At 63.7% G+C, this 230686-nt stretch carries 200 protein-coding genes, 1 pseudogene and 1 riboswitch (2 of these 202 running past the window's edge); of the genes and pseudogenes, 122 read left to right on the forward strand and 79 right to left on the reverse strand.

The window, feature by feature from the left end:
- A protein-coding gene (gene yrfG, locus E4T66_RS14555) for a GMP/IMP nucleotidase (protein WP_136849789.1) crosses the window boundary here: on the forward strand, nucleotides 1-686 show its 3' portion. Its footprint begins 7 nt before the window's first position; only the last 686 of its 693 coding nucleotides appear in the window; its start codon lies beyond the left edge, outside the window; its stop codon occupies nucleotides 684-686.
- Here the strand turns inward: yrfG and pbpG are convergent.
- Together pbpG and E4T66_RS14565 are read right to left on the reverse strand one after the other, a co-directional pair.
- Nucleotides 683-1888, reverse strand: a complete 1206-nt coding sequence (pbpG, locus tag E4T66_RS14560; RefSeq protein ID WP_136849790.1) for a D-alanyl-D-alanine endopeptidase — start codon at nucleotides 1886-1888, stop codon at nucleotides 683-685. The genes yrfG and pbpG overlap by 4 nt on opposite strands.
- 98 nt (nucleotides 1889-1986) lie before the next feature.
- A complete protein-coding gene (locus E4T66_RS14565; protein WP_136849791.1) occupies nucleotides 1987-3261 on the reverse strand; it encodes a DEAD/DEAH box helicase in 1275 nt (424 codons plus the stop codon).
- Nucleotides 3262-3516: 255 nt separating this feature from the next.
- On the opposite strand from E4T66_RS14565, the gene trxA reads away from it, so the two are divergent.
- Both trxA and rho read left to right on the forward strand, forming a co-directional pair.
- The gene (gene trxA / locus E4T66_RS14570; protein ID WP_136849792.1) at nucleotides 3517-3858 is read left to right on the forward strand and encodes a thioredoxin TrxA; all 342 of its coding nucleotides are present in this window, start codon (nucleotides 3517-3519) and stop codon (nucleotides 3856-3858) included.
- A gap of 322 nt (nucleotides 3859-4180) precedes the next feature.
- Entirely contained in the window at nucleotides 4181-5440 is a 1260-nt protein-coding gene (gene rho / locus E4T66_RS14575; protein ID WP_136850021.1) for a transcription termination factor Rho, read from the forward strand.
- A 123-nt stretch (nucleotides 5441-5563) separates the two neighbouring features.
- Here rho and E4T66_RS14580 read toward each other — a convergent pair whose 3' ends face one another.
- From E4T66_RS14580 to E4T66_RS14595, 4 genes are all read right to left on the reverse strand, one after another.
- Entirely contained in the window at nucleotides 5564-7051 is a 1488-nt protein-coding gene (locus E4T66_RS14580) for a hypothetical protein (protein ID WP_136849793.1), read from the reverse strand.
- A complete protein-coding gene (locus E4T66_RS14585; RefSeq protein ID WP_136849794.1) occupies nucleotides 7014-7430 on the reverse strand; it encodes a cupredoxin domain-containing protein in 417 nt (138 codons plus the stop codon). Before E4T66_RS14585 ends, E4T66_RS14580 begins: the two co-directional genes overlap by 38 nt.
- Nucleotides 7427-9640: a peptidase M19 gene (locus E4T66_RS14590; protein WP_136849795.1), complete on the reverse strand. Its 2214-nt coding sequence runs from the start codon at nucleotides 9638-9640 to the stop codon at nucleotides 7427-7429. Before E4T66_RS14590 ends, E4T66_RS14585 begins: the two co-directional genes overlap by 4 nt.
- A 243-nt stretch (nucleotides 9641-9883) precedes the next feature.
- A complete protein-coding gene (locus E4T66_RS14595) occupies nucleotides 9884-10825 on the reverse strand; it encodes a diguanylate cyclase (RefSeq protein WP_169577642.1) in 942 nt (313 codons plus the stop codon).
- Between the two features lie 224 nt (nucleotides 10826-11049).
- On the opposite strand from E4T66_RS14595, the gene E4T66_RS14600 reads away from it, so the two are divergent.
- Entirely contained in the window at nucleotides 11050-11577 is a 528-nt protein-coding gene (locus E4T66_RS14600) for a DUF1579 domain-containing protein (protein WP_136849797.1), read from the forward strand.
- A gap of 25 nt (nucleotides 11578-11602) precedes the next feature.
- On the opposite strand, the gene E4T66_RS14605 is transcribed toward E4T66_RS14600, so the two are convergent.
- The 4 genes from E4T66_RS14605 to E4T66_RS14620 form a co-directional block, all read right to left on the reverse strand.
- Nucleotides 11603-12526 (reverse strand): metal-dependent hydrolase, encoded by a 924-nt coding sequence (locus E4T66_RS14605; RefSeq protein WP_136849798.1) that lies wholly within the window; start codon nucleotides 12524-12526, stop codon nucleotides 11603-11605.
- Between the two features lie 34 nt (nucleotides 12527-12560).
- Nucleotides 12561-14300, reverse strand: a complete 1740-nt coding sequence (locus E4T66_RS14610) for an SDR family oxidoreductase (RefSeq protein WP_136849799.1) — start codon at nucleotides 14298-14300, stop codon at nucleotides 12561-12563.
- Entirely contained in the window at nucleotides 14297-15193 is an 897-nt protein-coding gene (locus E4T66_RS14615; RefSeq protein WP_136849800.1) for a M24 family metallopeptidase, read from the reverse strand. Before E4T66_RS14615 ends, E4T66_RS14610 begins: the two co-directional genes overlap by 4 nt.
- Nucleotides 15194-15340: 147 nt before the next feature.
- The gene (locus tag E4T66_RS14620) at nucleotides 15341-16144 is read right to left on the reverse strand and encodes a dienelactone hydrolase family protein (RefSeq protein WP_136849801.1); all 804 of its coding nucleotides are present in this window, start codon (nucleotides 16142-16144) and stop codon (nucleotides 15341-15343) included.
- Between the two features lie 93 nt (nucleotides 16145-16237).
- Between E4T66_RS14620 and E4T66_RS14625 the strand changes: the two genes are divergently transcribed.
- From E4T66_RS14625 to E4T66_RS14635, 3 genes are all read left to right on the forward strand, one after another.
- Nucleotides 16238-17224, forward strand: a complete 987-nt coding sequence (locus tag E4T66_RS14625) for a GGDEF domain-containing protein (RefSeq protein WP_136849802.1) — start codon at nucleotides 16238-16240, stop codon at nucleotides 17222-17224.
- A 245-nt stretch (nucleotides 17225-17469) separates the two neighbouring features.
- Nucleotides 17470-18549 (forward strand): bifunctional DNA-binding transcriptional regulator/O6-methylguanine-DNA methyltransferase Ada, encoded by a 1080-nt coding sequence (gene ada / locus E4T66_RS14630; RefSeq protein WP_136849803.1) that lies wholly within the window; start codon nucleotides 17470-17472, stop codon nucleotides 18547-18549.
- Nucleotides 18546-19343 carry a DNA-3-methyladenine glycosylase 2 gene (locus tag E4T66_RS14635; RefSeq protein ID WP_169577636.1) on the forward strand — a complete coding sequence of 266 codons (798 nt, stop codon included), beginning with the start codon at nucleotides 18546-18548 and terminating at the stop codon, nucleotides 19341-19343. Before ada ends, E4T66_RS14635 begins: the two co-directional genes overlap by 4 nt.
- Nucleotides 19344-19373: 30 nt before the next feature.
- On the opposite strand, the gene E4T66_RS14640 is transcribed toward E4T66_RS14635, so the two are convergent.
- Entirely contained in the window at nucleotides 19374-19793 is a 420-nt protein-coding gene (locus E4T66_RS14640) for an SgcJ/EcaC family oxidoreductase (protein WP_136849805.1), read from the reverse strand.
- A 363-nt stretch (nucleotides 19794-20156) separates the two neighbouring features.
- On the opposite strand from E4T66_RS14640, the gene E4T66_RS14645 reads away from it, so the two are divergent.
- Nucleotides 20157-20507 carry a hypothetical protein gene (locus E4T66_RS14645; protein ID WP_136849806.1) on the forward strand — a complete coding sequence of 117 codons (351 nt, stop codon included), beginning with the start codon at nucleotides 20157-20159 and terminating at the stop codon, nucleotides 20505-20507.
- A 79-nt stretch (nucleotides 20508-20586) separates the two neighbouring features.
- Complete coding sequence (locus E4T66_RS14650) at nucleotides 20587-21054, forward strand: c-type cytochrome (protein WP_136849807.1); 468 nt, start codon at nucleotides 20587-20589, stop codon at nucleotides 21052-21054.
- Between the two features lie 82 nt (nucleotides 21055-21136).
- Here E4T66_RS14650 and E4T66_RS14655 read toward each other — a convergent pair whose 3' ends face one another.
- The 3 genes from E4T66_RS14655 to E4T66_RS14665 all read right to left on the reverse strand — a co-directional run bounded on the left by E4T66_RS14655 (nucleotide 21137) and on the right by E4T66_RS14665 (nucleotide 23633).
- Complete coding sequence (locus E4T66_RS14655; protein WP_136849808.1) at nucleotides 21137-21841, reverse strand: hypothetical protein; 705 nt, start codon at nucleotides 21839-21841, stop codon at nucleotides 21137-21139.
- Between the two features lie 156 nt (nucleotides 21842-21997).
- Nucleotides 21998-22840: a class I SAM-dependent methyltransferase gene (locus E4T66_RS14660; RefSeq protein ID WP_169577643.1), complete on the reverse strand. Its 843-nt coding sequence runs from the start codon at nucleotides 22838-22840 to the stop codon at nucleotides 21998-22000.
- A gap of 7 nt (nucleotides 22841-22847) precedes the next feature.
- Nucleotides 22848-23633: a glucose 1-dehydrogenase gene (locus E4T66_RS14665; protein ID WP_136849810.1), complete on the reverse strand. Its 786-nt coding sequence runs from the start codon at nucleotides 23631-23633 to the stop codon at nucleotides 22848-22850.
- Nucleotides 23634-23877: 244 nt separating this feature from the next.
- Between E4T66_RS14665 and E4T66_RS14670 the strand changes: the two genes are divergently transcribed.
- Both E4T66_RS14670 and E4T66_RS14675 read left to right on the forward strand, forming a co-directional pair.
- Entirely contained in the window at nucleotides 23878-26211 is a 2334-nt protein-coding gene (locus E4T66_RS14670) for a TonB-dependent receptor (protein ID WP_136849811.1), read from the forward strand.
- A 177-nt stretch (nucleotides 26212-26388) separates the two neighbouring features.
- Nucleotides 26389-29673, forward strand: coding sequence for a M36 family metallopeptidase (locus E4T66_RS14675; protein ID WP_136849812.1), 3285 nt, complete (start codon nucleotides 26389-26391; stop codon nucleotides 29671-29673).
- 41 nt (nucleotides 29674-29714) lie between these two features.
- Here the strand turns inward: E4T66_RS14675 and E4T66_RS14680 are convergent, their stop codons facing one another.
- Nucleotides 29715-30440, reverse strand: a complete 726-nt coding sequence (locus E4T66_RS14680; RefSeq protein WP_136849813.1) for a cytochrome b/b6 domain-containing protein — start codon at nucleotides 30438-30440, stop codon at nucleotides 29715-29717.
- Nucleotides 30441-30655: 215 nt separating this feature from the next.
- Between E4T66_RS14680 and E4T66_RS14685 the strand changes: the two genes are divergently transcribed.
- The 6 genes from E4T66_RS14685 (at nucleotide 30656) to E4T66_RS14710 (ending at nucleotide 35096) form a co-directional block, all read left to right on the forward strand.
- Nucleotides 30656-31132 (forward strand): nuclear transport factor 2 family protein, encoded by a 477-nt coding sequence (locus E4T66_RS14685; RefSeq protein ID WP_169577644.1) that lies wholly within the window; start codon nucleotides 30656-30658, stop codon nucleotides 31130-31132.
- Between the two features lie 92 nt (nucleotides 31133-31224).
- Nucleotides 31225-31695, forward strand: coding sequence for an RrF2 family transcriptional regulator (locus E4T66_RS14690; RefSeq protein WP_136849815.1), 471 nt, complete (start codon nucleotides 31225-31227; stop codon nucleotides 31693-31695).
- Nucleotides 31696-31797: 102 nt separating this feature from the next.
- Nucleotides 31798-33321 carry a copper-containing nitrite reductase gene (gene nirK / locus E4T66_RS14695; protein ID WP_136849816.1) on the forward strand — a complete coding sequence of 508 codons (1524 nt, stop codon included), beginning with the start codon at nucleotides 31798-31800 and terminating at the stop codon, nucleotides 33319-33321.
- Nucleotides 33322-33325: 4 nt separating this feature from the next.
- Complete coding sequence (locus E4T66_RS14700) at nucleotides 33326-34111, forward strand: formylglycine-generating enzyme family protein (RefSeq protein ID WP_136849817.1); 786 nt, start codon at nucleotides 33326-33328, stop codon at nucleotides 34109-34111.
- The gene (locus E4T66_RS14705) at nucleotides 34108-34704 is read left to right on the forward strand and encodes an SCO family protein (protein WP_136849818.1); all 597 of its coding nucleotides are present in this window, start codon (nucleotides 34108-34110) and stop codon (nucleotides 34702-34704) included. Before E4T66_RS14700 ends, E4T66_RS14705 begins: the two co-directional genes overlap by 4 nt.
- Nucleotides 34701-35096, forward strand: coding sequence for a SirB2 family protein (locus E4T66_RS14710; protein WP_211242943.1), 396 nt, complete (start codon nucleotides 34701-34703; stop codon nucleotides 35094-35096). Before E4T66_RS14705 ends, E4T66_RS14710 begins: the two co-directional genes overlap by 4 nt.
- A gap of 7 nt (nucleotides 35097-35103) precedes the next feature.
- Here the strand turns inward: E4T66_RS14710 and E4T66_RS14715 are convergent, their stop codons facing one another.
- Entirely contained in the window at nucleotides 35104-36522 is a 1419-nt protein-coding gene (locus E4T66_RS14715) for a DNA recombination protein RmuC (protein WP_136849819.1), read from the reverse strand.
- 174 nt (nucleotides 36523-36696) lie between these two features.
- Between E4T66_RS14715 and E4T66_RS14720 the strand changes: the two genes are divergently transcribed.
- Nucleotides 36697-40836 carry a PAS domain S-box protein gene (locus tag E4T66_RS14720; RefSeq protein WP_136849820.1) on the forward strand — a complete coding sequence of 1380 codons (4140 nt, stop codon included), beginning with the start codon at nucleotides 36697-36699 and terminating at the stop codon, nucleotides 40834-40836.
- A gap of 79 nt (nucleotides 40837-40915) precedes the next feature.
- Here E4T66_RS14720 and E4T66_RS14725 read toward each other — a convergent pair whose 3' ends face one another.
- The 4 genes from E4T66_RS14725 to E4T66_RS14740 are packed head-to-tail and all read right to left on the reverse strand — an operon-like array spanning nucleotide 40916 to nucleotide 45941.
- Nucleotides 40916-41782 (reverse strand): SDR family NAD(P)-dependent oxidoreductase, encoded by an 867-nt coding sequence (locus tag E4T66_RS14725; RefSeq protein ID WP_136849821.1) that lies wholly within the window; start codon nucleotides 41780-41782, stop codon nucleotides 40916-40918.
- Nucleotides 41783-41814: 32 nt separating this feature from the next.
- Complete coding sequence (locus tag E4T66_RS14730) at nucleotides 41815-43371, reverse strand: FadD3 family acyl-CoA ligase (RefSeq protein WP_136849822.1); 1557 nt, start codon at nucleotides 43369-43371, stop codon at nucleotides 41815-41817.
- Between the two features lie 39 nt (nucleotides 43372-43410).
- A complete protein-coding gene (locus tag E4T66_RS14735; protein WP_136849823.1) occupies nucleotides 43411-44181 on the reverse strand; it encodes an SDR family oxidoreductase in 771 nt (256 codons plus the stop codon).
- Between the two features lie 50 nt (nucleotides 44182-44231).
- Nucleotides 44232-45941 (reverse strand): FAD-binding protein, encoded by a 1710-nt coding sequence (locus E4T66_RS14740; RefSeq protein ID WP_136849824.1) that lies wholly within the window; start codon nucleotides 45939-45941, stop codon nucleotides 44232-44234.
- Between the two features lie 564 nt (nucleotides 45942-46505).
- On the opposite strand from E4T66_RS14740, the gene E4T66_RS14745 reads away from it, so the two are divergent.
- The 15 genes from E4T66_RS14745 to E4T66_RS14815 all read left to right on the forward strand — a co-directional run bounded on the left by E4T66_RS14745 (nucleotide 46506) and on the right by E4T66_RS14815 (nucleotide 60374).
- On the forward strand, nucleotides 46506-47759 hold the full coding sequence (locus E4T66_RS14745) for a cytochrome P450 (RefSeq protein WP_136849825.1): 1254 nt from the start codon (nucleotides 46506-46508) through the stop codon (nucleotides 47757-47759).
- Between the two features lie 130 nt (nucleotides 47760-47889).
- On the forward strand, nucleotides 47890-48210 hold the full coding sequence (locus tag E4T66_RS14750) for a 2Fe-2S iron-sulfur cluster-binding protein (RefSeq protein ID WP_136849826.1): 321 nt from the start codon (nucleotides 47890-47892) through the stop codon (nucleotides 48208-48210).
- A gap of 201 nt (nucleotides 48211-48411) precedes the next feature.
- Nucleotides 48412-49302, forward strand: a complete 891-nt coding sequence (locus E4T66_RS14755; RefSeq protein WP_136849827.1) for a VOC family protein — start codon at nucleotides 48412-48414, stop codon at nucleotides 49300-49302.
- A gap of 28 nt (nucleotides 49303-49330) precedes the next feature.
- The gene (locus tag E4T66_RS14760; RefSeq protein ID WP_136850023.1) at nucleotides 49331-50227 is read left to right on the forward strand and encodes a CoA transferase subunit A; all 897 of its coding nucleotides are present in this window, start codon (nucleotides 49331-49333) and stop codon (nucleotides 50225-50227) included.
- Nucleotides 50227-51027: a CoA-transferase subunit beta gene (locus E4T66_RS14765; RefSeq protein WP_136849828.1), complete on the forward strand. Its 801-nt coding sequence runs from the start codon at nucleotides 50227-50229 to the stop codon at nucleotides 51025-51027. The genes E4T66_RS14760 and E4T66_RS14765 overlap by 1 nt, the downstream gene beginning before the upstream one ends.
- Complete coding sequence (locus E4T66_RS14770) at nucleotides 51024-51470, forward strand: Zn-ribbon domain-containing OB-fold protein (protein WP_136849829.1); 447 nt, start codon at nucleotides 51024-51026, stop codon at nucleotides 51468-51470. Before E4T66_RS14765 ends, E4T66_RS14770 begins: the two co-directional genes overlap by 4 nt.
- Entirely contained in the window at nucleotides 51467-52654 is a 1188-nt protein-coding gene (locus E4T66_RS14775) for a lipid-transfer protein (protein WP_136849830.1), read from the forward strand. The genes E4T66_RS14770 and E4T66_RS14775 overlap by 4 nt, the downstream gene beginning before the upstream one ends.
- Nucleotides 52655-52662: 8 nt before the next feature.
- Nucleotides 52663-53529, forward strand: a complete 867-nt coding sequence (locus E4T66_RS14780; RefSeq protein WP_211242946.1) for an enoyl-CoA hydratase — start codon at nucleotides 52663-52665, stop codon at nucleotides 53527-53529.
- Complete coding sequence (locus E4T66_RS14785) at nucleotides 53526-54605, forward strand: NAD(P)H-dependent flavin oxidoreductase (protein ID WP_136849832.1); 1080 nt, start codon at nucleotides 53526-53528, stop codon at nucleotides 54603-54605. The genes E4T66_RS14780 and E4T66_RS14785 overlap by 4 nt, the downstream gene beginning before the upstream one ends.
- Before the next feature lie 10 nt (nucleotides 54606-54615).
- Nucleotides 54616-55401: an enoyl-CoA hydratase family protein gene (locus E4T66_RS14790; RefSeq protein WP_136849833.1), complete on the forward strand. Its 786-nt coding sequence runs from the start codon at nucleotides 54616-54618 to the stop codon at nucleotides 55399-55401.
- Between the two features lie 6 nt (nucleotides 55402-55407).
- Nucleotides 55408-56574, forward strand: coding sequence for an acyl-CoA dehydrogenase (locus E4T66_RS14795; RefSeq protein WP_136849834.1), 1167 nt, complete (start codon nucleotides 55408-55410; stop codon nucleotides 56572-56574).
- Nucleotides 56575-56720: 146 nt separating this feature from the next.
- Complete coding sequence (locus tag E4T66_RS14800) at nucleotides 56721-57779, forward strand: acyl-CoA dehydrogenase family protein (protein ID WP_136849835.1); 1059 nt, start codon at nucleotides 56721-56723, stop codon at nucleotides 57777-57779.
- A 14-nt stretch (nucleotides 57780-57793) separates the two neighbouring features.
- On the forward strand, nucleotides 57794-58942 hold the full coding sequence (locus E4T66_RS14805) for an acetyl-CoA C-acetyltransferase (RefSeq protein WP_136849836.1): 1149 nt from the start codon (nucleotides 57794-57796) through the stop codon (nucleotides 58940-58942).
- A 62-nt stretch (nucleotides 58943-59004) separates the two neighbouring features.
- Nucleotides 59005-59886 (forward strand): SDR family oxidoreductase, encoded by an 882-nt coding sequence (locus E4T66_RS14810; RefSeq protein ID WP_136849837.1) that lies wholly within the window; start codon nucleotides 59005-59007, stop codon nucleotides 59884-59886.
- Between the two features lie 50 nt (nucleotides 59887-59936).
- Nucleotides 59937-60374: an acyl-CoA thioesterase gene (locus E4T66_RS14815; protein WP_136849838.1), complete on the forward strand. Its 438-nt coding sequence runs from the start codon at nucleotides 59937-59939 to the stop codon at nucleotides 60372-60374.
- Nucleotides 60375-60412: 38 nt separating this feature from the next.
- Here the strand turns inward: E4T66_RS14815 and E4T66_RS14820 are convergent, their stop codons facing one another.
- Entirely contained in the window at nucleotides 60413-61297 is an 885-nt protein-coding gene (locus E4T66_RS14820; protein ID WP_169577645.1) for a metal-dependent hydrolase, read from the reverse strand.
- Between the two features lie 113 nt (nucleotides 61298-61410).
- Here E4T66_RS14820 and E4T66_RS14825 point away from each other — a divergent pair, with 113 nt between their 5' ends.
- From E4T66_RS14825 to E4T66_RS14875, 11 genes are all read left to right on the forward strand, one after another.
- Nucleotides 61411-62541, forward strand: a complete 1131-nt coding sequence (locus E4T66_RS14825; RefSeq protein ID WP_136849840.1) for an acyl-CoA dehydrogenase family protein — start codon at nucleotides 61411-61413, stop codon at nucleotides 62539-62541.
- A 6-nt stretch (nucleotides 62542-62547) separates the two neighbouring features.
- A complete protein-coding gene (locus tag E4T66_RS14830; protein ID WP_136849841.1) occupies nucleotides 62548-63744 on the forward strand; it encodes an acyl-CoA dehydrogenase family protein in 1197 nt (398 codons plus the stop codon).
- Between the two features lie 10 nt (nucleotides 63745-63754).
- The gene (locus tag E4T66_RS14835) at nucleotides 63755-64546 is read left to right on the forward strand and encodes an SDR family oxidoreductase (protein WP_136849842.1); all 792 of its coding nucleotides are present in this window, start codon (nucleotides 63755-63757) and stop codon (nucleotides 64544-64546) included.
- Between the two features lie 93 nt (nucleotides 64547-64639).
- The gene (locus E4T66_RS14840) at nucleotides 64640-65095 is read left to right on the forward strand and encodes a MaoC family dehydratase (protein WP_136849843.1); all 456 of its coding nucleotides are present in this window, start codon (nucleotides 64640-64642) and stop codon (nucleotides 65093-65095) included.
- 182 nt (nucleotides 65096-65277) lie between these two features.
- Nucleotides 65278-66483 (forward strand): acetyl-CoA C-acyltransferase, encoded by a 1206-nt coding sequence (locus E4T66_RS14845; RefSeq protein WP_136849844.1) that lies wholly within the window; start codon nucleotides 65278-65280, stop codon nucleotides 66481-66483.
- Between the two features lie 129 nt (nucleotides 66484-66612).
- On the forward strand, nucleotides 66613-67743 hold the full coding sequence (locus tag E4T66_RS14850) for a WD40/YVTN/BNR-like repeat-containing protein (protein WP_136849845.1): 1131 nt from the start codon (nucleotides 66613-66615) through the stop codon (nucleotides 67741-67743).
- The gene (locus E4T66_RS14855) at nucleotides 67740-70325 is read left to right on the forward strand and encodes an efflux RND transporter permease subunit (RefSeq protein WP_136849846.1); all 2586 of its coding nucleotides are present in this window, start codon (nucleotides 67740-67742) and stop codon (nucleotides 70323-70325) included. Before E4T66_RS14850 ends, E4T66_RS14855 begins: the two co-directional genes overlap by 4 nt.
- Before the next feature lie 139 nt (nucleotides 70326-70464).
- Nucleotides 70465-72552: a cytochrome D1 domain-containing protein gene (locus E4T66_RS14860; RefSeq protein WP_136849847.1), complete on the forward strand. Its 2088-nt coding sequence runs from the start codon at nucleotides 70465-70467 to the stop codon at nucleotides 72550-72552.
- A 160-nt stretch (nucleotides 72553-72712) separates the two neighbouring features.
- Nucleotides 72713-74740, forward strand: coding sequence for a TonB-dependent receptor domain-containing protein (locus E4T66_RS14865; protein ID WP_169577646.1), 2028 nt, complete (start codon nucleotides 72713-72715; stop codon nucleotides 74738-74740).
- A 223-nt stretch (nucleotides 74741-74963) separates the two neighbouring features.
- Nucleotides 74964-76064, forward strand: a complete 1101-nt coding sequence (locus tag E4T66_RS14870) for an amidohydrolase family protein (RefSeq protein WP_136849849.1) — start codon at nucleotides 74964-74966, stop codon at nucleotides 76062-76064.
- 105 nt (nucleotides 76065-76169) lie between these two features.
- Nucleotides 76170-78725: a CaiB/BaiF CoA transferase family protein gene (locus E4T66_RS14875; protein WP_136849850.1), complete on the forward strand. Its 2556-nt coding sequence runs from the start codon at nucleotides 76170-76172 to the stop codon at nucleotides 78723-78725.
- Nucleotides 78726-79046: 321 nt separating this feature from the next.
- Here the strand turns inward: E4T66_RS14875 and E4T66_RS14880 are convergent, their stop codons facing one another.
- Complete coding sequence (locus E4T66_RS14880; RefSeq protein ID WP_136849851.1) at nucleotides 79047-79670, reverse strand: glutathione S-transferase; 624 nt, start codon at nucleotides 79668-79670, stop codon at nucleotides 79047-79049.
- A 57-nt stretch (nucleotides 79671-79727) separates the two neighbouring features.
- On the opposite strand from E4T66_RS14880, the gene E4T66_RS14885 reads away from it, so the two are divergent.
- The 10 genes from E4T66_RS14885 to E4T66_RS14930 all read left to right on the forward strand — a co-directional run bounded on the left by E4T66_RS14885 (nucleotide 79728) and on the right by E4T66_RS14930 (nucleotide 86510).
- Nucleotides 79728-80075, forward strand: a complete 348-nt coding sequence (locus E4T66_RS14885; RefSeq protein WP_211242947.1) for a DUF1905 domain-containing protein — start codon at nucleotides 79728-79730, stop codon at nucleotides 80073-80075.
- Nucleotides 80076-80407: 332 nt separating this feature from the next.
- The gene (locus E4T66_RS14890) at nucleotides 80408-81367 is read left to right on the forward strand and encodes an oxidoreductase (RefSeq protein ID WP_211242948.1); all 960 of its coding nucleotides are present in this window, start codon (nucleotides 80408-80410) and stop codon (nucleotides 81365-81367) included.
- 112 nt (nucleotides 81368-81479) lie between these two features.
- Nucleotides 81480-81911: a DUF6326 family protein gene (locus E4T66_RS14895; RefSeq protein WP_136849852.1), complete on the forward strand. Its 432-nt coding sequence runs from the start codon at nucleotides 81480-81482 to the stop codon at nucleotides 81909-81911.
- 35 nt (nucleotides 81912-81946) lie between these two features.
- On the forward strand, nucleotides 81947-82375 hold the full coding sequence (locus E4T66_RS14900; RefSeq protein ID WP_136849853.1) for an SDR family NAD(P)-dependent oxidoreductase: 429 nt from the start codon (nucleotides 81947-81949) through the stop codon (nucleotides 82373-82375).
- Nucleotides 82376-82534: 159 nt separating this feature from the next.
- The gene (locus E4T66_RS14905; RefSeq protein WP_136849854.1) at nucleotides 82535-82999 is read left to right on the forward strand and encodes a hypothetical protein; all 465 of its coding nucleotides are present in this window, start codon (nucleotides 82535-82537) and stop codon (nucleotides 82997-82999) included.
- Nucleotides 83000-83149: 150 nt separating this feature from the next.
- On the forward strand, nucleotides 83150-84115 hold the full coding sequence (locus E4T66_RS14910) for a hypothetical protein (RefSeq protein WP_136849855.1): 966 nt from the start codon (nucleotides 83150-83152) through the stop codon (nucleotides 84113-84115).
- Nucleotides 84116-84275: 160 nt separating this feature from the next.
- Nucleotides 84276-84869: a hypothetical protein gene (locus E4T66_RS14915; RefSeq protein WP_136849856.1), complete on the forward strand. Its 594-nt coding sequence runs from the start codon at nucleotides 84276-84278 to the stop codon at nucleotides 84867-84869.
- Between the two features lie 121 nt (nucleotides 84870-84990).
- Nucleotides 84991-85293 carry a zinc ribbon domain-containing protein gene (locus E4T66_RS14920; protein ID WP_136849857.1) on the forward strand — a complete coding sequence of 101 codons (303 nt, stop codon included), beginning with the start codon at nucleotides 84991-84993 and terminating at the stop codon, nucleotides 85291-85293.
- A gap of 172 nt (nucleotides 85294-85465) precedes the next feature.
- Nucleotides 85466-85927 (forward strand): hypothetical protein, encoded by a 462-nt coding sequence (locus E4T66_RS14925; protein WP_136849858.1) that lies wholly within the window; start codon nucleotides 85466-85468, stop codon nucleotides 85925-85927.
- A gap of 31 nt (nucleotides 85928-85958) precedes the next feature.
- Entirely contained in the window at nucleotides 85959-86510 is a 552-nt protein-coding gene (locus tag E4T66_RS14930; RefSeq protein WP_136849859.1) for a YdeI/OmpD-associated family protein, read from the forward strand.
- Between the two features lie 142 nt (nucleotides 86511-86652).
- Here E4T66_RS14930 and E4T66_RS14935 read toward each other — a convergent pair whose 3' ends face one another.
- Nucleotides 86653-87117 (reverse strand): helix-turn-helix domain-containing protein, encoded by a 465-nt coding sequence (locus E4T66_RS14935; RefSeq protein WP_136849860.1) that lies wholly within the window; start codon nucleotides 87115-87117, stop codon nucleotides 86653-86655.
- A gap of 75 nt (nucleotides 87118-87192) precedes the next feature.
- Here E4T66_RS14935 and E4T66_RS14940 point away from each other — a divergent pair, with 75 nt between their 5' ends.
- Both E4T66_RS14940 and E4T66_RS14945 read left to right on the forward strand, forming a co-directional pair.
- The gene (locus tag E4T66_RS14940; RefSeq protein ID WP_136849861.1) at nucleotides 87193-87693 is read left to right on the forward strand and encodes a DUF2938 domain-containing protein; all 501 of its coding nucleotides are present in this window, start codon (nucleotides 87193-87195) and stop codon (nucleotides 87691-87693) included.
- 68 nt (nucleotides 87694-87761) lie between these two features.
- Complete coding sequence (locus E4T66_RS14945) at nucleotides 87762-87986, forward strand: DUF2798 domain-containing protein (protein ID WP_169577647.1); 225 nt, start codon at nucleotides 87762-87764, stop codon at nucleotides 87984-87986.
- Between the two features lie 10 nt (nucleotides 87987-87996).
- Here E4T66_RS14945 and E4T66_RS14950 read toward each other — a convergent pair whose 3' ends face one another.
- Nucleotides 87997-88212: a hypothetical protein gene (locus tag E4T66_RS14950; RefSeq protein WP_136849862.1), complete on the reverse strand. Its 216-nt coding sequence runs from the start codon at nucleotides 88210-88212 to the stop codon at nucleotides 87997-87999.
- A 197-nt stretch (nucleotides 88213-88409) separates the two neighbouring features.
- Here E4T66_RS14950 and E4T66_RS14955 point away from each other — a divergent pair, with 197 nt between their 5' ends.
- A complete protein-coding gene (locus E4T66_RS14955) occupies nucleotides 88410-88952 on the forward strand; it encodes a DUF1697 domain-containing protein (RefSeq protein ID WP_136849863.1) in 543 nt (180 codons plus the stop codon).
- Between the two features lie 86 nt (nucleotides 88953-89038).
- Here the strand turns inward: E4T66_RS14955 and E4T66_RS14960 are convergent, their stop codons facing one another.
- On the reverse strand, nucleotides 89039-89875 hold the full coding sequence (locus tag E4T66_RS14960; protein ID WP_136849864.1) for an AraC family transcriptional regulator: 837 nt from the start codon (nucleotides 89873-89875) through the stop codon (nucleotides 89039-89041).
- A gap of 105 nt (nucleotides 89876-89980) precedes the next feature.
- On the opposite strand from E4T66_RS14960, the gene E4T66_RS14965 reads away from it, so the two are divergent.
- The gene (locus E4T66_RS14965) at nucleotides 89981-90526 is read left to right on the forward strand and encodes a carboxymuconolactone decarboxylase family protein (protein WP_136849865.1); all 546 of its coding nucleotides are present in this window, start codon (nucleotides 89981-89983) and stop codon (nucleotides 90524-90526) included.
- 37 nt (nucleotides 90527-90563) lie between these two features.
- Nucleotides 90564-91052, forward strand: a complete 489-nt coding sequence (locus tag E4T66_RS14970) for a YHS domain-containing (seleno)protein (protein ID WP_211242949.1) — start codon at nucleotides 90564-90566, stop codon at nucleotides 91050-91052.
- Between the two features lie 115 nt (nucleotides 91053-91167).
- Here the strand turns inward: E4T66_RS14970 and E4T66_RS14975 are convergent, their stop codons facing one another.
- Complete coding sequence (locus E4T66_RS14975; RefSeq protein WP_136849866.1) at nucleotides 91168-91875, reverse strand: winged helix-turn-helix transcriptional regulator; 708 nt, start codon at nucleotides 91873-91875, stop codon at nucleotides 91168-91170.
- Nucleotides 91876-92031: 156 nt separating this feature from the next.
- Here E4T66_RS14975 and E4T66_RS14980 point away from each other — a divergent pair, with 156 nt between their 5' ends.
- Nucleotides 92032-92418 carry a cupin domain-containing protein gene (locus tag E4T66_RS14980; protein ID WP_136849867.1) on the forward strand — a complete coding sequence of 129 codons (387 nt, stop codon included), beginning with the start codon at nucleotides 92032-92034 and terminating at the stop codon, nucleotides 92416-92418.
- Nucleotides 92419-92574: 156 nt separating this feature from the next.
- Here the strand turns inward: E4T66_RS14980 and E4T66_RS14985 are convergent, their stop codons facing one another.
- Genes E4T66_RS14985 through E4T66_RS15000 form a run of 4 tightly spaced genes read right to left on the reverse strand, consistent with a single transcriptional unit; the run spans nucleotide 92575 to nucleotide 96266 of the window.
- Nucleotides 92575-93306 (reverse strand): ABC transporter ATP-binding protein, encoded by a 732-nt coding sequence (locus tag E4T66_RS14985; RefSeq protein ID WP_136849868.1) that lies wholly within the window; start codon nucleotides 93304-93306, stop codon nucleotides 92575-92577.
- A 1-nt stretch (nucleotide 93307) separates the two neighbouring features.
- Complete coding sequence (locus E4T66_RS14990; protein WP_136849869.1) at nucleotides 93308-94513, reverse strand: ABC transporter permease; 1206 nt, start codon at nucleotides 94511-94513, stop codon at nucleotides 93308-93310.
- Entirely contained in the window at nucleotides 94510-95661 is a 1152-nt protein-coding gene (locus E4T66_RS14995) for an efflux RND transporter periplasmic adaptor subunit (RefSeq protein WP_136849870.1), read from the reverse strand. Before E4T66_RS14995 ends, E4T66_RS14990 begins: the two co-directional genes overlap by 4 nt.
- Nucleotides 95658-96266 (reverse strand): TetR/AcrR family transcriptional regulator, encoded by a 609-nt coding sequence (locus tag E4T66_RS15000; protein WP_136849871.1) that lies wholly within the window; start codon nucleotides 96264-96266, stop codon nucleotides 95658-95660. The genes E4T66_RS14995 and E4T66_RS15000 overlap by 4 nt, the downstream gene beginning before the upstream one ends.
- Nucleotides 96267-96552: 286 nt before the next feature.
- Between E4T66_RS15000 and E4T66_RS15005 the strand changes: the two genes are divergently transcribed.
- The gene (locus tag E4T66_RS15005; RefSeq protein WP_136849872.1) at nucleotides 96553-97839 is read left to right on the forward strand and encodes an O-acetylhomoserine aminocarboxypropyltransferase/cysteine synthase family protein; all 1287 of its coding nucleotides are present in this window, start codon (nucleotides 96553-96555) and stop codon (nucleotides 97837-97839) included.
- Here the strand turns inward: E4T66_RS15005 and E4T66_RS21600 are convergent.
- Nucleotides 97818-98081: a hypothetical protein gene (locus tag E4T66_RS21600; RefSeq protein ID WP_211242950.1), complete on the reverse strand. Its 264-nt coding sequence runs from the start codon at nucleotides 98079-98081 to the stop codon at nucleotides 97818-97820. The two genes, E4T66_RS15005 and E4T66_RS21600, sit on opposite strands and share 22 nt — an antisense overlap.
- Here E4T66_RS21600 and E4T66_RS15010 point away from each other — a divergent pair.
- The 3 genes from E4T66_RS15010 to E4T66_RS15020 all read left to right on the forward strand — a co-directional run bounded on the left by E4T66_RS15010 (nucleotide 98076) and on the right by E4T66_RS15020 (nucleotide 103842).
- A complete protein-coding gene (locus E4T66_RS15010) occupies nucleotides 98076-98855 on the forward strand; it encodes a hypothetical protein (protein WP_136849873.1) in 780 nt (259 codons plus the stop codon). The two genes, E4T66_RS21600 and E4T66_RS15010, sit on opposite strands and share 6 nt — an antisense overlap.
- Complete coding sequence (locus E4T66_RS15015) at nucleotides 98852-101413, forward strand: hypothetical protein (RefSeq protein ID WP_136849874.1); 2562 nt, start codon at nucleotides 98852-98854, stop codon at nucleotides 101411-101413. The genes E4T66_RS15010 and E4T66_RS15015 overlap by 4 nt, the downstream gene beginning before the upstream one ends.
- Nucleotides 101414-101574: 161 nt before the next feature.
- The gene (locus E4T66_RS15020) at nucleotides 101575-103842 is read left to right on the forward strand and encodes a DUF6351 family protein (RefSeq protein ID WP_211242951.1); all 2268 of its coding nucleotides are present in this window, start codon (nucleotides 101575-101577) and stop codon (nucleotides 103840-103842) included.
- 65 nt (nucleotides 103843-103907) lie between these two features.
- Here E4T66_RS15020 and E4T66_RS15025 read toward each other — a convergent pair whose 3' ends face one another.
- Both E4T66_RS15025 and E4T66_RS15030 read right to left on the reverse strand, forming a co-directional pair.
- Nucleotides 103908-104315: a DUF6010 family protein gene (locus tag E4T66_RS15025; RefSeq protein ID WP_136849875.1), complete on the reverse strand. Its 408-nt coding sequence runs from the start codon at nucleotides 104313-104315 to the stop codon at nucleotides 103908-103910.
- A gap of 49 nt (nucleotides 104316-104364) precedes the next feature.
- Nucleotides 104365-105054 carry a VIT1/CCC1 transporter family protein gene (locus E4T66_RS15030; RefSeq protein ID WP_136849876.1) on the reverse strand — a complete coding sequence of 230 codons (690 nt, stop codon included), beginning with the start codon at nucleotides 105052-105054 and terminating at the stop codon, nucleotides 104365-104367.
- A 240-nt stretch (nucleotides 105055-105294) separates the two neighbouring features.
- On the opposite strand from E4T66_RS15030, the gene E4T66_RS15035 reads away from it, so the two are divergent.
- From E4T66_RS15035 to E4T66_RS15045, 3 genes are all read left to right on the forward strand, one after another.
- Complete coding sequence (locus E4T66_RS15035) at nucleotides 105295-105591, forward strand: CsbD family protein (RefSeq protein ID WP_136849877.1); 297 nt, start codon at nucleotides 105295-105297, stop codon at nucleotides 105589-105591.
- Nucleotides 105592-105904: 313 nt separating this feature from the next.
- Nucleotides 105905-107548, forward strand: coding sequence for a bifunctional aminoglycoside phosphotransferase/ATP-binding protein (locus E4T66_RS15040; protein WP_136849878.1), 1644 nt, complete (start codon nucleotides 105905-105907; stop codon nucleotides 107546-107548).
- 8 nt (nucleotides 107549-107556) lie between these two features.
- Nucleotides 107557-108900, forward strand: coding sequence for a patatin-like phospholipase family protein (locus tag E4T66_RS15045; protein ID WP_136849879.1), 1344 nt, complete (start codon nucleotides 107557-107559; stop codon nucleotides 108898-108900).
- A 19-nt stretch (nucleotides 108901-108919) separates the two neighbouring features.
- Here E4T66_RS15045 and E4T66_RS15050 read toward each other — a convergent pair whose 3' ends face one another.
- From E4T66_RS15050 to E4T66_RS15075, 6 genes are all read right to left on the reverse strand, one after another.
- Complete coding sequence (locus E4T66_RS15050; RefSeq protein ID WP_169577648.1) at nucleotides 108920-109423, reverse strand: DUF2147 domain-containing protein; 504 nt, start codon at nucleotides 109421-109423, stop codon at nucleotides 108920-108922.
- Between the two features lie 139 nt (nucleotides 109424-109562).
- Nucleotides 109563-110468 (reverse strand): SDR family NAD(P)-dependent oxidoreductase, encoded by a 906-nt coding sequence (locus tag E4T66_RS15055; RefSeq protein ID WP_136849881.1) that lies wholly within the window; start codon nucleotides 110466-110468, stop codon nucleotides 109563-109565.
- Nucleotides 110469-110541: 73 nt separating this feature from the next.
- Nucleotides 110542-111912, reverse strand: a complete 1371-nt coding sequence (locus E4T66_RS15060; RefSeq protein ID WP_136849882.1) for a cytochrome P450 — start codon at nucleotides 111910-111912, stop codon at nucleotides 110542-110544.
- A gap of 30 nt (nucleotides 111913-111942) precedes the next feature.
- Entirely contained in the window at nucleotides 111943-112353 is a 411-nt protein-coding gene (locus tag E4T66_RS15065; RefSeq protein ID WP_136849883.1) for a c-type cytochrome, read from the reverse strand.
- On the reverse strand, nucleotides 112350-113891 hold the full coding sequence (locus E4T66_RS15070) for an FAD-dependent oxidoreductase (RefSeq protein WP_169577649.1): 1542 nt from the start codon (nucleotides 113889-113891) through the stop codon (nucleotides 112350-112352). The genes E4T66_RS15065 and E4T66_RS15070 overlap by 4 nt, the downstream gene beginning before the upstream one ends.
- 33 nt (nucleotides 113892-113924) lie before the next feature.
- Nucleotides 113925-114086: a rubredoxin gene (locus E4T66_RS15075; RefSeq protein ID WP_136849885.1), complete on the reverse strand. Its 162-nt coding sequence runs from the start codon at nucleotides 114084-114086 to the stop codon at nucleotides 113925-113927.
- A gap of 352 nt (nucleotides 114087-114438) precedes the next feature.
- Here E4T66_RS15075 and E4T66_RS15080 point away from each other — a divergent pair, with 352 nt between their 5' ends.
- On the forward strand, nucleotides 114439-115812 hold the full coding sequence (locus tag E4T66_RS15080) for a DUF1329 domain-containing protein (RefSeq protein WP_248679727.1): 1374 nt from the start codon (nucleotides 114439-114441) through the stop codon (nucleotides 115810-115812).
- 21 nt (nucleotides 115813-115833) lie between these two features.
- Here E4T66_RS15080 and E4T66_RS15085 read toward each other — a convergent pair whose 3' ends face one another.
- The 3 genes from E4T66_RS15085 to E4T66_RS15095 form a co-directional block, all read right to left on the reverse strand.
- Nucleotides 115834-117948 carry a TonB-dependent receptor family protein gene (locus E4T66_RS15085; protein ID WP_136849886.1) on the reverse strand — a complete coding sequence of 705 codons (2115 nt, stop codon included), beginning with the start codon at nucleotides 117946-117948 and terminating at the stop codon, nucleotides 115834-115836.
- Nucleotides 117949-118070: 122 nt separating this feature from the next.
- On the reverse strand, nucleotides 118071-118310 hold the full coding sequence (locus E4T66_RS15090; protein ID WP_136849887.1) for a thioredoxin family protein: 240 nt from the start codon (nucleotides 118308-118310) through the stop codon (nucleotides 118071-118073).
- A gap of 33 nt (nucleotides 118311-118343) precedes the next feature.
- The gene (locus E4T66_RS15095; protein ID WP_136849888.1) at nucleotides 118344-119381 is read right to left on the reverse strand and encodes a permease; all 1038 of its coding nucleotides are present in this window, start codon (nucleotides 119379-119381) and stop codon (nucleotides 118344-118346) included.
- A 228-nt stretch (nucleotides 119382-119609) separates the two neighbouring features.
- On the opposite strand from E4T66_RS15095, the gene E4T66_RS15100 reads away from it, so the two are divergent.
- Nucleotides 119610-120194, forward strand: coding sequence for a uracil-DNA glycosylase family protein (locus E4T66_RS15100; protein ID WP_136849889.1), 585 nt, complete (start codon nucleotides 119610-119612; stop codon nucleotides 120192-120194).
- Nucleotides 120195-120198: 4 nt separating this feature from the next.
- Here E4T66_RS15100 and E4T66_RS15105 read toward each other — a convergent pair whose 3' ends face one another.
- From E4T66_RS15105 to E4T66_RS15160, 12 genes are all read right to left on the reverse strand, one after another.
- Complete coding sequence (locus E4T66_RS15105) at nucleotides 120199-121050, reverse strand: VOC family protein (protein WP_136849890.1); 852 nt, start codon at nucleotides 121048-121050, stop codon at nucleotides 120199-120201.
- A gap of 4 nt (nucleotides 121051-121054) precedes the next feature.
- A complete protein-coding gene (gene arsH / locus E4T66_RS15110; protein WP_136849891.1) occupies nucleotides 121055-121792 on the reverse strand; it encodes an arsenical resistance protein ArsH in 738 nt (245 codons plus the stop codon).
- Nucleotides 121789-122820 (reverse strand): ACR3 family arsenite efflux transporter, encoded by a 1032-nt coding sequence (gene arsB, locus E4T66_RS15115; protein ID WP_136849892.1) that lies wholly within the window; start codon nucleotides 122818-122820, stop codon nucleotides 121789-121791. Before arsB ends, arsH begins: the two co-directional genes overlap by 4 nt.
- A 58-nt stretch (nucleotides 122821-122878) precedes the next feature.
- Nucleotides 122879-123376 (reverse strand): arsenate reductase ArsC, encoded by a 498-nt coding sequence (locus tag E4T66_RS15120; RefSeq protein WP_136849893.1) that lies wholly within the window; start codon nucleotides 123374-123376, stop codon nucleotides 122879-122881.
- A gap of 1 nt (nucleotide 123377) precedes the next feature.
- On the reverse strand, nucleotides 123378-123710 hold the full coding sequence (locus E4T66_RS15125) for an ArsR/SmtB family transcription factor (protein ID WP_136849894.1): 333 nt from the start codon (nucleotides 123708-123710) through the stop codon (nucleotides 123378-123380).
- Between the two features lie 73 nt (nucleotides 123711-123783).
- Nucleotides 123784-124758 (reverse strand): quinone oxidoreductase family protein, encoded by a 975-nt coding sequence (locus tag E4T66_RS15130; protein ID WP_136849895.1) that lies wholly within the window; start codon nucleotides 124756-124758, stop codon nucleotides 123784-123786.
- A gap of 103 nt (nucleotides 124759-124861) precedes the next feature.
- The gene (locus E4T66_RS15135; RefSeq protein WP_136849896.1) at nucleotides 124862-125416 is read right to left on the reverse strand and encodes a NapC/NirT family cytochrome c; all 555 of its coding nucleotides are present in this window, start codon (nucleotides 125414-125416) and stop codon (nucleotides 124862-124864) included.
- A gap of 74 nt (nucleotides 125417-125490) precedes the next feature.
- Nucleotides 125491-126114, reverse strand: a complete 624-nt coding sequence (locus E4T66_RS15140) for a c-type cytochrome (protein WP_169577650.1) — start codon at nucleotides 126112-126114, stop codon at nucleotides 125491-125493.
- Between the two features lie 94 nt (nucleotides 126115-126208).
- The gene (locus tag E4T66_RS15145; RefSeq protein ID WP_136849898.1) at nucleotides 126209-128344 is read right to left on the reverse strand and encodes an MtrB/PioB family decaheme-associated outer membrane protein; all 2136 of its coding nucleotides are present in this window, start codon (nucleotides 128342-128344) and stop codon (nucleotides 126209-126211) included.
- 5 nt (nucleotides 128345-128349) lie between these two features.
- Nucleotides 128350-129327 carry a DmsE family decaheme c-type cytochrome gene (locus E4T66_RS15150; protein WP_136849899.1) on the reverse strand — a complete coding sequence of 326 codons (978 nt, stop codon included), beginning with the start codon at nucleotides 129325-129327 and terminating at the stop codon, nucleotides 128350-128352.
- On the reverse strand, nucleotides 129324-131498 hold the full coding sequence (locus E4T66_RS15155) for an OmcA/MtrC family decaheme c-type cytochrome (protein ID WP_136849900.1): 2175 nt from the start codon (nucleotides 131496-131498) through the stop codon (nucleotides 129324-129326). Before E4T66_RS15155 ends, E4T66_RS15150 begins: the two co-directional genes overlap by 4 nt.
- 305 nt (nucleotides 131499-131803) lie before the next feature.
- Nucleotides 131804-134251: a penicillin acylase family protein gene (locus E4T66_RS15160; protein ID WP_136849901.1), complete on the reverse strand. Its 2448-nt coding sequence runs from the start codon at nucleotides 134249-134251 to the stop codon at nucleotides 131804-131806.
- A gap of 233 nt (nucleotides 134252-134484) precedes the next feature.
- Here E4T66_RS15160 and E4T66_RS15165 point away from each other — a divergent pair, with 233 nt between their 5' ends.
- From E4T66_RS15165 to ubiA, 17 genes are all read left to right on the forward strand, one after another.
- A complete protein-coding gene (locus E4T66_RS15165) occupies nucleotides 134485-134931 on the forward strand; it encodes a Zn-ribbon domain-containing OB-fold protein (RefSeq protein ID WP_136849902.1) in 447 nt (148 codons plus the stop codon).
- A 10-nt stretch (nucleotides 134932-134941) separates the two neighbouring features.
- Nucleotides 134942-136108, forward strand: a complete 1167-nt coding sequence (locus E4T66_RS15170) for a thiolase C-terminal domain-containing protein (RefSeq protein WP_136849903.1) — start codon at nucleotides 134942-134944, stop codon at nucleotides 136106-136108.
- A 30-nt stretch (nucleotides 136109-136138) separates the two neighbouring features.
- Nucleotides 136139-137107: an alpha/beta hydrolase gene (locus E4T66_RS15175; protein WP_136849904.1), complete on the forward strand. Its 969-nt coding sequence runs from the start codon at nucleotides 136139-136141 to the stop codon at nucleotides 137105-137107.
- Between the two features lie 57 nt (nucleotides 137108-137164).
- A complete protein-coding gene (locus E4T66_RS15180) occupies nucleotides 137165-137887 on the forward strand; it encodes a crotonase/enoyl-CoA hydratase family protein (RefSeq protein ID WP_136849905.1) in 723 nt (240 codons plus the stop codon).
- 131 nt (nucleotides 137888-138018) lie between these two features.
- Entirely contained in the window at nucleotides 138019-138336 is a 318-nt protein-coding gene (locus E4T66_RS15185) for a hypothetical protein (protein WP_136849906.1), read from the forward strand.
- A 63-nt stretch (nucleotides 138337-138399) separates the two neighbouring features.
- Nucleotides 138400-139902 carry a class I adenylate-forming enzyme family protein gene (locus tag E4T66_RS15190; protein ID WP_136849907.1) on the forward strand — a complete coding sequence of 501 codons (1503 nt, stop codon included), beginning with the start codon at nucleotides 138400-138402 and terminating at the stop codon, nucleotides 139900-139902.
- A 66-nt stretch (nucleotides 139903-139968) separates the two neighbouring features.
- Entirely contained in the window at nucleotides 139969-140433 is a 465-nt protein-coding gene (locus E4T66_RS15195; RefSeq protein ID WP_136849908.1) for an SRPBCC domain-containing protein, read from the forward strand.
- Complete coding sequence (locus E4T66_RS15200) at nucleotides 140430-141833, forward strand: CoA transferase (protein ID WP_136849909.1); 1404 nt, start codon at nucleotides 140430-140432, stop codon at nucleotides 141831-141833. Before E4T66_RS15195 ends, E4T66_RS15200 begins: the two co-directional genes overlap by 4 nt.
- Nucleotides 141827-143257: an amidohydrolase family protein gene (locus E4T66_RS15205; RefSeq protein ID WP_136849910.1), complete on the forward strand. Its 1431-nt coding sequence runs from the start codon at nucleotides 141827-141829 to the stop codon at nucleotides 143255-143257. The genes E4T66_RS15200 and E4T66_RS15205 overlap by 7 nt, the downstream gene beginning before the upstream one ends.
- 73 nt (nucleotides 143258-143330) lie before the next feature.
- Complete coding sequence (locus E4T66_RS15210; protein WP_136849911.1) at nucleotides 143331-144197, forward strand: YicC/YloC family endoribonuclease; 867 nt, start codon at nucleotides 143331-143333, stop codon at nucleotides 144195-144197.
- Between the two features lie 581 nt (nucleotides 144198-144778).
- The gene (locus E4T66_RS15215; RefSeq protein WP_136849912.1) at nucleotides 144779-148018 is read left to right on the forward strand and encodes a PAS domain S-box protein; all 3240 of its coding nucleotides are present in this window, start codon (nucleotides 144779-144781) and stop codon (nucleotides 148016-148018) included.
- Nucleotides 148019-148308: 290 nt separating this feature from the next.
- Nucleotides 148309-148947: a guanylate kinase gene (gmk, locus tag E4T66_RS15220; protein WP_136849913.1), complete on the forward strand. Its 639-nt coding sequence runs from the start codon at nucleotides 148309-148311 to the stop codon at nucleotides 148945-148947.
- A gap of 53 nt (nucleotides 148948-149000) precedes the next feature.
- Entirely contained in the window at nucleotides 149001-149264 is a 264-nt protein-coding gene (gene rpoZ / locus E4T66_RS15225) for a DNA-directed RNA polymerase subunit omega (protein WP_136849914.1), read from the forward strand.
- A 109-nt stretch (nucleotides 149265-149373) separates the two neighbouring features.
- Entirely contained in the window at nucleotides 149374-151542 is a 2169-nt protein-coding gene (locus E4T66_RS15230; protein ID WP_136849915.1) for a RelA/SpoT family protein, read from the forward strand.
- 35 nt (nucleotides 151543-151577) lie between these two features.
- Nucleotides 151578-151961, forward strand: a complete 384-nt coding sequence (locus E4T66_RS15235) for a RidA family protein (protein WP_136849916.1) — start codon at nucleotides 151578-151580, stop codon at nucleotides 151959-151961.
- On the forward strand, nucleotides 151954-154062 hold the full coding sequence (recG, locus tag E4T66_RS15240) for an ATP-dependent DNA helicase RecG (RefSeq protein ID WP_136849917.1): 2109 nt from the start codon (nucleotides 151954-151956) through the stop codon (nucleotides 154060-154062). Before E4T66_RS15235 ends, recG begins: the two co-directional genes overlap by 8 nt.
- A 48-nt stretch (nucleotides 154063-154110) precedes the next feature.
- A complete protein-coding gene (gene ubiA / locus E4T66_RS15245; protein ID WP_248679729.1) occupies nucleotides 154111-155004 on the forward strand; it encodes a 4-hydroxybenzoate octaprenyltransferase in 894 nt (297 codons plus the stop codon).
- An 8-nt stretch (nucleotides 155005-155012) separates the two neighbouring features.
- Here ubiA and E4T66_RS15250 read toward each other — a convergent pair whose 3' ends face one another.
- Both E4T66_RS15250 and E4T66_RS15255 read right to left on the reverse strand, forming a co-directional pair.
- On the reverse strand, nucleotides 155013-156251 hold the full coding sequence (locus tag E4T66_RS15250; protein ID WP_136849918.1) for a DUF819 family protein: 1239 nt from the start codon (nucleotides 156249-156251) through the stop codon (nucleotides 155013-155015).
- Nucleotides 156252-156345: 94 nt separating this feature from the next.
- Entirely contained in the window at nucleotides 156346-157050 is a 705-nt protein-coding gene (locus E4T66_RS15255) for a ComF family protein (RefSeq protein ID WP_136849919.1), read from the reverse strand.
- 178 nt (nucleotides 157051-157228) lie between these two features.
- Here E4T66_RS15255 and bioB point away from each other — a divergent pair, with 178 nt between their 5' ends.
- The 3 genes from bioB to bioD are packed head-to-tail and all read left to right on the forward strand — an operon-like array spanning nucleotide 157229 to nucleotide 160190.
- Nucleotides 157229-158272: a biotin synthase BioB gene (gene bioB, locus E4T66_RS15260; RefSeq protein ID WP_136849920.1), complete on the forward strand. Its 1044-nt coding sequence runs from the start codon at nucleotides 157229-157231 to the stop codon at nucleotides 158270-158272.
- A gap of 11 nt (nucleotides 158273-158283) precedes the next feature.
- On the forward strand, nucleotides 158284-159510 hold the full coding sequence (gene bioF, locus E4T66_RS15265; protein ID WP_136849921.1) for an 8-amino-7-oxononanoate synthase: 1227 nt from the start codon (nucleotides 158284-158286) through the stop codon (nucleotides 159508-159510).
- Nucleotides 159511-159512: 2 nt separating this feature from the next.
- A complete protein-coding gene (gene bioD / locus E4T66_RS15270; RefSeq protein ID WP_136849922.1) occupies nucleotides 159513-160190 on the forward strand; it encodes a dethiobiotin synthase in 678 nt (225 codons plus the stop codon).
- A gap of 329 nt (nucleotides 160191-160519) precedes the next feature.
- On the opposite strand, the gene msrA is transcribed toward bioD, so the two are convergent.
- Nucleotides 160520-161134 (reverse strand): peptide-methionine (S)-S-oxide reductase MsrA, encoded by a 615-nt coding sequence (msrA, locus tag E4T66_RS15275; protein ID WP_136849923.1) that lies wholly within the window; start codon nucleotides 161132-161134, stop codon nucleotides 160520-160522.
- A 21-nt stretch (nucleotides 161135-161155) separates the two neighbouring features.
- The gene (gene msrB, locus E4T66_RS15280) at nucleotides 161156-161692 is read right to left on the reverse strand and encodes a peptide-methionine (R)-S-oxide reductase MsrB (RefSeq protein ID WP_211242953.1); all 537 of its coding nucleotides are present in this window, start codon (nucleotides 161690-161692) and stop codon (nucleotides 161156-161158) included.
- Nucleotides 161693-161849: 157 nt separating this feature from the next.
- Here msrB and E4T66_RS15285 point away from each other — a divergent pair, with 157 nt between their 5' ends.
- The 5 genes from E4T66_RS15285 (at nucleotide 161850) to E4T66_RS15305 (ending at nucleotide 166894) form a co-directional block, all read left to right on the forward strand.
- Complete coding sequence (locus E4T66_RS15285) at nucleotides 161850-162410, forward strand: DUF2244 domain-containing protein (protein WP_136849924.1); 561 nt, start codon at nucleotides 161850-161852, stop codon at nucleotides 162408-162410.
- A 3-nt stretch (nucleotides 162411-162413) separates the two neighbouring features.
- Complete coding sequence (coxB, locus tag E4T66_RS15290; RefSeq protein ID WP_136850032.1) at nucleotides 162414-163652, forward strand: cytochrome c oxidase subunit II; 1239 nt, start codon at nucleotides 162414-162416, stop codon at nucleotides 163650-163652.
- A 28-nt stretch (nucleotides 163653-163680) separates the two neighbouring features.
- Nucleotides 163681-165321 (forward strand): cytochrome c oxidase subunit I, encoded by a 1641-nt coding sequence (gene ctaD, locus E4T66_RS15295; protein WP_136849925.1) that lies wholly within the window; start codon nucleotides 163681-163683, stop codon nucleotides 165319-165321.
- A gap of 163 nt (nucleotides 165322-165484) precedes the next feature.
- Nucleotides 165485-166006 carry a cytochrome c oxidase assembly protein gene (locus tag E4T66_RS15300; protein ID WP_248679731.1) on the forward strand — a complete coding sequence of 174 codons (522 nt, stop codon included), beginning with the start codon at nucleotides 165485-165487 and terminating at the stop codon, nucleotides 166004-166006.
- Between the two features lie 9 nt (nucleotides 166007-166015).
- Nucleotides 166016-166894: a cytochrome c oxidase subunit 3 gene (locus E4T66_RS15305; protein ID WP_136849927.1), complete on the forward strand. Its 879-nt coding sequence runs from the start codon at nucleotides 166016-166018 to the stop codon at nucleotides 166892-166894.
- Between the two features lie 146 nt (nucleotides 166895-167040).
- On the opposite strand, the gene E4T66_RS15310 is transcribed toward E4T66_RS15305, so the two are convergent.
- Complete coding sequence (locus E4T66_RS15310) at nucleotides 167041-167277, reverse strand: DUF2909 domain-containing protein (protein ID WP_136849928.1); 237 nt, start codon at nucleotides 167275-167277, stop codon at nucleotides 167041-167043.
- 97 nt (nucleotides 167278-167374) lie between these two features.
- On the opposite strand from E4T66_RS15310, the gene E4T66_RS15315 reads away from it, so the two are divergent.
- The 4 genes from E4T66_RS15315 (at nucleotide 167375) to cyoE (ending at nucleotide 170784) form a co-directional block, all read left to right on the forward strand.
- Nucleotides 167375-168088, forward strand: coding sequence for an SURF1 family protein (locus E4T66_RS15315; protein ID WP_136849929.1), 714 nt, complete (start codon nucleotides 167375-167377; stop codon nucleotides 168086-168088).
- Entirely contained in the window at nucleotides 168085-168675 is a 591-nt protein-coding gene (locus tag E4T66_RS15320; RefSeq protein WP_136849930.1) for an SCO family protein, read from the forward strand. The genes E4T66_RS15315 and E4T66_RS15320 overlap by 4 nt, the downstream gene beginning before the upstream one ends.
- A gap of 113 nt (nucleotides 168676-168788) precedes the next feature.
- Nucleotides 168789-169880: a COX15/CtaA family protein gene (locus E4T66_RS15325; RefSeq protein WP_136849931.1), complete on the forward strand. Its 1092-nt coding sequence runs from the start codon at nucleotides 168789-168791 to the stop codon at nucleotides 169878-169880.
- Nucleotides 169873-170784, forward strand: a complete 912-nt coding sequence (gene cyoE / locus E4T66_RS15330; RefSeq protein WP_136849932.1) for a heme o synthase — start codon at nucleotides 169873-169875, stop codon at nucleotides 170782-170784. The genes E4T66_RS15325 and cyoE overlap by 8 nt, the downstream gene beginning before the upstream one ends.
- Before the next feature lie 76 nt (nucleotides 170785-170860).
- Here the strand turns inward: cyoE and rpoH are convergent, their stop codons facing one another.
- From rpoH to metK, 13 genes and pseudogenes are all read right to left on the reverse strand, one after another.
- The gene (rpoH, locus tag E4T66_RS15335; protein ID WP_441347703.1) at nucleotides 170861-171739 is read right to left on the reverse strand and encodes an RNA polymerase sigma factor RpoH; all 879 of its coding nucleotides are present in this window, start codon (nucleotides 171737-171739) and stop codon (nucleotides 170861-170863) included.
- Between the two features lie 95 nt (nucleotides 171740-171834).
- On the reverse strand, nucleotides 171835-172764 hold the full coding sequence (gene ftsX / locus E4T66_RS15340) for a permease-like cell division protein FtsX (RefSeq protein WP_248679745.1): 930 nt from the start codon (nucleotides 172762-172764) through the stop codon (nucleotides 171835-171837).
- A 7-nt stretch (nucleotides 172765-172771) separates the two neighbouring features.
- The gene (ftsE, locus tag E4T66_RS15345) at nucleotides 172772-173479 is read right to left on the reverse strand and encodes a cell division ATP-binding protein FtsE (RefSeq protein ID WP_441347704.1); all 708 of its coding nucleotides are present in this window, start codon (nucleotides 173477-173479) and stop codon (nucleotides 172772-172774) included.
- A 101-nt stretch (nucleotides 173480-173580) separates the two neighbouring features.
- Nucleotides 173581-174537 (reverse strand): signal recognition particle-docking protein FtsY, encoded by a 957-nt coding sequence (ftsY, locus tag E4T66_RS15350; protein WP_136849936.1) that lies wholly within the window; start codon nucleotides 174535-174537, stop codon nucleotides 173581-173583.
- Nucleotides 174538-174559: 22 nt separating this feature from the next.
- Nucleotides 174560-176539: a VTT domain-containing protein gene (locus E4T66_RS15355; protein ID WP_136849937.1), complete on the reverse strand. Its 1980-nt coding sequence runs from the start codon at nucleotides 176537-176539 to the stop codon at nucleotides 174560-174562.
- Nucleotides 176536-177822, reverse strand: coding sequence for a glutamate-1-semialdehyde 2,1-aminomutase (gene hemL / locus E4T66_RS15360; protein ID WP_136849938.1), 1287 nt, complete (start codon nucleotides 177820-177822; stop codon nucleotides 176536-176538). The genes E4T66_RS15355 and hemL overlap by 4 nt, the downstream gene beginning before the upstream one ends.
- 98 nt (nucleotides 177823-177920) lie before the next feature.
- Entirely contained in the window at nucleotides 177921-178571 is a 651-nt protein-coding gene (gene thiE, locus E4T66_RS15365) for a thiamine phosphate synthase (protein ID WP_136849939.1), read from the reverse strand.
- A gap of 28 nt (nucleotides 178572-178599) precedes the next feature.
- The gene (gene thiD, locus E4T66_RS15370) at nucleotides 178600-179391 is read right to left on the reverse strand and encodes a bifunctional hydroxymethylpyrimidine kinase/phosphomethylpyrimidine kinase (protein WP_136849940.1); all 792 of its coding nucleotides are present in this window, start codon (nucleotides 179389-179391) and stop codon (nucleotides 178600-178602) included.
- A gap of 814 nt (nucleotides 179392-180205) precedes the next feature.
- Nucleotides 180206-180847, reverse strand: a pseudogene (mtgA, locus tag E4T66_RS15375) (monofunctional biosynthetic peptidoglycan transglycosylase); the annotation flags it as partial.
- A 114-nt stretch (nucleotides 180848-180961) separates the two neighbouring features.
- Nucleotides 180962-181549 carry a hypothetical protein gene (locus E4T66_RS15380; RefSeq protein WP_136849941.1) on the reverse strand — a complete coding sequence of 196 codons (588 nt, stop codon included), beginning with the start codon at nucleotides 181547-181549 and terminating at the stop codon, nucleotides 180962-180964.
- A 56-nt stretch (nucleotides 181550-181605) separates the two neighbouring features.
- Entirely contained in the window at nucleotides 181606-182475 is an 870-nt protein-coding gene (gene metF / locus E4T66_RS15385; protein WP_136849942.1) for a methylenetetrahydrofolate reductase [NAD(P)H], read from the reverse strand.
- 47 nt (nucleotides 182476-182522) lie between these two features.
- The gene (gene ahcY / locus E4T66_RS15390) at nucleotides 182523-183956 is read right to left on the reverse strand and encodes an adenosylhomocysteinase (protein ID WP_136849943.1); all 1434 of its coding nucleotides are present in this window, start codon (nucleotides 183954-183956) and stop codon (nucleotides 182523-182525) included.
- A gap of 22 nt (nucleotides 183957-183978) precedes the next feature.
- A riboswitch (S-adenosyl-L-homocysteine riboswitch) is annotated at nucleotides 183979-184058 on the reverse strand.
- 109 nt (nucleotides 184059-184167) lie between these two features.
- On the reverse strand, nucleotides 184168-185370 hold the full coding sequence (gene metK, locus E4T66_RS15395) for a methionine adenosyltransferase (protein WP_136849944.1): 1203 nt from the start codon (nucleotides 185368-185370) through the stop codon (nucleotides 184168-184170).
- A 337-nt stretch (nucleotides 185371-185707) separates the two neighbouring features.
- Here metK and E4T66_RS15400 point away from each other — a divergent pair, with 337 nt between their 5' ends.
- From E4T66_RS15400 to E4T66_RS15430, 7 genes are all read left to right on the forward strand, one after another.
- Nucleotides 185708-186727 (forward strand): OmpA family protein, encoded by a 1020-nt coding sequence (locus E4T66_RS15400; RefSeq protein WP_169577652.1) that lies wholly within the window; start codon nucleotides 185708-185710, stop codon nucleotides 186725-186727.
- 302 nt (nucleotides 186728-187029) lie between these two features.
- Complete coding sequence (locus tag E4T66_RS15405) at nucleotides 187030-188421, forward strand: TolC family protein (RefSeq protein ID WP_211242954.1); 1392 nt, start codon at nucleotides 187030-187032, stop codon at nucleotides 188419-188421.
- A gap of 6 nt (nucleotides 188422-188427) precedes the next feature.
- Complete coding sequence (locus tag E4T66_RS15410) at nucleotides 188428-190632, forward strand: ATP-binding cassette domain-containing protein (protein ID WP_136849947.1); 2205 nt, start codon at nucleotides 188428-188430, stop codon at nucleotides 190630-190632.
- Nucleotides 190632-191810, forward strand: coding sequence for an HlyD family efflux transporter periplasmic adaptor subunit (locus tag E4T66_RS15415; protein ID WP_136849948.1), 1179 nt, complete (start codon nucleotides 190632-190634; stop codon nucleotides 191808-191810). The genes E4T66_RS15410 and E4T66_RS15415 overlap by 1 nt, the downstream gene beginning before the upstream one ends.
- Before the next feature lie 285 nt (nucleotides 191811-192095).
- Nucleotides 192096-195068 (forward strand): cadherin repeat domain-containing protein, encoded by a 2973-nt coding sequence (locus E4T66_RS15420; RefSeq protein ID WP_136849949.1) that lies wholly within the window; start codon nucleotides 192096-192098, stop codon nucleotides 195066-195068.
- 132 nt (nucleotides 195069-195200) lie between these two features.
- On the forward strand, nucleotides 195201-196367 hold the full coding sequence (locus tag E4T66_RS15425) for a TIGR03032 family protein (protein WP_136849950.1): 1167 nt from the start codon (nucleotides 195201-195203) through the stop codon (nucleotides 196365-196367).
- Between the two features lie 128 nt (nucleotides 196368-196495).
- A complete protein-coding gene (locus E4T66_RS15430) occupies nucleotides 196496-197500 on the forward strand; it encodes a trypsin-like peptidase domain-containing protein (protein WP_136849951.1) in 1005 nt (334 codons plus the stop codon).
- A gap of 223 nt (nucleotides 197501-197723) precedes the next feature.
- Here E4T66_RS15430 and E4T66_RS21605 read toward each other — a convergent pair whose 3' ends face one another.
- Together E4T66_RS21605 and E4T66_RS21610 are read right to left on the reverse strand one after the other, a co-directional pair.
- A complete protein-coding gene (locus tag E4T66_RS21605) occupies nucleotides 197724-200060 on the reverse strand; it encodes a S8 family serine peptidase (RefSeq protein ID WP_211242955.1) in 2337 nt (778 codons plus the stop codon).
- Nucleotides 200061-200347: 287 nt separating this feature from the next.
- On the reverse strand, nucleotides 200348-202687 hold the full coding sequence (locus E4T66_RS21610; protein WP_211242956.1) for a calcium-binding protein: 2340 nt from the start codon (nucleotides 202685-202687) through the stop codon (nucleotides 200348-200350).
- A 277-nt stretch (nucleotides 202688-202964) separates the two neighbouring features.
- On the opposite strand from E4T66_RS21610, the gene tkt reads away from it, so the two are divergent.
- The 8 genes from tkt (at nucleotide 202965) to E4T66_RS15500 (ending at nucleotide 210817) form a co-directional block, all read left to right on the forward strand.
- On the forward strand, nucleotides 202965-204962 hold the full coding sequence (gene tkt / locus E4T66_RS15465) for a transketolase (protein ID WP_136849956.1): 1998 nt from the start codon (nucleotides 202965-202967) through the stop codon (nucleotides 204960-204962).
- Between the two features lie 89 nt (nucleotides 204963-205051).
- Nucleotides 205052-206056 (forward strand): type I glyceraldehyde-3-phosphate dehydrogenase, encoded by a 1005-nt coding sequence (gene gap, locus E4T66_RS15470; RefSeq protein WP_136849957.1) that lies wholly within the window; start codon nucleotides 205052-205054, stop codon nucleotides 206054-206056.
- Nucleotides 206057-206131: 75 nt separating this feature from the next.
- Entirely contained in the window at nucleotides 206132-207307 is a 1176-nt protein-coding gene (locus E4T66_RS15475; RefSeq protein ID WP_136849958.1) for a phosphoglycerate kinase, read from the forward strand.
- Between the two features lie 161 nt (nucleotides 207308-207468).
- Nucleotides 207469-207924, forward strand: a complete 456-nt coding sequence (locus E4T66_RS15480) for a hypothetical protein (protein ID WP_136850035.1) — start codon at nucleotides 207469-207471, stop codon at nucleotides 207922-207924.
- Between the two features lie 84 nt (nucleotides 207925-208008).
- A complete protein-coding gene (locus E4T66_RS15485) occupies nucleotides 208009-208605 on the forward strand; it encodes a LemA family protein (RefSeq protein WP_136849959.1) in 597 nt (198 codons plus the stop codon).
- Nucleotides 208606-208607: 2 nt separating this feature from the next.
- The gene (locus tag E4T66_RS15490) at nucleotides 208608-209444 is read left to right on the forward strand and encodes a TPM domain-containing protein (protein ID WP_248679737.1); all 837 of its coding nucleotides are present in this window, start codon (nucleotides 208608-208610) and stop codon (nucleotides 209442-209444) included.
- 1 nt (nucleotide 209445) lies between these two features.
- Entirely contained in the window at nucleotides 209446-209940 is a 495-nt protein-coding gene (locus tag E4T66_RS15495) for a TPM domain-containing protein (protein ID WP_136849960.1), read from the forward strand.
- Between the two features lie 34 nt (nucleotides 209941-209974).
- The gene (locus tag E4T66_RS15500) at nucleotides 209975-210817 is read left to right on the forward strand and encodes an AAA family ATPase (RefSeq protein ID WP_211242973.1); all 843 of its coding nucleotides are present in this window, start codon (nucleotides 209975-209977) and stop codon (nucleotides 210815-210817) included.
- A gap of 40 nt (nucleotides 210818-210857) precedes the next feature.
- On the opposite strand, the gene E4T66_RS15505 is transcribed toward E4T66_RS15500, so the two are convergent.
- From E4T66_RS15505 to acs (E4T66_RS15515), 3 genes are all read right to left on the reverse strand, one after another.
- Nucleotides 210858-211529, reverse strand: a complete 672-nt coding sequence (locus tag E4T66_RS15505) for a hypothetical protein (protein WP_136849961.1) — start codon at nucleotides 211527-211529, stop codon at nucleotides 210858-210860.
- Nucleotides 211530-211678: 149 nt separating this feature from the next.
- A complete protein-coding gene (locus E4T66_RS15510; protein WP_136849962.1) occupies nucleotides 211679-212428 on the reverse strand; it encodes an FHA domain-containing protein in 750 nt (249 codons plus the stop codon).
- 117 nt (nucleotides 212429-212545) lie between these two features.
- Nucleotides 212546-214510 carry an acetate--CoA ligase gene (gene acs, locus E4T66_RS15515; protein WP_136849963.1) on the reverse strand — a complete coding sequence of 655 codons (1965 nt, stop codon included), beginning with the start codon at nucleotides 214508-214510 and terminating at the stop codon, nucleotides 212546-212548.
- Nucleotides 214511-214773: 263 nt separating this feature from the next.
- Here acs (E4T66_RS15515) and E4T66_RS15520 point away from each other — a divergent pair, with 263 nt between their 5' ends.
- A complete protein-coding gene (locus E4T66_RS15520) occupies nucleotides 214774-216207 on the forward strand; it encodes a zinc metalloprotease (RefSeq protein WP_136849964.1) in 1434 nt (477 codons plus the stop codon).
- Between the two features lie 248 nt (nucleotides 216208-216455).
- Here E4T66_RS15520 and E4T66_RS15525 read toward each other — a convergent pair whose 3' ends face one another.
- On the reverse strand, nucleotides 216456-217673 hold the full coding sequence (locus E4T66_RS15525) for a DcaP family trimeric outer membrane transporter (protein ID WP_248679741.1): 1218 nt from the start codon (nucleotides 217671-217673) through the stop codon (nucleotides 216456-216458).
- Nucleotides 217674-217885: 212 nt separating this feature from the next.
- Here E4T66_RS15525 and acs (E4T66_RS15530) point away from each other — a divergent pair, with 212 nt between their 5' ends.
- Nucleotides 217886-219847: an acetate--CoA ligase gene (acs, locus tag E4T66_RS15530; RefSeq protein ID WP_136849965.1), complete on the forward strand. Its 1962-nt coding sequence runs from the start codon at nucleotides 217886-217888 to the stop codon at nucleotides 219845-219847.
- Nucleotides 219848-219924: 77 nt separating this feature from the next.
- Nucleotides 219925-220626 carry a response regulator gene (locus E4T66_RS15535; protein ID WP_136849966.1) on the forward strand — a complete coding sequence of 234 codons (702 nt, stop codon included), beginning with the start codon at nucleotides 219925-219927 and terminating at the stop codon, nucleotides 220624-220626.
- A 90-nt stretch (nucleotides 220627-220716) separates the two neighbouring features.
- Here E4T66_RS15535 and E4T66_RS15540 read toward each other — a convergent pair whose 3' ends face one another.
- On the reverse strand, nucleotides 220717-224226 hold the full coding sequence (locus E4T66_RS15540) for a PAS domain-containing hybrid sensor histidine kinase/response regulator (RefSeq protein WP_211242957.1): 3510 nt from the start codon (nucleotides 224224-224226) through the stop codon (nucleotides 220717-220719).
- 163 nt (nucleotides 224227-224389) lie between these two features.
- Between E4T66_RS15540 and E4T66_RS15545 the strand changes: the two genes are divergently transcribed.
- The 6 genes from E4T66_RS15545 to E4T66_RS15570 form a co-directional block, all read left to right on the forward strand.
- The gene (locus E4T66_RS15545; RefSeq protein WP_136849967.1) at nucleotides 224390-225853 is read left to right on the forward strand and encodes a 3'-5' exonuclease; all 1464 of its coding nucleotides are present in this window, start codon (nucleotides 224390-224392) and stop codon (nucleotides 225851-225853) included.
- Between the two features lie 14 nt (nucleotides 225854-225867).
- Nucleotides 225868-226938, forward strand: a complete 1071-nt coding sequence (locus E4T66_RS15550) for a DUF294 nucleotidyltransferase-like domain-containing protein (RefSeq protein ID WP_136849968.1) — start codon at nucleotides 225868-225870, stop codon at nucleotides 226936-226938.
- Between the two features lie 155 nt (nucleotides 226939-227093).
- Nucleotides 227094-227360, forward strand: coding sequence for a DUF4212 domain-containing protein (locus tag E4T66_RS15555; RefSeq protein WP_136849969.1), 267 nt, complete (start codon nucleotides 227094-227096; stop codon nucleotides 227358-227360).
- A gap of 11 nt (nucleotides 227361-227371) precedes the next feature.
- A complete protein-coding gene (locus tag E4T66_RS15560; RefSeq protein ID WP_136849970.1) occupies nucleotides 227372-229060 on the forward strand; it encodes a sodium:solute symporter family protein in 1689 nt (562 codons plus the stop codon).
- Nucleotides 229061-229294: 234 nt separating this feature from the next.
- Entirely contained in the window at nucleotides 229295-230116 is an 822-nt protein-coding gene (locus E4T66_RS15565) for a 23S rRNA (adenine(2030)-N(6))-methyltransferase RlmJ (protein WP_169577654.1), read from the forward strand.
- A gap of 93 nt (nucleotides 230117-230209) precedes the next feature.
- Nucleotides 230210-230686, forward strand: partial view of an NUDIX hydrolase gene (locus E4T66_RS15570; RefSeq protein WP_136849972.1) — the 5' portion only. The gene runs 48 nt beyond the window's last position; the window shows 477 of its 525 coding nt (coding positions 1-477); its start codon is at nucleotides 230210-230212; its stop codon lies beyond the right edge, outside the window.

Here is a 230686-nt window from a genome sequence, read left to right on the forward strand (position 1 = left end):
CGAAAGTGAACTGGGACGCGGTCGATTGGGTGCTGCTGGATATGGACGGCACCATTCTCGATCTGTCGTTCGACAACTATTTCTGGTCGGAGCTGGTTCCGCTGCGCTACGCGGAGAAAAACGGGCTGACGCTGAAACACGCACGTGAGGTGCTGGCGCCGAAGTTCTTGGCAGTGAGACATACCCTGCCGTGGTACTGCACCGACTACTGGAGCGAAGTCACTGGCCTCGACATGGCCTCGCTCAAGCACGAAATTCGCGAGCGTATCGGCCCGGTGCCGGGTGCCGAGGCATTCATGCAGGCGGTGCTGGCCTCGGGCCGCAAGCTTTGGCTGGCGACCAATGCGCATCAGGACAGCTGGCGGCTGAAACTGGAGTACACCGGATTCGGGCGCTACTTCGAGCGCGTGATCTGCTCGCATGACATCGGCTTTCCCAAGGAGGATCTGCGCTTCTGGGAGCTCGCGCGTGACGCGCACGGCTTTGTCCCGGAGCGCTGCCTGTTCGTCGACGATTCGCAGCCGGTGCTGTCCAGCGCACAGGCGTTTGGAATCGGTCACGTGGTCGGCATTCGCAAGCCCGACAGTCATCTGCCCGCGCGGCCGATTGAGGCCCTGCCGTCGGTCGAAACCATTGATCGATTGACGCCAGGCCTCAGGCCCGGTGTCACTGCGTCCAGCGGTTAGGACGTCGCGGAAACGCCGGAATCCGCCGTATCGGTCGCCTTGGCCTTGGCGTGGGCGGTCGGATGAGTGCGCTCGATCCAGCTGCGAATGCGCTTGGCGTCGGCAAACCGGGTGCTGGAGCCGTAGGAATCCAGCAGCACCATGATCACTGGGCGGCCGTCGATCTGCGACTGCATCACCAGACAGCGGCCCGCTTCGTTGGTATAGCCGGTTTTCTGCAGGCCGATGCGCCAGTCATTGCGCGCTCGCACGAGTCGGTTGCTGTTGACGTAGTGCAGTTTGCGCTTGCCGGGTTTGACTGTCTGCTCCACCTGCGTGGAAAACTTGCGGATCGTCGGCTTGGCATACGCCGCCTTGATCAGCCTGACCAGATCCTGTGCGGTCGAGACGTTCTGTTCGCTGAGGCCGCTGGAGTCGATGAAGTGGGTATCGGTCATGCCCAGCTTCGACGCCTTGGCGTTCATCGTGGCGACAAACGCAGGCGTGCCTCCCGGAAACGTCCGCGCCAGTGCGGCTGCAGCACGGTTCTCCGACGACATTAATGCAAGCAGTAGCAGTTGTTCACGGGTGAATTTGTCGCCCGACACCAGTCGCGAATAGGTGTGCTTGAGCGAGTCATAGTCATCACGGGAAATCGTGATGACTTCATCCATGGGCAGCCCGGCCTCAAGTACGACCAGCGCTGTCATCAGTTTGGTCAGCGAAGCGATGGGCTGCTGTTTCTCGGCGTGACGTGCCGCGAGAATCTGACTGTTGTTCTGGTCAACCACAAGGACGACGCTGGATTTGAGCGACAGCCCTCGCGGCAGCTTCTGTGCTGGCGTCTGTGGCTTCGGTTTCGTCGTTGCTTCCGGCTTGGCATCCGGAGCCGGCTCGATCACCGTGGCCGCAGGGGTAATGGAGATCGCGGGTTCAGCGCTGGCCACCACGACGGCAGGCTGCGTCGCGGGCACGTCGGTGATGAACGCAGCAGCAGGCAGTGTCGGTGCTGCTTCTTTTGGCGCCGTAGCAGTCTGTTGCACGGCGGGCAAGGATTCGCTGACCTGGGCGGAGTCGTCTGTGCCGTCATAAGCCCAGACCAGCAACGCAGTCGTCAGTCCGACGGCTCCGGCCAACAGCGGCACGTGACCATAGCGCCGCGAACGACGACTGGAAAAGTCGTAGTCGATGCCTGTCAGAAGCTGCCGAGAATGCTGACCCATGGTTTAAGAAATCCCCGTAAGGCCATGAATATAGCAGCACTCCTGGATTTGATCAGCCCCTGATTGCAGTTTCGGTATCGGGTCCGGGCGTGGCGCGATCAGCGCCGTCCGCCGCGACCGCCGCCTCCACCCCCGCGGCGTGGGCGACCGCTGGGCGGACCGCTGCGACGACGTGGCGCGCGCGGCACGGGAATGTAGTCGGTCGCAATCAGGTCGTGGCCGCCCGGCATTGGCGGAATGCGTGCGCCGATATAGGCCTCGATTTCCGGCAGCGAATAGACCCAGGACTCGCAGCACAGCGAGATGGCATCACCGGTGGCGCCGGCGCGCGCAGTGCGGCCGATGCGATGGACGTAGTCTTCCGCGTCTTGCGGCAGGTCGTAATTGATGACCAGATCGACGCCCGGAATATGCAGGCCGCGCGCGGCGACATCGGTCGCCACCAGCACCGGTAGCTTGCCGCTCTTGAAATCCTCCAGCAGGCGCAGGCGCGTGCCCTGGGATACGTCTCCCGACAGCACACTGGCCTCAAAGCCGTTGGCGCGCAGGCCAAGCTCGACGTTCTCGGCTTCGCGCTTGGTATTGATGAAGACCAGGGCGCGTGCCGACTGCTGTTTGCGCAGCAGGCCGACCAGCATCGGCATTTTCTCGTCGTTGGCGACGTGGATGATCGCCTGGCGTACACGGTCGGCGGTGACCTGTTCCGGTTCGATCTCGATCTTCTGCGGGCTGTTCATATGCTCGTAGGCGAGCTCCAGCACGCGATGCGATAACGTGGCCGAGAACAGATAGTTCTTTCGCTGCGCCGGTGGCGGCATCTTGCGGATCAGGTAGCGAATGTCGGCAATGAAGCCGAGGTCGAACATGCGGTCCGCCTCGTCCAGGACCAGAACCTCGATCTGCTTGAGGGAATAGGTGCCTTGCTTGAAATAATCGATCAGGCGCCCCGGCGTGCCGATCAGGATGTCGACCCCCGCCTCGATACTGCTGCGCTGCAGCTCGTAACCGGCGCCGCCGTAGCACACGGTCATGCGCAGACCGGTGGTGGCGCCGATCGACATCGCATCCTTGTGAATCTGCACGGCCAGCTCGCGTGTTGGCGCAAGAATGAAGGCGCGCGGCTGCTTGTCGTCGTCGTCCGGCTTGCGCGGAACGGTCAGCAGATGCTGCATCGTCGCAAGCAGGAACGCGGCGGACTTGCCGGTGCCAGTCTGCGCCTGACCCGCCAGATCCTCTCCGGCCAGGGCGCGCGGCAGCGCGGCAGCCTGGATCGGGGTGCAGTGATCAAAGCCAAGCTGCTGCAGTCCCGTCATCAGTGAGGGATGCAGGCCGAGGTCGGAAAAACGGAGTTCTGATAGATGGTCTGGGCGCATGAAAGGGGGTTTTCGGCAGATTGGCGGACCGGGTACTCTTGCAAGCAGCGTAAGGATCGGCTCAAATAAGCCATCTACAGCTACACGGCGAATTTGGTTCTGGCGCCGCTGTCCCAGCCCGCTGTATTCCCCGATTCCGAAAAATCATAACGTTCTGACGTTTTTTTTGCGCGGATTGAGCGCAATCTTGCCGCCCCCATGTCTGGATGGGCGGGGTTATCCCGCAGCCATCAACCCGTTATCCCGAGGTATCCAATGAGCGAAAACATCTCCGCCGTCACCGACGCCAGCTTCGACCAGGACGTCAAGACCGCCAGCCAGTCCCAGCCGGTGCTGGTCGATTTCTGGGCAGAATGGTGCGGCCCCTGCCGCATGATTGCGCCGATTCTGGAGCAGGTTGCTTCTGAAAATGCCGGCAAGCTCAAGGTCGTCAAGATCAATGTCGACGAAAACCCGCAGACGCCGGCGGCGTATGGCGTGCGCGGCATTCCGACGCTGATCCTGTTCAAGGACGGCCAGCCGGCAGCGACCCAGGTCGGCGCCGTGCACAAGGCGCAGCTGGCTGCGTTTGTCACTCCTCACCTGAACGTCGCTTGAGCTTATGAAACATCGTCGGCGCTTTCATCCGGGTAAGAACCGCAGTGGTGGCAATGCCAGCGGCGGCAACGGCAGCGGAAACAGTAATGGCAACGGAAACCAGAACGGCGGTTTTCCGGATGATCTGGCGCTAGAAGAAGACATGGCCGAGGCCGAGGCCGAGGCATTGGCCTTGGCCGAAGGCCGGCCGGTGCCGGCGCCGCCGCGCCGCCGCCGCGCTGCTGCAGTCACGGTCGAGGGGGCCGACGGCGAGACCGTCGTGGTCGAGGGCGAAGAGCCCGCGCCGGACGTCATCCTGCCGCCCGCGCAGCCGCCCAAGATCATTCGCGTGCCGGATCTGAAGAAGCGCAGCGCTGCCGAGCTGCTGTTGCTGGCCGAAGAGCAGGGCCTGGAAAACATCGCGCGCACCAAGAAGCATGACCTGGTGTTCTCGCTGCTGCGCGCCGCCGCGCGCCGCGGTGATCACATCTATACCGAAGGCGTGCTCGAAATCATGTCTGACGGATATGGCTTTCTGCGCGGTGCAGACAGCTCGTATTCGGCGGGTCCTGATGACGTCTACATTTCGCCGTCGCAAATCCGGCGCTTCAGCCTGCGCACCGGCGACACCATCGCTGGACGCGTGCGGTCGCCGAAGGAAAACGAGCGCTATTTCGCGCTGCTCAAGGTCGACACGATCAACTTTGAGCCGCCGGAAGTGTCCAAGCGCAAGGTCAGCTTCGAGAACCTGACGCCGCTGTTCGCCGATGAACAGTTCAAGATGGAGCGTGGCAACGGCACCACCGAGGACATCACCGCGCGCATCATCGATCTGGTCGCGCCGTTCGGTAAGGGCCAGCGCGGTTTGATCGTGTCGCCGCCGAAAGCCGGCAAGACCATCCTGATGCAGAACGTCGCGCAGTCGCTGGCGGCCAACTATCCGGACGTCTATCTGATCGTGCTGCTGATCGACGAGCGTCCGGAGGAAGTCACCGACATGACCCGCACCGTGCGCGGTGAAGTCGTGGCGTCGACCTTCGACGAGCCGGCGACGCGGCACGTACAGGTTGCCGAGATGGTGATCGAGAAGGCCAAGCGCCTGGTCGAGCACAAGCGCGACGTCGTGATTCTGCTGGACTCGATCACGCGTCTGGCGCGTGCCTACAACACCGTGGCGCCGTCATCGGGCAAGGTGCTGACCGGCGGTGTCGATGCCAACGCGCTGCAGAAGCCGAAGCGCTTTTTCGGCGCTGCGCGCAACATCGAAGAGGGCGGTTCGCTGACGATCATCGCCACCGCGCTGGTCGAGACCGGCTCGAAGATGGACGAGGTCATCTACGAAGAATTCAAGGGCACCGGCAACATGGAACTGCACCTTGAGCGCCGTATCGCCGAGAAGCGCGTGTTCCCCGCGATCAACATCAATCGTTCCGGCACGCGCAAGGAAGAGCTCATGCTCGACGCCGCCGATCTGCAGAAGATCTGGATTCTGCGCAAGGCGCTGCACGACATGGACGATATCGCCGCGATGGAGCTGCTGTTCGATCGCATGAAGCAGACCAAGACCAATGCCGCGTTCTTCGATTCGATGAAACGCAACTAGTCTGCAACGCGCTTCATTTTTGGACTGCAATGTCCCGGACCTCGCAAGGGCCCGGGACATTTTTTTGCCCGGCTCGGGCGCGACGAGCCCGAACTGAATCTGACCGGCAGGATTGCTTTTGGACTAGCCGCGGCCGCTCTGGATCGGCTGCGCCAGGATCCACAACCCGGCGGTCGTGAACGCGACCATCAGCAGCAGCATTGGCAGCTGACTCAGCAGCGCCCGGCGCGGCGTCGGAAAGGTGCGCAGCGCTTCGACGTGGGCCAGCCAGACGCTGACGATGTGCCCGAACAGGATCAGTCCGACCTGGGTGTGCCAGACAGTTCCCAGATCCGGCAGGATCGGTGCGCGCAGCAGGCCGGCGGTACCGAACAGGTTCCAGCCGTAGCCGAACGGGTCTGACAGCAGGCTGATGATCTTCACGCCCTGCGTCAGGATCAGCGTGTAGTAGTGCGTGATGTTGTAGACCAGTGCGATCGGCAGCAACGAGAAAGCAAAGCGCAGCGCCAGTTCGCGCACGCTCAGCGGACTGCGTCCGAGAACCTTGCTGGCCGCGACGAACAGCAGATACACCGCCAGATACAGAAATGGCGAGGCAATCAACCACAGCGTTTCATAGGCCAGGTAGTACGGTCGCAACCACACATAGGCATAGATCGGCTGGGTGCCGATCCAGCGTTCGAGCAGACCGGTCGCGTCGCCCCAGAACAGCAGGAACCACGGCACGGTCGCGCGCAGACCGTCGAACGCGGTCGATGACAGCATGAACAGCACGAACAGCAGCAGGCTCCAGCTGTGGGCGCTGCTTTGCAGCAGGCCCGCGAATGGCGCGCGCAGGCGCAGATGCTGGCCCGGGACGTAGTCCAGCGGGGCCATCTTCGCGATCAGCCTCAACATGACGCCGAAGAACTCGCCGTAGCGCAGCCAGGCGTGGGCGCCGAAGACGGCGATTCCCCCGAGCGTGATGGCGGTATAGGCGATCAGCAGGACCGCCAGCGAGTGCGGGCGCGTAAAGGCAAACAGCTCGATCCAGATGAACGCCATGTACAGCGCCAGCGCCGGCCAGTAGGCGAGCCGTTGCGGGTAGCGCCAGCGACCACGGCTGAAGCCGGACCACACACGGTCGAGCCCGGCGGCCAGACTGCGCCAGGGATTGAGCGCGGCGTAGACATTGCCGCATAGGGCCGTCAGGTAGGCAAAGCACAGCAGGAACATGATCCAGAAGAAGGTCATGTTGAAGTTGCGATAGGGGTCACGTGTGCCCCACAGGCCGGTGGCGATGCACAGCAGCAGCAGCGCAACGGCGGTGAACTGCAGCACCGCCTTGAGGTGCACGCGCCGCAGCGCCTGGAGCCACGCGCTCCCCGACAGTTCAAGACTCCACGGCGGGGTCTGTGCGCGCGGGGTGCTGATGAAGAAGGCGGCCACCAGAAACGACAGCAGCAGAGCAGCAGCGGCGCCGTAGGCGTACAGCCAGAACGGGACTGGCAGCGTGTACAGGCGACCGAAGGAATGCGCCAGCGCCAGTTCCGGCGCGGCGCACAGCGTGATCAGCGCAATCGCGTGCCGCGGATTAACGCGGAAGAATTTCGAATGCACCGAGTTCGACATGGCTGTGATGCAGTTCGATCTCGAAGCGTCCGGCGTGGTCGGCCTCGAACAGCAGCGAGCCCGGCGTGTTGGCGCGCAGCGCCAGCGACAGGTCGTAGCCATGCAGGTGCAGCTCATCGTCGTGCGGGCTGGTGACTGTCAGCTCGATACGGTCGCCCTGTGTCGCCTGCAGCGTCTGAGCCGCGGCGTGATGGCCGGGCGCCGGCACTTCGAGCACGAAGCGGCGTGCACCGGACGGCGTGACTGTCGCTGCCGTCGGTGCCTCGATCACTGCAGCTGGCGGTACGATCGCGGCTGCCGGTTCGGCCGCCGGCCGCAGCCACCACCAGAGACCGCCGAGCAGTACGGCGGCCAGCGCGACAAAGAGCGTAAGTCTCATCGGTTGACGGTCTGCTCCCACATCTGCAGATAAGCTTCGGCCGAGTTGTATAGCGCATCCAGCGCTTCGCGGCCGCCCTCCAGGCGGATTTCCTCGACATAGTCGGCGACCATGCCGTAATGCGCGGTGCCGACCTCATCGATGTTCCAGGTCTTGCCGCTTTCCGGCACCGTCTGCAGTTCGAAAGTCACTGGAGCAATGCCGTTGAACTGCGGGCCCCAGTCCTTGCCCTTGAACAGGGTGAACGGATACCGCACCGGTTCGCTGCCGGCGCCGCGCGGTCCGGCGCGATCGGCGATGCCATTGGCATCCATGCCGTAGCCCAGCGCCATCGGCTCGCCGGGACGTGCCGCATCCCACAGCGGCTTGAGCTTCTGCATGAATTCAACGTGGCCCTTGCCGTTGGGCTTGAACGGATAGATCAGACCGCCCAGCTCGAGGATTTCCTTGGCCTGTGCGTTCGAGATGCCGCCGTGACCGCCATGCGCCGAAATCAGCGGGTAGGGCGGGTTCTGTGCCTTGGCCATGTCGATCATGCTCTGCTTGATCGACAGCTCGGCATGGTCGATGTCGATGATGAATTTCTTCTCCATCAGCTGCTGCACGACGTACTGGCCCAGCTCGGTCATGCCGCGGGCGTTGCACTGGCGCCGATCTGCCGGATACGCCGGCAGAACCCCGTTGGTGAGGCTGAGCACGGTCTGCGTCAGCGGGTCGTTGCCGGTGCCCGGAATCGCCGTGGTCATGTAGGCGCCGGCGTTGTAGAAGTAGCTGTCGCCCTCACCGCCGTTCGGGCAGTCGTAGGTCTCCCAGAACGATCCGGTGCCATAGAAGCCGACCAGGTTGAGCGCGAGGCCGTCAAAGATGCCGGTGCCGCCCAGCGCGCTGTTGACGTCGTGGTAAGGGAACAGCTCGCGCACGCCGAGATCCCAGACTTCGTTGAGTTCACGATCGATGTCTTCGCGGGTGCATCCTGAAATCTCACCGGTCACGCCCGCCACGGACTGCGTCGTGCAGTGAAACAGGTTGGAGAATTCCAGGCCCGGCACGACTGCCAGCTTGCCGTCATTGATCACCTGCCGCGCTTCAGTCGGATCCTTGACGATGCGGAACCAGCCTTTGCCGGGGCCGCCTTCCTGTGCGTCGACATAGTCCTGCAGCTGGTACAGGTACTTGACCTGGGCAATGCCCAGTTCCATGTCCTTGCACTCGTAACCGAGCGCGTCGAGCGGTCGGACTGTGGCCATATACGTCTTTGCCACGTCGCACAGCGCTTCGATATTCGTGCCTTCGGAGACCAGGATGCGCAGACCGGCTTTCCACGCGCGCTCGACCCACTTGTAGTACATCGCCTGGTGCAGCTGCGACTGGTTGGCCGGCCAGTCGATGAATGTCGGCCAGCCTTGAGTGTCATGCAGCGTCAGCGGCGTCATGTCGAGAATCAGCGCTTCCGGATCGCGTGTGCCCTGCGGACCGTGATAGGCCTCGCAATTCTCCAGCGCGTGGGTGACGCCGAAGCGGTTGAACATCTGTCCATAGAGCACGCCGCCGGCGCTTGGGCCGACGGGGTTGCGGCCGTCGGACATCTCGTGCCCCATCGCCATGTGCGTGTGAACCTCGGCGAAGCCGACGACCGGCTCATTGACGCCACGACCTTTGTAAGTGGCTCCGATGACGTCATCGGACAATTCCGGGTACGGGGTGCAGTTGCTGGTCGGCTCGAAGCCGAACGTGCGACCGCCGTCCGACAGAACCAGCTTGCCGTCGGCATCGATATCCAGAAATTGACCGGACGACTCCACCGCGGCAGTGAATGTGCCATTGCTCGGGGAGTTGACGATCCAGTTGGTGGCCGAGGATGCGTCGGCTGCGGGGGCCAGCGTCGTGCCGTCGGCCGCCAGCAGTTCGCCGTCGCGGTCGCAGAACAGGTATTCCCCCAGCGCCGTGGGTTTCATGTAGAAGTGTTCGGCGTCGGCTGCGTCGGCGGTCATGGCGTAGCCGGAATTTGTTTTGGCGACGAAGGCCATGCCGTCCTGGGTCCGCAGCGTGTAACACCCGTTGGCGAGGTCGTACCGGGTGACCGGAGCGGAGCCCGTCGTGGCCGGAACCGAATTCGAAGTGGACGGCGACTCGGAACTGCCGCAGGCCGCCAGCAGCAAGCACGCCAAGGTTGCGTGCGCGGCACGCAGATCAAGATGAAGCCACTTCATTTGTAATCCCCAGTTACGGGGGGCTACATGGCCTCCCCGCTATCGCAATGCAGCGCCCGCGCGGCGCTGTTGCCGCGAACGCGATCCGCGCGCCGTACCCCGTGCAGCGGCGCGAGCCAAAATTGTCACACAGATGTCACGGTCATCCGTTCTTCGGTTGCTGGGAAAAATAGCCCAAGCGAGCCCGCTACTGTGGGGGGCGCTGGCCGACCGGAAAACGTTCGGGCGGATACCGGCAGCCGCTCAGCCGGGCGGGGGATCGCGCCTGTGCACGCCGTTGGTCGCGTGAGGGTCGGCGAGTTCCGGTGACCACACGATGGTGCAGTTGCGACCGGCTTTCTTGGCGGCATACATCGCCATGTCAGCCCGATGGATCGACTCTTCGACGCCGCAGCCTGAGTCGAGCCAGGTGATGCCGAACGATGCGGTGATGGAAACCGGCGTGCCGTTGTGGTGCGTCAGTGGCTCGGCGGCCAGACGTTCCCGAATTCGCTCGACCACGGTGTGAGCGACCGACAACTCGGTATTCGGCATCAGGATCAGAAATTCCTCTCCACCGTAACGGAACACCTTGTCGTACGAGCGCAGAACCTCCTGCATGCGAGATACCGCCGCACTCAGCACGCGGTCGCCGGCCTGATGGCCGAAGTTATCGTTGACCTGTTTGAAGTGATCCAGATCCATGATGGAAACACAGCAGTCGAGCACCTTGCGCTGTGCCATGGCGTGGAGATCGCGCAGAACCGGCAGCATCTGCGTTCTCGTTTCCGCTCCGGTCAGCGGATCGCGGTTGTACAGCATCTCCTCGATCTGCTGTTTCAGCGTCTGCAGTTGCAGCAGCAGGCGGTCGCGCGTATTGGCAAATTCGTCGTAGTCGTTACTGTGGATCGACTCGTCGGACATCACCGTATGCAACAGTTTGGCGGCCAGTCGATGCAGATGCTCGTGCTCGCTTTCCATTGCCGCAAAGCCATCGAGCCGGCGTAGTTCGCGCGGAGCGTCGTCATAAAACCATTGTCCAAAGCGGCAATGGTGGTGCGCATCGGCATCCAGATCGCGTCGATCCACCGGCAATCTGCAGATGATCGTGCGCAGCAAATCCTTGACCCACAGTTCGTGGCTGTAGATCGCCTGCTCCAGGGCCCGCAGTGACGGTTGCAGGTGATCAGAGGGTTCTGGCTGCATGGAACGGCTTCCACCGCATCTTGTTGTTTTCGCCTCCGCAACAGGTTGCCGATCGATTGCCGGCTTGTATCCACGAATATTCATTTAAGTCATGCCGAGTATCGGCATATGTCGCAGAGTACTGTAGCCTGATTCAGGACAGAAATGCCGCCTAAGCCGACCGATGGCAGGACGCTGGATACCCCGGCCGGTGATGGCACGGCGTGACTGCAGGGAACGGCGATATGCGACTACTGGTGTTGACCTTGGTTTTTCTGTGTCTGGGTGTTGTTGCGCAGGCGCATGCTGCTGACGTGCCGTCAACGGCATGCGCTGTGCCCGAATTCCGCCAGTTCGATTTCTGGGCGGGTGAGTGGGATGTCACCGATCCCGCCGGCAAGACGGTCGGCCACAATCGGATTGACGCCATTCTGGACGGCTGCGCGTTGCAGGAGAGCTGGACCGGCAGCAGTGGTTTTCGGGGGCACAGCTTCAATCTCTACGATCGTTCGCGCAGTGTCTGGCATCAGACCTGGGTCGACAGCAGTGGGACGCTGCTGCTGCTCGAAGGCGGACTGCAGGACGGCGCGATGGTGCTCGAAGGTACGCGGCATAGCCGCGAGCGCAACGCCCCTGTGCGCGACCGTATCACCTGGACGCCGAATGCCGACGGATCGGTGCGGCAGCACTGGCAGTCCTCGCTCGATGACGGCAAGACTTGGCAGACCGTTTTCGACGGACTGTACCGGCGCTCGACGCGCGCACCCGACTGAGGTGCGCACGCCAGCGCCTTCGCATTCAGGCCGCGGCGCGCAGCGCCGCCGGAGACTGTTCGAGATAGTTCAGCGCCTGCTGCGTATCGGCTTCGCGGAACGGGTCGTACCAGGGCAGGAAGAACGGGAGTTCCTGGCGTGCCAGCCATAGCGGCGACGGCAGGTGACCGCTGCGGGCGACGCGAATCCATTCGCGCCAGATCCAGGGCCGCAGCACGCTGGGGCGCTGGTCCTTGAACCGCGGGTCCTGCTTCATCAGATGAGCCGCGCCGTGAACCCACAGGCCGAAGATCATCGGCATCGAGATCAGCGCCAGGTAGTAGCGTGACGGGTAGCGCCCGCCGAGATGGCGATACAGATCGAACGCCACGCAACGATGCTCGACTTCCTCGGCGCCATGCCAGCGCACCAGATCGAGCAGGGTCGGGTCGGCGCCAGCCTGGTCCCAGGTGCGATTTTCCAGTGCGTATTTGCCGAGCACGCAGGTCATGTGCTCGATCGCGGCAATGATGCCGAGCCGGAACACCAGCCATTGCCGCTCGGCCCAGCGCGGCAGCGGACGACCGAATGGCGCGTCGCACAGCAGCGTTTCGAACATCCAGTCCTCACGCCGCGTGTTGGATTCGGTTTCGATGCCGTGGGCGTTCAGGTACTCGGCGGTGGCGCCGGCATGCGCACGCGCGTGCATCGCTTCCTGACGGATGAAGCCCTGGACGTCTTCGCGCAGCTTGTCGTCGGTGATCAGCGGCAGGGCCTTGTTGTAGACCTTGCAGAACCAGAACTCGCCGGCCGGCAGCAGCAGGTTGATTTCGTTGATGAAGTGGCTGGCGTACGGCTGGCCCGGAATCCACTCCAGCGGTGTTTTCGTCCAGTCGAACTCGACCTTGCGCTGACGCAGCGGGTGATCGGAGTTCGAAGCGGTGCGAGCGTTCTTGCGATGACGGCGCATGGGGTGTTCTCCGCAGTGCGTATCGGATTGGTGTTCAGTGGGCGACATCGAGGCGTGCCAGGCGCTGCAGCGCGCCGGGCAACAGGCGGCTCATCCAGCGGCCGACCTTGGCTTCGACGCCGACGGCGACTTCGTCACGCTGGTGGTCGATCGCATCGAGCACCGCGCGCGCGACGGCCTGCGGCTTCAGATTGCGGCGCTGGTACAGCGCCTTGGCCCTGGCGCGGCGGCGATCCTGCTCGGCCGCATCGGTGCCGACGAAGCGCACTGCGTCGGTGATGCCGGTATCGATGATGCCGGGGCAGACGCTGACGACCCGCACCCGGGCGTCGTGCAGTTCGGCGCGCAGGCAGTCGGACAGCATGCGGACCGCGGCCTTGCTGGTCGCGTAGGCCGGCAATGCGCGGGTCGGCGTGTAGGCCAGACCGGAGGCGACGTTGACGATCACGCCGCCGTTGCCGCGATCGACCATCTGCTGCGCGAACAGGCGGCTGCCGTGAATCACGCCCCACAGGTTCACGTGCAGCAGCTGTTGCCAGTCCTGCACGCTGGTGTCGAGGAAGGCGCCGGCCATGCCGATGCCGGCGTTGTTGATGACGATGTCCGGAACGCCCAGGTTCTGGGCGATCTCTCCGGCGAGCGTCTCCATGGCCGCGGCGTCGCCGACGTCGACGGTATAGGCAAACGCCCGCGCGTCGAGCAGGCGCGCCAGCTCGGCCGAGCGTTCGGCTGCTTCCGCGTTGATATCGACGGCGACGACATCCGCACCGCGTTCGGCGAACGCCAGCAGCATCTCGCGACCGATGCCCGAGCCGGCGCCGGTGACGAGCACCAGCTTGCCGGAGTCCTGCTTGCGCGGGCCGCGCACGCGAGCGCGCTGCAGCCGCGGCGACTCGTCGCCGGACTCGATGAAGCGCACGAAGTCCCGGATGCGCTGCGCCGTCCAGTCGGGATGACTCAGCTGCAGCCAGTGACCCGCGGCGACGTCGAAGCGCCACAGGCGCTCGACCCAGTTCGGCAGCTCGTCCAGCACGTCGGTGGTGACGAAGCGATCCTGCGTCGGCACGATCAGCTGCACCGGAACGTCGGTGCGGCGCTCGGACGGATGGAACAGGCGCTGGCGCATGTTGGCGCGATACAGCTTGATGCCGTTGACGCCGTCACGTGTCTGCGTCGGATTGGCGTCGGCATGAATGCCTTCGAGCTGCGCCAGCATCTTCGGCCACAGTTGATCCAGGCCGAGCTTCCACAGCGTCGGCGCGGCGCCGGGCAGCTGGAATGCGCCGATGTACCAGGAATGCATCGTCTGACGCAGCAGCTGCGCCAGCTCCGCCGGTGCGGCCGAGCGCAGCCGGTTCAGGATCCAGTAGCCCGCATGATCCAGGCAGGGCCCGGAGATGGTCGTGTACGACGCGATGCGTCCGCGCAGGCGGTCGGTGGTGACCGCCTCCCACGACTGGATCGAGCCCCAGTCGTGGCCCACCAGATGCACCGGCTTGCCGGGGCTGACGGTATCGATGACCGCCGCCATGTCGGTCACCAGATGATCGAGGCCATAGTCGGCGACGGCGCGCGGCGCACTGGAGGCACCGGCGCCGCGAACGTCATAGGCGACGACGTGGAAGTCCGCCGACAGTTGCTCGGCGACGGCGTCCCAGACATGACTGCAGTCCGGGTAGCCGTGTACCAGCAGTACCGTGACGGTGTTCTGTTCGCCCCACTGACGGATCGCCAGTTCGACGCCGTCCGAGGGAATGCGGCTCATGTCGTTCATGCGGCCTTCCGATTCGTATCTGCGGGAGTGGCCGGCCACAGGCCGCGCTGCTGCCAGCGGCGGACATGCGGCACGTCATCGTCGAGCCAGAACGCATCATCTTCGGTGACGACCAGCAGTTCTTCCCATTTGGCGCCGACGCCGCGAAAGCCCAGATGCGGCTCCACCGCCCACAGGCCCGGCGTCGGCGGATGTTCCGAACGCGCGCCGCTGTTCCAGATCGGCGACCAGCCCTCGCGCCGGCCCTTGAACGCGTCGCGCGCCAGTTCGGTGACATTGCGCAGGCCGAAGCGCGCAACGCTGTGATGCCGCGCCTTGCCGTCGTCCTGCAGCGTCTCGACGCGATGCGCCAGGGTTTCGAACGGATAGGCCTTGTGTCGCGGCTCGTAGCCGTGCCGTGCGCACAGGCGGTCGACCGCGCGACTGATCTCGGCCAGCGGCCGGCGCTGTTTGGCCATCGACACGATCAGCATGCGGTACTCGAGCAGGTCGTCCATCAATTTGTCGAGCAACCGGTTCTCACCCAGCACACCGCAGTAGCCGATATCGGCGGTGTAGCCGCGCACGCTCGGTGCGCAGTCGAGAATGAACGGCATCCCGGTTTCAAGACGGCGCAGTCCCGGGTAGAACGCCGGGTTGAAGCCGCCCAGCGCGCGTACGCCGATCAGGCCGCGAAACGCGGTACGGTCGCCGAACCAGGCGAACGGGCGGTGGAAGCAGTCGTCGACGCCTTCGGCGTCAAAGAACGCCTGCATGCGCGCGGCGGCGTCGCGCTCGGTCATGCCGGGCTGCAGTTCAGCGGCAACGGTTTCGGCGCAGCGGTACGCGAGCCGCTGGACCGCGGCAAAGCGCTCCAGATCCTGCGGCTGCAGGCTGGCGTGGTTCGGATTCATGGTGCTGTGTCTCCTCACACAGTGACAGTGTTCAATGTAAGCATTTCATTGAACATGCCATTGTCGCCAGAGACACGCGGCTGTGGCGGAACGGCCGCCACGGACCGCCGCCATCATCAAAAGGGGCTCGCGATGCCTGTATGAGGATCAGCGCTGCAGTTGCTCCCGCAGAAACGCCAGCGTGCGATCCAGTGCGGCGCGGGTCGGTTCGCCTGCGGCGTCGATCAAATGTGTGGTCAGCACGCTGTGCGCCGGCGGTAGCGCGTCCGGATTGGCGCAGGACGATGGCAGCTCGATCGCCTCGAAGGCGTCGCCAAATTCAGCGCGAAGGCGTGCGAAGCGCTGCGGCGGGCACATCGGATCTTCGTTGAAGCGCAGGCCGAGAATGCGCGCGCCGTGGTGGTCGATCTTGTCATGCGCGGCCTTCAGCTCGGCGGGCGACGCATGCAAACCGCTGCGCCGCGCCGGCGTAATCGCGACCGGCAGCGACGGCTGCGACAGTACCGGTGCGATCACCGGCGCATCCAGCATCATCGCCAGCGCAAAATTTCCGGTTAGGCACATGCCGATCGCACCGACGCCGGGGCCGCCGCATTCGGTGTGGGCATGACGCGCCAGCGCGCGCAGCCAGTCAACGATCGGACTCGATTGGTTCGAGGCCAGCACGCGGAACTCTCGGCTGATACAGGCACGGGCCATCGAGCGTGCCGCAGTCACGGGCGTCAGCGGCTGCATTGGGGTGCCAATCAGCTGCGGCAGGTAGACCGAGAACCCGGCGTCGGCGACACGCGTAGCAAAGCGTGCGACCTGCGGCGTGATTCCGGGGACTTCGGTCATCACGACCACCGCGGGACCGCTGCCGCGGCGATACACCGTCCGTGCGGGGGCGCCCACCGGTGCGAGTTCGGCGCGTTCGAATCCGGGAATCTCCTGCGCGGTGATTGTCTGCATGGTGCTCGGGCCTGTTCGATTCGCGGCGATTGTAGGCGGGTCTGGTGCAGGACTTGCAGCGCGGCCTGACCAGAACGGAAAAATCGGAATCCCATGAGTCAGCTCGATGTGCCACGCGTGCTCGAGTCGGTTGCCAACGTGGCCGAGCATCGAGATGCAAAGACCTTGCGCGTCAGCCTGTTACAGACGCTCAAGGAGCTGTTGCCGGTCCGTGCCGCGGGCTTCATCGCCTTTGGCACGTCCGCGCACGTGGACGTCGATCCTCTAGAGAATGACGAATTGCCGGCGTTCGCCGCCGAGATCCCTGCCGACTTGTTGGCGCGCGTCGCGCTGGGCAGCGATGTCCAGATTCCGAAGGCGGGCGGTGGCGGCTGCATTCATCTGATGCCGGTCGGCGCCAATGAGGCGCTGGCTGTTCATATTGCCGAATGCACACCCGATCAGCTGCGCACCATCGACGCGCTGGCACGCCTGTACCGGAATTTCACCGCGATGATCCGGGACTCCGAGCAGGATCGGCTGACCGGGCTGCAGAACCGCCGCAGTTTCGATAGCTACCTGGCGCGGGTGACCGAAGCAGCGCTGGTCGCACCGGAGCCAGTGGCACGCGATGCGGCACGCACGCGCAGCGGCCCTGTCAGCGGATGGCTGGCCCTGTTCGACCTCGACCACTTCAAACGCATCAATGATCGCTTCGGCCATCTGTACGGGGACGAAGTCTTGCTGCTGGTCGCACAGATGGTCAGCAAGCTGTTCCGCGGCGAAGACCGATGTTTCCGCTATGGCGGTGAGGAGTTTGCGGTGATCCTGACGCGAAGCGATCATGACGGTGTGATGATTGCGATGGAGCGGCTGCGTCAGGCGATCTCAACCCATGTATTCCCGCAGGTGGGTCAGGTTACGGTCAGCGTCGGCTGTGCGCCCATCGAACCTGGCATCAGCATGGTCGAGGTCATCGAGCGTGCCGATCGGGCGCTGTACCAGGCCAAGAATGCCGGTCGCAATCGCGTGGTGTTCTACGAGTCGGGACGTGACGGGCGCCGCAACGATCGCCTTGATGGCAACGTCGAACTGTTCTGAGCCCGGCTCTGATGTGAAAGCAGCGAAACGCTGCCCATCGACAGGGTCGCGTCGGCCGATGCGTTGACAGAACAGCGGCGCAAAAGCCTTGATCTGCACTTCGGCATCAATTGACGGCGTGTCCCCGGCCGGCGCTCGTCTTTTCGGAACGTGAGCGCAACAATCGGAGTTTTCGCCGCCACCGCACGACACACACTACGCGCATCGAGTCCTCAATTGGGACCTAAACTGTGAGTGTGAGTGCCATGAACGAACAGGCTCGCTGGCAGGCCGTGCTGGAGCGCGACGCGCAGCAGGATGGCCGCTTCTACTATGGCGTCGTGACCACCGGCGTGTACTGCCGGCCGTCCTGCGCCTCGCGTCGGCCGCTACGCCGGAATGTGCGCTTCTTCGACACGCCGGCCGCTGCGCAGGCCGACGGCATGCGGCCATGCAAGCGCTGCAAGCCGTTGCAGCAGCGTGCCGACAGTCGCACGGTCGAGCGCATCGAAGCCCTGTGTCGTCATCTGGAACAGCATCTCGACGACGCGCCGAATCTCGATGCGTTGGCCGTGCGTGTGCACCTGAGTCCGTTTCATTTGCAGCGCCAGTTCAAGGCCGTGCTTGGTCTGAGTCCCAAACAGTACGTCGATGCGCTGCGGCTGCGCGCGTTGCGTCAGGGCCTGCGCGACGGTGCGCCGGTGACGCGGGCGATCCAGGACGCCGGCTATGGCTCGAGCAGCCGGGTCTACGAAAAGCTCGCCACGCATCTGGGCATGACGCCGAAGCAGTACCGCAGCGGCGGACGCGATGTGGCGATCTCCTATGCCAGTGGTGACACGTCGCTGGGTCAGGTGATGATCGGCGCGACCGATCGCGGTCTGTGCTTCGTGCAGTTCGCCGACAACGAGCTAGAGCTGATCGATCGCCTGCGGTCCGAATATCCCGGTGCCGAACTTGCGCCGATGGACGCGCAGCACGCACCACAGTTTGATGACTGGATGCAGGCGCTGCGCCGGCACCTGGAGACCGGCGCGCCAGCATCGGTGTTGCCGCTGGACCTGCGCGGCACCGCGTTCCAGATGAAGGTCTGGAATTACCTGTGCCGCATCCCCAGCGGCGAGGTGCGTGCCTACGCGGAAGTGGCCGAAGCCATTGGTCATCCCCGCGCCGTGCGTGCAGTCGCCAGCGCCTGCGCCGCCAATCGCGTCGCGCTGCTGGTGCCATGTCATCGCGTGATCCGCGGGGATGGCGGCCTCGGTGGTTACAAGTGGGGCATCGAACGCAAACGCGCGCTGCTGGATCAGGAGCGCGCGCAGCGGTCCGGCCGATCCGCAAAGCCGTGAGCGTGACCGTCGACCTGCCGGTCTGTGGCGACCTGCCGTGGGCGCGCCTGCTGGGCTACCTGCAGCCGCGCCTGATCCCCGGGGTCGAACGCGTGGACGACATCAGCTATCAGCGCGCGTGCAATGGAGGGCAGGTTCGTGTGACGGCGGACTCGGCAAGCTCCGCACGCAGCCTGCGGATCGAAGCACCATCCACCGCGGCGGCGGATGAGGCCGTGCCGCGCGTGGCGCACCTGTTTGCGGTGCATGAGGACCTCAGCGCCGCACGCAGGCATCTCCGGCGATGCCCGGACCTGGCCCCGCGCATCGCCGGCTTTCCCGGCTTGCGGCCACTCGGCAGCTGGGACGCCTTCGAACTGTGCGTGCGGACCGTGATCGGCCAGCAGGTCACCGTCGCGGCTGCCGGCACCCTGACCGCGCGAGTGGTCGAACGCTGCAGCGGGGAACTGTCACCCGCACGCCTGCTCTCTGCGGACCTGAATCAGCTCGGCATGCCGGGCAAGCGCGTCGACACCCTGCGGCAACTCGCGTCCGCCGTCGTGGAAGGGCGGCTGCATCTGGCGGCGGCGGACTGGTCCGTAATCGACGCGCAGCTGCAGGCGCTGCCGGGCTTCGGCCCGTGGACCCGCCACTATCTGGCGATCCGTCTCGGCCGCGAACCGGATGCGTTTCCGCACAGCGACATCGGCCTGATCCGTGCGGCGGGCTGTGCGTCGCCCAAGGCCCTGCTGCAGCGTGCGGAGGCGTGGCGCCCGTATCGCGCGCTGGCGGCGATCTATCTGTGGGCCGCGTGAGGTTTCGGCGAAATACCGCGCCCGACAGAACTACTGCGGCCGCGAGAGCTCGCCGTCGACGATATCCGTATTCTGAGAGTCGATGATCTGCCATCCGGAGGGCGTCTGCGCCAGCACGTTCAGCATCAGGCCGGTGCGTGCCGGCAGGGCGTCGCCCTGCGGCGAAACATGACCTTCCAGCGTCCAGTGCGCGCGGGTGATGGCGAGGGTGTCGGCGGGAAAGCGGATGTCGATGGACTGGAACGTCAGGCGGCTGTGCTTGAACATTGTCGCGTGGATGAACGCATGGGCTTCGCGTATCGCCTCTCGCCCCTTCCACCACAGTCCGACGACATTGACGAATTCGGCGTCCGGCGCGAACAGGTCGCCAAAGGCCGTCATGTCATGAACATTCCAGCAGGCCGCAAAGGCTTCCACCACTGCTGAAACTTCCTGGGTTCGATTGGCCATCGGGTGATCTCCTCACATCGTGCGTCGGCGCAGGGGTGCAGGCCGCGATGGATATCGGGCTCATGCGCCGTCGCAGGGAAACGGATCATACGGCTGCGACCGGCCACGGGATACCTGTTTCGAGTATCGGACCGGCCCTGCGCATCAACCCAACCACACTGCATGATGCACCGAACCGTAAGGGTGTCGCCGTCGAACGCGGAATGCGTCACACGGCCAGCGTTCTACGTCGAGTCCCGCAACATTGCGGTGTCCGCACCGTGCATCGCGGCAAGTGTTGACCCTCGGCGCGACTTTCTCGACATGCCGGGCAATCCTGAAGGCGGTAAAGTCAGCGCACGCAAAAGATCGGGAGGGAACGACATGCGTATGACGCTGCTGTTGGTGATGGTCGCGAGTCTGTGGGCCGGAATGGCCCAGGCGGCGACACAGGAAGAGGTGCGCGCCGCCATCGAGAAAGCCACGCAACCCCGTGCGGTGGCCTCACTCGAATCCCGCTGCGAATCCGATGGCCGCACGCAGCCGGCGGTCAATTCCAGCGAACCCTGGCGCTGGCTGGCCGAAACGCTGGCCTTCATCGCGGCACTGGTTGCGCTGGACGTGCATGGCGACCAGTACGAACGTTGCGAACTCAGTGACCTCGGGGTCGAGCACAACTACGTGATCCGCGACGACCGCAGCGTCCAGGACCCGGCGCCGCGTCCATTCCCCTGATCCATCGCGCTGGCGCGATGCTTGCTCCGGACTTCGCCGCATCCGGCATCTGGCCGGAAACGCACCATCGGAGTTCAGCGTGGGATCGATCAGAAACGTCTGCGGCAGCGGTTTGATACTGATGCTGGCGATGACGCAGCTTCCGGCACTTGCCGACGATGCCGGCGCCGCGCTCTATGCCAAGCGTTGCGCACTGTGCCATCAACCCCACGGCGAAGGGCTCGCCGGTCGTTATCCCCCTTTGACCGGGTTGCAGGACTGGGTCGCGTCCGCTGAAGGGCGGGCGTATCTGTCACAGGTCGTTGTGAACGGCCTCAAGGGGCCGATCATGGTGGAGGGTCAACCCTACAATGCGCTGATGTGGACGTTCAAGAAGCGCCTGACGGATCCCGAGCTGGTCGCCGTGTTGCGCTATGTGGCGGAATCCCTGAATGCACCGTCGTCGACGTATCAGCCGTTCGACACGGCGACGATCACCGCAGCGCGCTCCGCTTCGGGGCGTGACGCCGACATGCTGGCGGTGCGGGCTCAGCTGCCGCCACGATGACGGTACAGGCGGTGTTCAATCCGAAGTTGGAGCGATCGATCTGTTTCACCACATCAGATAACGAACGCCCCTGCCGATTCGCCTACATTTTCTGAAGCAGCATTTTGGTGATCTCCGCCGCAGCCGCCTTGAAGCCGATCCGGAATTGTTCCGGAGATTCGAAGTAAGCGGCGTATTTCGCTGCGGGGACCGCGTCGTTGAAGTGCGTCACGAAATCGTACTTCTCCCAGATGACATTGCCACTGGGGTCGATCAAACGGGCGCGAAAGCCGAGCCAGGCTTTGTACTCGGAGGAGAACCCCCCGTTTTGGGCCAGACCATATAAAGGCACTTCGAGCTCGAAATGATTTTCCGCCGACTCCTTGATTTTGTTTGCGAACCTGGAATCGTGTTGCAGGCCTTCCACGAAAGCTTGGCGGACGATTTCTCCGACGTCGATATGCTGCTCTGCAAGATAGGTCTTTATCTGATCGGGTGACGAGGTCGCACCCTGTGCGATCAGCGCCCCCAATATGCCGCCAAGTGCAGCTCCAAGCGATTGTTCGGGGCCGTGATAGGAGACTTCTGGCGATAACTCGACGGAATGGCTCACGCTGACGGACGTCAGCTGGTGAATGGTTTCAGGTTTCACTGACGTGCCGGCGCATCCTGTCACCGCCAACATGAGTGCCAGCAGGCAGATACTGATGAGGCCCTTCTTCTTGTCGTTCGCGGCAAGGTGACTGCGGTGCTGGTGGACATCGTCGCTGGTGCTCGGGCACAACGGCGTGATCTTCTGCGGATTCATCGTTGGAGTTCCTCCCTGATAAACGGCGTGTTGGATCCGATCTCTAAATTTCTACATCACTGTGTCCGATCTCAGAGTGAATGCGGTGTCGACTGGTGTTTGCACTATTTCTTGTCGGGGTTCATGGGCCTCAGAGATGGCATCTCCCCGCGAGATTCACATTCGTGCTTCGAGCACGCTGACGCGGTCTGCGCCTGAAGTTTTGGAGATCGCCTGTGTCGCAGGAATGTCCCGCGTGCGGTGAACCTGCGCTTTCTTGAAGCCGTCGTGCGTCATGCGTTCACGTGCGTCCTTGGGGGTGTCGAAGTGAACGTGCATGCGGCCACGGACGAAGACCTGCAGGATCGCGCCGAAGGCGAGCATCGCGGCGCTGCGCTGTTCGGGGGCGAAGTACACGTCGGCCAGGTACACGCCGTGCGGAAACTGCTTCAGGGTGTGCGCGATGCGCTGCCACACGCTGTTGGCTTGCGCGGGCGCCAGATAGTTCATCAGCCCTTCGGTGATGATGGCCGTTCCCTGTTTGGGATCGAGCGTTGCGGCGATCGCGGCCAGTGATGTCGGGCCTTCATTTGCCAGCGCGTCGAGCACGCGCACCTGATGCCGTGGCCCGAGCAGCCTGGCGTTCTCGAGCAGCGTGCGCTTGGTCGCGGCCATCGCGGGCAGATCGGTTTCGATGTAGGTGATGCGATCACCGTAGCGCTGACGCATGCGCCAGCCGCGCGCAGACAGCCCGGCGGCGATCTCGATCACCTGGGTCACTTCACCGGCGTCAATCGCCCGCATCAGCACCGCGTCGATGCCCTTGTGCCGCGCGAGCATCATCGCGTCCAGCGAGATGCCGCTCAGCAGCCGGGTTGCGGCGATGAAGCCGCGGAACGCGCGGTCCAGGCGCTTGCCCTGCGGTGTGACCAGCGCCTTGTCGGACAGGCCATGGCGATACCACAGATAGCCGGTGGCGTAGGCGGTGGGGCTGACGCGTTCGGAACGATTCGCCGACATGGGCGGCTCAGTCCGGAACGCCGGGCGCGCCGGGGAAGCCGACGTAGTACTGCCCGGTGAGCATGCCGCCATCTACAGCGATCTCGGCGCCGCACAGGTACGAGGCTTCGTCGCTGGCCAGGAACAGCGAGGTTCGCGCGACTTCGATCGGATCGGCGACGCGCTGCATCGGGACCATGGCATAGCGCTTGTTCACCGCGTCCTTCTCCTCTCCGTAGGGGTTGCCCATGGCCGTGTCGACGCCGCCCGGATGCACCGAGTTCACGCGCACACCGCGGTGGCCGTATTCCATTGCCGCGACCTTGGTGAATCCGCGCACGGCCCATTTGCTCGCGCAGTATGCGCCAAGGCCGTTCGCGGCCTTCATGCCGTCGACCGACGAGATGTTGACGATCGAGCCGCGACCGTTCTCCAGCATTTTCGCGCCGACCATGCGAGTGCCGAGGAAGGTCCCGATCAGGTTGATGCGGATCACGCGCTCGAACTCGTCCTTGGCCGTGGTCTGGATGGTCTTGAACATCAGTACGCCGGCGTTGTTGACCAGCACATCGATCGCACCGAAGGCGCTCTGTGTGGCCTCGATCAGCTGGGTCCAGCTGTTTTCGTCGCTGACATCGTGGTGCATGAAGCGTGCAGACGCGCCCAGCGATGCGGCGAGCTGTTCGCCTTCGCTGTCGAGGATGTCGGCGATCATGACTTTCGCGCCTTCCTCGACGAACAGTTGAGCCGTGGCAGCACCCATGCCGCGGGCGCCGCCGGTGACGATTGCCACCTTGTTCTGCAATCGGGCCATGCTTCGCTCCTCCGTTTATGGGGCCTGCGTGCAGGCCCAGATCCAGGCAGGAATGCATGCTGGCATGCGCGCAGTTGCGCCGGCCTCGTCCGAACGAGCGAACGCGGCTCCAATTCACCCTATTGGACGACGCGCCATCGGGCAGCTGCGTCGTATCAATGGGGATAGCTGACGGCATGAGACACGTTCATGGACCGTCGGGTCATAAGAATCGAAGTTGTTCATCGTCCACGAGGAGAACGTGATGCGAAACTGGCCTGCGGTATTGCCGTTGATGCTTCCTTTGCTTGCGACCGCGCAAATTGCGACGGCCGCCCCTGACACCACGCCAACGGCCAAGGCCAAAGCTGCAGAAGAAGCGACTGCGCCGGCTGAGGCAGAGGGCTCAGCTCCCGCTCCCGGCGAAACCGCGCTCGGCGACATCGAGGTGACCGCGCAGCGGCGCGTCGAAAAACTGCAGGATGTGCCGATTGCGGTCACTGCGTTCCCGACCGATCAGCTGGAATCGCGCGGCATCAACGATCTGGGCGATCTGAACGCATTGGCGCCGGGTCTGCAGATAAGCAAGACGCCGTCGAACAACACGATCTCGCAGATCACGATCCGTGGCTCCAGCCAGATCAACCCGGCGATCTACTGGGATCCCGCAGTCGGCATTTATGTCGATGGCGTCTACATCGGCAAGGCCCAGGGCTCGATCTTTGATGTGGTGGACCTCAATCGCGTCGAAGTGCTGCGTGGGCCGCAGGGGACCCTGTACGGCCGCAACACCATCGGCGGCACGGTCAATCTGGTGACGCGTGCACCGACGGGTGCGTTTGGCGGCAGTGCGTCGATCGACGTCGGCAACTACAACTCGATTCGCCAGCGTGCGTCGCTGGATCTGCCGCACATGGGCATTGTCAGTCTGTCGATTGCGGCGGTGACCGAGCAACGCGACGGCTGGGTCGACACCACGCGCCTGAGCTCGGTGCCGGAGTTGAACAATCAGAACAGCAACGGCTTCCGCCTCGCCGCGGACTTCGATTTCAGTTCGGCGCTGCAGGGCGAGTACCGCTACGACCGCTCGCGCTACAACCAGACCAACAATTTCGACCAGCTGTACCGCGCCGATCCGGCGTTCTTCGGCTTCGTAGGCTATCCGGACCTGCCGGCCTATGCCTCGCAGGACCGCGAGACCGAGGCCACGGTCGACGCGCCGTCGTTCGAGCGCGCACGCATCGAGGGTCATGCGTTCACGCTGACCTGGGATCTGGGCGGTGTCGGCACGATCAAGTCGATCACCGGCTATCGCCGCCTCGACTGGAACGACTCGCTGGATCTGGACGGCTCGCCGATGGATGTGGCGTTCACGCAGCGCTTCACCGACTACGACCAGTACTCGCAGGATCTGCAGTACAGCGGCGCTACTGACAACCTGACCTACGTCGGCGGCATCTATTACTTTGCCGACGACGGCTACACCAACAACCCTCAGCACTTCTTCAACGGCGGTGCCGAGTACGACTCCCGCTACGGCACCAAGACTTCGGCCTGGGCCGGATACGGGCAGGTGGACTATCACCTGATGGATGCGTGGACGTTTACCGCCGGCCTGCGCTACACGCATGAGAAGAAGTCGCTGGAGCGTGTGTTTGGTTGTAACGCGCCGGCCGCGGGATGCACGCCGCCGGATGGTGAGAGCTATCTCTACATCATGCCGGAAGGCAGCACCGAGCCGGACGCGACCTTCACCGATACCACGCCGATGGCGTCGATTGCCTATCGCATCAATGCCAATGCCAATGTCTATCTGCGCTATGCGGAAGGCTTCAAGAGCGGCGGCTTCAACGGCGAGAGCGCGGATCCGAACGAGACCACCACGCCGTTCAAGCCGGAGAAGCAGAAGTCGTTTGAGTTAGGTGCGAAGACGCGTCTGGCCAACGGCCGCGTGCAGCTGAATGCCGCGCTGTTCCACAACACGCTGGAAGACCTGCAGGAGTCGGTGTTCCTCGGCTCCGACGCCGCCGCGACCGTGGTGCGCAACGCCGGTGAGGCCACCGTCAACGGCCTGGAACTGGAGCTGGCGTGGATGATCGTCGACGGCACTCAGCTGCGCATGAACTATGCGTATCTGGACAGCGAGTACGACAAGTTCATCGACACCGGCGTTGACCAGTCGAACAACCGCGCGTTTGTACATACGCCGGACAGCACCTACAACATCGTGCTCGACAGTGAACTGATGCGACGCGACTGGGGTGCGATCCGTGCGGTGGCGGACTATGTGTGGACCGATTCGTTCTACACCTACGCTTACCAGCTGGCGCAGCCGGGCGACGCCAATTATGACGGCACCAAGCAGTCGGCGGGCGATACCGAGGTGGATGCCCACGGCATTCTCAATCTGCGTCTGGCGCTGGCCGACATGCCGCTGGGCGATCGCGCCACCGGCGAGTTCTCGTTCTGGGTGCGCAACGCGCTGGACGACGACACGGCCAACAACTTCATCGACTTCGGCCCCGGCTTTGGCAGCCTGACGGTAGCCAACTTCGAGCCGCCACGGATGCTGGGCGTCGGCGCAACGGTACGCTGGTAAGCCTTTTGCATTGATCTGCCCGGTCCGCTGCGAACAGCGGACCGGGCATTTTTTATTGGGGGTTTTCCCCTCGTCGGAAAATGTTTACGAAATGTAAGATGCCCGCTCAGACATAGGCTTGGCGGTCCTGCGCGCAGTGCACGGGTCCAGCTGCGCCGTTTTTCGGGGAGCTGGACCATGCAACACTTATCTGTCCCGCAGCTGCGGGTCCTTGGCGCCATTCTGGGCCTGGCGGTCTTTCCGGTGCTGGCCTCCGATCCTGCCTCGCAGGACGTTACCGTCCCCAGCGTCGGCGGCGAGCCCGTCGTCGTCGAATGGACCGGCACCGCGCTGCCGGGTGTGAGCGGTATCACCAACGCTTGCATTGCCGGCGGTCCCGATGACAGTCACGACATCAATCTGACCGTGCCCGAAGGTCTCGGAGCCGACGCCCGGATCAATCTGGATTTCCATATCGAATGGGATGCCGGCACGACGGTTGGCATTGTCACCGACCCCGATCTGGTGCTCAGCGTCGCCAGGGACGGCACCGTGCTGGGCTCCAGCGACGGCAGCGCGCCGGAAGAAAACGTCAGTGTGGTCAATCCGGAATCCGGCACCTATACCGCGATTGCCTGTCCATACTTCGCCAGCGGGCCGACCGCGTATCGCGGCCGTCTGACGATCACCCTGCAGGCCGCGGCTGCCTGCGTCGAGGCGCCGAGCAAGGCGCTGGCGCATTCGACGGCCACCTCGTCGTTCGGCGGCCTGAAGGATCAGGAAGCTTCGCGCCTGATCAATTTCGACCGCTTCCGCAACAACACCGGGAGCACCTTGTATGACGTCCCGGACGGCCTGCAGGGCCGGCGGCAGACGCCGCTGTTCGATCGCAATCTGGGCAAGCTGACCTTCCTGTGGGCGCGCGACAGTGCGCAGCCGGTCGCGGTCGGCGCCCTGAGCGAACGGGAGCTGCTGATCGCACGTGCGCGTGCGCAGCTGCTGGACGAAGCTAAGCGGCTGGGGCTGACGCCGACGATGATCGACGAGGCCGAGGTCGTGGATGCGCAGTTCAACGGCAACGGGCCTGCCGTTGTGCGCTTCCGTCAGCGGATCAATGGCCTGGAGGTCTACCACCGTTCGCTCAATGTGCTGCTGGATCGCAGCTACACGCCGGTCGCGGTGTCGGGTTACTTCGCCACACGCTATGAACCGAGCGTGGCCAAGGCCGCGACGTTTGCGTTCAGCGCGCCGCAGGCGATCGCCAGTGCCTGGACCAGCATCGGTGGCGTGCTCGACGCTTCACTGCTGACCCGCACCGCGGTCAACGGACTCTACGAGTTGTACTCGATGCCAGTGCTGCAGGGCAGTCACGCGTTCGAACGTGCGCCACGCATCAAGCCGGTCTATTACGAGCGCGCCGACGGCCGCGTGGATCCGGCGTACTACGTCGAGCTGTTCTCCCGGGCAAAGGCCACCGGCCAGCTCAGCGCCTACAGCTTCATCGTCTCGGCCAGCGATCGCAGCATCCTGCATCGCACGAATCTGGTCGCCGATGCGGCGTTCACCTATCGTGTGTTCGCCGATGATGCCGGCATCAATCAGCCCTACGATGCGCCGCTGGGCAATGGCTACACGCCGTTCCCTGGCTCGACCCCGGATGCGCCGATTGCGCGCGTCGGTGCCGAGGCCAAGCTGGTGACGCTGGAGCATGCCGGCATCGTCACCGGCGATCCGTGGCTGGCCGACGAAGCCACGATCACCACCGGCAACCATGTCGACGCCTGTATCGACAATATCGATCTGCCGTCGGTGGGACTGGCGCTGCCACCGCCGATCAATTCCTGCATCCCGCAGCTGGAGCTGCGCGCCGAAACCACCGGCGATCACACCTTCGACTATCCGGCTGTCGCGGACGAGGATCCGTCAACCGACGCCGCCAAGAACGCCGCCGTCGTCAACCTGTTCTACATGAACAACTGGCTGCACGACTGGTGGTACAACCACGGCTTCGACGAGGTGTCCGGCAACGCGCAGACCGATAACTACGGTCGTGGCGGATCCGAAGGAGATCCGATCCTGGCGCAGGGCCAGGACGGTTCCGGCCGCAACAACGCCAACATGGCGACACCGGCCGACGGCAGCTCGCCGGTAATGCAGCAGTATCTGTTCGATGGCCTGCTGGTGGGTGAAGTACGCCAGACCGCGCCGATCGAGAGTGGCCCGCTGAAGTTCGCCGCGGCGTCGTTCGGAGCAACCGCGTACGACCTGACCGGAGCCGTCGTCCTGGCCGATGAGGGTGCCGGAGATTCATCCAGTGACGGCTGCGGTTTCCCATTGCCGGATCCGGGTCTGCCGGTGCCCCTGCCGACGATTCCGGCGCCACCGCAGGTCTCACTGGCCGGCAACATCGCGCTGATCGATCGCGGCAGCTGCAACTTCACCACCAAGGCGCTGTTCGCCGAGCTGTCCGGTGCCGTCGCGATGATCGTCGTCAACAACACCGACGGCGATCCGATCCCGATGGGTAACGGCGACCTGCCGATCAGCACCGGGTCCAGTCCGACCGATGTGCTGTACCAGATCCCGGCGATCATGATCACCAAGGCCGACGGAGAAGCGCTGAAGGCGCAACTGGCCAACGGCGACGCGGTGAGCGTGCGCATGCAGCGCGAGGAATCGATCGACATCGATGGCACGCTGGACAACCAGATCATCGCGCACGAGTACTTCCACTACGTGCATCATCGCCTGACCGATTCCAGCAACCAGCAGGCCGGTGCGATGAGTGAAGGCTGGGGTGACATCAGTGCCTTCATGCTGTCGACGCGACCGGACGACACCGCAATTCCGGGCAATGACACCTTCCAGGGCGCCTACGGTCTGGCCTGGTACGTCAGCAACAACTTCTTCGCCGGCATCCGTCGCGCACCGTACTCGACCGACTTCGAGAAGAACGCGTTCACGTTCAAGCACATCTCCGATGGCGAACCGACCCCGGACGGCGGCCCCGGCACCAGCAACTCGGAAGTGCACAACGCCGGCGAGATCTGGGCCAACGCGGTGTGGGAATGCTATGCCGGCATCCTGAACCGGCCGGAGCTGAGCTTCGAGGAAGCGCGCAGCCACATGCAGGACTACATCATCGGCGGCATGAAGATGACGCCGGCCGATGCGACCTACACCGAAGCGCGTGACGCGATCCTGTCGGTGGTGCTGGCTTCGGACTACGACGACTACGCCGCGTGCTCGCTTGGCTTCGCCAAGCGCGGCATGGGTCTGAATGCGGTGTCGCCGTCGCGGTCCAGCTCCGATCTGGTCGGCGTGGTCGAGGACTACACCGAGTTCGTCTGCGACAAGAGCGACGTCGGCGGCGGTGGTTCTGATGGCGGCAAGCCGGATCTCGGCCGCTTCGGCGGTGCGCTGGGCTGGCCACTGCTGCTGCCGCTGCTGGGACTGGCGCTGCTGCGGCGTCGACGGGTCTAGAGACGGGTTGGCCCGCCTGAAGTCACAGGTGGGCCAACGGTCTATTCGTCGGCGGGCTTCTTGGACAGCAGTTTGCGGCCGGTGAACATCGCCGAAATGATGCTGCCGCCCTCGCGCAGCTCGGTCAGCACCACTGCGGCGATGTGCAGCACCGCGGCAACGGCAAGCACATAGAACGCGTACAGATGCGTCAGTGCGAACGGTTTGCGCACGGCACGCATGCTGTCGTATGCCGCTTTGTTGTACATGTCTGGCGAATAAGGCTGCAGAGTGGTCGGGTCGACGCCGGGTGCCGCAATCGAATGTGCGACCCAGTTGCCGAACGGCGGATAGAAAATATCCGTGCCGGCGAGCACCAGGCCGGTTACCGCCTGAATCATAATCAGCAGGAACAGGATCGAAACCCCGACGCGCCCCAGCGGGTTGTGTCCGAGATACTGGTCCGGATGACCGGCGATGAATGCGGCCGTGTAACTGCGCACGCTGTGCAGGAAGCCCGGGCCGCCCGGCAGCATCTGGCGCCAGCGTGCGTAGGGGTTGCCGAGAAAGGCCCAGAGGATGCGCCAGACAATGTTCAGCGCGAAACCATAGCCGAGCCAGACGTGCAGGGTCTTCAGGGCGACCTTGCCCGGCGTGCTGACCCCGAGTGCCCCGCCATTGAGAATGACCAGCCCCACGCCCATCAGGCCGATGACGCAGACCACATTGATCCAGTGGAACCAGCGCGTGGGACCATCCCACACGCGATAGGATTTTATGGTGTCCATGCGTGACTCCCCGAGATGAACGTCGTTGGCGAAAAAAGTGATGTAAAGGGCCAACGATCTGCGGGGCATCATTGACGATGGCGTCGCGGACCGCGATGACGTGCGTCAACCGGCAGGTACCGCCCGAACTACAGGGCCGCTGTTGGACGCTGTTGCTGCGCGTTGACGCCGGTCCCGGCACAATGGACCTTATTCGATTCTCTGCGGAGCGTGCCGTGTTCGAGAGTGAGGAGCAGCGCTTTGCCAAAGCGTTCGCCGAGGCCTGGGCGGCCCCGACCCCGGAGCGACTGACCGCACTGTTGCATCCCGCGGTCGTGCTGTATCAGCCGCATCGGCGACCGATCCGCAGCGCGACTGCGGCACTGACCGAATTTCGCCGGCTGCTGGCGTGGCTGCCGAAGCTGCACGGCGAAGTCGACGCAGCTTGCGGCGAAGACGGACGCCTGTTCATCGAATGGCGCATGAAGCTACCGCTCGGCAAAAGCGAAGTCGTGATCCATGCAGTCGACCGCTTCCGTCTGGAAGCCGGCCTGGGCATCGAGCGCGCGGTATATTTCGATCAGATGGTGCTGATCCGCGCGGTGCTGAAGCATCCGCGGTTGTGGTGGGGCTTTCTGAAGTACCGGTTTGGTCCAGAGCCGCCGGAGCCTAAATTGCCGCCGTCGCAGCGGCGTCAGCCGCCCGTGCTTTAGAGCTATGCCTATCGCGACAATCTGACGCAGGTCATGGTGTCGGCAGCGGCGGACCGGTACAACCCTCGGAAAACCACTCCCGATGAGTCTGCATGCACCTGACGTCCCACACCGACTATGCGCTGCGTCTGCTGATGCTGCTGGCGTTGGAGCCTGACCGGCTGCATACCATTGCGGAAATAGCACAGCGGCATCGGGTATCAAAAAATCACCTGATGAAGGTGGCATTGCGTCTGACTCAGGCTGGATTCGTCAGTAGCACACGTGGTCGTGGCGGCGGTTTGCGTTTGGCACGACTGGCGTCGGATGTTTCACTTGGCGCTGTCGTCCGCGCAACGGAGGATGCGTTTTGCATTGTCGAATGCTTTGATCCTGCGACCGACACCTGTGCGATTTCGAAGGCATGTCGTCTGCGAATGGTCTTGAACGAAGCGACTCAGGCGTTTCTGAACGTGCTTGACCGTTACTCACTGGCTGACATGGTCGCCTCGCCTCGCCTGGCTGCAAACATGAAAACGCTGCTGGCGCTTGAACGAACGGCTCGGGACGTTAGCTTTTCATGAGCTGATTGCAACGCTGACTCAGATCAATGCCCGTTAAGGCTTTAGCTGAAAAGATGCATTTAGAATGCATCTTTATGATGCAGCGCTGTCGGGAGGTTCATCATGTCGAAGTTGTATCGCCATTTGGCGTTGTCCTTGTTATGTGCCGCGCTGCTGGCTGGCTGCGGTGGAACTGAGACTGATACTGCGCAGGTCAAGATCGCGGCTGCTGGGCCTTCGGAGCAACACCCCGCTGCGATCGGTGGCGACTTCGGTCCACCACAGGGTGAGCCGGTCCATGCAGTGCTGACCAGTCCGCCGAACGTCCCGCCGCCGACCGGACGCGATCATCCGGCCAAGGTCATCGTCGAGCTGGAGGTCATCGAGCAGGAGATGGAAATCTCCGAAGGCGTCAAATACACCTTCTGGACTTTCGGCGGCACCGTCCCCGGCAGCTTCATTCGCGTACGCCAGGGCGATACGGTGGAGTTTCATCTGAAGAACAATCCGTCGTCGAAGATGCCGCACAACATCGATCTGCACGGCGTGACCGGACCGGGCGGCGGCGCGGCGTCGAGTTTCACCGCGCCCGGGCACGCGTCGCAGTTCACCTTCAAGGCGCTGAACCAGGGGTTGTACATCTACCACTGTGCGACGGCGCCGGTGGGCATGCACATCGCCAACGGCATGTACGGCCTGATCCTGGTCGAGCCGCCGGAGGGTATGCAGCCGGTCGACAAGGAGTACTACGTCGTCCAGGGCGATTTCTACACCGTCGGCAAATATCGCGAGAAAGGACTGCAGCCCTTCGACATGCAGAAGGCGATCGACGAAAACCCGACCTATGTGCTGTTCAACGGCTCCGAAGGCGCATTGGTCGGCAATCACGCGATCAAGGCCAACGTCGGCGAAACCGTGCGGCTGTACGTGGGTAACGGCGGACCGAATCTGGTGTCGAGCTTCCACGTCATCGGCGAGATATTCGACAGGGTGCGCTACGAAGGCGGAACCCACTATCAGGAAAACGTGCAGACCACGCTGATCCCGGCCGGAGGTGCCGCGATCACCGAGTTCCACGTCGATGTGCCCGGCAGCTACGTGCTGGTGGATCACTCCATCTTCCGTGCGTTCAACAAGGGAGCGCTGGCGATTCTCAAGGTCGACGGTCCCGAGGACAAGACGATCTACTCCGGCAAGGAAGTGGACTCGGTCTATCTGGGCGACAAGGCGGCCGATCTGGCCGCGGTGACGGTGGCGACCGAGGCCGCCGCCAGCGGTGAAATGACCCTCGAACAGCAGATCAAGGCTGGCGCCGCGCTGTACAACGGCACCTGCTCGGTCTGTCATCAGGACAACGGTGCGGGACTGCCTGATGTCTTTCCGCCGCTGGCCGGATCGGATTTCCTGATGGCGGATCCCAAGCGTGCCATCGGCATCGTGCTGAACGGCCTCAGTGGTCCGGTCACCGTCAACGGCGTCAGCTTCAATTCGGTGATGCCGCCGATGAGTCAGCTCAACGACGACGAAGTGGCCAATATTCTGACCTTCGTGATGAACAGCTGGGGCAACAAGGCTACAGCCGTCAGTGCTGCCGATGTCTCCGCAGTGCGCAGCAACACGCAACGCACCGAGGGTGCGGCGCACTGAAGCGATGCGGGTCAGGTCCATCGTGTTGGCCGCGGGGCTGCTGGCGCTGAGCGCCGGCAGCTCCGCGGCGACGGACGGATACGCCGCCATCGACGGCGGCACGTTCCGGTCCGTGCTGCCGGCTGGTCCGGGCATCGAGCAGGTGGATGTTGCCCCCTTCCGGCTGGCGAAGACCCCGGTAACCAATGCCCAGTTTCTGGCGTTCGTGCAGAAACATCCGCAGTGGCGGCGTGACCGCGTCGCTGGCCTGTTTGCCGATCAGAGTTACTTGCAGTCCTGGGCGAACCCGGTGGTGCCTGGAGCGGGCGCGCCTGCGGATGCGCCGGTAGTGCAGGTGAGCTGGTTCGCCGCCAGTGCCTACTGCGAATCAGTCGAGGCGCGCTTGCCGACCTGGTACGAATGGGAGTACGCCGCGGCGGCAGACGAAACGCGCACCGATGCCCGCAGCGATCCGGCCTTCCGCGCACGCATGCTGAGCTGGTATGCGCGGACCGCGGATACGCCCGCCGCAGTCGGCAAGGGTCCCGTCAATGCCTACGGCGTTTTCGACCTGCACGCGCTGGTCTGGGAGTGGGTGAGCGATTTCAACGCGCTGATGGTCAGCACCGACAGCCGCGATCAGGGTGAGGATCCGGATCTGCTGAAGTTCTGCGGCGCCGGGGCGATCACGATGCAGGACAAGGAGAACTACGCAGTGCTGATGCGCATCGCGATGCTCAGCAGTCTGCAGGGCGCGTATACGACGGCCAATCTCGGCTTTCGTTGCGCCCGTGACGGAGATGAACCATGAGGTCGATCAGACGACTGCTACGCGCCATGGCCGCAAGCTGCCTGGCGGTCACTTTCAGCGTGACCGCTCAGGATCTTCCGGATGATTCGGTCTACCAGCTGCAGGTACCGCTGCGGACCCAGGCTGATACCGCATCGACGCTCGATCGCTGGCGCGGACATCCGGTGCTGGTCAGCATGTTCTACGCCAGCTGCGGATACGTCTGCCCTCTGCTGATTCGCAGCACGCAGAAACTCGACCGGGATCTCGACGCGGCGGTGCGACGGAACCTGCGGGTCATCCTCGTCAGTTTCGATCCCGATCACGACACGCCGGAGGTGCTGGCGGCGCTATCCGCCAAGCACGGCATTGACGACACGCGCTGGATGCTGGCGCGCGCCGAAGCGGGCGATGTACGCAAGCTGGCTGCGGTGCTGGGTATCCAGTATCGCAAGCTGCCGGATGGGGGATTCAATCACGCCACGATCATCAGCCTGCTGGGGCCGGACGGTCGCGTACTGGCGACAACCAGCAATCCGTCTCATCCGGAAGCTGAGTTCGTCGCGGCGCTGCGGGCGACTGCTGTCGCCAGCAAGACCCCTGCCGCCCCGTGATCGCGTACTACCCCTACATCAAGCTGTTTCATGTCGGCTGCGTGATCCTCAGCGTGTCGCTGTTCACGTTCCGGGGCGCGCTGATGCTGGCGGATGTGCGCTGGCGACAGCACATCGTGCTGCGCACCGCACCGCATCTGGTCGATACGCTGTTGCTCAGCAGTGCACTGCTGCTGTCGGTCCTGCTGCAGCAGTATCCGTTCGTAAAGGGCTGGCTGACGGCCAAGGTGATCGCCCTGGTGATCTACATCGTGCTGGGCAGCATCGCACTCAAGCGCGGCCGCACGCACGCGATTCGCGCGGTGGCCTTCGCAGCGGCGCTGCTGACGGTGGCGTACATCGTCAGTGTGGCCAGACTGAAGTCGCCGCTGGGCGTGTTCGCGCTGATGTAGCCGGAGGTTACGACGCGTCGTCGATACCGTCCTCACCGGACCCGAGGAGCTTTTCAGCTTCGTTTCCGGGCAATTCCTGCACCGTCTTCAGCCGCCGCGAGATCGCTCGTGTGCGCACACCGGTGGCGTCGAGCTGGTTGGTCGCCTCGTCGAGTTTCTTGCGCACCTTGTCGAGCACGTCGCCGAACTTGCCGAACTCGGTCTTGACCGCGCCGAGCACCTGCCAGACTTCGCTCGAGCGTTTTTCGATCGTCAGTGTGCGGAAGCCCATCTGCAGGCTGTTCAGGAATGCCAGCAGATTGGTCGGGCCGGTCACGGTGACGCGGTGTTTGCGTTGCAGATCCTCGAACAGGCCGGGGCGGCGCAGGATCTCGGCGTACAGCCCTTCAGTCGGGACAAACAGGATGCCGAAGTCGGTCGTATGCGGCGGCGACAGGTATTTTTCGGCAATGGTCTGTGCCTCGGCACGGATGCGTTTCTCCAGCGCCAGTGCGGCGGCTTCGGCGCCGACGGGATCGGCGCGTTCCTGGGCTTCGATCAGGCGTTCGTAGTCCTCGCGCGGGAATTTGGCGTCGATCGGCAGCCATACCGGTTCACCATCGTCGCTGCGTCCTGGGAGTTTGATCGCGAATTCGACACGGGCGTCGCTGCCCGGCTTGGTCGCGACATTGGCGGCGTACTGCTCGATCGTCAGGACCTGCTCCAGCAGCGCCGCCAGCTGTACTTCACCAAAGATGCCGCGTGACTTGACGTTGGTCAGCACGCGCTTGAGATCGCCGACTCCAGACGCAAGGCTCTGCATCTCGCCCAGACCCTTGTGCACCTGCTCCAGGCGGTCGCTGACCAGCTTGAACGACTCGCCCAGACGTTTCTCCAGCGTGTCGTGCAGCTTCTCGTCGACGGTCTTGCGCATCTGCTCCAGTTTTTCGGTGTTTTCCTGGCGCAGCGTCTTGAGGCCTTCCTCGACGCTGCTGCGCAGCGCGGTCGCCTGCTGCGTCTGGCCTTCGGCAAAGCGTGCCAGCGCATCGTGTTGTTCCTTGCGTCCAGCGCGGGCGTCTTCGATGAACTGACGCTGCCCTTCGGCGAGCTGCTGGGTTTGTGCGCGCAGCTCGACTGCGAACGCGTCGAGCCGCTCTCCCAGGGTTTTGCGCATCACGTCCTGCTGTCCGAGCATCTGCTGCGCCACGTTTTTCAGCTGTTCGGCCAGCTCTGCGCGCTGGGCGCGAGCGGATTCTGCGGACTCCCGGCGGCCGGCAGCGCCCTCCTCGCGGAGCAGCGTTTCAAGCCGGGTCTGGCGTTCCAGCAGGGCATCGGTTGCGGAGGTGTCGCTGCCGCGATGCCGCTGTGTCAGCCACGCACCCAGCCAGGCGCCAGCAAATGCGACGACAAAAATGATCAGGGTGGACAGGGCGAACGGGAGGGTCATTGATCATGCGGTCTCAGGCAGTGCCCGCTAGGGTATCGGAAGCGACTGCAAAGATGCAGATGCAGGGCTGGCGCCGCAGGGGCGGCGCGCGCTGCCGCATGTCGTCCACTCTGGTCACCGCCCGTTACGGAGGCGTAGGCTGGCGCAAACGGAGCAAGGCGGATCCGCTTGCCGATGGCGCAAGAACTGCTGAAAGACCTGATCCAAAATGCGGCGCCGCTGCTTGCGCTGGTGATCTTCTACGGCTCGGTGATCGTCCGGCTGCGTGACGCGCGCCAGCGAACAGGCGTTGCCGGCCTTGCGTTCGGGCTGACAGCTATAGCCGCCATATGGTTTCCGTTTCAGTTTGTGCCGGGCCTGATCTACGACGGGCGCTCGGTCGTGCTGAGTCTGGCAGGCTTCTTCGGAGGGCCATTGGTTGCGCTGATCGCCGCCGCGATGGCGGCCGCCTACCGCGTCTGGATTGGTGGGGTCGGCGCGACAATCGGCGTGGCGGTGATCTGCACCTCCGCAGTGTGCGGCGTCGCGCTGAGACATGTCGTGCGCCGACGTGGCGTGACGCCTGGTGACGCGATCTTTCTGCTGCTGGGGGTGTGCACCCACGTCTTTTCGTTTCTGTGGATGCTGATGCTCCCGCAGACGCTGCGTTGGGCGGTGATTGAACAGGTTGCAGCGCCGTATCTCGGCGTACTAACGGTTTCGACCTGGGCGTTCGCGCACTTGCTGTTCCGTGCCGATCAGCAGGAAGACACCCGCCACGCGTTGATCGACAGCGAGCGGTTACTCAGCGATGCTCAGCGGGCGGGACGCGTCGGCAGTTACCAACTGAACATAGTTGCGCAGCGCTGGCAGGCGTCGGCAGAGCTGGACCGCATTTTCGGAATCGGCCCGGAGTTTCCGCGCACATTCGATAGCTGGCAGAGCCTGATCGTGCCGGAGCAGCGTGCCGCAATGGCACGCTACGCCCGCAAAGTGCTGGAAACCGGCGAGGCCTTCGACCGCGAATATCAGATCCAGTGTCCGGACGGCACGCTGCGCTGGGTTCATGGCATGGGGACGGTTGAGTTCGCGAGCGACGGCACGCCGCTGCGGATGTTTGGAGTGATCCAGGACATCACTGATCGCAAGCGAGCCGAATCGGCGGTGCAGCTCAGCGAACTCAAGTTGCGCGCGGTATTGGATTCGATCCCCGATTTGGTGTGGTTGAAAGACATCAACGGGGTCTATCTCACCTGCAATTCGCAATTTAGCCGGTTTTTCGGTGCGCCCGAAAAGGACATCGTCGGCAAGACCGACTTCGATTTTGTCGACGCCGAACTGGCGCGGTTTTTTGTCAGGAAGGACCGCGAGGCGATGCAGGCCGGTGGGCCGAGCGTCAATGAGGAGTGGTTGACCTTCGCGGATGACGGGCATCGCGCGTTGATGGAAACGATCAAGACTCCGTTGCGCGATGCCGATGGGCGCGTGCTCGGCGTGCTCGGCGTGGCGCGTGACATCACTGCGCGCAAACACATCGAGGAAAGACTGCGTCGTAGTGAGGCGATGCACGCTGAAGCGCAGCGGGTGGCCCAGATCGGGCACTGGGCGCTGGATCACGCCAGCGGTGAATTGCACTGGTCCGACGAGGTCTACCGGCTCTTCGGCCGTGATCCGCAGACGTTCCAGCCGACTTACGAGGCTTTTCTGGCGGCGATTCATCCGGACGATCGTGATCAGATCGATCAGGTCTTCGGTCACGCGGTCCACACGCGCTCGGACTACCGCGTCACGCATCGTCTGCTGGGCTCGGACGGAGCGATACGATTTGTCGAGGAACGCGGCAGCACAGAATACGCAGAAGACGGCGCGCCGCTGCAGTCGATCGGCACCGTTCAGGACATTACCGAACGCATCCGGATCGAGCACGAACTGGCATTGGAGATCGAGAGCACGCGGCTGATGCTCGATACGATGACCGATGGCTATATCCGGGCCGACCATCAGGGCAAGATCCTCGACGCCAACGAGACCTATTGCCGGCTCCTGGGCTACAAGAAGTCGGAACTGCTGGGCAAGAACATTGCGGACCTGAAAGCCCCTGGAACCGAAGCCGAGGTTGCGCAGCGCGTGGCGCTGGCGGTCCGGGAGCGTCACGCGCAGTTTGACTCGCAGCATCGTGCCAAGGACGGACGTCTGATCGACTTTGAAGTACGCGCTTCGGTGATCCCCGGCGATGATCCGCCGCAGCTGGCGGCGTTCTTTCACGACGTGACGCAGGCGCGCCGTGTTGAAGCCCACTACCGCGAGCTGGTCAACCGTATTCCGGCCGGCGTGTTCCGATACCGGTCGATCAAGGCGGGAGGCGGCGGCTTCGAATTCGTCAGCGAGCGATTCTGCCACCTGCTGTTGGTCGACGAGGCAGCCGCGCGGTGCGATCCCGCGGCTGTGTTTTCACGGATTCATGCGGTTGATGTGCCGTTGGTCGATACCTTGCGCAAGGAGGCGCGACGCTCGCACCGGGCGATCAACTGGGATGGGCGCGTTGAGCATCCCGATGGAATACGTTGGCTGCGCGTCGAAGCTGGTGCAACCGAAGAAGCCAACGGCGACCTGGTCTGGCACGGCATCGTCACCGACATCACTGAGCGTGAAACTGCCAATGAGCAGCTGCGTCTGAACTCGGCGGTGATTTCCAGCACCGCCGAGTCGATCATGATCACTGACCTGGATGCGAACATCGTGTCGGTCAACCGCGCGTTCACCGAGATCACCGGATACGCGGCGGAGGAAGTCATCGGGCGCAACGCCAACTGCGTGAAGTCCGGGCGGCATGACGAGTCTTTCTTCCAGGCCATGTGGCGCGATCTTCTGGCCTCCGGGCACTGGCAGGGACAGGTGTGGAACCGGCGCAAGTCCGGCGAGATCTACCCCGGCTGGCTCAATATCAGCGTGGTGCGTGATTCGGCCGGACGGCCGACCCACTACGTGGGCGTTGCCAGCGACATCAGCCAGCTCAAGCGCAGTGAGGAGCAGCTTGAGCACCTCGCACATCATGATCCCCTGACCGGGCTGCCCAACCGATTGCTGATTGGGTCGAGGCTGGCGCATGCGCTGGAGCAGGCCCGGCGCAACGGGTCCAGCGTGGCGGTTCTTTTTCTCGATCTCGATCGTTTCAAGACCGTCAACGATAGTCTTGGGCATCCGATCGGCGATCAACTGCTGGTGGCCGTTGCGGAGCGCATGCACAAGGCGCTGCGCGAGGAAGACACGTTGGGCCGTATCGGCGGCGACGAGTTTCTGATCCTGCTGGAGAACACGAGTACTTCCATGGCTGCGGCCAAGGTCGCCGAGAGCGTACTGTCGGCGGTGGCGAAGCCGTATCGCCTGAACAGCGGACACGAGCTGTATATCCAGGCCAGTGTCGGGATCAGCCTATTTCCTGACGACGGAGATGATGGTGAGGTCCTGATCCGCAACGCAGACGCTGCGATGTTTCGTGCCAAGGAACAGGGGCGCAACACTTTCCGCTTCTACACCGAGTCGCTGACCAAGACCGCCAGCGAACGGCTGGAGATCGAGACGCAGCTGCGCCGCGGTCTCGCGGCGGGCGAGTTCCACGTTCACTATCAACCCATACACCGTGTCTCCGATCGTGCATTGGTGGGCGCTGAGGCCCTGGTGCGCTGGCAGCGCCCCGGCATGCCGGAAATCAGCCCGGATATCTTCATTCCGATCGCCGAGGATTGCGGTGTCATCGCCGAGTTGGGCACTCAGGTCCTGAGAACGGCCTGTGCGGATATCCACGCCTGGCTCGAAGCGGGTCTGAGTATCGAGACGGTTGCGGTGAATCTGTCGCCGCAGCAGTTCAGAGGCGACGATCTGGAACAGCTGGTTGCGGATCTGCTTCGCAAGCATGCTTTGCCGGCCGGAGTGCTTGAGCTGGAAATCACCGAACGTGGGTTGATGGATCTGGGCGAGACCACCCTGGCGAAACTGAACGCGCTGAAGGCGCTGGGGGTTCGCGTTGCGATCGATGATTTCGGCACAGGCTATTCGTCGCTGAGCTATCTGAAGATGATGCCGGTGGACAAGCTGAAGATCGATCGCAGCTTCATTTCGGATTTGCCCCAGGATGCCAACGAAGCCGCGATTGCGCGCACCATCATTGCGGTTGCGCGGGCCTTGGATATGAGCGTGTTGGCGGAGGGTGTCGAGCGCGAGGCTCAGCTCGACTTTCTGATTGCCGAGGGCTGCGACCAGTGTCAGGGGTTTCTGTTCGGCAAGGCAATGCCCGCTGCCGAATTTGCGTTGCGATTGCAGGCCTTGCGCAGCTGAGTCCAGCCATAGGGCGCGCCGCCGCGTGGTGCCCGGGTGAACGCTGCATCGAAGCAACGCCCCCGGGCTCCCGATCGAATTACTCGACGATCGCTGGATGCGCCTGCGTCGGCCCGCCCAGCATCGGGCGATGCGACGGCGGCTGCTTGCCGTCGAGATCGGGCATGCCGTATTCCTCGGCCAGCTCCGCGCCGATCAGCACCTGACCGGACTTCTCCTGGCGCTTGGGATCGTTGTACAGCGCTGCGATCAGCTTGCCGGTGAATTCAGGCGTTTCGGCAATGTCCCAGAACCCGGCGTATTTCTCCGGTTCGGAATCCATCACGCGGCGCGTGCGGTCGGTGCGCAGCATGCCCATCCAGATTGACACGCTGGCGACGTTGTACGGCTTGAAGTCGACCGCCATGTCCTTGGCAAACTTGTCGACGCCGACCTTCTGCGCGCCGTAGGCTGGGCCGTGCATGTAGCAGCTGGCGCCGAAGCTGGAGGTGAAGGCGATCAGGCCGTCCTTCTGCTCTGCCATCAACGGCGCGGCGTACCAGCTGGCGATGTAACCGGAGCGCAGGCCGACGTCGAGGATGTCGACCAGATCGAGAGACTTCTTCCAGAACGGCCCTTTCTCGATCAATTGATCGTGAATCACCGTGGCGTTATTGACCAGGATATCGAGGTGGCCCTGCTCATCCTTGACCCGTTCGAACAGCGCTTTGACATCGGCATCGTTGGCATGGTCGCAGGCCACGGCAATGCCCTTGCCACCGGCGGCAGTCACCGCTTCGGCGGTGGCCGTGATCGTGCCCGGCAGCGGCGCGGCGCCTTCGGTCAGCGTACGACCGGTGACATACACGGTGGCGCCTTCCATGCCCAGTGCGATGGCAATGCCCTTGCCGGCGCCGCGGGATGCGCCGGTGACGACGGCGACCTTGCCCTTGAGTGATCCGCTCATGTCTGACTCTCCTCGTTATTGGGTCGCGGCGCTCAAGCCGAGCGCTTGCGCAGCTCGAACTTGAGCACTTTGCCGGATGCGTTACTCGGCAGCGCATCAAGCACTTCGACGCTGCGCGGTACCTTGTAGTTGGCCATCTTGTCGCGGCACCAGGCGATGAATGCGCCGCTGTCCAGCGTCTGTCCGGGACGCAGCACGACGTAGGCTTTGCCGACTTCGCCCAGGCGCTCATCCGGCACACCGACGACGGCGACCTGCGCAATCGCGGGATGTGCGGCGATCATGCGTTCTATCTCGGCGGGATAGCAGTTGAAGCCGCCGGTGATGTACATGTCCTTCAGGCGGTCGGTGATGCGCAGGTAGCCGCGTTCGTCGAGCACGCCGACATCGCCGGTGTGCAACCAGCCGTCGGCGTCGATCGCCTTGGCGGTTTCCTCGGCGTCATCCAGATAACCCTGCATCACGTTGTAGCCGCGCACGACGACTTCGCCCGGCGTGTTTGGGGGCAGTGCGACGCCGTCCTCGCCAATGCACTGGACTTCAATGCCGGGAATCGGCCGGCCACAGGTGCTGACGATGGTCTCGGCGCTGTCGTCGGGATCGCACAGCGACACGATGCCGCAGGTCTCGGTCAGGCCGTAGCCGGTCAGCACGATCTTGAAGCCCAGTTCGCTGCGGATACGCTCGACCAGGGCCGGCGCAACCGCCGCGGCTCCGGTGATCGTGGCGCGCAGCGACGACAGATCGCAGTCGGCGCGCTTGGGATCGTTCAGCAGGCTGATGAACAGCGTCGGCGGTCCCGGCAGCACCGAGACCTTTTCCGCGTCGATGCGCCGCATCACCGCAGCAGCGTCGAACACGGCATGCGGCATCACCGCACAGCCGGCGATCAGGCCGGCGAGCCAGCCGACCTTGTAGCCGAAGGCGTGAAAGAACGGATTGACCAGCAGGTAGCGGTCCTCGGGCGACAGGGACATCCGATCGGACCATTCGCGGATCACGCGCAGATTCTGCGCGTGCACGGTGATGACGCCCTTGGGTTGGCCGGTGGTGCCGGAGGTGAACATCACGTCCATGCGATCACTCGGCTCGACCGAGGCCGCACGTGCGCGTGCGGTGTCAGGCTCGACGCGCTCGGCGTGCTGCAGGAACCCGCTCCAGTCGCATTCGCCGGGCGCGGTTGCGCCGAGCACGACGAGGGTTTCCAGGGTCTGCGGTTGGTGCGGCGCCAGCAGCGCCGGGTAGTGCTGACCCAGAAAATTGCCGATACAGAACAATACGCGCGCGCGGCTGCGCTCCAGCACGTAGGCGGCTTCTTCGCCCCGCATGCGCGTGTTGATCGGCACCAGTGCCGCGCCGGCGCTATGCACGGCCAGCGCGGCGATCACCCACTCGACCGTATTCGGCGCCCAGATCGCTACGCAGTCGCCGCGCTGCACGCCGAGCGCAATCAGCGCCCGGGTGGCCTGCAAGCGCACGGCATCCAGCTGCGTGTAGCTGAGGGTGCTGCCGTCCTCGCCAATCAGCGCGGGACGGTCGGCGTAGCGCGCGACCGATGCCGCAAATGCGCCAGGAACGGTATCAATCATCGAAGCACTCAAGGGATCGATCGAGGGAATCGCCGGGGCTCAGTCGGCCCACATCAGATAGCCGTTGTCGATGCGCATTTCGGCGCCGTTGATGAAGCGCGATTCGTCGGAGGCCAGGAACAGCACCAGATTGGCGATGTCCTGCGGCTGCGCAAAGCGCGCCTGCAGCTGCTTGGGATCTTTTTCGCGCACATAGGAGCTGGTGGAACCCTTCTCCTTGTGCAGGTTGAACACCATCGGTGTGGCGATGCCGTCCGGATGGATCGAATTGCAGCGGACCTTGTACAGCTGTGCGCGGCAATGCGCGGCGACGGTGCGGGTCAGACCGGCGACCGCGGCCTTGGACGCGCTGTAGGCGCAGAACGAGGAGACGCCACCGATGCCGGCCATCGACGACATGTTCACGATCGAGCCACTCGGGCGCTGCTTCATGGCCTCCAGGCCGTACTTGCAACCAAGGAAATAGCCGTCCGAGTTGATGCGCTGGACTTTCTGCCACAGTTCCAGCGAGGTTTCCTCAATCGTGGCCTGGGCCAGGATCGCGGCGTTGTTGACCAGGATGTCGACGCCGCCAAAGGTGTCCTGCGTTGCCTTGATGACATTGATCCAGCCTTCTTCGGAGGCGATGTCGTGCTTGACGAACAAGGCCTGGTCGGCGCCGATCTCCTTGGCGACGGCGCGTCCGGCGTCCTCGCTGATATCGGTCAGTACCACTCTGGCGCCTTCGCGCGCCAGCAGCAGTGCATCTTCCTTGCCCACACCGCTGGCCGCGCCGGTGATGATCGCGACCTTGTCCTGAACTCGTCCCATCGTTGACTCCTCGAATAAATCTTTTGTGAGGCCGCGTCCGGCGTGATCGCTCAGGCGGCTTGTTGCTTGTCTTGTTGCGATGCCAGATGGCGGCCAATGCGGCGGCCCGACCACAGACAGTCCGCGATCGACAGGCCGCTGACGTAGCCATTGGACGCCACACCGACGGCGGCGCGGCCGGCGGCAAACAGGCCGGCAATCGGGTTGCCTTCAGTGTCCAGCACGGCGCCGCTGGTTTCCTCGACGCGCAGGCCGCCGAGCGTGATCGTCGGGCACGGGAAGGTCTTGCTGTCGGCAGAGATGTCCATCGCGTAGTACGGCGGTGTTTCGAGCGGCGCACGGAACGCCGTGTCCTTGCCCAGCGCGTCGACCGCACCGGCGCGGGTGTCGGCGCTGTACTGGTCGATCGTCGAGCGCAGCGCCTGTCGCGGCAGACCGAGTTTGTCCGCCAGCAGTTCCGGCGTCTTCGCGCGCGGCGCGAACAGCATCAGGATCAGGGCCGGAATGCCCTGGAATGCCCACAGGCCGCCGAACAGCGCTTCGCGAATCGCGCGGCGGCGCAGTGCACGGTCAATGACCAGATACGCCTTGCCGCCATTGTTCTCGCACATCTCGACGCCGAGCCGCGCGCCGTAAACCTGTTCGTTACAGAAGCGTTCGCCGCGACGATTGACCACCACGCCCAGCGGCCACGCCGTCGGCGGATTGATGAAACGCCATGCCGAGCCTTTCTCCATCCGCGTCGGCGCGCCGCCGGCGGATTCACCCAGGCGGATGCCACTGCCGTCGCAGCCGGTGGCGCCGAGGCGCATCGCTGGCAGGTACTTCGGCGCGTACTGCGCCACCATCGAGCGATTGAACACGAAGCCGCCGGTGCACAGCGCGACGCCGCGGGTCGCCCGCACGTGCAGGCGCTTGGCGTGCTGCTGCTCGATCTGCAGCGCGCGTGCGCGCAGACGGTCAGCCCAGGCGCCGGCAAAGTTGTGCACCTTCTCGGCACGACGCATCAGCTTCTGATGCAGCTGCTGCTCTGCCGAGCCGGGCGTCAGTTGCGCGACCTCGGCGCCCAGCACCGCGCCGCTGCGCTCATCGATGATCAGCCGGCGCACACTGGTCTGCTGTAGCACCGGAAATTTCAGACGATCCGCATAGCTGCGCAGGGCCTGATACAGCACGCGGCCGGCGTCGATTCCCGCGGCAACCACACGGTGTCCGCGCGGTGCCGGCCGGGCTTTCTCGGCGAATGCCGGCACGCTTTCGTTGCCGGAGTAATACAGATAGACACCGTCTTTCGGGTACGAGGTCTTCGGCGGATGCGCGTAGGACTGGAATCTCGCGCCACGGGCTTCAAGCCATTCCAGAAGCTCCAGGCTGCCGTCGCAGAAACGGCGCAGCTCCGCGTCACTGACGGCGTCCCCGGTTTCCTGCTGCAGGTACCGGAACATTTCATCCGGGGTGTCTTCGTAACCGGCGTCGCGCTGATAGCGCGTGCCGCCGCCGAGATAGACGACCCCGCCGCTCTTGATCGTTGCGCCGCCGCCTTCGAAGCGTTCGGCCACCAGCACGTCAGTGCCGGATTCATGGGCGCTGATCGCGGTGGCAACACCGGCCGCGCCATACCCCACGACCAGCAGTTCGCACTGGCGATGCCATTGAATGGCGCCGGCTCCGGCGACGCGCAGTGGCGCATCGACCGGCAGCGTGCCGTCGGCGGCGCCGGAACTGGGGCGTTGGGATTGATCAGAAGTCGGGTGTGTCATCGGCGGGAACGGGCGCGAAAGCCGCGCGCAAAGTGCGTCGCTGCATTATTGACATCCCCCCCCTCAATTCATCATCCGTTGGGGTGAGGGGGTCATGTTTCGCGAGCACTGCTCGCGATGACCCCCGAACGCCCGACCGTGAGGGAGGGCTGAGTCGAATCGCTCGATGAAAGTGGGGTCCGGAGCCCTTGCGCGCAGTAATTCCGGTTTTCTTGCCGTAAATCCCGAACGTTAATAAGGTGACGACAATGCCGGAAGGCGTCCGCGCGAGTCGGCGACCGCATCTGATACGCCGGGCTCCACGTGACCTTTTTCAGAAAGGGCTCGGAACGTGCTGGCGGAGCTCCGCAATGCGCGCATCAAGCCGCAAAACCCACCTAAAGATAGGCGTAGGGGATGGGTTCGCCGACGTATAAATTCATAAGTGCGTAGTTGTACTACGCACTAATACAGGCTGGCAGGGCATTTCCATGTTGGCCATTGCGGTTTCATTTGCGGCTTCAGTCGGTTCCGGTGCGCACCCGGTACGCGACCCCGGTGCCGCGCGAGACAGGAGAATCAAGCATGAGTCTGACCCAAGAGGCCGCTGCCCGCGCCGCCGCTTCGATCCCGCTGGACGAGATTGATGTTGCCGATCCCGCGTTGTTCCAGAACAACACGATGATGGCGTACTTCGCGCGTCTGCGTAAGGAAGATCCGGTGCATTACTGCGCGAAGAGCCTGCACGGTCCGTATTGGTCGGTGACACGCTTTGCCGACATCATGAGCGTCGACACCAATCATCAGGTGTTCTCGTCGGAGTCGCGCTTCGGCGGCATCACGATCATGGACAACAACGCGGCAGCGACCCTGCCGATGTTCATTGCCATGGACCCGCCCAAGCATGACGAGCAGCGCAAGACGGTCAGCCCGATCGTCGCGCCGGAGAATCTGGCCAAGCTCGAAGGTCTGATCCGTGAACGCACACAGGCTGCGCTGGATTCCCTGCCGGTCAACGAACCGTTCAACTGGGTCGAGAAGGTTTCGATCAATCTGACCACGCAGATGCTGGCGACCCTGTTTGGCTTCCCGTGGGAAGACCGTGCCAAGCTCACGCGCTGGTCCGACGTCGCCACGGCGGAAATCGGCACCTTCGGTATCGATTCCGAAGAAGCGCGCATGAAGGAAATTCACGAATGCGCGGCGTACATGATGAAGCTGTGGAACGAGCGCGTGAATTCCGAGCCCGGTCCCGACCTGCTGTCGATGCTGGCGCACTCCGACAACACCCGCAACATGAGCCCCGAGGAGTTCCTCGGCAACATGCTGCTGCTGATCGTCGGCGGCAACGACACGACCCGCAATTCCATGAGCGGCGGCCTGCTGGCGCTGAACGAGAACCCCGACGAATATCGCAAGCTGTGCGCGAACCCGTCGCTGATCGGTTCGATGGTGTCGGAGATCATCCGCTGGCAGACCCCGCTGGCGCACATGCGGCGCACCGCGCTGCAGGACACCGAGCTGGGCGGCAAGAAGATCAAGAAGGGCGAAAAGGTGGTGATGTGGTACGTCTCCGGCAATCGCGACAGCGATGCCATCGAGAACGCCGACAGTTTCATCATTGATCGTGCGCGCCCGCGCCATCACCTGTCGTTCGGCTTCGGCATCCACCGCTGTGTTGGTAATCGCCTGGCGGAACTGCAGCTCCGGATCCTGTGGGAAGAAGTGCTCAAGCGCTGGCCCAATCCGATGCAGATCGAAGTCATCGGTGAACCGAAGCGGGTGTTCTCAAGCTTCGTCAAGGGCTTCGAGGCGATTCCAGTGCGGATCAACGCCTGAAGCGCGGCACGAACTGATTCCGCAGCGCGCCGGACAACCGGTGTGCTGCGGATACCCCGATGAATTGTTAGCGAATTGTTGGCGCCACGGCTGCGCGAGGCTGCGCAGAACGGCGTCACAGGAGGATCCCGTGGCAAAAATCACGTTTATTGACTTCAGCGGCAACGAAAAAACCATCGAGGCCGAAAACGGTACCTCGCTGATGCAGGCGGCAGTCGACAACATCATTCCCGGCATCGATGGGGACTGCGGCGGCGCCTGCGCCTGCGCCACCTGCCATGTGCATGTCGAGGCCTCATGGTTGAACCGGCTTCCGCCCAAGAGCGACACCGAACGCTCGATGCTCGATCTGGCAGAAGGCTCGGACGAAAATTCGCGCCTTGCCTGTCAGATCACGGTCTCGGACGAACTCGACGGCCTGGTTCTGCATACCCCCGAAGCGCAGCACTGAAGTCACCGCTGTATCCCGGCGCGCCGGAAGGGTCGGGTCACTGCGAGGCAGCGACCCGAGCCCCTTCCGGTGCGCCGTTGTCGTATTGGCGCGGCCCGCGTCACGAGAACGACTCATCAAAACGGATGAAGATGCTGAGCGGTCCGCTTCTGATAATGCAGGTCTGCAGAATCTGCACCCATTTCAGAACGGATCCCCAGCATGGCTACTATCAAGGCGCTGTCCTATGTCGTCGCGCAGTGCACCGACGTCTCCAAGTGGAAAGCCTTCGCCGAACAGGTGATGGGCGCGATGACGTCGCCTGCGCCGGGTGGCGGCCTGTTCGTCAAGCTCGACGAGCGCGACTTCCGCATCCTGGTGCTGCCTGGCGCGGAGGATCGCTATGTCGCCTCGGGCTGGGAAGCGGTCGACGCGGCCGCTTATGAGTCCGCGGTTGCCGCAGTCAAAGCCTCTGGCGTCGAAGTCACCCCCGCGGCGGCCGACGCCGTGGCGCTGCGCCGGGTCGCAGCGATGGTCACGTTCGTCGATCCCTCCGGCAACCTGCATGAGCTGAGCCACGGCTACACCGGCGGCAGCGTGCCGTTCGCATCGGAACTGGTGACCTCCGGCTTCAAGACCGGCCCTTATGGCGTGGGCCATACGGTGCTGCCGTCGCTGCAGTTCGATGCCAGCCTCAAGTTCTTCCGCGAAGTGCTCGGCTTCGGCCTGTCGGACGTCTTCAATTTCCAGCCCGGCCCGGACGCGCCGGTGATTCGGCTGTACTTCCTGCATGCCGCCAGCGGCCGCCATCACAGCATCGCGCTGGCGGAGATGCCGGCGCCGGCCGGATGCGTGCACATGATGGTCGAGGTCAACTCGATGACCGATGTTGGTCGTGCCCACGACCGTCGCGTCCAGCACGGCGTCAAGCTGATGGCGACGCTGGGCGAACACGAGAACGATCGCATGACCTCGTTCTACATGCTGACGCCGTCGAATTTCGCGATGGAGTACGGCTGGGGTGGACTGATCGTCGATCCGGCGACGTTCCAGACCACCGAAACCAAGCAAGTCAGCATCTGGGGCCACGACTTCTCGGTCGGCTTCCAATAAATCCAACAGGGATACCTCTTTCGTGAGCTTGAACAAGGAAATGACGGCCGCTGACGTCGTCGCGCAATTGCGCGACGGCATGACCATCGGCATCGGCGGCTGGGGTCCGCGGCGCAAGCCGATGAGCCTGGTGCGCGAGATCCTGCGCTCGGATCTGAAGGATCTGACCGTCGTCGGTTACGGCGGCCCGGACATGGGCATGCTGTGTGCGGCCGGCAAGGTGAAGAAGCTGATCTACGGCTTTGTCTCGCTGGACTTCATTCCGCTGGAACCGTTCTTCCGCAAGGCGCGCGAGGCTGCGCAGATCGAAGCGATGGAACTCGACGAGGGCCAGCTGCACTGGGGCCTGCGTGCGGCGGCGATGCGCCTGCCGTTCCTGCCGACGCGCGTCGGCCTGGCCACCGACCAGCTCACCAAGGTCAATCCGGATCTGCGCACGGTGACGTCGCCGTATGCCGACGGCGAGGTGCTGCTGGCGATGCCGGCGATCAAGCTCGACGTTGCGCTGCTGCATCTGCACACGGCGGATCGTCTCGGCAACACGCGGCTGTACGCGCCCGATCCGTTCTTCGACGAACTGTTCGCGCGTGCGGCAGATCGCGTCTATGTCAGTTGCGAGGAACTGGTCGACCGCATCGCTTCGGACGAGGCCGATGCCCAGAGCAACCCATTCGAGCGCAGCCTGGTGACGGGCGTCGTCGCCGCACGCGGCGGTGCGCATCCGACGTCGAACGTGGCCGTGGTCGCCAAGGGCGGCAGCTACGGCTGGGACGCAGCGCATCTGAAGCGCTACTGCGCGGCGGCCGATGAGGACGGTGGCTGGGCCCGGTACGCAGAGGAATTCATCAATGGTGGCGAAGCCGCCTATCAGCAGGCCGTCGGTGGGCTGGATGCCATCGTTACGTTGCCCCGGCAGGTGTTCTGATCATGGCAAGCACTGAATTTACCCTCGCCGAACTGCTGATCTGCGCCTGCGCCGATGTCTGGCGTGACGAGGGCGAAGTCCTCGCCACCGGCATCGGCATCATCCCGCGCATCGCCCAGGGTCTGGCCAAGCTGACGCACAGCCCCGGTCTGATGATCACCGATGGCGAAGCTTTCCTGGTCGAAGAGCCGGTCGTGATCGGCGCCAAGAATCACGACGGCCGCAGCTATGCCGGCTACATGCCGTACTCGCGCGTGTTCGAGGCACTGTGGCATGGCCGTCGTCACGCGCTGGTCGGGCCGGTACAGGTCGACCGCTGGGGCCAGGCCAACATCTCGTGCATCGGCGAGTTCTCCAAGCCTAAGCGTCAGATGCTGGGCCTGCGCGGCTTCCCCGGTAACAGCATCAACCACACCAATTCGATGTTCGTGCCGAACCACGGTCCGCGCGTGTTCGTCGAGAAGGAAGTCGATCTGGTCTGCTCGGTCGGCTACCGCAAGGAGCGCTGGCCGCAGGGCGTCAAGAACGACTACATGCGCATCCACCACATCGTCACCGACCTGTGTGTGATGGACTTTGGTGGCCCTGATCATGCGATTCGTGTCGTCAGCCTGCATCCGGGCGTGAGCTTCGAGCAGGTGGAGGCCGCAACCGGCTTCCCGCTGATCCAGGCGCCGGACATGGGCGAGACCACGCACCCGACCGCAGAACAGCTGGCGATCATCCGTCAGCTCGACCCGCGTGACGTGCGCAGCAAGCAGCTCAAGGACAATCCGCCCGGAATCCGTCAGCCCGCATGAACGCGCCGACACAGCAGCAGGACACCACGACGCCGCAGCCGGTGCTGCCCGGCTGGTTCACGCTGGACGTGAAGCAGCCGCAGCTGCTCGGCACGCGCTGCACGGCCTGTGGCACCTATTACTTTCCCAAGCTGACGACCTACTGCCGCAATCCGGATTGCGACAGTGAGTCGTTCGAAGAAGTGGCGCTGTCGCGCACCGGCACGCTGTGGTCGTACACCAGCGCGTCCTACCAGCCGCCGGAACCCTACATCGCCAATACCCCGTTCCAGCCGTTCGGCATCGCCGCAGTGGAGCTGGAGCGGGAACGCATGACCGTGCTCGGCCAGCTCGCCACCGGCACCGACCTCGGCACGCTCAAGGTCGGGATGCCGATGGAGCTGGTGCTGGAGCCGCTGGACGACGGCAAGCTGACCTGGAAGTGGCGGGTGGTCGGCGCATGAGCACGAATCGCGAGATCGCCATCCTCGGCGTCGGCATGCACCCCTGGGGCAAGTGGGGCAAGAACTTCGTCGAGTACGGCGTCAAGGCCGCGCGCGACGCGCTGGCCGACTCCGGCGTGAACTGGCGTGATGTGCGCTTCGTCTCCGGCGCCGCGACGATCCGCAACGGCTATCCGGGCCAGGTGGCCGGCGCGACCTTCGCGCAGGCGCTGGGCTGGCAGGGTGCGCAGGTGAACACATCCTACGCGGCCTGTGCCTCCGGCTCGCAGGCGCTGGCCGCCGCGCGCTCGAAGATCCTGTCCGGCGAATGCGAAGTCGCCCTGGTGATCGGCGCCGACACCACGCCCAAGGGCTTTCTGAAGCCGCAGCCCGGCGACCGTCCGGACGATCCGGACTGGGTGCGATTCCGGCTGGGCATCACCAATCCGACCTACTTCGCGCTGTACGCGCGGCGCCGCATGGAAATGTACGGCGATACCCTGGAGGATTTCGCGCGGGTCAAGGTCAAGAACGCGAAGCACGGCTTCGAGAATCCGAACGCGCGCTATCGCAAGCTGTTCAGTGCCGAGGATGTGGCTGCTTCGGCGATGGTGGCCGATCCGCTGCGACTGATGGACATCTGCGCCACGTCCGACGGCGCCGCTGCGCTGATCGTGTCCAGCGTCGACTACGCCAGGAAGATCGGCAAGGGCAATGCGCCGCGGGTCGCGGCGATCTCGACGGTGACGCCGAGCTTCGCGTCGGCGCTGGTGGAGATGCCCGATATCGCCACCGACTCCGCGGTCGCCTGCGAAGCGCATTCGTTCCGCGCCGCGCTGCCGAAGAAGGCCTACGAGGAAGCCGGCATCGGGCCCGAAGACATCAGCGTCGCCGAGGTCTACGACCTGTCGACCGCGCTGGAACTCGACTGGATCGAGGATTTACAGCTGTGCGCGCGTGGCGAAGGCGCACGCCTGGTACGCGAAGGCGCGACCAGCGTCGGCGGCCGCCTGCCGGTGAATCCGTCCGGCGGTCTGGCCTGCTTCGGCGAAGCGGTGCCGGCGCAGGCACTGGCGCAGGTCTGCGAACTGACCTGGCAGCTGCGCGGCCAGGCCGGTGCGCGTCAGGTCGCGGGCGCCAGGGTCGGCATCACCGCCAACCAGGGCCTGTTCGGCCATGGCTCCTCGGTGATCGTCAAATGCTAGGCGAGCGCATGAACACCGAAGTCAGCGATGCACCGGTGCTGTACGCCGTGCAGGACGGGGTCGCGCGCATCACGATGAATCGTCCGCGCTATCACAACGCGCAGAACTCGAAGATGACCTATGCGCTCGACGCCGCGTTTCGTCGCGCGGTCGACGACGATGCGGTGCAGGTCATCGTGCTGGCCGGCAACGGCAAGAATTTCTCCGCGGGCCACGATATCGGCACGCCGGAACGCGACGTGCATGAGAGCTTCGAGCGCGTGCATCTGTGGCCGGATCACGTCGGCAAGCCCGGCGCCGAGTTCCAGTACGTGCGCGAACAGGAAGTCTATCTGGGCATGTGCCGGCGCTGGCGCGACATTCCGAAGCCGACCATCGCGATGGTGCAGGGTGCCTGCGTCTCCGGCGGTCTGATGCTGGCGTGGGTCTGCGATCTGATCATCGCGGCGGACGATGCCTGGTTTGCCGATCCGGTGGTGCAGATGGGCATTCCGGGCGTCGAATATTTCGCGCATGCCTTCGAGCTGCACCCGCGCATTGCCAAGGAGTTCCTGTTCCTCGGCGAGCGCATGCCAGCGGAGCGCGCGTATCAGATGGGCATGGTCAACAAGGTCGTTGCGCGCGAACAGCTCGAAACCGAAACGATGGCGGTGGCACAGCGCCTGACGCGGCAGCCGCGGATGGGCCTGATGCTGACCAAACAGGCGATCAATCACGTCGAGGATCTGCGCGGCAAGCGCACCGCAATGGACGCGGCCTTTCACATGCATCACTACGCACACGCGCACAACCAGCTGGTCAGCAGCAACAACCTTGGCGGTCTCGATGCCAAGGCCATGGCAGCGAGCAACAAACAGAAGGCGGGTGACGCATGAGCGCGTTGCACACAGCACTGACCGAAAAGCTCGGCTGCCGCTATCCGATCGTGCAGACCGCGATGGGCTGGGTCGCCGACAGCAAGCTGGTCGCGGCAACCAGCAACGCCGGGGGCTTCGGCTTCCTGGCCGCGGCGACGATGTCGACCGCGACGCTGGAATCCGAAATTGCTGCCGTGCGTGCCGCAACCGGCGCCAACTTCGGTGTCAACTTTCACATGTTCCAGCCCAACGCGCGTGAAGTGATCGAGCTGGTGCTGAAGAACGCGGACAGGGTGCGTGCCGTGTCCTACGGTCGCGGCCCCGACGCGCAGACGATCAAGCGCTTCAAGGACGCGGGCGTGCTGTGCATGCCGACCGTGGGTGCGCTCAAGCACGCGGTCAAGGCGGTGCAGCTGGGCGCCGACATCATCACGGTGCAGGGTGGCGAAGGCGGCGGGCATACTGGCTCGGTGCCGACCACGCTGTTGCTGCCGCAGGTGCTGGATGCGGTGAACGTTCCGGTGGTGGCCGCGGGCGGATTCCACAACGGCCGCGGTCTTGCCGGTGCGCTGGCCTACGGTGCCGCCGGCATTGCGATGGGCACGCGCTTCCTGATGACGACCGAATCACCGGTGCCGCGCGGCACGCTGCAGAAGTACATCGACGTGAAGGAGCCGGCGCATATCCGCGCCTCGACGGCAGTCGACGGCATGCCGCAGCGCATGATTGACAATCCGCTGCTGCTCAAGCTCGAAAGCGGCGGTCTGCTGCATCGTCTGTTCGTGGCGCTGGCCAGTGCCTGGCACTGGCGCGCGCATACCGGCATGACCGTGGGTCACATGCTGCAAACCTTCGTTGCCGCACTGAAGGACGGTGACGGCGCGATCCAGACGATGATGGCGGCCAATGCGCCGGTGCTGATCCAGCGCGCGATGGTCGAGGGCCGTCCCGATGAGGGCGTGTTGCCGTCCGGTCAGGTGGCTGCCGTGATCGACGCATTGCCCAGCGTTGCCGAATTGATTGAATCCATTGTGGCGCAAGCCGAGCAGCGCCTGCTGGCGCTGCAGACCATCACCGCAGACGCTGCGGTTTGAGGATACCGACATGACTTCCGGCCTTGGCCAACACGGTTTTACCACCACCATTGCCGACGGCATCGCCGAACTGGTGCTGAATCGTCCGCCGGTCAACGCGCTGGACGACGCGGGCTGGCACGCGCTGGCCGACGAGATCGAGCGTCTGGGCACGGTTCAGGGCGCGCGCGTGATCGTGATCCGTTCCGAAGGCCGCGGTTTCTGCGCTGGCGTCGACATCAAGGAACTCAACCTGCATCCGGAGAAGATCGTCTCGGTCAATGCCGGCAACTACCGCACCTTCCGCGCCGTACATCGCAATGCGCTGCCGGTGATTGTCGCGGTGCATGGATTCGTGCTCGGCGGCGGCATTGGCATCGCCGGCGCGGCGGATATCGTCGTGGCCTCTGACTGCGCGACCTTCGGCGTGCCCGAGGTCGACCGTGGCGCCATGGGCGGTGGCGCGCATCTGCAGCGCCTGTTCCCGGTGCAGAAGGTGCGCATGATGTATTTCACCGGTGAGCCGATCGACGCCGCTGAGGCGTATCGCCTCGGTGCGGTCGAGAAGGTCGTCAGCAAGGACGAGCTGCGCGAAGCGGCGCTGCGCATTGCACGCACGATCGCGACCAAGAGCACCGCGATGATCCGGCTCGCCAAGGAATCGCTGAACGGGATCGAAGACGGCAACCTCGAAGACAAGTACCGCTGGGAGCAGGGCTTCACGCTGCAGGCGTACTCCGAAAAAGACTCCGCCGAAACGCGCAAAGCGTTCGTCGAAAAACGAGATGCGCGCTTTGACGCGGCATCCAGGGACTGAGTGATCATGAGACTGGAATACACCGAAAAACAGAAGGCGTTCCGCGCCGAGATCCGCGAGTGGCTCGCGGCCAACGTGCCGCAGAACTCGCTGCAGAGTTTCGATACGCCGGAAGGCTTCGAGCAGCATCGCCAATGGGAGTCGAAGCTGTTCTCCGGCCGCTGGAGTGCGGTGACCTGGCCCAAGGACGTCGGCGGTCGCGGCACTGACCTGATCGAGTGGCTGATCTTCGAGGAAGAGTACTGGCGCTCCGGGGCACCGCTGCGCGTCAACCAGAACGGAATCTTCCTGCTGGCGCCGACCCTGATGGAATACGGCACCGCCGAGCAGAAGCAGCGCTTTCTGCCGCGCATGGCGGCAGGCGAGGACATCTGGGCGCAGGGCTGGTCGGAGCCGGGTGCAGGCTCCGACATGGCAGCGATCCGCAGTCGCGCGGTGCGCAACGGCGATCACTACGTCATCAACGGACAGAAGACCTGGTCGACGCGTGCGGTCTGGGCCGACTGGCTGTTCGGTCTGTTCCGCAGCGATCCGGACTCGACCCGGCACCACGGTCTGACCTTTGTCCTGATGCCCCTGAATACTCCGGGCATCACGATCCGCCCGATCAAGCAGCTCAACGGACTACCGGGCTTCGCTGAAATCTTCTTTGACGACGTCAAGGTGCCGGTCGAGAACCGGTTGGGCGCCGAAGGCGCGGGCTGGAGTATCGCGATGGCGACGGCGGGCTTCGAGCGCGGCCTGATGCTGCGCTCGCCGGCACGCTTCCAGCAGACCGCACGGAATCTAGTGAAGCTGTACAACGCGCACCGCGAATCGGCCGACACCGATCCGTCGATCCGTGACGCCGTGGTCAAGGCCTACATGGATGCCGAGGCCTACACGCTGGCGACCTACCGCACCGCGAGCCGTCTGGCCAAGGGCGGACAGATCGGCGCCGAAGCCAGCACCAACAAGATCTTCTGGTCCGAGCTGGACGTGCTGATGCACGAAACCGCCATGCGCATCCTCGGCCCGCTGGGCGAGCTGATGCCGGACGCGCCCGCGGCGCAGGGGCTCAGCCAGTGGCTGGACGGCTTCCTGTTCTCACTGGCGGGACCGATCTACGCCGGCACCAACGAGATTCAACGCAACATCATTGCCGAGCGCATGCTCGGCCTGCCCCGCGCATGAATAAGCCTACTGCGCAGCGCGCCCGCGGCGTCGTGCGGTGCTCGGAGTCCTCACGTACCCACACGTACGCTGCGGCTCCTGTGCTCCTGCTCCTTGCGGGCACGCTTGCTCGCTACGGCTTCTTCATGCGCTTCGAGGATTGAGGAATGGATTTCACATTTGACGATCAGCAGGTTTCGTTCCGCGACGCGATCCGTCGCTTTCTCGTGGTCGAAGCTGCACCGGAGATGCTGCGCGAGATCTGGGAGACGACCAAGACCGGTCGTTCCGCCGAGCTGCGCAGCAAGCTGGCCGACCAGGGTCTGACCGCGCTGTCGGTGCCGGAAGAATTCGGTGGCATCGGGCAGACGGATCTGGACTGGGTGCTGGTGCATCAGGAACTCGGTTACCACGGCATTCCCGACTCACTGACCGACACCGCGTATCTCGGCGTCTATCTGCTGAATCATCTGCCGGCCGATCTGGCGCTGAAGCGGGCGTGGCTGCCGCGCATTGCGGAAGGCAAGGCGCGCGTCGCCGTCGGTCATCCGATCAATCCCCTGGTTGCCGATGCCGAACTCGCCGATCTGCTGCTGCTGTGGCACAACGACGAGATTCACGCGCTATCGCGCGAGCAGGTCGAGCTGACGATCAATCCGAGCATCGACGCCTCGCGGCGCCTGTATCAGCTGCAGTGGACGCCGAGTGAAACCAGCCGCATCTGCAAGGCATCGATCGGCAAGGCGCTGTGGGACGGCGTGATCGATCGCGCCACGCTGGCACTGGCGGCGCAGCTGCTGGGGCTGGCGCATCGCATGATGGACCTGGGCGTCGATCACGCCGCCCAGCGCAAGCAGTTCGGCAAGCCGATCGGCAGCTTCCAGGCGGTCAAGCATCACATGGCCGACGTCGCCGTGAAGATCGAGTTCGCAGAACCGGTGGTCTACCGTGCCGCCTACGCGATCACGCACGGCGCTGCGAACGCCAGTGAGCAGGTTTCGCACGCCAAGCTCGCCGCCGGCGAAGCCGCGCTGCTGGCCGCGCGCAGAAGCATTCAGGTGCACGGCGCGATGGGCTACACCTGGGAAGCCGATCTGCAGATGTTCATGAAGCGGGCCTGGGCACTGGATGCCGCCTGGGGTGACCGCAAGTTCCATAAGACCCGCATCAGTCGTTTCGTCCTCGCCGAGGACGCCGCGATCGGTCCGGGCGCCACGTTCAACTAAGGAAGAGTTCAGTCATGGCCGAAGCCTATATCGTCGACGCCCTGCGTACGCCCACCGGCAAGCGCAAGGGTTCGCTGTCGCACATGCACGGTGCCGATCTGGGTGCGCACGCACTCAAGGCGCTGGTCGAGCGCAACGCCATTCCGGCCGAAGACTACGACGACGTCGTGTTCGGCTGTCTCGACGCGATCGGGCCGCTCGCCGGCAATATCGCGCGCACCTGCTGGCTGGCCGCACAGCTGCCGCTGCATGTGCCGGGTGTGACTATCGACCGCCAGTGCGGTTCCTCGCAGCAGGCCGTGCACTTCGCCGCGCAGGCCGTGATGAGCGGTACGCAGGACGTCATCGTCGCCGGTGGCGTGCAGACGATGACGCAGATCCCGATCACCTCGGCGATGCTCGCAGCCAAGCCGCTGGGCTTCTCCGATCCGTTCTCCGGCTCCAAGGGCTGGGTCGAGCGTTTCGGCACCACGCCGGTGTCGCAGTTCCTCGGCGCGCAGATGATCGCCGACAAGTGGGAAATCTCGCGCCGCGAGATGGAAGAATTCTCGCTGGCGTCGCATCAGCGCGCCCGCCGGGCGCAGGCTGAGGGCCGCTTCGCACGCGAGCTGCTGCCGACCGAAGGTCTGACCCAGGACGAGACGGTGCGCGATACCACGCTGGAGCAGATGGCGCAGCTCGAACCGCTGGCGCCGGGCGGCAGCATCACTGCCGGCGTGTCGAGCCAGACCGGCGATGCCGCATCGGCGATGCTGATCGTTTCGGAAGCCGCGCTGAAGCGCTACAACCTGACGCCGCGTGCGCGCATCCATCACATGAGCGTACTGGCCGACGATCCGATCTACATGCTGACCGCGCCGATTCCGGCGACGCATCACGCGATGAAGAAGGCCGGCATGAAGCTGGACGACATCGATCTGGTCGAGATCAACGAAGCCTTCGCGCCGGTGGTGCTGGCGTGGTTCAAGGAAACCGGCTTCCCGCACCAGAAGACCAACGTCAACGGCGGCGGCATCGCGCTGGCGCATCCGCTGGGCGCGACCGGCACCAAGCTGATGACCACGCTGCTGCACGAGCTGGAGCGGACCAAGGGTCGCTACGGCCTGCAGACCATGTGCGAAGGCGGCGGCGTCGCCAACGTCACGATCATCGAGCGGCTGTAAGGATTGATTCCGGCGCTCTCCCCGGACGGGGAGAGCGCCGTCATGCATTGAGGATTTCAGATATGGGTATCTGCGAAGGACGCAGTTTCATCATCACCGGCGCGGGCGCCGGTCTCGGCCGTGGGTACGCCATGGCATTGGCGGCCGCAGGCGCCGGCGTTGTCGTCAACGACATCCGTCTCGACGCCGCGCAGGCAGTGGTTGACGAAATCGTTGCAGCCGGCGGCAAGGCCGTGGCCAACGGCGACGACATCACTTCGATGGCCGGTGCCGAAGCGATCGTCGGCGCGGCGGTCAACGCATTCGGCGACGTCCATGGCGTCGTCAACAACGCCGGCGTCGTGCGCGACCGCATGTTCGCGTCGATGAGCGAAGACGAGTGGGACCTGGTGGTCAAGGTGCATCTGAAAGGGCACTTCTGCATCGCCAACACGCTGGTCAAGCGCTGGCGCGATCAGGTCAAGGCTACCGGCGGCAAGGTCGACTGCCGCATCATCAACACCAGCTCCGGCGCCGGGCTGCAGGGCAACATCGGCCAGAGCAATTACTCGGCGGCCAAGGGCGGCATTGCGTCGCTGACGCTGGTGCAGGCGGCCGAACTGGGCCGCTACGGCATCACTGCCAACGCGCTTGCGCCTGCTGCACGCACCGGCATGACCGAAGGCCCGTTCGGCGACATGATGAAGAAGCCGGAAGATGGCAGCTTCGATCACTACGCGCCGGAGAACGTCGCACCGCTGGTGGTGTGGCTGTGCAGCCCGCTGTCGGCGCACGTCAGCGGCAAGGTGTTCGAAGTCGAGGGCGGCAAACTGTCGATCGCCACCGGCTGGAAGACCGGCAAGATCCGCGACAAGAAAGCGCGCTGGAATCCGGAGGAATTGACCGACGTGGTCGACGCGCTGATTGCCGAGGCGCCGAAGGCGCAGAAGGTCTACGGAACCTGAGGCTTGCGAGCCTGCGCCACACGTCAGGCGCAGGCCTTAAACTTGCCGGCATGAATTCGACTGCAATCCACGATGCCACTGCGGTGGCGTCGTATCCCTACTGGACGCGTGAGCACGTCCGCTTCGCCGACCTGGACATGCAGGGCCACGTCAACAACGTGGCCTTTGCCGTCTTTGCCGAGACCGGTCGCGCCGCGTTTCTGCGCGAGATCGAGCTGTGGGTGCCACACGCCGAGCGCTACAGCGTCATCGTCAAGCTCGAGATCAATTATCGACGCGAACTGATGTACCCCTGCGACATCCGCGTCGGCGTGCGGGTGACACAGATCGGACGCACGTCGTTCACGGTTGGCGTCGGCCTGTTCGACGGTGACCACTGTGCGGCGACGATCGACACCGTTCACGTGCGCATGACCCAGCCGACACGCACGCCGGTGCCGCTGAACGATGAAGAGCGTGCGCAGCTGCAGCGCTGGTTGCGTCCCTGAGCGTACGCAGCGCTCCGGTGCTGTCAGTGATCGCTTGATCAGCGCGGAATCAGATCGCCATAGCGTGCGGTAAAGGCGGCGCGCTCGTCGCTGTCCCAGGGGTGAAAGCCGGGTCTCAGATAGCGCCACAGCAGGCCGTACATGCTGCCCATCACGCCACGCGGACCCCAGATGTCGCGGAACACGCGCCAGCGCATCTTCCAGGTCCACAGGCCATCGGTCTTCAGCAGATAGCGCAGTCGCGTCTGCACATGCACATAGATGTCGAACAGCTCGAACAGCAGTGCGATGCTCCGGCGCAGATAGCCGCCGCCGGCCGCCTGATACAGATCGAAGCACACCGCTTTGTGTTCGCATTCCTCCAGCGCATGCCAGGCCAGCAGGTCGCGCACAGGGCGCTCCGCGTTTTCGAGCAGATCGCTGCGGCGCTCCAGCAGCAGCAGAGCGATGGACGCGGTCATGTGTTCCGCCGCCGCGGTCAGCGCCAGTCGCGTCAGGGCGCCGATGTGCTTGCGCGACCACAGGCGCAGTTTCTTCATCTGCGCGTCGTATTCCGGCATGCGCGTGTAGCCGATATCGACCAGCGCGTCGCACCAGGCGTCATGGGCGCGACCGTGACGGGCTTCCTGCTGGATGAACGCATTCAGATCCTGCTGCAGCGCCGGCGTCATGCGCTCCGGTGGCAGCGTCGCGCTGACATCACGTGCGCTGTCGATGAAGAAACGCTCGCCTTCGGGAAACGTGGCCTGCAGCGCGTTGATGAAATGGGTCAGCACTGGATCGCCCCCGAGCCAGTAGCGCTGGCGCCGCATCAGCGGTCGCAGGTCGATGTCCGGCTGGCGCACGACGATCTGGAGGTTCTCGGGGCGTTTGACCATCTCAAGTTCGCGGGTGTGGGCGGATTTCCGGATCCATGTTGCCATGTTATGCCGTCGGCATCGCGACATGCGGGGTCATGACCGTAATCGTCCCTATGGATGAAGAGCGTCCGGGGCTTTCGACCGAATAATGGCGGCATGAAGAGAGTGACCGTTCCATGAGCTTCGCCTTCACCGAAGATCAGGTGTTGATCCGGGAGTCCGCCGAGAATTTTCTGGGCGACGCCAGCCGTTCCGACGCCGTGCGCGCGGCGATGGAGACCACGCTGGGCTACGACGAGAGTCTGTGGCAGCGACTCGCGGGCGAATTGGGCTGGTGCGCCACCGCCATCGCCGAGGAATACGACGGGTTGGGTCTTGGGCCGGTCGAGCTGGTCCTGATCCAGGAACAGGCCGGGCGCCGCCTGTTGTGCGCGCCGTTCTTCTCAACCGTGTGCATGGCGGCGACAGCGGTGCAGCAGCTGGGCGGCCATGTCGCGCAAGCGCGCTTCCTGCCGCAGATCGCGGCTGGTGAACTGCGCATGAGCCTGCCGATGCTCGGCACGTCGGCGCAGTGGGATGCCGCCGCTGCCGCGGTGCACGCACATCCACAAGGCGACGACTGGGTGCTGGACGGCGGCGTTGCGCTGCTGCCGGACGCCGCGGGTGCCGACTGGTTTCTGGTCTGCGCGACCCTGTCCGCCGGCGGTCGTGGCCTGTTTGCAGTGCCCGCCGCTGCCGCGGGCGTGAAGCTGACATCACGGCAGACCTGGGACGCCACGCGCCAGTTTGCCGATGTGCAGCTGAGCGGCGTGCATGACGCGGTGCGTATCGATACCGCCGACAGTCTTGCCGACGGCCTGCCACGCTGCGCTGCGCTGATGCGTCTGTATCTGGCCGCCGAACAGCTCGGTGCGGCGCAGCAATGCCTGGATCTGACCGTCGAGTACGCTGGCGGACGCAAGCAGTTCGGGCGCGTGATTGCCGGGTTCCAGGCGGTCAAGCATCGCTGTGCCGAGATGATGGTGAAGATTGAGGCGTTGCGCTCTGCGGTCTATGGCGCCGCGGCGCTCGCGGTCAGTGAAGACGGCGATTCCGCCGCATTGGCCATGGAATGCGCCGCGATCAAGGCGCTGGCGTCGGACACCTTCTACAGCTGTGCACAGGAAGCGATCCAGCTGCACGGCGGCGTGGGCTTCACCTGGGAATACGACCCGCAGCTGTACTTCAAGCGCGCCCAGGCCTCGAGCCACTGGTTTGGCAGTGCCGATGCGCTGCGCGGCGCTGTTGCCGACCGTCTACTGGGATAACCTCGCATGCGACTTGATCCGACCCCCGAAGACGAAGCATTCCGCGAGGAAATCGCCAGCTGGATGCGCAAGCATCTGAGCGGGCGCTTCGCCGAACTCAAGCATCGCGGCGGCCCTGGCGACGAGGAAGCCTTCCCAGAACTGCGCAAGGAATGGGAACGCGAACTGGCCGCCGGGGACTGGACCTGCGTCGGCTGGCCCGAAGCGCATGGCGGCCGCGCGCTGTCGATCGAACAGCAGGTGATCTTCCACGAGGAATACGCGCGCGCCGGCGGCCCCGGCCGCATGGGTCACATCGGCGAGGGCCTGATCGGTCCGGCGCTGATCAAGTTCGGCACGGCGGAACAGAAGCAGCGCTTTCTGCCCGAGATCGTCGCCGGGCGCGAGTTCTGGGCGCAGGGCTATTCCGAGCCGAACGCGGGTTCCGATCTGGCCAACGTGCAGACGCGCTGCTGGCAGGAGGCCGACGGTTCCTGGCGCGTGCAGGGCCAGAAGATCTGGACCTCGCTGGCGCATGAATCCGACTGGGTGTTCGTGCTCGCACGCTGCGAGCCCGGCAGCAAGGGCAACAAGGGTCTGGCGTTCCTGCTGCTGCCGCTGGATCAGCCCGGCATCGAGATCCGCCCGATCCGCCAGATGAGCGGCGGTTCCGAATTCAATGAGGTGTTCTTCGACGGCGCCGTCGCGCAGGCCGAGCACATCGTCGGCGAGCCGGGCGACGGCTGGAAGGTGGCGATGGGTCTGCTCGAAGTCGAGCGTGGCGTGTCGACGCTGGGCCAGCAGATGCACTTCGCCTATGAGCTGGACCTGATCATCGCCGCGGCCAAGCGCAACGGCCGCGCCAGCGATCCGGCGATTCGCACACGCATCGCCGATGCGTGGACCGGTCTGCGCGTGATGCGATACAACGCGTTGCGCATGCTGGCGCCGTCAGAGAACGGCGCCGAGCTCGGGCTCAAGCGCGAAGCGCTGATCTACAAGTACTACTGGTCCAACTGGCATCGCGATCTCGGCAAGCTGGCGATGGACGTGCTCGGGGCAGAAGGCGACATCGTCACCGACGATCCGGCGATCCGGCCGTTGCAGCAGATGTTCTTCTTCTCGCGCGCCGACACCATCTACGCCGGCACCAATGAAATCCAGTTGAACCTGATTGCCGAGCGTGGCCTCGGCATGCCGCGCGAACCGCGCCCCGCGAACTGACAACCTTCCGATGATCACGATTCCACCGCCTGACTACGTTCCCGCACACGGCCTGCTCAAGGGCAAGTCGGTGCTGATCACCGCCGCCGCCGGTGGTGGCATCGGCTTCGCCACCGCCAAGCGCTGCCTCGAAGAAGGCTGCCGTGCGCTGCTGCTGTCGGACATCCATCCGCGCCGCACCGACGAGGCCGTGCAGGCCCTGCGCAAGGAGTTTCCCGAGCAGCCGGTGTTCGGCTGTGTCGGCAACGTCGCGGTGGAGGACGATGTGCAGAATCTGATCGATACCGCCGAGGACCAGCTCGGCGGCGTCGACGTGCTGATCAACAATGCCGGTCTCGGTGGCAGCAAGCGCGTCGTCGACATGAGCGACGAAGACTGGCTCAAGGTCATCGACGTGACCCTGAATGGCACGTTCCGCATGACCCGCGCGATGCTGAAGAAGATGCAGCCGCGCGGTCGCGGCGCGATCGTCAACAATGCCTCGGTGCTCGGCTGGCGTGCGCAGAAGGAACAGGCGCATTACGCCGCGGCCAAGGCCGGCGTGATGGCACTGACGCGCTGCTCGGCGCTGGAGGCGGCGGAATTCGGCATCCGCATCAATGCGGTGTCGCCGTCGATCGTGTTTCACGATCATCTGCGCAAGAGCGCGCCGGAAGCGCTGCTGAACGAACTGGCCAGCCGCGAGGCCTTCGGTCGTGGCGCCGAAGCCTGGGAAATCGCCAACATCATGGTGTTCCTGGCGTCGGATTACAGCTCGTATCTGGTCGGCGAAGTGATTTCGGCGTCGAGCCAGCGCTCGTAAGCGCAGGCTGATGTCCCTTGCCGTTCATATTGAGTAGCCGCGTAGCGGCGTATCGAGATATCGCCTCAATTTCGCACTCTGCCGGAGCCTGACATGCCCACGACGTTCGATTCCGCCGACGCCATCCTGGCCGCCGTCGGCCAGCCGCTGGGCGAAAGCCAGTGGGTCACGATCACCCAGGAGCGCATCAACCAGTTCGCTGACGCCACCGATGACCATCAGTGGATTCATGTCGACGCCGAGCGTGCCAAGGACGGCCCTTTCGGCGCCTGCATCGCGCACGGCTACCTGACCCTGTCGCTGGCGTCGCGGTTTCTGCCGGAAATCGTCGATGTCAGGATGAAAATGGGCGTGAACTACGGCTGCGAGAAGGTGCGCTTCCCGGCGCCGGTGCCGGTCGGCAGCCGCATCCGCGGTCGCGGCGATCTGATCGCCGCGGAACGCACCAAGGACGGCGGTGTGCAGGCCACGATCCGCGTGACGGTGGAAATCGATGGCGGCGCCAAGCCGGCGTGCATTGCCGACACCATCAGCCGCTACTACTTTTGAATGAAGTGGGCCGGGCCAAGCTCGGCTAGCGTAGGCGTCTAGAATTCGCGCCATACGCATTCCCATGCTGGCAGACGCCATCAGCGGCAGGGTCTGAACCCCTCGGCCGTCGCATGCCTTGGTCGCGATGAATCTTTCGTCAGCGGCTCACAGGTCGGCGCAGGGGCCGAGAGGACAACAGCATGAATGAAGCAGTCATCGTATCGGTCGCACGGACCGGCATTGGCAAGGCATTTCGCGGCGCGTTCAACGATACCGAAGCGCCGGTGCTCGGCGGCCACGTGATCCGCGCGGCGGTCGAGCGCGCCGGGGTCGATCCGGCCGAGGTCGACGACGTCATCCTCGGCGCCGCAGCGCAGCAGGGCACGCAGGCCTACAACCTGGGCCGGCTCTGCGCCTATACCGCCGGCCTGCCGAACTCGGTGTCCGGCATGACGCTGGACCGCCAGTGCTCTTCGGGCCTGATGAGCATTGCCATCGCCGCCAAGAACATCATGGTCGGCGAGCAGGATGTGGTCGTCGCCGGTGGCCTGGAATCGATTTCGCTGGTGCAGAACAAGCACAAGAACAGCTATCGCGCGGTGTCGCAGGCAGCGATCGCAGCCGAGCCGACCGCCTACATCCCGATGATCGAAACTGCCGAGCTGGTGTCCCAGCGGTACGGCATTTCGCGCGCCGCGCAGGATGAATACTCGCTGCAGAGCCAGCAGCGCACCGCGGCGGCGCAGGCCGCCGGTGCCTTCAACGACGAAATCGCCCCGATCACGGTCGAACAGCAGCTGTTCGACAAGGAAGGCAATCCGACCGACCGCAAGACCGTCACGCTGGATCGTGACGAAGGCAATCGCCCGTCGACCACGCTGGAAAGCCTGGCGGCACTGAATCCGGTGTGGAAGAACGGCCAGTGGGTCAAGGAAGGCCAGTTCGTCACCGCCGGCAATGCCTCGCAGCTGTCGGACGGCGCCGCCGTGTCGGTGCTGATGAGCAAGGCCGAGGCGCAGCGTCGCGGCCTGAAGCCGCTGGGCACGTATCGCGGCGTTGCCGTCGCCGGCTGCAAGCCGGACGAAATGGGCATCGGTCCGGTGTTCGCGATTCCCAAGCTGCTCGCGCGTCACGGTCTCACCGTCGACGACATCGGTCTGTGGGAACTCAACGAAGCCTTCGCCTGCCAGGTGCTGTATTGCCGGGATCACCTGGGCATCGCCAACGACCGCCTGAACGTCAATGGCGGCGCCATCTCGATCGGCCACCCGTTCGGCATGTCCGGTGCGCGCATGGTCGGCCATGCCCTGATCGAAGGTCGTCGTCGCGGCGTGAAATATGCGGTGGTGACGATGTGCATCGGCGGCGGCATGGGTGCCGCGGGCCTGTTCGAAATCGGCGGCTGAGGCGATTTTGCGGCTTGCTGTGCCGATGGCTGCGGCTCACACTGCCGCCGCAGCCGGTCATCGGCGCATCAATACAAGAGCCGGGCTCCAAGACCCGGGCAATAACAGATAGAGGGCGAGGAGAGAGCGATGAACGACACCGGGTCGACATTCGTGCATAAACAGCGTGAGGCATCTACTGCGCCGGCCGCCAAAGCGGCAGGCAGCGTCTGGAGCAATGGCTGGCCGTCGCTGCTGATGGCGGCCGTCGTGATCGGCGCGGTGGTGTATTCATTCTCGCCACGGCCCGCGCCGAACTTCGCCCCGACGCAGATCTACCCGGACCGGATTCTGGTCAACGCGCTGGCGCAGCAGGGCAGTCGCATTCTGGCGGTCGGTGAGCAGGGTGACATTCTGCTAGCAAATTCTGCGGATGGTCCCTGGCGCAGCGCCACCAAGAAAACCGTACGCGGCTCGACGCTGACCCAGGCGGCATTCGTCGGTGACGGCATCGCCATCGCGGTGGGGCACGACGGCTGGATCCTGCGCAGCACCGATGCCGGTGAGACCTGGACCGAAGTGTCGTTCAATGATGAGGGGGGCGACCCGCTGCTGGGTCTCGCCGGTCCCTACAACGGCACCGTGTATGCCTTCGGCGCATTCGGTCTGATGATGAGCTCGACTGATCTGGGCCAGACCTGGCAGCGCACGACGCTCAACATCAACCTGCCGCAGAAAGAGGCCGTCGAGGCGGTGCCGACCGACGATGATCCGTTCGCGACCGGCGGCATGGCCGACGATCACGGCGACCGTCACCTGAATGCGATGACGCAGGCCAAGGACGGCACACTGGTGCTGGTCGGCGAGCGCGGCCTGATTCTGCGTTCCACCGATGCCGGCCAGAGCTGGACACCGGTGGATGACGTTTACGCCGGCTCGTTCTTCGGCATCGAGGCGTTGCCGAGCGGCACGCTGGTGGTCTACGGCATGCGCGGACACGTTTTCCGCAGCGAAGACCAGGGTCTGAGCTGGACCCAGAGTACCGATCCGCTGGCGACGTCGCTGTTCGGTGGCGCCGTGATTCCGGACGGCACGCTCGTGCTCGTGGGTGCCAGCAACACCGTGCTGGTCTCCAAGGATGACGGCCGCACGTTCACACAGTCCGCCGCCGACAACCGCAACGGGCTGACTGATTTGTTGCCGCTGCCCGAAGGCGGCTGGCTCACCGCCGGTGAAGGCGGATTGAAGATTCAACGCGCCATCGGGGGAGAGCGGTCATGACGCGCACGGAACAAGTCGTCGAGCGCTTTGCCGACTTTCTGATCGGGCGCCGCCGCATTCTGGCGGTGGTGTTTGCGCTGATCACCACGGCGCTGGGCGTCAGCGCCACGCGGGTACAGCTGGATCCGGGATTCCTGAAGTTGATCCCGATCGAGCACCCGTACATGAAGACCATGATGGAGTACATGCAGGACTTCTCCGGGGCCAACACGATCCTGGTGAACCTGCGCTGGAAGGGCGAAGGCGACATCTACAACAAGGAGTTCATGGAGGCGCTGCGCGAGACCACGGATGAAGTGTTCTTCATCCCCGGCATCAACCGCACGCGGGTGTCCTCGATCTTCACGCCAGACGTCTACTACATCGAGATCACCGAGTACGGCTTCAACGGCGAGCCGGTGGTGCCAGCACGCTACTCCGGCACGCCGGAGCAGATGGATACGGTACGCAAGAATGTCGGCCTGTCCGGCCAGATCGGCCAGCTGGTGGCCAACGATCTGAAGGGTGCAATGATCCGCGCCGACCTGCACGAGTACGATCCGGTCGCCGGCGTCAAGGTCGACTACTGGGCGGTGCAGAGCAAGCTCGAGGAAATTCGTCAGCGCTTCGAGAGCCAGCACAAATACATCTACCGCATGAAAGAGGATCGTCCGCCGTTCAAGAAGGGCGAGACGGTCTACGAGGGCTATGTCGACTACGGCAACATGCTGCGCATGCAGACGTTCAACGTCCTGCACGAGCAGGAGGGTGTAGAAGGCAAGCAGCCGTTCGCCGTGTCCGGCAGCGAGCTGAGCGTCGAGTCGGTCGACAACACCTCGTACAACCCGAATATCGAAGTCAACGTCATCGGCTTTGCCCGACTGCTGGGCGACGTCATCAAGGGTCTGCTCGGCGTCTTCATCTTCTTCGGCGTCGCGTTCCTGATCACCGTGGTGCTGCTGTTCTGGTACACGCGCTCGGTCAAGGTCACGCTGACCGCACTGGTCGTCGCAATGCTGCCGGTGCTGTGGCTGATCGGCGTGCTGCCGATGATCGGTTACGGCATCGATCCGATGTCGATCCTGGTGCCGTTCCTGATCTTCTCGATCGGCGTGTCGCACGCGGTGCAGATGACCAGCGCGTGGCGCATCGAGGTCATGGAAGGCGCGAACTCGGTCCAGGCCGCGCATGCCTCGTTCTGCAAGCTGTTCATCCCCGGTGCCGCCGGCCTGCTGACCGAAGCACTGGGCTTCGGCGTGATCATGCTGATCGACATCCCGATCGTGCATGAACTCGGCATCACTGCCTCGCTTGGCGTGCTGCTGATGATCATCACCAACAAGATGATCCTGCCGATCATCATGACCTACCTGACGCTCGAAGAGGCCGGGCTGAATCGTGCGCGTGCGCAGCGCACCGGCGATCGGCATCCGATGATCCGCATCATCGGTGCCTGCGCCGAGCCGCGTAACGCCGTCATCGTGTTTGTCGTCGGTCTGATCATGCTCGGGGTGACCACCTGGAAGTCGCGCGATCTGGTCATCGGCGACTCCGGGCAGGGCGTGCCGGAGCTGCGCGAGAACTCGCGCTACAACCAGGACAGCCGCATGATTGCCAGCAGCTACGACATCGGCGTCGATGTGCTGACGGTGATCGTCGAGGCCAAGGATTTCCAGGGCGACTCCTGCCTGCACTATGACGTGACCAACACCGTCGACCGCTTCGAGTCGTACATGCGCGGCGTTGAAGGCGTGCAGTCGGCCATCAGCGTCGGCAGCGTCGGCAAGCTGGTGATCTCGGCCTTCAACGAAGGCAATCCGCGCTGGCGTGCGTTGCCGCGCAGCGAAGTCGGCCTGTCCACCGGCTCCAAGGCGTTCGATCCGAAGCTGGGCCTGAACACCGAAAGCTGCCGCGCGATCCAGGTGCTGATCTTCACCAAGAACCACGAGGGCGAAACCGTTGCCCACATCGTGTCCGAGATCAAACGCTTCATCGCCGAAAACCCGGTCGAAGGCGTCAACCTGCGTCTGGCCAGCGGCAACGTCGGCGTGATGGCGGCGACCAACGAAGCCGTCGGCGAAGCCGAAGTGAAGATGCTGCTGGCGATCTTCGGTTCGCTGATCCTGTTCTGCTACGCCACGTTCCGCTCGTGGGTCGGCGTGATCTGCGTGATGGTGCCGCTGATCATGGTCACGGTGTTCTGCAACGCGCTGATGGCGACGTTCGGCATCGGTCTGAAGGTGGCGACGCTGCCGGTGATCGCGCTCGGGGTCGGTGTCGGCGTCGACTACGGTCTGTACCTGTTCGAGCGCATCCAGCACCACATGGACATCGAAGGCACCGACTTCCGTGAAGCCTTCGAGCGCGCGATGGTCGAACGCGGCAGCGCCGCGGTGTTCACCGCCATCACGATGTCGGTGGGCGTCGCAACCTGGATGTTCTCGGCGCTGAAGTTCCAGGCCGACATGGGCGTGATGCTGTCGTTCATGTTCCTGGTCAACATGCTCGCCGCGATCTGCATGCTGCCCGCACTGGGCGCGTGGTTCTACCGGAAGCGGGCGGTTGCAACAGCGGTACGCGCATCGTATCAGCTCGACGGATAGCCCTCAGCTCTTCGGCATGGGGCGCGCGCTCCGGTGTGCGGGGGGCAATCGGTTGATGCAGGTCAATGCTCCGCTTCGGGCGTGACGCTAGCGTTGAAATGGATGTCCCACGTTCATCAATGGATGTAAGGGGTGCGCCATGAAACATGCGTTCTTGTTCGGTGCGATTGTGTTGATCGGGTTCCCCGTTGCGTCCCAGGGAGCGGACAAAGCGCTACAGGTCCATCAGGCCGAGGTCGCCCCGGCGGGCGGGGGACTTTACGAAACCCATTGTGCCGCTTGTCACCAGAAGGAGGGGGTCGGCTTGGCAGGTGCATTTCCGCCGCTGGCCGGAAATGTGGAGCTGATGGGCGATCCGGCGCGGGCGCTGGAAACCGTTCTGCGGGGCAAGAGTGGGCCGTTGATGGTCAACGGTACCTCGTACAACGGCGTGATGCCGGCGATGGGGCATCTGTCGGACACAGAGCTCGCCCAGATCCTGAATTACGTATTCAGTGCTTGGGGGAATCCGGGCAAGGCGCACTTCACAGCGGAAAAAGTCGCCGACGGCCGTGCGCAGAGTGGCGCCGGTGACCGGGCGTCCGGCCAGCCGCATCCCGGCGCGTCGGCGGCAGAAATGGAGTACCAGTCGGCGCCTTCGACGGTTTCCGCAGCACGGCAGGTGCGTTCTCCCGGGGCACCCGCCATCAGCGAGGCGGAATTCGATCGCTCACAACAGGTCTACTTTGAGCGCTGTGCTGGTTGCCACGGCGTGCTGCGTAAAGGAGCGACCGGCAAGCCGCTGACGCCCGATATCACCTTGGACAAGGGCACCGAGTATCTGAAGGCGCTGATCAACTTCGGTTCGCCAGCCGGCATGCCGAACTGGGGGACGTCGGGAGAACTCAGTGCTGCCGACATCGACGCGATGGCACGATTTCTCCAGCATGAGCCGCCTGCGCCGCCGGAGTGGGGCATGGCCGAAATGAGGGAGACCTGGAAGGTGCTGATCCCCCCTGAAAAGCGGCCGAAGAAGAAACTCAACAAGATCAACACCGACAATATTTTTGCGGTGACGTTGCGCGATGCCGGCAAGGTCGCGTTGATTGACGGAGACACCAAGAAGCCTGTGGCGATCATCCCGACCGGTTACGCGGTGCACATTTCGCGCCTGTCGCATTCGGGGCGCTACGTCTACACCATCGGTCGCGACGGCCGCGTGGACCTGACCGATCTGTGGATGGACCCGCCGCAGCGCGTTGCCGAGATCAAGATCGGTCTCGAAGCCCGTTCGGTTGAGACGTCCAAGTACAAGGGCTACGAGGACAAGATCGCGATCGCCGGGGCGTACTGGCCGCCACAGTTCGTGTTGATGGATGGCGAAACGCTGGAACCCAGGAAGATAGTCTCGACCCGTGGGACCACTGTCGATACCCAAGAATACCATCCCGAGCCGCGCGTTGCGGCGATCGTGGCTTCGCTTGAGCACCCCGACTTCATCGTCAACATCAAGGAGCTGGGCAAGATATTGCTGGTGGATTACAGCGACCTGGATGCGCTGACGGTGACCACACTTGAGGCCGCGCGCTTTCTGCATGACGGCGGCTGGGACTCGACCAAGCGCTATTTCATGACCGCAGCGAATCAGTCCGACAAGATCGCCGTAGTTGATTCGCGCGAGCGCAAGCTGGCGGCCCTGGTGGATGTCGACCGAATCCCGCATCCGGGTCGCGGCGCCAATCTGGTCGACCCGGAATTCGGGCCGGTGTGGGTGACCAGCGCGTTGGGCAACGACAAAGTCACCTTCATCGGCACGGATCCCGAAAAGCATCCGCAGCAGGCCTGGAAGGTCGTGCGGGTGCTCAAGGGGCAGGGCGGTGGCTCGCTGTTCGTCAAGACGCATCCGAAGTCCCGCAACCTGTGGGTCGACTCGCCGCTCAACCCGGAGGAAAAAATCTCCCAGTCGGTTGCTGTGTTCGACATTGATCGTCTTGATGCCGGCTACACGGTGCTGCCGATCGCGGAGTGGGCCAATCTGGGGCCGGGCCCGAAGCGGGTTGTACAGCCGGAGTACGATGCCACCGGAACCGAGGTCTGGTTCTCGGTGTGGAGCGGCAAGGAGGAGGAGTCGTCGATTGTTGTCGTCGACGACAGGACCCGCACGCTCAAGAAGGTGATCAAGGGCAAGAACATCGTCACCCCAACTGGCAAGTTCAATGTCTACAACACCGTAAATGACGTTTACTGACCGGAGCCAGCGGCCGCCGGTTGCTTGCGTTGTCGCGGCATTGGCGGCCGCGTGGCTAGGGGGGGCTGCGTGCGAGGTCCATGCTGCGGATGATGGTGCACCGGCAGCCCTTGATCCGATCGTCGTCGTCGCCACACGTCACCCTGGCTCAGTCTGGGACGTGGCGGCATCGGTTTCGGTACTCAGCGCAGAAGCGGCGCAGTCCGAGCTGGCGGCGGACCTTCGCGACATGTTTCGCTACCAGCCGGCGATCCGAGTCGATGGAGGCGGTACACGATTCGGCGGCAGCGGCTTCCGCATCCGCGGCTTGGGCGACAACCGCGTGCTGACCCTCGTCGACGGTATCCCTGTTGCTGAACGATTCAGTGTTGGCTCGTATGCCGACAGCGGTCGCGACTACGCGGAACTTGGTCTGGTGCGTGAAGTGGAGGTGCTGCGGGGGCCTGCATCCAGTCTCTACGGGAGTCGCGCGCTTGGCGGTGTCGTGGCTATCGAGACGCTCGATCCAGAGGACCTGCTCGGAGCGTCCGGTCGCGGTGGGCGTGTGCTCGGCTTGTTTTCGGGCGATCGGGAGCAGCTCGGCGCCTCCGCGGTGCAGGCCTGGGGTTGGGCCGAAGGCACTGCGCTGCTGGCCTTGACCCGCCGGCAGGGGCACGAACTCGACGCCGCTGGCGCTGACACCGTCGATCCGCAGCGCTGGCACCGTGACGCGGTGTTGTTCAAGTCCCATTTGGTCGCAGGCGCCGGGACCCTGCGCCTGCTTGCCGACTACGGTCAGACCCGGCGTGATACCGAGGTGCAAACGCTCCTCGGCCAGGGACGATTCATCAATACCACGGCCTTGGCTGCGGACGATGCGCAGGACGCCTGGCGCGTCGGCGCAGAGTTCGAGCAGTCCATGCCGCCCGGGCGCCGTCGCGTGCTGTGGCGTGCCTATGCAACACGGTCCTGGCTGACCCAGGGCACGGACGAGTATCGACAGCGGGCCGATCCGCCGGTGCGTCAGCAGCGGGTCTTCGAGTTCAGCCAGCGCGTGGCCGGGTTTGGGGTTGATGTGCGCCAGCCACTGAACTGGCATGGATGGACGCAGACGTTGGGCTATGGCATTGAGGGTGCGGCCGGGATTCTGCAGGAGGGTCGCGACGCGCTGCAGACCGATCTCGAGGACGGCAGCCAGACGACGGTGATCCTCGGCGAGTCCTTTCCACGTCGTGATTTCCCCGGTACCGACACACTCGATCTGGGGAGCTACGCCACCGCCGAGGTGAGCGCCCCAGGCTCGGCGTTCACCTTCCTGCCGGGGGTGCGCTATGACTACTACCAGCTCAATGCGCATTCCGATCCGCGATTCGAGAACGGCTCACCGAATGTGGGCGTCACTGATCTGAGCAACGATGCGTGGACGCCGCGTCTCGGCCTGCTCTACCGGCTGACGGCGGACCTGCGTGGCTTTGCGCAGTACACGCAAGGTTTCCGCGCGCCGCCAGCATTTGATGTCAATCTCGGCCTCGATCTGCCCACTGTGAACGCCCGTGCGCTGCCGAATCCCGATCTTGACCCCGAGTACAGTTCCGCCCTCGAGCTTGGCCTGCGCCATCGCAGCGGACATGCCCAGATCGAACTGAGCGTGTTCGAGACGCACTACCGCGATTTCATCCTCAGCAACAGTTTCATCGGCGTCGATCCGGATACGGGCACCCGCCTGTTTCAGTCCCGCAACGTCGAGCGCGCCTGGATTCACGGGATCGAACTGAACTGGCGGCAGCATCTGGAGGTTTTCGGCGCTCCCGGCTGGAGCGCCGAACTTGCCGGAGCATGGCTGCGTGGCGAGAACCGTGATACCGACCAGCCACTTCCGGCTGTCGAGCCTGCGAAGCTGGTGTTTGGGGTCGACCATCGCACTCTGCGCAGCGTCTTGCGACTGCGCTTGGTCGCAGTGGACCGCCGTGACGGTGGCGATGACGCTGGTACACCGCAGTTCCAGGCGCCAGGCTATGCCGTGGTCGACATCACCGGCGAGTACTTTCCGGTTCCGCGCGTGGCGCTGCGCGCCGGCCTGTTCAACGCGTTCGATCGGCAGTTCTGGGAATGGGGCGACGTCTATGGGCGCGCTGCCGGCGATCCGCAGATCGCAGCGCTTGCCCATGCCGGACGTTACGTCAGTTTCGGCGCACAGTTCACGTTCTGAAGCCGCCCGCCTGACCTGAGGTCAGGCGCTGTCTCCAACGGGGTTATGCAGCCCTGCTGCATTTCGCGAAACCCGTTCACAAACTCACCCGTTTGAGGCAAGCGGCCGTTCTGAGGCTGCGGGTATGGTCGACGCAGATGCCAGTAGAAGCGGCGTTTCGGCGGGGATTGCGATTTGCCGGAACTGAGCGTGACGCTGGGTGAACGCGATTGGAGGATGTGCAATGACGGAGTTGGCCCAGGAAAAGCTGGTATCGGTGGATTCCCACGTGCACTTCACCGATGAGTGGGTGAAGGAGCGTCTGCGCAAGGAATTGCATGCGGTCTGGGATGACGCCAACAAGCAGGCCGAGGAGTACGCGGCCAAGGTGCTGCGCGGCGGACAGCCGAACCTGGAGCTGGAAGACTTCGTCGATCCGGAAGCGTCCAAGGACCCCGGCCACTTCAACCCGGAAGGCAAGCTCAAAGCGATGGACCTGGACGGCGTCTACGCCGAGGTGATCTTCCCCGAACTCGCCGGCGCCAAGATCGCCAATCCGCATCTGATGGGCGACAACTGGAAGGAAGTGTTCCAGGGCTACAACAACGCGATGGCGGACTTCGCTGCCTACGATCCGGTGCGTCTGATGACGGCGTACCAGCTGCCCTTGTATGACATCGACTTCGCGATCAAGGAAGTCGAGCGTCTGGCCCGCGACAAGAAGGCGCGCTGCGTGCAGCTGACGCCGTTTCCGTCCGACCTCGGCCTGCCGGACTTCTACGACAAGCGCTACGCGCCGCTGTGGTCGCTGATCGAGGAATCGGGCCTGACGATCCTCAATCACCTCGACCTGCACAAGAACCTGTGGGACGTGTTCCGTCGCGACCCGACGCCGCAGAAGGGCATCTTCACCGGCCTCGCCTGGGCGCCGCTGGCCGAAACCATCTGCATGTGGATCCTCACCGGCACGCTGGAAAAGTATCCGAAGATGAAGGTGCTGTTCGTCGAGCCGGGCCTGGGCTGGCTGCCGTGGTTCTTCGAGACGCTGCTCGATCCGCGCATGCACCAGCACTACGAGTTCCCCGGCGTGAAGCGTCCGCCGTCGGAGACCTTCAAGGCTCAGTGCGGGGCCACCTTCATGTACGAGCCTTCGGGCCTGAAGGCCGCGTACAACTACTTCGGCCCGGACTGCCTGTACTGGTCCACCGACTTCCCGCATCCCGCAACGTGCTGGCCGAACTCGCGTTCGCAGGTGGTCAGCCAGTTCAAGGAAGCCGGCATTCCGGAGGCGGATCGCGTCAAGATCACCTCCGGCAACGCGCTGAAGACCTTCGGGCTGGGCTGAAGCGGGCGGTCGAAAACACCGGCGGTGCCGTCCGAACGGACGGCGCCGCCTTCGCGTCTGTGGCGGCAAGATGAATCTGAAACTGAAGAAACCGAAGGTGCGACGATGGCAGGAGTTCTGAAGAATCTGAAAGTGCTGGATCTGAGCTGGGGTATCGCCGGTCCGATGACCGCGATGCTGCTCGGCGACAACGGCGCTCAGGTCACCAAGATTGAGCCGCCCGGCGGCGACCCGTTCCGCGGTCAGCTCGGCTACAAGGTCTGGCAGCGCGGCAAGCGCAGCGCCGTTCTCGACCTCAAGAACGCGGACGACAAGAAGGCCTTCCTCGCGCTGGCGAGCCAGGCCGACGTGCTGGTCGAGTCCTATGCGCCGGGCACGGCCGAGAAACTCGGCATCGACTTCAAGACCCTGTCCGCGCTGAACCCACGCCTGATCTACTGCTCGATCACCGGCTACGGCCGTGACACCGCCCTGTCCAACCGCCCGGCGTACGACGCGCTGGTACAGGCCCGCACCGGCCTGATGTTCGAACAGCGCGGCTGGGCCGAAGGCGCGCTCAACCACATGAACGGCCTGCCGGATCCGTTCCCCGATCTCGAAATCCCGTCGGACTGGGTGCAGGGCGCCGACCGCGAAGGTCCGCTGTTCGTCGCCTCGTACTGGCCCAGCCTCGGTGCGTTCTTCAACGCCAGCCTCGGCATCAGCGCCGCGCTGCGCGCGCGTGAGATCACCGGCAAGGGCCAGTGGGTCGAGACCTCGCTGCTGCAGGGCGCGATGGCCGGCGCCGCCGGTGTCTGGCAGCGCGCCGAGAAGCCGGACGCACCGGGCTTCGATACCTGGATTCTCAACAGCCGTTCGCCCAAGGGTCACTTCCAGGCCAAGGACGGCAAGTGGCTGCACAACTGGGTGCCGAACCCGCGCTTCATCCTGCAGGCCGCGCAGGGCGACACCCTAAACGCTACGCCGGACCTCACCGTGCAGAACGATCCGGACCGCTTCGGCACCGGGCCGGAAGAAATCCTGGTGATGTCGCACTACCAGCCGATCATGGCCGAGGCCGTTGCCAAGTTCCCGGTCGCTGACTGGGTCGAGGCCGCCGCCACTGCCGAGATGACGATGCAGCCGGTGCGCAGCATCGAGGAATCGCTGGCCGATCCCGCGTTCCTCGAAGACGGTTGCGCCACCGAGACGCAGGACCCCGAGCTGGGCACGATCCGCACCGTCGGCAACGCGTTCAACATGAGCCTGACGCAGGGCAAGCCCGGCGCGCCGCCGGTGGCGCCCGGTGCCAACACCGATGAAGTGAAGGCAGAAGCCGCGCAGATCATCGCCGAGGCCAAGGCCGCCACCGCTGCCGCGAAGAAGGGTGATCTCAAGGCCCCGCTCGAAGGCATCACCGTGCTGGATCTGGGTCTGGCCATCGCCGGCCCGTTCGGCACGCAGCTGCTCAGCGACCTCGGCGCCACCGTCATCAAGATCAACGGTCTGTATGACCTGTTCTGGCACCGCGTGCACATCGCCTACATGGCCAACCGCGGCAAGAAGAGCATCACGCTGAATCTGAAAGATCCGCGTGCGATGAAGATCCTGCTCGATCTGGTCAAGCAGGCCGACGTCGTGCAGCACAACATGCGCTACGACGCCGCCGAGCGCCTGAAGATCGACTACGAGTCGCTCAAGCAGATCAAGCCGGACCTGATCTACTGCCACACCCGCGGCTTCGAACGCGGCAAGCGCGCCAGCCTGCCCGGCAACGACCAGACCGGCGCCTGCCTGTCCGGCATCCAGTTCGAGGACGGCGGCATGGGTCGCGAAGGCAGCAATGGCGAAGTCGGCCGTCCGCTGTGGAGCTTCACCAGCTTCGGCGATACCGGCAACGGCTTCCTCTCTGCTGTCGCCATCTGCAACGCGATCTACCATCGCGACCGCACCGGTGAAGGCCAGTTCGTCGACACCTCCATCATCAACGCCGCGCTGCTCAACACCAGCTACGCCGTTGCCACGCCCAAGGGCGAAGGCTTCGCGCGTCCGCGCATCGGTGGCGATCAGGTCGGCTACTCCGCCGGTCATCGCATCTACCCGACCAAGGACGGCTGGTTGTGCATCGTCGTCGTGAACCAGAACCATTGGGATGAACTGTTCGCCGTGCTGCGTGCGCCGCGTCTGACCATCGACGAGCACTTCGCCACGCACGAAGCGCGTGAGGCCAACGACAAGCAGCTGACCGCCTTCATCGCCGGCCGCATGCAGGCGCACACCGCCGCCGAGTGGTTCGCAGAACTCGACGCCGCCGGCGTGCCGTGTGAAATCGTCGATCCGGAGTTCTCGCGCAAGCTGCACGACAACCCCGAGTTCCAGCAGCGCAAGTGGGTCGTGTCCTACCCGCACCCGGTCGTCGGCAAGCTGGACCAGATCGGTCTGCTGGTGAGCCTGTCGGATACCCCCGGCGTGATCCAGGGCCGTCCGCTGCTGGTTGGCGAACACACCAAGGAAATCATGGCGTCGATGGGCTACTCCGAAGACGACATGAAGACGATGGAAGAACAGTTCGCCATCGGCTTCCCCGGCATGCCGCGCATGCCACCGCGTCCGACCGCCGCCAAGGCCGAAGCGCCGAAGCAGGGCATGGCCGGCATGCTGGCGCAGGAGTCGAAGAAGTAAGACCTTGAGCCGCGTAGAGGGCCCCGGCAACGCCGGGGGTTCCTCGCGTCACGATGGGCCGGCTTCTTCATCAGTATTCAAAGCCCCGCAGTCATGCGGGGCTTTTTGTGTGCCTGCCCGAATGTCCGTCCCCGACCGTCATTCCGGACTACCGCAGGCAGAACCCGGAATCCAGGCTCAATCGGAGCCGCTGACCGGTTTCACGGAGCAGAGGTTCTCCAACGCGAGAACATCTGCCTCGAGTTGTTCTCGTATGGAAGTACATCGCCGCACGCTGTCATGGGTGGGCTGAGCGCCGACGAAACCCATCGAGCCGTCGGCCTATGCCTTCTTCCGTCCAGCGTAGTACGCCGCGATCTGCGGCTGCGCCGCGAGTCGCTCCGCGTGCGTGACCAGCCGCGGCGCCACCCGGTCCACCAGATCTTTCGGAATGTCGTCGAGCATGCCGGACCGCAGCCAGCGCACCAGCATCCAGACCTTCAGATCGCCCACCGTCAGGCGTCGGTCGGCGAAGTACTCACCGCCGGCGGCCTCGAGCCGCGCCTGGAATTGCTCCAGGTAGTGCGGGAGCGGTCCTGCGGTCAGCGCTTCGCGTGCCTTCTTCTTCGCTTCGGCATCGAGGCCTATCGTGCTGCCGATCTGGAAATCCATGTCCTCGACGGCGTCCATGACCTCGTCGCAGAGCAGGGCCTGCAGGTTGTCTTGCGGATACAGCCCCGCCAGCTTGCCGACGTAGCGGTTGATGCTGTTGGACTGGGCGACGAGGCGACCGTCCACCTCGAGCACCGGCAATGCGCGGAACGGCATGCCGTCGCGCATCGCCTGCCATTCCTTGAATAAAACGCGCCGATCCTCGAACGGCACTCCGCCGATGTGCAGCGCCAGGCGCGCGGGCTCGCCGCGGCCGCCGTCAAAATCGAAATACGTGAGCGTCAGTGCGGGCACGGCGATCTCCCTGTTTGATGCGGTGAGTGTACGCTGAGCGCCGTGAAGAAGAAGCCGGTGACATTCGAAGACCGCTGGTCGCCCCTGCTGCCCGCCGACGACCCGCCGGCTGGCCGCGACTACACGGTCCGAAGCCGGGTCTGGCGCTACAAGGGTGCCGCTGCCTGGTACTTCGCCAACCTGTCGGGGGAGCAATCCGCCGACATCAAATCGCGTTACGGCGTCACCGCAAAAGGCTGGGGCTCGATCCGCGTGCGCGTACGCATCGGCAAGACCGAGTGGAGCACCTCGCTATTCCCCGACAAGAAATCCGGGACCTACCTGTTCGCGATCAAGGCCGACGTACGCAAGGCCGAGAACCTGTCGGACGGTGACAGCATTACCGCGCGGGTCAGCGTCGTATAAGTCGAGCGCAGGGTGGGGAACTCGTGGTCTGTTCCGAATGGCGCTCCCGCCAGCGTGGTCTTGCCGCATTGACGTGGCCCCGGTGAGCACGACCCCGCGGCTGCGCTTCAGGGCTGCAGCGATCTCTTCCAGCAGTGCCTTGCGGACAATCAATTCCGCGTGACCATCACCATGAAAATCCGCCATCCAATGGAGGTTATTCATGGTGATATTCAACGAATAGATCGCGGTCTTACTTTTGGGGCGGTTGAAGACGCTCGTGCATATCGTCCTTCTGAACGGTGTCACCGCAACATCTGCATGCCATTGTCCCGGGCAACTGGAAAAAATGGATGGGGGAACAAATGGCGGACTGGAGCGAGCAGAACATTCCGGATCAGACCGGCAAGCGGGCGTTGATCACCGGCGCTGCCAGCGGCATCGGCTTCGAGGCCGCACGTGCGCTGGCGCAGCATGGCGCGACGGTGTTGATCGCGGATCGCAACGAAGCCGCCGGTCACACAGCGGTGGAACGCATCCGCGCCCTGCGCGCGGACGCGCAGGTGGAGTTCCTGCCGCTGGACCTGAGCAATCTGCAAGGCGTGAAGGACTTCGCCAAGGCTCTGCTGGCGCGTGGCGAGCCACTGGACATCCTGATCAACAACGCCGGCATCCAGCCGATCACCGAACGGCGCACCAGTGCGGACGGATTCGAGCTGACCTTCGGCATCGGTCATCTGGGCCACTTCGCGCTGACAGGCTTACTGTTGCCGCTGCTGCACGCCGCGCCCGCGCCGCGCGTCGTCACCATCTCCAGCATCGTCCACGGTCAGGGCTACTTTGATTGGGACGATCTGCAGATGGAACGCGGCTACTCCTCTCAGCGGCCGTACAACCAGACCAAGCTCGCGAACCTGCTGTTCGCACGCGAACTGCAACGTCGCATCGAGCAGGCCGGCAGCAAGCTCAAGAGCATCGCCGTGCATCCGGGCGTCGCCCGCACCTCCATTGGTGCCAACCGCAAGCAGCTCGGCCCATACCATCTGGTCGATCACCTGATCACGATGATCCTCGGTCTGGTCATGCCGCTGCTGGGTCAGCCCGCCGCCGCTGGCGCCTTGCCGACGCTGTACGGTGCAACCTCAGAAGACGCGCAGGGCGGCGGCTTCTACGGCCCCAGCGGTTTCGGTGAGATGAAGGGTCCGCCGAAGGCGGCGAAGATCAAACCGGCTGGCAACGACATGGACGCGGCGCAACGGTTATGGGCGGTCTCGGAGCAGCTGACAGGCGTGGTGTATCGGATTTCGCACTGACCTCAACTTGCCCAAACGAGCAGGTAGTTTTTTGATTGCCACTGAGGCACCCTTTCCGACATCGGCATAAATCTAGTTGGGCTTTCAGTCAGCCATCACCGGAAACTGCGATATGAGCTCGCTCGCGCTCGTTGATACAAGAGTACCTGTTCGTTTGAAGCTGTCGGCCCTGTGGGCGGCGCTGATGTTTTGTTACATCTACGGCGACTACTTCGGGCTGTATGTTCCCGGCAAGCTCCAAGGAATGTTGGATGGACACGGTCCAATTGGAGCAGTGAGCCAAAGTAGCTTGGTGGCTACTTCGATCTTGCTGGCGATACCGGGCCTCATGGTGTTCCTGTCTCTCGTGCTGCCAGCAACGCTCTGCCGCTGGGGCAATGTCGCGTTGGGTGCCTTCTACATTGCGGTCATGCTAATGACGATGCCAGGTGCATGGTCGTTCTACGTCTTGCTGGGAGTCGTCGAGATTCTCCTAGGGGCTGGAACTATCTGGTATGCCTGGACGTGGCCAAAGCAAGCCGCGAACGGTGCCGGTGAGCACTAACCAGCTTACAGGGACTCCTCCCACACGAAAGAAAAATGGGGTCAGACCCCATTTCTTCCACGAACCTGCTGTTCGCACGCGAACTGCAACGCCGCATCGAGCAGGTCGGCAGCAAGCTCCAGAGCATCGCCGTGCATCCCGGCGTCGCCCGCACCTCCATTGGTGCCAACCGCAAGCAGCTCGGCCAATACCATCTCGGCGATCACCTGATCACGATGATCCTCGGTCTGGTCATGCCGCTGCTGGGCCAGCCCGCTGCGGCGGGTGCCTTGCCCACTATGTATGGCGCAACCTCGGAAGACGCGCAGGGCGGCGGCTTCTACGGCCCGAGCGGTTTCGGTGAAATGAAAGGGCCGCCGAGGGCGGCCCGGATCAAGCCGGCCGGCAACGACATCGACGCGGCGCAGCGGCTGTGGACAATTTCGGAGAAGCTGACCGGAGTGCAGTATCGGATTTCAGCCTGACCCAAGGGTTGTTTGGCATCTCATTCGGGAACATTCATCCAGCATAAATCGGACTTCCGCTGCTAAGACCCTGTCCAAACGGGCAGGTAGTTTTTTTATCACCGCCGAGGCACCCTCCCTGACATTGGTATAAATCTAGTTAGCCATCAGGAAATGATCGTGCCCTCCGAATGCGTGCTTTCCCTAGGAGCATCTGATGTCATTGCGGTCTTGGCCGCACTAGTGGCCGGGCTATCCGCTTTATATGCAAGGTGGGCTGCCGAGGAGGCAAAGCGCGCCAATGAGCTAGCGCTATTGGCTCGCAGAAAAGCTATCTACGATGCATTCTATGAGTTGAAAATGCATATGGAGCAGCGAGGGTTTCGTCCAGACATGGAGCAAGTATCCAAGTTTTATTACCCATCAAGAGATGCTGCCTTCTATGTCAAAGAGTCCTTGTCTAGTGAAATAGCAAAGTACTATGAGCTTTGTTTCAAAGTCGCTGATCTGGCAAGGCTCGGAAACGGCCTTTACCCAAACGAAAGCGAAGAAGTAAAAGACGCTTTTAAACAGGCGCGAGAGATCTCAGAAGAAATAGACAGTGCCTTGAAAGCAGTGGTCAAAAAATATGCCGCAAATGGCTAACAATTCCGTCGAGAGGGACCGCCCACAAGCTGCGCTTGTGGGTTCCCTTCGCGGCTTCGCCACTACGGCGGCCCCTCACGTCAAACGTTGGGCGTCATAAGCGCAATCTGAACGACACCACAAGCAGAATCGGGAGCAAATGGGGGAATTATGAAAAAGCAAATGGTAGTACTCGCACTCTGCATGACAGCCCTGCTCGGTGCGTGTACTCGGTCACTCAGCCCGGAAGAGCAGGCGCGAGTTGAAGCATTGAGGACTGAACTTGAGGCAACCAAGAGGGAGGTTGCTGGCGCTGAAGCGCAGAACGCCCAGTACAGCGGTGGCCTCGTCAAGGCCCTGCTCTCCGTGCGTCTAGAACTTCTAAAAACAAACGAAGCTCTCATTGAACAACGTATTCACGCCATCGAATCCGGCGCAAAAGTAACTATCGAGACGGTTGCCACTAATCCTGATGTGGCGCGCGCGAATCAGTTGCAAGACGATATTGCAAAACAAGAGGCGAAAGTCACGGAGGCCGATGCGAAGGCAAGCCTTTATTCAGGAGGCCTGGTCGGTGCGATGGCGGTAATGGGGGCCGCCACGGAGCGGAACACTCTGGCGATGCTCAGGCAACAATATCTGGTAGCAAAATACGGACTCGCATACCCCAAACAAGGGGCTGTTCTGTCGGTCGCCTCGCCTCCGAGCGTCGCGGCGGATGAGACTGCCGGCGGAGTCGACGCCACCGCGACCTCCGAGGACGCGGATCGGCAAGTTCGCGAGCAAATTCTGGAGGCCGCCCTTCTGCGGAAACAGTATGCAAAGCAGGACTATCAAGACTATGTGTTTTTCGACATAACCTTCAACGCGAAGGGCCTAGACAAGCCGGCTAGAGCGATTAAAGGCGTGCTTACATTTATGGACTTATTCAATGAGCCAAAATTCGCGCTCAAATGGACAATCGACAAGCCGATTTCTCCAGGAGCGAGCTACACAGAGAGGGGATCCGGCTTTGAATACAATCAGTTCAAGGACGACCACCAGTGGGTGCGGAACACGGAAAAGGACAACATGAAAATAAAGTTTCGTGTCGACAGCATCCTGTACCAAGACGGAACGACACGCACATTCGATTAATTGCCGTGCAATCCGAGGGAGAAAAGGGGTCAGACCCCTTTTCCGTGCAAACGGGCAGGTAGTTCTTTTATCACCGCTGAGGCACCCTCCCCGAAATCGGTATAAATCTAGTTATGCGGCCACGAGCCGCAAATCGCCGGCAACCCATACGGAGAACATCATGCAGATTCTCAGAACAGTCCTCGTCGCAGCTGTCGTCGTCCTGGGTTTCTCCCCACTTCCGGCACCTGCTCAGGACGCCAAGGCGGAGGACATTGAGGCAGCACGCTCCGAGATGCTTAAGAGATGGGGTGTTGACGGCCTCATCAAAGCGAGTGACGTCGAAGGCACGGCGACGGCGCTTCTTGCCCGTCCATTGGGGGAGCAGCCTGAAGACCAACTACGCGAGCTTGCGAAGCGAGCAAACGCGGCCGCCAACTTCGTGGGCTTCATCCTCGAAGAGTACGAGAGCTACTACCGCGAGAACTACCGATACGACTTCGTGAAAGAAAAGATCGCCCCGTTCCATGATGCGTACGCGACACTCTCCAATCGCCTCAAGTCGTATCGCAATCAGGCCTACTTCAATTTGGGCAAGAAGGCCGCCGATCGAGGCGACGAGATGACCGCCTTCTTCATGTTTCGCGACGCGTATCGCCTTAGCGGTTTCACCGAAGATGAAGGCGATCACAAGGGCATGAGGTACCAAGCTGAAATCGAGATGAAGAAACTCCTCGGTTTGGAAAGCATGGGCACGTTCACGTACTGGAAATGAGGGGACTTCTCCGACGCCGGGCGCAGCGAAAAAGGGGTCAGACCCCATTTTCCTCCCTGCGTGGAAATTTTTTGGCCGGCGTAGTCAAGGGCTTTGAGGTTGACAGGGGAAGGGGAAGCGTATGGATGTCATTTCAATTGTGTCACTGGTTCTGCTGTTTGCATCATGGGTATTCGTGATGATGGGCTGTGCGTCGGCCGCTTGGGGGAAGGGCTTCAATCAGGCGCAGTGGCTCGCTGCGGGCTTTCTGCTGGGGCCAATCGCATTGCTGGTGCTTATTGCGATGCCGCCCAACGCGGAGGTGCAGCGCGAACGTAAACTGGCTGCCGGCGTTGCCAAGGAATGCCCCACTTGCCTAGAGTTGGTGCGTCCGGCTGCGCGGCAGTGTCCGCACTGTGGATCTGATCTACCCCAAGCGCACTAGCTACTGCAGCTATTGAAATTCCGAGTTGGTCGCGAGTTAGGGCGAATTTGCGCAGCGTGATTCGCCAGCAAGACAATAGGGGACAGACCAGAAGAAATGGGGTCAGACCGCATTTATACGACTTCTCACTGTTGGAAAGACTGCGGACCCAATCTGATTGCGGTGGGATGCAGTGAAGCTCAAGAATCTTCTGATCAAACACTCGGTCCAGTCGGTACTCGCGGTGTCCGCATGGATGGCCCGTCAGGAGCGCCTGAATGCGATGACCGAAGCGTTCATGAACGCCTTGGCTCGCGCAACGATCCGGTCCAAGCGCATTCGTGAAGTCGACACACTTGAAGCGCTGGGCACGCAGTGGCAGCGCGGGTTTCCGTCCGCCAAGCAGGTGCCGATCACGGCCGTTACTGCGGATACGGTGTTTGCCGAGATTCATACGCCGTGTCCGCTGCGCGGCACGGGGGATGTCGGCGCGTGTTACCGGATGATGCAGTTTGATCGCGAGGTGGTGAAGAAAGCAGGCGGGCAGTTTGTGGTGCTGTCGTCTCAGGCCACGCCCGGCAACAACATTTGCCGAGTCGCGATGCGCAGACAGGGCGCTGATGTGAGCGATCTGATCACTGCGCATCAGCAATAGAATCGTCAGAGGCTTTCGGAACGGCATCGCAATGACGACGGCGGAAAGCAAATCTCGATTCAAGGCCAAGCTGCTGCGGCCACGACAGCCGGACGCAGCGGCGGACTGGGCTTTCGTTCTGCTGCCCAAGGCGGTGAGCGAGACGCTGCCGCGACGCGGGCGGACCAGCATCGACGCCCGAATGAATGGTCACCGCTTCATCGCCACGCTGGAGCCGGATGGACAGTTGAGCCATTGGCTGCGGGTCAGCCGCGAGCTTCAGGATGTAGCGGGCGCAACGGCGGGAGACGTCGTCACGCTGGAGATCGCCCCGGTCGACTCCGAGCCGGAGCCGGAGCTTCCGTCCGATTTCGAACAGGCGCTGGCCGCCGCGCCCGAGGCGCGCAGCGTCTGGGACGACACCACGACGATCGCGCGCGTGGACTGGATTCATTGGATCACCTCCGCCAAACAGGCCAAGACCCGGGCCAAGCGCATTCGGGATGCCTGCGACATGCTGGCTTCGGGGAAAAAGCGGGTGTGCTGTTTCGATCCGTCCGGCTTCTACAGCAAGGCGCTGCGCGCGCCGGAGGCGGCAGACTGATCTTGTTGCGAGGTCGCCTGGGGGCCATACACGGCGGCAGGTGATAGGCAGTTCACTGCCCGGTGCCGCTGATGCAATGAGGCTTGCGGCCTCAAGCCGTGGATCGATCGAGTTCCAAACGCCCTGGCGAGATGGGCACTGCTCAGCCTGACTTCCTGCGAGCACGCGAGGGTGTAGCGGTCAGCGTGCCGGATGTGTCCCCACGCGCGCCCAGCCGTCCTGTCGCTGCGGCGCGCATCAGGCGTTGGAACGTGGGGCATTCACTGTGATTCGGCGCCGGGCATGCCGCGGCGTGGCGCAGGCCGTTGCGCATGGCGACCAGGCGACGGATGGTCTGATCCAGTTCGTCGGCGCGGGATGCGAGCATGTTCCGGTCGATCTGCGGGCGGCCGTCGGTCGCGAACATCAGGCCGATCTCGTCCAGCGCGAATCCTGCTGCGCGACCTAGGGCGATGAGCGAAAGCCGGTCCAGCACGCTCTCTGGATACTGGCGGCGTAAACCGTGCCGACCGTGCGATGCGATCAGCCCTTTGTCTTCGTAGAACCGCAAGGTCGATGCGGGCACGCCGGACTGCTTGGCGACCTCGGCGATATCCAGATCACGCATGGGCTTGACCTCAAGTTGACTTGAAGTCGCAGAGTGCCGCTCCCGTTGCCAAACGGCAACTTCTGGAGCTGTGCGATGGATGCGCTGCAACTTTCCGCGACCGCCGTGTTGGTCGGCGTGCTCGCGACGGCCGTAATGGATGTGGGGTCGGTGCTGCTGAAACAACTGGTTGGCGTGCCGATGCCGAACTACGTAATGGTGGGGCGTTGGGTCGGCCACATGCCGGCTGGCCGGTTTCGCCATCGGGCGATCGCCGCGGCTGCGCCGGTGCGTGGCGAACGCTGGATCGGTTGGGCCGTTCACTACACGACGGGTGTGGTTTTCGCGGCGCTGCTGCTGCTGATCTGGGGTGACGCTTGGATTGCCAATCCCACATTCGCGCCCGCGTTGATTGTTGGGCTGGGGTCGGTTGCGGCTCCTTTTCTGTTGATGCAGCCGGCAATGGGCGCGGGCATCGCGGCCCGAAAAACACCTGATCCCGTCACCGCGCGTCGACGCAGCCTGATCAATCACAGCCTGTTCGGCCTCGGCCTGTACGTCTCTGGCTGGGCGGTACACCTGCTGTATGCGGCCTGAGACGTGAACCGCTTTCCCCTACGTGTCTTCAACCCGATGTGTTTTTCCAACCCCTGTGAGGTGCTGTCATGCGTATCCCCCAACGGTATTCCCCGATCGTCTTCGGCGCGGTGCTGTCCGCGATCATGGTGTGCATCGTCTCGGCTTTCGTTCTGGCGATCAGTCAGGGCATCGGGCCGAACTTCCTGCGGCATTGGCTGCGAAGCTGCGCAACGACATGGCCGGTGGCATTTCCGACCGTGACCCTGATCGCGCCATGGGTGCGTCGTTTCGTCGCGCGAGTGACGGTGTGACGAGGTTGCTTTAGAGATGCGTCGAAGTGCGGCCTGCTGGCGGCATCACTCCGGCAGGCCGCAGGCTCTCAGCCAGTGTGTCGAGCGACCAGTCCTGATCCGAGAAAAAGGGGGCAGAACCGTTTTCCTTTCCCGAGGCGCGCAGCGTGTGGGACGACACCACCAAGCTGCGCGCGCCGGAGGCGGCAAACTGATTCGCCTGCTGGGTTCGTGCGCTTGTCAGCATGGCTTTCGCCCGGTTTGCGTGGCGGCATTCACCGCCGCTGCGAGCGCGAGGCCGTCGCGTTCAACGGTGATATCGTTGGCGGCGCAGTCTTTCCGCTGCCGCCCGTTGCTCGGTGCGTCACGTTGATAGGGACTGCGTTCTCCAACCCTGCGGTCGGCTTTTTCTGAAACGCATGACGGCATGTCGAGCTCAGCACTATGAAAACCTTTGTGGCACTTCTGCGGGGCATCAACGTCGGCGGCCGAAATATGCTGCCGATGAGCGAGCTGTCGGAGATCCTTCACGACCTTGGATGTCGTGACGTCAAGACCTACATCCAGAGCGGCAATGCCGTCTTCCGGTGTGACAAGGCGTCAGGCCGGATCGCGGCGGATATCGCTGCCGCTATCGGGAAACGTCGGGGGTTCGAGCCGCACGTGCTGGTGTTGGACAAATCCCGGTTTGCCGATGCGATCAAACTGAATCCCTTTGGGCCGCAAGCACCCGACGCAAAAGCGCTCCATCTCGGATTTCTCGATGCGGTGCCTGCGACACCCGACCTTAAGGGTCTTGAGGCGCTCAAGGCGTCAACGGAGCAGTTTTCGCTGGTGGGGCAGGTGTTCTACCTGCTGGCCCCTGAGGGTGTCGGGCGCAGCAAACTGGCCGCACGGAGCGAAAAGTTGTTGGGATGTCCCATGACGGACCGCAACTGGAAAACGGTCACCACGCTTATGTCGATGCTTGAGGCGCTGCCCGAATAGCGCGCGTCCGTTCGCGCGCTCCGACGCCTGCCGCGTGGCTCGAACTGAGCGCTGCTTTGCGCCTCGATGCGGTTGGGTGGCACCACTCACGCTGTCGGACCGCATTCCTTCAGCCACTGCTTCGGTGAACTTCCGACGATCTGTTTGAACGCACGCAGGAAGCCGGCCTGACTTCCGTAGCCTACCCGTTCACCCACCAGCTTGAGCGGTGTGCCTCGGCGCAGCAGCGCCTGCGCGGTGGTGATGCGCCAGCGCGCGAGGTAGTCGCCCGGCGTCTGCCCGACTTCACGACGGAACACTTCGGCGAAGTGGCTGCGGGACATTGCCGCGTGCTGCGCGAGCGTGTCGAGCGACCAGTCCTGATCGGGATGCGTGTGTATGGCGTTGAGCGCCTTGCTCAGCTGCGGATGTGCGAGCGCGCGCAGGAAGCCGATGTCATTGGTGCCGCGGGCGACGGTGGTGCGCAGCAGCTGGATCAGCACCAGCTCGAACAACCGGTTCAGCACTTCACTGCGCGCGGGGCGCTGGGCGAAGGCTTCGCCGAACAGCAGATCGAGCAGCGCGCGGGCGTCGTCGAGTTCATCGAGGCGGCACTGGAAGTGTTCCGGCAAGGCCAGCGCGATCGGATTGAACGCCTGGTGATCGAAGGCGACGGAGGCGCAGGCGAGGTCGGCGCCGCTGTCCGGATCGGTCTCGATCCAGTGCGTGAGCGGGCGTGAGTAGAACAGCAGCGTCGGCTGCGACAGCGTTTCCACCAGGCCGTGCTTGTCGCGCAGACGCAGGCTGCCGGCGTTGAGCAGGTGCAGGAAGCCGGTGTTGCTGGCCTCGTCGAATTTTGCCTGGCCGCACAGCGTGCCGGTGTAGAACACGCGGGCGCGGGCACTGAAGTGGGTGAGCAGCGGGGACAGGGGGTCGTCGGTCATTTCGGACGATCCGCAAGCAAATGCGGATGAATGTTGAACTGGAGTCCGATAGTAGGGCCTAGCATCACTTCCGCCAACCCACACTCCCAACCCCGGAGGTTTCAGATGACCTACATCACCCCCCTCGATCCTCAGGCCGCCGACGCGACCACCGCCGCCACGCTGAACGCGGTGAAAGCCGCCATCGGCATGGTGCCGAATCTGTACGCCACGCTGGCTAAGGCGCCGGCCGCGCTCAATGGTCTGCTGCAGATCAATCAGGCGATCGGCGGCGGCGCTCTGACCGCGAAGGAACGCGAGATCGTCGCGCTCGCTACGTCGCAGGCCAACGGCTGCGGCTACTGCCTCAGCGCGCACACGCTGCTCGGCAAGAACGCGGGCCTGTCACTTGCACAGACCTACACCGCGCGAGCGGGCCGTGGATCGACGCCGCGCGAAGCGGCCATCGCGGCCTGTGCGAAGGCGGTGGTCGATGCGCGCGGTCATGTGCCGGTCGACGTGCTCGATGGCTTCAAGGCGGACGGCCTCAGCGAAGCCGATCTGCTGGAGATCATTGTCAACGTCGCCGCGACCACGCTGACCAACTACGTCAACAACGTTGCACGCACGCAGATCGACTTTCCCACCGTGGACGTGGCGCTTGCCGCCTGATTCACCAACCACTTTCCCGATTTTCTGGAGAACTCCCATGCGTCATCACAACATTCTGGCTTCGATCGTTCTGGCGGCTTCGGCCATCGCTGCGCCGCTGTCGGTGCAGGCAGCGGATGAACACAATGTATCGCTCGGCTATTCGGCGGCCGGTGCTCCGCTGGCGGTCCACGGCTACGACCCGGTGTCCTACTTCACCGACGGCAAGCCCATGCGCGGCAGCGACGAGTTAACGGTAGTACACGATGGTGCGGCGTATCGCTTCGCCAGCGCCGAGCACCGTGATCTGTTCAAGGCCAACCCGGCGCGCTACGCCCCGCAGTTCGGCGGCTACTGCGCCTACGGGGTTTCGGTCGGCAAGAAGTTCGACGGCGATCCGATGCTGTGGACGATCCGCGACGAGCGTCTTTACCTGAACCTGAATCCCGAGATTGTTGCCGCGTTCAACAAGGACGTGCCCGGCAACATCAAGAAGGCCGAAGGCAAGTGGCAGAAGATCGAGCACAGCGCCGTCAAGGATCTTTGAGTCACGATTCAAGCGGCAGCAGTCGAGCGGTGACGGCGCGCAGGCCGTGACCGGAAAGCCCCTCTGAGTCAGAGGGGCTTTTTGCTGTGTATAGCGGGGTAACTGCCGACGTGCTTCAGGCCGCGATGGGATTCGTTAGCAGCGACGCGGCGCCGGCGCGGGCGATCGAGCTGCCGACAAACCACCGGGAGAAGACACGGGTGAGGGCTTCCGAGCCCAGGACCCGCAGTGCGCCGGAGTCCAGCGCGGATTGCAGGCTGGTATGGCACACCCAGACTTCGGTCAGCACCCGCAGCGGAGACTGGACCAGGATGTCCACCTCGTGGCCGGGATCTTCCAGGCACAGGTCCACCGCGCCGTCGTCGCAGACCAGCCACCACTGGCGCATGCCTTCGGGTGCGTCATGGAGTTCGACCGTCACCACGATGCGGCCTTCCGGCATGCAGCTGCCGTCGACGCCACGGCGGATGTCCCACATCAACAGTCCGGCGTCGAGATCGCCGTCCTGCAGTCGCGATCCGACCCAGCGGTGACCCCAGATGCCCAGCGCTTCGATCAGCGGCGCCAGCTCCAGACCGGATTGCGTCAGTGCGTAGGCCTGCTGTCCGCCCCGTTCGGGATGCTTGGTGACGACGCCGTATTCGACCAGCTGACGCAGACGGCGCGCGAGCAGCGTCGGCGACATGCGAGGCAGGCCTCGGCGCAGCTCGTTGAAATGGCGACCGCCGGCGACCAGTTCGCGGATGACGATCAGCGTCCAGCGTTCGCACAGGAGTTCGGTCGCCTTGGCGACCGGGCAGAACTGACTGTATCCATGATTCATCTTGCGGTATCCCGTAGTGGGTGGGTGAATCAATGAGTGGTCATTCAGCGATACAGATTATGGACTAGCTATCAGGCAGGCATCCTGCGACCGTGGTCCGCGCAACGGCGCTGAAGCGGCGCGCGTTGGAAAACAATCACACGAGGAGAGATGACCATGCGGATTGCACGCGATGACATTCCCGCCAAGATCAACATTCCCGGCGCGGTTGCACGGCAGAAGGTCGATTTTGGCGACGCGACCGGGCTAAGCACCATGGGCGGCGAGTACTTCTCGCTCGCAGCCGGTACCGATATCGCGCCGCTGCTGAAGGGCCTGCACGACGACGCCTGCCATGCGCCGCACTGGGGCTACATGATCAGCGGCGAACTGGTGGTGACCTACACCAACGGCACGGTCGACACCTGCCATGCGAAAGACCTGTTCTACTGGCCGCCCGGGCACAGCGTGCGCGTGGTGCAGGACGCCGAAGTGATTCTGTTCAGCCCGCAGCACGAACACACCGCAGTCATGGATCACATGCTGAAGGCATTGGCAGGCTGATCCGGACTAAGCCATTGCGGGCCTGGAAATGAAGCGCCCGGCGAATCTGCTGCCTGCCGCTGGTGAGATGGCGGCTATTGCGGCTGGCAGCGGCGCGCGCTTCGAGCGATGCGTGCGTTTATTGCAGAAGGCGCAGCTTCTATCGGCCTGCTGCGCTCAGGGGAAGGCGGCACCAACAACTCCCGGCAGCTTCCCTTCCCCGGGTTCCTCATGGGTGACGCCGTCGCGGATGTGATAGATGCGCTTGAAGGTCGGAATGATCTTCTCGTCGTGTGTGACGACGATGATGGCCGTCTCGTACTTCCGCGCCATCTCATTGAGGATCTGGACGACGGCCATGGCCCGCTGGGAATCCAGCGGCGCGGTCGGCTCATCGGCCAGGATGACCGGGGGGTGGTTGACCAGGCCGCGCGCGATCGCGACGCGTTGCTGCTCTCCACCGGAGAGTTGCGCGGGCATGGCCTGCTTGCGGTGCTGAACGTCGAGCGCGGTCAGCAGTTCAACCGCGCGTTCGCGCGCTGCCGCGTTCGGCACTCCGGCAAGCATGGGCAACAGCGCCACGTTATCGGTGACATCGAGAAACGGGATCAGATAGGGTGCCTGGAATACGAAGCCGATCTTGTCGCGACGCAGGGCGCGCAGATCGCGTACTTTCCAGCCGTCGTCGTAGATCACCTCGTCGCCGAGGGTCATGCGCCCGCCGGTGGGGTCGATCACGGCGCCCAGGCATTTGAGCAGCGTGCTCTTGCCCGAGCCTGATGGCCCGATCAGACCCACGACCTCGCCGGGGGCGACGTACATGTCCACGCCCTTGAGGGCGTCGACGGCGGTGTCGCCGGAGCCATAGCGTTTCCTCAAGCCTTCGATACGGATGCCATTGCCTGCCATGTCAGCCTCCGATCGCCTCGGCCGGGTCGACCTTGAGCGCCACGCGGATCGCGATGACGCTGGCCAGTGCGCAGATCACCAGCACGGCGAAGAATCCGGCCACCGAGTCCTGCGGCATCAGCAACACATATTTGGGAAAGAACGGGGCGGCAAAGGTTGCGGTGATCTTGCCGACCGCGAATCCGATGACGCCCAGCGCGAGCGCCTGCTGCATGATCATCGCCGCGATGGTGCGATTGCGCGTGCCGATGAGCTTGAGCACTGCAATCTCGCGGATCTTGTCCATGGTCAGTGTGTAGATGATGAAGGCGACGATGGCGGCACTGACGACCGCCAGAATGACCAGGAACATGCCGATCTGTTTCGACGAGGTGGCAATCAGCTTGCCGACGAGGATCGCCTCCATCTGCGCCCGTGTGTGAACGGTCAGGCGCTTCCAGCGCCGGATGGAATCGGCCACATCCTGTGCGACGGCCCCGGGCGCGAGGCGGACGAGCACCGCATTGACCGACGTGCTGCTGGCTTGCGACGCATTGACTGCGTCGAGCACTTCGGATGCGCCGGGTCGATTGAATGCAGGATTGCCTTCAGTGCGGCGCCGGTTCTGCCAGATGGCATCGTTGTCCTTGAGGAACTGGGCCTCCTGAGCGTCCTTGAGCGGGATGAACACCATTGGATCGCCGCTGGAGGACACCATTCGGCGGGTCAGGCCGACCACCGTGTAGTGGCTGCGGCGAATGGTCAGCACATCGCCCAAGCTGAATCCGGTGGAAACGTCGGCTACCGCTTCGTAGTGCCCCCGTGTGATTTGCCGCCCGGCGACCAGGTAAGGCGGCCACCCGGGAGCGCCCCAGGATTCTCCCGGCACGATGCCGACCACCATCGCGCGAACGTCGCGGTCGGCGCTGCGGACCTGCATCGTCAGGTAGGTGACATTTGCCGCCTGCGCCACACCCGGCATGGCGAGAAGGACGCGGTACACGTCATCGGCGACGCTTGAAGATTCTGCGTACGGCCCCAGCGTGTCCTGCTGGACGACCCAGAGGTCGGCACCACTGTTATCGAGCAGCGCTTTGCCATCGTCAACCATGCCCCGGTAGACCCCGGCCATGACCAGCGTCACGCCGATGAGCAGGCCGAGGCCGACGCCGGTGAAGACGAACTTCCCCCAGCTTTGGAGAATGTCCCGACCGGCGAGGCTGATCATTCCGGTACGCCTGGAATGTGCCCGACCACGCGAATCCGGCTGGAGGAATGGAGCGTTTTTTCGCTGTATTGCACAATCCGGTCGCCCGGCGTCAGCCCCTCCAGCACCTGTACATGGCCATCAAGGTCGGCGCGTCCCAATTTGATGTCAACGAAGCGGGGCGCGCCATCCACGATCTGCCAGACGCCGATCTTGTTGCCCTGCCGCTGGATGGCGGCGTTGGGAATGACCGGCATGGCGGGCAGTGCCGGCAGATCGATGGTGACTTCCGCCAGCTCGCCGAGCGGTGGTGGCTGCGCGGGCACCTGATCGAAGATTACCTTGGCCAGCGTTTCCTCCGTCACGGCATCCGCCTTGGGCTCGACTCGCAGGACGCGGCCAGCAAATGCCTCGCCGACGCGCGAACGCAGCTGGATGCTCGCGGCTAGATCCTTGGCCAGTCCTGATGCGCTGATCTGGTCAAATCGAACATTGACCCAGATGCTGGGCGTGTCAATCAGTTCGACGACCGCCTGACCCGCAACGACGGTGGTGCCGGGATCTGCATCGCGCGAGGTGACGATACCGTCGGCCGGAGCGACGAGCTGCAGATTGCCTCGCTGTGCGCGCAGCGCATCGAGATCGGACTGGGTGCGTGTCAGATCCTCCCGCGCAGCGAGCAGCACGGCGTCTGCAATCGCCAGCTCCTGCCGCTTGGTGACCACGGTTTCCTCGCTGATCATCTGCGCCGCAGACATCAGTTCGTAGCGTCGAGCCTGGCTTGTGGCATAGGTCTGCCGGGCGGCGGCTTCCCGCACTACCGCGTCGGCACGCTTGACCGCCGCCTGCTGTGCGCGCAGCCGGTCATCGAGATCCACTGGATCCATCTCGCCGAGTAGCTGGCCAGCATGCACCCGGTCGCCCACCTGGACATCCAGCCGCTCGACGCGGCCGGCGAAAGTGGGGCCAATCTTGTAGGTGTAGCGCGCTTCGATCGTGCCGATGCCGAACAGCGCGGGACGCAGTGCCTGCGACTCCACTTCGATTTCGGTCACGGCGACCGGGGCCAACGGACCCGAGCGCACGGCGACATAGCCCAACAGCGCCAGCAGCATCGCCATGAACGCGAAGAGCGTCAGGGTGCGCCGCTGCATGACTGGCATCTTCATGGTCTGCTCCCGATTGCGCGCCGGTACAGCACAAAAACGCCCGGCGCCTCATTGCGGATTCGCCGGACATCGCCGGCCAGCATCGATTGCATGACCAGCCCCTGGATCGTGCCGACAAACAACGTGGCCGCTGCTGCTGTGTCGATCGACGACGATAGCTCGCCCGATGCTTTTCCTGCATCGATCAAATGCTGCAGGCGCTCGCCATAGCGTCGGATGAGCAATTGCGCCATGCGCTTGGGCGCGCTCATCTTGGCCCGCTGCAGTTCGCCGAACATCACGCGAGGGACGCCAGGATGTTCGGCCACGAAATCCACATGCGTCATGAAGATCGCCTCAAGCGCAAGCAAAGGCGAGCTCGCCGCGGCCGCGGCCTGGTCCACGCGTGCGAGCAGACGCTCGGCCACCCAGCCCATGACGGCTTCGAGAATCGCTTCCTTGGTCGGGAAGTGCTTGAACAGCGCGCCCTGGGTGACGCCCATCTGCTGCGCAATTGCGGTTGTCGTGATCTCGCTGGGGTTGTGCTGCGCCGCCAGTTGCACCACGGCCCTGACCGTCGCGGCCCGGCGCTCGTCGGCTGACAGGTGCTTGCTATGAACGGGCATGGTTCCACCAGAAGAAAGTGATTGATTACTATCTTATGGAAAAATTCCGGGATGTCAATCTGGAGCGCTGAGTCTTCAGGTCGATGGCGATTCGCTGGTGTGGACGACCCGCGATAATTGTCCCGACCTGAATTTGAATCCGGACATTGTCGCGCCGGATTCCTGTCCATCGCGGGCGACCAGAGACCCCCGGTGTTCGCGCGTTCGACGACGGAACTTTCACTGACAGGCAGCGGCTGCGGCTGCGGCTAAACTCGCCGTCCCACCCACAAACCCCAGAGCGAAAATGACAGACAAGAACTGGCGCTTTGAAACCACCGCCGTGCATGCCGGCTACAGCCCGGATCCGGTGACCCGCGCGGTCGCGGTGCCGATCTATCAGACCGTGGCGTATGCCTTCGACAACACGCAGCATGGCGCGGACCTGTTCGATCTGAAGGTGTCGGGCAACATCTACTCGCGCATCATGAATCCGACCAATGACGTGCTTGAACAGCGCGTCGCCGCGCTTGAAGGCGGCATCGGCGCGCTGGCGCTGGCGTCGGGGCAGGCCGCGGTGACCTACGCGATCCAGACCATCACCGGTGCGGGCGACAACATTGTTTCGTCCAGCACTTTGTACGGTGGCACCTACAACCTGTTCGCACACACCTTGCCGCAGTACGGTATCGAGGTTCGTTTTGCCGATCCGCGCGAGCCGGGTTCGTTCGAGAAGCTGATCGACGACCGCACCAAGGCGGTGTTCGCCGAGTCCATCGGCAATCCGCTGGGCAACATCACCGACATCGCCGCGATTGCCAAGGTCGCGCATGCCGTCGGTGTGCCGGTGATCATTGACAACACCGTCGCGACGCCGTACCTGCTGCGTCCGTTCGAGCACGGTGCGGACATCGTGATCCACTCGTTGACCAAGTACATGGGCGGACACGGCACCAGCCTGGGCGGTGTCATCGTCGACTCCGGCAAGTTCCCCTGGGCTGAGCACAAGGCACGCTTCCCGCGTCTGAACACGCCGGACCCGAGCTATCACGGTGTGGTCTATACCGAGGCGCTGGGCGCGGCGGCGTACATCGGCCGGGCGCGCGTGGTGCCGTTGCGCAACATGGGCGCGGCGCTGTCGCCGTTCAATGCGTTCCAGATCCTGCAGGGCATCGAGACGTTGGCACTGCGCATGGACCGCATCTGCGACAACACGCTGAAGATCGCGCAGCGTCTGCAGCAGCATCCTAAAGTGTTGTGGGTGAACTATGCGGGTCTCGAAAACCATGAGCAGAACGCGCTCGCCAAGCAGTACATGGGCGGACGTGCCTCGGGCATTCTGACGTTCGGGCTGCAGGGCGGTCGCGAAGCCGGTGCGCGCTTCCAGGATGCGTTGCAGCTGTTCACGCGTCTGGTGAACATCGGCGACGCCAAGTCGCTGGCGACGCATCCGGCGTCGACCACGCATCGCCAGCTGTCGCCGGAAGAACTGGCCAAGGCCGGCGTGTCGGAAGACACGGTGCGTCTGTCGATCGGTATCGAGCACATCGACGATCTGATCGCCGATCTGGATCAGGCGCTGGCAGCCGCCTGATTGCCCGTTGCTGAGGTACGCACAGCCGGCTCCGCGACGGGGCCGGCTGTGTTGCGATGGCCCCTCAAAAACCGGACACACGCGCCGGTGTTCGCGGCGGAAAAACCGGTCAGCTTCGGTTCAGTCTGCGGCAAGTTCCGCGGCGTAAGCTGCGCCGTTGCATTGACGGCGGTTGGCGTGGTGCCGCGCCGCCGCCGCTGCTCTAGACTGATCAAGGTCGTTTCGAGGAATTCGTTGTGCATCGTCTGATGGTTCTGGCGGCGGTTTTCTGTGCGGGTTGCGCCAGCTATGCCGCGCCGGGCGGGCCCGCGCCCATGGCGGCGCTGGTTGCGGTCGAGAATGCCGATGGGGCGCCGCTGCCGCCGACCGTGAACCGTCCGGTCAGCGTGAATCTGGTGCGGGTGCAGGCGGCGGACTATGCCGCGCTGTCGGCGGATCGGGTGGCGACCGGCGCTTTCAGCGTGGTGATGCCGACCGAGCGTGCGGCGCGGCCCTTGAAGACGGTGGCGCGCTGGCCGCTGGTGGAGAAGGTCGAGACCTTGCGTCCGGCGTTGCTGCCGGAGCGCCTGAATACGCTGGACGATCTGCGGCTGGCCGCGGCGAAGAATCTGGCGGATCTGCTGATCGTCTATACGGTTGATACGCGCTTTGAACTCGACGGGCGTGCGGTGGAGCCGCTGGCGGACCTGCCGACTGGCAAGGCGCCGGACGGCAATGCCGCCATCACGTCCGCGGCATCGGTGGTGCTGATCGATGTGCGCACCGGTTTTCGATACGGCAGCACGCAGGCGAGTGCGCGCACTGACGATCTGTCCGGGGCGTGGCTGACCGGCACTTCACTCGACCGGAAACGTCTGGACACCGAGCAGCTGGCGATCGATGCGCTGCTGTCGGACGCGGAGAAAATCTGGCGCGGTGTGGTGGCTTACGACGTGTCCGGCGGCGCTGCCCCGGACCTCGGCGACGACACGCCTGCCGCCGTGGATGCTCTGGATTCCGCTCGGGGTGGCGCATGAACCTTCGACGCTGCCTGTTGCTGATTGCATTGCTGCTGAGCACAAACGCGCGTGCCGGCGGACCGGCGCCGTTCGATCTGACGGGCCCCGTGCTCGACATGGTAGTCACGCGCGGCACGATGATTCTGCCGGCGTCGGAGGTGCCGCACCTGGCCGTGGGCGACCGCATCTGGATCAAGCCGGAATTTCCGGAGACGCAGTCGGCGCACTATCTGATGGTCGCGGTGTTTCTCAGTGGTCCGACCAATCCGCCTCCGGAGAACTGGTTCTTTGCGTGCAAGACCTGGAAAGGCCCTTGCGCCAGCGAGGGTCTTACGGTCACGGTGCCGAAGGGCGCGCAGCAGGCGCTGGTGTTTCTGGCGCCTGAAACCAGCGGTGACTTCAAAGGCATCATGAACGCGGTACGCGGCAAGCCGGGCGCGTTCGTGCGGGCGACGCAGGATCTGAATCAGGCACAGCTCGATCGCTCGCGTCTGGAACGGTATCTGGCGGCGGTGCACCACTTCGAGCGCGGTGATCCCGCAGCGCTGAAGCAGGCGGCACCGCTGCTGGCGCGCAGTCTGGCGATCAAGGTGGACGAGCGCTGTCTGGACCGGATTCCGCAGTTGCAGGCGGCGTGCCTGACCGAGAACCAGGACGCGTTGATTCTCAACGACGGCCACAGCATGTCGATCGCGCAGACGCTGACGTCAGGCCCGGTGGCGGACCTGGTGATGGCGGCCAGTGCGACGCCGGAGCTGGGTTACGGCGTCTACAGCCCGTATATCGCTTCGGTGCTGGACATCGTGCGCATCTTCGATTCGTTTGGCACGGCGCTGTACCAGTACATTCCGGCGCTGACCTCGTTCCGCGACGACAAGCTGGCGTTGACGCTGAACACGCCGCCGTCGTTCCGTGATCCGAAATCGGTGCTGGTGGTGGGGCTGCCGGCGATCGAAGCACCGCATCCGCCGCCGCTGCGTGCGGTCAATCCGGCGGACATCTACTGCGCCAATCGCGACGAGCTGGTATTGCCGGTGGAAGGCGCGCCGCTGGCGTTTTCAACCCGCTACGCCCACGACCTGACGCTGAACCTGAGTGGTGACAACGGCAAGACCGTGCGCCTGCCGGCACTGGCCGACGCCACCCGCGGCGGCTACGTGGTGCGCACGACCGGGCTGAAGTCGGCGGGTCTGGGCGACACCCTGACCGGCGTGCTGCAGGGCTACTGGGGTTTCGATCTGTATCAGGGCCCGCGCTTCCAGCTCAAGAACGCGCGGGCGACGAACTGGGCGCTGGGCGACGACGACACCGACGCGCTGGTGGTCGGACGCCCCGACACGATTCATCTGCGAGCGGACAGCGTCAGCTGCGTGGACGAGATCATGCTGCGCGACGCCACCGGCAAGGAATTGAAGGTGGACTGGAAGGTGTCGCGGCCGGGCGAGGTCGAGGTGACCCTGCCGTTGCAGCATGCCGAGCCCGGTGCGATGACGGTGCTGGTCGGACAGTCCGGGGTCAGCGAGCCGCATTCGATTCCGATCCGTGTGTTTGCCAGCGCATCGCATCTCGATGGCTTTGCGATTCACGCGGGCGATAGCGAGGGCCAGCTCCGCGGCAGCCGGCTCGATCAGGTGGCGAGCCTCAGCGTCGGCGATATCCAGTTTGTCCCCGGAACACTGGCGACGCAGGGTCCCGGCGATGTACTGACGATGGTCGCGCAGAACGCTGATGCGGTTGCGAGTCTGGTGGCGGGCAGCACGCTGACAGCGCGGGCGCAGTTGAGCGACGGGCGCAGCATGGACGTGGCCGTCACCGTGGAGCCGCCGCGTCCGAGCGTGACTCTGATCGGTCGCAGCATCATCCGGCCACAGAACCAGGATGGGGGTGCCAGCACGATCAAGCTCGGCGACGCGGATCAGCTGCCGCAGAACGCGCGCCTGGTGTTCTCGATCCGCGCTCAGGCGCCGGCCCTGTATCAGCGCGCTGAAGTGATCGACATTGCCGCGAGTGACGAGGCGTTCTCGACCACCTTGAGCATCGCCAACGGCGGCGTGCGTCTGGAAAACAAGAGTGTGGCACTGGTGACGCTGGAGCCGGCCAAGGCCTTCGGTTTTTCGGCGTTCGGCCCGTTGAAGTTTCGCGCGCGGATCGGGGACGTTGCCGGAGACTGGCAACCGCTGGCGACGCTGGTGCGCTTGCCGCAACTCAATGCGCTGGAGTGTCCGCAGGACACCGAGCGTGCCTGCAAGCTTTCCGGCAGCGATCTGTTCCTGATCGACGCCGTGTCCGGCAATGCCGGCTTCGATCCCGCGGTGCGGGTTTCGGACGGCTTCCCCGGTGCCAGTCTGCCGGTGCCGCATCCGCAGGCCGGTACGTTCTACATCCGCTTGCGCGACGATCCTGATGTGATCAATCCGGTGAGCATGAGCGTGCAGGTCCTGCCGCCGGCGCCGGATGAAATCCCCGCGGTGCCGGCGTCATCCGGCGACGCCGCGCAGAACGCGGTACAGGCTCCGATGTCCTCGGTGCCGGCTGCGCCTGCTACGTCGGCACCGGACGCTGCGACCACCCCTTAGTTCGCATTCGCGCGTCGGTTCGCGTCTGGTCTCCGAGGATGGCCTGAACGGCAGGCGCGGCGCACGTTTTCGCCTGCAGATTCAATTTTCCGTCTTGCGGTGTGGGCCTGTGTCCCGAACAATTGTCTCCAGCCGGAAGATATCCGGCGTGGAGGAAGGACATGAAAACAAAAATGGCCGCAGCCCTGGTGGCTGCGTCAGTGGCTATTGGATTGAGTGCGTGCGGGAGTTCTGCGCCTTCGCATTCGGGCACTCCGGGAGGCGGCAGCAACGGCGGCGCAGTGCAGCTCAAGGTGCTGTCCAATCGTTCTGACCTGATCAGTGGCGACGACGCGCTGGCCGAGGTGGTTCTCCCCGCTGGCGCCAATGCCTCTGCGGTGAGCGTCAAGCTCAACGGGCAGGATGTGACGTCGAGTTTTGCCATGAGCGCCGATGGCCGTTTTCTCGGCCTGGTCACCGGCATGGTGATTGGCAGCAATCAGCTCACCGCTTCGTTGTCCGGCGGGACTGATAGCAGCGCGACGATCATCAACCATCCGAACGGCGGGCCGATTTTCTCAGGGCCGCAGGTCCAGCCCTGGGTCTGCCAGGACGGCGCGGTTGATGCGCAGTGCAATCAGCCGGCCGAGTACACCTATCTGTACAAGTCGACCAATCCGCTGATGATTGGCCTGCAGCCTTACGATCCGGCGTCGCCGCCGTCCGATGTGGCGACGACGACAACCGACGATGGCCAGACCCTGCCTTTCATCGTGCGGCAGGAGCGCGGCTACCAGGCACGCGACGAGTACAAGATCCTGACCCTGTTTCAACCGGATCAGAGCTGGAATGCCGTGGCCCCGCAGCCGCAGTGGAATCACAAGCTGCTGATCACCCATGGCGGCAGCTGCGGCGTCGATCATTCGGTGGGTGGTGCGCCGCTGGACGATTACTCAGGCACGATCCCGGCGAACCCGCTGCTGGAGCAGAGCTACATCGTCGCGCTGGGCCGCGGCTTTGCGGTGATGTCGACCGCGCTGGACAACCTCGGGCACAACTGCAATCTGGTCACGGCGGCCGAGTCGCTGATGATGGCAAAGGAACGCCTGATCGAGCAGTACGGCACGCTGCGCTACACGATCGGCACCGGCTGCTCCGGCGGATCGATCACGCAGCAGCATGTGGCGAATGCCTACCCCGGCATTTACCAGGGCCTGCTGACAATGTGTGCGTATCCGGATGCGCTCACGACCGGTGCGCAGTTCGCCGATCTGCACATGATGCGTCTGTACTTCGAAGATCCGTCACGGTGGGCGCCGGGCGTGATCTGGACCGAGCAGCAGTACGCCGATGTCGAGGGCCATATCTCGCATGCCAATGCGGTCGCTGCGGATGAAGGATTCTTCAAGGGTGCGACCGATCCGACCAATGCCTGCTCGGGTGTCAGTGATGCGGAGCGCTACGATCCGGTCACCAATCCCGGCGGCGTGCGCTGCGGCATCCTGGACTACCTGATCAATGTGCTCGGCCCGCGTCCGCCGGAAGTCTGGGGTCCGCAGGAGCAGACCGTGGGGCATGGCTTTGGCGGCTTCTTCGCCGACAACACCGGCATCCAGTACGGGCTCAATGCGTTGCGTGCAGCCAAGATCACTCCTGCGCAGTTCGTCGATCTGAACGTGAAGATCGGGGGTCTCGATATCGACTTCCAGCCGACGGTAGAGCGGCTGATTGCCGACGAGCCGGCGCTGACCAATGCCTATCGCAGCGGCGGCGTGAATCGCACCGACAACCTGGATCGCGTTGCGATCATCAACTTCACCGGTCCGGATCCGGGCATCGCACACGATGTCGTTCACGCCTGGTGGACGCGCTGGCGGCTGGATCGTCAGCACGGCAACCACGACAACCACGTGATGTGGGGTGGGCCGACGCCGCTGATCGGTGACGTGAACTATGTCTACGACGGCCTGACCGCGATGGACCACTGGTTGTCGGCCGTGGAGGCAGACACCAGCTCGACGCCGCTGCCGCAGAAGATCGTCGCCAACAAGCCGGCCGATGTGCATGACCAGTGCAGCAACGGTGCCGGTGTGAAGCTGCTGGATGAGGTGTGTCCGGAACTGATCCAGTTCCGCTTCGAGACGCCGCGCGTCGTCGCCGGCGACGTCAAGGAAGCCGACACGATGAAGTGCGTGCTCAAGCCGCTGAACCGTGACGACGACTACGGCCTGATTCCGTTCACCGATGCCGAGTGGGCGCAGCTGCAGGCGGTGTTTGCAGGCGGTGTCTGCGACTACACCCAGCCCGCCGTTGATACGCAGGCGGCGATTCCGTGGCAGACCTATCAGGATGCCTCGGGCACGGTGATCTACGGGGGCACGCCGCTACCTGCGGTGCCGCAGAATTCCGGCGCAGGCTGGGTCAGTCCGGCGTTCCTCAGCGGCGGCTGATCCCGCTTTGATGGTTCCGACCGGCGGCACGCCCAGCGTGCCGCCGGTTTTTATTTGGGCTCGCGTCAGACCGCAGCGGTTGCCGGCGCCGCGCTGCGCGTCATTGCCATGCGGATGACCCAGGCGCCGAGCACGATATCGATCCCGGCGCAGAACGCCGGCCACCAGCTGGGCACGCCGCTGTTGGTGATGATGTGCGGGTGGACCCAGTCGAACACGCCGTGCAGCACGATGCCGATGCCGACCCACAGCAGGCGCGTATAGGCCCCGATCACGGCGACTGCGGTGAACAGGGAGGCTGCGATGATCTCTGCGACGATGCCTTCGCCGGCCATGAAGGCGAAGAACACGTAATAGGCCGCGATGAAGATCAGCACGGTCGGGTAATAGCTGCGGTCGCGGTCAAATGCGATGAGCCGCGCCGCCAGTGCCATGCTCACGCCTGAAACGATTCCGATGATCAACGGCAGCATGTGCGTTCCTCCGGCGTGGTGCGGCGTGGTGCGGCGTGGTTGGGTTGCGTCAGGCGGCGACGCCGAAGAGTGCGCCGACCCCTGCGGTGAGCGCCATCGCCAGCGCACCCCAGAACGTCACGCGGGATGCCGCCGATGCCACCGGCGCGCCACCGGCACGCGCGCCCAGTGCGCCCAGCAGTGCCAGGAACAGCAGCGAGCTGCTCGATACCGTCCACATCAGCAAAGCGCTCGGGATCACCGCCGTCACCAGCAGCGGCAGCGCGGCGCCGACGGCAAACGTACCGGCCGAAGCCAGCGCTGCCTGGACCGGGCGGGCGGTCAGAATCTCGGAGATGCCCAGTTCGTCGCGTGCGTGTGCGCCGAGCGCATCGTGCTGCATCAGCTGGGTGGCGACCTGCGACGCGAGTGCGGCATCGAGCCCGCGCGCCATGTAGATCTCGGTCAGCTCCTCGTGTTCGTGCACCGGATTGGCTTCCAGCTCCCTGCGCTCGCGATCCAGGTCGGCACGTTCGGTATCCGCCTGCGAGCTGACGGAGACGTATTCGCCTGCGGCCATCGACATCGCGCCGGCGACGAGTCCGGCGACGCCGGCCACGAGAACGCCCTGCGTGCTCGCGCCGGACGCGGCGACGCCCAGCACCAGGCTGGCGGTTGAAACGATGCCATCGTTGGCACCGAGAACAGCGGCGCGCAGCCAGCCGATCCGGTGCGTCTTGTGACGCTCGATATGTCGCATGGGGGAGTGCCTTCGGATTTGCCGCATATGGTACCGCTTGAGGCATGGCCTCAAGGCGAGGCCGGCAAATCCAAAGCGTGCGACCGGCGAAAGGCGCATAGTGGTTGCGAACGTGTACCGGACTCTGCACGTTGTCGTCACAGCCGCCCTCGTATTCGTGGCAGCGCACCGGCACTGGACACTCTCGTCGGGGCGCTTTGCAGCACTTTCGTTGTAGCCCGCCGGGCTAGAGGCCACACCATGTCGACACCAGAATCCCAAACCAGCGCGTCGCGTGCGCCGGTTGAGCGTCCGCGCACGCAGAACCAGATCCGCGCCAGCATGCTGACCGATCGCGCGGCCGGCAAAGCGCATTGGAAGACGCTGATCGCCGACGCCAAGCTGACCTGGCCGCAGATATCGACCGAAGAGCTGGCTACTGTTCATGGCGAGCGCAATCGGCTGGCCGGCATTGTGCAACTGCGCTGTCATCTCAGCCGCGAAGCGACCGATATCCAGGTGCGCGCGTTTCTCGACAAGCACGCTATCAAGGCGTGATGTGATTGCGGATTACGCCGTCGATGCGACGCAGGGCGTCGCGTCAACGGCGCAGGTCTGCCCGCAGGGTGGGCATAGGCTCTGATCGACTGCTCGCTGCGGATATGTGCTTCCAAATTGCGGTTGGAGCACGCCCGCATGAATAGCGTGCTGTGCGCCGGGATATCGACCGTGGCCGTCCGCTGCGGCGCTGTCGCGGTCGGGATTAGCCGGCTTCCACGGAATGCAGCGCGCTGCGCGCGCCTGATACGGATCAACGCCCCGCGCGCACAAATCCGGCACGATCGCGGTTCATCGTGCAGGGGCCGGACCGATGCCGCACCGACGGGAGAAAGCCAGGACTGTAGACGGCGCGGGTCATTCTGCATGGCCGGCAGCGCTGCTGAATGCGGCAGCGTACGCGCATCCGGTCGGCGAGGTGCAGTTGATCGAGACGCATATTTCCTGGGTGTTGCTGACCGGCGAGTGGGTCTACAAGATCAAGAAGCCGCTGGATCTCGGCTTTCTGAATTATTCGACGCTGGGCCTGCGCCGGCGCGCCTGCGAGGACGAATTGCGGCTGAACGCACGCTTTGCGCCGCAGCTGTATCACGCGGTGGTACCGATCACCGGCACGCCGCAGCAGCCATGCGTCAATGGCAGCGGCGAGGCTTTCGAGTACGCCGTGCAGATGCGCCAGTTCGACTCGGCGCAGCAGCTCGATCGCCAGCTTGAGGCTGGCACGCTGACGCTCAAGGACATGGACGTGCTCGGCGATGCGGTGGCGGCGATGCACCAGCAGGCACCGCCGGCGGATGCTGAGCTGCCTTACGGCTGGCCGGAGCAGGTGCAGGCGCCGATGCGTGACAACTTCGCGGTGCTGCGCGGCGTCGACGGTGATGCCGATCTGCAGGCCGACCTTGGCATGCTGGAGCAATGGAGCGAGGCGCAGTTCACCGCGCTGACGCCGTTGCTGCAGCAGCGACGCGAACAGGGCTGGGTGCGTGAGGTCCACGGCGACCTGCATCTGGCCAACCTGGCGCGGCTGCAAGAAGCCATCGTGCCATTCGACTGCATCGAGTTCAGCCCGGCGCTGCGCTGGAACGACGTCATCAGCGATCTGGCGTTCCTGACGATGGACCTGGGATTCCGCGGACGGACCGATCTGGCCTATCGCGTACTGAATCGTTATCTGGAGGCTACGGGCGACTACGCCGGCCTGCGCCTGCTGCGCTACTACGAGGTCTATCGCGCGTTGGTGCGGGCCAAGGTCGCCGCGCTGCGCAGCGCACAGCATGACGGGCCGCAGCGGCTGACGGACCGGGCGCAATGTGTGGCCTACGTGCATCTGGCCAAGGCGCTGGCGCAGTCGAAGGCCGCCGGGTGGGTCCTGATGCACGGCCTGTCCGGCAGCGGCAAGAGCTGGTTGAGCACGCGGCTGATGTCGATGCTGCCGGCTGTGCGCGTGCGCTCGGACGTCGAACGCAAGCGGTTGCACGGTCTGGCCGCCGCCGTGCGCACGGATTCCGCCATTGGGGGAGGAATCTACGATCCGGCGAGTTCGGTGCAGACCTACGCGAGGCTGATGCAGCTGGCACGATGGATCGTCGAGGCCGGCGAAATCGCGATCATCGATGCGGCGTTCCTGCGGGCGGCAGACCGCGCAGCGTTCTTCGACGCTGCCGCGACGCAAGCGCTGCCGTGTGTGCTGGTGACGCGACCCGCACCGGTGGAGGTACTGCGCGCACGGGTCGCCGCCCGCGTGGCGCGCGGTACCGGGGCATCGGAAGCAGATCTGGCCGTGCTTGAGCGCCAGTTGCTACAGGCCGAACCGCTGTCTGCGATGGAACACGCTGCTGCCGTCCACGTGCCGGCCGAACGCGGTGACGACGCGCTCGAACCACTGCGCCTGGAACTGATCCGGCACATAAGCTCCAACACCGATGCTTCGGTGTGTGGCCGCAGCCCCGTCGAGTGAGGCTTCGGATGCAGCGACTGCAGTTCGGATTGATCCTGTGCGTCGCGCTGCTCGGCGGCTGTGCGAGCTATGGAACGATCAGCAATCAGCCGCTGGAGACGGAGACGGAGACGGCGCCGGGGTCGGCTCCGTACGCGCTCGGCGGCATCGAGGATACGCAGCGATCCGGCGACGTCACGCTGATCCTGGCGTTTTCCGGCGGCGGTGCGCGTGCCTCGGCGCTGGCGTACGGCGTGCTGCAGGAACTGCGCGACACGCAGGTTGTCGTCGAGGGTCAGTCCCGACGCCTGCTGGACGAGGTCGATCTGATTACCGCGGTATCCGGAGGCAGCTTCACCGCAGCCTATTTTGGCTTGTTCGGCGACCGCATCTTCAAGAACTTCGAGCATGACTTCCTGCGCCGCGACGTTGCCGGCGAGCTGACCTATGCGCTGTTCAATCCGGCATTCTGGTTTTCGCGCCGCGGGCGCGGCGAGCTCGCGGTGGAGCTTGCTGAATCCGCCGTGTTCAAGGGCGCCACCTTTGCCGACATGCAGCGACGCGGCGGACCGACGATCGTCATCAACGCCACGGATCTGGGCGGCGGCGTGCGCTTCTCGTTCATGCAGGAGTATTTCGACCTGCTGTGTTCGGACCTGTCGAGCTTTCCGGTGGCGCGTGCGGTCACCGCGTCCTCCGCAGTGCCGGTGCTGCTGACGCCGGTGGCAGTGGAAAACTACGACGGCTGTCATGCTGAAGCCTTTGACTGGCTCGAACGGATGCAGCAGCGCGTCGCCGACTCGCCGGATCTGCTGCAGGTCGTCGAGGGCCTGCGCAGCTACGCCGACAAGCAGCACCGGCACTACATCCACTTGGTCGACGGTGGCGTCAGCGACAACCTGGGGTTGCGCGCGATCTATGAATACATCGAAGTCGGTGGGGGTCCGCAGGCGATGTTGCAGCGCATGGGCCGGCAGCCGGCGACGCATTTTGCGATCGTCTCGGTCAACGCCTCGACAGTGCCGTCGGCGACGATGGAGGACAGCCCCAAGGCGCCGACTTTGGAGCAGACCATCAACGCCGTCACCGATGTGCAGATCCACCGCTACAACGCGTCCACGCTGGAGCAGATGCGTGACGCCATGCAGCGGTGGTCGGCGCAGCTGTCGACGCCGGAACGCCCGATCGAGCCGTACTTCGTCCAGGTCGACTTCGCCGGCATTGCCGAAGCCAAACGCCGCGGATTCTTCAATCAGATCCCGACCAGCTTCTCGCTGGAGCGCGAGCAGGTCGACGCCTTGATTGCCGCCGGCCGCGAGCTGCTGCGCGGCAACGCCGAATTCCAGCGCTTCGTGTCCGGCTTGGGCGAATGAAGTGCCGCACTGCGCCGCCTTACTCGGCAGATGCCGAGGGTGCCGGCGCCGGCTCGCGCGTCCAGGTGCTGGTCTCACCGAAGGCACGCAGCCCGCGGTAGCCGAGCAGTTCGGCGTGGTCTCCGTCGACCAGACGCAGTTCGCAGATGCCGGTCAGACCCTGGGTCCAGCCCGGACGCAGATCGACGACGCGGCCGTCGACCCAGGCGTCGCCGTCCTTGCGCAGATCGCGGACGAACTCCATGCCTTGCATCGGCTGTCCCTTCAGGGGCTCGGAGCAGCGTTCGCAGACCGGGTGCAGCACACTGCCGTCCGCTGCCTCGGTGCGCACGATGCGGCCGAACAGGTGCCCATCACGGACGAACAGTTCGACGATCGAGCTGCGACCACTGTCGTCGCCAGCGGGGGCGCGCCAATAGCCCACCAGCGGGTCGCTGCTGCCTGCCGGTTCGGCGGCAGCGGCGGTACACGCGGTCAGGACCAGGAGGCCGGCCAACAGTGCGTGCCGGACAGTGCGGTGCATCATCATCATTCGTCGCGTTCAATCGGATGGGGATCAGCCCCAGGATCGTCATTGTGTCCGAACGCCCGCTGACCGGCGACCACGTGATTTCCGCGGGGGTTGTCATCATTCGCCGCCGCGAACGGCGGGGATCGGCCCGTCACCCGAACGGCCAGCGCAGACCGGTCAGGGCTTCGGTGCGCTGCCACAGCTCAGCGGCGATCTGCGGATCGCTGGCGACCGGGCTTGGCTTGACCACTCCGGGTCTGCCGAAGGCTTCGAGCGGCCCGGTGGGGCCGATAAAGGCTCCGCGCGGTATCGACTGCGAGGTGGCGGCCATCACCACCGAGCCGGCGCCGTTTTCCGGAGACTGCCCGACATAACGCAGGCCGCGCAGAAAGAACGACGACAGCCGTTGCCAGGCGTTGTCCTGGTCCGACAGCTTGCGGTTGTGCGACAGCTGCGTGCGACAGACACCGGGGTGTGCCGCATAGCTGCCGATCTTCGAACCACTGGCACCGAGCTTGCGCTGCAGTTCCAGCGCGAACAGCAGGCAGCTGAGCTTGGCTTGCTGATAAGCCAGGATCGGCATGTAGTGCTTTTCGAACGTCATGTCATCGAAGTTGCTCTTGGCCTGCCGCTGGACCATCGACGAGATGCTGATCACGCGCGCGGCCTCGGCCTTGTCCAGCAGCGGCCACAGCGCATGGGTCAGACGAAAGTGGCCCAGATGTGCGATGGCGAAGGTCAGTTCGTGGCCTTCCTTCGACAGCGTGCGGATCGACGGCGGGTAGATACCGGCGTTGTTGACCAGCACATCGATCGGGTCGCCTGCGACGATGAGGCGCTGCGCCAGTGCGACGATGCTGTCCGGGTCGGCCAGATCCACCGTCTCGAAGCGGCAGCGCTGGCCGTTACCGGCCATCGCCTTGAGTTGGCTGAGCGCACTGGCGCCGGTGTTCTGATTGATATCGACGAGCGTGACATCAAAACCCAGACGGACAAAGCGCGTCGCGCAACCGAAGCCGAGACCGCTGGCTCCACCGGTAATGAGGGCATGTTTCATGGACGAAGTGCTCGTGAAGGGTTTGGCCGGATCCTGCGCACGTGCCCTCATGCGGCTTGCGCTTCAAGGGTAATCAGTGGCGGTAGCCCTTGACGCGGACCTTGAAATTCATCGCCGGGCCCGGAGTCGGCGCGGTCTTGGTCTTGAGCACGTAGTGCGGCGACTCCAGCTCGAAATCGAGCTTGTAGAACACCTCGGCCATCGTCATCGCCAGCAGTACTTCGGCCAGACTCTTGCCGAGGCAGGTGTGGTGGCCACGGCCGTACGGCGAGTACGAGCCGATCTGCATGTGCTCGGCGCGTTCCTTGGAGTAGCGGTCGACGTCGAAGGTGTCCGGATTCGGATAGAACTCTTCGAGGAAGTGCGGCACGCTGGTGCCGAGATAGATCATCTCGCCTTCCTTGATCTGATAGCCCTGGAACACGAAATCCTTCGCGGCCGTGCGGATCTGCGCGACAGCGATCGGATACAGCCGCATCGTTTCCATGATCGCGCCGTTGAGCACCGGCAGATCCTTCATGAAGGTTTCTTCGTTGACCGGTCCCTTGGCGAACAGCGCGTCGACCTCTTCGTGCACGCGCTTGAGCACGTCCGGGTGTTTCAGCACGGTATAGACGATGGCCGCCGTGGTGTTTGCGACGGTGTCGAGACCGGCGACGTAAGGGCTGGTCATCAGCATCACCAGATCGCTGTCCGGGATCAGCGCCGGATCGTTCTGATGCGCCTCCATCACGTCGTCGATCAGGGTCTTGAATTCGTCCGGCGTATCGCCCGGTCGTGCATGGTAGTCGGCGACCATCTGGCGACCGAGTTCGAACATGCGCTTCTTCGCGCGCTTGTACTCGGGCAGATGCATCAGGAACTTCGGCCGCTGGCGCGTGACCAGCACGTTGAGGATGTACAGGATCGTGGTGCGGATGTCCTTGACGTACGCACGCGGCACCGAGCCGGTCAGCACGCTGCCGAGCTGATCGACAACCAGATACTGCATCGCCTGCACCACGCCGACTTCGTTACCCGGCAGCCAGTCGCGCAGCAGGCTCTCTTCGGTGATCTTGAGGATTTCGTTGTAGCGTCCTTTGATCGAATCCTTTGAAAAGCCGCGCTTCATGACGGTGCGCAGTTGCTTGTGCAGATCGCCGTCTTCGGCGGTCAGCATCTTGGATGCGCCGAATTCCTGCATCAGCGGTTCCCAGGCCTCCTTTGAACGCAGTGACTCTTTGCCTTCGCGCGTGCCCATGAACGTCGCCGCCTCGGCGCCGGCGATCACAGTCAGCGTGTTGCCGAACACGCGCACGCGGAACGCCGGGCCGTAGTCGTGATAGCAGCGCACGAAGAAGCGTGCCGGGTTCTTGGCCATTTCCAGCGTGCTGCCGATCAGCGGCAGGCCCTTGACCATCGGGGGGCGAGGGGCAGGTTGGCTCAGTGTGTCGCTTGCGCTCATGGTGTTGACCTCGTGACGCTTTGTGTCGTGTTAATCGTGGAATTGCTGCAGGTATTCGATGACGTCGGCGCGCTGCTGCGCGTCGAGGGGGAACACAATCATCGTGCTGTTGGGCAGGAAGGTATCCATGTGCCCGAGCCAGAAATCCAGCAGCTCCGGTGTCCATACGAATCCGGCCTGCTTCATTTCGTCTGAATAATGTTCGTAGCCTTCGGCGCTGCCGGCCTTGCGCCCGAACACGGCCCACAGGCTCGGGCCGTTGTGATGGCCGAAGCCTTTTTCGGGGTAGTGGCAGGTGCGGCATTGGCCGAACAGAATCTGTCCGCGCGCGGCGTCGCCCTGCGGCATCGGGTCGGTGGCCGGCGCTTCGGCAAAGGCGGTGGCGCTGCTGGCGGCGAGCAGCACGGCAGAGAACAGTGCGCGCAGGGTCGTGATCTTCATGCCTTGCGTCCCGCGGCATGCCGCCCGGCGCGTCGACCGAAGTACGTGCAGTCGCCGATCGAAATGCCGCTGCCCATGTACGGGGCGACCGGCAGCCCCGCCGACGTGCGGCCCGCTGCATACAGCCCCGGAATCACCTCGCCCCAGGCGTCAACCACCTGTGCGTCGAGCGTGGTCTGCAGACCGCCGAAGGTGTGCACCGGAGTGAAGGCCTGGTCGGTGCTCAGATCGTAAGCGGTGAACGGCGCCTGCTTGATCGGTGCCAGATAGTCCTTGGCCTTGTGCAGCAGCGGATCATTGCCCTTGGCCGCGTGGCGGTTGTAGTAGTCGACCGACTGCACCAGTGCGCCTTCGGGCATGCCAAGCTGGGTTTCGATCCCGGCGATCGTCGGCGCCTGTGCGGCGATCGGCAGCCGGAAATCTTTCCAGGCATAGGCCTGGGTCTGATCGACGATCATCCAGGCCTTGCCGTCCTGCTTGTAGGCGATCTCGTGGCCGACCAGGCCGTAGTAGCCGTCCTCGGGCACGAAACGCTGGCCGCGCTGATTCACGGCGATGCCCTTCAGGATGCTTTCCGGCGGGTACATCGGCGTAATCACAAAGCCATGGTGCATGCGCAGTACCGCACCGCCGACGCCCATGCCCATGCGGATGCCGATGCCGAGGTCGCCGGCACGGCCCCACGGTGTCTGGCAGCGCGCCAGCTCCGGTGCGTACAGCTTGACCATCTCGGGGTTGTGAATGAAACCACCGGCGGCCAGCACGACGCCGCGGCGTGCGCGTATGAATGCTGTTTTGCCGCCGACAACCACCTGGGCACCAGCAACGCTGCCATCCGACTCCACCACCAGGCGCTCGCCGGTCGCGCGGACCTCAAGCCGTGCCCCGAGGCGCTCGGCTGACGCCAGCAGCGCCCGCATCAGTTCGCGTCCGCCGGTCAGATGTTGCGACGGCGGCACATGCCCGCGCGGCGCCGGCTTCGCGAGGTTGCGATAGGGCCAGGTCTTTTCGCTGCCGCTGTAGTACAGCGAGCCGTCCGGAATCGAGATTTCCTTTTCCGGCGAAAACTTCTGTGCGTATTCGACGCCGTTGGCGATCAGCCAGTCGAAATGCTCCAGGCTGCTCTCGCAATACAGGCGGATCTTGTCTTCCGACGCATAGGGCGCGCTGGCCGCGAGCATGTAGGTGGTCATCGCCTCGACGGTGTCGTCGAAGCCCAGCGCTTTCTGCAGCGGGGTGCCGCCACCGAGGTAGCAGACGCCGCCGGAGATGCTGGATGAACCGCCCGGGATGTGTTCGCGTTCCAGCATCAGCGCCTCGGCGCCAGCACGACGCGCATCGATCGCGGCCGAGGTGCCGGCGGCACCCGAGCCGATGATCAGCACGTCGGTTTCGCGATCCCAGTGGCGAACGCTGCTCCGCGATACCGGCGCCGCGGCCGTGGCGCCGCTGGCGGCAAGGCCGGCGCCCGCCAGCGCGAGCTGCTTCAGCAGGCCGCGCCGCTGTTCGCTGGCCGGCGCGTTGTTATCGGAATCCAAGGTCTCCCCCAAGCTGGTGTTGCGGCGACAGCCCTACTCGATCAGCTCGTAAGCATCCTTGCCGGCGCTGCACTCGGGGCAGATCCAGCTGTCAGGCAGATCTTCAAAGCGTGTGCCCGGTGCAATGTCGTTTTCCGGATCGCCCAGGGCCTCGTCATAGACGTGGCCGCAAATGGTGCATTCGTATCTGGCCATGGCTTCTCCCGCTTTCTAGTGGCACCGCGATGGTAGGGCGATCGCTGCGTGCGGACCTACTGTCTTTGCGGTAGATGCGGGTAGCCGCGTCCGCGGACGCTCAAATTTGAAGGCGGCCGCGTGCCGGGCAACGGCAGTGTCCGTGCGGGCGTCGTGACCGGTTTGGCGAGGCCAGCTGAACGGCGAAATACCTGTTTTGAGGTAGGTGGGCCCTCACGCGGGATGCAAGGATGCCGGCATCACAGAACCGGCGACCTGCGCGGCCAGCGCGGGCTGACCGACTCGGGCGGCATCCCCCGGCATCGGGGATCTCGCGCGGGGTCAGGTCGCCGACATAACGAGGAGCGCGCAAATGCATTTGATCCCGGGAATGCGACAGGGACTGTTGGCGATCATCCTTGCGGCTCCTGCAGTGGCGCAGTCCAGCGTTCCCGAGGAACAGGTTGCACGCCTGGATGGCCCTGAGCTGACCTGCATGGGGGCTGAGCGCGCCGGCGGCCCCGACGGTGTCGCAGCCTATACCGGCAAGTGGGCGGGGACCTGGCCTGGGCAGACCCGGGCGCAGGGTTACGAGCCGGGACCGTACGCCGCCGAAAAGCCGCTGTTCAAGATTACCCGTGACAACATGGCGCAATACGACGCCATGCTGAGTGACGGGACCAAGGCCTTGCTCGAAGCCTATCCCCAGACCTTCTGGATGAATGTCTATCCCAGTCATCGCGACTTTCGCCCGCCGCAGTGGGCCTGCGACGCGGCCCGGCACAACGCGGCCCATGCCGAATTGAAGGACGATGGCCTGAGCGTCACCGGGGTTGGCGGTGGGCCGGCGTTTCCGATGCCGCAGTCCGGTGCCGAAGCGATGCGTTCGGTGCAGACGACGTTCCGCTCCTGGACCGAAAAAGCCGAGCTCGACATCGCCGTGGTCTACTCCGGCGGAGAAATCGCCTGGGGCCGCAACAAACTGATGACGATGAGCCCGATGAACGCGCCTGGGGACAAGCGGCCATCGCTCACCGAGAAGATCAGCGCCTACTTCCTGTACAGCACTCTGCTGCCGGAGCGCGATCGCGGTCTGGTTTCCGTCGGCTTCCAGCTGTCCAGCTTCAAGGACGGATCGACCCAGGCCTGGCAATACCAGCCCGGCACGCGGCGCGTGCGCCAGGCGCCTGAAGTTGGCTTCGACTATCCGGTGCCGCCGGCGGGGCTGCACACCTCCGACGAGGACAGCGGCTTCAACGGCTCGCCCGAACGCTACACCTGGACGCTGATCGGCAAGAAGACGCTGGTGGTCCCGTACAACAACTTCGGGATCAACGATCCGGCGCTGCGCTACAAGGACCTCATCAAGCCGGACAGCATCAATCCGGAGCATGTGCGGTATGAGGCGCATCGCGTCTGGGTGGTCGAGGGGGATCTCAAGCCCGGCATGCGCCACGTCTACAGCAAACGTCGCGTCTACATCGACGAAGACACCTGGCTGATCGTGTCCGCTGATGAATACGACAATCGCGGCCAGCTCTGGCGCGTGCCGATGATCCTGTATTTCTACTCACAGGCATCCGGTGCGTTTCATCGCGGTGTTCAGGTCTTTCACGACCTCACCGCGCATGCCTACGAAGCCAACAACCTGCTCAACGAGCGTGACGAGGACGACTGGTGGCGCATCAACACGCCGATGTCGCCGACGATGTTCACGCCCGACGCGGCGGCGCGCGCCGGGCGCTGAATCCGTCGACGACGCGACCGCTCAGCCGCCGAACTGTATGGATACGCCGGCGTAGACATTGCGTTCGGGAGCCGGCTCAAAGAAACGGCCGTTGCCGTCGTTGACGATGACCGAGCCCACATAGTGCTCGTCGAACAGGTTGTAGAGCCGCACGAACACTTCGGTGTGCGCACGCGAACCCTGCCAGCGGTAGGCGCCGCCGAGATGGACGACTACGTAGTCCGACGCGGCATCGCTGTTGCGATCGTCTACCGGCACCTCATCCGAATAGCGGGCCTCGACGCTGGCTGACCAGCCCGGACGCGCACGCCGCCATGCCAGCTCGGAGTACACGCTGCTGCGCGCGACGCCTGGGATGCGGTTGCCGTCGTCGACGGTGACGGTCTCGCCGCCGGCCGGATAGCTGTAGCTGTCGACGAAGCGCGCGTCGAGCCAGTCGGCCGCGAGCTGCAGCTGCAGCTGTGCCGGCAGCGGCAGGCTGAGGCCGAACTCGGCGCCGCGCCGGCGGGTGGCGCCGGCATTCTGGAAACTGGCGCGGCCGTCGATGGTGCCGGCGGGCACGATCTCGTCTTCGCCGTCGATCTGGAACAGCGCCAAGGTCAACAGTCCGCGCGCGGCGACGGCCTGCTTCCAGCCGAGTTCGACACTGCGGCTGTGCGCAGCGTCGAGTTCCAGATTCAGGCCGCTCTCGCCGTCGCTGCGGTAGGACAGCTCGTTGAACGTCGGCGTTTCGAAGCCCGCGCCGGCGCTCAGATACAGCAGGCGATCGTCGGCGGGGGCGAAGGCCAGGCTCAGCGCCGGCACCGTCGCGGTGTAGTCGGTGCTGCCGCTGTCGTCGGGATTGCCGTCGGTGATGTAGTGATCGTCGGATTCGAAATTGACCTGACTGTGGCGGACCGCGCCGCTCAGGCTCCAGCGCGGTGCGAACGGATATTCCGCGATCAGGTACTGATCGAAGTTGTCGATGCGGTTGTTCTCGTCGCGCCGCAACGCGCCCTGCACGCCGAGGGTATCGCCGATGAAGTTCTCGTAGCCGCGGCGGTGCTCGTCGGTGCTCTGATATTGCAGGCCGGCACGCAGCGACCAGTGCGCAAACCGGTGACTGACGCGCGCCTCGCTGCCGTAGCCGCCGCGCTGAAGGTCGATGACGCCACCGGCCCGTGCCGGCGCGGCCTGCACGGACTTGGGAATCGACAGGAACTGCACGATCGCGCGATCGGTGACGTAGCCGATCAGGTCCAGATCAGTGTCGCCGCCCCAGCGCTGGGTGTATCCGACGCCGCTGCGCCAGTCGTCGATGCGCTTGCGGGTGTTGTAGGTGTCGGCGGCCGCGGTGGCCTGCTGCGGGTTCTGCTCGAACTGTTCACGGGTCAGGCCGAGCGGGTCCTGCGCGAAGGCATCCCACAGGCCACTGGCGAGCACGCGCAGTTCACGCCGATCATCAATGGCATACCGTGCATTCAGCGCGGCCTGATTGCGGTGCGAGGCGCTGTGATCGCGATAGCCGTTGCTGTCGTAGCGCGCGAAGTCGAGGCGATAGCCCAGCGCGTCGTCAAAGGCGCGGCCGCCGGCGCCCAACGCGGCGCGCCAGGTGTCATAGCTGCCGGCCCCGAACGCGGCATCGAGTTCGGTGTCCCGCGGTGGCTCTGCGGCGTAGGCCGCGATCACGCCGCCGGCCGCGTTGCCGTACTGGTACGCCATCGGACCACGCAGCACCTCGATGCGGTCCAGGCTGTTGATCAGCAGATTCGAGGTCTGGCCCTGACCATCCGATGCGGTCAGCGGAATGCCGTCGGCGCGGATCTGGATGCCGCGCACGCCGAAGCTGGCGCGGGCTCCATAGCCACGGCTCTGCACCTGCAGGTCCTGCGCATCGTTCTGGCGATCGCGTACGTCGATGCCGGGAATGCGCGCCAGCGTTTCGGCCAGGTCGATCTGCGGCTGCGCGCTATGCAGCGTGTCCGCGTCGATCACGCCGACCGCGGCTGGTGTCTGCAGTTCGCTGCGTGGGCTCGGCGACGCCAGCACTTCGACCGGCGGCAGCACGACGGGATTCTCTGTCGACTGAGGTGCGGAGGGTTCGGCCCAGGCCAGGCTGGAGCAGAGCGTTGCGGTGACGAACAGGCAGAGGCGCATCGTGGAACGTGAGCAATTCGGGTGGGCGCGCAGTATGCAGCATCGCTACGCACTGCCGCAGGTCGTCTCCGGCTCAGGCTCCCGCGCGCCGTCCGGCTGAACGGCGCGAGCCGCCGGGGTGTCTACGCGCCAGCGAACCAGCCTTCGACCTTGTCGCGCGACGGCATGCCGCCGGCATGAACGACGGTGCCGTCGATGACCACGCCCGGTGTCGACATCACGCCGTGGCGGGCGATCGCCTGGATGTCCTCGACCTTCTCCAGTTCGATCGCCTCGCCGTGCGCGGTCGCCACCTCCTGAATCAGTTGAATCGTGTTGCGGCAGTTGGCACAGCCGCGGCCGAGTACCTTGATCTGTTTCATGCGAGACACTCCCGAAAGACGTTGGACCGCGTGCTACAGCACGGCGTTGAAAACGTAGCCAACGACGAGGATGCCGCTGGCGACGACGGCGATGAAGGTCGCGATCAGGCGCGGCTTCAGCACCTTGCGCAGGATCACCATCTCCGGCAAGGACAGTGCGATCACGCTCATCATGAACGCCAGCGCGGTGCCGAGCGCCGCGCCCTTGGCGAGCAGGGCCTGCACGATCGGAATCACGCCGGCGGCATTGGTGTACATCGGGATGCCCATCAGCACCGCCAGCGGCACCGACCACCAGCGATCCGCGCCCATGATCGAGGCCATGAAGTCCTGCGGCACGTAGCCATGAATCGCGGCGCCGATGGCAATGCCGGCGACGATGTAAGGCCACACGCGTCCGACCACATCACGCACGTTGTTGATGCCGGCCTCGATGCGATCCTGCAGATGCACGGTGCCGTCGTCCGACAGCACCTGTGCCGGCGGCAGTTCGCGCACCCAGTCCTCGAGATAGGCTTCAAGGCGCAGGCGGCCGATGATCCAGCCGGCGACGATGGCGATCGTCAGGCCCAGGCTCAGATACAGCAGCGCGATCTTCCAGCCGAACAGTGCCAGCAGCAGCGTCAGTGCGACCTCGTTGACCATCGGTGCGGCGATCAGGAACGAGAAGGTCACGCCCAGCGGCACGCCGGCCTGGACGAAACCGATGAACAGCGGCACCGCCGAGCAGGAACAAAACGGCGTGACCACGCCGAGACTGGCCGCCATCACATTGGCTACACCGGCGGCGCGTCCGGCCAGCAGCGCCCGTGTGCGTTCCGGTGTGAAGTAGCTGTTGACCATGCCCATCACGAAGACGATGCCGGTCAGCAGCAGCAGCACCTTGGGCGTGTCGTAGAAAAAGAACTGCAAGGCGCTGCCCAGATGGCTGTCGCGCGCCACCGGCAGCAGTGCCACCAGCGCTTCGGACGCCGGAATCAAGGTCCGGTACAGCGCCAGCCACAGCGCGGCACCGAGAATCAGCAGAAGCTGCGGGTGTTCGCGGGTCCAGCGGTGGGCGAGTGCGGTCATGGGTGAGATCAAGGTGCGAACCTCAACGCTAAATGTTCGCCGCCGCGGCTCCAATGATCTGCATCAAGGGCATGAACCCGCCTGGCGGTGGGCCTGATCGTCCGGGATTCATGCCCGATCGTTTGCATTCATCGTTTTGCGCTTGTACTGCGGTCGCGGCTTGGCAAGGATGAATGCCCGTGTATCCGGAGCCGATGATGCCGTTCACCAGGGTTGTCCGACGTTCCCATGCCTGAGGCGCTGGCGCCGCTGCTGGCCGAGGTGCGGCGCTGTCGCCTGTGCGAGCCGGCGCTGCCGCTGGGCGCGCGCCCGGTGCTGCAGCTCGACCGCCGTGCGCGCATCCTGATTGCGGGACAGGCGCCGGGCCGCAAGGTGCATGAAAGCGGCGTGCCGTTCGACGACGTCAGCGGGGAGCGTTTGCGCCGCTGGCTCGGCGTCGGGCGCGAGCAGTTCTACGATCCGGCGTGCTTCGCGATTCTGCCGATGGGCTTCTGCTATCCCGGCACCGGTGCCGGCGGCGACCTGCCGCCACGTGTCGAGTGCGCGCAGACGTGGCGCTTGCGACTGCTGCGTCAGCTGCCGGCGCTGGAGCTCACTTTGGTCATTGGCCAGTACGCGCTGGACTGGCATCTGCCGGACGCCGGACACGCGACGCTGACCGATGCGGTGGCGGCGTGGCCACGGTACTTTCCGGCGCTGCTGCCGATGCCACATCCGAGTCCGCGCAATCAGCGCTGGCTCAAGCGCAATCCCTGGTTCGAGATCGAGGTGCTGCCGCTGTTGCAGGCGCGCGTGCAGGCGCTGCTGGCCTGAGCGTTCAGGCGTTCAGGAACACCGGCTGCTCGTCCGCGGGCTTTCCGGCCAGCTGCTCCGGCGTCAGGCGCGCGTAGATCTCGACCAGATTGCCGTCCGGATCGCTCAGCCACAGCTCGTGCAGCGGCGTGCCCTTCCAGGTCGTGCGCGGCGGCTTCTCGATGGCGGCTCCGAAGGCCTGTGCGCGGCGTGCGGCATCGACCACCGCGTCACGGCTGCCGACATCGATGCCCAGGTGATACAGCGTGTCGTGATGCAGGGTCTTGCCGTCGGCGACGACGACGACGAAGTTTAGCTTCAGGTCCGGACGGATGAACGTGGCGTAGCGATGCGTCCATTCCTTCGGCCAGCTGTTCAGCAGCCAGGCATAGAAGCGCACCGCGCGCGGCAGGTCGGAGACGCGCACGCTGGCGTGAAACTCCTGCGCGTCCGGGCCCGGCGGCGTGTCGAGCAGCGCAGCGAGCACGCGGATGCGTTCGCGGATCTGGTCGCGTGCGGTGCGGAACGCCGCGAGCGCCGCGTCGACGTCGACGCTGGCATCCACGGCCGCCGGATCGGCGATCGGCCAGTGCAGGCGCCGCACCGGGCCGGGCAATACCGGGCAGACCTCGTCGGCGCACAGCGTGATGACCCAGTCGAAGGCGCCGGCATCGAAGTCGGCGACCGACTTCGACTGATGCCGCGCGATGTCGATGCCGATGTCCTGCATCACGCGGATCGCCAGCGGGTTGACCCGCGTCGGTTGCGAGCCGGCGCTGGCGACTTCGGCCCGATCGCCCAGGATGTCGCGCGCCAGGCCTTCGGCCATCTGGCTGCGGGCGGAGTTGGCGACGCACAGGAACAGGATCTTGCTCATGGGTTCAGCGGGTGTGCACGGTGGTGGCGGATTGGGCCGCGGCTTCGCGGCGTTCCGAGTATCGGTCGGTCAGTTGCGCGACATGCGGGCGCGTCAGCACGGTGAAGCGCACCAGCTCTTCCATCACGTCGACGATGCGGTCGTAGTAGCTGGACGGCTTCATGCGGCCGTCGGCGTCGAATTCCTGATAGGCCTTGGCGACACTGGACTGGTTGGGGATCGTGAACATGCGCATCCAGCGTCCGAGCAGGCGCAGCGTGTTCACCGCATTGAATGACTGCGAGCCGCCGGAGACCTGCATCACCGCCAAGGTGCGCCCCTGGGTCGGTCGGACCGAGCCCATGCTCAGCGGCAGATGGTCGATCTGCGCCTTCATCAGGCCGGTGATCTGGCCGTGGCGCTCGGGACTGCACCAGACCTGGCCCTCGGACCACAGCGACAGCTCGCGCAGCTCGCGCACGGCCGGATGATCGTCGCCGGCGACCTGATCCGGCAACGGCAGGTCGGCGGGATCGAAGATGCGCGGCTCGGCGCCGAAGTGGCGCAGAAGGCGCGCCGCTTCCTCGACCGCGAAGCGCGAATAGGAGCGCTCGCGCAGCGAGCCGTACAGCAGCAGGATGCGCGGCGGATGCGTGAGGCCGCCGTGATCGAGACCGAGTGCGGGGCGGGCGATGACCTGCTTCAGGTCCAGGGCCGGCAGCGTGTCGGGATCCGGCAGGGGCCGCAGACGTGTGATGCTCATGCGCGCAGTCCGCGTTCGTACCAGGGCTTGCTGGCATTGACGATCTTCACGACCGACAGCATCACCGGAACTTCGATCAGCACGCCGACCACGGTGGCCAGCGCAGCGCCGGAATTGAAACCGAACAGGCTGATCGCGGCGGCGACGGCGAGCTCGAAGAAGTTGCTCGCGCCGATCAGTGCCGACGGACCGGCGACACAGTGGGCTTCGCCGGTGGCGCGGTTCAGCAGATAGGCCAGACCGGAATTGAAATAGACCTGGATCAGGATCGGCACCGCGAGCAGGCCGATCACCATCGGCTGCTGCAGGATCTGCTGACCCTGGAAGCCGAACAGCAGGACCAGCGTCGCCAGCAGTGCGATCAGTGATGTGGGTTGCAGGACTTGCAGCACGCGAGTGATCGCCGCATCGCCGCCGCGGCGCAGCAGACTGCGGCGCAGCAGCTGTGCGGCGATCACCGGCACCACGATGTAGAGCACGACCGACAGCAGCAGCGTGCCCCAGGGCACGGTGATCGCGGACAGGCCCAGCAGCAGTCCGACGATCGGGGCGAACGCGAACACCATGATGGTGTCGTTGAGCGCGACCTGGCTCAGCGTGAAATGCGGCTCGCCCTTGGTCAGATTGCTCCAGACGAACACCATCGCCGTGCACGGTGCGGCCGCCAGCAGGATCAGGCCGGCGATGTAGGACTGGATCTGTTCCGGCGGCAGCCACGGCCGGAACAGATGGCCGATGAACAGCCAGCCCAGCGCCGCCATCGAGAACGGCTTTACCGCCCAGTTGATGAACAGCGTCACGCCGATGCCGCGCCAGTGCTCGCGCACCCGGCTCAGCGCGGCGAAATCGATCTTGATCAGCATCGGGATGATCATCAGCCAGATCAGCGCGGCGACGGGCAGATTCACTTTCGCGATTTCGGCCGCACCGATGGTCTGGAACACGCCGGGCAGCCAGTGCCCCAGCGCGATACCGACGACGATGCACAGGCCGACCCACACGGTCAGATAACGTTCGAAGATGGACATGCGGATCAGGGATTCAGAACGGGGGTGTCACGGAGGCGGCAGGCCGCGGGGTATGGGTTCACTGCTTGCCGATGTCGGAAACCTGCTGTTGCAGCGCGAGGCGATCGAGCTTGTCCATCGGCAGGCTGGCGAACAGCTCGATGCGACGGCGCAGCACCATCAGCGCGTCGGAAAACGCCTTGCGCTGCGCCTCCTCGCTGCCCTCGACCGCCGCGGGATCGGGCACGCCCCAGTGCGCGGTCATCGGCTGGCCAGGCCAGAACGGACACTGCTCGCCAGCGGCCTGATCGCAGACGGTGAAGACGAAGTCCATCACCGGTGCGTCGGGCGTCGCGAACTCGTCCCAGCTCTTGCTGCGCAGGCCTTCGGTCGAGAGGCGGCTGCGTGATAGCAGCTCGAGCGCGAGCGGATGCACCTCGCCCTTGGGATGGCTGCCGGCGCTGAATGCCCGGAACTTGCCGGCGCTGATCGCCAGATGGTTCATCAGGGCTTCGGCCAGGATCGAGCGCGCCGAATTGCCGGTGCACAGGAACAGCACGTTGTAAGGGTGTTGCATGTCAGCACTCCGTGGATGCTGCAGGCGATGCGCAGTCGACTTCGCACTCGCCGCCGTCGCAGCAGTTTTCGGTGAGATAGCCGAGCAGGGCGTTCATCGCCTTGAAGTCCGGCGCGTAGTAGATGAAGCGGCCCTGCTGGCGCGCCTTCAGCAGGCCAGCGGTGCTCAGTTCTTTCAGGTGAAACGACAGTGTTGCCGGCGCCAGCTTGAGCCGGGCCTGGATGTCACCGGCGCACAGGCCGTCGGGGCCGGTCTGGACCAGCAGCCGGAACACCGCCAGCCGTGTTTCCTGCGCCAGTGCGGCGAGTCGCATGACTGCTGTTTGAGATTTCATATTTCCAAAATAATGGAAATATATTGCAGCCACAAGTCAGCGCTTAAAGTTCGGGACTCTCGGTCACGCAGGTCTACGGAATCAGGATGGTCGAACCGGTGGTCCTGCGCGCTTCCAGGTCACGATGCGCCTGGGCAACGTCGCTCAGCGCGTAGCGCTGGCGCACGTCGATGCGGACCTGGCCGCTGCCGACGACCTCGAACAGCTCCGCGGCCATCGCTTCGAGATCGGCGCGCAGCTCGATGTAGTGCATCAGCGACGGCCGCGTGATGTACAGCGAACCGCGGCGCGTCAGCTCGGTCAGTGCGAACGGCGGCACCGGGCCCGAGGCGTTGCCAAAGGACACCATCAGGCCGAAGCGCGCGAGGCTGTCCAGCGAGCTTTCAAAGGTGTCCTTGCCGACGCCGTCGTAGACCACGGGCACGCCACGACCCTCGGTCAGCTCGCGCACGCGCGCGGCGACGTTCTCGTGCCGATAGTTGATGACGTGATCACAGCCGTGTGCTTTCGCCAGCGCGGCCTTGTCCTCCGACCCCACCGTGCCGATGACCGTCGCGCCCAGCGCCTTGGCCCACTGGCAGACGATCAGGCCGACGCCGCCGGCAGCGGCGTGAAACAGCAGTGTGTCCCCGGGCTGCACGCGGTAGGTGCGGCGCAGCAGATACTGCGCAGTCAGGCCCTGCAGCATCATGGCTGCAGCGGTGTCGAAGGTGATGCGGCGCGGCAGCCGGACCACGGTCGAAGCCGGCAAGTTGCGCGCGGTGGCATAGGCGCCCAGCGGTCCCCAGCCGTAGGCGACGCGGTCGCCAACCTGCAGGTCGGTCACGCCCGCACCGACCGCTTCGATGGTACCGGCGGCTTCGAGCCCGAGGCGGCCAGGCAGCGGCTGCGGATACAGGCCGCTGCGGTAATAGACGTCGATGAAGTTGAGCCCGCAGGCTGCGTGTCTGACCTGGACCTCACCAGGGCCGGGTGCGCCCAGTTCAAGCGCGACGAATTCGATCACCTCCGGGCCGCCGGTCTCATTAATGCGAGCAACGCGTTCCATCACAACAATCCCTTGGCGACATCACGCCATGCATGTACACCTACGGAGCATAGCGGCTGGCGTCGGTGTCGTTTGAGCGAGTCTGGATCAACTGAACGGGGCGTCAGTCGGAATCAGGCACCGTCGAGTCGAGCGCAACATCCGGCAGGTGATGGGCGATGCCCTTGTGACAGTCGATGCAGGTCTTGCCCTGCTCGCGCCAGACTTCCAACGCATGTTTCTTGCGCGCACTCTTGTCCTGTGCGGCAAGATCCATGTGCTCCTGCGAGTGGCAGCTGCGGCACTCGCGCGAGTCGTTCTGCTTCATCTCATCCCAGACGTCCTGCGCCATCCGCGCGCGATGGGCTTCAAACTTTTCAGCGGTGTCGAGCTCTCCGAGGATGTGCTGGGGCACTTCAACGAGTGTTGCCCGAATCTTGCGCACGATTTTTGGACCCCAAGGATGCGGCTCGTGGCAGTCCGCGCAGGTTGCGCGTACGCCGGTGCGATTATTGTAGTGACTGGTCTCCTGGTATTCGGCATAGACGTTGTCCTTCATCTCGTGACAGGACAGACACATGCCCTCATTGCTGCTCAATTCCACTGCGCTGACGAAGCCGATAACGCTGACCATGCCCGCAGCAAATGCGATGAAAGCCCCGAGGGGGATGCCCAGCATCCAGCGCCTGCGCGGTGCCCGCCACAGACGAGCCCAGCGGCCGGCTGTGGCGCGATCAGGTTTGGGCGCATCGCTCACTGGAAGCTGCCATAGAACTGCAGCAGCGCGTTGCGATCGTCTGCACTCAATTCATCGATCTTGGGTTTCATCTTCTTGGGCGGTGTCCGCGTGCCCTCTGCGTATTCCTTGAGGCTTGCCTCCAGGTACGGCATCCACTGGCCGGCGAGAATGCCTGAGTCGTCGTCCTTCGAGCTGCCACCATCGGCGTGGCATTTCTCGCAGTGCAGCTCATGCACTTTCTTGCCGATCGCGACCTGTGCCGGGTCCACCGTCTGCTTGGCGCGGACAAATGGCAGCGCGGAAAAATGTGCGGCGACCTCGGTCAGCTCAGCGCCCGACATGGACTTGGCGATCTTGCACATGTCGGTCGCCGGGCGGCTGGTATCCCCGCAGCGGTACTTGGATTCCGCGCACGGTCGTTCGCCGTCGCGATACTCCTCCATTGTCGAAACTAGATAGTCGTTCGAAAGCCCGGCAATGATTGGAACGTCGGATTCGGTGCTGGCGCCGTCCTTGCCGTGGCAGTCGGCACAGCTGTCGATCAAAGGTGATGCTGCGGTTGCTGCGGCCGAAGTCATCAGCGCCGCGAAGGCCAGTGTCCGAAGTGTCGGTGCGGTGAGAACAAGTTTCGATGGCATGGCGCACATCCTCGTTTTATGCGGCTGGACCGAGATCAGGCCACGCCGCGTGCTGTGTTCAGAGCTGGTGGACAGGTCTGTCGGTCACGGAAAACTATCTGAATTCATAGCGGGTCGAAATGCCGATCAGATTGGCGGTGTAGCTCGGTGACGAAGCGTCGAGCGAGAGCAAATTGTGAACCGCATCAGCGGAGACGCCGTCGAGCGCCCAATCGGCCTGGTGGTAAAGCGCGTAGCGGTACTCAACACGGATGCCCAGCTGCGGCGTGGCCTGAAACAGCGCATACATCCGTGCTTCGTGCCGGCGCGTGCGCAGGTCGGGGAACGGTGTGTTGGCGGAGCCCGTCAGAAGGCGGGTGTCACCCCGGCTTGAAGTGTATTCGTAGGACGCACCGGCGTCGTAACGACCCCAGAGTTTGCGGCGCTCCGCGCGCAGGCCGGCGACGGTCGCAGCGTCGCGGTTGTCTGCGCGCCAGTCGGCGAAGTCCGCTGCGCTTTGATTACCGTCCTGCAGGGTCTCCAGCGCGTCCCGGGACCAGAACCCGGTGACGCCGAACAGCTCTGATGGATGTAGTGACAGATCGACGCCGTATCCTTGCGCGCGTCGACGCTGCAATCCCACGGTGGTGTCCGGGTAGTGGTCGCGACCCAGGCTGCCGTTCACATCAACACTGATCCAATCCAGCGGCGTAGTGCTGATGTTCAGCGTCGCTGCGTCGCGCACGCGGTCGGCCAGATGGGCTTGCTGCAGCTGTTGTTCGCTCACAGCGTCAGTGGCCGTGATCCGATAGGTCGAGCCCGTGCGGCTGGCGTGCACGTAGCCGATGTTCGTACTCAGCCGTTGTGCCGGCTGAACGCGCATGCGAGTCCATAGTTTCCACTCATCAGTCCGGTGGCGTGCCTGGAAGCTGCGGGTCTTGCGCTCCTGATCCCATCCGGCCGAAAGGCGGGCCCAGCGCTGGAGCCGATAATCGCTGCCGAGCTTCAGTGTCCGGCGAGTAAAGTCGTAGGGCTGGTTGGCGCGCTCATCGGCAGCAAAGACATCCGTGATGATCTGCGTGTATGCAGATTGCGGAGTTCGATTGTCGCGGTCGTCGAGCGCGGCTTCGGCGTTGAAGCGCAGACCCGCCCACGGGCCAGCGCTGGCGCGCAGGCGACCGGACAGCGTGTCGATCTGGCCGTCGAGCGCGGTACGCGGCAATGGCGTCATCAGGCTTGGCGTCGCTGATGCGGGAACGAAGCGTGCGTTCTGCAGCATGCGCCCAACCGCAACGTGCGTCGAGAGCCGAACTCGTGCCTCCGGCTGATAGCCCGCGGTTACGCTGAGCTGATGAAACTGATTGTCCGGCGCCAACGCCAGACGCCCGGAAACGCCGTCATCGACCAACGGATCGTAGGGGTTCTGCCAGGTCAGAGCGGTGTTGTCATTGCGGTAGAACGATCCGTAGTACGCGGCGCCGGCTTGCCAGTTTGTGCCGGTCACGCCGGCCGACAGGTCGACCTGATCGGTCTGGTCACTGGTTGGTTGCGGTAGCAGACTGGCAAGTGTGATGAAGCTGCCGCCGACGGGCTTGATGCCATCGCGCTCATCGTGACGCACGCTCAACTGGGTGGTCCAGTGCGCGGACGGGATCAGATTGAATGCAGCGAGGAAGCGCTTGCGGTCCTGCGCCAGTGTGAGTGGCTGCAGACTGCTGGCGAGATCCGGCATTTGCTGTGTCGATGTCGCGCTGGTCCACGTCACGGGAAGCGAAAGTGTGTCGCTGCCGACGCCCAGAAACGGAGTGCTGGCGGTGTCGTTGATGCGCCTCGGTACCGAGTCATAACTCAGGCGGATGCCGAACAGGCCCTGCTGACCGCCGCGCAGTTCGACTGCGCGCGCATCCAGCCCAAGGTCACGTGCTTCAAGATCCCAGTAGCCAGTGCCATCGGCTTCGCGCCAGCCGATGCTGGCGCCCCCCAGCAGAAACAGACCCTGATCGCTGAGACCGGTGTAATCGCCGAAGTGGTAGGCGTCATCGAACAGGTAGCCCAGACCAAGGTCAAGCTGCCCGGAGAATCCCTGCTCGAACGGGCACTGCTTGCAGGGCGGGACGAGTGGAGTCGCTTCCTCTGGGGTATCCGCCGCCGCCGTTCCTGCGAATAGCGTTGCGGAGGCGGTGATGACGCGCAGAACCGTCCGCGCAGTGCGGATGCATCGCAAGCTGAACGTGTCGGGATGGCGGATCATGGCGGTCACCGGGTGAGCGTTGCTCCGGAGGGATGGTTTGTTCCATGGACCTGCGAATGGCAGTTCCCGCAACTCTGGCCCAACAGAAATGCGGACGCCGTGGTGCCCGCGAGTCCGCGGCCGGTGTACGCCACACTGGGATGGCCCTCAGCCGCATGACAGCTCTGACACAACCACGGTGGGCGCTGCACCAGCAGTGCAGCCTGGTTTGAGCCGTGCGGCGCATGGCACAGGCCGCAGTCCTCCGATGCCGGCGCGTGCTCCCACAGGAAGGGCCCGCGCTTTTCGGCGTGGCAGCGATAGCAGGTCTGATTGACGGTCGGGCTTGCGAGCAATGCTTCGCCCGGCGCGCCATGCACTGCGTGGCAGTCGGAACATGCCAGCTTGCCCTGGTTTACCGGATGCGCTGAGGGGCGCATCAATTCCGCCCGTTCCTTGCGGTGGCAGGAATAGCAGACTTCAGGCTGCGACGCGGTGGTCATGACCGGGTCCCGCGGCGCGTGGACCTGGTGACAGGCCGCGCAGGGAACATCGGCCCGATCGTGCGCGCTTCCCGGCCACTGCGTGCGATGCCCGCCCTGGTGGCATGCCATGCAGGTAGCGTTCTGCTCGGCGACAGGGGTGTCCTTGCCGATGCCAAAATTGCGGATCGGCGGAACCGGGTCCTTGTTGCCACCACGCGCATGCGTGTCGCCGGCGCCATGGCAGGCTTCACACTGGTGACCGGCAAACGGCGTGCGTGAATCGGCGGCACGCGCGTGCGCGGTTTTGAAGATCGACAGCACCGGCACCGCGGTGTCCTCGTCATGGCACTTCAGGCAGGTATCAGCGCCTTTGGCCGTGAAGGCAGGAGCCGAAGCGGCCTCGGCCGGTGCCTCCGCAGTTTGGGATTCTGTTTCTGCGTGCGCCGGACCTGCCAGCAGCACTGCGGCCGCAGCCATCAACGCCGCTACGATCCAGTGCCTCAATTGAGGACGGCTCATTGTGTAACGTGGTGAACGGCGGCGACGTCCGCAATCCTGCCGGCAGCGTGGCAGACCTCGCAGGTCTCGGTGATGCTGCCGTTGTCCACCATCGACTGCGGGGTGCCGAACGAAGCGCCATTCTGTTCCATATGGGCCTGAGCGGTTTCACCGTCATGACACGACGAACACGCCGCTGCGGTCGCGGTGATATTGGTATCGTCATTCGGGTCGGCCACACTGCCGCCGCTGTCCGCCGTCGTCGCCAGGACTGTGGACGCCAGCGGGGGCATGTAGCTGCTGCCGCTGTGGCAGGTGGTGCAGTTACTGACGATGCCAGGGAACTCGACCTCGCCGAAATCATTGGCGTTGTTGCCGAAGCCATAGATGACCACGCCCTTCTCGCGGAATCCGGCGCCATGGATCGCATGGATCATGACCTTCATGTCCACCGTTTCCTCCCGCTTGCCATCAAGGGCAAGCGATGCCGACGAGGGTCGGCGGCCAATGTCGGTGTTATTCGCGTTGTGGCACATCACGCACAGTTGCGGCTCATCAGTACGTGACCCGCCGTGAATCGTCAGCTGGTCGTGGCATTGATCGCATTTGGCAATATCAACCACCTGACGCCGAGCGACTGCCTTGGTGTCCGTGATTGGGGCAAAGCTGACGACGCTCTTGATCGGTACCCGGTCGCTGTAGACACCATCGCCGTCCACATCGGCTGCCGCGCGTCCGTACAGTCCGATCGCGGCACTGCCGGTGGCGGTCTTGGGAATCGCGCTGGTTGAGGTCACTGTAAAGGTCCCGCTGCCGCTCGCAGTGGCCAGTGTCTTGGCATTGAGTGATATTGCCGACGCAGGAGTCGTCGAACTGCCGTTGCCGGTGTTGTGATAGTCGCTTGTATCCCAGCCGAAAAGCAGCGACAGCGACGCGCTTGACGAGGTCCATTCCGGGTCGTTCAGCAGATCGTAGGGGGCGTCACTGTGGGTCGGATCAGTGACCGACAGCTTTACAATCGGGAACTGGCCCGGTGCGGTCTTGCTGACCGAAAGGATGTTGAGTTGATAGCGCTGTGAGGCTTCGCGAAGCGGATTGCGATGCGATTCGGTCACGCTGCCGGCAAGACCGCCCTCGCTGTGACAGACGCTGCATTCTCCGTTGGCAGCAACGACGCTATCCTCGCCGTGGCCTTCGCCGGTTTCGAAGTTGACGTTATCGTGGCAAGCGCCACAGGCTTCGCGCGTCGGCTGCGTGCTCCACCGGCTGGCCTGCGGCGTGCCGGAATCTGCAGCATCGTGGCACTTGCTGCAGTTGCGGATGTCTTGCGGGTAAGCGACGGTCGAATAGTCGTGCTTTGAATCCCGGAAACCCCAGATCGCGTATTCACCGCCAGCTTCCACGCTGGGTAGATTTTCGCCGCGATGAATCTTGTGGACCATCACCTTGAAGTCGATCGTGTTGCCGCTATTGGCATCGTGCGATCCTGGGTTATGACAGGTAACGCAGTACTGGGTATCGAGGCGACCGCCCCCGTGCAGCGCGAGCTTGCCGTGGCATTCGTTGCACGAAGCGGTCTGCACGATGTCGTTGTTGAGAATGTCGCTGGTCGCGCCATCGGACGGCCGCCAGGTGTACGTTGCATTAGCCGCTGGCAGCGTCGTGCTGCTGACTTGCAGACCGATCCGATGCGTCAATGCCGGTTCGTAAGCAACCGCAAGCGGCGCCGCGATCGCAGTGACATCGCTGCCAAAGGTATAGGTGTAGGTGCCATTGCCATGATCCACCAGCGAGCCGCCGCTGTCGGTGGTCGCCTGAATCTGATCCTGTGTTCCGGGTCCCACACTGCCAGCAACTTCGATCCGGTTGATGTAGCTCTGCCAGGCATCCGAGTTGCCGTCTGTCCCGGGGATCAATTTGGCCAGCGTCATGCGAGCGCCGTCGAGGCGCACGACCGGAACGTCACGTTCATTGACCACACTGAACTCGACCACCGGCTTGCTGGCGATGCTGACGCCGGTAATCGTCACTTTTAGCGCGGTTGCCTCGGTGGTGACTCCGGGGCCTGGAGGGCCGGCCGTACCCGGTGCGCCATCGTTGCCGCCGTCGCAGGCAGCGAGGCTACCCAATAACCCCAGCGCGACGACAACGGAGAAGACTGCCCGTGCGATAACTCGCCAGATCGAACTCATGGTCCTTATCTCCTCCAGCAGTACAGCCTGGTTTTTTTATGAGACTGACACTACCACGAAGTGGGCGCCGAGGATTGATCTGAATCAGCTCAAGCGAATCCGGATGGAGTTGTATCGGAGGGTGTCGACCGTATTTCGCGGTCATGAATTCGCGGCTTCAGGTGCCCTGTTCCTGGCCGTTGCAGTGCTCAAGGATGCCCAGGTTCGCCTGAATGGAAAGAGGCAGGCGCAGCGCGCTACCTGCCCCGACGGATTTGGCCTCGGTGAGGGATGTGCGTTCAAGACGCGGGAAGTTCGCTCTTGAGCTATTCAGAAAGGCTGAGCGTCGACGTCACGTTCGGCGCGATCTCCGATTCGCAGTAGCGCGCCGGCACCCAGCCGCTGTTCGAGTACAGATGGGTCTGGTCAGCGAAATGCGGCGAGTCGGGATTGGCGCTTTGCGAGTAGGTCAGGATCGTGCGCGCATCCGGGCAGTCATCGCCGTCGAAGCTCACGACCTCGATGAAGCTCGAGCCATGCACAATGTCCGGATAGCCGGTGCCGGCGACCCACGGCGCGGTGATCGCGTTGAACACGCCAAGCAGGCCGGGGCCGCCATGGATCGGGATCGCCTCGTCGCCACGCGCCTCGGTCTGCGCCACGCGCATCGTCGCATCCAGCGGCAGATTCGCGGCCTGCAGATCGGCGATCACGCTGCCGAGTGCATATTCGACGTGCGGGTTCGCAGTGTTCAATCCGGCCGGCGTATGCACCGGATCGTTGACGTCGAACGGCACGGTCCAGACATCCACGAACGCGGCATACCCTGCCGAGCTGCCCGACGGCACGGTGGTCAGGTACAGGTTTTCGGCAAAGCGGCGGAACAGCACTGCGCCGGGACTGTCGAGGCGGTCGCTGCGGTCCCAGCCGGCCAGCGCGGCGCAGGCATCCGCGGTGAGCACCGGGCCGCCACTGCCGACCGCAACCGGCAGCAGCTGGCAGAACGGAATCAGCGCGTCGAGCCACAGCTCGGCGGCGTACTGGCGGTCGTTGAACAGCAGGTCCTGCAGCTGCTGACGCGAGAACGTGGTACCGGGCAGACCGTCACTGCCGGACAGACGTTCCTCCACCATGACCAGGCCCAGCCGTGTGCGCATGCGGCGTTCGACGCGCTCGTCGCCGATGATGCGTGCGTAACCTTCCAGCGGCTCGGCCGGATTCGACAGCCAGTAGCTGTCGTTGGAATTGGTCACGTAGTCGTTGCGGAACTGATGCGGCATCCGGGCCGGGCCGATGGTGCCGGGCTGCACCGCGTCACCATCGAGGTCCCAGGCGCAGACGCTGCGCGATCCATCCAGCACCGGCAGACCCAGCAGTTCGAAAGTGGCCAGACCGAGCACGCCCGCGCAGCTGATGGCCTTGGCATCGGGTACATTGGGCGTGACCGAAATGTCGGCATAGAACGCCTTGCCGGCGCTGTCGGCGGCGATGGTGTTGACCCAGGGAATGCCTTGGTTGCGTTCGAGTACGGCCAGCAGCTCGTCAGTGGACTGCGCGCGATCGACTTCGACGAAATGATTCACGAAGCGGAAGTTCTGTGCATTGGCGTCGGCCAGTGCATACGCCTGCGCTGGCAGCCACGGGAACAGCGGCAGCCCCAGCACGCTGGTGAACACCGGCCCCCAACGGGTGGTGTACAGCGTGCGCTCGACGCTCGAGGTGCTGCCGTCTTCGTTCCGGGCCTCGACCGTCAGCGGATAGGGCGTCATGGCTTCGGGTGCGCCGTCGACCAGATACGAGGTCGGATCACCCGGCACCAGCGTCAGCTGGTACGGCGTGAAGCGCCACGCGCTGGAGACCGTGTGACTCCAGGCCAGATTCTGCGTGTGACCGATCAGCACCAGTGGGGCGCCGAACAACGCGGCGCCGTTGACGTCGAGTTTGCCGGGAATCGTGAAGTGCACCTGGTGGAAGCGCTCGGAGCCATCCCAGGGAAAATGCGGGTTGCCGAGCAGCATGCCGCGGCCGGTGTCGGTGGCATCGCCGCCGAGTGCAATCGCGTTGCTGCCGATCTTGATGCCGTCCCAGGCCAGGCCCAGTTCGCGTGCGACCGTGGCCGGGTCCGGCGCCGCCTTCGCGGTGGCTCCCGGCAGCGGAGGTTGCGCGCTGCCGATGCCATCGATGGCGACATCGGACGACGCCAGCAGGGCGAGCTGATAGAAGCGACGGAAGACGTCCTGCTCGGTGATCTCGCGCACCCACGTGGCGCCGCGACAGGTCGGGTCCGGCAGATTCTCGATCCCGGTGTCGCGCAGATAGCGGTTGTAGCCGGCGACATAGCCGCGCACCAGTTCGCGTACTTCCGGCAGCGGTCCCTGCGGCGGCGGCAAGGTCAGCAGATGCTCAACGCGGCCTTCGGCGATCAGCAACTTGAAGAAGAAGTCGGAGTTCAGATTGTTGTTGGTGGTGCCGTTCCCGGTGAACTCCCAGCTGGCATCGGGTCCGAAATACTTGCTGCGCTCCCCGTTGACGGTGACGTAGCTGTCGGCAATCGTGCACAGATTGTCTTCAGCGAAGGCATAGCCGTAGCCGTAACCGAGTCCGGCGTAATCGTCCGCCTTGACGTGGACCACGCCGTAGTCGGTGCGCCGGATTTCGGCCTTCAGCGCGCCGGCGCCATCGACGATGCCCGGTACCGTTGAAGAGCCGCAGCCAGCAGCTAGCGCAGTAAGGGCAAGCGCCGCGATCAGCGGCCATGGACGGATTGCGTACATCGATCGGACTCCCCCGAAACTTCATCTAGATGTTCTGGCCGGTGTCGCGATCCCCACCGCGTGTCCGGCGGCGACGATGATGAAGTCCGGGGGGCGGCTTGTCACGACCCCATGCGGAATCCGGCTCACCCGTTTGTGGCAGGCGCCGCCGGTTGCCGGGCGTCTATCGTGAGACACAATGCGGTGCGTGCTGTGCGCAGCGCTTCGAAATCTTTTCCAAACGGACAGACCCAATGAGTTCACCGACCGACACCGCTGCGGGCCCCGCCGCCGCGCCCAAGCCGACCCGGATCGCGCCGATTGTCACGCCCGACGCCAAGTCGTTCTGGGCTGCCGCCGACGAAGAAAAATTCGTCGGGCAGAAGTGCGGTGACTGCGGCCAGTTCACGTTTCCGCCGCGGCCGATGTGCCCGCACTGCCACAGCCTCAAGCGTGAGGAAGTCGAACTCAGCGGCTTTGGCACCGTGCATTCGTGGACGATCCCGCGTCACCCGCATCCGTTCGGCTTCAAGGAAGCGCCGGTGGTGGCAGTGATCCAGCTCGACGAGGGCATCCGCATGGTGTCCAACGTCATCGGCATTGCGCCGGAAGACGTGAAGATGGACATGGCGGTCGAAGTCACCTTCGACGCAACGATGAATAACCACAAGGTGCCGGTGTTCCGGCCCCGCGCGAAGTAAGGGGAACACCATGGCTCGTACCTTCACCGAAGCCGCGATCGCCGGCATCGGCGCCACCGAATTTTCCAAGGAATCCGGCCGCAGCGAACTGCAGCTGGCCGCCGAATGCTCGCTGGCCGCCTGCGAGGATGCCGGCGTCAATCCGCACGACATCGACGGCATGATCACCTTCACCATCGACAACAGCGACGAGATCGGTCTCGCGCGCTGCCTCGGGGTGAAGGATCTGGCGTATACCACGCGCATTCCGGGCGGCGGCGCCGCCGCGGCGGCGACGATCTATCAGGCGATGGCGCTGGTCAACGCCGGTCTGTGCAACAACGTGCTGATCTGGCGCGCAATGAACGAGCGCAGCCAATATCGGTTTGGCCAGAACCCGAACAACATGCAGGGCTACACCGGCGGCCACGGTACCGGTTCGCTGCTGTGGTGTATTCCGTACGGCGCGATGACGCCGGCGAGCTGGGGCGCGCTGCAGGGCGCGCGCTACATGCACACCTACGGCATCAGCAATCGCGATCTCGGCTATCTGGCGGTGCAGCAGCGTGCCTACGCGGCGACCAATCCCAAGGCCTGGTTCTACGAGCGCCCGATCACGCTGGAGGATCACCAGAACTCCAAGTGGATCCAGGAACCGTGGCTGCGCCTGCTCGACTGCTGCCAGGAGTCCGACGGCGGTGTGGCGATCCTGGTCACCAGCCTCGAACGTGCGCGCGATCTGAAGCAGCCGCCGGTGAAGATCGTCGGCGCCTGCCAGTCGATTCCGTACAACGTCGAAGTGATTTCCAACTACTACCACGACGACCTGACGATCATGCCCGAGGCCTGGGGCACGGCGAAGCGGCTGTACGCGCAGACCGGCATGAAGCCGACCGACATGCAGGCGGCCATGATCTACGACGCCTTCTCGCCGCAGGTGCTGATGCAGCTCGAAGCCTTCGGCTTCTGCGGCAAGGGCGAGGCAGCGGAATTCATCAAGAGCGGCGCGATCGCGATCGACGGCCAGCTGCCGATCAACACCCATGGCGGTCTGGCCGGCGAAGCCTACATCCACGGCATGAACAGCATGGCCGAAGGCGTGCGCCAGGTGCGCGGCAGCTCGGTCAACCAGGTCAAGGATGTGACCAACGTGCTGGTGTCGTCCGGCATGGCCAGTGCGATCTTCAGCAAGGCCTGACACGGCACGGCTCGACTCGCGACCGCTGCGATGACGCATCAGATTGATCTGCAGTTCGACATTGCCGTCGGCCTGCCCGGCGACGCCCCGGTGCGGATGGCGGCCAGCCTGTGGGTGCCGGACCGGCCGGCGGCAGCGCAGCGCATCTGGTGCTGCCTGCCGGGTGGCAACATGAATCGCGGCTACTACGATCTGCTGCCGCCGGACGACGCGACCGATATCAGTTACTCGTTTGCACGGCAGATGAATGCCCGCGGCGATCTGGTCGCGGCCTTCGATTATCTGGGCATCGGCGACAGCACGCGGCCGGAAGACGGCTATCTGCTGACGCCGGATCGGCTCACCACGGCCAATGCGCAGGCGGTCGGCGCACTGCTGCAGCAGCTGCGCGCCGGCCAGATCGAAGGTGTACCTGCACTGCCGGCACTGCCGGCGATCGGCGTCGGTCATTCGATGGGCGCGATGATGACGGTGCTGCTGCAGGCGCAGGCGCGACCGTATGCGGCGCTGGCCCTGCTGGGGTTCTCCACGCGTGGCCTGCCGGAATACCTGAGCCCGAAGGTGCGCGAGCTGGCGCAGGACGTGCCGGCGGTGCGCGCGCAACTGGTCGAGCTGAGCAAGACGATGTTTCCGGTGCCGTATCCGGTGATCAAGTCTTCCGGCAACGGCGCCGAGCTGTACGGCAGCGCCAAGGCCGAGCCGGCCGGCGTGGCCGCACTCAAGCGCGCAACCGAACACGTGCTCGCGGTACCGGCGTTCCTGTCGATGCTGCCGGGCAATGTCGCGCCGGAGGCGGCGCAGATCGACGTGCCGCTGTTCCTGGGTCTGGGCGAGCGCGACATGGCCGGCCCCACCCACCAGATTCCGGCGGCGTTCCCGGCCAGCCACGACGTCACCTTGCAGATCCTGCCCGAGACCGGGCACAGCCACTTCCTGTTCCCGGCGCGCGAGCGCCTGTTCGCGCGCCTCGATCACTGGGGCAGGGGTGTCTGCACCTGACGCATTGCGCGCGCAGCCTTGCTAGGCTTCGCGGCCTGTCAGTGTCGGGAAGTCACCATGACCGCTTCATCCGTGCAGTACGAACTGGATCAGGGCATCGCCGTCATCCGCATGGACGACGGCAAGCGCAATGCCCTGTCCCCGACGATGTTCAAGGCGCTCAACGGCGCGCTGGACCGGGCCGAGCGTGACCGCGCCATCGTCATCCTGACCGGACGCGACGAGGTGTTCTCCGCCGGCTTCGATCTCAAGGTGATGAAGTCCGGTGGGCTCAGCGCGCTGCGCATGCTGCACGCCGGGTACTCGATCACGGCACGGGTGCTGAACCATCCGTATCCCGTCATCGCGGCCTGCAATGGGCACGTCCTGGCCATGGGCGTCTTCCTGATGCTGTCGTCCGATTACATCGTTGGCAGCCGCGGCGATTTCAGGATCTCGGCCAATGAGGTCGCACTGGGTCTGACCATGCCGCGGGTGGCGGCAGCGATGCTGCAGCACCGGCTGACGCCGGCGGCGTTCCAGCGCGCGGTGACGCTGTCGGAGTATTTCCCGCCCGAGTCCGCTGTGCAGGCCGGCTTTTTCGACGAACTGGTCGCACCGGACGCGCTGATGACGCGGGCAATGGCGTGTGCGCGCGAGTTCGCCAAGCTCGACATGGCGGCGCATGCGGCCTCGAAACGGCGCATCCGCGCAGCGCTGACCGGACACATCCATCGCAGCGTCGCGCTGGACATCAAGGATGCCGCGATGATGGGTCTGCGCGGGCGGCGGCCGCGCTAACGGATACGGGGCTGCCGGGCGACCCTGCCGTTTGCGTCGATTCCGGGCGAACTCACGCAAGTGGACGGGGTGAACGCCCGTGCCAATCCGGTACAGTCCGCCCGGTATTCAAGTGAGCTTGCGGAGAAACAATGGCAAACACAGCACTCAAGGCGGGTGGGCGGTTCAAGAGCGCGGTCAGCGACGTGCAGATCATGGTGATCAAGGCTCCGGCCGGTGAACACGCGCTCGGTTGCGGCGGCGTGCCGATGCTTGGCGGCAGCGAGACCGCGCCCGAAGGCGTGCAGATGGACGCTGCTGACAGCGGCGAGACCCTGATCGGCAAGCGCTACGTCAACGAGGACGAGTCGCTGGAACTGCTGTGCACGAAGGGTGGCAAGGGCACGTTGTCGCTGAACGGCACCGCGCTTGAGGTCAAGCAGGCCAAGCAGCTGCCGTCGTCGGACTGAGACCGCGTTCGTCTCGCCGCGGGTGTCGGGCATGCCCGCGGTGAGAACTTCCAGAGACCCAGCATGAATATTTCCACCATTCTCGACATGGCAGCCGAGGCGTTCGGTGACCGCATCGGCGTCGTCTGCGGTGACGAGCGCATGAGCTACACCGAATTGCGCGAAACGGCGTATGCCGCGGCGCAGCGGATCAAGGCCAGCGGCGCGCAGTATCTGGTGCTGCTCGACGTCAACAGCCCGGCGGCGACAGTCGCCGTGTTCGCGGCGGCCTATGCCGACGTGCCCTACGTGCCGCTGAACTACCGGCTGACGCCGACCGAGATCAACGAGCTGATCGAGCGTGCGTCGCCGGCCTATCTGATCACCAGCGCCGAACTGCGCGCGAAGATCCAGCCGCGGGATGACATGACCGTGGTCGATCGCAGCGAAGTGCTGGCCGAACAGGCCCCTGAAGATGCGCCGCCGCCGGAAGTCGGCGACGATCCGCGTGCGGTCGCGGTGCAGCTGTTCACCAGCGGCACCACCGGCAAGCCGAAGGCGGCGATCCTGCGCCACGAGAACCTGATGTCGTACATCGTCGGCACGGTCGAGTTCGCCGCCGCCGACGAGGACGACGCGATCCTGGTCACGGTGCCGCCGTACCACATCGCCGGCATCTCCTCGGTGCTGTCGTCGACCTACGCCTGCCGCCGTGTCGTGCAGATGCCGAATTTCGACGCCGCCGAATGGCTGCGGCTGTGTGCGCAGGAGCGCGTGTCGAATGCCTTCCTCGTTCCGACGATGCTGCAGCGGATCGTGGAGCATCTGGACGCGAGCGGGACGAAACCGGAACTGCCGGCCTTGCGTGCGCTGGCCTATGGCGGTGGCAAGATGCCGCAGACGACGATCGCGCGCGCGATGCAGCTATTCCCGAACGTAGATTTCACCAATGCCTACGGTCTGACCGAGACCAGCTCGACCGTCGCCGTGCTCGGCCCGGACGATCACCGCGAGGCCGCGGCGAGCAGCGATCCGTATGTGCAGAAGCGTCTGGGGTCGGTCGGTCGTGCGACCGGCGCGGTCGAAATCCAGATCCGCGACGACGACGATCGCCCGGTGGGCGTCGACGTCCCGGGCTATGTTTTCGTGCGCGGACCGCAGGTCTCCGGTGAGTACAAGCAGCAGGGCAGCCAGCTCGACAGCGAGGGCTGGTTCCCGACGCGGGATCGCGGCTGGCTCGACCGTGATGGCTACCTGTATCTGGAAGGCCGGGCCGACGATGTCATCGTGCGTGGTGGCGAGAACATCTCGCCGGGCGAAATCGAGGACGTGCTGCTGACGCATCCGGCCGTTGCCGACGTTGCCTGCGTGGCGATGCCGGACGAGCAGTGGGGCGAAGCCGTGGCTGCCGCGGTGGTGCTCAAGGACGGCGCCAGCGCCAGCGTCGAAGAACTGCAGACGCTGGTGAGGGGAAAGCTGCGATCGTCGCGTGTGCCGCAGGCGATCGTGTTCAAGGATGCGCTGCCGTACAGCGAGACCGGCAAGCTGCTGCGTCGCGTGGTGCGCCAGGAATTCGCGGCGACCTAGGTTCTGCATCGGTTTCTGAGCTCTCTTATCGCTGCGTGCTGCGCAGCCTTCTCCGGATGACTTGCCATGCCGTTCGTGATTGAAAAAACGCTGGATATCAACGCTCCGGCTGCCGTGGTCTGGGAAGTGATCTCCGATCTGCCGCGCTACCCGCAGTGGAATCCGTTCTGCCTGGAATGCCGCTCGACCCTGGTGCCCGGTGACCCGATCGACATGAAGGTCAAGCTGATGGTCAAGCCACAGCAGCAGCGCGAGTGGATGATCAGCTGCGAACCGGGGCGGGGGTTCTCGTATCGCATGCAGCCGGTGCCGGCGGGCGCGCTGTCGAGTTTCCGCTCGCACGAGATTGAATCCACCGGTGTGGCAACGTCACGCTATCGCTCCTACTTTCATCTGAAAGGCTGGATGAAATTTGTCGTGCTCGGACTGTTTCGCAGCAAGCTGGAAGCCGGCTTCGCCAGCATGAGCGCGGCGATCAAGGACCGTGCCGAATCACTGTGGGCCCAGCGCCAGGCCAGCGCGGCGGCTTGAGCGCTGCCGATCAGGAACCCGACCGCGCCGGGATCGGCGCGGTGTATGCGCGGCGACTGCTCGAAGCGGTCGGATACCCATCGATCACCGTTGAGCTCGCAGCCGAACATCCGGCGCTGAGCGCGGCGCGCTGCGGTCTGATGGCGCTGACCGGCCCGGCCGATGGGGCGCCGCTGCCCTGTCCGGCGCCGCTGGCCGCCTGTGCCGACGGTGCACTGGCTGCCCTGGCGGCGCTGGCGCCGATGGGGGCGTTGGACGGACTGCGCGGTGCGAATCTGCTCACCGAGCGTGCGGCGATCGCGGGCCATGTCCGCGCCGGAAGCGTTTCACCCGGCGGCAGCTGTCATCTGCTGCAAACCGCCGATGGTGCGATCGCGCTGAGCCTGACCCGCGATGACGACTGGGAGTTGCTGCCCGCCTGGCTGCGGGATGGTTCCGACATTGGCGCAGGTAACTGGGGTGCACTGGCTGCGAATGTCCGTGGGCGCACCATGCAGGCGCTGGTTGAGGACGGGCGCGAGCTGGGCCTGGCGGTGTGTCCCATGGCGCCGCCGAGCTCACGCCCCGTGCCGTGGGTTCAGCGCGTGGCGGGGCGTGGCTACTCCGGCGCGGCCGCGTTGCCGCGCCGTGCGCCGCGCGTGGTCGATCTGTCGTCGCTGTGGGCTGGCCCACTATGCAGTCACCTGCTGCAACGCTGTGGCGCTGACGTCGTCAAGGTTGAAAGTCTGTCGCGGCCGGACGGCGCGCGCCGCGGGCCGCCGGCGTTCTTCGATCTGCTCAACGCCGGCAAGCGCAGCGTCGCGCTGGATTTTTCCACTGCGCAGGGTCGGCGTCAGTTGCAGGCGCTGCTGGCGCGGGCCGACATTGTCATTGAAGCCTCGCGGCCGCGGGCGCTGCGTCAGCTCGGCATCGACGCCGAAGCGATGGTGCAGGCGCATCCGGCGCTGAGCTGGATTTCGATCAATGGCTACGGCCGCGCCGAGCCGATGGCGCAGTGGATCGCCTACGGCGATGACGCGGGTGTCGCCGCGGGTTTGTCGCGGATGATGTTTGAAGTCTTTGGTCAGCGCGTCATCGTTGGCGATGCCATCGCCGATCCGCTCACGGGCCTGCATGCCGCACTGGCCGCCTGGGCCGGCTTCCGCCAGGGCGGTGCGGGATTGTTGTCGATCGCTTTGACAGACGTCGTGCGCCATTGCATCGCCGCCGACCTCGTTGCCGGGACAAGCTTGCGTGAACGCACGCAGGTCTGGCGTCAGCGCGTCGATGAAGCGCAGTCGCTGTTGCGGGCGGGTGAAGTCGCCGTCGCTGTGCCACAGGCGCGCGTCGCTGAAGGTGCGGCTGCAATGCTGGGCGCCGACACCGATGCTGTGTTGCGCGACTGGGGCGTTGCATGCTGATTCGCGCCGCCGAACTCGACTTCGGAGCGCGCATCGCCGATCTGCGCATCACCTCAGGCCGCATTACTGAACTGGCTGCGCATCTGTCACCTCAGGCGGGCGAGACGGTGATTGACGCCGGCGGCTGCACGCTGCTGCCGAGTCTGCACGATCACCACATTCATCTGTATGCCACCGCTGCCGCCGTTGCGTCGGTGCGCTGCGGCCCGCCGGAGTGCGCCGATGCCGCAGCACTGGCTGCAGCGCTGCGCCGCCGCGATGCCGAACTCGCGACGGGCGAGTGGCTGCGCGGTGTCGGTTTTCATGATGCGGTGATGGCCGAGAGCGGTCTGGTGCTGGATCGCGTCTGGCTGGATCAGGTGTTGCCGCAACGTCCGGCACGGATCCAGCATCGCAGCGGGCGTCTGTGGCTGCTGAATACCGCGGCGCTTCGGCAGCTCGATGTCGATCCGGAGACGGCGGGCGATGACCCGCTGGAGCGCGTCGACGGTCGCGCGACGGGCCGGCTTTACGATGCCGACGCTTGGCTGCGTGCGCGCTTGCCGGCGCAGCGGCCGAGCCTCGCCGCGCTGAGCCGCCAGCTGTGGGTACTGGGCGTGACCGCGCTGACCGACACCAGCCATGACAACGACGCCGAAAGCTTTCGTGCGTTCGGCGCGGCGCAGGCCAGAGGCGAGCTGCTGCAGGATGTCTGCGTGATGGGGGGCGTCGGGCTGGACAGTGTGTGCGACACCGAATGCGGCGGGCGCCAGCTGCGGCGTGGCGCGTACAAGGTTCATCTGCACGACCATGCCTTGCCGGATTTCGACGGGCTGTGTGCACAGATCCGGCAAGCCCACGCAGCAGGGCGCAACGTCGCGTTTCACTGTGTCAGCCGTGTCGATCTGACTTTCGCACTCGCGGCGCTGCAGGCTGCCGGCAGCAGGGATGGTGATCGCATCGAGCACGCCTCGGTCGCGCCGCCGGAGCTGGTCGCGCAGATCGCGGCGCTGGGCCTCACCGTGGTGACGCAGCCGTTGCTGGTGACAGAACGGGGAGACGTTTACCTGCGGGAGGTTGCAGCCGAGGACCAGCCCTGGCTGTACCGCTTGCGTGCGTGGCTGGATGCCGGTGTCCCGCTGGCGGCCAGCAGCGACGCACCGTACGGTGCGCCAGACCCGTGGGCGGCGATGGCCGCCGCAATGGCGCGGCGCACCCGTGCCGGACACGTGCTGGGGTCGGCTGAGGCGCTGAGCGCGCAGCAGGCGGTACAGGGCTGGCTTGGCCGCGCAGAGACTCCCGGGCTCCCGCGCCGTGTCGCAGTCGGTGCCCCGGCGGACCTCTGCCTGATGGCGCAGCCCTGGGCGGCATTGGCGGATTCAATCGCCGCTGGCACTGCGCGACCACAGCGGACGTTCCAGCGCGGGTTTGAAGCGCCGCTCTAGGGACGGCTCCAGTCCGCGCCTGCGGCCATCGTGGCGGGGCCAGTACAATGCTCGCCCCTATGGAGCTGGTTCGATGATCAAGAGCATGACCGGGTATGCCCGGGTGGAAACCACCGGTGAGAACGGCCGGCTGAGCTGGGAGATCCGCGCGGTCAATCACCGCTATCTCGATGCGCAGTTCAAATTGCCGGAAGAATTCCGCGTGCTGGAGCCGGATCTGCGTACTGCGATCGGCGCGCAGGTTTCGCGGGGCAAGGTCGAATGCACTTTGCGCTATCAGCGTGAGATCGCGGTGGGCGAACAGATCGCTGTTGATGCCCAACGTCTGGCGCAGCTGCGCACCGCGCTGGATTTCGTCGCCGAGCAACTGGGTGCCACCACCGCGCCGGAGCCGATGCGCGTGCTCGGATTTCCCGGCGTCGTGCGCGAGGAGCGTTCCGATCTGGCGCCGCTGATCGGTGAGGCGAAGGCGCTGTTTGCACAGGCGCTGGACGAGTTCAATCGCGCCCGCGCCAGCGAAGGCGAACGGCTGGCGCAGTTCCTGCGCGAGCGCTGCGACACTTTGCAGGTGCTGGTGGCCGACGTGCGCACGCGTTATCCGCTGGTACGCGATCAGTGGCTGGAGCGGTTGCGTCAGCGCTGTGCCGATCTGGGCGTTGAAGTTGAACCCGCACGTCTGGCACAGGAGCTGGCGCTGGCGGCACAGCGGCTCGACGTCGAAGAAGAGATGTCGCGACTCGAAAGCCACTTGCAGGAAGTCGCGCAGGCGATCAAGCGCAAGGAACCGATCGGCCGCAAGCTCGATTTCCTGATGCAGGAGCTGAATCGAGAGGCCAACACCACCTCGTCGAAGTCACAGGACGCCGACATGACGCGCTGCGCGGTCGACATGAAGGTGTTGATCGAACAGATGCGCGAGCAGGTGCAAAACATCGAGTAGCGATTCCGCGGGCTTCAGCAGAGCTCAGGAAGCTTCGCGGATATCGAACAGACACTTGTTGTCGCGGCCGAATTGGGGGCAGTTGATCGCCTCCCCGGATCAATGCGGTTGTGTGGCGCCGCCGCGGTGAATGCGGGCTGTTCCGACCGCAACGAGCTACTAGCCGGCGCGCATTGCGGCATAGACATCATGGTCCGCGGCAAGATGCCAGGACCGTGCGAGAAGTCCGGAGAAGGGACTTCATTTTCATTGCGGCCCCGCGTCTTCACGTGGGGATCAATGAGCGTGGCTCAATCGCCGCAGCCCACCGCCTTTTGCGTGCCGCCCGAATCAGGCCTACTGTAGAGTCAACAAGAGTTGGCCTAGATGCAGGAGCCAACGGGAGGAACGCAGAGTGGACGCATTGCGCAGGACACCGCCTCGAGTGACAGAGTTGCCCAACTGTCCAGGGGGCTCGCCGGATCTGATTTCATCACCCGAGGCAGCGCGGTGGCCGGTTCGCATCCTCGGCTTCGGTGTGATCCGAATGTCAGCTGAACTTAGGCAATCGCCGCGCTACGAACGTGGCGTCGCTTCCTGTCGTGACCGATAGCGTGCCAGAAGCGGGACGGCCCGAGTCGGAGCCTGAGCGCGCGACGGATGAAGTGCGCGCTCTGCGCGCCCGGTTGAAGCAGGCCGAGGCTGCGCTGGACCAGCTTGCACGTATCGTCGACCGGGATGCTGCAGGGCATGCAGTCGATGTTTCGACCGATGCTCAGGATGTCAGCGGGCTTCGTCGGCTCAAAAAAGCCTTGCAGGAGAGCGAGCGGCGTCAGGCCAGCATGTTGGGAAACGTCCAGCTGGCGGCTGTGATGCTCGACGTCGCCGGTCGCGTCACCTACTGCAACGACTATTTTCTCAAGCTTGTAGGCTGGCATCGCGACGACGTCATCGGGGTCAACTGGTTTGATCGGTTTGTGCCGCCCGAGGCCCGGGGCGAGGTGAACGGCGTGCACAATTCACTGTTGGCCGGCGAGCCCGATGCCTTGCATCACGAAAACGAGATTCTGGTGCGCGACGGCTCGCGGCGTTTGATCCGATGGGACAACGTTGTGCTGCGCGGGCTGGATGGCGCCGTGGTCGGAGAGGCCAGTCTGGGTGCGGACATCACTGAATATCGCCGCGCGTCGTTGGCGCTGGAAGCCAGCGAGCGGCGGCTGCGCAAGCTGATTGAAAATGCTTCGGATGTCATCGCAATCGTTACGGCGGACGGGACGATCAGTTTCGTCAGCCAGGCGGTGTTGGCGATCGCCGGATATGCGCCACAACAATTGGTTGGGACGCATTTCCTCGATTACAGTCACCCGGACGAGCGTGAGTTTGTTGCTGCGGATTTCGCTGAAATTCTGGGCGCACCCGGCAAGACCATCCGCAAGGAGCAACGCTTGCGGCATCAGGATGGTTCCTGGCTGACCGTGGAAGCGGTGTCGAGTAGCCAGATGGATACCGCAGGGATCCACGGCATCGTGGTCACGCTGCATGACGTGACCTGGCGCAAACAGGCCGAGCACAATTTGCGACTAGCCAATGCGGTGATCGAACGCAGTTCGACCGTGCTGTTCCGGTGGCGGGCGATCGAGGGTTGGCCGGTCGAATATGTCTCCGACAACGTACGACAGTGGGGTTATGAACCCGATGTGCTGTTGTCTGGTGACAAGCCGTTCGCAGAACTCGTTCACCCGGAAGATCTTGAGCGTATCGCGGGTGAAGTCGCTGGCCACGTGGCCAGCGGAGCGACGCAGTTTGCACAGGAATATCGCATTCTCAAAGCCTCGGGCGAGGTGATCTGGGTTGATGACCGAACTGTTGTGGAGCGTGATCCGGAGGGTGCGCCGGTCTTCTTTCAAGGCGTGGTCATGGATATCAGTGAGCGCAAGCGGGCGAACCAGCAGCTCAGCGAGTCGCATCAATTGCTCGAGGGCATCCTGAATGCGATACCGGTGCGGGTGTTCTGGAAAGATCGGGAGCTCGTCTATCTCGGGTGCAACGCCCGATTTGCCCAGGACGCGGGTTTTGCTGAACCGAAAGAGCTGGTGGGCAAGACCGATGACGACATGCCTTGGCATGACCAAGTCGAGCTGTATCGCGCCGACGATCGCGCGGTAATTGACAGCGGACAGGCCAAGCTGCTGCTTGAGGAGCCACAAACGACACCCGCAGGCGACGTCATGACGTTGCTGACCAGCAAGGTGCCGCTACGCGACGCGGCTGGGCAGGTCACTGGCGTGCTCGGCATCTATATGGATGTTACGGAGCAGAAACGGGGGCAGGAAAATCTCAAGTTGTTCCGCGCACTGGTCGATCAGGCGGAGACGGGGATCGAAGTGGTCGAGCCCGGCAGCATGCGTTTTCTGGACGTCAATCAGACGACCTGCCGCGCGCTGGGCTACAGCCGCGAGGAAATGCTGGCCAAGACGGTGTTCGAAATTGATCCCAATCTGACAGAGGCCTCCCAGCGTCAATTTGTCGCAACGATTGAGCAGACGGGAAGCCTCAAGCTCGAGACGGTCCATCTGCGCAAGGATGGCTCGTCCTACCCGGTCGAGATCAATCTGAAAAAGGTGACGCTCGACCGGGAGTACTACATCGTATCGACGCGCGATTTGACCGAGCTCAGGCTGCATGAAGCACGGCTGCAACGCGTGAATCGCGCTCTGCTGACGCTCAGTGCCGGCAACGCCGTGGTGGTGCATGCGACGAGCGAGCAAGACATCGTGCAGCGCATGTGCGAGGTCGTGGTTGAGAAGGGCGGCTATCGGATGGCCTGGGTCGGCTATGCAGAAGACGCACCCGGCAAGCCGGTACGGCCAGTCGGATGGGCCGGAGAGGGTGCCGACTATGTCGAGCGGGCTGAGATCACCTGGGCGGACGATGAGAATGGCCGGGGGCCGACCGGACGATGCATTCGATCGGGCGAACCTCAGGTGGCTCTGGATATTGCGAGCGACCCGACGATGGACCCGTGGCGAGAGCGGGCGCTCAGGCACGGGTACCGGTCCAGCCTGACATTGCCACTGACGATGCCGGATGGGAAGGTTTTCGGCGCGCTGATGATTTACGCCGCTGAAGCCGATGCGTTTGATCCCGATGAACGTGCGTTATTGATCGAAATGTGCGGCGATCTGGCATACGGCATTGCCTCGTTGCGCACGCAATCGGCTCACGAACAGGGGCTGCGGCGTCTGGCGCGGAGTCTGGATGCCACCGTGGAGTCGCTGGCGCACACGGTCGAATTGCGTGATCCCTACACGGCCGGGCATCAGCGCAGAGTTGCCGACATCGCGGTGGCAGTGGCTGCGGAACTGGGTTTGTCGGAGGATCGCATCAAGGGCCTGCGTCTGGCCGCAAGCATCCATGACATCGGCAAGATCAGCATTCCCGCCGAAATTCTGGCCAAGCCGGCCCGGCTGACCCCACTGGAATATGAACTGGTCAAGGGGCATGCCGAAGCCGGCTTCAGCCTGTTGCACAAGATTGACTTCCCCTGGCCCATCGCAGAGATTATTCGACAGCATCATGAGCGGATCGATGGCAGCGGCTATCCGCGGGGCTTGAGCGGTGACGACATCCTGCTTGAAGCGAAAATACTCGCAGTTGCGGATGTAGTGGAATCGATGGCGTCTCACCGGCCGTACCGGGCGGCGCAGGGCATTGACGAAGCGCTTGTGGAAATTGAGAAGGGACGCGGGACCTTGTTTGATGAGGCGGTCGCCGATGCCTGTTTGAAATTGTTTCGTCAGCGCGGGTTTCAAATCGACCGCGCGGACTCGGGTTCAATCTGAGTGGTGCGGCCGCGCAAAGGTGCTGTGGTCTTCAGGGTGATTCAGCGTGCGCACGCCATGCGGCGACGCCAGAGGGAACGTCTTCGCAATCGCCGTGCGTTCCGTGCAGGGCATTCCCTGGCCCGGAGCCCATGGTCGACGGTGTAGCGACACCGGTGTGTTTATATAATGGCCGCTCGCTGTCTATCTACGATCAGGCGCATCACATCGAGTAGGTCGGCGCGCCTGGTGGGAACGCACGGTCTGCGTACGCAGCCCTGTGAATGCGGACTGTACAACAGCGAACAGAGATGACACACGGCAATCTGATCATCGTTTCGGCGCCCAGCGGCGGCGGCAAGACCAGCCTGACGCGCGCGCTGCTGCCGTGTCTGGCCGAGCGCGGGATTGCCGCGACCATTTCGGTGTCCTACACCACGCGTGCACCACGCAGCGGCGAGACCGACGGCACGCACTATCACTTTGTTGACGATGCTGAATTTCTGCGCATGATCGACGCCGGCCAGCTGCTGGAGCACGCCGAGGTTTTCGGTCGCCGCTACGGGACCGGGCGTCAGCGTACCGAGGAACTTCTGGCACAGGGCCAGGACGTGATCCTGGATATCGACTGGCAGGGTGCGCGGCAGGTGCGTCAGCGACTGCCTGAGGTGCGGTCGGTGTTCATCCTGCCGCCGTCTCTGGAAGAGCTGGAGCGGAGGCTGCGTGGTCGCAGTCAGGATGACGAAGAGACCATCGCCCGGCGGATGCGCGAGGCGCGGCAGGAAATGTCGCACTACGACGAATACGACTTTGTTGTCGTCAATGATGTGTTCGAACGGGCTCTGGAGCAGCTGACGGCGGTATTCGTGGCGTCAAGACTGGCACGCGTGCCGCAACAGGCGGCGCTGGCGGGCCTGATCGACGCCCTGCTCGGGCCGGCTGGCGCATGAGTGGACAATCCACTAGAATACCGACCCATTTTCTGCCGTACCCGTGGTGAATCATGGCTCGCATTACCGTTGAAGACTGCCTCGACAAGATCCCGAATCAGTTCGATCTGACCCTGGTCGCCGCCAAGCGCGCACGCCAGCTGGCCCGTGGTGCCGAGGCGCATCTGCCCTGGGGCAACCACAAGTCAACGGTGCTGTCGCTGCGCGAGATCGCTGAAGGCCATGTCAGCCGCACGGTGCTTGAAGAGATCGACCTGCCGGCAATCCAGCAGCCGAAGATGGAACTCGAAGCGCTGGATCCGTCGTTCGACGCCTGAGACGCCGGAATCCATCAAAAAGCCCGCCGAATGGCGGGTTTTTTTGTGCCCGCCGATTTTGTTGCCGCCGGGCTGCGCCGCCGGGCAATCGTCCCCATATACTTCAGACATGGAAATGTCCGTCATTCAGCGCCTGAGCAACGCGATCCGCACCCAGCGGGTCGAGCGCGCGTTTGGCATCGACGCCTTATGCCGGGTGATCGAAAGTTATCTGCCGGATAACCAGGTCGCGGAAGTCCGGCGGGCCGCCGAGTTCGCCACCAGCGTCCATGACGGGCAGCGCCGCAAGTCCGGTGAACCCTATGTCTACCACCCGCTCGCGGTGGCGCGGACTCTGGCCGAGATGCGGCTGGATCACACGACGCTGATCGCGGCGATCCTGCACGACGTCATCGAAGACACCGGCATTTCCAAGGAATCGCTGGCGCTGGAGTTCGGCGGGGAAGTCGCCGAGCTGGTCGATGGCGTCAGCAAGATTGACAAGATCGAGGGCCGTTCGCGCATCGAGATGCAGGCGGAGAGCTTCCGCAAGCTGTTGCTGGCGATGACGCGTGATCTGCGCGTGATTCTGGTCAAGCTGGCGGATCGTCTGCACAACATGCGGACGCTCGATCACATGGCATCGGACAAGCGCCGCCGCATCGCGCGCGAGACTCTGGAGATCTACGCGCCGATCGCACAGCGCCTGGGGATCTACATCATCCGCACCGAGCTGGAGGATCTGGCCTTCGCCTATCTGTACCCGCAGCGTCACCGCGTGTTGCAGCAGGCAGTCGACGAACAGCTCGGCGATACCCGCAAGCTGATTCGCGAGGTCGAGCAGAAGCTGTCGATGACCTTGCGCGAGGAGGGCATCGGCGCCTCCGTGGTCGGACGGCAGAAGAATCTGTACAGCATCTACCAGAAGATGCGGCGCAAGAAGCTGAAGCTGCTCAAGGTGATGGACGTGCTTGGCTTCCGTGTGATCGTGTCCAAGGTCGACGACTGCTATCGCGCGCTCGGTGTGGTGCATCACGTCTACAAGCCGGTGCCGGGCGAATTCGACGACTACGTCGCCAACGCCAAGTCCAACGGATACCAGTCGCTGCACACGTCCTGCGTCGGCCCGCAGGGCCACAAGATCGAAGTGCAGATCCGCACCCGCGACATGCATCACGTCGCTGAAAGCGGTATCGCCGCGCACTGGCAGTACAAGGCCGGCTCACGCGACGGTGGAGTGGCGCCGCAGGTGCGTGCGCGTGAATGGGTGTCCAGCCTGTTCGACGATTACGGCTCGAGCAGTCCGATGGACTTCATCGAGAACGTCAAGGTCGACCTGTTCCCGGACGAGGTCTACGTATTCACGCCCAAGGGCGATATCCGCCGCTTGCCGCGTGGCGCGACGCCGGTGGACTTCGCCTACGCGGTGCACTCGGAACTGGGCGATCACTGCGTCGCCGCGCGCCTCGATGGCGCGCTGGAGCCGCTGAATTCGCTGCTTGGCAACGGCCAGACGGTCGAAATCATCACGGCCAAGCATGCGCGGCCGAATGCCGCATGGCTCAATTTCGTCAAAACCGCGAAGGCGCGCTCAGCGATCCGCACCTATCTGCGCGCACAGCGCGAGGATGAGGCGGTGCGTCTGGGTCGACGCCTGCTGGAGATCGCGCTGCGTGGACTGTCGATTCCCGCCAGCGTTCTGAAGGACGACGACGCGCTGGCGCCGGTGCTCGCAGCTTACAAATGTGCGGACATCGAAGAGTTGTACGCGGATATCGGCGTCGGCCAGCGGATGGCGACGCTGGTGGCTCGGCACTTTCTGCCGCAGAGCGATTCCGACGCGGCGCGCGAGGGCGGACAGGCCCCGGCGCTGGCGATCGAAGGCACCGAAGGCCTGGTGCTGGACTACGCACGGTGCTGTCATCCGATTCCCGGCGACGAGATCCGCGGGCATGTCAGCGTCGGCCGCGGCATTGTCGTGCACCGCATTGAGTGCCGCAGTCACACCAAGGGGCGTCCGCAGGACTGGGTGCCGCTGGCGTGGTCGGACAAAGTCCAGGGCGACTTTCTTGCCGAGATTCATATCCAGGCCATCAACAAACGCGGTCTGCTGGCCAAGGTGACCGCCGAGATTGCGGCAGCGGAGTCGTCGATCGAAAACGTGCAGATGCCCGAGCGCGGCAGCGGTGAGGCGACCGAAACCCGTTTCACCATCACCGTGAAGGACCGCGTGCATCTGGCACGGGTCATCCGGCGCCTTCGGCGCATCGACTGGGTCGAGCGCGTCTCCCGCATTTGATCCCGCTTTTTCCCTCCTACTGAAAAATTTCAAGCATGAGCCGAACGATTATCCAAACCGATCAGGCGCCAGCGGCGATTGGCACGTACTCGCAGGCAGTCAGGTGTGGCAACACTGTTTACATGTCTGGGCAGATTCCGCTGGATCCGGCAACGATGCAGATGGTCAACGACAGCTTCGAGGCCGAAGTGCATCAGGTATTCCGCAACTTGCGCGCGGTGGCTGAGGCCGCGGGCGGCTCGCTGGCCCAGATTGCCAAGCTCAATCTGTATCTGACCGATCTGTCCTTTTTTGCCACCGTCAACGAAGTCATGGCGGAGTACTTCCAGGCGCCGTATCCGGCGCGCGCCGCGGTTGGCGTCGCTGCGTTGCCCAAGGGGGCGCGGGTGGAAGCTGACGCCGTGCTGGTGCTTGACTGAGTTTCGCCGTTCGCGCTCCGGCGCAAGTCCGGCGGCGCGGCCGGCGCTGTCGCTCGATACCGAAGCGACCTTCCTGAAGGGTGCGGGCCCCGCTGTTGCGCAACGCTTGCGCGGCCTCGGTATCTTGCGCGTGCGCGATCTGCTGTTTCATCTGCCGTTGCGTTACGAGGACCGCCGCAAGCATCAGTCCGTGGCGCGATTGCGGCCGGATGAGGATGCATTGGTGCTGGGGCGGATCGTTGCGACCGACGTCAGGATTGCGCGCCGCCGCGTGTTACGCGTCGTGATCGACGATGGGACCGGTGGCCTCAGTCTGCGCTTCTTCCATTTCAATGAAGCGCAGCGCAAGAACCTGATCGAAGGGCACTGGATGCAGGTCTTCGGCACGGTGCGTGCGGGGACCGCCGGGCCGGAGATGGTGCACCCGCAGTATCGCGTCGCGGACAGCGCCGAGGCTCTGCAGCCTGAACGCGATCTGACGCCGATCTATCCGTTGACCACCGGCATCACCCAGCAGCGCATGCGCGGACTGATCGAGCAGGCGCTGCGGCTGGCCGCGACCGACGCCGAACTGGCGCAAGCGCTGCCGGGTCTGGATGGACCGCCGACACCTGATGCATTGAAAGTGATTCACCGTCCGCACAGCGATGAAGATGCGCGCCAGCTGCTGGAGCAGCGGCATCCTGCACAGCGCCGATTGGTGCGTGAGGAGTTGCTGGCGCATCAGCTGGGCATGCGCCTGTTGCGCAGTCGACTGAAGTCGCATCCTGCGCATCGGCTGCTTGCAGCGGGCGATGCGGTGGCCGAACTGCAGTCGGTGCTGACGTTCAGCTGCACCGGGGCGCAGCAGCGCGTGCTGGCTGAAACGGCCGCAGATCTGCAGCGCGAGCACCCGATGCTGCGGTTGGTGCAGGGCGACGTCGGCAGTGGCAAGACCGTGATCGCTGCGGCCGCGCTGCTGGCCGCCTACCGTAGCGGTTTGCAGGCGGCGCTGGTGGCGCCGACCGAGCTGCTGGCGGAGCAGCATCTGCGCAACCTGAGCCAGTGGTTCGGCGCTTTGGGCATCACGCCGCTGTTCCTCGCCAACCGCATGAAGAAGGCCGAGCGTGCGGCGGTACTGGCGCAGCTGGCGGCGGATCAGCCGGCAATCGTGATCGGGACCCACGCAGTGTTCCAGGAGCAGGTGACGTTCTCGCGTCTGGCACTGGCGGTGGTCGACGAACAGCATCGCTTCGGCGTGCAGCAGCGCATCGCGCTGCGTGACAAGGGCGGTACACGCGCGCCGCACCAGCTGATCATGTCGGCGACGCCGATTCCGCGGACGCTGGCGCAGACGGTTTACGCCGATCTGGATGTTTCGGTGATCGACGAATTGCCGCCGGGGCGCACGCCGGTGGTGACGGTGGTGTTGTCGAATGAGCGCCGCGATGAGGTGTTGCGTCGTATCGGCGAAGCCTGCGCCGCCGGGCGCCAGGTTTACTGGGTCTGCACGCTGATCGAGGAGTCCGAGGAGCTGGATGCGGAAGCGGCCGAAGCGACCGCGGCGCGCTTGCGCAACGAACTGCCGACGTTACATGTCGGTCTGGTGCATGGCCGCATGAAGTCGGCGGACAAGGACGCGCAAATGCGTGCGTTCAAGGACGGTATCTCGCAGTTGCTGGTGGCGACCACGGTCATCGAGGTCGGCGTCGATGTGCCGAACGCCAGCATCATGGTGATCGAAAATGCGGAGCGGCTGGGCCTGGCACAGCTGCATCAGTTGCGCGGCCGCGTTGGTCGTGGCGCGCAGGCCAGCCAGTGTGTGCTGCTGTACCAGCCGCCGATGGGGGACATCGCGCGTGCGCGGTTGGAAACCATGCGCTCGACCACGGACGGCTTCGCGATCGCACAGCGCGATCTGGAGCTGCGGGGTCCGGGGGAACTGCTGGGCCGGCGCCAGACCGGTGACATCGGCATGAAGCTGGCCGATCCGATGCGCGACGCCGCACTGATTCCACCGCTGCAAAGCCTGGCGGATCGTTGGCTGATCGAGCATCCGGCATTGGCACGCGCGCTGATCGCGCGTTGGGTCGGCGATCCGGAACGTTATGCGCAGGTTTGAGCGTCTGATGTCATCGGAACGCGCCTCACTGGCGCTATGCTTGCGCGTATGAACGCATCCGTTGAACCGATGCCACTGCGGGCAAAGCTGGCCGACTATTTCCGCTTGATGCGGCTCGACCGTCCGGTCGGGATTTATCTGCTGCTGTGGCCGACCCTGTGGGCGCTGTGGTTCGCGGCCGACGGCATGCCGTCGCTGCATGTGCTGCTGGTGTTCGTTGCCGGCACCGTGCTGATGCGCTCGGCCGGCTGCGCGATCAACGATTTCGCCGATCGCGGATTTGATCCGCATGTCGAGCGCACGCGCCATCGGCCGGTGGCGTCCGGCCGTGTCACTCCGGAAGAGGCGGTCCGCCTGTTTGTCGCCGTGTCGTTGATCGCATTCGGCTTGCTGACCTCGCTGAAGAACACCCTGGCGATTGCATTGGCGGTGCCGGCCGCGTTACTGGCCGCGGGCTATCCGTTTGCCAAGCGTCACATCAGCATGCCGCAGGCGGTGCTCGGCATTGCTTTTTCCTGGGGCATCCCGATGGCCTATGCCGCGGTTCAGCACACGGTTGACTGGCGTCAGGCGGGACTGCTGATGGCTGCCAACGCCTGCTGGGTGATCGCCTATGACACCTACTATGCGATGGTCGATCGGCCGGACGATCTGAAGATCGGTGTGAAATCTTCCGCGATCCTGTTCGGTCGCTATGACCGCCTGGCCATCATCGGGCTGCAGGCGCTGGCGTTGCTGTTGCTTGCGCTGGTCGGCATTGAGGCCGGCTGTGGTCTGGCCTACGACGCCGGCTTGCTGGTTGCGGCGGCACTTGCCCTGTGGCACTTCCGCATGACGCGGGATCTCAGTGCTGCGGCGTGTTTCCGTGCGTTCGTGCAGAACCACTGGTTTGGTGTCGCGATCCTTGCCGGACTGGTGCTCGACCGCTTTCTGGCCGCCTGAGTGGCGCCTCAACCGTTGGCCGCCAGACGCATGAGTTGGCCACAGACCCAGGCGCCGTAGGTTCCCAGCGCGTATCCGAGGACCGCGAGCAGCACGCCGACTGGCGCCAGCGATGGATGGAAGGCGCTGGCCACCACCGGCGCACTGGCTGCGCCGCCGATATTGGCCTGACTGCCGATTGCCAGATAGAACACCGGCGCCTTGAGCCAACGGGCAACCAGCAGCAACAAGCCGGCGTGAATCGCAATCCAGGTCAGACCGACACCGAACAGTGCGGGCTGGGTGAACATCGAACGCAGATTCATGTGCATGCCGATCGACGCGACCAGGATGTAAAGCATCGCGCTGCCGATCCTGGACGCTCCTGCCCCCTCGAGATGCCGGGCGCGCGTGAATGACAGCGCCAGTCCGAAGCTGGTCGCGAGCACCACGATCCAGAAGAAGCTGCTGGACAGGCTCAGGCGTTCGGCCCAGGCGCCCTGTGCGGAAAAATACTCGGATAGCGGCGTTGCCAGCGCGTGTGCCAGGCCGGTGCTGCCGAAAGCGATGGCGAGCATGAACATCAGGTCCGGCAGACGCGGGATGCGGGCGTGCTCGGCCTCAAAGTGTTCCATGCGTTTGCGCAGCGCCAGCAAGGCGGTGGTGTCGGCGCCGCGGCGTGCGTCGATGACGTCGGCGCGCCCTGCCAGATAGAGCAAGACCGCCATCCAGATGTTGGCGACGATGACGTCGACTGCGACCATGGTGCCGAACAGGTCGTTGCCGACGTCGAACACTTCCTTCATCGCCGCCTGATTGGCCCCGCCGCCGATCCAGCTGCCGGCAATCGCCGTCATGCCGCGCCAGATTTCACCGTCGACCGCAGCCGGGTTGAGCTGCTGCCAGATCAGCAGGGCGATCGGTCCGCCGATGATCACGCCAATGGTTCCGGTCAGGAACAGGATCAGCGCCTTGGGGCCCAGCCGCAGGATCGAGCGCAGATCGATCGACAAGGTCAGCAGCACCAGCGTGGCTGGCAGCAGATAACGCGAGGCGACGAAATACAGCTTGGACTGTTCGCCATCGATCAGTCCGACGGTGTTGCACAGTGCCGGCAGGAAGTAACACAGCAACAGCGCCGGAACGACGCCATAGAAACGCTTCCAGAATGGATGTGCGCTGGATGCGGTGTAGAACACCAGCCCGAGCAAGGCGCTCAGCAGGCCGAGGACGACAGCGTCATTGGTGATCAGGGCAGAGTCGCTCACGGGCCGGGATTCGATCGGTGCGGCCGGCAAGCCTTGCCGATCACAGTGCGGCCGGCAAGCGGGGCATTCCTCAGGCGGTTTCGGCGTGAATCAGTCAGGGCGTGCGCGCCGCAGCCCAGACCTCGATCTGCGCCGCGCCGGCCCGCCGGCAACTGCGCGCCAGTTCGGCCAGCGTTGCGCCCGTGGTCATGACGTCGTCGATCAGGGCTACGTGCAGGCCGGTGAGCGGCCGCCGTAGCGTGAAGGCGCCGCGCATGTTGCGGCGGCGGGCTGCCGCGGTCTGGCCGATCTGGTCTTCGGTTGCCCGTTGGCGCGTCGCCGCGTCAGACAGTACGGGCAGTTGCAGCAGTTTCGAGATCGCGCGCGCCAGCTCCAGCGCCTGGTTATAGCCGCGGCGGCGTAGGCGTCCGGGGTGCAGCGGCACGGGCAGCAGCACCTGTGGCAGCGGCGCCAGGTGCTGCCGCTGCTGTGCCATCAAGGTGCCCAGCAGTTGCGCCTGGGTGAAGTCCGCGTGGTACTTCAGCGCATGAATGCTGTGCTGGATCGGCGCTTCCAGCCGAAACGCGGCCCAGGCGTGATCGTACGGTGGAGCGCGCCGTGCGCAGTCCGGGCACACCCCGGGCTGGGCCAGCGGCTGCGCGCAACCGGTACAGGCGCAATCATTCCACGGCAATGCGCAGATGCAGGCGGCGCAGAGCCCGAGTTGCCCCGCCGGCGCCTCGCAGGCCTGGCAGTGGCGTGGCAGTACGGTATCGGCGGTGCGCTGCAGCGCACGGATTGGCCCGGAAAGGTCAACCATGTGAGGGTCCCTATGGTTGACAAGTCTGCGCAGGCTGGCGAAAACTCGCGCCAGCTTGCTGCGGTGCGAAAACTGATTCAGTGCCCGGCAGTTGATTTAAATCAGCAATATTTCGCGCATTAGCGCATCTTTTATCACAGTGCAGCACAGGTGCTGCATCGACTTGGGAAGCACACCGATGTCTGTCAGCGAGCTGCGTCACGACTGGACCCCCGAAGACGTCAAGGCCTTGTTTGAGTTGCCGTTTGCCGATCTGCTCTGGCGCGCGCAGGCGCTGCACCGCAAGTACTTTGAGCCGAATACCGTGCAGCTGTCCACCCTGCTGTCGATCAAGACCGGCGCCTGTCCGGAAGATTGCGCCTATTGCCCGCAGTCGGTGCGCTACGACACCGGACTGAAGAAAGAAGCGCTGATGGAGGTCGAAGCGGTGGTGGCAGCGGCACGCGAGGCCAAGGCCGGCGGCGCCACGCGCTTCTGCATGGGCGCGGCCTGGCGCTCGCCCAAGGATCGTGACATCGACAAGGTCGAGGTCATGGTGCGCGAGGTCAAAGCGCTGGGTCTGGAGACCTGCATGACCCTGGGCATGCTCAAGTCCGATCAGGCGAGCCGGCTGGCGGATGCCGGCCTCGATTACTACAACCACAACCTCGATACCTCGCCGGAGTTCTACGGCAAGATAATCACCACGCGCACCTATGAAGACCGGCTGGAGACGCTGGGCAATGTACGCGAGGCCGGAATCAAGGTCTGCTGCGGCGGCATTGTCGGCATGGGCGAGCAACCGCAGGACCGCGCCGAACTGCTGCGACAGCTGGCGATCATGAATCCGCATCCTGAAAGTGTGCCGATCAACAATCTGGTCCAGGTCGGCGGCACGCCGCTGGACGGCGTCGCGGCGCTGTCGCCGATCGAGTTTGTTCGCACGATTGCGATTGCGCGCATCCTGATGCCGAAGTCCTATGTGCGTCTCTCCGCCGGTCGCACCGAGATGAGCGACGAGACCCAGGCGCTGTGTTTCCTTGCCGGGGCCAATTCGATTTTCTATGGCGAGCGGCTGCTGACCACCGACAACCCGCAGAATGCCCGCGATCGCGCCTTGCTGGCACAGCTGGGAATGCGTCCGGAAGCGTCACCCGTACCGTCTGAGGCGGAAGTCACCTGTGCTCAGCGGGCCGCCGCGGCGACGGCGCCGGTTGCGGCGGGCTGCGGCTGCAGCCACTGAACGGGGCGGCGATGACCGGTTCTGCACTCGAACACCGGCTGCAGGCCGGGCTGGAACAGGTGCGTGCGCAGAATCTGTATCGCACGCGCCGGGTCATTGACGGCGGCCACGGCGCGCGCATCCGTGTCGATGGGCGCGAGTGCATCAATTTCTGCAGCAACGACTATCTGGGGCTGGCGGCGGATCCGCGCATTGCCGAGGCTGCTCGGGCGGCCCTGAGTCATTGCGGCACCGGCAGCGGTGCTGCCGCGCTGGTGTCGGGGTACAACCACGAACACCGCGCATTGGAAGAGGCACTGGCTGAGTTTACCGGCCGGCCGCGTGCGCTGTTGTTCTCGACCGGGTGGGCGGCAAATCTCGGGGTGCTGCGCGCCTTGCTGGGCAAGGATGATGTGTTGCTTGCCGACGAGCTGAATCACGCTTCGCTGATCGACGGCGGGCGTCTGTCCGGCGCGCATTACCGGCGAATTCCGCATGCCGACGTTGCAGCATTTGCTGCAGCCCTGGCGGAGGGGGCGGGCGACACGTCGCCGTTGCGGATGATCGCGACCGACAGTGTGTTCAGCATGGATGGCGATCTGGCGCCGTTGCCGCAGCTGGCGAATCTGGTCCAGCAGCACGGCGCTGCGCTGATGATCGACGACGCGCATGGCTTCGGGGTGCTCGGTCCCCGCGGCCGTGGCGCGGTCGAGCTGCTGACAGCGCAGGGTGCGGTGTTTCCAGATCCGGAGATCTATGTCGCAACCCTGGGCAAGGCGATTGGATGCGGGGGGGCTTTCGTTGCCGGCTCGGAAGCCCTGATCGAGTATCTGATTCAGCGCGCACGCAGCTGGATTTTTTCGACCGCGCCGCCACCCGCGTTGGCAGCAGCGGCGCGGCGTGGCTTGCAGATCATCGATCAGGAGCCCGAGCATCGACGGCGGGCTCTGGCGAATCTTCAGCGCTTCCGCGCGGGTGCGGCCCAGCTTGGGATTCCGCTGGCGGCATCGCAGACGCCGATTCAGCCACTGATCGTCGGGGACGCAGCGCGTGCGCTGGAGATGTCGCAGCGTCTATTCGAGCAGGGATTATGGGTGGCGGCGATCCGACCGCCCACAGTGCCGCGGGGGACTTCACGGCTGCGCATCACGTTGTCAGCTGCGCACCGGGACGAAGACATCGACCGTCTGCTGGATGCGTTGGCGCGTGTGACGGACTCGGCCTCAGTGCCTGCTGACCTGGCGGCGAGCACGGTCTGACCATGGCACAGACGCTATTTGTAACCGGCACGGATACGGGTGTCGGCAAGACCCGCGTTGCGGTTGCCGTGCTCACGGCATTGCGTCAGCGAGGCCTGCGCGCTTGCGGATACAAGCCGGTTGCCTCGGGCTGCATCCGTACGCCGGACGGACTGCGCAATGACGATGCGCTGGCGCTGCAGGCCGCGTCGACACCCGGACTCCGCTATGCGCAGATCAATCCGCTGGCGCTGGAGCCAGCCATTGCGCCGCATCTGGCGGCACGACAGGCGGGTATCGAAATCAGGCTGGATCAGCTGGATCGCGCACATGCCGAGCTTGAGGCGGATCACGACTGGATCGTGGTCGAGGGTGCCGGCGGATGGTCGGTTCCACTGAACGATACGCAGACGATTGGCGATTGGGTCGCCTGCCGGCAGTGGCCGGTGTTGCTGGTGGTGGGTATGCGACTCGGCTGCATCAACCACGCGTTGCTGAGTGCGGACGCGATAGAAGCGCGCACGGCGCTGGCAGCTTGGGTGGCCAATACCTTGCCGCCCGCGATGCCGATGCTGGAAGACAACATCGAATCGCTGCGTGCCCGACTGCCTGCGCCGCTGTGGGGTGTCGTGCCCGAAGGGGCCGAGGCCGAAAGTGCCGCGGCGGCGCTGAGTTCGATGACTCTACCCGGCAGGGTATAGCGGTCGGGGTGACTTGGCGCGGCCTCGGGATGACCGCGAAAGCCAAGTGCTAGTGGTGGGGGCGATCGCCGCCCCAGAGTTCATCCAGACGGGCATCGTGACCGCAGCCGTAGCGGTGTGATTGTCCCGCGGAGGCGGCGGAGCCGCGCGGAGCGGGGGCGATCGCGTGATGACCGCAGAACCCCAGCGCTAGTGATGGGGGCGATCGCTGCCCCAGAGTTCATCCAGGCGGGCGTCGCGACCGCAGCCGTAGCGGTGTGATTGCCCCACGGAGGCGGCGGAGCCGCGTGGAGCGGGGGCGATCACGATATGACCGCGGAATCCCAGCGCTAGTGGTGGGGACGATCGCTGCCCCAGAGGTCATCCAGGCGGGCGTCGCGACCGCAGCCGTAGCGGTAATACCGGTAACGCACCGGGTTCTTCTTGTAATAGTCCTGGTGGTAGTCCTCGGCCGGCCAGAATGTACCGGCGGTGACGATTTCGGTGACGATCGGTGGGCGCTCGGGATATCTCCTGCTCAACGCATCGCGGGTCCGTTCCGCCGCCTGACGCTGGGCGTCGTCCAGAAAGAAAATGGCGCTGCGGTATTGATGGCCGTGGTCACAGAATTGGGCATCGGGTGTATAGGGGTCGACGCTGTGCCAGAAAACGTCCAGCAGGTCGGCGTAGCTGACCTGCTTTGCGTCATAGCGGACACGGATGGCTTCGGCATGTCCGGTGCCGCCTGCGGAGACTTGCTGGTAGGTCGGGTTGGCGACATCGCCGCCGATGTAGCCGGATTCGACGCTCTGCACGCCAGGGACTTTTTCAAAATCCGATTCGGAGCACCAGAAGCAGCCCCCAGCGAAGATCGCGGTGGACACGGTGTTGGCCGGCGGTGCCGGCGTGGCTGAAATCGCCAGTGCCGGGACCATCAGTGTGAAAAGCCAGATCCAGTTTTTCATCGAGTGAACTCCGCGTGGCCGCTATCCGCGCAATGGCGGCAGGGCTTCACCGTCGGCGATGAAACGAAGTGCGACGCCGTTATTGCAGTAGCGCAGGCCAGTGGGAGCGGGGCCGTCATCGAAAACGTGGCCCTGATGTCCGCCGCAGCGCGCGCAGTGATATTCGGTGCGCGGGAATACCAGCTTGAAGTCGCGCTTGGTGCCGATGGCATCGTCGAGCGGTGCCCAGAAGCTGGGCCAGCCCGTGCCGCTATCGAATTTCTTCTCGGAGCTGAACAGTGGCTGGTAGCACGCTGCGCAGATGTAGGTGCCAGCACGCTTCTCATGATTCAACGGGCTGGTGCCAGAGCGCTCGGTATCTTCGTTGAACAGGACTGCGTAGGCGGCGGCGCTGACCAAGGGTTTCCAGTGGCTGGCAGGAAGGCCCAGCGAGCCAAGGCTGTCCTCGGCGGCATGGGCGGTTCCGTGGGGAGTCAGCCAGACTGCTGCCACGCCGCCAATGGCGGCCAGGAGGCGGCGGCGGGTCCAGGTGTCCGAGGGGGAGGGCATCGAGGGCATGGCAAGTCGTCCAGATTGGGGTGTTACAGAGGTTACGCCTCAGGTAGTGATATAGACGCCGATTTGCGCGGGAAGGTTCGATTTGATTGCGCCGAGTTGCTGGCGAGTGGCGATCCGACGCATTGATCGGGATCAATGCTTTTGCGATTTGCTTCGCATGCTCTACAATTTGCAGGCTGTGATACTCCCCCCTGACCTTCCAGAGGACGTGCGGCTGGTGATCGGCCCCAACGCGTCATTGGGTGCGCGGCAGGCTTGGACGTTCATGGGGATGACGGTGGCGTTGGGCGGTGGCATTGCAGCTTGGATGGCTTGGCATGGCTTCTGGCTGGTTGTGCCGTTTACTGGATTGGAGCTGGCTGCGCTGGGCGCGGCGATCTTCGTTTCGGTCAGGCGCAACACGTATCGTGAAGTGTTGGTTTTTGCGCCCGAGTGCTTGCGTGTCGAATTTGGCAGCCTGGGACGCGGAGCGCAGACCGTAGTCGAGCTGTCGCGGGGGATGACGCGTGCATTGTTGGAGGCTGGGGCAAATCGGCATGAGCCGACCCGGTTGATTCTGAGCTGCGCCGGGCAACGTGTGCGGATTGCCCGCTGCCTGACTGATGAGGAGCGCGAACGCCTGTGCGTTCGCATCAAGCAATTGTTGACACCGGCATGGGGTGGATCGCGCAGTGCGATCGATGCGGCGCCGGTGAAAGAGTGGCCTTTGGGAGATTAGATGATGTCGATGAAGGGATGGCTTGCGCGCATCGCGGCAGGGTCCGGACTGGCTGTCGCGGCACTGACTGCACAGGCCTACACAGAGACCAGCGGCGGCTACAACATGCCGGTTGGCGTGACCGAAATCAGCCGTGAAGTGCATGGACTGCACATGTTGGTGTTCTGGGTCTGCGTCGCAATCGCCGTGGTGGTGTTTGGTGTGATGACCTATTCGATCATCATGCACCGCCGCTCGAAGCATCCGAAGCCGGCCGATTTCCACGAGTCGACACTGGTCGAAATCATCTGGACGACGCTGCCTTTCGTCATTCTGATCTCCCTGGCCGTTCCCGCGGCCGGCACGCTGATCAGGATGGAAGACACCCGCAATGCCGACATGACGATCAAAGTCACCGGCTACCAGTGGAAATGGCAGTACGAGTATCTCGGCGAGGACGTCAGTTTCTTCTCGACTCTGGCTCCGGCATCCAACCAGGCTCGCCAGCTCGGCTCGGGCGTCGACGTCAACACCGTCGACAATTATCTGGTTGATGTCGATCATCCCGTAGTGATTCCTGTCGGCAAGAAGGTGCGCTTCCTGCTGACCTCGAATGATGTCATCCACGCTTGGTGGGTGCCGGAGCTCGCGGTGAAAAAGGACGCGATTCCGGGCTACATCAACGAAGTCTGGACGAAGGTTGAACAGCCGGGCACTTACCGCGGTGTTTGCGCGGAGCTGTGCGGCCGTGACCACGGCTTCATGCCGATTGTCGTCAAGGTGCTGCCGGAAGCCGAGTACCAGGCGTGGCTGGCGCAGCAGAAGGGCGGTGAAGTCGTTGCGGCGGCGGAGCCGGTTGCGGCCACTGACGCCGTGGTTGACGCCCCCGCTGCCGCGCCCGTCGTGGCTCCGGCTGCTGCTGTCGAAGTTGCCGCGGCCGAGCCGGCCGTTGCGGCCCCGGCTGAGCTTTCGAAGGACGCCCTGATCAAGCAGGGAGAGGGAGTATTTAAGGCGAATTGCATGGCCTGCCATCAAGCCAATGGTCAGGGCTTGCCGCCAAACTTTCCGACGCTGGTCGGCAGTGCGGTGGTGGGCGGACCGGCCGCCGCGCAGATTGCACAGGTGATTAACGGTAAGAACCTGATGCCGCCGTTCAAGCAGCTGTCCGATGCCGATATCGCCGCCGTGATCACGTATACCCGCAACAGCTGGGGTAACGATAGCGGTATGGTTCAGCCCTCAGACGTCGCCACCGCGCGGTAGTAAGCAGTAGATCGATAGGAGTTTCGCCATGGCACACGCTCACGACGCCCACGCGCACCACGATGAACACCATGGTCCCGACAAAGGGATCATGCGGTGGATCAAGACGACCAATCACAAGGATCTGGGAACGCTCTATCTGTTCTTCGCGTTCACCATGTTCTTCATCGGTGGGCTGATGTCGCTGGTGATCCGCGCCGAGCTGTTTCACCCCGGATTGCAGTTCGTGCAGCCGGAGTTCTTTAACCAGATGACGACGATGCACGCGCTGGTGATGATCTTCGGTGGCGTCATGCCGGGTTTCGTCGGCCTTGCCAACTGGATGGTGCCGATGATGATCGGCTGCTCCGATCTGGCGCTGCCGCGCGTCAACAACTGGGGCTTCTGGATTCTGCCCTTCGCGTTCGCGATGCTGATCAGCACCTTGTTCATGGAGGGTGGCGCGCCCGCTGGTGGCTGGACCATGTATCCGCCGCTGGTGCTGCAGACCGGCAATGCGTTCCCGTTCCTGATCTTCGCCGTGCACTTGATGGGTATCTCGTCGATCACCGGCGCAATCAACGTCGTTGTGACGATTCTGAACATGCGTGCGCCCGGTATGACGCTGCTGAAGATGCCGCTGTTCGTCTGGACCTGGCTGATCACCGCCTACCTGCTGATCGCGGTCATGCCTGTGCTCGCGGGCGCCGTGACGATGCTGCTGACCGACAAGTACTTCCACACCAGCTTCTTTGCGGCTGCCGGTGGTGGCGACCCGGTCATGTTCCAGCACATCTTCTGGTTCTTCGGGCATCCCGAGGTCTACATCATGATTCTGCCGGCGTTCGGTATCGTCAGCACGATCATTCCGACCTTTGCACGCAAGACGCTGTTCGGCTACGACTCAATGGTCTACGCCACCGCGTCAATCGCGTTCCTGTCGTTCATCGTCTGGGCCCACCACATGTTCACCGTCGGCATGCCGCTGGCCGGTGAGCTGTTCTTCATGTTCGCGACGATGCTGATCGCGGTGCCGACCGGCGTGAAGGTGTTCAACTGGGTTGCCACGATGTGGCGCGGTTCGATGACTTTCGAAACCCCGATGCTGTTTGCGATCGGCTTCGTGTTCCTGTTCTCGATCGGTGGATTCTCCGGTCTGATGCTGGCGATGACGCCGGTGGACTTCCAGTACCACGATACCTACTTCGTGGTTGCACACTTCCACTACGTGCTGGTGCCGGGCGCTGTGTTCTCGATCATCGCTGCCGTCTACTACTGGATTCCGAAGTGGACCGGCCGCATGTACAACGAGTTCTGGGGCAAGACGCATTTCTGGCTGTCGGCCGTGTTCATCAACCTGACCTTCTTCCCGCAGCACTTTGCCGGACTGGCGGGTATGCAGCGCCGAGTGCCCGACTACGCCGTCCAGTTCACGGACTGGAACGTGATGTCGACGATCGGCGCATTCGGATTCTTCGTCGCGCAGTTCATCTTCATCGGCAACATGCTGGCGAGCTGCTTTGGCTGGTTCGGCCGCAAGCAGGATCTGCCGAATCGCGTCTGGGAAGGCGCGCATGGCCTCGAGTGGACCGTCGCGTCGCCTGCGCCGTACCACACCTTCGAAGATCCGCCGACCATCGGCGACGACGAGATCACCGCGGTTCACGACAATCCGGCTCACGCGCATTAAGCGCGTCGGGCAAATAGCCGAGTGATGCAATGAGCAGCACAGCAGAAAAGAAGCGCAAGAACGTCATTCTGTTCTGGGTGCATGTTGCGCTGGCTGCCATCATCCTCGGCTGGTTCGTCTATTCGGTCGTCAACAAATAGTGTCCACAGTCCGTCGCAATCATGTGTTGCGTCTGCTGTTCGTCACGGCGGGCATGTTCGGCTTTGGTTTTGCCATGGTGCCGCTGTACAACATGCTGTGCGATTCGCTGGGGATCAATGGCAAGATCGAGCTGCAGGCCGCGAAAGTGGCATCAGCCGTGGTCGATACCAACCGAACGGTGACGGTGGAGTTTGTCACTACCGTCAACGGCGGAAGTCCCTGGAAATTCCGCGCCGAGCAGCCGTCGATCGATGTTCATCCCGGCAAGCTGTATACGGTGAGCTTTTACGCCAAGAATACCGAGGACCACGATCTGGTGGCGCAGGCAGTGCCGAACATTGCGCCATGGGATGCCGCGGCGCATCTGAAGAAGACCGAGTGTTTCTGTTTCAACAACCAGCCCTTCAAGGCTGGCGAAGAAAAGCATATGCCGGTGGTGTTCATGCTGGACCCTGAGCTGCCCGCCGATGTTGATCGCGTTACCCTTTCGTACACCTTTTTCGATGTCTCTGACGTCGCCCTGAAGTCCACAAAAGAACCGTAGGAGCTGATCATGGGGAGCCCCGCCGCTCAAAATTCATCGCGCTACTTCGTGCCCGATCCGAGCGTTTGGCCATTTGTACTGACCATCGGTCTGGTGGCTACGATCGTCGGGGTGTCCGGCTATCTCGAAAACAACCATATCGGTCCCCTTCCGATCTGGCTCGGCGTGGCATTGTCGATCTTCATCATTTTTCGCTGGTTCCAGGGCATTGCCCGCGAAAGTGAAGGGGGTCGCTACAGCGCCCAGGTCGATCGCACCTATCGCTGGGGTATGTCGTGGTTCATTTTTTCGGAGGTGATGTTCTTCGCCGCCTTCTTCGGAGCTCTGTTCTACGCCCGTGGCATGGTGATGCCGTGGTTGTCGGGCGAGGGTGCCAAGCTTTCGACGCATCTGACTCTGTGGCCGAACTTCGAAGGTGTGTGGCCGAGCAACGGCCCCGCCAATGTCGGTGGCGAGTTCAAAACCATTCCGGCATTTGATGTGCCGCTGTTGAACACGCTGATTCTGATTTCTTCCGGTGTGACGATCACGATGGCGCATCACGCGCTCAAGGAAGGCAAGCGTGGCCTGTGCATCCTCTGGATGTGGGCGACGGTCGCATTGGGCTGCTCGTTCCTGTACTTCCAGGCCGAGGAGTACATGCATGCGTACCATGAACTGAATCTGACCCTGGGGTCAGGCATTTATGGCTCAACCTTCTTCATGCTGACCGGATTTCACGGCATGCACGTGACGCTGGGCACGATCATGCTGACGGTGATCACGTTGCGTCTGATGAAGGGGCACTTCAAGCCGGATTCGCATTTCGGGTTTGAAGGGGTGGCTTGGTATTGGCACTTCGTGGACGTGGTCTGGATCGGATTGTTCATCGTGGTCTACTGGCTCTGACCGCGGCGTCTGGAATGGCCGTCAGCGGCTGGCGCGGTGCAGTATCCCGCACCACCGCAACGACAACGGGCGGCCTCGTGCCGCCCGTTGCGTTTGTGTCTTTGGAGGCTGTAACCCGTGTGGGGTCGAGATCCTAAGGATCCAGTTTACGGGGTCGAGGTTTGCTCGTTCGCGCCAGGATAGATCCCATGCGGATGAATCCAGCCTTGGTGATAGGCCAGCATGAGGAACAGGATCAGCGTCACCGAGAGTGCGACGCGAATCTTCAATCCGGTCAGTGTGCGCTTGCGTTCACTGCCGTCGCGCACCAGGAACAGCATGCTGGTCATCAGTGCGCCGAGGATGGCCAGTAGCAGGACAACGATGACAATTTTGGCGAGCATGGCAGTGGCGCAAGTGGAACCCCGGCATCATACCCGGCTGGGTCGATTGACGTCGGCAATGGCTTGCATCCGGCTACGGGAACGGGGAGAAGACTGAATGGCAAAGCGAAGCTTTAGACCACCGTGGTGGAGTGTCGTGCTGGTGGTGGCGCTCAGTGCGCTGATGATCTCGCTCGGTATCTGGCAGGTGAATCGGGGCCAGGCCAAGGCCGAGATGATGTCGCGCTATCTGGCCGCGTCGACACAGGCACCCCGGGAAATCACATCCGGAGCCTATGCTGAGCCGGGTTTGATTGAACGTGGACGCACCGCAGGGCAGTTCGATGTCGATCATCAGCTTTTGCTCGACAATCAAAGCCATGACGGCGTTCCGGGGTATCGGGTCTGGACTCCACTGCTGCTGCCGCAGGGCGGCATCGTCGTGGTGGATCGCGGCTGGATTCCGGCTGGGGGGGACCGAAACCAGAAGCCGGAGATTCCGGCGCCGGGTGGCGAGGTGGCGGTGACAGGCTACTGGCGTGAGTTGCCGCAACCCGGCATGCGACTCGAAGTCGACAACTGCGTCGAGACGCCCTGGCCCCGAATCGTGCAGTATCCGACCGTTGACGAATTCCGCTGCATCTATGGGGAGTTTGTCGCTGGCGGCATTCTGTTGATGGATCGCGACATTGCCGGGGGATTTACCCGGGACTGGACCACCGCGCCCGAGATGTCGCCGACCAAGCACTATGGTTACGCGGCGCAGTGGTTCGCTTTCACGCTGACGCTGATCGTGATCTTTATCGTGATGAATCTAAAACGTAAGCAATGACCCAGACTCGTCCTCGCGGGCGCCTGCAGTTTCTGCTGTTGGCCGCTCTGTTCTTCGCTCCGCTGTTGGCAGCGGTTCTGCTCTATTTCGTATTTCCGCAGTGGACTCCGAGCGGGCGGGTCAACAAGGGCGAGCTGATTGATCCGGCACGCCCGATTCCGGTCATCGAGGCGTTGGATGAGTCCGGCCAGCCCGCAGGCGAGCGCGTGCTGCGGGGGCGCTGGTCGTATGTCTTCGTTGCCGGCGAGCAGTGCGATGCGGCTTGCGCGGACAAGCTGCACCAGATTCGCCAGATTCGAACGCTGCTCAACGAGAAGCGCCTGCGGGTCCGTCGCGTCTATCTGGCGCCGACCCCTGCGGCCGCTGCTGCCGCCCATGCACAACTTGCGGCCGAGCACCCGGATCTGGAGTTTCTCTCCGATACCCCCGATGCGATCTACCGCCATTTCTTCGAGGGTGGCGATGCGCAGGCGCTGTATCTGGTCGACCCGTTGGGCAACTGGCTGATGCGCTATGCCGGCGATGCCGACTCGAATGACATCCTGCGTGACATCCGCAAACTGCTGCGCGTGTCCCAGATCGGCTGAATCGGCGGCCCGGTCGGTCGCTCAAGGGCATCCACGGGCCTTCAGGTAAAATGCGCGGCCCGCCGGGCGGATATTCCTTCGGTAAACGAGTCTCTTCGGAAGCACACATCGCGATGGTCTGGTTTCAACGTCTCAATCTGCTGACGCTCCTGTTGTGCTTCTGCGTCATCGTCTTCGGTGCCTACGTCCGGTTGTCCGATGCCGGGCTGGGCTGTCCGGACTGGCCGGGATGCTACGGACATCTGGCGGTGCCGGACGCGCCGCACGAAGTGGCCGCCGCAGAGCAGGCGTATCCGCAGCGCCCGGTCGAGACCCCTAAGGCGTGGAAGGAAATGATCCACCGATACCTGGCGTCGACGCTGGGTTTGCTGATCGTGATCCTGGCGCTGATGTCGCTGCGGATTCGTGATCCACGCATCCCGCGCGTACTGCCCTGGTTCCTGGTGGCACTGGTGATATTCCAGGGTGTGCTGGGCATGTGGACCGTGACCTGGCAGCTGAAGCCGCTGGCGGTGACCGGACATCTGCTCGGTGGAATGACGACGATGTCATTGCTGCTGTGGATGTGGCTGGGTACGCGACGGGCGGTGCCGACGGTGGCGGTCCAGGTCGTCGAGCGCGAGATGCGCAACGAGCGCCAGGCTGCCTGGGCGATGCAGCGTGAGGTCGTTGCCGAGGCGACCTATACCGTCGTCCCGGCCCCTCGCAGAGTGCGTCTGTTCGCGGGCGTGGCGCTGGCGGTGGTCGCGGTACAGATTTTCCTCGGCGGATGGACCAGCACCAACTACGCCGCGTTGGCGTGCCCGGACTTCCCCACCTGCCACGGCAGCTACTGGCCGCAGATGGATGTAGCGACGGCATACACGCTGTGGCACGGCCTCGGAATCAACTATGAGTACGGCATTCTGGATGCGCGCGCGCGCGTGACCATCCACTTCTTCCATCGCGTCGGCGCATTGGTTGTCACGACCGTGGTGGGATTGTTCGGGCTATATCTGCTACTGCGTTCGGCGGCACCTCGATGGCGCGCGCTGGGCGGAGGGGTTCTGGTGGCGCTGGGCCTGCAGGTCGCGATCGGCATCAGCGTGGTGGTGCTGCAACTGCCGCTCTGGCTGGCCGACGCGCACAACGCGGGTGCCGCAGTGCTGCTGGCGGCGATGGTGATTGCGAACCGCCTGGCTTGGTGGGCACCGGAGCATGACTGAGGTGGCCGTGGTGAATACGCTGGGGCGACCATCACGGCTGCGTGAGTACTACGAGCTGTGCAAGCCGCGCGTGGTGATGCTGATTGTCTTCACGGCGGTGGTCGGTATGTTCCTGGCGGTACCGGGGATGCCGCCCTTGTCGGCACTGGTCTGGGGGACTTTGGGCATCGGTCTGCAGGCTTCTGCTGCTGCGGCCGTCAACCAGATCATTGATCGAAACATCGATGCGCGCATGGCCCGGACCTGTGGGCGTCCGCTGGTGACCGGTGCGCTGACGATGACCGAGTCGATTGCCTTCGCGACCGTGTTGGGTTTGGTCGGCTTCGTCATGCTGTGGTTCTGGGTCAATCCGCTGACCGCAATCCTGACCCAGTTCACCCTGATCGGCTACGCAGGCGTGTACACGCTCTACCTGAAGCGCGCCACACCACAGAACATCGTCATCGGTGGGGCCGCCGGCGCTGCGCCGCCGGTACTGGGCTGGGTTGCCGTGACGGGCGAAGTCCACGCCCACGCCTTGATCCTGTTTGCGATCATTTTCATCTGGACTCCGCCGCATTTCTGGGCGCTGGCGATCGAGCGGCGCGATGAATATGCCAAGGCGGATATCCCGATGCTACCGGTAACGCATGGCATCGCCTTCACACAGACGCAGGTGTTGCTGTATACGATTCTGCTGACCTCGGTGACGGTACTGCCGTACGCAACCGCGATGTCAGGGCTGCTCTACCTGACTGGGGCGCTGGCGCTGGATGCCGTGTTTCTGGGCTACGCCTTGCGTCTCAAGTATGCGCCGAAGCCGGGTTTGCCGATGCGCACGTTCGGCTACTCCATCGTCTACCTGATGGGGATTTTCACCTTGCTGCTGGTAGACCACTACGTGGCCCCGTTGATCGGGGTCTGAGTGCGCGGTAGTGCGAAGTCGAACATAAAAAAAGGCCCGCATCAGCGGGCCTTTTTGATTCTGCGCTGGGCAAAATTCAGGCTTCGATCACGCTGCGCAGCTTCTTCATTGCGGCGGATTCGATCTGGCGGATGCGTTCTGCCGACACGCCATACTCGTCGGCCAGTTCCTGCAAGCCGGTCTTGCCGTCTTCATTGAGCCAGCGGCGCTGCAGAATGTCTCGCGAACGATCATCCAGGATGTCCAGCGCCCGAGCCATCTTCAGCTCGCGCTGGTCCTGCCACTCGCTTTCTTCGATCTCGCTGATCGCGTCATGTTCGTCGGCCAGATAGTCTTCCGGCGCGTAGACCTCGTCACCGTCGATCGTCGCGCCGCTAAAGCCGACGTCTCCGCCGCTCAGCCGCGCCTCCATCTGGTAAACCTCTTCCGGCTTGACGTTGAGGTCCGCCGCAATGGCTTCAGCCTCGGCCGGCTTCAGCCAGCCCAGTTCCCGCTTGGCCGAGCGCAGATTGAAGAACAGCTTGCGCTGTGCCTTGGTCGTGGCGATTTTCACGATGCGCCAGTTCTTCAGCACGAACTCATGAATTTCAGCCTTGATCCAGTGCACCGCGAATGAAATCAGGCGGACGCCGACGTCGGGGTCGAAGCGCTTGACCGCTTTCATCAGGCCGACATTGCCTTCCTGGATCAGGTCCGCCAGCGGCAGGCCATAACCAAGGTAGCCGCGCGCGATATGCACGACGTGGCGCAAATTGGACAGCACGAGCTGCTGGGCGGCGTTCAGATCCTCGGCGTCACGCAGCTTTTCCGCGAGCGCCTTCTCATCATCCGAACTCAGCACCGGGATGCTATTGACGTGCGAAATATAGGAATCGAGACTGCCGGCCAGCGGCATCAGCATCGTTGGCTGGCGCAGTCCTACGGCGGTTGCAGTCGTCATTGATGTATCTCCCATGGCGGCAATATTAGCACTCGCAAAATAAGAGTGCTAAACGGCGTAAAAAGTTCCCAGCCGTTCCCCTGCCGAGCCCTACAGGCGCTTATTGGGGGCTATTTCGGCTCGATCAAGGCCAGACGACGGCTTACGGTGACAAATGCGGCGGCCCAGCCCAGCACGACTCCGGCCGCCGACAGCGCCAGTCCATCTGCGGTGGCCAAGCCTGCCAGGCGGAAATCGCTCCCGTACAGGCTGGCGAGTTCGGCCGATGGGCCCGCCATGACATGGGTGCCCGCAGCAACCAGCGCCCAGGCCAGTAGGCCGCCGCCGAGCCCGAACCAGAAGCCGGCGTATAGAAAAGGGCGGCGGATAAAACTATCCGGGGCGCCGATCAGCTTCATGACCTCGATTTCATCGCGTCGCGACTCGATATCCAGTCGGATCGTGTTGCCGATGATCACCATGACAGCCAGCCCCAGCAGCAGTGCCAGGATGCCGACAGAGCGCTCAGCGATGGCCAGCAGGGCGTAGAGCCGCTCCAGCCATTGCCGATCAAGCTTGGCGATGTCGACTTCCGGCAATTTGGCCAGACGGTCTGCCAACTGGCTGACGTCGGCCTGTGTCTGACCTGCGCTGGGCGTGACCACAATCACCGCCGGAAGCGGATTGTTCTCCAGAATATCCAGCGCATCGCCAAAACCCGATTGCTTGCGGAAGTCTTTCAGGGACTGTTCGCGCGAGATGTAGTGGGTTTTGCCGACGATCTTGTCGCTACCCATCTCGCGCGCCAACGCCTGCCCACGCTCAGGGCTGACGCTGTCTTTGAGAAACAGCGAAATCTGCAGATTGGCCTGCCAGCTGTAACCGACGGAGGAAAGGTTGCGGGTGGCGACGTAGAGCCCGGCCGGGAGAGCCAGGGCGATGCCGATCACCAGTGCCGTCAGCGCTGCGGCCAGTGGCGCTTGGCCGATTTTGCCGAGCGAGAAAAACAGCACGCGCAGATGTTCGTGTCCGATCCTTGCAAGCCAGCTAGGGCGCTCCATGCCCACTTCAACGAAGGCCATCGGTATCGCCCCCTCTGAAGCTGGAAGCAGCCGTCGGCCGCTTGTCGGTAATGACGCCGTGCTCTAGATGAATGTTCCGGTGCGGCAGCGCCTCGATCAGATCAATCGCATGAGTTGCAATCAGCACCGTTACGCCGGCCTGATTAAAACGTTCGAAGCCGCGCATCACTTCCATCGCCATTTCCGGATCGAGATTGCCGGTCGGTTCATCGGCCAGGATCAGTGCTGGCTTGGTCACGATAGCGCGCGCGATGCCGATGCGCTGCTGCTCGCCGCCGGACAAGGTCAGCGGGAGCACTTTCTCCTTGCCGAGCAGGCCTACCGAGTCCAGTGCGGCCCGCACCCGTCGGCCGATGTCGCCATGCGAATAGCCGCGTATCACCAGCGGCAGGGCGACATTGTCGAACACCGTACGGTCGTACAACAGATTGAAATTCTGGAACACCATGCCGATGCGCTGTCGAAACGCTGGCACTCGCCGCGCTTTCAGTGCGGACAGATTCTGTCCCATGACCAGCACTTGTCCGCGGTGAGCTCTGCACAATGCGGCCATCAGACGCAGCAGCGTGGTCTTGCCTGCGCCGCTGGGGCCGGTGACATAGACCATCTCGCCTTGGTCAATCGAGAAGCTGACTTCGGACAGCACATCCTGGCCGCCGCGATAGTGGTAGCTGACGTGATCGAAGCGGATCAGTTCGCCCATGGACGCACCTGACACAGTGGCGGCCGTTCGCATCGCCCTAGTGCGCGACGTTCCCGCTGCAATGTCGCCCAGCCCTTCCCCAGTCCCGACATTCAATCCCCGATCAAGGCGTCAGCGTACGCGCGCGCATCAAAGACCTGCAGATCCTCAACGGCCTCGCCGACGCCGATGAACCGTACCGGCAACGACAGGCGACGTGCGATGGCCAGCAGGATACCGCCCTTGGCAGTGCCATCCAACTTGGTGATCGCAATTCCGGTCAGGCCGATCGCCTCATGGAACTGCAACGCCTGGTTCAGCGCGTTGCCGCCGGTGGTGCCGTCGACCACCAGGAGGACCTCGTGCGGTGCGTAGGGATCGTGCTTCTGCACCACACGCTTGATCTTGCGCAGCTCTTCCATCAGATGGGACTGCGTGTGCAAGCGTCCCGCAGTGTCGGCGATGACGACATCAATGCCGCGGCTCTTTGCCGACTGCACCGCGTCAAAGATCACGCTGGCGGAATCGGCGCCTTCGCCCTGCGACAGGCATGGAACGTCGGCACGCTGTGACCAGGTCAGCAGCTGATTGACCGCAGCGGCACGGAAGGTGTCGCCAGCAGCCAGCAGAACGCTTTTGCCTTCACGCTTTAGGCGCATGGCGAGTTTGCCGATCGTGGTGGTTTTGCCAGCGCCATTGACGCCGACGACGAACACGATATACGGGCGGATGAAATCCGGAATTTGCAGCGGTCTTGATACCGGTTCCAGCAGTTCCACCAGGGATTTGCGCAAGAACGCACGCAACTGATCCGGTGTGCGCACGCGTCCGGCGCCGACCTCGTTACGCAGACGTGTCATCAACCAGTCGGTGGCTTCGACACCGGCATCCGCAGTCAGCAAGCGGGTTTCGATTTCGTCCAGGGCGTCATCGTCAAGGCTTCCTTGCCCGAACAGCGTGCCAATGTCGCGCGTGAGCCATGAGTCGCCTTTGTTCAGGCGTGCGCGCAGTCGCTTGATCAGTCCGGCTTCGTTGTCACCGGAAGGATTATTTGAGGGTGTTTCGGACATGAGGTTTTTTCGCAGCAGCGGACTATCCGGCCCGGGAGGATAACAGCAGGCAGTCAGCGCGCCGCTCGATCAGGGTTGAGTCCAGCGGAGTTAACCACTGTTCCAGCAAACCGATTGATGGAGGGTCAAGGCGCGGGTCCGCGGCGGGATAGCGGATCAGTCGATACAGTCCGCGCGCCTGCAGGGACAGTACCGACCCCAGCCACAACGAGCGGCCATCCTCGAGTTGACGCCCAGAGGGCCATAGGCGCAGCAGATACTCGTGGTCATTGTCGATCGGCAGGCGGAGTTGCAGTACAGGGTGCCGTCCCGCATGCACCTGTGGCAGTACCGGCAAGTCGGCGATCGGGGATTCGGCTGTGAGCCAGCGCAGGCTGTTGCCAAAATTCAGTGTCGGCAGTGGTTGCCAGCCGACACTGCGCAGTTGCGCGTCGATCTGCTCCAGTGGCGCCGCCCACTGCAGCTGCAAGGTCTGCTTGCTGCGCCCGGCAACGTCGATCCGCGAACGCGGAAATTGCCGCCACAGCTCGGATTGCCACTGGGCTTCTGAGATTGTCTGCAGCGGATGTTGGGCTGTGTGCGTTGGCGTGCTGGCGCCGCCCAGAGCCAGACTGGCACTCAAGACGAAACTTACGGTGATCGGCGGGAGCACGCGCATCGGGTCCAGGCGCTCGGGACGGTGGCGGCGGTAGCCCAGCCCGAGCAATGCCGCCCAGGCGATGCCGATCAACAGTGAAAACACCGCGATGCTGTACCACTGTGCGCCGAGATAAAGCTGTGCCCACAGCAACAGCAGGAGCAGCACCGTGCTGCTGCCGAACAGTGCGATGCGCGTGCCGATTGGACGTCCCGTGGCGAGCAGAACCGGCAGGAACGCATAGACCACGGTGGCCAGCACAAAATCACGCGCGACGTCATCCGATGGCGCGGCGGTGCCGAAGTAGATGTAGGGCGGTGGCAAAGTCGGAATGGTGTAGACACCGGCGGACAGCAGGGCCCCAAGCGCGATGGCCGCCGCCCAATGCGCGGCCGCGCGCGGTTTGCGCAATGCCAGCAGCAAGGCCAGCGTGACCAGGGCGACCGGGGCATAGACATTCCACTCGCCCAGCCGCAGCACTCTGGCGGCCAGCGCCAGCCCCCAGGGGGTGTGCAGATCGCGCAGCGACTGGAAGGCCGCGGCGTCCAGGGCGACCGGATAGGTGTGCACACCTGCACCGGCGACCAGCCAGATCCAGATGCTGCTGATCACCAGCAGAACTGTCGCAAGCAGCAGCAGTACCGGTGTCTCGGGTTGCGCGGGATCGGCGAGTGCCACGCCGAACTTGCCCAGTCTGCGGTGGCGCCGACTCCAGTCGAGCATGCGGCCAATCCAGTTCTCAGCGTGATTCTGCAGTGTCCGGATCGAGAAAACCGTGAGCCAGACCGAGACGCTCAAGGTGATCAGCAGGCCCACCAGAAGCAACGCCAGGCGTCCCGCGACTTCTGCCGCGAGCCCGAGCGAAGCGCCGAAGACCACGCCAGGGAGGACAAAGGTGAATGCCCAGACCGTTGCCGAACCGATGTCAGCTCCGAGAAAGATCGGCAGACGCATGCCCGAAGCCCCTGCCAGCGCCGGAACGAGTGCGCGCATTGGGCCGAGAAAGCGCGCGAGCACGATGCTGTATGCGCCGTAGCGCGCGAAAAAGCGACGGCCGTTTTGCAGAACTTCAGGATGGCGGTGCAGAAAGCGGCCCGCAAACAGACGCTCGCCATAGCGATGCCCGAGCCAGAAGCTGAAGCCGTCGCCGGCGACCGCGCCCAGCGTCGCCAGGGTGACGGCATGCCACAGCTCGATCGCGCCAAGCGCCACCAGCGCGCCTCCAGCGAACAGGGCGATCCCGGCTGGCACGAACATGCCAACGACAAAGATCGAGTCCAGCAGTGCAGCCAGAAAAAACAGCACCAGCGCCCAGGTCGGATGGGCCGTTACCCACGCCAGGGAATGCTGGAGTGCTTCGATCATGCAATTGCGGCGAAGGACTCTTGGGCGGCAGCAAGCGTGTGGGCGATTTCGGCGTCGCCGTGGGCGGCTGAGACGAAGCCAGCCTCGAATGCGGACGGTGCCAGATAGACGCCGCGATCAAGCATGGCGTGAAAGAACTGCTTGAAGCGCGCGCCGTCGCAGGCCATGACCTCGGAGAAGCTGCGGACGGCCTCGGCTTCGGTGAAGAACAGGCCAAACATGCTGCCGACCTGCACGGTGCGCAACGGGACACCCTGTGTGGTTGCGGCGTCGCGCAGACCTTCAAGGAGCGTTGCGGTATTGGCTTCAAGACGGGCATATAGCGCGTCGTCGTCGAGTTGGCGCAGCAGTGCCAGTCCGGCCGCCATGGCCAGCGGATTGCCCGACAAGGTGCCGGCCTGATAGACCGGACCCACGGGTGCCAGCTGCATCATCAGATCGCGGCGGCCACCGAAGGCGCCGACAGGAAGGCCGCCGCCGATGATCTTGCCCAGCGTGGTCAAGTCAGCGGTTACACCGTAGCGCCCGGAGGCGCCGCGAGGGCCGACCCTGAAGCCGGTCATGACCTCGTCGAAGATCAGCACGCTGCCGTGGCGGTCGCAGATCGCCCGCAGGCCTTCGAGAAATCCCGGGACCGGCGGAATGCAGTTCATGTTGCCGGCAACCGGCTCGACGATGATGGCCGCAATGTCACTGCCGTGCTGTGAGAACAGTGCTTCGACCGAATCCAGATCGTTGTACTGCGCCGTCAGGGTGTACTTGGCCAGATCGGCCGGAACGCCAGGCGACGTCGGCACGCCGAAAGTCAGCAACCCGGAACCGGCTTTCACCAGCAGTGAATCGCCGTGGCCGTGATAGCAGCCTTCGAACTTGAGGATGTGATCGCGTCCGGTGGCGCCGCGTGCCAGACGCAGCGCGGACATCGTCGCTTCGGTGCCGCTGTTGCACATGCGGACCATGTCCAGCCCGGGGACCCTCGAGCACAGCAGGTCAGCCATGTCGATTTCGAGTTCGGTCGGCGCACCGTAGGACACCCCGATCGCCGCTTGCTCGACGATCGCAGCCATCACCGCCGGCTGCTGGTGCCCGAGGATCATCGGCCCCCATGAGCCGACGTAGTCGACGTAGCGGTTGCCGTCCGCATCGGTCATCCAGGCGCCGTTGGCGCTGGCAATGAAGCGCGGAACGCCGCCGACGGCGCGAAAGGCGCGCACCGGCGAGTTCACGCCGCCGGGAATGCGGTGCTGCGCGCGTTCGAACAGCGCAGACGAACCTTGGGTCATGGGAGTGCTCCGAAGTCAGACGTCGGCGGCGTGCGGAGCACGTCGTCGCCACGGGATCGCCGCGAATTGTACGGGATCGGGGGGCGAATTCGATGGGTTCAACGAAGATCGCGTAGCGCGGCGAGATAACGCCGGCAGCGGGCCTCAACATCTGCTGAGCCGAAGATGCCGTCGACGGCAGCGATCAAGTCGGCGCCAGCGTCGGCGACCTGCGGTACGTGCTCGGGTCCGATTCCGCCAATGGCACAGACTGCGACGCCCAGGCGCCGCGCCGCGCTCAGTGTCTGCAGCTGGGCTGGCGGTGCGTCAGGTTTGGTTCGCGAGGCAAACAGACGTCCGAACGCGACATAGTCTGCGCCTTCGGTCACTGCGCGTTGCGCCCGGTCGAGTGAATTGCCGCAGGTCGCTCCGATGATGGCGTTTGCGCCGAGTTGCTGGCGTGCGCTTGCGACCGCCGTGTCGCTGACGCCGACATGCACGCCGTCGGCGCCGACCGCGGCAGCCAGTGCCGGATCGTCGTTGATGATCAGGCGCGCGCCCAGATCGTGGCAGCGCTGTGCAAGCGCAGCAGCAAGCTGATGACGGACATCAGCCGGGTTCCATTTGTCGCGATACTGCACCAGCGTGACGCCGCCCCGGATCGCTGCGGTCACTGCCGGCAGCAGGTGGGCCGGATCGCGCACGATGGTTTCCGAGCTGATGGCGTACAAGCCTTTGAGGTCGCGCCAGGGCGGTGTCGAGAGGGGCATCAGCGGGCTGGGAGTTTGCAGCGCACGTTCACAGGTGCAGTGTCGGTAATCGCGCAGGAATCAGACGGCCGCGACCGACGCGGAACGCATGATCAAGGCAATGGTGCACGTAGGTCTGTGCGGTCTGCAGCGCCAGTTCGATGGGCTCGCCGAGTGCCAGCCGGGCCGCCAGGGCCGAGGCCAGGGTGCATCCGGCGCCGTGGAATGGGCCTGGCAGCCGTGGCCAGACAAAGTGCTTGGGCGCGGCGTCGTGTGTATACCAGACGTTGTCCGCTGTCTCCGTGGGCTCATCACCACCGGTAATCAGCACGTGCCTGCAGCCGCGCGCCAGTAGCGCGTCGGCGCAGGCATCGAGGGTGTCGAGGCCTGGAGCCAGTCGCCGCGCTTCGGCAGCATTGGGCGTGATCACGGTCGCCCGCGGGATCAGCATTTCCAGCAACGCCTGCGTAGTGGCGGTGGTCGCCAGTGTTGCCCCGCCGCCTGCGCGCAGTACCGGATCAATGACCATTGGCACGCCGCAGCGATCGACCGCACTACAAATTGTTTCGATCTGAGTCACATCACCCAGCAGGCCCAGCTTGATCGCAGCGATGTCGCAGTCGTCGAGCACGCAAGCCAGCTGCTCGGCGATCAGTGCGGGTGCTATCGCCGACACGCGGTGAACATTCTGTGTGTCCTGCACCGTGAGCGCGGTAATGACCCCGATGGCGTGCGCCCCCTGTGCGGCGATCGCCTCGATATCGGCCTGCAATCCTGCGCCTCCGACCGGATCGTGGCCGGAAAGGCAAAGGACCAGCGGTGGCGGCGGGGCATCGTTCATGCGCAATAGTCTAGCGGTGCAGCAAGGCGCGCTTGACACGGGGCGCGGAGGGTGACCCACCGAGAATGGTTATGCACAGCGACGGTGCATGCTCCTGCGGGAGCCCTACACAGAAGCATTTTTTTGCAAGAATGCCGTAACAAAAAAATAAGCATCTGTTTTTTATATATAAATCGGCTTGGTTAGAAACTCCCCTGAAGGCAGAAAACCCAGTTCGTGCCAGCGTTTCGGAGCTTTGCTCAGTAGATTGCACACATAGATATCCACAGGCACTGTTATCAATCAGATGCTTTTCTATTGCCAGCAGTTAGTTAGGAGGCATAGTTAACGTAAATAGTTGGACTGGGGTTATCCTCATTGTTGTATAAAAAATCACAGCCTGTGCCAGTAATCACTATCGGGTCCGGTTGCCGCTGGCGCCGAGCGTCGCGTTGAGCAACGCAGTCCCTGGAGATCCAGCTCCATGAATTCGTGAGAGCGGCCCGCTACCGGTCGCTATCTGTCTCCGGTATTCCAGATCAGGCAGCGCCGTAGTCGTGGTGTTGCCCGCTGCGACGCTGCAGCGCTGATTGACTCAGTATTCGCTGTCGCCACCGATTGGCTCCGCGGCCGCCGGAATGGGAATCGGCTGCGGTGCATCGGCTTCGATATACGGACGTCCGTCAACATCTTGGGCCAGTGCGGCGCCGGCTGGGGGCTCCGTGCCGGGCCGCGGATCCGCAGCGGCGCTGTCCGATTCCAGGGGCTCCGGGTCGCCGTCCTGCAGCGGGGTGTCTGCTGATTCTGTGTCGCCAATCCCCCTTGGATGTCCCATCTGACGCAGAATCCAGTCTGCCCGCGTGCGCACATAGGGGCCGGGCTCGCGCGCGCTCCAGCGACGAGGGCTTGGCAGGACCGCTGCCAGACGCGCGGCTTCGTCGCGGCTCAGCGTGGCGGCAGGTTTGTGGAAATAGGTCTGAGCCGCGGCTTCGACGCCGTAGATACCGGGGCCGAATTCAGCAATGTTCAGGTAGACCTCGAGAATGCGTGACTTCGGCCACAGCGCCTCGATCAGCACCGTCAGTCCGGCTTCCAGGCCTTTGCGCAGATAGCCCCCGCCAGGCCACAGGAACAGGTTCTTTGCGGTCTGCTGGCTGATGGTCGAGGCGCCTCGCTGAGTATCGTGAGTGCGGTTATGTTCGATCGCCGTTTCGATGGCCGCCAGATCAAAGCCGTGATGCTGATAGAACTTCTGATCCTCGGACGCCAGCACGGCTTTGGGTACGGCTGCAGAAATCCGTGTCGAGGGTACCCAGCTGTAGCGAACCGGGGTTGTCGGACTCTGCAGCATGTATGCAGTGATGGGCGGCGGCACCCAGCGCAGCAGCAGGATCGGCAGAACGAGCGCGAGACCGGCAATCAGTGCGATTGCGAGCAGGCGCCGCAAGTAGCGGCGTGGGGGCGGTGCGACGCGCATCGGCGCAACGTAGGTCGGTGGGGGGGCAGGCTGGGTTGGGCCCAGCGTCGGCGGTCGGCGGGTGGATTTCATCGATCAGTGAGCGGCGACGGGAGGGTCTCGGGATCAGGCATCTCACGGGCGCAATGCGTTCCCGAGCATCCGAGCGTACACAATGACCAACGGCGCCTGAAGCCATAGCAGCACCAGATCGCGCAGGTCCTGACGCAGGACAGGTTCTCGAACCGACAAGCTGAGGAGCTTGGCGGCGGCGCTGGCCAAGGCGGCGAGAAGCAGCAGCAGGACCATTTCTGCGCGCGGGGGTATCAGGGTGGCGTCGATATTCAGGGCGGAGCGCAACCAACTGAAGACAACCGCAACGCCGGCCAGACCCTGCAGTGGCAGCGCCAGGCCTGGCAGACGGTGCAGCAGCGGCAGCGCGGGTAACAGCAGCCCAACAATGAACAGGATGTTGATCCATTGATCGAAGCGGCCCGGCTCCGCTTGCAGCAACGCCCGCAACGAAGGCGCGTCATCGATGCCGAAGATATCCGGATATCCAAGCCCGATCAGCAGCATCAGTGCAAACACGCGGCCGAGTGGCAGCAGACCTTGTTCGATCCACCAGTGCTGCAGGGGCTCGTGGTGATGCTGGTGCAGACGGTGTTCGAGCCGAGCCAACCCGGCCGTGACCAATACGAAAACTGCAATCGCAAGGGTCATCGGCGCGCTAGCAACTGGGGGCGGACTTCAGCTTCTGAGACGCCATCGGCTGCGCGCTAGGGGGCGGCAATTGGCAGTGGCAGGTCGAGGTTGCGCCACAGCCGCAAGGTTGGCTCGGATTGATTCAGCGAATAGAAGTGCAGCCCCGGCGCGTCGTTTTCGAGCAGGGTTCGGCAAAGCCGCGTGACGACATCCAGACCGAAGTCGAGCAGCGCTTCGCGGTCATCCTGATAGCGCTCCAGGCGCAGGCGGATCCAGCGAGGAATCTCGGCGCCGCACGCTGCGGAAAAGCGCGTCAGCTGGGCGTGGTTGGTGATCGGCATGATGCCCGGCACGACCGGTACTGCAATCTGTGCCTGCTGACAGCGGTCGACAAAATCGAAGTAAGCGTCGGCGTTGTAGAAATACTGCGTGACGGCGCCGTTTGCCCCGGCATCGACCTTGCGCCGGAAGTTGTCGAAGTCAACGTCCGGTCCCGTCGCTTGCGGGTGCATCTCCGGGTAGGCCGCGACTTCCAGTGAAAAATGGTCACCGTGCAATTCGCGAATGAACGAGACCAGTTCGTTGGCATAGCGAAACTCGCCAGGCGCCTGAGTGGAGGTGGCGGTGGCCGGCAAATCGCCGCGCAATGCAACGATTCGTCGGATGCCCCCATCGCGGTAGCGCTGCAGCGTCGCCGCAATGCCTGATCGGGACGATCCGACGCAGGTCAGGTGCGGCGCTGCTTCGATGCCAGTCGATTCGACGACCTGCATCACGGTTTCGTAAGTGCCCTGCTGCTCGGAGCCGCCCGCGCCGTAGGTCACCGAGAAAAAGGCCGGTCGTGCGGCTGCCAGTGCCGACACCACGGCGGGCAGCTTCTCCGCGCCCGCGGGGGTGCGGGGTGGAAACAGCTCGAACGAGAACTGGATCTGATCGTTGTTCATGGCTATCCGCAGCAGAAAAGGGCCGCTTGCGCGGCCCTGGGAAGGTCTCAGTACCGATAGTGATCCGGCTTATACGGGCCGTCGATCGGAATGCCCAGATAGGCCGCCTGATCGGCTGTCAGTCGGGTCAGTTTGACGCCGATTTGTTCCAGATGCAGGCGTGCGACTTCTTCGTCGAGTTTCTTGGACAGCCGATAGACCGTCTTTTCGTAGACGTCCCGGTTCTGCCACAAGTCGATCGCAGCAAGGGTCTGGTTCGAGAAGCTGTTCGACATCACGAAACTCGGGTGGCCGTGCGCGCAGCCCAGGTTGATCAGCCGGCCTTCGGCGAGAACGTAGATCGAACGTCCCGTCTCGGGGAAGGTATAGCGGTCGACCTGCGGTTTGATGTTGTCGCGCACCGCGCCGGAGGCGTTGAGGCGGTCCATCTGGATCTCGTTGTCGAAGTGCCCGATGTTGCACACGAGAGCATTGTTCTTCATGCCCATCATGTGCTCAAGCGTGATGATGTCCTTGTTCCCGGTCGTCGTCACATAGATGTCGGCAAATGGCAGTACGTCCTCGATCGTCTTGACCTCGAAGCCTTCCATTGCGGCCTGCAAGGCATTGATCGGATCAATTTCCGAAACGATCACGCGTGCGCCGAGGCCGCGCAGCGAGTGCGCGGAGCCCTTGCCAACGTCGCCGTAGCCGGCCACGAACGCGACCTTGCCTGCAATCATCAGATCGGTCGCGCGCTTGATGCCGTCGGCCAGTGATTCGCGGCAGCCGTAGAGGTTGTCGAACTTGCTCTTGGTGACCGAGTCGTTGACATTGATCGCGGGCACCAGCAGCTTGCCGGCTTCCATCATCTGATAAAGGCGATGGACGCCCGTCGTGGTTTCTTCAGAGACGCCGCGCCAGTCGGCGGCCACGCGCTTCCAGAAGCCCGGACGTTCGGTCTGCGTGCGCTTCAACAGATTCTTGATCACCTGCTCTTCGTGATTGGCCGACGGGGTGTTCACCCAGTCGTCGCCTTCTTCCATCTGCACACCCTTGTGGATGAGCAAGGTGACATCACCGCCATCGTCGACGACCAGTTCCGGACCCAGCTGACCGGGATGGGTCACGCAGTCCAGCGTGCAGTCCCAGTACTCCTCCAGCGTCTCGCCTTTCCAGGCAAAGACGGGGATGCCGGCAACGGCAATGGCGGCGGCGGCGTCGTCCTGGGTCGAAAAGATGTTGCAGGAGGCCCAGCGCACCGAGGCGCCGAGTGCGGCCAGCGTCTCGATCAGAACGGCGGTTTCCTTGGTCATGTGCAGTGACCCGGTGACGCGCACGCCCTTGAGCGGCTGCAGCGGAGCATATTTGGCGCGAATGCTCATCAGGCCGGGCATTTCTTCCTCGGCCATCCGGATGCGCTTGCGGCCGAGCTCAGCGAGGCTCAGGTCGCGCACCTTGAATTCATGGGCAGTGCTGTGTTGGGTAACGACGGCGTTCATGTCGGGCTCACTGTTTTGGATTCGGATGCGGGCGCTGTTGCGGTCAATCCCGGCCATCGAGCCTGGCCTGCGGGTATGCAGGTCGCAGCGCCCCTCGATGGAGAATGCGAAAGTATATCCGCTTATACGGATGAAGGGATATGGTGGATGCGTGTGGCGCCAAACACAAGAGGCCGCCCTCTGGGCGGCCTCTTGTGGCATCAGTGACGCCTTACTTCAGCTTCTTGGCATCCGCCTGCAGGGCTTCGACCTTGTCGGTTTTTTCCCATGAGAACGCAGTAAATGTCTCGCCGTTGGCCAGTTTGACTTCATACGGCTTGCGGCCGAAATGTCCGTAGGCCGCCGTGGCCTGGTACATCGGATGCACCAGATCGAGCATCTTGACGATGCCGTAGGGGCGCAGATCGAAGTGCTTGCGCACCAGCTTTTCCAGTGACGCGTCGCTGATGGTTCCGGTGCCGAATGTGGTGACCATGATCGAGGTCGGTTCGGCAACGCCAATCGCGTAGCTCACCTGGACTTCGCACTTCGCTGCGAGGCCGGCGGCGACGATGTTCTTTGCGACGTAGCGTGCCGCATAGGCCGCCGAACGATCGACTTTCGAGGGGTCCTTGCCGGAGAACGCGCCGCCACCGTGACGAGCCCAGCCACCATAGGTGTCGACGATAATCTTGCGTCCGGTCAGGCCGCAGTCGCCAACCGGCCCGCCAATGACGAAGTTACCAGTCGGATTTATGTGGAACTTGGTGGCCTTGGTGATCAGCTTTGCCGGCAGCACCGGCTTGATGATCTCTTCCATGACCGCTTCGCGCAGTGCCTTGAGCTTGATTTCGGGATCGTGCTGGGTCGACAGAACGACCGCGTCGATTGCGACAGCGACATCATTCTCGTAGCGCAGCGTGACCTGGCTCTTGGCGTCCGGGCGCAGCCACGGCAATTTGGGCTTCTTGCCTTTGCGGACCTTCGCCTGCTGCTCGACCAGGCGATGCGAGTAATAGATTGGAGCGGGCATCAGCTCGCGCGTTTCATTGCACGCATAACCGAACATCAGGCCCTGATCCCCGGCGCCCTGCTCTTCGGGATTCTTGCGGTCGACGCCCATGGCGATATCTGGCGACTGCTTGCCGATCAGGTTGAGCACGCCGCAGGTCGCGCCGTCAAAGCCTACGTTTGACGAGGTATAGCCGATATCACAAATGACCTTGCGGACAAGGGCTTCAAGGTCAACCCAGGCGCTGGTAGTGATTTCGCCGGCAACGATCGCGACACCGGTCTTCACCATAGTCTCGCAGGCCACACGTGCGCGGCTGTCCTGCATCAGGATCGCATCAAGAACGGCATCCGAAATCTGGTCGGCGACCTTGTCCGGATGGCCTTCGGACACGGATTCAGAGGTAAACAGGTATTGGCTCACGGCGAGGACCTCGGCGAACAAAAGGGCGAAAGGATGGGTACTGATATGCGGATCGTGCGCCAGCCGCTGTTACCCGCAAACGGGCTGTGCCAGTCACAATCTGTTCATACGGATTGCCGGATATAATAATGCAGCGAGATGGATTCTTCGATAGGGCGCATCGGCTAACCGCTTTGCCGACCGGTCAAGCCGACGCGATGGGAAAACGGCTCGGGATTGGTTCTCGGGGTCGTAACGCTTTTGCCGCTTCCCGGTTGCCAAGAATTTCATAGCCATCGTACACTGTCGAAAATCAACAAGCGCAAGCTCTTAGGCCGTCGGAATAATGGGGAAAAAAATGGGTATTAAGCAGTGGGGTTGCATCGCCGCGCTTCTCGTGGCCAGCACCAGCGCAGGCGCATATTCTGATGAACTGCGGCCGTACCTTGATCTCGGCGCTCAGTACACAGGTGCGGATGATCTGCGTCAGTCGGATGACGGGATCGGCGGATTCTTCGGCGTTGGTATGCCGCTGCTGCGTAACTTCGCAATCGAAGGCACGCTGTCGGGCAGCAACTTTGGCGCAAACGGCGCTAACGGAATCAAGTGGACCGAGTACACGGCAGAAGCGGCCGGTCTGTTGACCTATCCGATCGGCAACGGCTGGATTCCTTATCTGACTGTTGGTGTTGGCGTTGCCAACAACAAGCCGGATGGCGGCGACCGTGAGTCGGATGCGTTGGCCTCGTTCGGCGCCGGCACCTTCTATCTCTGGGATCGCTGGGGCGTTCGTGCTGATGCGCGTTATCGCCGCATCAACGCCGACGTTTCGGACCTCGAAGAGCCGGTTTATCGCTTGGGCCTGCTGTACATGCTGACGCCGAAGCCGGTTGCAGCGGCTGAGCCGGAAAAGGACAGTGATGGCGACGGCGTGCCGGATTCCCGCGACAAGTGCCCGGATACTCCGAAGGGCGCCAAGGTCGACGCGGATGGCTGTGAGTTCCCGCCTGAAGTTGGCGCGCCGGCAGAAGTGGTTGACACGCTGGGCATCGTTTACTTTGACTTCGATCGTTCGGAGATCAAGGGCGGCGAGCGTGCCAAGCTCGATAAGGCTGCTGAAGTCGCCATGGCCAAGAAGGGCGCAGCGGTCGTGCTCAAGCTTGATGGTCACACCGACTATGTCGGCACGGATGAATACAACGTGGGTCTCGGCGAGCGTCGCGGAGCTGCGGTCAAGCAGTACTTGATCAGCAAGGGCGTGCCGGCTGAAGAGATCATCATCACCAGTTACGGCGAAAGCCGTCCCGCAGCGGACAACGCCACGGCTGAAGGCCGGTCGCTGAATCGCCGCGTTGAGTTGTTCCTAGTCGAGAAGTAGTATCAGTAGCCGTCGCTTAAGTCCCCGGTCTAACGACCGGGGACTTTTTTCTTTTTGCATCCCCTCTTGCATGGGTTCGCACGGCACCCATATACCGGCTCCTCGATGCTTTAATCGTCATGGGCTCTAGAGCCCCGCGCCGGATTCCAATGTCAAGCCGAGAAAGCTCTGTGCTCAATTCTGAACGCCAGCACTGGTACGCGGTCGCTGGTGGAATATTGCTGTCGGTAATGTGTGCGGCGCCGGTTCTCGCCAGTGATGGCGCCGTCGGCGCGCCGCTGAAGATGGATCAGACGTTGACGTTGCCCGCTGCAGCGGCGCTGACAAAATCTGATCCGGTGCCGGGGCAAGACGGTTCGACGGATGATGCGGCCGCTCCAGGCGCTGCAGACCTTGAAGCCTTGGATGCCACGCTCCAGGAAGCGCCTGCTGCAGGCAGTGACGCGGCGCAATCCGGTTCTGCCGGTGAGCAAGCTGCGCCTCAGAGCTTGAGTCTCGGCGACGTTCTGCTGTCTGCGTGGACCGACAATCCGCAAGTGCTCCAGGCGGAGCGATCACTCAAGGCCACAGGATTCGATATCAGCGCTGCGCGCGCGGGTTTCTATCCCTTTGCAAGCGTCAGCGTTACTGAGGCGCGGGGCGGATCGACCTCGCAGACGGGGACGTCGTCGTCTTTGAGCGTCATTCAGCCGCTGTGGAGCGGTGGATCGACCGTTGCTGAAGTTGATCAGGCCAAAGCGGAGCAGTTGCGGTATCTCGCGGAGCTGAATGCTTCGCGGCTTACGGTCGGTCTTCAGGCTGCGGAAGCGTATTTGAATGTCGTTGCTGCAGAGGAGCAGGCCTTGCAGTACGAGCGGTACGTTTACTCGCTCGAAAATCTGTTGGGCATCATTCAGCGGCGAGCGGCCAAGGGCGTGGCACCCAGTGCGGATGTCGATACGGCGTTGACGCGTTTGAATCAGGCACGCGCATCGGCGCGGGCAACTTTTTCGACGCTGTTGTCCAACCGCGCTCAGTTGGCGAAGTTGCTGGGTTATCCGGTCGAGGTTTCAGGCTGGCCTGATGAATCAACATTGGTCAGCTCGGAGGAGGCGATAGGGGCAGAACAAAATGCCATGACCGCGCATCCTGCGATCAAAGGGGCGCAGGCTCAGCTGGAACGTCAGAAGGCGACTGTCAAACTGAGCAAGGCGCGAATCTGGCCGGAGATTCAACTTCAATACCAGCATCCGCTGGAGACATTCGACAACGTGCAGAGTGATGACCGGACGCTGCTGGTGATGCAGTACCAGACCGACAATGGGATCAAGGGGTTTCGCGCGTTTCAGGGTGAGCGTCAGCGCACGGAGGCGGCACGCGCGGCGGTGCAAACCGCGATCCGCGACGTCAAGTCCTCGATTCAGGTTGCCCGCGTTGAGCGGCTGGCTGCCGATCAGCAGATGGGTGTGCAGGAAGAGGCCGCGAAATCTGCATCGGCCCTGGTGGTGAGCTTCATGCGCCAGTTCGAGGTGGGCCGGAAGACCTGGCTCGAAGTGCTCAATGCGCAGCGCGAAGCGAACGATACCGTTTTGCAGATGTCTTCTGTGCGCCGGAATTATTGGATGGCGAACGCCAAGCTCGCCCTGCAGGGTCTTTACTGGAAGCGACTGAGTCCGGAAGCGCCTCCCATCGACGTGGAAATGGACAAGGATTAGACCGCAATGGAAAAGGCAGCAGAAAACGCGGTCGAACTTTCAGTCGCGGCAGTGGGGCTGGATCTGGCCGTCAGTGCACTGACGGAGATGGCAGGCCGCCGCGGGCTTTTCGCTTCCAAAAAAGAAGCCGAGGAGGCGTGGCGAAATATCGGCTCTGGAGACTTGGGTGAGCGATTCGCAAAAACCTGGGCGTGGCTGTTCCGCGGGCACTCGGTTGAGAGGATGCCGGTCGAGCTGATCCAGCAGCCGCATCTTCCGGCATGGCTGTTGACTGAAGACAAGATTGGCATCGTCAAGGGGTTTGCCTCCGAGTCGCGCGATCTTGAAATCGACTGGATTGGTGGGGCGCCTTCGACGGCGATCGTCGCTGACGAGGTCTGGGTGCCGATTCCGCCGGGGATGGCGCCGTCGCTGGAAACAGAGACTGACGAAACACAACGTGGGCCCGCGACCAAAGCGCTGCTGACAGCGCTGCGCGCACATCTGCCACTGTTCCGTCGCGTGGCGCTCATCACGGTGTTCATCAATTTAATCACCGTGCTGGCTTCGTTGTTCACGATGCAGGTCTATGATCGCGTCGTGCCGAATCTGGCCTATGCGACGCTGTTCGTGCTGGCATCCGGTGTGCTGCTTGCCTATGTCTTCGAGTTTGCATTCAAGGTGCTTCGGCTCAAATTGCTCGACGCTTCGGCACGACGTCTGGATGAAGGACTGTCGTTATATATCTTCGAGCAGGTGATGCACCTGAAGATTGATCGGCGACCGACACGGGTAGGTCAGCTGGTTTCACAGGTGCGCGACTACGAGGCGATCAAGAGCTTCCTGCAGTCCACAACACTGTTTGCCGTTGCGGATCTGCCGTTTGCGCTGATGTTCACTGCGGTCATTGCGATGATCGGGGGGACCGTGGCGTTGGTTCCTCTGGCCTTTATTCCGGTATCGATCCTGATCGGGCTCGCCGCATACAAGCCGATTTCACGGCATCTCAGAACGCAGAACGAGTTGCTGGCACGGCGCCAGGGTGTCTTGTTTGAAGCGCTCTCAGGGGCCGAAGTCGTCAAGGCGCACAATGGCGAGTCTTTTTTTGCCGATCTGTGGCATCGCGCAACGAGAGAAACCGGCGAGCGCAGCACAGCGCTGCAGATGGTGACGTCATACGCGCAATTCTCCACAGCCTTTGTCCAGCAGGCCGCGTACGTCGGCATTCTTGCCGTCGGCGTTTTCGAGGTTGGACGGGGGAACCTGACGATGGGCGGCATGATTGCGTGCTCCATTCTGGGGTCGCGAGCGCTTGGCGCCATTTCAGGTATCAGCAACGTCTTTCTGCAATGGCATAACGCCAGTTATGCGCTGAAAACGCTCAATGGCCTCATGAGCGGCCCAAGCGACGCGGTTGCGGGGCGTGAAGTTCATTCGCGCGTGGGCAGTCTGGATCTGCGGGCCGAAGGTCTGCGTTACGGGTACGAAGGCGCGGCCGCACCGCAGCTCGATGTTCCGAAGCTGTTAATCCGCCACGGCGGGCGAATTGCAGTGATCGGTCGCAATGGTGGCGGCAAATCGACCCTCATGCGATTGCTCGCCGGCCTTGCCACGCCCAGTGCGGGGGAGGTTCGCATCGCCGGGCTCGATATGCAGCAGTGCCGAATCAGCTGGCTGCGCGAGACCATCGGATATCTTCCTCAGGATGTGCGCCTGTTCTCCGGGACGCTGGAGGAAAACCTGACCATGGGCATGGCACGGCCGTCGGAGGAAAAAATCCATCAGGCGCTGCAGATTGTGGGGCTGGGGCCGGCTGTTGCGCGGCACCCGATGGGCATCAAGCTGCCGCTGAAGGAAGGCGGCTACGGCTTGTCCGGCGGGCAGCGGCAGATGGTGGGCTTGGCGAGGCTGATTCTTCAGGATCCCAGCATCTGGATACTGGACGAGCCGTCGGCCAGTTTGGATAACGAGACAGAAGAGCGCCTGATGCGTTTTCTGGCGACGTTGCCGCGGACCAAGACACTTATATTTAGTACTCACCGGCCGCGATGGCTTTCTCTGGCGGATCGGGTTCTGATCATCGAGGACGGCGTCATCAAGACCGATGCGCCGGCAAGTGAAGTGCGCACGATGCGTGGAACACCTCCTGCGACCGGTGCCGGCGGCCCGACGCCGCTTAAAACGACGCAGGCCGCGGTTCCGGGGCAGGCGCAGGTTGGGAACACCAAGTAATGGACCTCGAACATCAGCTTTTCGCGCGGACTCAGCCGTTGGGGGTTTCGCATATCTATAAGGTCGTACAGTGGATTTCACTTGCGCTGGTGATCACAGCGATCTGGGCCAATTGGGCGACGATCGATGAACAGGTCCGCGCCCCTGGAACCGTCATTGTTTCCAGCCGCTCGCAGGTGGTGCAGGCCGTGGACGGCGGCGTGCTGATCAAGCTCGCCGTGCACGAGGGCGACACGGTCAAAGCTGGAGACTTAATTGCCGAGCTTGATCCGGTCCGGTTCCAGGCCAGTTCCAATGAGGTCTTGGCCAAGATCACATCGCTGAAAGCGACCATCCAGCGGCTCGAGGCGGAACTTGACGAGCGGCCATTGGAATTTTCCGACGACGTGCTTTCCTCGACCGATGTCGTGCAGGCACAAACGCGGTTGTACCAGCGGCGTCTGAAATTGCAGAAAGAAGAGGAAGAGGCGATCTCGCAGTCAATCAAGTTCGCTTCGCAGGAATTGAGTGCGCTAGAGGATCTGGCCAAGACGGGCGACGCTGCCAAAACCGAAGTGCTGCGTTCGCGCAGGACGCTGAATGAGCTGCAGGGGTCGCTGACCAACAAGCACAATGCCTATCGCCAGGACGCATTGTCGGAGTTGACCAAGAGCCGTTCGGAGCTGGAGCAGGCGCAACAGGTTCTGCGCCAGCGCAATGAAGCGCTCGACTCCACCAAGCTGCGCGCACCAATGTCGGGCACAGTCAAGAATGTGCGCTATACGACTCTGGGTGCGGTTTTGCGCGCGGGCGAAGAGTTGCTGCAGATCGTGCCGTCGGATGAGCCGCTCATGATCGAGGCCAAAGTCAGCCCGGCGGACGTCGCTTTCGTGCGCCTGGGGCTGAAGGCCAACGTCAAACTGGATGCCTACGACTATACGGTCTACGGCAGCTTGAAGGGCCATGTGCTCTATATCAGCCCCGATACGCTGGAAGACGAGAATGCCCCGCGGGACGAGAAGGCGGCGTACCGCGTCCATGTCCAGATCGACGAGATTCCCGAACGCAGCCGCAAGGATATCGACATCATTCCGGGCATGACTGCAAAGGTTGAAATCATCACTGGCGAACGCACCGTGGCACAGTACTTGCTTAAACCGATTCGTCGCGTTGGGAGCAACGCACTGGTTGAACGATGAGGCGACTTAGGGTTCAATGGCGGCCTGCTTACGACATGTCCACCGAATTCCAAGCCATTCGCCTCAATAGTTGACGCGATGCACAGAAATGGTGTCGTACAGTGTTGAATTCGAAATGGGCGTTCTGCTACGCTACAAAACGTTGGGAAGTTTGGGGGGCGGGTGCGGCTGTGGAAAGCACATACCTAACCTCTTGATTTCGCTTTTCGTCTAAGGGACATTTGCACCTGTAAACTGCGCGCCGGCTCCTTTCGCCGGACCTTTTTCACCTAGGAGAGTAATGCGATGGCAAAGGAAGTGGGTGGTCAGAGCGAAATGAATGCTCCGATCCGGGACACAAAAACAAGCGAGCAGGACCTCCTGCTGAAGAAGAAGCTTGTTGCCGATGTGACTGCTGCTGAGACAGAGGCTCGCGGGGGCGACGCTGATGTCGCAGCCAACACCGCTGCTCAGTCGGCGGAAGTCACCACGGCTGTTGCCGGTGGATTGGAAGTTGCTTCAGTGGGCGTCGACGGCGAATCCGCCAGCGATGCGGATAGTGGATTCCCGACCTGGGCGGTCGTCGGTGGCGCAGCCGTTGTCGCTGGTGCGGGTATCGCGTTGGCGTCTGACAACAACGACAACAACAACAACAACAACAACAACAACGACAACACTGACCCGACGATCACGTCGGCCAGCACCTTCGCTGTTGATGAGAACACCACGTCGGTGGGCACGCTGACCGGCGCGGATGCCGACGGCGATGTGCTGACCTTCTCGATCGTGGGCGGCGCTGACGCGAATGCGTTCGTGCTGAACGGTCAGACCCTGTCGTTCATCAATGCTCCGGACTTCGAGTCGGGCAAGACCAGCTACACCGTTCAGGTGCAGGTCGAAGACGGCAACGGCGGCACCGCCACGCAGACGATCACCGTCAACGTCAACGACGTTGATGAAACGCCTCCGCCTGACGTCACCAAGACGCTGACCACCGGCGTTGACGTGATCCAGATGAACCCGGGCGACGTCGTCTCCGGCGACGAAACCACGCTGACCTCCGGCGACAAGATCTCGGGCCCCGGCCTGCTGTCGCTGTCGCTGACCGGCGCTGGCGTGTTCTCCGGCCAGACCGTTTCCAACGTCAATGGCGTTGAAGTGTCGTCAGTCGGCGGCCTGGATCTGCTGGCCAGCAAGTGGACCGGCGTTCCGACCATCACCATCTTCAACAGCAAGGATGACGTCACGCTGTCCGACCTGCAGTCGACCGGCACGAACTTCGTGCTGGAAGACCACGTCGATGCGACTGGTGTGATCACCCTGAACTTCGATGCGCAGGCCACCGCCGGCGCCACCGAAGTGGACGTTTCCGTTTCCGAAATTCAGGACGGCGGTCTGGTTCTGAACGGCGGCGCGATCGAAACGCTGAACCTGGAAATCGCTGACGCTGCTGCAAACGCTGCCAGCACGCTGGGCATGCTGGACGTGACGGGCATTTCGACCCTGAACATCACCGGCGGCAGCGCGGGCTTCGGCTTTGAGATCACCGACGCGCTGAACGCGGGTCTGGATGTTCTCGATGCATCGACCGCGGCTTCGGATCTCACCCTGAGCATCGAAGACTCGGTTGAAGCGATCGACGTGGCCTTGGGTTCGGGCGACGACGTGCTGTTCACCGGTGACACGATGGGTCCGCTGGCTGAGCAGGACACCTTCGACGGTGGCGCTGGCTACGACACGCTGTTCGCAACCTTCGACACGGATGGCACCCGTCACCCGGTCTCGACTGGTTTCGAGCATTTCGACCTGACGTTCAACAACGACGCCAAGCTGGACATGGGCGAAGTGGACGACGTTCAGACGATCACCATCGAAGAGTCGGCTGCTCACTTCGAAATCGTCGACATGGACAGCACCGTCGACTTCATCCACATCATTGGCCAGCAGGCCTTTGAAGATCAGGAACTGCGTTGGGATGGTACCGGTGCGGACGCCGAGATCCTGTGGACGAACGATTCGGGCGCCAGCGCCGCGTTCAATAACTTCCTGGTGCTGGGCGCCGAGAAGCTGGTGTTCGCGACCGACGGCGACGATGACGTCTACTTCAACTACCTGTACCTGGACGGTGGTCTGACCGACCTGACGTTCGAAGTCCGCGACAACGGCGACTTCTACGTCTACGACACCTACGGCACGTACGGCGTTGAAAACCTGACGATCCAGACGCTGGATTCGGGCGACTTCTACATCGACGATATCTATTACCTGGATTCGCTGGTCAATCTGACCGTGATGTCGAGCGAAGCGGGCGAGATCCGCATCGAAGATTTGGGCGGTACCGGCAACGCGCGTGAACTGGAGACGGTCACGATCATTGCCAATGCCACGGCGAACCAGTTCGTTTACGGCACTTCGATCCGCAGTCTGGATGCCGGCTTCGACAGCTTCGGCGCGTCGATCAGCACCTTCACGGTCGAAGTGGGTGACGATGCGGAAGCCTCGCTGTTCTACGCTGGCCTGTATGTGCAGGACATCAGCGACATGACGATCTCGCTGCAGCAGGATTCCGACCTGTACTTCGGCGCGATTTACATGTACGACTCCGGCGACGAGCTGGTGGTGTCGGGCCAGGGCTATCTGAACAACGTTGTCGGCGGTTACGACTTCTACTTCGCGGCCGAAGCGTTCGACACGATGGACTTCAGCGGTCTGACCAACGACGGCGTCGATCTGTACTTCGCTACCGCGACGGCTGGTTCGGATGTCTACGGCACTGCCAACGGCGACTTCATCTACAGCGGCCTCGGCAACGATCTGGTCGTCGGCAACGGCGGTTATGCCGATCTGGTCTACGACGCGGGCGGCAACAACGTGTTCGTGATGTCGGGTGGCGCGTCTGAGGTCTACATGTTCGGTGTCGGCTACAACGACTTCGTGCAGATGGACGGCACCTCGATCCTGCTGGATCCGGGCTCGGTGTTCAACGACTACATCGGCGGTTTCGAGCCGAACTTCGATCAGGTGGCCTTCACGGGCGGCCCAGAGGGTTCGATCGCTAACTACCAGGAAGGTGCGGCGGCGAACTACGCTGCGGCGCTGGCTCAGGCTGATGCGGCGCTGAACGGTGCGGGCGATGTCTACTACTTCGCAGAAGTGGGTGGCACGTCCTACCTGTTCTACGATCAGGATAGCGACGGCAACAGCGACGTCTACGTTGAGATCGTGGGTGCAACCCAGGCGAACTTCGGCTTCGACGATATCGCTCCGGGTACGCTGTAAGCGCGCAGACGAAAAGCGGTTTTGCGTTAAAATTGACGCCCGGCTTAGGCCGGGCGTTTTTTTATATCCCTCACTTCGAGATTTTTGGCTAGCCGGAAATTTCCGGCATTCAACTGCAGGAAGCGCAATCGAATGACAGATCAGGTCGCGGCCAGCACGGCCCAGGAAACAGCACCGACAGATGACGCGCCAGTCGGCGTGAAGGGCGAAAAGGTTGAGCTTCGGTATACCCGCAGCCTTGCGCACCTGCTGCATCAGCACGGCTTGTCGGTGATGATTTCGACCTACCAGGCGGGCCATGTCATCACCGTGTCCGCCGAGTCGGAAGCCAAGCTCAGCACATCATTCCGCAAATTTCGCAGCCCAATGGGGATTGCGCTGGGACGAGCGGGCCTTTCAATCGGCACTAAAGAGTCCGTGTGGACGTTCCGCAATCAGCCCGCGGTGGTCAAGCGCCTGCCGAATCCGGAGACCTGGGATGGTTGTTTCATGCCGACCTTGCAGCGCTGGACCGGCGATATCCGCATCCACGAGATGGGCTATGTTGGCAAGGAGCTGTGGGCCGTCAACACGCGCTTTTCCTGTCTGTGCACGTTCAACGACGACGAGAGCTTCACTCCGCGCTGGCGACCGCCGTTTATCAGCCAGATCGCCGGTGAGGATCGTTGCCATCTCAACGGCATGGCGATGCGCAAGGGCCAGATCGCTTTTGTCAGCGCCCTCGGAGAGACCGACACCCGCCAGGGCTGGCGCGAAAACAAGGCCTCTGGCGGCATCATTATGGACTACCCCAGCGGAAAGATTCTGGTGCGAGGGCTGTCGATGCCGCATTCACCTCGCTGGTACCGAGATCAGTTGTGGATTCTGAATTCCGGGCGGGGCGCGCTGACCCGGGTCGAGAACGACGGTCGTTTGACGGATATTGCTGAACTTCCCGGATTTACACGCGGCTTGATGTTCATTGGACCGTTGGCCTTCATCGGTTTGTCCAAGGTGCGTGAAACCAACATTTTCGGCGGTATTCCACTGAATGATCGCGTCGAGGAGAAGTTGTGCGGCCTTTGGGTTGTCGATATTCGCAACGGCAAGACAGTTGCGCGGCTCGAGTTCACCGGCGGCGTCCATGAGATCTTTGACGTAAAGGTAATCAAGCTGCGGCATCCGGAAATGCTGATGGCTGATTCCCCGTTGTTGGAGTCGGCATTCGTGATCAATGATCCGACGACCCTCAAGGAAATGCAGGACGCCCAAGCCGCTGCCATCGCGGCGCAGCAGTCCGGCGCCCGCGACGACGGCTGAGTTGCGTTCGATCCGCGCAGGGCTGTTCCCGCTTTCATTGACCTCAAGCGTACCGCTGAGCGCGGACTGAATTGGCCCGCCCAAGCGGTATCGTGGGGCAACCACGGAGTGATGAATGGCCACCGGATATGCAGCGTAGCGTCGGCTGGACCTTGCAGCGTAGTGCGCCTTCGATCCGGCATGCTTTACTGATTCTTGCGGCATTGATCTGTTCCGGGGCATCGGCGCAGACAACGTCCCACCTAGAGGCGTCCTTGAGTCGGACCGGGCTCAGGGCCGTGAAATCAGTTCCTTCCTATGGGGGGCTGATGCCGGTTGTGGTCTTCGGGGCTGACGCACGAACGCGCTTGCCAAAGGTTGACCCGGTAGCAGCGGCGATGCTGCGGATCAGTTGCCTCGAGCAGGAACGCCAACGCCGTATGCGCTCCACTGCGGTGCTGGTGGATATTGGCTTACCGGCCTCCAGCCGCTATCGGGCGGCGCTGAGCGTTGCCCATGCATTTCAGGACGGACGGCGTGGAGTTCGCTATACGCAATGCCACGTGATTCCTGACGGGCAATGGTGGTGGCAGGATCAGCCCATTGTGGCGTCAATCATCGGGAATTTCGATGAGTCCTACGGCGATAACGCAGATGATTGGGCTCTGCTGCTGATTGATGTCGCCGGGTCCAAGGCTGGACCGGGATTGAAGCCGGAAATCATTGATCAGGAAACTTGGAAGGCTCTGCAGGTCAAGGCACGTCCGGCGCGGCTCTACGCACACAATCCCGGGCGATGGCGCTATGAACATGCGGACGGCTGCATGCTGCGCGCGCCAGGGCCGAATCAGCTGTTGTATGGGCAGTCCGTGCTGACAACCGATTGCGACGCGATTCCAGGCGCTTCCGGAGGCGCTGTTGTGGTGGAGGATGCCGATCGCACGCCGCGCCTTATCGGAATCTATCGCGGGCCGGTCTTTGCCAAGGGGCTCTATCAGGAACGTCCGCCGAATCACGTCGAACAGTTCGATCCCGGCAAGGTTGTCAACGCGGTGGTGCCGCTACGCGCCGAATGGCTGCAGGAATTGCGGAAGATGGCTGAAGTTATAGAGCGAACGTCTGACACGCCGGCCTTGCCCGCGCGTTCGTACTAGCTTGGGGTTGTCGCCCGCCGCCCATTACGGGTTTGTCGCATCGACGTGCGGTTTCCTAAAAGGCATACAGGACAAAAAATGTCGCAACAGCGAAGGGTTGCGTGCGCCTCGTATCGCAGATCCAGGTAAGGTTCTGGTTTCAAAATAAAAAGGCGGCCCCGAAGGGCCGCCCAAAACAAGTCGCAATTAAGTCGACGCCGCCAACGTCGACGTAGTGTGTGCCTCAGTACGGCACGCCCGCCTCGCAGCCGTACAGGTTCTCGCCACTGCACTGATCGTAGCCGGTGCTGCCGATGACCGCATCGGTGCCATCGCCGCCAATCAGAACATCGTCACCGGCGCGGCCGTTGATGCGGTCGTTGCCGCCGCCGCCGTCGATGCAATCGCCCATGCTGCCGCCGCTGATCGAATCGGCATAGGGAGAGCCATATATGACGTTGCGCACGCCATCCAGGCCAACGATCGTCAGGCCGGCGCCCGCGCTGCGCTGATCAATGACATTGTCATACGGCCCCGCGACGCAAGCGCTGGTGGGTGTTGGCGTCGGCGTCGGCGTTGCCGTCGGTGTTGCCGTCGGTGTTGGCGTCGGTGTTGGCGTCGGTGTTGGCGTGACCGTCGGCGTCGGCGTCGGTGTGGGACTCGGCGGCGGCATGCTGTCCTCGCAGCTGATCTGCTGCTCGCCATCGCACTGATCATATCCGGTGCCGCCGATCGTGTAGTCGGCAGCATCGCCGCCAACCAAGGTATCGTCACCACCGCGTCCGTTAATGCGATCGTTGCCACCCCCGCCGTCGATGCAATCACCCATGTTGCCGCCGCTGATCGAATCGGCGTACGGCGTGCCGTAGATGACGTTGCGGACGCCGTCCAGGCCGACGATTGTCAGACCGGCACCGGCGCTGCGCTGATCGATCACGTTATCGAACGGACCGGGCACGCAAACACTGGGTGTTGGTGTGGGTACCGGAGTCGGCGTTGGAGTCGGAGTCGGAGTGGGCGTCGGTGTGCCCGAGGGTGTCGGGGTCGGGGTCGGGGTCGGCGTCGGGCTTGGGGTCGGTGTGGGCGTTGGCGTCGGGCTGGGCGCCAGCATGCAGGTGACGGAGCCGTTGATTGCTGCCGATACCGCTGCATTGGCGTCAACGATGCCGCTACCGATCAGCTGATCCGGCGGGGACGGGAACGCCTTGACGGTGTCTTTCAGCACGCACTCGATCTGGTCCGGCGTGATGTCAGCGCGCACGCTGCGCATCAAGGCGGCAATACCCGACACGTGCGGTGCAGCCATGCTGGTGCCCTGATACCAAGCATATATGTCGGCTCCGGGTACTGTCGTGCCGCCGTTGAGCGTGGACAGGACCAAGTCCGTTTCCGTGCCGGCGTAGGATCCGCCGGGCGCCGCAACGTCAACCGTTGTGCCGTAGTTGCTGTAGTAAGCGCGCGCGCCGTTACGCCCAACGGAGCCCACATTGATGACACCGGAGCAGCTGGCCGGTGAAAATCCAGAGGCGTCCAGGTTGGAATTGCCTGCTGAGACTACAACTGCTGCGCCCAGGCCGCGTGCGGTGTTGATCGCGTTCTGCGTCGTGACATCGCAGCTGTGTTGGCCGCCCAGACTCATGTTGATGACGTCTGCCGGCGTGCTGACGACCGGGACTCCGGACACGGTGCCGCCGGCAGCCCAAATGATGGCGTCAGCGATGTCTGAGGTATAGCCGCCACACTTGCCGAGCACGCGCCCGACGATCAGGGTTGCGTTATAGGCGATGCCGGCAACGCCGACCCCGTTGTCGGTCAGCGCGGCGATGGTGCCGGACACGTGCGTGCCGTGCCAGCTGCTGTCCGACTGCGAGCTGCCCGAATAGCACTCGTTGGCCGCAACCCAATCCCCGGGGTCTGATGCATCGGCATCGCGGCCGTCGCCGTCGTTGGATACTGCTGTATCGATGATGAAGTCATAACCTTCCACGGTACGGGACGTGATGGCCGCAGCAGGCGCATTCGGCGCCGGCGGGCCAACCAGATCAACGTGCGGGCGGTATCCGGTGTCGAGCACCGCTGCGGTCGCCCCTGTGCCCGTCGCGAGATCCCAGGCCGCCGGCAGATTGATGCCTGCCGTGGCTTCAAAGTAGTGCCATTGACTCGAATAGGACGGGTCATTCGGGACGAACTGGATCTGCAACATGCGGTCCGGTTCGGCGTACTGAACCAATGGATGCTTGCTAATCTCGGCAATGACGCCCATGGCGTCCATCGCGGTCGACGTCAGGTCCATGCGGTACAAATCGGCGCCGGTGGCGAGCCGGCGAATCGGCCGCAGCGTGACGCTCTGCTGCAGACCCAGGTCGGTCAAGATGATGTCCGCGCGTGCGAGTGCGGCCTGTGCGTTGAACGACTCGTTGGCAGCGGCGCCGGATCCGATGATGATGCGCAGGGACTGCGCCTGGGTTGCCCCGGCGCTCTGGAGCGCCTGTCCTGGCGGTCCTCCGGCAAGGGCGACAGAGCTGGCCAGTCCGGCCATTGCCGCGACCACACAGCCGCTGGCGATCAAGCGAAAATTCATGATGTCTCTCCTTTCGTGCCGAAAGGCATCAGAAGAGCGACCAAGCCGATCTTGTGGTGCCTGTCCCCTAGGTGGAAAGTTCAGACTACCATTTAGATGCAAGCGGTCGATTTCCGTTCGTCGGAAATAAAAGGTCAACCGCCTCTTTGGCTGATCGAGTGCGGATGGTATCTCCGCACGGTGCCTTCGCAATTCATCCAAAGCGTGGTGAAGTAAAAAACGGCCCCGAAGGGCCGTTCGAAGAAGCGTGACAGTTGCACCGGCAGCGGCGAGGCTGCCGGTGTCCCTCAGTGCTCGATGCTGGTCTCGCAGCTATACAGGGATTCACCTTCGCACTGGTCGTAGCCTGTGCTGCCGATGACCGTGTCCTTGTCGCCGCCGCCGATCAGGACGTCGTCACCACCGCGACCATTGATGCGGTCGTTGCCGCCGCCGCCGTCAATGCAATCGCCCAGGTCGCCCCCACTGATCGAATCGGCGTAATCGGAGCCGAAGATCACATTGCGCACACCGTTCAAGCCCACGATCGTGCTTCCGGCCCCCGCTGCGCGGTTGTCGATGACGTGATCGAAGGGCCCAGCGACGCAGATGCTGGGCATCGGTGTCGGCGTCGGTGTAGGACTCGGGGTCGGGGTCGGGGTCGGGGTCGGGGTCGGGGTGGGACTCGGAGTCGGCGTCGGTGTGGGACTCGGTGTCGGGGTGGGGCTCGGTGTCGGTGTCGGACTCGGCGGCGGCATGCTGTCCTCGCAGCTGATTTGCTGCTCGCCATCACACTGGTCGTAACCCGGGCCGCCGATTGTGTAATCGGCATCGTCGCCGCCGATCAAGGTGTCGTCGCCGCCGCGACCGTTGATGCGGTCATTTCCGCCCCCGCCGTCGATGCAGTCACCCATGTTGCCGCCGCTAATCGAATCGGCGTACGGAGTGCCGTAGATCACGTTGCGCACACCATCCAGGCCAACGATCGTGAGCCCGGCCCCGGCCATGCGCTGATCGATGACGTTGTCGGTCGGTCCCGGCACACAGGCGCTAGGGACAGGCGTCGGCGTCGGCGTGGGTGTTGGGGTGGGCGTCGGCGTCGGCGTAGGCGTGGGTGTTGGGGTGGGCGTAGGCGTGGCGCCTGGCGCAACCGATAAGCCAAATGCAGTGATGTTGGTTTCGTCTTCCGTTCCAAGGAATCCTTCCGCCGAGGTGAACACGTCTGGCACCAGATCGATGTCTTCATCGTCGGCGGTGCCGAGTGTGCCGTCAGGGCCGGCGCCGGACTCGTCGAGAACACCGTTGCCACCGCGGTCGATGGTCGTATTCAGCAGGTTGCCATTCTCGGTGTGGTAGTTACCGAGAAAATGCGCCGCTTCGTGCGCGACGATATTCCCGATGACGTTGACCACTGCGTCCATGCGCGTGGCGCTACCGGCAAGCGGCACGCTGTTGGCGGAGTCCGCGCCGGAGGGCGCACTGAGCAGATCCAGCAGCACGACCGCGGTGTCCGTGGTGCCGAAGTTGCCGACGTCGATCGCGGACGCGATGCCGAGCGTGCTGATCCCCAGTTCGGAAATCGTGCCGCCGATGATCATGTGGCTGACATTGGCATTGCCGACCGGATCGGCGTCATCCCGACTGTTGAGAATCTGGATATCCGTTGCTGGATTGGTGCTGGCGCTCTGCAGGTCGGTGCGCAGCGTCTCATTGACTACGGCGATGACGCCGTTAATCAGCGTGTTCTCATCGGATGGCCCGCCGCCCCAGTTCCAGTTGCCCATGAACGATGACAGAGGTGACAGCGTTGCCGGATTGTTGCCACTGCCGAACAGAGAGCTGGCGTTGATGGTGGCGCCGTTGAAATCGAGGAACAGGATCTGCTTGGTGCCCGGGGGGGGCGCGGATTCCAGCGCGGGACGGAACACGCGCAGCTGTCCCGAGTAGGCGCCCGAGCCGCCGGCGAAGCGGACAGCGTAGGTACCGGTGGTGGCCGCAACCGTGGCGGCAACCCGCGACTGGCCGCCGGGGAGTGGCGATCCCGGCGCATACAGGCCACTGGCGTCCTGATTCGAATCGTGCAGAACGGTACCACTCGGGTCGAGGATGGCGACGCGCGCGGCGGCTGAAGTGCTGGTTACGCCGAGGATATCGCCGGCGTCCAGATCGACTGAATAAAAGTCGGTTTCGGAGGCGGGCGAAATCGAACCCGAGATGTTGGCCTGCGAATCGTCGCCTGTGCCGGTTCCGAAACCACTGATGAAGTCGGCTGTGCCCTGTGTGTCGTTGGGCTCGGATTCGGTCACGCTGATCAACGCGGGGCTCGCCATCATGCCGGACATGCGCTGGATGCCCCGGCGACGCAATGCTTCGTTCCAGTATGCGTAGTCTGCTTCAGTGCCCGCTGGCAGGTTTGCGGTATAGGGGTTCGCCGATAGCGGCGTTTCCTGTGCGAAATCCATGTCGGACATTGCGCGCAGTGAGGCAGCGCGCAGTGAATCGGCACTGAGCGGCGACGCTGACTTGCTGGCAGCGACACCCTGGGCGTCGGCGGTCTCGATTGCTGCGAGGCCCGCGACACCAAGCACTGATGCGGTTCCGATGGCGGTCAAAAGTCGGACACGGTGCATCCAGGGGCGGTGGTGCATGCCGTTTCTCCTTACGTTGGGGTTCGCTGAAGGTCCGCTCGTGGCGGCGTGTGATACGTCTGGGACTATGCGCTGTGCCGTTTGACCGGGTCAACGTTAAATCGGCGGGCAACTGAGGTGCGCGTCTCAGTGCAAACGGGACGGTGTGCGCCATGAGCGCCGACTCCGTTTCGGGCACGCGTTCCGGGTCGCGAGAATGCAGGGAACGGGGCTTTTCTTGCTGGTCGGCGGTAAAAACCCGACAATACTGGCCCCAAAAATCCCCATTGGTGACCCCATGCCAACCCGTTTCGAGCTGGCCAACGCCATCCGCGCCCTTGCGATGGATGCCGTTCAGAAAGCCAATTCCGGTCATCCGGGTATGCCCATGGGCATGGCCGATATCGCTGAAGTCCTGTGGAACGACTTCCTCAGCCACAATCCGGCGAATCCGGCGTGGGTCAACCGTGATCGGTTCGTGGTGTCCAACGGCCATGGATCGATGCTGCTGTACTCGCTGCTGAATCTGAGCGGCTACGACCTGCCTATGCAGGAGCTGCAGAATTTCCGGCAGATGCATTCGAAAACGCCGGGACATCCCGAATACGGCATGACGCCGGGCGTGGAAACCACGACCGGACCGCTGGGTCAGGGGCTGGGCAATGCGGTCGGCATGGCAATCGCAGAGGCCGCGCTGGCTTCGCGGTTCAACCGTGACGGTCATCGGATTGTCGATCACTACACCTATGTGTTCGTGGGTGACGGCTGCCTGATGGAGGGCATCTCGCACGAGGCCTGCTCGCTGGCAGGCACCCTGGGGCTGAACAAGCTGGTGGTGCTGTACGACGACAACAACATCTCGATCGATGGCGAAGTCGATGGCTGGTTTGGCGACGACACCCCGGCGCGCTTCGAGGCCTACGGCTGGCAGGTGGTCCGCAATGTTGACGGACACAACGCCGCCGAGATCAAGACGGCGATCGAAACGGCAAAGGCATCAACTGACAAGCCGACGCTGATCTGCTGCAAGACGGTCATCGGATTCGGTTCGCCGAATCTGCAGGGCAAGGAAAAGTGCCATGGCGCCCCGCTGGGTGACGCCGAAATCGCGCTGGCGCGCGAGAAGCTCGGCTGGCCCTACGGACCGTTCGAGATTCCGGCCGAAATTCGTGCAGGCTGGGATGCGCGCAACGCCGGCCAGGCGCGTGAGCAGGCATGGACGCAGGCCTTCGACGCCTATGCGGCGGCCTATCCGCAGGATGCGGCGGAATTCAAACGGCGCCTGCGCAGCGAGCTGCCGGGCGACTGGAGCGCCGCGGTGGAGGCGTTGCTGGCCGAAACCGCAAAGGCCGACAAGCCGGTGGCGACGCGCAAGTCGTCGAAGGCCGCGATCGAGGCCATTGCGGCGCAGCTGCCGGAACTGTTCGGCGGATCGGCCGACCTGGGCGAGTCCAACTGCACCGATTTCAAGGGTCACAAGTCCCTGCGCCATGGCGCGCTGGACGGCAACTATGTGAACTACGGTGTGCGTGAGTTCGGCATGTCGGCCATCATGAATGGCGTCGCCCTGCACGGCGGTCTGATTCCGTTCGGCGGCACCTTCCTGGTGTTCTCGGACTACGCGCGCAACGCGCTGCGCATGGCTGCGCTGATGAAGCTGCGCAGCATCTTTGTGCTGACGCATGACTCGATCGGCCTGGGTGAAGACGGTCCGACGCATCAGGCGGTCGAGCACGTGTCGTCGCTGCGTCTGATTCCGAATATGCGGTTGTGGCGCCCGGCGGATGCCTTCGAGACCGCGGTGGCATGGACTTCGGCCATCGAGCGTCGTGACGGTCCGAGCGCGCTGGCACTGTCGCGTCAGAACCTGCAGCCGCAGGAGCACCCGCAGTCCCATTTGCAGGATGCCCGCCGCGGCGGGTACGTGCTGTGGCAGTCCGGCGACGTGCCGGAGCTGGCGATCATTGCCACGGGGTCCGAAGTTCAGCTGGCGATGGAAGTGGCCAAGGCCTTGGCTGCCGAAGGGCGTGCGGTTCGCGTGGTGTCGATGCCCTGTGCTGAACAGTTCATGGCGCAGGACGCGGCGTACCGCGACGCTGTGCTGCCACCGGCGCTGCGCAAGCGCCTGGCGATCGAGGCGGGTGTGTCGCTGTACTGGCGTGCTTTTGTCGGTCTGGATGGCGATGTTGTCGGCGTCGACAGCTTCGGCGAATCCGCGCCCGCGAGTGCGGTGTTCAAGCACTTCGGCTTTACCTGCGACCAAATTCTGGTCCGGGCGAAGCGCCTGCTCGGGTAAAATGCTGGGCAATTCATGATTTGAGCGGCATCCAGCCGTTGAGAAAATCCCGCGACGAAGGTCGTCGCACGAGTCCGGAGAACGTGGAAATGGCAGTCAAGGTAGGTATCAATGGCTTCGGCCGTATCGGTCGCAACGTGTTGCGTGCCGCGGTGCAGAACTTCGGCAGCGACATCGAAATTGTCGCGATCAACGATCTGCTGGACCCGGACTACCTCGCCTACATGCTGAAGTACGATTCGGTGCATGGTCATTTCAAGGGAGACGTGGCTGTCGACGGCGGTGCGCTGGTAGTCAACGGCAAGAAGATCCGTCTGACCCAGGAACGCGATCCGGCCAACCTCAAGTGGGGCGAAGTCGGCGCCGACATCGTGATCGAATCGACCGGCCTGTTCCTCGACAAGACCTCGGCACAGAAGCATCTCGATGCGGGCGCCAAGAAAGTGATCCTGTCGGCGCCGTCCAAGGACGACACGCCGATGTTCGTCTACGGCGTCAACGACAAGACCTACGCCGGTCAGGCCATCATCTCCAACGCCTCATGCACCACCAACTGCCTTGCGCCGCTGGCCAAGGTCATCAATGACAAGTGGGGCATCAAGCGCGGCCTGATGACCACGGTGCACGCCACCACGGCGACGCAGAAGACGGTCGATGGCCCGAGCCACAAGGATTGGCGCGGTGGTCGCGGCATCCTTGAGAACATCATTCCGTCCAGCACCGGTGCGGCCAAGGCCGTTGGCGTAGTGATTCCGGAACTGAACAAGAAGCTGACCGGCATGTCGTTCCGCGTGCCGACGTCCGACGTCTCGGTGGTGGATCTGACCGCAGAGCTTGAGAAACCGGCAACCTACGCCGAGATCTGCGCCGAAATGAAGGCGCAGAGCGAGGGCGCGCTCAAGGGCGTGCTGGGCTACACCGAAGACAAGGTGGTGGCGACCGACTTCCGCGGCGATGCACGGACCTCGATCTTCGACGCCGACGCCGGCATCCAGCTCGACACCACGTTCGTCAAGCTGGTGAGCTGGTACGACAACGAATGGGGCTACTCCAACAAGTGCCTGGAAATGGTGCGCGTGGTGGCCGCCAAGTAAACGGCGTACACAATCCGAAAAGCCCCGTCTGAACGGGGCTTTTCGCTTTCTGGGAATTTGCAACGGAGTACTGTCATGAATGTCCTGCGCATGTCTGAGCTTGACCTTGCCGGCAAGCGTCTGCTGATCCGTCAGGATCTGAATGTGCCGATCCACAATGGGCGCATCACTTCTGATGCACGCCTGCGGGCGTCACTGCCGACGTTGAAGCTGGCGCTGGAGCGCGGCGCGTCGGTCCTGGTGGTGTCGCACCTCGGGCGTCCGAAAGCCGGCAAGCTCGATCCCGACGCGTCGCTGACATTAGTCGCGGCGTGGCTGTCCGAGGCGCTGGAACGGACCGTGCCGCTGGTCAGCAACTGGATCGACGGCGTCAGCCTGGAGCCGGGGCAGATCGCCTTGGGCGAGAACACCCGCTTCCTGGTCGGCGAAAAGCAGGACGATGAGGCGCTGTCGAGAAAGATGGCGGCGCTGTGCGATATCTATGTGATGGATGCCTTCGGTACCGCACACCGCGCTGAGGCGTCGACCCATGGCGTCGCGCGCTTCGCGCCGGTGGCCTGCGCCGGCCCGCTGCTTGCAGCGGAACTGGATGCCTTGGGCAAGGCGCTGGCAAGCCCGAAACGTCCGCTGGCAGTGATCGTCGGCGGCAGCAAGGTTTCAACCAAGCTGGAACTGCTGAACAATCTGGCCGACAACGCGGACCAGCTGATCATCGGCGGCGGGATTGCGAACACCTTCCTGGCGGCGGCCGGGTTCAAGGTCGGTAAATCGCTGTGCGAGATGGACATGCTCGATACTGCGCGGGAAATTCGGGCCAAGATCCAGGCGCGCGGGGGCGACATTCCGTTGCCGGAAGACGTCGTTGTCGCGACCGAGATTTCGGTCGAGGCACGTGCCGAAGTCCGCGCCGTCGGCGACATTCACGACGACGAGATGATTCTGGATATCGGCCCCAAGACCCGTGCCAAACTGGCCGCGCAGCTGAAGAGCGCCGGGACCATCGTCTGGAACGGACCGGTCGGCGTATTCGAATACGACGCCTTTGCCGCCGGAACCCGCGCGCTGGCAGCGGCGATTGCCGAAAGCGATGCGTTTTCGCTGGCGGGCGGTGGCGATACCCTGGCGGCGATCGACAAGTTTGGAATTGCGGACAAGATTGGTTACATCTCGACCGGCGGCGGCGCGTTTCTCGAATTTCTCGAAGGCAAGACCTTGCCCGCGGTAGCTGCGCTGACTGCACGTGCGGCGTGATCGTGTTCATACTTGCGCAAGCTAAATTCCATTAGGGTTGCGGCGGGCCTCTGGGCCCGCCTTTTTGTTGGTACTGTCCAGCGCCGCGGCGCAGGGGCAGAATGGATGCCCATCAGGCAAGCGGTATCAGCACCCACTCGACGATGAATCAGGAGATGCAGATGAAAGGGATGTTCAGCAAAAGCATGTTGACGATGGTCGTGGCCGCGACTGCATTTGCAATGGCGCAACCGGCAGCCGCGCGTGATGACAAGCTCACGTTTCCGATCGCTGATGCGATGTCGGCGCCAGCCGCACAGGGCAAGCTCGATGGATCGGTAAAGTTCTTCTTCTCGGGCCAGACTGCGCCAGCCGCGAAACAGACGTTCGGCACCTTTACGTCGAACAAGAAAACCAATGCCTTCAACAAGTCTGACAAGGAAGCCTGCGAATGGACGTTCCTGTCGGCAATGATTGCGCTGCAGGACCGCGCCAAGCGCGAAGGCGGCAATGCCGTGGTCGACATCCATAGCGTCTACAAGAACGACGAGTTCAAGAGCGCAACTGAATATGAATGTGGTGCAGGCAAAGTCATGGCCGGTGTTGCCCTGCGAGGTACGGTTGTTACGCTGCCATAAATCAGCGCTGATGCAGCCGAGGCGCCGCCGCTTGAATTCAGGCGCGGCGCCTTTATTTTTGACGTATCGCCTGGGAGGCGCTCGATGAAAGTCATGTCCCGCATTGCCGTTGCTTGTCTGGTGCTGCTGCTCAGCGGCTGCGGCTACAACGCGCTGCAGCAGCAGGATGAACAGATCAAGGCGGCGTGGGCCGAGGTGCTCAACCAGTATCAGCGCCGCGCGGATCTGGTTCCGAATCTGGTGGCGACGGTCAAAGGCTATGCCGCGCATGAGGAAAACGTTCTGACTGAAGTGACCAACGCCCGTGCGCGTGTGGGGCAGGTCAATGTCAGCGCGGACAGCTTCAACGACGAGAGCCAGCTCAAGCAGTTTGCTGCCGCACAGGGCGAACTGTCGTCAGCGCTGTCGCGTCTGCTGGTGGTCAGCGAGAACTATCCCCAGCTGAAGGCGGATGGATTGTTCCGCGATCTGCAGGCGCAGCTCGAAGGCACGGAGAACCGCATCACCGTCGCGCGTAACCGCTACATCCAGGCGGTGCAAACCTACAACACCACGGTACGCTCGTTTCCGAGCAATCTGACCGCGAAGATGTTCGGCATGCAGATCAAGCCGAGCTTCACGGTCGAGAATGAGAAGGCGATCGCAGAGCCGCCCAAGGTGGACTTCGGCGCGGGGAACTGAGCGTGCGGTGGTGCGCGCGACTGCTGACGCTCTGCCTGGTTCTGCTGCCGGTATGGGCGTGGGCCGAGCTTGCGGTCCCGCCGGTTGCGCGAGTGACCGATCTGACTGGGACGCTGTCGCCTGAGCAGCAGCGCAGTCTGTCGGACCGACTGGCGGCACTGGAGGCCGCAAAGGGCAGCCAGCTTGCGGTGTTGATGGTGCCGACGACACAGCCGGAAACGGTGGAGCAGTACGCCTTGCGTGTTGCCGAGCGCTGGAAGCTGGGGCGCAAGGGGGTCGATGACGGCGTGCTGCTGCTGATTGCCAAGAATGATCGTGCGCTGCGGATCGAGGTGGGGTACGGCCTCGAAGGCGTGATTCCGGATGCGGTCGCCAATCGCGTGATAGACGAAATCATCGTGCCGCGATTCAAGGACGGCGATTTCGCCGGGGGTGTCGACGCGGGCGTCGAACAGCTGACCGGTCTGATCAACGGGGAAGCGCTGCCTGCTCCACGTCCGCGCCAGGGGGCGGAGATGTCGCGGCGTCTTGAGCCCCTGGGCTTTCTGGTGATCGTTGCAGTCATGATCGGGCAGGTCCTGCGTGCGATATTCGGACGATTGCTGGCCGGAGGCCTGGTCGGCCTCGGCCTGGGACTGATCGCGTGGTCGATCAGCGGCGTCTGGGTCATCGGAGTGTTGCTGGCGGTCCTGGGCTTTCTGTTTACCGTGATGGGAACGGTTGGCGGCGGCTGGCGCTCCGGCGGTGGCGGCGGCTTCGGCAGCGGCAGCTTTGGCGGCGGCGGGTTCAGTGGCGGCGGCGGCAGCTTTGGCGGCGGTGGGGCTTCTGGACGCTGGTGATATGCAACGCTTACTAAAACATCTCTGGACCGGGCGTTGGCAGCTTCGCCGTTGTTTCTCTGACGCCGTGCTGGCGCGCATCGAAGCGGGTGTCAAAGCCTGCGAGCAGCGACACGCCGGCGAGATCCGTGTTGCGGTCGAGGCCGCGCTGCCGCTTGATGCGTTGCTGCAGCGACGCAGCGCGCGTGAACGCGCGCTCGATGTGTTCTCGCAGCTGCGTGTCTGGGATACCGAGCACAACAACGGTGTGCTGATCTACGTGCTGCTGGCGGATCGCGATGTCGAGATCGTGGCGGATCGCGGCGTGGCCGGTGGACGCGTTGCGGCATCGGAATGGGAAGCATGCTGTCGCGTGATCGAGGCGCACTTTCGCGACGGGCACTATGCCGACGGCATGATCGCAGGCGTCGAGGCAGTCGCCGCGGTTCTGGCGCGGCATCCGCCCGATGCTGCCGATGTGGGCAACGAACTGCCGGATGCGCCCGCGCTTCTGTAGACTGCGGGGCTGAATTCCATTGCTGGGGCAGACCGTGCGCTTTGAAGGCACCGAAAACTACGTCGCGACCGACGATCTGATGGTGGCAGTGAATGCCGCCGTGACGCTGCAGCGGCCTTTGCTGGTCAAGGGCGAGCCGGGCACCGGAAAGACCCAGCTGGCACGCGAGATCGCCGCTGCGCTGAATCGGCCCTTCATCGACTGGGCCATCAAGTCGACGACCAAGGCGCAGCACGGCCTGTACGAATACGATGCGGTGTCGCGCCTGCGTGATTCGCAGCTTGGCAACGAGAGCGTCAAGGACATCCGCAACTACATCGTGCGCGGCAAGCTGTGGGAAGCGTTCGAATCCGATCAACAGCCGGTGCTGCTGATCGATGAGATCGACAAGGCCGATATCGAATTTCCCAACGATCTGCTGCGCGAGCTGGATCAGATGGAGTTCTACGTCTATGAGACGCGGGAGACGGTCAAGGCGAAGCAGCGCCCAATTATCCTGATCACTTCGAACAATGAGAAGGAGCTGCCGGACGCATTCCTGCGGCGCTGCTTCTTCCACTACATCCGTTTTCCCGACAAGGAGACGATGCAGAAGATTGTCGATGTCCACTTCCCGGAACTAAAAAAGAATCTGGTCAAGGAAGCGATGGAGGTGTTCTTCGGCCTGCGCGAACTGCCGGGTCTGAAGAAGAAGCCGTCAACGTCGGAGCTGCTGGACTGGCTCAAGCTGCTGCTGGCGGAGGATGTCGATCCGGCCGTGCTGCACGAGGCCAGCACCAAGAAAACGCTGCCGCCGCTCTACGGCGCACTGTTGAAGAACGAAGCCGACGTTCATCTGTTCGAGCGCATTGCGTTCATGGCGCGGCGCTCGAACTGAGCGCCGCTGCTGCTTGCAGCGTTGCCCGCTGTTGCGGCGCTCAGAAGCGATAACTTAGGCCAAAGCGGAAGTCCTGCTCGCGCAGTTCGGCATGGTCGCGGGTGAACTGACGCTCGCAGCCTTGCACGAACAAGGACATGCCGGCGGCAACGCGGCGGTCGAGTGCGTACGACACGCGCATCATCGCTTCGAGAATCTCCAGATCATCGAGGCTGTAGCCGGTGGCTTCGCCGTAGACGCTGATGCCCTGACCGAGATCGAATTCCGACGAGCCGCCAATGCCGAAGCCACTGCGCGAGCGGCGACCCGTGCCGAAATATTGCCAGGCCCCGCCTGATTCATCGCTGTCGAGGCGTATCGCTTCCAGCGACAGTGCCAGGGTTGCGGGGCCCGCATCAATTCTGGGCGCCAGCCCCACGCGATAGCTGTCGCGTTGCTGACGGTAACCGTCGCCGCCGGAGATCGGCTCAATTTGCATGCTGTCGAAGCCGAGGCTCAGGCGCAGCCATGACAGCAGGCCCAGCTGGTTCGACAGTCCATACGAAGTGCCGGATGCCTCGAGGTCGCCGGCCTGCGGGCCGAACTGTGCGTCGTGGACGCCGACGTAGGCACTCAGCAGGGTGTCGGCAAAGCGGTCGTCCAGCTGCGCGCCCGCGGTGCGTGAAACCGCACACAGCAGGACCATCATCACGCTCAGCAATCGGTTCGACATCAACAGGCCCGCACAATGCTTGGGTCATTCCCCCCGGCGGAATGATGCTGTGCAGATGATGACGCTATCGCGAAGCCGGACCGCCGGGCCTACAGGCGGAAACTGGCGCAAATGACGTGCCAAGGCCGCGCCGCGCCGGCTCGCGGCGCTCAGGCGAGCAGGAAAGCGAGCTCGCGCACCAGTTCCGCCGCGACGATCTGGGCGCCGGGCAGGCACCGGTCCGGTTCACCGGTGCGCAGCAGCCAGATGCCGGACAGCGCGTGATCGCTGTGGTCCGGGTGTCGCAATGCCAGGGTGATGATCTGTTGTGGTGCGTCGGGGCTGCGCTGCATGCGGATGATGACGTCGGCGGCGCGCCGGTCGATGCCGAAATGTTTGACGCGCGGGTCTGTCGAGACTTTCTGCCGCAGTTGCTCGGCGAGAATCAGCAGCCGTTCCCATTCGCTGCGCAGCCGCGCCTGACTCTCGACTCTGTCGCGTTGCTCGCGCTCGCGATGGGTCCGGATCGAGCCGACCAGTTCATCGAGCAGCGCGGCTTCGGCGGTGACGGATGGATCGAATGACGAGGCCGGCGGCGCGCCCGGAAGTTTGACCGGAGCAGCGGGGGCGGCGGCGTCGCCGGCGAAGCGCAGATCAATATTGCCGATCCTGACAATGTCGCCATCCTGCAGCCAGGCCCGCTCGACGCGCTTGCCGTTGAGCAGCGTACCGTTGCTGCTCTTGAGATCCTCGACATAGCAGCGGCCATTGGCATCCCGCCCGACCAGGGCATGACGACCGGAGACGAAGCTGTCATTCAGCGTGATCGCATTATCGGGTCGGCGGCCGACGGTCAGCGGGGTCGTGCCGATATCCCAGGTGCTGATTTCATTCGCAAGCTGTGCGTGCAGCGTGGCCATGCCGGCAGTCCGTGGTCGAGTTCTGACATGCGGCACGCAGCAAGTCTGCCGGAGCCTTGCTGCATTGTTTCTTGCGCGCAGCGCCTCGGGCAAGTCGCCAGGTGGTTGCGCGCGCAGTCAGTCTTTGCGGGCGAGTTGCTCGACGATGCCCGGGTTCTCGAGGGTCGAGGTGTCCTGGGTAATTTGTTCGTCCCTGGCGATCGAACGCAGTAGCCGCCGCATGATCTTGCCGGAGCGGGTCTTCGGCAGGTTTTCAGCGAAGCGAATGTCGTCAGGCCTGGCGAGCGCACCGATGTCCTTGGCAACCCAGTCGCGGAGTTCCTGCGTGAGCTGCCTGGCCTCGTCACCGCTTGGGCGGAGCCCCTTGCAGACGACGAAGGCGAACACTGATTCGCCCTTGATCTCGTGTGGTCGTCCCACCACTGCGGCTTCGGCAACGCGCGGGTGTGCGACCAGCGCGCTTTCGACTTCCATCGTGCCGAGGCGATGGCCCGATACATTGAGGACGTCGTCCACCCGGCCCATGATCCAGTGATAACCGTCGGCGTCGCGGTGGACCGAATCGCCGGCGACGTAGCAACGCCCCTGGAACTGGCTCCAGTAGGTCTTGATGTAGCGGTCGTTGTCGTTCCAGATCGTTCGCAGCATCGATGGCCACGGTTTTGTGATGACCAGATAGCCCCCCATGTTGGCGTCGGCGACGGCTTCGCCATTTTCATCGACGACTTCAACCGCAATGCCGGGCAATGGCTTGGTGCAGGAGCCCGGCTTGGTCGGCACCGCACCGGGGACGGGCGAGATCATGATGCTGCCGGTCTCGGTCTGCCACCAGGTGTCGACGATCGGCAGCTTCTGCTTGCCGATGGCGGTGTGGTACCACATCCAGGCTTCGGGATTGATCGGCTCGCCGACGCTGCCGAGCAGGCGCAGTTTCGACAGGTCGTACTTCACCGGCCATTCATCACCGAGCTTCATCAGTGCGCGAATGGCGGTCGGCGCGGTATAGAAGATCGTCACGCCGTGGTCCTGGCAGATCTTCCAGAAGCGCCCGGCGTCCGGCACGGTTGGCGCGCCTTCATACATCAGGATCGTGGCGCCGTTCGACAGCGGGCCGTAGGCCACGTAGCTGTGGCCGGTGATCCAGCCGACGTCTGCGGTGCACCAGAACACGTCATCGTCGCGCAGATCGAACACCCACTGACAGGTGACGGTTGCGCCGAGCAGATAGCCGCCGCTGGAGTGCTGGATGCCCTTGGGTTTGCCGGTGGAGCCGGAGGTGTAGAGCAGGAACAGCGGATGTTCGGCGCTCACCCATTCCGGATCACAGCGGTCCGATTGTTCGGCGAGCAGAGTGTGCCACCAGAGGTCTCGATCGGGGTCGAGATTGACGGTGTGCCCGGTACGCTTGAGCACCAGCACCTTGCTGATCGTGGCACAGCCCTCGGCAAGGGCTTCGTCGGCAGCTTTCTTCAGCTCGACGATGTGACCCGCACGGTGCCCGCCATCGGCGGTGATCAGTAGTTTTGCGCCGGCGTCCTCAATGCGGTCTCTCAGCGAAGATGCGGAGAAGCCACCGAACACGACCGAGTGGATCGCGCCGATGCGGGCGCAGGCCTGCATCGCCATCACCGCCTCGGGCACCATCGGCATGTAGATCACGACGCGATCGCCTCGGCCGATGCCCAGCGACTTCAGCGCATTGGCCAGTTTGCAGACTTCGCCATGCAGCTGCCGATAAGTGTAGGTGGCGACATCACCCTGTTCGCCCTCGAAACGGATCGCGATCTTGTCGCCGCGCGCCCCCAGGTGGCGGTCCAGGCAATTGGCCGAGACATTCAGGTGGCCATCCGCAAACCAGCGGTAATTCGGCGCCTGTGTCGAGTCCAGCGCTTCAGTGAACGGGGTCTGCCAGCCCAGCTCCTTGCGTGCGAGACCGGCCCAGAAGCCCACATGATCTGCCGCGGCGGCAGCGTGCAGAGCGGAGAGTCCGTCGGCGTCGAGTCTGGCCCGTGCGACGAAGTCGGGCTGTGGTGCAAACAGCCGCGTTTCGGTCAGTACGGAGTGAATGTTGTCTGAACTCATCGCTGCCTCCGCGGGCTTTTCGGGCGACGCGAGATCGCCGGTAAGGGGCGGGGTTATGGCACGCAGCCGATGCAATTGTCCACCGGCGGTGGCGGACCCATTTTCAGGTGCAGATTGCCCGGGCTGTCAATGATGCCGGTCAGGGAGAACTGTAATTCGGCGGCAAACTAGTGATTAAGCAAAAGGATCTGCACGACGTAAGCTATGGCTTACACAGGGTGATATACCTGACGTGCCAATAACGACAATAAGGAGGAGTTCCGATGAATCTTCATGCCAGGTCTTGGCTGATTGCTCGCTTGCGGCACCTGTCCGCGCTAGGGAAGCGGTACGGCCTGCGCCACGGGGCGAGTCTGGCTGCGCTCTCAACCGCGTTCGTGGCGGGATCCGTTTCAGCGTTCAGCTATGTGCCCTTGACCGACAGTGCGTTGTTCGATCGCTCCGACTTTGTTGTCGATGGCCGGATTGAAGCTCCGCCCAGCCGAGCGGTCGCCGGTGCCAGCGTGTACAGCGTCGCGGTCGATGAGGTGTTCAGGGGAGCGCTTTATGGACAGCAGATTCAGCTCATTGTTCCGGGTACGCCCGGCAGCAGTGACGGGGCCGGCGTTGTCGTTTCGGGTGCGCCGCAGTTCACCGCGGGTGAGCGCGTGCTGCTGTTCCTGCACGATCAGGGCGGTCGCTTCGTTGTGCAGGATCTGGCACTGGGCGCATTTCACCAGCGCGTGGACGCCACGGGGCAGGACCTGCTGGCGCGTGACCTGAATGGAGCTCAACGTCTGGCCGTGGGCGTCGATCCGGAGGGTGAGGGATGGGTGCGCGATGCACAGGGCTTCCGTGCGTGGTTGCGCGATCGTGCCCAGGGCATCGATACGGTCGCTGCGTATTGGCGGCGCGCAAATACTGCGCTGACAGTGACCCCCAAGTACACCCTGGAAGGTTCGCCGCCGGTGCGCTGGTTCGACTTCGATTCCGGGCGCAGTGTGGTCGTGTATGCGGATCACTCCGGGCTGCTCGGACTGCTAGGCGGCGGCTACGCCGAAGTGAAGGACGCGATCGCCGCGTGGAATGCTGACCCGCTCAGCAATGTGCGCCTGAGCTATGGGGGCGTCACCTCGGCACGGTCGCCGTTGATGACGGCTGATGGGGTCAACACGGTCATGTTTAATGATCCGTATGACGACATTCCGGGTGGCTATTCCTGCCGGCTGGGCGGCGTGGTTGCGACAGCCGCTTACCACTACACCGGAACGCAGAAACTCAACGGCACAACCTTTGGACGCATCACTGAAACCGACGTTGTCGTGCAGGATGGGGTTCTCTGCCTGCTGTCGCTTTATCTGGGCGCGAACGCAGCGGAGGCGATCACACACGAAATCGGGCATGGTCTGGGTCTCGGCCATTCCTGTGGCGACGACAACACGCCCACCTGCATCGTGGGAACAATCGCGGATGCCGCCATCATGCGCGCCAGTCTGCACGCCGACGGGCGAGGCGCCGCAGTCGGCTCGGATGATCTCGCCGGGCTGCGCCGGCTGTATCCGGTTGACGGGGGCACCGTCAGCGTTGACGCACCCGGTGGCGGAGCCCCGGCGATCGGGAGCGACGGCGGTTCTGGCGGTGGCTCAATAGACCTCGGCGTCTTGCTGCTGAGCTGTGCTGCGCTGATTTTTCGCCGACGTCGGGCTGTACGATCCTGAATCGGTCCGGAGTGAGCGGTCCCGGCCAATGGACGGTGGATGCGCTTGATCGCGGGCCCGTCACGGGGTGGTCAATGGCGCAACGCCCGCGCGACGGAGTTTCAGCGCGGTGATTCGTTGAAACAATAAAGGCCGGTCAAATGACCGGCCTTGAATCCGCAGATCCGGCAGCGGCGGTGGTCGCCGTTGCCGTTTCTCGCGGAGACTGCGCGTACCGCGACCGGGGGATCGCGGCAGCGGCACAGACCTCAGAACACGTATTTGGCTGAGAACTGCAGACGATCCAGGGCACCGTCGGCGCCGGACTCGTCTTCGCGCTCGGCATGACGATACTCGACACCCGTGGTGATCTTGGCGACCGGTGAATACAGCAGATTGATGCTGCCACTGACGACGCTCTTGGTCGCGTTGCCGCCGGTCAGCGCGACGTCGTTGTCGGCCTGGAAGGTCGATGCGGTCACCGTGGTGCGCCACTGCGAGTTCCATGCGTGGCGATACGCCAGGTAGCCGGCGGCTACGCCGATCGCTTCGAGATCGCCTCCATCCAGCGCGGCATCGGCGGAGGTGCCCAGCGCCAGATAACGGCCAAGGCCTTCGCCATAGCTGACGGTGAAGCGCAGATCATCGCTTGATCCCATCGGCAGCTTGCCGGAAACGCTGACGCCATAGCCCGTCGTGGTGGAATCCGGGCCGCCGGAGGTGCTGTCGTCGATCGTGAGCTGACGCACCATGCCGGCTACGGCAAGGTTGCCGCCGTTGCCGATCTTGGCGACATAGCGTGCGATCAGATCCGGCACCTGACCATCATCGGTCTTTGCAGTGCTGCCGCTGCCGTTGGAGATGGAACGCACGGTGGTTTCGGGATTCTCGACCGCGATCGAGAAGTTGCCGCTGCTGTAGCGGATCATCGGCTGGCGTGCGAACACCGTGCCGTCGGTCGGGAATGCGACGAAGTCCAGGGTCTCTGGAATCGAACCGAGATTGATGAATGTCGTCCACTCCTGGCCCAGCAGCCAGTTGCCGTAGGTCAGGAATGCGCGACGCAGGCCCGGGTTGTAGGCGTTGGTGACGACTTCATTGCCGGTTCCCTGGGCGACGATGAAATCGAATTCGATGTGGCCGCCGATCTTCATGCCGTTTTCGAGCGGCGTTTCGGTCTTGATGTACAGCCGCGTTTCCTTGGCGTGGAAGTCCAGCGCGCTGTAGCTGCTGCCGCCGCCGTTGGAGACCGGAATCGTTGATGGTACGTACAGATCGCGTGACGTGCTCTGGGCGACTTCACCTTCGGAGAACTGGCTGTACAGCACGTCGAGCTTGGCGTAGCCGCCCCAGCTGATCGCCGTATCGCCAACCTTGGTTTCGCCCGCCTGCGCGCCCATGCACATCAGCGCAGCGCCCGATGCGATCAGCGTCGGCAGCAGACGCCGTGTGTTGTTTTGCAGACTGCCCCGATCCTTGTCGTTCATACCGTCTCCTCATGGTGGTGATCGCGCCTTGGCTTGGCGCTGTAGGGCCACTGTGTGATCGTGCGCGGGCTGCGGATATTCGCCCTTGGTCGAATCAGGCCTAGAATTTCGACCATGGTCGAATGGCCCGGAGGGTGCGGGCCTAGAAAATTGGTTCAACATCAAGTCACGATATCAAGTCGCAACGTCAAGTCGATTGAGGAGAAAGGTTCATGAGTGAAGCCAAGATCTATCCGGTGCCCGAAAGCTGGTCGAAGAGCGCCTGGGTTGATGCTGCGCAATACGAGGCGATGTATCGCCGCTCGATCGATGACAGCGAAGGCTTCTGGCGCGAACACGGGCAGCGCATCGACTGGATGCGGCCGTACACCAAGGTCAAGAACGTTTCGTTCGCGCGCAATGCGGTGTCGATCAAATGGTTCGAGGACGGCACGCTGAACGTTTCCGCGAACTGCCTGGATCGGCATCTGGCAACGCGCGGAGATCAGACCGCGATCATCTGGGAAGGGGACGATCCGAAGGAGTCGCGCCGCATCAGCTATCGCGAACTACATGGTGAAGTCTGCCGCCTTGCCAACGCACTGCGCAGCCTCGGCGTCAAACGCGGTGATCGCATCACGATCTATCTGCCGATGATTCCCGAAGCGGCGGTGGCGATGCTGGCCTGCGCGCGTCTGGGTGCGGTGCACTCGATTGTGTTCGGCGGTTTCTCGCCGGACGCGCTGGCGGGTCGCATCGAAGACTGCACTTCCAAGCTCGTGATTACCGCCGACGAAGGGCTGCGCGGTGGGCGCAAGGTGCCGTTGAAGGCCAATGTCGACGAAGCGCTGAAGCGTCCGGGCACCGATACGGTCGAAAAGGTGCTGGTCGTCAAGCGCACCGGCGGATGGGTCGACTGGGACAATGCACGCGATCTCTGGTATGACGATCTGATCGCCGAGCAGCCGGCCCAATGCGCGCCTGAGGAAATCAACGCCGAAGATCCACTGTTCATCCTCTACACCTCCGGCTCGACAGGAAAACCCAAGGGGGTACTGCATACCACCGGCGGTTATCTGGTGTATGCGGCAATGACGCATCAGTACGTGTTCGACGTCCATGACAACGACATCTACTGGTGCACCGCCGACGTTGGCTGGGTCACCGGACACAGTTATGTCGTCTATGGACCGCTGGCCAACGGCGCAACCACGCTGATGTTCGAAGGGGTGCCCAACTATCCAGACGCATCACGCTTCTGGCAGGTTGTCGACAAGCACAAGGTCACGATCTGCTACACGGCCCCGACCGCTATCCGTGCCCTGATGCGTGAAGGCGAGGAACCGGTGCGGCGCACCAGCCGTGCCAGCCTGCGACTGCTCGGCAGCGTCGGCGAGCCGATCAATCCGGAAGCGTGGGAGTGGTACTACCGTGTCGTTGGCGAGCAGCGCTGTCCGATTGTCGACACCTGGTGGCAGACCGAGACCGGCGGCATCCTGATCACACCGTTGCCGGGCGCAACTGCGTTGAAGCCGGGTTCCGCCAGCAAGCCGTTCTTCGGCGTGGCGCCGGCGATCGTCGACGCCGAGGGCAAGGTGCTCGAAGGCGCCTGCGAAGGCAATCTGGTACTGCTCGAATCATGGCCGGGGCAGATGCGCACGGTCTACGGCGATCACAAGCGCTTCGAGCAGACTTATTTCTCGACCTACGACAACGTCTACTTCACCGGCGACGGTGCGCGCCGTGATGACGACGGCTACTACTGGATCACGGGTCGCGTCGACGACGTCATCAATGTTTCAGGCCACCGTCTGGGCACTGCCGAGGTCGAGTCTGCGCTGGTGTTGCATCCAGCCGTCGCCGAAGCGGCCGTGGTTGGCTGCCCGCACGATATCAAGGGCCAGGGCATTTACGCCTATGTCACGCTCAAGCTGGGCGTCGACGCCACGGACGCCTTGCGCCAGGAGCTGGTGAAGCACGTGCGCAAGGAGATCGGTGCCATTGCTGCGCCGGACGTTCTGCAGTGGGCGCCCGGCCTGCCCAAGACCCGCTCGGGCAAGATCATGCGCCGCATTCTGCGCAAGATTGCCGCCAACGAGATCGACTCGCTCGGCGATATTTCGACCTTGGCTGATCCCGGTGTGGTGGATTCGCTGATCGGCGCGCACAAGCAGAGCACGAACAAGGCGGCCTGAGTGCGGTGCATTCCGGAGTCCGGCCGGCGTCCCGGCCGGACTCCGGCGGTTTCAGATCAGACTGTTACACTGCGGCCATGAACGCGCAGACCGTAATCGTTGCTGATGACCATCCGCTGTTTCGCAGCGCACTGGTGCTGGCGCTGCGTGGGTTGCTGCCTGATGCCACGCTGCACGAAGTCGACGCCTTCGACGCGCTGCAGCGGACGGTCGAATCCGGAATCGATGCCGATCTTGTGCTGCTCGACCTGCACATGCCGGGCGCGCGCGGCTTTTCCTCGCTGCTTTATCTGCGCAACGAGCATCCGGCACTGCCGGTCGTGATCGTCTCCGGCCACGAAGAACCAGCGATCATGCAGCGCGCGTTCGATTTCGGCGCGTCCGGCTACATTCCGAAGTCGTCCGGACTGCCCACCTTGGCACTGGCACTGCGCGCAGTGCTGGACGGCGAAATCTGGCAGCCGCCGCAGTTGAAGGAAGCTCCGGCACAGGCGCTCGAACATCGGGAACTGGCGCAGCGCATCGCCAGCCTGTCGCCGCAGCAGTTCCGCGTCTTCATGATGCTGGCCGAAGGCCGCCTCAATAAACAGATCGCCTACGACATCGACGTCACCGAGGCCACGGTCAAGGCCCACGTGACGGCGATACTGCGCAAGCTCGGTCTGGTGCGGCGCACACAGGCTGCGCTGCTGGCGCAGCGTCTGCTGCAGGCGGAGAACGCCGCGCTGGAAGTGCCTGCGGCCGAAGGTTTGCCGGTCGGCGAAGACGACGACGCTTGAGGTTCTGCGCTTGATGGACGCCAGAGCGCTCCGTCACTGGGCGGATATGGCTGCACTCGCAGTCTTAGCGAAGCGGGCGTATGTTCCGTTCTACAGTGCCGCCTCGGTGGTATCGACCCGTGCCCCCAGAATGCGGTTGACCAGTGCGCGCAGCTTTGCCACGGCGATTGGTTTGGGCAGGAACGCATAGCCGCGTTTGACTGCAGCCTGGCGCGCCTCGGGCGTGTGATCTGCGGTGATCACGATGCCCGGGACTTCGACACTCCAGTGAGCCTTCAGGGCATCCAGTACGTCGATGCCGGAGACTGCGTCGTCGAGGTGGTAGTCGACCAGCGCGAGTTCCGGCGCCTGCGCGCTGCGTTGGGCCCAGGCATCGGCTTCGTCGTGGTTGGCGCAGGCGACGACGCGGCAGCCCCAGCTCTCCAGCAGTGCCCGCATGCCGGCCAGCACCGCCGGCTCGTTGTCGATGCAGAGCACCAGCGGATGGCCGAGGCGCGGCGACTTGCCGGTCGGTGCGGGGCCGCGCCGGACAACGGCATCAGCGTTGCCTAGTGGCACCCGGATCCAGAACATGCTGCCGTGACCCTCGCGCGAGCGCATGCCCACTTCGTGACCGAGCAGGTGCGCAGTGCGTTCGGCGATCGCCAGCCCCAGTCCGAGCCCGGATTCGCCGCGGGCGTCGTGACTGCGCAGGCGGCGGAACTCTTCGAAAATCTCGGCCTGCCGCGACGCCGGGATGCCGGGGCCGGTGTCCCAGATCTCGATCCGCACCGCAGCGCCATCGCGGCGGCATCCGAGCAGGACGCGCCCGGTTTCGGTGTAGCGCAGCGCGTTGGAGAGGAAGTTCTGCAGGACGCGCCGCAGCAGGGCCGGATCGGTGTGCACCACCAGACGGCAGGCGGCATAGCGGAAGCGCAGATTGCGTTCCAGCGCCAGCGCCGTGAATTCGTTCGCCAGCGGTTCGAGAATATCCGTCAGCAGCAGATGTTCACGCTTCACCGGCGTGGCCCCGGCGTCGAGCCGTGAGATGTCGAGCAGCGCCGACAGCAGTTTTTCGGCTGCGCCGAGTGCAGCGTCGACGTTGTTCATCGTCGACAGCAGGCGCTCGTCGGCACCACTGCGGTCATAGGCCGAGACGAACAGGCGTGCGGCGCTGATCGGCTGAACCAGATCGTGCGAGGCGGCAGCGAGGAAGCGGGTCTTGGCGGCATTGGCGCGATCGGCCGCGCCTTTGGCGATGGCCAGCTCCGCGGCAACACGGGACACTTCCTCGGTACGTTCGCGCACGCGTGCTTCGAGGGTGCCGGCCAGTTCCTGCAGGCGATGTTCAGCACGTTTGTATTCGGTGACGTCGGTGTAGCTGGTGACGAAACCGCCGCCGGGCATCGGGTTGCCACGAATCTTGATCACGCTTCCATCCGGCATGCGGCGCTCATGTTCGTAGGTGCGGCCGGCGCGAATGTGCTCGATGCGACGCTGCACCAGCTCGTCGAGATCGCCTTCGCCCAACAGCCCATGTCGGGCGTTATGGCGGATCAGGTCTTCGACCGGGCGGCCCTGCTCGATCAGGTGTTCCGGATAGCCGAACAACTCCACGTAACGGCGGTTCCACGCCACCAGCCGCAGGTCGGCGTCGACTACGCTGACGCCCTGCGACAGATGCTCCAGTGCGGCCTGCAGCAGTTCGCGCGAAAACTGCAGTGCATGCGAGGTTTCGTCGAGCAGCTGGATCACATCCTCGACCTGCATGTCGCGGCCGCGCAGCATTGCGGCGATGACGTCGCGTGCGCTCGATGCGCCAAGGGCACCGGCCAGCAGGCGTTCGCTGTAGCGCACCAGCTCGGGGGTGGCGCGATCCCGTTCATGCAGCGGAGCGCGTGTGCGCGTGGCGAAGTCCTGCAGTAGCTGCGACGTGCGCTCGGCGCCGAAGAAACGTTCCAGCAGCGCGCGCAGGTCACCGACCAGGGCGTTGCCGGTGGCGGGATTGCGGCGCGTCTGTGCGGGCTGTACCTCTTCGATGAAGCGCACCGCATGCAGATGGTCGCGCAGGCCTGGAGAGAACCACAGCGAGGCGCCGACGTAGCCGAACACGTTGCAGCCCAGACTCCATAGCGAGCCGTGCGCCACCGGGTCGAGCCAGCCGATTCCCAACAGCGCCTGCGGTCGCAGCCATCCGATGCCGAACGGGCCGTGCAGCAACAGTGCCGCGTCAGGCGCCAGCAATGCCGGCAACATCAGCGTATAGGCCCAGACCGCGAAGCCGGCGAACATGCCGATGAATACGCCTTGATGGGTCGCACGACGCCAGTACAAGCCACCGATCAGTGCCGGGGCAAATTGCAGCACGGCGGCAAACGACAGCAGGCCGATCGACGCCAACGAACCGCTGGCGGCAAAGCGCGTGTAAAGATAGGCCAGCGCCAGCAGCGCGACGATACTGACTCGGCGCACCGCCTTGATCAGCCCGGACAGCTGACTGCGGCGTCCCAGGCCCAGCGGCTGAAAACGCAACAGCAGTGGCGTGACGATTTCGTTGCTGAGCATCGTCGACAGGGCAATGGTCGAGACGATGACCATGCTGGTCGCCGCGGAAAACCCGCCGACGTAGGCCAGGATCGCAAGGCCCTGATGGCCCTGATGCAAGGGCAGATTCAACACGTAGGTGTCCGCCGGCACGGTATTGCCGAGGACTTGCCAGCCAGCGCCTGCGATCGGCAGCACCAGCAGCGAGATCAGAATCAGATAGCCCGGAAACACCCAGCGAGCGGTGCGCAGTTCGCGGATGTCAGTGTTCTCGACGGCGGTCACCTGGAACTGTCGCGGCAGACACAGGATCGCCGCCATGGCCAGCACGGTCTGGGTCAGAAAGCCGATCATCCACTCCGGCCGCGACATCGCTTCAGTCACCGCCGGTCGCGACAGTGCGGCCGTCACGGCCTCGCCGATGCCATCGAAGGTGCCGTAGGACGCATACAAGCCGACGGCGACGAAGGCCAGCAACTTGACCACGGATTCGAATGCCACCGCCAGCACCAGGCCGTGATGCGTTTCACTTGATGAGACTTCGCGCGTGCCGAACAGGATCGCGAACACGGCGAGCATCACGGCGGTCACCAGCGCGCCGTCGCCGATCAGGCCCAGTGGTCCGCTGGCGGGAACGGTCAGCACACTCAGCGAGACCGCGACGGCTTTGAGCTGCAATGCGAGATACGGCAGGACGCCGGCGACCGCGATGATCGTGACCAGCGCGGCCAGGGTCTGCCGGCGGCCGTAGCGTGCGCCGATCAGATCCGCGATCGAGGTCAGGTTGTGGCGCCGGCAGACCAGGATGATGCGTTCGATCAGCGGCACGCCGAACAGGAACACCATGATCGGGCCGAGGTAGATCGGCAAAAAGTCCCAACCGTGTTCGGCGGCACGTCCGACGGCGCCGTAAAAGGTCCATGAGGTGCAGTAGACCGCCAGCGCCAGGCTGTAGACCAGCGGGCGTGCCCGCGGTTTTGCGACGCGCGCGGCGCGGCGATCGCCCCAGTAGGCAATCGCAAACAGCAGGCCGACATAGCCTGCCGAGATCAGCAGCAGCAACCAACCGGGCAACACGTGTCGCGCTCCTCCTGCTTGCGCGGTGGCTCGCGCCGGCCGCGTGCGTCTTTTCGGCAGTGTACGGCAAGGGTTGCCGCCGCCGCCGCTAGAACCAAAGGTGTATGGACAGGGCTGCCGTGGCGGACTATAGCTGGACACTGATCGCCTCTTTGGAGCATGCGTGACCGATTCGACGTACCGCCGGACCTGGTTGGCCGTAACGGCTGCGGTCGCAATTGGCGTTGCCGGATTCGGCCTCTTGCTGCTGGCCTTGCAGCCTGCGGAGCCGCGGCAGATCCTGCTTGCCCTGCTCGGCGAGCGCAGGATTGCCGTGGTGCTTGCAGCGCTCAGCGCAATCGGCGCCGGTGTCTTTGCTGGCGTATCGCTACTGCGCCCGCAGATCGCCTATGTTCCAGCGCTGGTGCACTTGCTCGATCGGCTGCGCAGCGGGCAGCCGCAGCTGCGCGTGAAGCGCGGCAACGGCGTGCCGGCGGAACTCGCCGATGCGGTCGACAGACTGGCTGACGAATACGAACGCCAACACCGCCGCAGCGCCGCAGAGATCGAGACGGCCACGGCACTGGTCGCCGAAGAGCGCGATCTGCTGGCTGCGGTGCTATCCGATCTGCCGGCGGCGGTGATCGGCTGCACGCATGATGGTCGTGTACTGCTGTACACACCGCGCGCTGCCGCGCTGCTGCATGCCGTCGAGCCGGACGGTCTGCTCGGTCTCGGGCGTACGGTGTTTGCGTTGTTCCGCCGCAGCGTGATTGTCGAGGTGCTGGAAAATCTGGACGCTGCGATCCGGCGCGGAGACGCGCGCGCCGAGATTGCAACGCGCCTGCCGACCCGTAACGGCACCGTGCTGGAGGCGCGCTTCACGCCGCTGCTGGGGGCAAATCTGAAGGGCTTTTTCCTGCACCTGCATGCGACTGACGATCTGCTCAGTGATGCTGGGACCAGTACGCCGCATGCGCAGGATTCGCTGCGCGCAGCGGCACCGGTATTCGATTTTGCCGCGCCGCAGGCGGCCAGCGCTGCAGAGCTGCTGGATGCGCCGCTGTCGACGGTGATGTTCACGGTGTTCGATACCGAAACCACCGGACTGGATCCGTCTGCCGGGGATCGCATCATTGCCCTGGGAGGCATCCGCATCGTCAATGCGCGGATCGTCTCCAGCGAGGTGTTCGAAACCCTGGTCTCGACCTCGCGGTCGATCGATCCGGCGGCTCAGCGCATTCACGGCATCGATGCGCAGATGCTGCAGGGTCAGCCTTCGTTCGAGACGGTGCTGCCACGTTTCCGCCGGTTCTTCGAGGATACTGTGCTGGTTGCGCACAACGCTGCTTTCGATGTGCGCTTTCTTGAAGTGCAGGGTGGCCCCGAGCTTGCGCTTCCGGCCGTGCTCGACACCATGCTGCTGTCGCAGGTGGTGTATCCGGTTGCTGAAGGGCATTCGCTAGAAGCGCTGGCCCAGCGGCTCGGCGTGTCGGTCATCGGCCGTCATACCGCGTTGGGTGATGCCATCGTCACGGCCGAGGTGTTCCTGCGGCTGCTGCCGCTGCTCGAAGCCCGCGGCATACACACTTTGCGTTCAGCGCTGGAGTCCTCACGGGCCACCGCACTGGCGCGCGTTCGTTACTAGGGGGAGCGCGACGCATGCTTGATCATGGCCTTGCCGTTGCCAGCCGCGATGCGCGGGTGGCCGCAATGCTGGTGCGGCTGTCGACGCTGTCCGACGCCGATGCACTGGTTGCCGCAGCGACCGATCTGCGCGCGCTTGCATTTGAGTTGCTTGAGGACGCCGAATCAGCCGCGCAGCTGACGCGCACGATTGCCGACATGAATGACGCCCTGACCATTCGCATCCTTGAGAGCGTGCGCGCGCGGCACGCACTGGAGGGAATTGCCTTCGTCTGGCTCGCACTCGGCAGTGAAGGCCGGCGCGAGCAGACCGTGCATACCGATCAGGACAACGCGATCCTGTTTGCTGCCGAACATGTCGGCGCGGCGCGCACCGCGCTGCTTGCATTTGCCGACGAGGTCAATCGACTGCTCGATGCCTGCGGATTTCCGCTGTGCCGCGGCGACATCATGGCGCGCAATCCGAAGTGGTGCCTGAGTGCGGCCGAATGGCAGGACTGCTTCGCGCGCTGGATCGACACTGGTGCGCCGGAAGCGCTGCTGCACGGCGCGATTTTCTTTGATTTCCGCGGACTCTGGGGAGAGTTGCAGCTGGCCGCGGATCTGCGCGCCTGGCTGTCGGAGTACATCGCGCCCAGGCCGGTCTTTCTGCGGCAGATGACGCAGAATGCGCTGCAGTCGCGGCCGCCACTGGGCTGGTTCGGGCAGCTCAAGTTCGAACGTCGCGCAGTGGTGGCGGACTCGTTCGACATCAAGCTGCAGGGCGCCGGTCTGTTCACCGACGCCGCACGCATTCTCGCACTGTCGCGCGGCATCGCCGAGACGGCGACGCCGGCACGCCTGCTGGCGTGGCCGCGCACCGAGCATGAACGGCGCGAGGCGGAATCCTGGGTCGAGGCGTTCTACACCTTGCAGGCATTTCGCCTGCGGCGTCAGCTTGATTGCCGCCGCCGCGACGCGGCACTCGACAATCGCATTCCCTCCGCCAGCCTGAGCGGCTTTGATCGCCGCCTGCTGCGCGCGTGTTTCGAGGAATCGCGCGTGTTGCGCGGGCGCATCGCCAGCGAGTACGGCCTGGCTTACTGACACGTCGCGCATCGCGCGTGGCTGGCGCGCTCTGCGACCAAAGTCGCAGCACAGTGGCCTACAGGTTTTAGACCAAAGTCGCGATTCGGTGGCAGGGGTCGCTTGCTACATTGGCTACAACGCAATTCATGCGTGAATAAGAGGAGAAAACGGTCATGTCTGAGCACAACTCAGCGGGCGCCGAGGCCTACTGGAAAGCCAACGTCAGGTTGGTCTTGGGGCTGCTCGCGGTGTGGTTCGCGGTGTCGTATGGAGCCGGCATTCTGCTGGTCGACTGGTTGAACGAGTTCCGTCTGTTCGGCTTCAAGTTGGGCTTCTGGTTTGCCCAGCAGGGTTCGATCTACGTGTTCGTTGCGCTGATTTTTGTCTACGTCTGGCGCATGAACAAACTCGACCGCGAATTCGACGTCCACGAGGACTGAGGAGAACACCTATGGAAGTCATGACCTGGACTTACCTGATGGTCGGCGTGACCTTTGCGATCTATATCGGAATCGCAATCTGGTCCCGCGCCGGCTCAACTTCGGAATACTACGTCGCCGGTGGCGGTGTGTCTCCTCTTGCAAACGGCATGGCCACTGCGGCCGACTGGATGAGCGCAGCGTCGTTCATCTCGATGGCCGGCATCATCTCGTTCGCCGGCTATGACGGCTCGGTGTATCTGATGGGCTGGACCGGCGGCTATGTGCTGCTGGCTTTGCTGCTAGCGCCGTATCTGCGCAAGTTCGGCAAATTCACCGTGCCGGACTTCGTCGGCGATCGCTACTACTCGTCTACGGCACGTCTGGTCGCGGTGGTCTGCGCGATATTCGTCTCGTTCACGTACGTGGCGGGGCAGATGCGCGGTGTCGGCATCGTGTTCAGCCGCTTCCTCGAAGTTGACATCAACACCGGTGTGATCATCGGCATGGCGATCGTCTTCTTCTACGCCGTGCTGGGGGGCATGAAGGGCATCACCTACACGCAGGTCGCGCAGTACTGCGTACTGATCTTCGCCTACATGGTGCCGGCGATCTTCATCTCGCTGCTGATGACCGGCAATCCGATTCCGCAGCTGGGCTTCGGTTCGCAGACGGCAGACGGAACCTACCTGCTCGACAAGCTCGACGGCTTGGTCACGCAGCTGGGCTTTGGCGCGTACACCGAAGGCACCAAGCCGATGATCGACGTGTTCTGCATCACGCTGGCGCTGATGGTCGGCACGGCGGGGCTGCCTCACGTGATCGTGCGCTTCTTCACGGTGCCGCGCGTGCGTGATGCACGTATCTCGGCCGGCTGGGCCCTGATCTTCATCGCGATCCTGTACACCACGGCACCGGCGATTGCCGCGTTTGCCCGCGTCAATCTGATCGATTCTGTGTCCGAGAAGGCCTATGCCGAGGCGCCGAGCTGGGTCAAGAGCTGGGAGAAGACCGGCCTGATCAAGTGGGAAGACAAGAATGCCGACGGCAACATGCAGTACGTCGCGAACAAGGATGCCAACGAGCTGACGATCGATCGCGACATCATGGTGCTGGCCAACCCGGAAATCGCCAAGCTGCCGAACTGGGTTGTCGCGCTGGTTGCAGCCGGAGGCCTGGCGGCGGCGCTGTCGACGGCAGCGGGTCTGTTGCTGGTGATCTCGACGTCGATCTCACACGATCTGCTGAAGAAGACCTTGATGCCCGGCATTACCGAGAAGCAGGAGCTGTTGTTTGCACGCATAGGTGCGGCGGCGGCGGTCTGCATCGCGGGCTATCTCGGCATCCATCCGCCCGGCTTCGTCGCCCAGGTGGTGGCATTCGCGTTCGGGCTGGCGGCCGCCTCGTTCTTCCCTGTGATCATCATGGGCATCTTCTCGCGGCGCATGAACAAGGAAGGCGCGATTGCAGGCATGGTGCTGGGGCTGACTGTGACCGCGGGTTACATCATCTACTTCAAGTTCATGCATCCGGAGCTGAATACGCCGGATCACTGGTTCCTCGGCGTCTCGCCGGAAGGATTCGGAACCGTCGGCATGGTGCTGAACTTCGTGATAGCGACAGCGGTTGCGAGCGTCACCAAGGCGCCGCCGGCTGCGGTACAGCGGCTGGTGGCTGAAATCCGCGTTCCTCGCGGAGCAGGCGCAGCGTCGGCACACTGAGGTCACACGGCAGTACTGGCATCGGTCCCTGGATCCGGTGTCCCAACGCCCCCGGGAGAGTTCCCGGGGGCGTTATGTTTTGACCAGTCGAAATAAACGAGTGTTTAGTGGCAGAATAAAGAAGTCCGGTCGCTTTCCCTCCCTTAGGCCGGACAGTCTTTGACCGCGGCCTGGCCGCGGTCACTTTTTTGTCCGCGGGTTTCGTTGCGGCCGCAGAGCGTCGATACTGACAGCGTGCACTACCAACACCAATTTCACGCCGGCAACTTTGCCGACGTTTTCAAGCATGTCGTGCTGCTGGCCGTGGTTGATGCGCTCAATCGCAAGCCCGGTCCGTGGTGCTATTTCGATACCCACGCGGGTGCGGGCGACTACGATCTGCGCAGTGATGCCGCGCAGCGCACCGACGAGGCGGCGTCTGGCGTCGCCCGACTGTGGACGCGGCCCGCGGACACTCCGCTGCTGCAGCGCTATCTCGATCTGCTGCACCAATACAATCCGGATGGCAGCTTGCGCCATTATCCGGGCTCCCCGCGCTGGGTCGCCGAATGCGCCCGTGCCGATGACCGCCTGGTGCTGTGCGAACGCCAGCCGGCGATTGCGACCGTGCTGCGGCAGAATTTCCGTGGCGACCGCCGCGTCGCCGTGCATCAGCGTGACGGCTATGAGGCGCCGGGACTGCTGCCCCCGCGCGAAAAGCGCGGCATGGTCCTGATCGATCCGCCGTTCGAGCGACCGGACGAGTTTCGCGCGGTCAGCGAGCTGTTGCGGCAGGCCGCGGCGCGCTTTGCGCATGGGGTCTATCTGGTGTGGTATCCGCTGAAGAATCGCCACGCCGCCGAACGCCTGCCACGGGCTGCGGCAACCCTGGGGCGCGAGGGTCTGGATCTGCATTTCGATACCGGGGCGCCGGCACAGGGGCAGATGCACGCCTGCGGCATGCTGCTGCTGAATCCGCCGTTCGGCCTCAAGGAGGCGCTGGCGCCGACGCTGGATGCCTTGCGCGTCGTTCTCGCACAGGGCCCGGGCGCAGCCTGGACTGCAGAATCGTTCTGAGGGCCGGCAATTCAATGGTTGTCTTATGTCCGTCACCGCGCCGCGGGTGCGGTGATGGCGGATAATCCGGGCTCGTTATTGCGAACCGATTCGATGGACGATCCGATAGAAGTCTTGGCCGAGGGCCGCTTTCTGCGCTTGCTGAAGGAAGGGCGCTGGGAGTACGTGCGCCGTGTCAACGCACGGGGCGCGGCGTTCATCGTCGCGCGTACCGATGCCGACGAACTGGTGCTGGTCGAACAACATCGCGTGCCGCTGCACGCGCGCACGATTGAGCTGCCTGCGGGCATCATCGGCGACGAGGCCGAGCATCGTGACGAGAGTATCGAGGCGTCGGCGCTGCGCGAGCTCGAGGAGGAGACCGGTTTTCGCGGCGCGCGCGCCGAGATCCTGCTGAGCGGGCCGACCGCGCCCGGAATGAGCGGCGAGCAGGGTCATTTCGTGCGCGCGCACGATCTGGTTCGCACTGGCCCCGGCGGCGGCGTCGGCAACGAAGAGATCACCGTACATGTGGTGCCGATCGCCTCGATCGACGACTGGCTGCGCACGCAGCAGCGTGCCGGCCTGCAG

The organism is Sinimarinibacterium arenosum, assembly GCF_005047655.1.
In the GTDB taxonomy this organism is placed as follows: domain Bacteria; phylum Pseudomonadota; class Gammaproteobacteria; order Nevskiales; family Nevskiaceae; genus Solimonas.

What these genes read in the sequence shown, in the direction of transcription:
- pbpG (WP_136849790.1), bottom strand. Translation starts at nt 1,888, where the DNA reads ATGGGTCAGCATTCTCGGCAGCTTCTGACAGGCATCGACTACGACTTT.
- E4T66_RS14565 (WP_136849791.1), bottom strand. Translation starts at nt 3,261, where the DNA reads ATGCGCCCAGACCATCTATCAGAACTCCGTTTTTCCGACCTCGGCCTG.
- trxA (WP_136849792.1), top strand. Translation starts at nt 3,517, where the DNA reads ATGAGCGAAAACATCTCCGCCGTCACCGACGCCAGCTTCGACCAGGAC.
- E4T66_RS14580 (WP_136849793.1), bottom strand. Translation starts at nt 7,051, where the DNA reads ATGTCGAACTCGGTGCATTCGAAATTCTTCCGCGTTAATCCGCGGCAC.
- E4T66_RS14585 (WP_136849794.1), bottom strand. Translation starts at nt 7,430, where the DNA reads ATGAGACTTACGCTCTTTGTCGCGCTGGCCGCCGTACTGCTCGGCGGT.
- E4T66_RS14590 (WP_136849795.1), bottom strand. Translation starts at nt 9,640, where the DNA reads ATGAAGTGGCTTCATCTTGATCTGCGTGCCGCGCACGCAACCTTGGCG.
- E4T66_RS14595 (WP_169577642.1), bottom strand. Translation starts at nt 10,825, where the DNA reads ATGCAGCCAGAACCCTCTGATCACCTGCAACCGTCACTGCGGGCCCTG.
- E4T66_RS14600 (WP_136849797.1), top strand. Translation starts at nt 11,050, where the DNA reads ATGCGACTACTGGTGTTGACCTTGGTTTTTCTGTGTCTGGGTGTTGTT.
- E4T66_RS14605 (WP_136849798.1), bottom strand. Translation starts at nt 12,526, where the DNA reads ATGCGCCGTCATCGCAAGAACGCTCGCACCGCTTCGAACTCCGATCAC.
- E4T66_RS14610 (WP_136849799.1), bottom strand. Translation starts at nt 14,300, where the DNA reads ATGAACGACATGAGCCGCATTCCCTCGGACGGCGTCGAACTGGCGATC.
- E4T66_RS14615 (WP_136849800.1), bottom strand. Translation starts at nt 15,193, where the DNA reads ATGAATCCGAACCACGCCAGCCTGCAGCCGCAGGATCTGGAGCGCTTT.
- E4T66_RS14620 (WP_136849801.1), bottom strand. Translation starts at nt 16,144, where the DNA reads ATGCAGACAATCACCGCGCAGGAGATTCCCGGATTCGAACGCGCCGAA.
- E4T66_RS14625 (WP_136849802.1), top strand. Translation starts at nt 16,238, where the DNA reads ATGAGTCAGCTCGATGTGCCACGCGTGCTCGAGTCGGTTGCCAACGTG.
- ada (WP_136849803.1), top strand. Translation starts at nt 17,470, where the DNA reads ATGAACGAACAGGCTCGCTGGCAGGCCGTGCTGGAGCGCGACGCGCAG.
- E4T66_RS14640 (WP_136849805.1), bottom strand. Translation starts at nt 19,793, where the DNA reads ATGGCCAATCGAACCCAGGAAGTTTCAGCAGTGGTGGAAGCCTTTGCG.
- E4T66_RS14645 (WP_136849806.1), top strand. Translation starts at nt 20,157, where the DNA reads ATGCGTATGACGCTGCTGTTGGTGATGGTCGCGAGTCTGTGGGCCGGA.
- E4T66_RS14655 (WP_136849808.1), bottom strand. Translation starts at nt 21,841, where the DNA reads ATGAATCCGCAGAAGATCACGCCGTTGTGCCCGAGCACCAGCGACGAT.
- E4T66_RS14660 (WP_169577643.1), bottom strand. Translation starts at nt 22,840, where the DNA reads ATGTCGGCGAATCGTTCCGAACGCGTCAGCCCCACCGCCTACGCCACC.
- E4T66_RS14665 (WP_136849810.1), bottom strand. Translation starts at nt 23,633, where the DNA reads ATGGCCCGATTGCAGAACAAGGTGGCAATCGTCACCGGCGGCGCCCGC.
- E4T66_RS14670 (WP_136849811.1), top strand. Translation starts at nt 23,878, where the DNA reads ATGCGAAACTGGCCTGCGGTATTGCCGTTGATGCTTCCTTTGCTTGCG.
- E4T66_RS14675 (WP_136849812.1), top strand. Translation starts at nt 26,389, where the DNA reads ATGCAACACTTATCTGTCCCGCAGCTGCGGGTCCTTGGCGCCATTCTG.
- E4T66_RS14680 (WP_136849813.1), bottom strand. Translation starts at nt 30,440, where the DNA reads ATGGACACCATAAAATCCTATCGCGTGTGGGATGGTCCCACGCGCTGG.
- E4T66_RS14690 (WP_136849815.1), top strand. Translation starts at nt 31,225, where the DNA reads ATGCACCTGACGTCCCACACCGACTATGCGCTGCGTCTGCTGATGCTG.
- nirK (WP_136849816.1), top strand. Translation starts at nt 31,798, where the DNA reads ATGTCGAAGTTGTATCGCCATTTGGCGTTGTCCTTGTTATGTGCCGCG.
- E4T66_RS14700 (WP_136849817.1), top strand. Translation starts at nt 33,326, where the DNA reads ATGCGGGTCAGGTCCATCGTGTTGGCCGCGGGGCTGCTGGCGCTGAGC.
- E4T66_RS14705 (WP_136849818.1), top strand. Translation starts at nt 34,108, where the DNA reads ATGAGGTCGATCAGACGACTGCTACGCGCCATGGCCGCAAGCTGCCTG.
- E4T66_RS14715 (WP_136849819.1), bottom strand. Translation starts at nt 36,522, where the DNA reads ATGACCCTCCCGTTCGCCCTGTCCACCCTGATCATTTTTGTCGTCGCA.
- E4T66_RS14720 (WP_136849820.1), top strand. Translation starts at nt 36,697, where the DNA reads ATGGCGCAAGAACTGCTGAAAGACCTGATCCAAAATGCGGCGCCGCTG.
- E4T66_RS14725 (WP_136849821.1), bottom strand. Translation starts at nt 41,782, where the DNA reads ATGAGCGGATCACTCAAGGGCAAGGTCGCCGTCGTCACCGGCGCATCC.
- E4T66_RS14730 (WP_136849822.1), bottom strand. Translation starts at nt 43,371, where the DNA reads ATGATTGATACCGTTCCTGGCGCATTTGCGGCATCGGTCGCGCGCTAC.
- E4T66_RS14735 (WP_136849823.1), bottom strand. Translation starts at nt 44,181, where the DNA reads ATGGGACGAGTTCAGGACAAGGTCGCGATCATCACCGGCGCGGCCAGC.
- E4T66_RS14740 (WP_136849824.1), bottom strand. Translation starts at nt 45,941, where the DNA reads ATGACACACCCGACTTCTGATCAATCCCAACGCCCCAGTTCCGGCGCC.
- E4T66_RS14745 (WP_136849825.1), top strand. Translation starts at nt 46,506, where the DNA reads ATGAGTCTGACCCAAGAGGCCGCTGCCCGCGCCGCCGCTTCGATCCCG.
- E4T66_RS14755 (WP_136849827.1), top strand. Translation starts at nt 48,412, where the DNA reads ATGGCTACTATCAAGGCGCTGTCCTATGTCGTCGCGCAGTGCACCGAC.
- E4T66_RS14770 (WP_136849829.1), top strand. Translation starts at nt 51,024, where the DNA reads ATGAACGCGCCGACACAGCAGCAGGACACCACGACGCCGCAGCCGGTG.
- E4T66_RS14775 (WP_136849830.1), top strand. Translation starts at nt 51,467, where the DNA reads ATGAGCACGAATCGCGAGATCGCCATCCTCGGCGTCGGCATGCACCCC.
- E4T66_RS14780 (WP_211242946.1), top strand. Translation starts at nt 52,663, where the DNA reads ATGAACACCGAAGTCAGCGATGCACCGGTGCTGTACGCCGTGCAGGAC.
- E4T66_RS14785 (WP_136849832.1), top strand. Translation starts at nt 53,526, where the DNA reads ATGAGCGCGTTGCACACAGCACTGACCGAAAAGCTCGGCTGCCGCTAT.
- E4T66_RS14790 (WP_136849833.1), top strand. Translation starts at nt 54,616, where the DNA reads ATGACTTCCGGCCTTGGCCAACACGGTTTTACCACCACCATTGCCGAC.
- E4T66_RS14795 (WP_136849834.1), top strand. Translation starts at nt 55,408, where the DNA reads ATGAGACTGGAATACACCGAAAAACAGAAGGCGTTCCGCGCCGAGATC.
- E4T66_RS14800 (WP_136849835.1), top strand. Translation starts at nt 56,721, where the DNA reads ATGGATTTCACATTTGACGATCAGCAGGTTTCGTTCCGCGACGCGATC.
- E4T66_RS14805 (WP_136849836.1), top strand. Translation starts at nt 57,794, where the DNA reads ATGGCCGAAGCCTATATCGTCGACGCCCTGCGTACGCCCACCGGCAAG.
- E4T66_RS14810 (WP_136849837.1), top strand. Translation starts at nt 59,005, where the DNA reads ATGGGTATCTGCGAAGGACGCAGTTTCATCATCACCGGCGCGGGCGCC.
- E4T66_RS14815 (WP_136849838.1), top strand. Translation starts at nt 59,937, where the DNA reads ATGAATTCGACTGCAATCCACGATGCCACTGCGGTGGCGTCGTATCCC.
- E4T66_RS14820 (WP_169577645.1), bottom strand. Translation starts at nt 61,297, where the DNA reads ATGGCAACATGGATCCGGAAATCCGCCCACACCCGCGAACTTGAGATG.
- E4T66_RS14825 (WP_136849840.1), top strand. Translation starts at nt 61,411, where the DNA reads ATGAGCTTCGCCTTCACCGAAGATCAGGTGTTGATCCGGGAGTCCGCC.
- E4T66_RS14830 (WP_136849841.1), top strand. Translation starts at nt 62,548, where the DNA reads ATGCGACTTGATCCGACCCCCGAAGACGAAGCATTCCGCGAGGAAATC.
- E4T66_RS14835 (WP_136849842.1), top strand. Translation starts at nt 63,755, where the DNA reads ATGATCACGATTCCACCGCCTGACTACGTTCCCGCACACGGCCTGCTC.
- E4T66_RS14840 (WP_136849843.1), top strand. Translation starts at nt 64,640, where the DNA reads ATGCCCACGACGTTCGATTCCGCCGACGCCATCCTGGCCGCCGTCGGC.
- E4T66_RS14845 (WP_136849844.1), top strand. Translation starts at nt 65,278, where the DNA reads ATGAATGAAGCAGTCATCGTATCGGTCGCACGGACCGGCATTGGCAAG.
- E4T66_RS14850 (WP_136849845.1), top strand. Translation starts at nt 66,613, where the DNA reads ATGAACGACACCGGGTCGACATTCGTGCATAAACAGCGTGAGGCATCT.
- E4T66_RS14855 (WP_136849846.1), top strand. Translation starts at nt 67,740, where the DNA reads ATGACGCGCACGGAACAAGTCGTCGAGCGCTTTGCCGACTTTCTGATC.
- E4T66_RS14860 (WP_136849847.1), top strand. Translation starts at nt 70,465, where the DNA reads ATGAAACATGCGTTCTTGTTCGGTGCGATTGTGTTGATCGGGTTCCCC.
- E4T66_RS14870 (WP_136849849.1), top strand. Translation starts at nt 74,964, where the DNA reads ATGACGGAGTTGGCCCAGGAAAAGCTGGTATCGGTGGATTCCCACGTG.
- E4T66_RS14875 (WP_136849850.1), top strand. Translation starts at nt 76,170, where the DNA reads ATGGCAGGAGTTCTGAAGAATCTGAAAGTGCTGGATCTGAGCTGGGGT.
- E4T66_RS14890 (WP_211242948.1), top strand. Translation starts at nt 80,408, where the DNA reads ATGGGGGAACAAATGGCGGACTGGAGCGAGCAGAACATTCCGGATCAG.
- E4T66_RS14895 (WP_136849852.1), top strand. Translation starts at nt 81,480, where the DNA reads ATGAGCTCGCTCGCGCTCGTTGATACAAGAGTACCTGTTCGTTTGAAG.
- E4T66_RS14900 (WP_136849853.1), top strand. Translation starts at nt 81,947, where the DNA reads ATGGGGTCAGACCCCATTTCTTCCACGAACCTGCTGTTCGCACGCGAA.
- E4T66_RS14910 (WP_136849855.1), top strand. Translation starts at nt 83,150, where the DNA reads ATGAAAAAGCAAATGGTAGTACTCGCACTCTGCATGACAGCCCTGCTC.
- E4T66_RS14915 (WP_136849856.1), top strand. Translation starts at nt 84,276, where the DNA reads ATGCAGATTCTCAGAACAGTCCTCGTCGCAGCTGTCGTCGTCCTGGGT.
- E4T66_RS14920 (WP_136849857.1), top strand. Translation starts at nt 84,991, where the DNA reads ATGGATGTCATTTCAATTGTGTCACTGGTTCTGCTGTTTGCATCATGG.
- E4T66_RS14930 (WP_136849859.1), top strand. Translation starts at nt 85,959, where the DNA reads ATGACGACGGCGGAAAGCAAATCTCGATTCAAGGCCAAGCTGCTGCGG.
- E4T66_RS14935 (WP_136849860.1), bottom strand. Translation starts at nt 87,117, where the DNA reads ATGCGTGATCTGGATATCGCCGAGGTCGCCAAGCAGTCCGGCGTGCCC.
- E4T66_RS14940 (WP_136849861.1), top strand. Translation starts at nt 87,193, where the DNA reads ATGGATGCGCTGCAACTTTCCGCGACCGCCGTGTTGGTCGGCGTGCTC.
- E4T66_RS14945 (WP_169577647.1), top strand. Translation starts at nt 87,762, where the DNA reads ATGCGTATCCCCCAACGGTATTCCCCGATCGTCTTCGGCGCGGTGCTG.
- E4T66_RS14950 (WP_136849862.1), bottom strand. Translation starts at nt 88,212, where the DNA reads ATGCTGACAAGCGCACGAACCCAGCAGGCGAATCAGTTTGCCGCCTCC.
- E4T66_RS14955 (WP_136849863.1), top strand. Translation starts at nt 88,410, where the DNA reads ATGAAAACCTTTGTGGCACTTCTGCGGGGCATCAACGTCGGCGGCCGA.
- E4T66_RS14960 (WP_136849864.1), bottom strand. Translation starts at nt 89,875, where the DNA reads ATGACCGACGACCCCCTGTCCCCGCTGCTCACCCACTTCAGTGCCCGC.
- E4T66_RS14965 (WP_136849865.1), top strand. Translation starts at nt 89,981, where the DNA reads ATGACCTACATCACCCCCCTCGATCCTCAGGCCGCCGACGCGACCACC.
- E4T66_RS14970 (WP_211242949.1), top strand. Translation starts at nt 90,564, where the DNA reads ATGCGTCATCACAACATTCTGGCTTCGATCGTTCTGGCGGCTTCGGCC.
- E4T66_RS14975 (WP_136849866.1), bottom strand. Translation starts at nt 91,875, where the DNA reads ATGAATCATGGATACAGTCAGTTCTGCCCGGTCGCCAAGGCGACCGAA.
- E4T66_RS14980 (WP_136849867.1), top strand. Translation starts at nt 92,032, where the DNA reads ATGCGGATTGCACGCGATGACATTCCCGCCAAGATCAACATTCCCGGC.
- E4T66_RS14985 (WP_136849868.1), bottom strand. Translation starts at nt 93,306, where the DNA reads ATGGCAGGCAATGGCATCCGTATCGAAGGCTTGAGGAAACGCTATGGC.
- E4T66_RS14990 (WP_136849869.1), bottom strand. Translation starts at nt 94,513, where the DNA reads ATGATCAGCCTCGCCGGTCGGGACATTCTCCAAAGCTGGGGGAAGTTC.
- E4T66_RS14995 (WP_136849870.1), bottom strand. Translation starts at nt 95,661, where the DNA reads ATGAAGATGCCAGTCATGCAGCGGCGCACCCTGACGCTCTTCGCGTTC.
- E4T66_RS15000 (WP_136849871.1), bottom strand. Translation starts at nt 96,266, where the DNA reads ATGCCCGTTCATAGCAAGCACCTGTCAGCCGACGAGCGCCGGGCCGCG.
- E4T66_RS15005 (WP_136849872.1), top strand. Translation starts at nt 96,553, where the DNA reads ATGACAGACAAGAACTGGCGCTTTGAAACCACCGCCGTGCATGCCGGC.
- E4T66_RS21600 (WP_211242950.1), bottom strand. Translation starts at nt 98,081, where the DNA reads ATGCACAACGAATTCCTCGAAACGACCTTGATCAGTCTAGAGCAGCGG.
- E4T66_RS15015 (WP_136849874.1), top strand. Translation starts at nt 98,852, where the DNA reads ATGAACCTTCGACGCTGCCTGTTGCTGATTGCATTGCTGCTGAGCACA.
- E4T66_RS15020 (WP_211242951.1), top strand. Translation starts at nt 101,575, where the DNA reads ATGAAAACAAAAATGGCCGCAGCCCTGGTGGCTGCGTCAGTGGCTATT.
- E4T66_RS15025 (WP_136849875.1), bottom strand. Translation starts at nt 104,315, where the DNA reads ATGCTGCCGTTGATCATCGGAATCGTTTCAGGCGTGAGCATGGCACTG.
- E4T66_RS15030 (WP_136849876.1), bottom strand. Translation starts at nt 105,054, where the DNA reads ATGCGACATATCGAGCGTCACAAGACGCACCGGATCGGCTGGCTGCGC.
- E4T66_RS15035 (WP_136849877.1), top strand. Translation starts at nt 105,295, where the DNA reads ATGTCGACACCAGAATCCCAAACCAGCGCGTCGCGTGCGCCGGTTGAG.
- E4T66_RS15040 (WP_136849878.1), top strand. Translation starts at nt 105,905, where the DNA reads ATGCCGCACCGACGGGAGAAAGCCAGGACTGTAGACGGCGCGGGTCAT.
- E4T66_RS15045 (WP_136849879.1), top strand. Translation starts at nt 107,557, where the DNA reads ATGCAGCGACTGCAGTTCGGATTGATCCTGTGCGTCGCGCTGCTCGGC.
- E4T66_RS15050 (WP_169577648.1), bottom strand. Translation starts at nt 109,423, where the DNA reads ATGCACCGCACTGTCCGGCACGCACTGTTGGCCGGCCTCCTGGTCCTG.
- E4T66_RS15055 (WP_136849881.1), bottom strand. Translation starts at nt 110,468, where the DNA reads ATGAAACATGCCCTCATTACCGGTGGAGCCAGCGGTCTCGGCTTCGGT.
- E4T66_RS15060 (WP_136849882.1), bottom strand. Translation starts at nt 111,912, where the DNA reads ATGAGCGCAAGCGACACACTGAGCCAACCTGCCCCTCGCCCCCCGATG.
- E4T66_RS15065 (WP_136849883.1), bottom strand. Translation starts at nt 112,353, where the DNA reads ATGAAGATCACGACCCTGCGCGCACTGTTCTCTGCCGTGCTGCTCGCC.
- E4T66_RS15075 (WP_136849885.1), bottom strand. Translation starts at nt 114,086, where the DNA reads ATGGCCAGATACGAATGCACCATTTGCGGCCACGTCTATGACGAGGCC.
- E4T66_RS15080 (WP_248679727.1), top strand. Translation starts at nt 114,439, where the DNA reads ATGCATTTGATCCCGGGAATGCGACAGGGACTGTTGGCGATCATCCTT.
- E4T66_RS15085 (WP_136849886.1), bottom strand. Translation starts at nt 117,948, where the DNA reads ATGCGCCTCTGCCTGTTCGTCACCGCAACGCTCTGCTCCAGCCTGGCC.
- E4T66_RS15090 (WP_136849887.1), bottom strand. Translation starts at nt 118,310, where the DNA reads ATGAAACAGATCAAGGTACTCGGCCGCGGCTGTGCCAACTGCCGCAAC.
- E4T66_RS15095 (WP_136849888.1), bottom strand. Translation starts at nt 119,381, where the DNA reads ATGACCGCACTCGCCCACCGCTGGACCCGCGAACACCCGCAGCTTCTG.
- E4T66_RS15100 (WP_136849889.1), top strand. Translation starts at nt 119,610, where the DNA reads ATGCCTGAGGCGCTGGCGCCGCTGCTGGCCGAGGTGCGGCGCTGTCGC.
- E4T66_RS15105 (WP_136849890.1), bottom strand. Translation starts at nt 121,050, where the DNA reads ATGAGCAAGATCCTGTTCCTGTGCGTCGCCAACTCCGCCCGCAGCCAG.
- arsH (WP_136849891.1), bottom strand. Translation starts at nt 121,792, where the DNA reads ATGAGCATCACACGTCTGCGGCCCCTGCCGGATCCCGACACGCTGCCG.
- arsB (WP_136849892.1), bottom strand. Translation starts at nt 122,820, where the DNA reads ATGTCCATCTTCGAACGTTATCTGACCGTGTGGGTCGGCCTGTGCATC.
- E4T66_RS15120 (WP_136849893.1), bottom strand. Translation starts at nt 123,376, where the DNA reads ATGCAACACCCTTACAACGTGCTGTTCCTGTGCACCGGCAATTCGGCG.
- E4T66_RS15125 (WP_136849894.1), bottom strand. Translation starts at nt 123,710, where the DNA reads ATGAAATCTCAAACAGCAGTCATGCGACTCGCCGCACTGGCGCAGGAA.
- E4T66_RS15130 (WP_136849895.1), bottom strand. Translation starts at nt 124,758, where the DNA reads ATGGAACGCGTTGCTCGCATTAATGAGACCGGCGGCCCGGAGGTGATC.
- E4T66_RS15135 (WP_136849896.1), bottom strand. Translation starts at nt 125,416, where the DNA reads ATGCTGGGCATCCCCCTCGGGGCTTTCATCGCATTTGCTGCGGGCATG.
- E4T66_RS15140 (WP_169577650.1), bottom strand. Translation starts at nt 126,114, where the DNA reads ATGCCATCGAAACTTGTTCTCACCGCACCGACACTTCGGACACTGGCC.
- E4T66_RS15145 (WP_136849898.1), bottom strand. Translation starts at nt 128,344, where the DNA reads ATGATCCGCCATCCCGACACGTTCAGCTTGCGATGCATCCGCACTGCG.
- E4T66_RS15150 (WP_136849899.1), bottom strand. Translation starts at nt 129,327, where the DNA reads ATGAGCCGTCCTCAATTGAGGCACTGGATCGTAGCGGCGTTGATGGCT.
- E4T66_RS15155 (WP_136849900.1), bottom strand. Translation starts at nt 131,498, where the DNA reads ATGAGTTCGATCTGGCGAGTTATCGCACGGGCAGTCTTCTCCGTTGTC.
- E4T66_RS15160 (WP_136849901.1), bottom strand. Translation starts at nt 134,251, where the DNA reads ATGTACGCAATCCGTCCATGGCCGCTGATCGCGGCGCTTGCCCTTACT.
- E4T66_RS15165 (WP_136849902.1), top strand. Translation starts at nt 134,485, where the DNA reads ATGAGTTCACCGACCGACACCGCTGCGGGCCCCGCCGCCGCGCCCAAG.
- E4T66_RS15170 (WP_136849903.1), top strand. Translation starts at nt 134,942, where the DNA reads ATGGCTCGTACCTTCACCGAAGCCGCGATCGCCGGCATCGGCGCCACC.
- E4T66_RS15175 (WP_136849904.1), top strand. Translation starts at nt 136,139, where the DNA reads ATGACGCATCAGATTGATCTGCAGTTCGACATTGCCGTCGGCCTGCCC.
- E4T66_RS15180 (WP_136849905.1), top strand. Translation starts at nt 137,165, where the DNA reads ATGACCGCTTCATCCGTGCAGTACGAACTGGATCAGGGCATCGCCGTC.
- E4T66_RS15185 (WP_136849906.1), top strand. Translation starts at nt 138,019, where the DNA reads ATGGCAAACACAGCACTCAAGGCGGGTGGGCGGTTCAAGAGCGCGGTC.
- E4T66_RS15190 (WP_136849907.1), top strand. Translation starts at nt 138,400, where the DNA reads ATGAATATTTCCACCATTCTCGACATGGCAGCCGAGGCGTTCGGTGAC.
- E4T66_RS15195 (WP_136849908.1), top strand. Translation starts at nt 139,969, where the DNA reads ATGCCGTTCGTGATTGAAAAAACGCTGGATATCAACGCTCCGGCTGCC.
- E4T66_RS15205 (WP_136849910.1), top strand. Translation starts at nt 141,827, where the DNA reads ATGCTGATTCGCGCCGCCGAACTCGACTTCGGAGCGCGCATCGCCGAT.
- E4T66_RS15210 (WP_136849911.1), top strand. Translation starts at nt 143,331, where the DNA reads ATGATCAAGAGCATGACCGGGTATGCCCGGGTGGAAACCACCGGTGAG.
- gmk (WP_136849913.1), top strand. Translation starts at nt 148,309, where the DNA reads ATGACACACGGCAATCTGATCATCGTTTCGGCGCCCAGCGGCGGCGGC.
- rpoZ (WP_136849914.1), top strand. Translation starts at nt 149,001, where the DNA reads ATGGCTCGCATTACCGTTGAAGACTGCCTCGACAAGATCCCGAATCAG.
- E4T66_RS15230 (WP_136849915.1), top strand. Translation starts at nt 149,374, where the DNA reads ATGGAAATGTCCGTCATTCAGCGCCTGAGCAACGCGATCCGCACCCAG.
- E4T66_RS15235 (WP_136849916.1), top strand. Translation starts at nt 151,578, where the DNA reads ATGAGCCGAACGATTATCCAAACCGATCAGGCGCCAGCGGCGATTGGC.
- ubiA (WP_248679729.1), top strand. Translation starts at nt 154,111, where the DNA reads ATGAACGCATCCGTTGAACCGATGCCACTGCGGGCAAAGCTGGCCGAC.
- E4T66_RS15255 (WP_136849919.1), bottom strand. Translation starts at nt 157,050, where the DNA reads ATGGTTGACCTTTCCGGGCCAATCCGTGCGCTGCAGCGCACCGCCGAT.
- bioB (WP_136849920.1), top strand. Translation starts at nt 157,229, where the DNA reads ATGTCTGTCAGCGAGCTGCGTCACGACTGGACCCCCGAAGACGTCAAG.
- bioF (WP_136849921.1), top strand. Translation starts at nt 158,284, where the DNA reads ATGACCGGTTCTGCACTCGAACACCGGCTGCAGGCCGGGCTGGAACAG.
- bioD (WP_136849922.1), top strand. Translation starts at nt 159,513, where the DNA reads ATGGCACAGACGCTATTTGTAACCGGCACGGATACGGGTGTCGGCAAG.
- msrA (WP_136849923.1), bottom strand. Translation starts at nt 161,134, where the DNA reads ATGAAAAACTGGATCTGGCTTTTCACACTGATGGTCCCGGCACTGGCG.
- msrB (WP_211242953.1), bottom strand. Translation starts at nt 161,692, where the DNA reads ATGCCCTCGATGCCCTCCCCCTCGGACACCTGGACCCGCCGCCGCCTC.
- E4T66_RS15285 (WP_136849924.1), top strand. Translation starts at nt 161,850, where the DNA reads ATGCTCTACAATTTGCAGGCTGTGATACTCCCCCCTGACCTTCCAGAG.
- coxB (WP_136850032.1), top strand. Translation starts at nt 162,414, where the DNA reads ATGTCGATGAAGGGATGGCTTGCGCGCATCGCGGCAGGGTCCGGACTG.
- ctaD (WP_136849925.1), top strand. Translation starts at nt 163,681, where the DNA reads ATGGCACACGCTCACGACGCCCACGCGCACCACGATGAACACCATGGT.
- E4T66_RS15305 (WP_136849927.1), top strand. Translation starts at nt 166,016, where the DNA reads ATGGGGAGCCCCGCCGCTCAAAATTCATCGCGCTACTTCGTGCCCGAT.
- E4T66_RS15310 (WP_136849928.1), bottom strand. Translation starts at nt 167,277, where the DNA reads ATGCTCGCCAAAATTGTCATCGTTGTCCTGCTACTGGCCATCCTCGGC.
- E4T66_RS15315 (WP_136849929.1), top strand. Translation starts at nt 167,375, where the DNA reads ATGGCAAAGCGAAGCTTTAGACCACCGTGGTGGAGTGTCGTGCTGGTG.
- E4T66_RS15320 (WP_136849930.1), top strand. Translation starts at nt 168,085, where the DNA reads ATGACCCAGACTCGTCCTCGCGGGCGCCTGCAGTTTCTGCTGTTGGCC.
- E4T66_RS15325 (WP_136849931.1), top strand. Translation starts at nt 168,789, where the DNA reads ATGGTCTGGTTTCAACGTCTCAATCTGCTGACGCTCCTGTTGTGCTTC.
- cyoE (WP_136849932.1), top strand. Translation starts at nt 169,873, where the DNA reads ATGACTGAGGTGGCCGTGGTGAATACGCTGGGGCGACCATCACGGCTG.
- rpoH (WP_441347703.1), bottom strand. Translation starts at nt 171,739, where the DNA reads ATGGGAGATACATCAATGACGACTGCAACCGCCGTAGGACTGCGCCAG.
- ftsX (WP_248679745.1), bottom strand. Translation starts at nt 172,764, where the DNA reads ATGGAGCGCCCTAGCTGGCTTGCAAGGATCGGACACGAACATCTGCGC.
- ftsY (WP_136849936.1), bottom strand. Translation starts at nt 174,537, where the DNA reads ATGTCCGAAACACCCTCAAATAATCCTTCCGGTGACAACGAAGCCGGA.
- E4T66_RS15355 (WP_136849937.1), bottom strand. Translation starts at nt 176,539, where the DNA reads ATGATCGAAGCACTCCAGCATTCCCTGGCGTGGGTAACGGCCCATCCG.
- hemL (WP_136849938.1), bottom strand. Translation starts at nt 177,822, where the DNA reads ATGACCCAAGGTTCGTCTGCGCTGTTCGAACGCGCGCAGCACCGCATT.
- thiE (WP_136849939.1), bottom strand. Translation starts at nt 178,571, where the DNA reads ATGCCCCTCTCGACACCGCCCTGGCGCGACCTCAAAGGCTTGTACGCC.
- thiD (WP_136849940.1), bottom strand. Translation starts at nt 179,391, where the DNA reads ATGAACGATGCCCCGCCGCCACCGCTGGTCCTTTGCCTTTCCGGCCAC.
- E4T66_RS15380 (WP_136849941.1), bottom strand. Translation starts at nt 181,549, where the DNA reads ATGACCCTTGCGATTGCAGTTTTCGTATTGGTCACGGCCGGGTTGGCT.
- metF (WP_136849942.1), bottom strand. Translation starts at nt 182,475, where the DNA reads ATGAACAACGATCAGATCCAGTTCTCGTTCGAGCTGTTTCCACCCCGC.
- ahcY (WP_136849943.1), bottom strand. Translation starts at nt 183,956, where the DNA reads ATGAACGCCGTCGTTACCCAACACAGCACTGCCCATGAATTCAAGGTG.
- E4T66_RS15400 (WP_169577652.1), top strand. Translation starts at nt 185,708, where the DNA reads ATGGGTATTAAGCAGTGGGGTTGCATCGCCGCGCTTCTCGTGGCCAGC.
- E4T66_RS15410 (WP_136849947.1), top strand. Translation starts at nt 188,428, where the DNA reads ATGGAAAAGGCAGCAGAAAACGCGGTCGAACTTTCAGTCGCGGCAGTG.
- E4T66_RS15415 (WP_136849948.1), top strand. Translation starts at nt 190,632, where the DNA reads ATGGACCTCGAACATCAGCTTTTCGCGCGGACTCAGCCGTTGGGGGTT.
- E4T66_RS15420 (WP_136849949.1), top strand. Translation starts at nt 192,096, where the DNA reads ATGGCAAAGGAAGTGGGTGGTCAGAGCGAAATGAATGCTCCGATCCGG.
- E4T66_RS15425 (WP_136849950.1), top strand. Translation starts at nt 195,201, where the DNA reads ATGACAGATCAGGTCGCGGCCAGCACGGCCCAGGAAACAGCACCGACA.
- E4T66_RS15430 (WP_136849951.1), top strand. Translation starts at nt 196,496, where the DNA reads ATGCAGCGTAGCGTCGGCTGGACCTTGCAGCGTAGTGCGCCTTCGATC.
- E4T66_RS21605 (WP_211242955.1), bottom strand. Translation starts at nt 200,060, where the DNA reads ATGAATTTTCGCTTGATCGCCAGCGGCTGTGTGGTCGCGGCAATGGCC.
- E4T66_RS21610 (WP_211242956.1), bottom strand. Translation starts at nt 202,687, where the DNA reads ATGCACCACCGCCCCTGGATGCACCGTGTCCGACTTTTGACCGCCATC.
- tkt (WP_136849956.1), top strand. Translation starts at nt 202,965, where the DNA reads ATGCCAACCCGTTTCGAGCTGGCCAACGCCATCCGCGCCCTTGCGATG.
- gap (WP_136849957.1), top strand. Translation starts at nt 205,052, where the DNA reads ATGGCAGTCAAGGTAGGTATCAATGGCTTCGGCCGTATCGGTCGCAAC.
- E4T66_RS15475 (WP_136849958.1), top strand. Translation starts at nt 206,132, where the DNA reads ATGAATGTCCTGCGCATGTCTGAGCTTGACCTTGCCGGCAAGCGTCTG.
- E4T66_RS15480 (WP_136850035.1), top strand. Translation starts at nt 207,469, where the DNA reads ATGAAAGGGATGTTCAGCAAAAGCATGTTGACGATGGTCGTGGCCGCG.
- E4T66_RS15485 (WP_136849959.1), top strand. Translation starts at nt 208,009, where the DNA reads ATGAAAGTCATGTCCCGCATTGCCGTTGCTTGTCTGGTGCTGCTGCTC.
- E4T66_RS15495 (WP_136849960.1), top strand. Translation starts at nt 209,446, where the DNA reads ATGCAACGCTTACTAAAACATCTCTGGACCGGGCGTTGGCAGCTTCGC.
- E4T66_RS15505 (WP_136849961.1), bottom strand. Translation starts at nt 211,529, where the DNA reads ATGTCGAACCGATTGCTGAGCGTGATGATGGTCCTGCTGTGTGCGGTT.
- E4T66_RS15510 (WP_136849962.1), bottom strand. Translation starts at nt 212,428, where the DNA reads ATGGCCACGCTGCACGCACAGCTTGCGAATGAAATCAGCACCTGGGAT.
- acs (WP_136849963.1), bottom strand. Translation starts at nt 214,510, where the DNA reads ATGAGTTCAGACAACATTCACTCCGTACTGACCGAAACGCGGCTGTTT.
- E4T66_RS15520 (WP_136849964.1), top strand. Translation starts at nt 214,774, where the DNA reads ATGAATCTTCATGCCAGGTCTTGGCTGATTGCTCGCTTGCGGCACCTG.
- E4T66_RS15525 (WP_248679741.1), bottom strand. Translation starts at nt 217,673, where the DNA reads ATGAACGACAAGGATCGGGGCAGTCTGCAAAACAACACACGGCGTCTG.
- acs (WP_136849965.1), top strand. Translation starts at nt 217,886, where the DNA reads ATGAGTGAAGCCAAGATCTATCCGGTGCCCGAAAGCTGGTCGAAGAGC.
- E4T66_RS15535 (WP_136849966.1), top strand. Translation starts at nt 219,925, where the DNA reads ATGAACGCGCAGACCGTAATCGTTGCTGATGACCATCCGCTGTTTCGC.
- E4T66_RS15550 (WP_136849968.1), top strand. Translation starts at nt 225,868, where the DNA reads ATGCTTGATCATGGCCTTGCCGTTGCCAGCCGCGATGCGCGGGTGGCC.
- E4T66_RS15555 (WP_136849969.1), top strand. Translation starts at nt 227,094, where the DNA reads ATGTCTGAGCACAACTCAGCGGGCGCCGAGGCCTACTGGAAAGCCAAC.
- E4T66_RS15560 (WP_136849970.1), top strand. Translation starts at nt 227,372, where the DNA reads ATGGAAGTCATGACCTGGACTTACCTGATGGTCGGCGTGACCTTTGCG.